The sequence below is a fragment of the Pseudomonas sp. B21-021 genome (assembly GCF_024749205.1).
Lineage (GTDB): Bacteria > Pseudomonadota > Gammaproteobacteria > Pseudomonadales > Pseudomonadaceae > Aquipseudomonas > Aquipseudomonas paraglycinae.
In genome coordinates, this window is the sequence record NZ_CP087192.1 from 2703564 (window position 1) to 2932211 (window position 228648).

The following is a 228648-nucleotide window of genomic DNA, read 5'->3' on the forward strand; positions in this document are numbered from 1 at the left end:
GACCCAACCGGCGCTGCTCGACAAGATCGAATGGCCAGCGCAGGTCACGGCCATTGCCGTGACCGATGAAGTTTCAAACGATGGACTGTCACTGCAACCGATGCAGGTGAACGAAAGCGACCTCGCTTACGTGATCTACACCTCCGGTTCCACCGGTCAGCCGAAAGGCGTGGTGATCGACCATCGCGGCGCGGTCAACACCTTGCTCGACATCAACCGGCGCTTTGCCGTCGGCCCGAGCGACCGCGTATTGGCGATCTCGTCGCTGAGCTTCGACTTGTCGGTCTATGACTTCTTCGGCACGTTGGCGGTGGGCGCGGCGGTGGTCATCCTCGACCCGCAACTGACCCTCGATCCGGTGCACTGGCTCGAATTGATCAAGTGTCATCACGTCAGCCTGTGGAACTCGGTGCCGGCGCTGCTCGGCATGCTGGTCGAGTACGTGGAGGGCGAGGGCGGCGCGTTGCCTGCCAGCCTGCGGGTGGCGATGCTGTCCGGCGACTGGATTCCCCTGACCTTGCCTGAGCGGGCCTGGGCTTTGCAGCCGAAGCTGCAACTGATCAGCCTGGGCGGCGCCACCGAGGCGTCGATCTGGTCGATCTATTATCCGGTGCAGCACGTCGACCCGGCCTGGCGCAGCATTCCCTACGGCAAGGCCCTCGATCATCAGCGTTTCTACGTGCTGGATGAAGCGCTGCAAGTGCGCCCGACCTGGGTCGCGGGGCAGCTGTACATCGGCGGCATTGGTCTGGCGAAAGGTTACTGGCGCGATGAAAAACTCAGCGCGGGCAGTTTCTTCGATCATCCACTGACCGGCGAGCGGCTGTATCGCACCGGCGACCTGGGGTGTTTGCTGCCGGACGGCAACATCGAGTTCCTCGGTCGCGAAGACAATCAGGTCAAGGTCCAGGGTTATCGCATCGAGCTGGGCGAGATCGAAGCTGCGCTCAATCGCCATCCCGGCGTGCAGAGCGCGGTGGTGCGGATTCTTGGCAGCACGCTGGGCGAGAAGCGGCTGGCGGGTTATGTGCTCAAGGCCGATCCGGCGTTGCAGGCCAGGGATTTCAGCGCGTACCTGAGCGACAAACTGCCGGCCTACATGATTCCGGCGTCGTTCACCTTCGTCGATGCGTGGCCGTTGTCGTCCAACGGCAAGGTCGACAAGAAGCGCCTGCCGGAGCCGGAGCACATCGAGGAGCAAGGTCCGGCGCTGGAAGTCGACGGGCCGCAGGAACAGCGACTGGTGGAAATCGTGCAGGACGTGCTCAAGCGCGAATCCATCGCCGCCAACGCCAACCTGCTGAACCTCGGCGCGACCTCGATCGATATCGTGCGGATCAGCAACGCCTTGTCCGGCGCCTTGCAGTTCCGTCCGCACGTGGCGCAACTGCTGGCCCAGCCGACGTTGCTGCATCTGCTTGGCATGTACCGCCAGAACCGGGCGCGTCAGGATCTGCTCGGCAACGTGCAGCAGGCTCCGGAACCAGCGCAGGAAATCATCGAGGATCCCCAGCAGCGGGCGCAGTTCAAAGCCGAACAGCGTGGGCGCCGCGACTTCGCTCAAGCCTTGCCGGCAGTGGCACTGGATCTGCCGCAGGACCCGGTCTTCACCCGGCGTTTGAGCGATTACCGCTCGGTGCGTCGATACGATCTGCAACCGATCGCCACCCAGGCCTTCGCCCATGTACTGGCGGCGCTGGCCCAAGGGCAACTAGACGGTGAAGTGAAATACCAGTTCCCGTCGGCGGGTGGTCTGTACCCGATTCAGGCGTACCTCTACATCAAAGCGGATCGCGTGCTCGGCGTGGCCGGTGGCGCGTATTACTACGATCCCCGCCAGCATCGTTTGCTGGCGCTACAGAGCGGATTGCTCGACCCGGACACGTACGACTATTTCGTCAACCGCCCGGTGTACGAGAACGCCGCGTTCTCGCTGTTCTTCATCGCCGACATGGCCGCGATCCGCCCGCTGTATGGCGAGCGCAGCCGCGACTTCTGCCATATCGAAAGCGGCGCCATGGCCCAGTTGCTGAGCATGACGGCCGTCGAACACGGCCTGGGTCTGTGCGGCATCGGCTCGGTCGAGGAACAACAACTGACGACGCTGTTCGATCTGGGGCCAAGCCATGAATTGATCTACTCGATGATCGGCGGGCTGCGCACGGCCGATGAACAACACCGCGCGCCGGTCGAGGCGTTTGCCATCGAGCCTGTGACCGCAAGCCTGGACGACGAAGACATGGAGGAGTTCGAAGTATGAATGCCGATCAATTGCTGGCGTTGTTCGCTCGCCATGGCGTGGTGCTCGAAGTGGACGGTGACAAGTTGCGCTGCAAGGCGCCGCGCGGGTTTCTCACCGAAGAACTGACCCAGGCGCTCAAGACTCACAAACAGGAACTGATTGCCTTGCTCGGCGGGCACGATGACGCGGCGATTCCCCGCCGCGCCGGCGAGCACGCGTCCTGGCCGTTGTCGTTCTCGCAGCGGCAACTGTGGTTTCTCGATCAACTGGAACCCGGCAACCCGTTCTACAACGTGCCCACAGCGGTGACGCTCAAAGGGCAGTTGAACGTCGCGCAGCTGGAGCGGGCGCTGAACCAACTGGTGGCTCGCCACGAAGTCCTGCGCACGACGTTTGGCAGCGTGGACGGTGAACCGCGTCAGGTGGTGCACCCGTCGATGCCGCTGTCGTTGTCGGTGACGGATCTGCGCCATTTGTCTGCCGAAGAGCGCGAGCAGCACGTACGATCCGCCGTCGAGCAGGACGCCCGGGCGCCATTCGATCTGGCCACCGGCCCATTGCTGCGGGCATCGTTATTGCGCGTGGCCGACGACGAACATCTGTGGCTGTACAGCGTGCACCACATCATCGCCGACGGCTGGTCGATGGGCGTGATCTTGCATGAAGTCGCCACGCTGTACGGCGATTATCTGCGCGGCGAAACCCCGACGCTTGCGCCGCTGCCGGTGCAATACGCTGACTACGCCTGCTGGCAGCAACAGCGCATCGGCGGTGCGGCGCTGGATGCTCAGCTCGATTACTGGCGGCGCACCCTGGACGACGCGCCGTTGTTGTCGACCTTGCCCGCCGACCGGCCGCGCCCGCTGGTGCAGCGCTATGTCGGCGCCACGTTCAGTTCCTCCGTCGATGGCGGCACCTTGCGCGAACTCACGGCGCTGGCCCGGCAGACTCAGGGCACGTTGTTCAACGTGTTGCTGGGCGCTTTGGCGGTATTGCTGTGGCGCCACGGCGGTCAGCAGGATCTGTGCATCGGCACGCCGTTTGCCAACCGCAATCGTCCGGAAGTCGAGCCGCTGATCGGCCATTTCGTCAACACGCTGGTGCTGCGTCAGCGCCTGAATCCGCAGCAGACCTTCGCCGAACTGTTGCGTGAGGTGCGTGGCCAGATGCTTGACGTTCACGCCCATCAGGACGTGCCGTTCGACCGCGTGGTCGAGGCCGTCAATCCGCAGCGCGATCCCGGTCATTCGCCGTTGTTCCAGGTGATGCTGGTGTTGCAGAACACGCCGGGCAACGCGGTGCAGATGCCTGGCCTGGAACTGGCGCCGTACTGCACCAGCAGTGCCACGGCCAAGTTCGACCTGGCGTTCGAATGGGTCGAGCGGGCAGGTCGGCTGGACTTGCTGGTGGAATACAACACCGACCTCTACGACATCGCAACCATCGAACGCCTGAGCGGGCACTACCGCCACTTGCTCGAACAGATCGCCGCCGACGCCAAGCAACCGATAAATGCCTTGCCGCTGATGAATGAGGCGGAGCGTCAGCAAGTGCTGGTGGACTTCAACCGTGCCGCACCACTGACGCAAGCGGCGCCCTGCGTGCATCAACTGGTCGACGCGCAGGCCGCGAGCAACCCTCAGGCCTGCGCAGTGGTCTTCGAGGACGAATCCCTGAGTTACGCCGAACTCAATGCCCGGGCCAACCGACTGGCGCGGTATTTGCGCACCTTGGGCGTCGGCCCGGATGTGCGCGTGGCGGTGTGCATCGAGCGTTCGCTGGAGTTGCCGGTGGCGCTGCTGGCGGTGCTCAAGGCCGGTGGCGCCTACGTGCCGCTGGATCCGGATTATCCGTTGGGACGCCTGAGCCATATGCTCGGCGACAGCAAGCCGGCGGTGCTGCTGACCCTCGGTTCTGCGCACGGGATTTTGCGTCAGGCCGTGCAAGGGTCGAACTGGGAAGCGCCAATCCTCGACCTCGAAAAGGACGCCGCGAGCTGGGCGTCGTTGTCTGCCGACAATCTCGATCCACGCAATGTCGGTGTCACCCCTGATCATCTCGCCTACGTGATCTACACCTCCGGCACCACCGGTTTGCCCAAGGGCGCGATGGTCGCTCACCGTGGCTTGAGCAACCTGCTGCTGTGGTGTTTGCAGGTCTGCGGCGAAGCGGGGGCGATGCTGCACAAGATTCCGTTCGGCTTCGACGCCTCGGCCTGGGAGACTTTCTGGCCGCTCGCAACCGGCGGGCGGCTGGTGATCGCGCGGCCCGGTGGGCATTACGAACCGGCGTATCTGGCGCGCGAGGTGCGCGAGCAGCAGGTTACGGCGCTGGTGTTCGTGCCGGCGATGTTGCAGCTGTTTCTGGAAGTCGACGAGGTCAGCCAGTGTACGTCGCTGACCGATGTGTTCAGCGGCGGCGGTGAACTGCCGCCAGCCCTGGCGCGGCGCTTTCAGGAACGTCTGCCCCATGCGCGGCTGCACAACGTCTACGGCCCGACCGAAACCACGGTGATCAACAGCATCTGGACGCTGGAGCCCGGCGCCGAGGTGCCGGCCCGGCAATTGCCGATCGGTCGGCCGATTTCCAACAACCGCTTCTATGTTCTCGATGACCGCGACCAGCCGGTGCCGGTGGGCGTGACCGGGCATCTGCACATCGGCGGCGTGGGCGTGGCCCGGGGTTATCTGGGGCTGGCGCAGCTGAGTGCCGAGCGCTTTATCGATAATCCATTTGTGGCAGGTGATCGGCTCTACCGCAGCGGCGATCTGGCGCGTTATCGCCCGGACGGTCAGCTGGAATTTCTCGGTCGCAACGATTTTCAGGTCAAGTTGCGCGGTGTGCGCCTGGAGCTGGGCGAGATCGAAGCCCGGCTCGAAGCGTTTCCCGGCATCCGCAGCGCCGTAGTGCTGATGGTCGGCGAAGCGGCGCAGGATCAGCGCTTGGTGGCCTGCTGTGTGGTGGCCGAACTCGTGGACGAAGCAGCGGTGCACGCCCATCTGGCGACAACCCTGCCCAGAGCCGTAATCCCCGGCAGCTATCTGTGGCTCGATGCCTTGCCGCTGACTGCCAATGGCAAAGTCGACCGTGCGGCGCTGACAGCGTTGGCAGACGAAGAAATGGTCAACCGTCAGGTCAACCTGAGCAGCCCGCGCGATCACATCGAACTGGCGCTGTACCAGATCTGGAAAAGCCTGTTGCTGGCGCCGCAGATCGGCATTCGCGACAACTTCTTCAATGTCGGCGGCACCTCCATTGCTGCTATCAAAATGGCCCATGAAATCAGCCAGCAGTTCGCGGTCGAAGTGCCGGTGCGCGTGGTGCTCAGCTACCCGACCATCGAGGCGCTGGGCGGCTGGTTGCGGGTCGGGGCCAATCCGGCGTTGGCCCAGAGCAACCTGATCGAATTCCGTCGTGGCAGCGGCCAGCACAACGTAGTGTGCATTCACCCGGCGGGCGGCACGGCGTTCTGTTACCTGTCGCTGGCCAAGGTGCTGCCGGATGAAACCGGCGTCTATGGGGTGCAATCGCCGGGGCTGAATCCGGGGGAGAGTACCGAACCGACGGTCGAAGCGATGGCCGAGGCTTACTTGCGCCAGATCGAGCCGTTGACGCAGCAACCGCTGATCCTCACCGGGCTGTCGTTCGGTGGTCTGGTGGCCTATGAGATGGCGCGGCGGTTGACGGCGGCGGGGCATCGTCAGGTGACGGTGGTGCTGCTCGACACCCAGGGCAGCGACGACCCGGGTTTCCGCGAGCAGATCGGCACCGTGGACATGGCCGAGTTCCGCGACAAGCTGGTGCGTTTCAACGGCATGTACCCCGGCATCGAAGACGCCCAGGTCGAACGCTACTTCAACATCTACAACCACAACCGGCTGGCCATGGCCGCCTATGACTGCGCGCCGCGCGCCGGTCGTGTGGTGCTGATTCAGGCACGGGAAGATTTCAGTAGCCATCAACTGCATGAACTGCGCGGCTTCTGGCGTCGCCGCGCAGGCCACGGCTATCTGGCGAAACTGGTCAGCGGCGGGCACTGGGACATGCTCGAAAGCGCGGAAATCCATCGGGTCTCGCAAATCATCCGTCGGGAGCTGCAACGCTTCGACGCGCAGGAGGCGAAATGATGAGTGCGTCCAAAGACATGCCGTTGCTTGCGCGTTTTGCCGAGCAAGTGCGGCGTAATCCGCAAGCCCCGGCGGTGATTGATCAGTCGGTCACGCTGACTTACGCCGAACTGGCCAGCGCCAGCGAACGCATTGCCCGAGGGTTGCTGGCGCGCGGTGTCGAACCCGGCCAGTCGCTGGCGTTGTGCATGCCGCGTTGCTGGCAATGGTTGGCGGCGATTCTCGGCGCGTTGAAGGTCGGTGCAGTGGTGGTGCCGCTGGATCGAGCGAGCCCGCGCAAGCGTCGGGAGTTGATGCTGGCGGATGCGGCGTGTGTCGGCCTGATTACCCTGGATGAAGAACCGCTGTGGTCAGCGTCGTTGTGGCAAACCAGCGTCGAGGCCTTGCTCGATCAGCCGGACGCTCCGCCGCAAACATTGGCCGAAGACTTCGCCGAGGTGATGTTTCTGTTCTACACCTCGGGCACCACCGGCACCCCGAAAGCGGTCGAGGTTGGCGAACGCGGCTTGCTGCGGCTGGCGCACAGCGACGGCTATATCGAGATTCGCCCGACGGACCGGTTTGCCTGCCTGTCCAACCCGGCGTTCGATGCGTGCAGTTTCGAGCTGTGGGCGCCGCTGCTCAACGGCGGCTGCTGCGTGATGATCGCCGATGAGGACGTGCTGGATGCGCGACGTCTGGCCGAAGTGCTGGAGCGAACGCAGGTCGACAATCTGTTCATGACGGTGTCGCTGTTCAACACGTTGATTGCCGAGTGGCCGTCGTGTTTTTCCAGCGTGCGGCAGGTGCTGATCGGCGGTGAGCAGATCAGCGCTGCCGCCGTACGCGGATGGTATCGGACCAATCCTGAGAGCCGCTGCCGGATTTTCAACGTCTATGGCCCCACCGAGTGCACCACGTTTGCCTTGTGCTGGCCGATCAGCCGCGACTTTGCCGGTGACTCGGCGCCGATTGGCCGACCGTTGCCGGATACCGGCGTGTTGGTGCTGGATGAGCAGCAACGTCCGGTGCCGGCGGGCGAGGTGGGCGAGCTGTATTTGAGTGGCAGCGGTGTTGCCCGTGGCTATCGCAACCGGCCCGAAGAAACCGCCCGTCAGTTTGTTCGTTTGCCCGACCTCGACGGTGGTGCGCAGGTGCATTACCGCACCGGTGATCTGGTGCGGCGCAACGCCGAAGGCTTGATCGAGTATCTGGGGCGGGTCGACCGGCAGGTGAAGATTCGCGGCTTCCGGATCGAACCGGGGGAGGTGGAGCAACGGCTGCTGGAGTATCCGGGCGTGGCGCAGGCGTACGTCTGCACCCGGCGTCAGGCGGCGGAGGATCATCAGTTGCTGGCGTTCATCGTGCCGCGCGGGGATCTGGACTATCACGCCTTCGAGAACCATCTGCGGGCGCAACTGGCGCCGTATATGCGGCCGCATCAGTTGTTCCTGCTGGAGCGCCTGCCGCTGACCGCCAATGGCAAGATCGACCGTGACGGCTTGCTGGCCCAAGGGTTGAGTCCGTGGCATCCAGTTCGGGCGGCTACGGATAACGAAAGCGTTTCACCGGCGCTGGACTGGTTGCTGAGTCAGGCCCGTTCGCTGCTCGGCCAACCGGCCCTGAGTGCGCAGGATGACTGGCTGGGCAGCGGCGGCGATTCGCTCAAGGCCATGCGCCTGCGTTCGGCGATTCGTGTTCGTTGGCAGCGTGAGGTCGTTCTCGACACGTTGCTTAACGAGCCTTTCTCGTCATTGGCTGAACAACTGACCGGTGAGCGGAACTGCGATTCGATCTACCCGCCCGCGCCTCCGATCAGTAACGCCAAACGCCTGCCGGCCACTGCCGAACAGCGCCGTTTGTGGCTGTTGCAACAACGCTCGCCGACCTCGACTGCCTACAGCGTGCCGCTGATTCTGCACCTGGCGGCGGGTGTCGAAGTCGCGGCACTGGCCGAAGCCGTTGGACGTCTGGTATTGCGTCATCCGGGGTTGCGCACTGCATTCGTAGCGGGTGCCGACGGACTCGATCAAGTAATCGCCGAGCAGGGGCCGACCTGTCGCACCTTCGCAGTCGGGCATTTCACCGAGGACAACTGGCATGCCTTCGCAGAACTGGTGTTCACCGCGCCGTTCGACCTGACTACGCCCAACCTGTTTCAGGCCTGGCTGTTGCCGTTCGCCGATGGCAGCTGCCGGCTGTTGCTGAACCTGCATCACATCATCGTCGATGGCTGGTCGGTGAACCTGTTGTTCGATGACCTGACGCAGCTTTACGCCGATATCCTGCAAGGCCACGACAGCCCGCATCCCGCTGCCCGATTGACGACGCTGGAGTTTGGCCAGTGGCAGCGCCAGTGGAGCGTTGATCCGCATTATCGCGACCAGCGACGTGCCCTGGCCGAGTTGCATCGGCGTCATGAAGAGCCATCGCCTGCATTGATGCCAATGCGCGAAATCAGCCCGGACGCGCGGTTGCACCGAGAACTCTTGGGCACCCTGAGGAGCGCTGCCCTCGAACGTTTTTGCACCCAACAACGGCTGACCCGTTTCGAAGTGCTGTTCAGTGTCTTCGCCTGGAGCCTGTACGCCCTGACCGGGTGCGAGCGGCCACGGATCGCCAGCCCGGTGTCCAACCGGCCGCTGGCGGAGTTCGAAGACACCGTCGGCATGTTTGCCAACACCGTGCTGATTCCCACTGGCGTGGAAAACGCATTGTCCCTGAGCGAGCAGTTGCGCAAGCAGACCGCCACCGTGCGCGAAGTGCTGGCGTTGCAGGACGTGGCGCTGGCGGATCTGGTGGAAGACCTGCGGCTGTCGTCGAGCCCCTTGCTGTTCGATTTCATGTTCGTGCTGGAAAACACCGATTACGCCGCACTGGCTGACTCGAACCTGCACGCCACGCTGGAATTCAACGAGCAGTTGCACGCCAAGTGCCCGCTGACGTTGTTGATGGTGGGGAGCGGGTCGCAACTGGAATGCTGGTGGGAATATCAGTGCAGCTATTTCGATGCCGAACAGGTGCGGGCGGTGAGCGCACTGTTCCGCCGAGGCTTGGACCTGTTGCTGGAAAGCCCGGCGGCCAAGCTCGACGATTTGCTGGGTCCGTATCGACTTGGTTTGCCACCCGCCAGCGAAGGTCCGCAGATTGCGCTGCCGTTCAACACATTGGCGGATGGGTTCGAGCATCAAGTGCATTACACGCCGGAGGCGGTTGCGCTGGTTCAAGGCCAGCAGCGCCTCAGCTACAGCGAACTGAATACGCGGGCCGATGCTCTTGCGGCAAACCTGATCGAGCGCCATCCGTTGCCGACCGGGAACGCGCCGCTGCATGTCGTGCTGTTCCTCGATGCCTCGGTGGAGCACATCGTCGCCTTGCTGGCGCTGGCCAAACTCAACCTGACCGCCGTGCCGCTGGATCCCGCCTATCCGGTGGCGATCCAGCGTCAGGTACTGGAGCAGGCGCAGCCGCTTTGTGTGCTGTTCAGCGACGCGACCAATGCTGCACTCGACGACCTGAACGCCGGACGATTCGCCACGCATCGGGTCGATCTGCACGCCGATGCCAAAGCGTTCGAACGTCCGCGCCACGCCGGCGAGCGGCCGCTTTACACGCTGTTCACCTCCGGATCGACCGGCACGCCGAAAGGTGTGCAAGTGTCGGAGCGCACCCTGTGCAACCTGCTGCAATGGCAGCGCACCGAAGGGCAGTTGCCGGCGAAAGCGGTAACGTTGCAGTTCTCGATGCTGTCGTTCGATGTGTCGTTTCAGGAGATTTTCAGCACCCTGTGCGGGGGCGGCTGTTATCACCTGATCACGCCGCGCTGGCGTCAGGATGCAGAGGCGTTGCTGGATTACATGGTCGAGGCGCGGATCGAGCGCCTGTTCCTGCCGTACGTGGCCTTGCAGCATCTGGCGCAAACCGCCGTGACCCGGGGCATTTACCCGCCGGCGTTGCGTGAGGTAATCACGGCCGGCGAGCAACTGCTCTGCACGGAGGCGCTGCGTAACTGGTTCGGCGGCATGCCGCAGGCCTCGCTGTTCAACCACTATGGCCCGACTGAAACCCATGTGGTCAGCGCCTTGCGCCTGCCGCCCGTGGCGCGGGACTGGCCGTTGCGAGCGCCGATCGGTCATGCCGTCGGCAATGCGCGGTTGCTGCTGGTGGATGAGCACGACCGCCCGGTGCCGATGGGCAGTCGCGGCTATCTGCTGGTGGCCGGGCCGATGGTTGCCCGTTGCTATCTGGCTGATCCTTCGCTGAACGCCGCGCGGTTTGTCGAGCTGGCAGACGGCTGTTTGTACTACCGCACCGGCGATCTGGCGTGGGTCGATGCCCAAGGCTGCCTGCATTACCTGGGACGTGACGATCAGCAGATCAAACTCAGCGGCCATCGTCTGGAGCTGGGGCAAATCGAGGCGGCGCTGATGCAGGTGCCGGAAGTGGTCAACGCGGTGGTCGCGGTTCAGGCCGATCCGCCACGGCTGATCGCCTGGCTGCAACTCGATGGCCAACCTGCAAAGTCGCAAGCGCTGGATCGTCAGGTCGCGCGGTGGCTGCCGGCCCATGTGCGAATCGATGAATACCGACGGATCGACCGCTGGCCACGCACACCCAGCGGCAAGATCGACCGCAAGGCCTTGTCGACTCTGGGCGAGGCGCTGGAGCGACGCAACACGCCACAACCGGTTGTTCAATTAAGTGCGCTGGAGCGGCAACTGAGCGAGTTGTTCCAGGCCGTGATCGGCCGTGACATCGAGCCGGAGCAGACCTTCTTCGAGGCCGGCGCCACCAGCCTCGGCTTGATGCGTTTGCATGGCCGTTACGCCGAAGAGCTGCCGCACAAGGTGACGATGGCCGATCTGTTCGAACACGTCACGGTGCGGCGTCTGGCGGCGCATCTGTCGACCGGGCCGGTGGACGTGGCGGAGCGTATACGGCAGACCGATGCAGGCCATCAGCCGATGGCGATCATCGGCATGTCGGTCAATGTGGCCGGGGCGCAGAACCTGTCCGAGTTCTGGGCGATGGTGCAAGGCAACGAGCTCGGCATTGAGCACTTTGCTGCCGAAGAAGGCCTGGTCGGCGCCCGCAGCCAACTGGCGGGCATGCTCGATTTCGATCCCGAGTACTTCGGTATCAGCCGCCAGGAAGCGCGGCTGATGGACCCGCAACAGCGGCATCTGCTGATGGCGTGCGTGCAGGCCCTGCAACACGCGGCCATCGTCCCGTGGGCGGACGGCCCGCGCATCGGCCTGATCGCCAGTTGCGGCGAAACCACGTACTTCCAGCAGATGCTGCGCGAGACTGCCGAAGACGATTTACCGGATGGCTTTCAATTGGCGCTGCACCACGACAAGGATTTTCTGGCGACCAAAGCCGCGTATCACCTGGACCTCAATGGCCCGGCCCTCAGCGTGCAGGCCGCTTGCGGCAGTTCGCTGATCGCCGTGCATCTGGCCAGTTCGATGCTGCGTCAGGGCGACAGTGACGTGATGCTCGCAGCCGGGGTGCTGATCGACCCGACCCTGACCGAGGGTTACCGGCATCGCTCGCAGCACATCTTCTCCGCCGACGGTCTGTGTCGTCCGTTCAGCGACGACGCCAGCGGCACTCTCGGTGCCAGCGGTTACGGGGTGGTGGTGCTCAAACCGTTGGCCAAGGCGCGGGCCGATGGCGACCGGATCTATGCGTTGGTCGAGGGCTCGGCGTTGAACAACGATGGCCGGGCCAAAATGAGTTACACCGCGCCGTCAGTGGCCGGGCAGAGCGCGGTCATCCGCGATGCCCTGAGCCGGGCCGGGTTGACCGGTGCCGACATCGGCTACATCGAGGCCCACGGTACCGGAACTTTGTTGGGCGATCCGATCGAGGTCGCGGCGTTGACCAAGGCTTTCGGCGACGCACCGGTCGGTCAGTGCGCATTGGCTTCGGTGAAGAGCCAGATCGGTCATCTGGGCGCGGCGGCGGGGGTGGTCGGACTGATTCGCGCCAGCCTTGCGGTGTTCCATGGCGTGCTGCCGCCGAACCTCGGATTTGGCCGGATCAACCCGCAGATCGATCTGGAGCATTCGCCGTTCTATGTGCCGACCACCTCGCGGCCATGGCCGGAAGGTCGGCGACGACTGGCTGGTGTCAGCAGTTTCGGGATTGGAGGGACCAATGCGCATGTCATCGTCGGCGCTGCGCCCATGGCGCAGGAAAGTATCGAGGAAACGTTGCCGTTGCTGATGATCTCGGCCCACAGTCGAGCGGAGTTGCTGCGCGATATCGTGGCGATTCGTGAATACCTGCAAACCAATCCTGAGCAGCACACCGCGTTGCTGCGGCACTTGCAGTCAGGTCGCCGGCAACTGCGCTGGCGCTTCGGGATGGTCTGCCTGCCGAGTGACGACATTCCGTTGCAGCCAACAGCGATCAAAGAGGTCACGGTCTCAAGTGCGCAGTTGATCTCGCGTGATCAATCGCCGCAGGAACTGCTGGACGCCTGGTACGAAGGCGCGAATATCCAATGGCCGCAGCGCTCGGCACCGCCACCTTGGGATCTGCCGCCGTCGTCGTTCGATCTTCAGCCGTATCGTTTCCAGACTCTCGTGGCTAACCAACCTGACGCGACAGCCCTTGAGCGACAACCGCTGACGGACTGGTTTCACCAACGTCAGTGGCTGCGCACCCGGCGCCTGAGCGCGACAGCGACGGTCGGATCCCGTGAGGTGCTGATTCTGTGCAGCCATGTGGCGCCGGAATCGACATTGCTGACGAGCTTGAACGCTGTGTACCGACGCGTGATTCAAGTGCGCGCCGGCAACGGCTTCAAGCGCTTGAGCCCGGACCGTTTCGAGCTTGATCCGCTGGACACCGAAGCCCTCAACCGTTTGCTCGCCGAGGTTGAAGAACCTGAACTCGGCGAACTCGACTGGCTGCATGCCTTGCCGCTGGCGGTGTCGGGCGCGGTCAACGAGCAAAGTCTGGATCTGGCGCAGTGGGCCTGCCTGGACACGGTCAGTGCGTTGATGCAGGCCTGGGGGCAAACCCCGCGCACGACACGGCTGCGGCTCTGGTTGATGTCATGGCAGGCATGTCCGGTGGACGGCGAAGTGCGACGTCCTGAGCTGGCAGCGCTGGCCGGCATCACCGAAGTGGTGCCGCAGGAATACCCGGTGCGTTGCCACTGGCTGGATTTGCCGTCGTCACGACTCGAAACGCAGGCCGGCGAGTTGGCAGCGTTGCTTGCCGATCCTTCGTCGTTGCCTCGACGAATGGCGGTGCGCGACGGTTACCTGTGGCAGCCACGCTTGATGCCCCAGCCATTGACCGGCCCGACAACGACGTCAGGGCTTCTACCGGAAGACGGTACGTTTCTGGTACTGGGCGGCAGCGGCGGCATCGGCCGGACCTTGTGCGAACACCTGCTAAAGGCACCCGCGCGCCGTGTGGTGCTGATCTCGCGCCAAGGGCAATTGCCTGAATCGCTGGCGGCGTACGCTTCGCGGATCGACTGCATCAAAGCGGACATCGCTGACCTGCCGCGCTGGCCACAGACTCTCGATCAACTGGCCGTACGCTACGGTCGCCTGAGCGGGGTGATTCACGCGGCGGGCGTCGGTGCAGGCAGCCTGATTCGTCACCGCGATGCCCGGCAAATGGCCGAGGCGATGGCCGCCAAAACTCGCGGCATGCTGGTGGTCGAAGCCTTGATCGAACACCTGACACCGGATTTTGTCCTGTACTGCTCGTCGATGTCGGCACTGTTCGGCGGCGCGGGGCATCTGGACTACGCAGCGGCCAGCGGGGTGCTCGACGGTTTCACCCACTATCGCCCGAACCCCGCCGACACTTGCCTGCGCCTCGTAATCAACTGGGACATCTGGCGCGACATCGGCATGGCCACCACCAGTAACGGCGCAGACGCCGCGCATCTGGAGCATCTGACGGTGGGGTTGTCGGCCGAAGAGGGCTGTCGGGTGTTCGATCTGGCGATGGCGACCCAGCTGCCGCAACTGCTGATCTCCACCACCGGCATCGACACGGCGCGGCGGTTTTATCCGGTTCGTCACGGTGCTGTGGCCACCCCGGTCGAGGCGCCGAAGGGCGTGGATCTTTCGACGCGTTTGCGTGAGTGCCTGTGCAAGTGGCTCGGTGTGGCCGAGCTGGAAGATGACGATTCGCTGTACGACCTGGGCGCTGATTCGCTGACGCTGCTCGACCTGATCGACGAACTGCAAGCGGCCACCGGCGAGGTGTTCCAGCTGTCGCAATTCAGCCACAAGGTCAGCCTGAGCGAGGTGCTGGGACTGGTCTCGACCGCTACGGTTGAAGAAGTGCCCCACGGCTGGCGCGACGCAGTGCGGATCGATCAATGGCATGCCGGAGCCGGGCGTGACTGGCTGTACCTGATCCACCCGGTGGGCGGCGATGTTCAGGCCTATCGGGAACTGGTGTCGGCGCTGCCGGCGGAACTGGGCGTGTGTGTGATCGCCGACCCGGCGCTGCGCCTGCCGCAGTTGCCGAACATCAGCGTGGAGGAGCGTGCACGCTGGTATCTGGAGGCAATCAAGACCCACCTTCCGCACGGCTGCGCTTGGCGGCTGGCAGGCTGGTCCTTCGGCGCATGGGTGGCGCAGGCGCTGTGTCATCAGGCCCAGGCTGACGGATTCAGACAACCGTTGTTGTACCTGATCGACCCACCCGCGCCGGATGCCGGGGCGGAACTGGCCGGGATCGACGAGCAGACCATCGAGCAGGTGTTCCAGCGCGAGTTTGCCCAGCGCTGGCCGGCGGTCGAAGGGCAGGGCATGACCGAAGAGCGTCAGGCGTATCTGCAACGGCTGACGGTGTGCTGCCGCAACAACATGACCAGCATGATCGACTTCCAGCCGCCGGTGCTGGCGACCACAGCGGTGCGGCTGTTCATCGCCGGGCACGCCAATCCTTATGGGCTGGGCAACGACTGGAGCCCGGACGACCTGCAACGCAACTGGCACGCCTTGTTGCCGCAGTTGCGCAGCTGGCAAACCCTGGACACCGATCACTACGGCATCGTTGCGGGCCGCTGGGCGCGGTTGCTGGCTGAAGTCATCGGTACGGATGAGCCTTCGCCATGAATGAACCGATCTCGATGCCGCCATGGTGGCTGGCCCTGACCAGGGTGTTGTGTGAAGCCGAACTGGACGAGGCCTTGCGTCTGCGCTTGAGCCGACTCCACGGACAGGTGCCGTTTCAGCTGTTCCATCTCTGGCAGGCCGACGTGGTCATGCCGATGCTCGGCGAAGCCTTGCCAGAACATCAGCAAGCGCTGCTCGCTCTGCAAAGCCTGCATCAACGGGCGGCGCTCGGCGTGATCGGGCGTCAGGGCGAATGGCGGGCCACGCTCAAACCGGTGTTGCTGGCGCTGTATCACAAGGCCTATGCCTACGACGCGGCTTACGCCAAGGCACACGCCAGTGCGCTGACCTACGGCCTCGCACCGGCCAACAGCGCCATGATTGCCGAGCACTTCGGTGATGCCGAGGCGTTCGCCGAGTATTACGCGCAATTGAATACCGAGGCCGCCGCCACCGCGTTTGCCCACGCTCATGCCAGCGCCAATGCCGAGGTGTCGGCCCGGGCTTTCGCGGACGACGATGCAGACACCTGCGCTCAGGTCTGCGGGGCGTCCGTGCGGGTTTACGTCGGGGCTTGCGCGCAGACCGATGAACAACGAAATGCCGTATTCAACCAACTCGCCGCCGGGCTCGAGCGAAGCCTGGCCACGCTGCAATCCCGTTCAACAGGAGAACGACATGAATGACGCACAACTGCAATTCGATGTGGTGATCAACGCTCAGGGCCAGTATTCCCTGTGGCCGGCGGGCAAGCCGATGGCCAGCGGCTGGAGCGAGGCGGGGATGCGCGGCGAGCGTCAGGTCTGTCTGGATTACATCAACGAGCACTGGATCGACATGCGCCCGCGTTCGCTGCGCGAGCAGTCATCGGTGTCGTTCCAATAAAAAAGGTGAGGGAACATGGATCAGTTGGCACTCAAGGCAATCGAGCGCATCGCCGCAGAACGGCGCGCGCCGTATCAGCACATCACGGTCGAGCGGATCACGCCGATCATCGGCGCCGAGATCGGCGGCGTCGATCTTTCGCAGCCGCTGAGCGACGAGCAGCTCGCGGAAATCCGCCGGGCCTTCCTGGAGAACCACGTGGTGGTGTTCCGCGATCAACATCTGACGGTGGACGAGCACAAGGCGTTTGGCCGGCTGTTCGGTGAGTTGCGGGCGCTGCCGGTGGAGGACATCGACGGCGATGACCCGGAGCTGGTGGTGATCCGCGCCAATGCGCAATCGCGCTACGTGGCCGGCGAAACCTGGCACACCGACGGCACCGCCGATCTGGCGCCGTCCATGGGCTCGATGCTGTACGTCAAGGAAACCCCGGCCATCGGCACCGGCGGCGACACGCTGTTCGCCAACATGCACCTGGCGCTGGAAATGCTGTCGCCGACGATGCAGCAGTTTCTTGGCGAACTGACGGCGATCCACGACGGCGCGATCCCATGGAAGGGTTATGAGGCGCCGGCCAACTTGCCGAAAACCGAACACCCGGTGGTGGTTCGCCACCCGGAAACCGGGCGCAAAACGCTGTTCGTCAATTCCGGGTTTACCTCGCACATCGTCCAGTTGTCTGGCGGTGAAAGTCAGGTGCTGTTGAACATGCTGTTCGATCTGGTCGCCCGCGAACCGGTCCTCAGCTGCCGGGTGCGCTGGGCGCCGAATACCCTGGTGTTCTGGGACAACCGCTGCACCCAGCACCATGCGGTCTGGGATTATTTCCCGCACTCGCGGTATGGCGAGCGGGTGACGATTCTGGGGACTCAGCCCATGTCTTGAGCCTAAATAAACCGGTGGGAGCGGCGATGCCATTCCCACCGGTCATTCACAGTCCTTGTTTGAGCAGTTGCTCGACAATCAACTCGCCGAACGCCAGATTCCCGTGCAGCGGGTCATCCACTTCGCAGTACGCCGAACGCTGAAAACCCTGCTCATCGTTCGCCGCTTCGCGCACGTCGATCAGCTCGATGCCGAGTCCTTGCAGGCGCTCGATCAGCAGCGCCTGCGCCGCCATGAACACTCGCGAATCGGACAACTCCGGCACCCGCTGCGGCGGCAGCACGGCGAACACTTTGAGGTTCATCGCACGGGCCTGTTCATAGAACGCCAGCGCAGGTCGGGACAGGGTATCGACAATGGATTTGAACAGGGGACCTGCGAGAAAACCTCCGTCTAATTCGCCGTCCGGGGTCTGGTAACACGTCCAGTTCGGCGCGGTGGCGAGGTAGTGCAGGCTCAGGCCAATGGTACTCACCAGCGGCACCCCGACCTTCGCCAGTTGCGGCACTTCGAACGGCTCAAGGGCCTGGCGATACAGGCGCTCCATCTCGGCCTCCCGAAACACCACGTCATGGCGGGTCAGGCTGAAAAAGTCCACCGCAAAATCCCGGCCGGTGCCCAGCGGCCCGCCACTGAAAGGCAGCTCGCGGGCCTGCGCCGCCTTGCCGATGACCCCGGCATGGGAGTCGCCCAGCAGCAGAAACCTAGGCGTAGTAATCGAGCACGGCGTCTTCACAGACAAGCTCCTCGCTGGATATGCAGGTGGAGGGAACGCTGGCCGGCGTGTGCACGGGTTGAACCGCGTCGAGCCCGGCAAAAAACTGCTGCATGACGAACGCCACGCCTTCGGGCGTGACCTCGCGCTGGTTGGGTTGGTAGAACGCACCCTTGAACGGTGTACCGGTGATGATTTCGTAGGAGGGAAAATAGTCGACGTCGTGCAGGTCTTCGCACAGTTGCCCGGCGACGGCGCGCAGAACCGATTTGGAATAGGTGGTGGCGCTCAGCACATGCTCGCCTGTGGCCGTCGCCGTCAGGGGCACCGGTGACACGGTGAGCAGAACGCGCAATTGCGGGTTGATCGAACGCATCAACTCCAGCGCCCGGACCATGTCGCCATAGGTGTCCATGAAGCCGAAATTGCAGAAGCGGTGCAGCTGCGGATCAAAGGTGCCCTGCACGGTGCCGGGGCACACGGGATACACCAGCCCGGTCTGACGATTTTGCCAGGCTTCGGTCAGGCCAAGGGTGAACACGAACACTTTGGCTCGGCGCAGGGCGGTGCGGATGGCGTCGAGGGTGGCTTCGCGCGATGCGAACAGCGCTTCCTCGCTGGCAAAACCTTCGGGCTCCACGGCAGGGCGGAACGGGTCGAAGAAACGCCCGTCATGGGCCCAGGTTTCGTCGGGCGGCAGGCTCACGCCCAGCGCCCATTCCAGCCATTGGCACAGCATCGCCGGGGTGTACAGATTACCGGTGCGGAACGAGAACACCCCGTAGTTGTGGGCCTTCCAGTCGGCTGCGGGCAGTTCGGCCGGGGCCGGTTCCGCATCCAGCCAGTTCATGCCGCGCTCTACCAGCGCCCGGCCGATGTGCTGGGCGAAACACGAGCCAGCGGTGACGATGGCGTCCTTGTTGCCGATCTCGAATTGTGGCGTCCACAGTTGATCGATGTTCAGCGCGGGCTTGTCAGCCACGGCGGTGCGCCAGAAAGCGCGGGGTGGCAGGCATTGATAAGGATTCACGACGAGGGCCTCCTTGGCGGTCGCTGATAAAACGGGGTCAGCTGATTTGATAGCGGTAGATCAGGTCGTCAAACCACTGATCTCCAATCTGATAGGCCTGCGGCACGCGGCGCTCGAATACAAAACCGCATTTCTCCAACACCTTGCAGGACGCGATATTACCGTCGGTCACGGTCGACTCCAACGAGTCCAGGCCGATGGCGGCGGCATAGTCGATGATCGCCTGGCGCGACTCGGTGCCAAAGCCTTTGCCCTGATGTTCCGGCAACAGCAGGCAACCGACCTCGGCATGCCCCGGCGACAGGATGCGAAATCCGGTCACGCCCAGTTCCTGCCCGCTGGCCCTGTCGGTCACCACCAGACACAACCAGTGATCCGACTGCGGCCCCCAGGCCGGAAGCCGATGCTCGAAGCCTTTGCGCACCTGGTCCTCGGCGATTTCACCGAACACGTACTGCATGGTTTGCGGCTCGGAATGCAGCCTGAGGAACAGCGGCCAGTCGGATTCGACCATCGTGCGCAGGTCCAGGCGTTGCGTGGTGAGCTCGAGCATCCGCTGCTCCTTGCAAGGGCGGAAAGGGAAGACGGTTTTTTACTGGGTGTGGGGCGAAAGATCAATGGTTTGATCCGGCGTGTTTCGCAAAGCCGATCTTGATCGCCACCAGCAGCGGCGCCGCCACCGCAAACAGCAACGTCACTGCCATGAACGCACTGTCGAAGGCGATCACCAGCGACTGCTCCGACACCGTCCGCCCCAGCAGACTGGTCGCGGCACGGGCCGCCGCCGCAGGTTCCATGCCTTTGCCCGTCAGCCAGGCGCCGGTGCTTGTCAGCCGTTCGATGAGCGCGGGACTGCCGGGTGTGACGCTGCTGCCCAGGATCACGGCGTTGGCCGCATGCCCGTGTTCGATCAGCGTTTGCAGCCCGGCCACGCCGATCAGACCGCCCAGTTGCCGGCCGGTATTGAACAGACCGATGCCGGCCGCCAGGTTGCGGCTGTTGAGGTGAGTGAACGCGATCAGGGTGATCGACAGAAACAGAAAGCCCAGCCCCAGCCCACGCAGCAGGATGGCGCCCATCATGTCTGCGCTGCCGCTTTCGCGGGTCGAACCGGACAACAGCCACATGGCAATCATGATCATCAGGATGCCAAACGGCACCGTGGCAAACGGCGCCACGCCGCGCGCCTGCATCAGCCAGGCCGCGATCAGCAACGCGCCGACAAACAGTGCGCCGCTGGGCAACAGCAGCAGGCCGGCCTCGGTGAGGGTAAAACCCAGAACTGACACGGCAAACGCCGGAATCAGGTAGGCACTGCCGAACAGCGCTGCCCCTGCGACGAAGCTGACAATAAAGGCGAACGAGAAATCGCTCGACCTGAACAGACTGAAGTCGAGCACGCCTTTGCCGCTGATCAACAGTTGCTGGCCGAGAAACCCGAGCAGAGCTGCGCTGCCGACCAGCGTCAGCCAGACGATGCGCGGCGCTTCGAACCAGTCCCAGCGTTCGCCCTGGCTGAGCACGTAGGTGAAGCAGAGCAGGGCGGTGGCGCTCAGCAGCACGCCCAGACCGTCGAATGGATGCTGGCTGGCTCGGGCGGGTGTCGGGGTGGCCGTGATCAGTAACAGTCCGCTGGCAATCATGGCCAGCGGCACGACGCTGAGGAAAATCCAGTTCCATGACTGGCTGTCGACCAGCCAGCCTTGCAGGGCGGGCGTCAACGTGGCGGAGGCGACCACTGCACCGATGGCGAACAGCGCTTGCAGCGCGGGTTGCAGCTGGCGCCGGTAGCTGCGAAAGATCAGCACCTGAGCGGCCACCAGCAGTGTGCCGCCGGCAAAACCCTGCAGGATGCGCAGCGCTATCAGCAGATCGAGCCACGTGCTGCCGGCAGCGATGGCGCAGGCCAACCCCATGGCCAGGGTCGCAGCGACGATGACGTTGCGCGGGGCGAAGCGCGCCAGCAGCCACGACGCCGTAAGGAAACCGATCAGCTTGAACCCGGTGTAGCCGATGTCCAGCCAGGCAAATTCGTCAGGTGTGGCGGCGGTGTCACCGATGATGTCGTTGCGGCCCAGCACCAGCGCAGTGCCGGCGATCGCTTCGGTGAGGCTGGCCAGCAGAATGCCGATCATCAACAACACGCCGGGCCGGGCTGCGGCAGACCGGTTCATGACCCGTCTCCACGCTCCACGTCGACCCGCGCCGACAGCCCCGGCACGATGCGCCCCGGCAAAGGGTTGTTGGCGAGGCGGATTTTCACCGGCACCCGCTGCACCACCCGGACGAAATTGCCCGTGGCGTTGTCGGTCGGCAACAGGCTGAAGGCCGAGCCGCTGCCGGGGGCAAAGCTGTCGACCACGCCCTCCAGCACGTCGTCGGGGTAGCCGTCGACGGTGATCCGCACCGGCTGACCGGGCTGGATATGCTCCAGCTGGGTTTCCTTGAAGTTGGCCACGACCCACACGTCCTGCACCGGAACGATGTCGAGCAAGGCCACCCCCGGCGTGACGTAACGGCCGACCCGCACCTGACGGTTACCGACCACCCCGGTGACGGGCGCACGCACCACGGTGCTGTCCAGGTCGATCCGGGCCAGATCCTGCGCCGCCTCGGCCTGCGCCATGGCCGCGAGGGCCGCGCCGCGCTGGGCCAGCAGCACGGCGAGGCGTTGGCGCTGAGCCTCGACCGACGCCGAAGCAGCGTCCACCGCCGCAGAGGCGCGCGTCTGGGCCACCGCCGTCTCATCGACCAGCGCCATGCTCACGGCATTGCTGGCGATCAGTTTGCGGTTGCGGTCGTGGGTCTTGCCGGCGAGGTTCATCTGCGCGGCGGCGGAGCGGCGCTCGGCCTCGGCCTGACGGATCTGCGCATGTTGCAGTTGCGTCTGGGCATCGACATCACTGAGGCGCGCCTGCGCCGACTTGAAGTTGGCTTCGGCCTGGGCGAGGCGGGCGCGATAGTCTTGATCGTCGATGCGAAACAGCACGTCGCCGCTTTGCACCGACTGGTTGTCGCGCACCTCGACGCGGGTGACGTAGCCGGCAACCTTGGCCGCCAGGGACGTGACATCGCCACGCACATAGGCGTTGTCGGTCGAGATACTTTTGCCGCCGTACAGCACGGCATAACCGCCCGCCACAATCGCCAGAGCGGCGGCGCACAACAGTAGTCCTGCCGCCTTGCGCTTGCCTTGGCGCGGTGTCGCGGGCGTCGTTTCGGACTGCGTCGTGCTGGCGGTGGTGGGCTGGGGCGCGTTCATGATCGGGGTCCTGCTCAAAGCCGACACCTCCGGCAGTCGGGCTGCCGAAGGTGGATTGGCGAATGGATCGGTTACGGCTTGACGGGTTTGACCAGTTCGGTCTCGCTGCTGTCGAGCACGAACACCGCCAGCAGACGGGACGGTTCGGTGGTGCTGGCATTGGCGCTCACCGCGTGGAAATCACCCGGTTGTTCGACGAAGTTTTCCCCGGCCTTGTAGACTTTCTCCGGCGCGTCGCCGACCTTGCTGCGCACGGCGCCCTCTAGCACCGTGGCGTAGATGAACGCGGACTTCGGATGAAAGTGCGCCGGCGACGATCCACCGGGCGCGTATTCCACCAGCACGCCCCGCATGGATTTGCCGGGAACGTTGGGCAGGGCGCGGTCGAACACCACGGTGACCTTGCCCCCCTGCGGCTCGGCGGCCGAGACGGATGAGATTGAAAGGGCCGCAAACGTGGCGGCCAGCAGGATTCGGCTGAACATGGCGATACTCCTTCAAATCAGGTGGGGTGTTTCAGCGCTGGGTCGATTTCGCCAGCCAGTCTTCAAAGCGGGTCGGGCCCAGGCGTGGATTGCTGCTGCCGGGGGTGAGCGACTGGTCGTCGAGCACATCGCCGAAGTAACGGGCGTGGACGTCCGGGATCACTTTGCGGGTGTCGTGGGTGGCGTGGAAAAAACGCCGGACCAGTTCGTCGAGCGGCATGGCTTCTGGGCCGGCAATTTCCTGCGTGCCGTTGATCGGCGCTGCCAGGGCAACGTCGGTGAGTGCAGCAGCGACGTCGTCAGAAGCCATGGGCTGAATCAACGCCGGGGACAGGCGCACTTCCTCGCCGACGGTGGCGGATTGGGCGATGCCGCCGACAAATTCGAAGAACTGCGTGGCCCGCAGCAGGGTGTACGGAATGCTCGACGCCTTGATCAGGTTCTCCTGCGCGACCTTGGCGCGGAAGTAGCCGTTGGCAGGCGAGCGCTCACTGGCGACGATCGACAGCGCCACGTGATGGCGAACCCCGGCGGCGGCTTCGGCGGCGAGCAGGTTGCGGGTGGAGTTCTCGAAGAAGTCTAGTACGGCCTGGTCTTCCCACGAAGGGGCGTTGGAAACGTCGACCACCACCTGGGCGCCGTCCATCGCTTCGGCCAGGCCTTCGCGGGTGATGCTGTTGACGCCGGTGTTAGGGGAGGCGGCGCGGGCGTCGTGGCCGCGTTCGCGCAGATTGTTCACAAGTTTCGATCCGATGAGGCCGGTGCCTCCGATAACGACGATCTTCATGGCATCTCTCCACTTGCCGACGGCAACCATTGCTGTCGATGTGGGTTGAGCATGCCGTTGGCGCTTCAGCAAATCCTTGTGGTGACCTTGGATTTGCCTTGGTTTTCTGTCCAGACAGGCCAATCCGTCGGCAGATGCGTAGACCAGCGTGCAGACCGGTGCGGTGGCCCAGGGTCTGCCGTATCATTGAGCGCACGACAATCGCCCGCTCGGACACGGAGTCGGGGGCGCCAGACCAGAGAACAGCCACCGTGCCATTCGTGTTTGAAGACTACGTGCTCGACCAGCAGCGCCGGGAACTGACCTGGCGCGGGGAGGTTGTGACTGTCGGGCCGCAGGTCTTCGATCTGCTGTTGCTGCTGGTCAGCAACCGCGAGCGGGTGGTCAGCAAGGACGAACTGTTGAGCGCGGTGTGGAGTGGCCGGATCGTTTCCGAATCGACCATCACCAGCCACATCAACGCCGTGCGCAAGGCCATCGGCGACACCGGCGAGCAACAGCGTCTGGTGCGCACGGTGCCGCGCAAGGGCTATCGCTTTGTCGGTGAAATCATCCCGTGCGAAAGCCCCGTCAATACGCCTGAAGCGCCTGCGAAACCCGAGGTGGTCGCGACACTTGTCCTGCCGGAAAAGCCTTCGATCACCGTCCTGCCATTCCAGAACCTCAGCGGCGACCCCGAACAGGACTACTTCGCCGACGGCATCGTCGAAGACATCATCACCGCGTTGTCGCGCCTGCGCTGGCTGTTCGTCATCGCTCGCAACTCCAGCTTCACCTACAAGGGCAGGGCGGTGGATGCGCGAGGTGTCGGTCAGGAACTGGGTGTGCGTTATGTGCTGGAAGGAAGCGTGCGCAAGTGCGGCAGCAAGATCCGCATCACAGGCCAGTTGATTGATACCTGCAGCGGAACGCACCTGTGGGCCGAGCGCTTCGAAGGTCTGCTCGACGATATTTTCGAACTCCAGGACCAAGTGGCCGAAAGCGTTGTGGGCGCCATCGCGCCGCAGCTCGAACGCGCGGAAATCGAGCGGGCCAAACGCAAGCCCACTGACAGCCTCGATGCCTACGATTACTACCTGCGGGGGACGGCCAAGCTGCACATCGGCACCCGTGAGGCGATCGAGCAGTCGCTGGCGCTGTTCTACCGGGCGCTTGAACTGGATCCGGAATTTGCCTCGGCGTATGGCATGGCTGCGTGGTGCCACTTCTGGCGTAAGCTCAACGGCTGGATGACCGACCGGCCCCGGGAAATCGCCGAAGGTGCGCGGCTGGCGCGAATGGGTGTGGAGCTGGGGCGCGACGACGCCGTGGCGCTGACCCGCAGCGGTCATGCCCTGGCCCATCTGACCGGGGATGTCGACTGTGGCATCGCCTTGCTCGATCGGGCTCGACTGCTCAATCCCAACCTGGCCCCAGCGTGGTTTCTCGGCGGTATCCTGCGCGCCCTGCGTGGCGAAACCGACGCCGCCATTGCCAACCTCGAACATGCCGTGCGCCTGAGCCCGCTGGATCCGGAAATGTTCCGCATGCAGGTGGGCATGGCGCTGGCGCACTTCTTCGCTGGTCGTTTTGAACTCTCGGCTTCCTGGGCCGAGAAAGCGCAGGGAAACCTGCCCAGTCTATTGGCAGCGCCGGCCTTGATCGCCGCAAGCCAGGCGCTGAGTGGGCGAACCGACAAAGCCGGGCAGGCCATGGAACGGGTGCGTCAGCTGGATCCGACTTTGCGGGTGTCCAGCCTGAGCGCGTGGCTGCCCATTCAACGGCCTGAAGATGTTGCCCGGTTTGCCGAAGGTTTGCGGTTGGCGGGGTTGCCGGAGTAACGGTTCAGCCAGCCAGCGTCGCGTTATCGATCACAAAACGATATTTCACATCGCCCTGCAGCATCCGCTCGTAGGACGCGTTGATCTGGTCCGCGCGAATCAGCTCGATGTCGGAAACGATGCCGTGCTCGGCACAGAAATCCAGCATCTCCTGAGTCTCCGGAATACCGCCGATCATCGAACCGGCGATGGTCCGGCGCTTCATGATCAGGTTGAACACGTTCGGTGACGGATGCGGCGAGGCGGGTGCGCCGACCAGCGTCAGGGCGCCGTCGCGCTTGAGCAGCACCAGGAACGCGTCGAGATCGTGAGGCGCGGCGACGGTGTTGAGGATCAAGTCGAAGCTCTTGGTGTGCGCGGCCATTTCCTCGGCGTTGCGCGACACCACGACCTCATCGGCGCCCAGTGCCTTGGCGGCTTCGCGCTTGGACTCGGAGGTGGTGAACGCCACGACATGCGCGCCCATCGCATGGGCCAGTTTGATGCCCATGTGGCCCAGGCCACCGATACCGACCACACCGACCTTTTTGCCCGGCCCGGTGTTCCACTGACGCAGCGGCGAGTACGTGGTGATGCCCGCACACAGCAGCGGCGCGACGGCGGCCAGTTGAGCTTCAGGATGGCGGATGCGCAGCACGTAACGCTCATGCACCACGATGTTTTGCGAATAACCGCCAAGGGTCCAGCCCGGTGCGTCCGGGGTCGGGAAGTTGTAGGTGCCGATCATGCCGTCACAGTAGTTTTCCAGACCGGTTTCGCAGTCGTCGCAGTGTTTGCAGCTATCGACGATGCAGCCGACACCCACTAGATCACCGACCTTGTAGTCGGACACATGGGCGCCGACTGCCGAAACGCGGCCGACAATCTCGTGCCCCGGCACGCACGGGAATTGCGTCCCGGCCCATTCGGCGCGCACCTGGTGCAGGTCGGAGTGGCAGATGCCGCAGAAGGCGATATCGATCTGCACATCATGGGCCGCCGGCGCGCGGCGATTGATCTGCATCGGCTCAAGGGGTTTATCGCCGGCGTGGGCACCGTAGGCGTGTACGAGCATGGGAGTAGTCCTTGATGAATGTGTCGAAGGACCATTCTTCCCGGATTGCTCGCACAGCCTGTAATGCATTTCTACCGATTACTTGCCTGATCCTGCGGGATCGATTTCGGTGAAATCACGTCAGTCCATCGAGAAATGCATTCGCATGTTCATCGCGGCGTCGTACTGATTGCTGGCTACCCGGCGTTCGATCAAGCGGTCGGATCCGCCTTCGGCAACGCGACGTTCGATCAGGCGATCTGAGCCGCCTTCGGCGACGCGGCGTTCGAGCAGGCGATCGGAACCGCCTTCGGCAACACGGCGTTCGAGCAGGCGATCGGAGCCACCTTCGGCAACACGGCGTTCGAGCAGGCGATCGGAGCCGCCCTCGGCAACGCGGCGTTCGATCAGTCGGTCCGATCCGCCCTCGGCGACGCGGCGTTCCATCAGCCGATCCGAACCCCCTTCGGCAATCTGGGTAGGCGCCTTTCTGGCCCGGTACTGTTGCACTGATGAAGTTTCTGAATCCGGAGCACTGGTTTCCTGCCTGTTGGCAACCGGCATATCCGGCAGACAACTTGCCCCGAATGCATGAGTGGCAACTATCCAGGTGGCTGAAACAATGGCGACGGGTAATACCAATCCAATAGTTTTCATCGTGATCATCCTGAGTCGTGGTGGGATTTCGTTAATGAACTTCCGGGTGCAACCAGACAGGTTTGAATTCAATCGAATTCTTCTAATGAGGAATGCCGTGTTCCTGCGCGGCCAGTCGAATGCGGTTGTACGCAATCAGGCGCATCACATAGCCCAACTTGATCGCGGTCGGTCCGAGGATCGTCATACCGTGCGCGCCGACCAGCGCGGGCAAGGTCAGGTGAGCGTCAAACACATAAGCCAGGAAAATCCCCGCCATCAACATGCCCAGGCCGCCGATCAGCAATACGTGGGACAACTTCAGCACGCGATGCGAGTCTTCAAAAAAGTCATACATGTTGATCAGCCATCCCTGAGTTAATGAGTGGGTGGACAAGTTTCGGCGCGAACGGAAACCGCGAAGTCAATGACTTTGCAGGGCGTTGCATTTGATGGAGGGATTTTACTGTTGGCGGTAGGGATCAACCATGTTGCATAAGTCTGGTTTTATCCTTCCAGCGTATGGAGAAGTCATACCAACGTATATATACGACTATATATTTAATGGTTGATACCCAGACTTTCGGCCATTCGAACCAGATCGGCGAACGACTGCGCGCGCATCTTGCGCATGGCCTGACTGCGATGAATTTTCACGGTGATCTCGCTCAGGCCGATGGCACTGGCGATCTGTTTGTTCATCAAGCCCGAAACGGCCAATGCCATCACCGATTGCTCTCTGACCGTCAGTGTCCCGTGGCGTGTGCGCAATTCATGATGGCGGCGTTCGCACTCGCGGCGCGACCTGTCCCGCGTATGCGCGGCGACCACGGCATCGATCATTGCCTGCTCGCGAAACGGTTTTTCCAGGAAGTCGACGGCACCGGCTTTCATGGCGCGAACCGTCATGGCGATGTCGCCGTACCCGGTCATGAAAATGATCGGCAAACCGATTTTGGCTTCGGCGAGCGCCTGCTGAAAGACCAGCCCGCTGGTGCCTTGCAATCGCACATCGAGCACCAGGCAACTGGGCAGGTCAGGTCGCTCGAATTTCATGAAGTCGGCGACCGATCCGAACAGCGCGACTTGCAGGCCGATGGAGCGCAACAGGCTGCCAAGGGCCTCGCGCAGAGGTGCGTCATCATCGATGATGAAAACGATGGGTTCCGGGTTTTGGTCGGGTGCTGATTCTACTTCCATACGCTGGATGGCTTCGCGGCGATCGGGTTGCGCAGGATGCTGAACAACTCAATGGAAAACTTTGCCCGAGCCTCCGGTTTTCATTGGATTTTTCTTGGGTAACCGTCCAGAGGCCATCGAACGCGTGTTCCTTCGATCGATGGCCTCGTTGGGTCAGTTTCCTGCCCGGGCGACAATCGCGAAATTCCCCGGCGCCTTTTCCAGCAACCCCAGAAATCTCACCAGATCGACCTTGCTGCCATCCACCTTCAGATCATCGGAAGTGAGCGTTTCCTTCAGCCCGGCGGTGCCGCCCAGCAGTTGGACGAACAGGTCCTTGGTGACAGTCAGCGTTGCGTTGGCGTTCGCCGCCGTCGGGCCTTTTCGGTAGTGCAGCACGGCGTTTTCGATCCACAGCACGAACGATTCATTGGTATCGGTCAGGACCAGATTGAACGTCCAGTTCTTGCCATCCGCCGCCGGCCCGTCGAGGCTTGCGGCCATGGCTTCGAGGAAGCGTTCGGTGGGCGTCTGCTTCATCAATTCGATCAGGTCGGAGCGTTTGACGCCCTTGGTCGGCGGGCCGTTGCGCAGCTCCATGGCCGCCGTCAGGTAGCTGTTGCGCCAGGTCGCCGATTCCGCCTGATAGCCCATCTGTTCGTACGCGCGGGCCAGCAGTTCCTTCGCGGCCGTGTCGTCGGGTTTGACGAGCACGGCCTGATCCAGCAGTTCGGCGACCCAGCGGTATTCGCCCTTGTCATAGGCCACGCGGGCGGCTTCAACTACTTTGGCGTTACCTCCCATCAATTCGACGTAGCGCTTGGCGGATTCCTTGGGCACCAGAGGATTCAAGTGCGCGGGGTTGCCATCGTAGGCGCCCAGGTACATTTGGTAGATCGCCTTGACGTTGTGGCGCAGGTCGCCGTAATAGCCGCGAGTGCCGAAGTACGAGGCCAGCGAATCCGGCAACTGGATCTTGTCGGCGATCTCGTTGGGGGTATAGCCGGCGTTCATCAGGCGCACGGTCTGGTCATGCAGGTATTTGTAGACGTCGCGGTGCTTGGTGATGAATTCGCGGATCCGCTCGTTGCCCCAGATCGGCCAGTTGTGCTGACCGAAGTAGACCTCGGTGTCGCCCAGCTCGTCGAGGGCGATTTGCGTGTAGTCGGACCAGCGCCGCGCATCGCGCACCTTGGCGCCACGGATCGGCAGCAGGTTGTGCATGGTCTGCGCCAGCAGCTCCGCACCGCCGTACGCCTTGAGCGCGGGGATCGAAAAGGTAAGCTCGGCCGGGGCTTCCGCGCCGGGCATGTTGTGGAACACGAAGCTGACGCCGTCGAGCACCAGCGGCTCGATCGGCTGGTCGATGATCTGCGTCGGCGGCAGGATGCCCATGCTGCCGTAAGCGACGTTTTTGCCCAGACCGGTGTCGACGATGCCGGTGGCGCCCGGCGTCAGGTTCTTGCCGAACTGATACATCGAACGCCGCGCCATCGCCGGGCCCGCCAGGATGTTTTCGCTGGTGGCTTCCTCCATGAACCCGGCAGGCGCGACGATGGGAATATTGCGCTGGGCGACTTCGCTGCTTGAGGTGATGCCCAGCACACCGCCGAAATGGTCGGCATGGTCGTGGGTGAAAATGATCGCGGTGACAGGCTTGTTGCCCAGATGCTCGCGGGCGAATGCCAGCGCTGCGGCGGCGGATTCCCGGGAGGTCAGCGGATCGACCACGATCCAGCCGTTTTGCCCGTCGATCAGCGTCATGTTAGCGATGTCGAAACCGCGCAACTGGTAAATCCCGTCGCGGACCTTGAACAGACCGATCTGCGCGTTGAGCATCGCGTGCCGCCACAGGCTCGGGTTGACGGTGGCCGGCGCCTGGCCTTCGACGAAGCGGTACGCATCGAAATCGATCAGGACATTGCCGTCAGCGCCGAGGATCTTGCCGGTGGGCCGGGCGATGAAACCGCGCTGGGCATCTTCCATGTCGCGGTTGTCGCTGAGGTCCAGGCCCTTGATCGACGCCTGGATCACCGCTGCCGTGGCGGGCGTGGCATCTCCCGCAGCGACGCTCGGCTTGTTGTCACAGCCGCCGAGGGAGACCAGCGTCAGGGCGATGATCGTGTAGAGGGTCGGTTTCATTCTTGTTGTTCTCCGAGGGTCGAATGCGCTCCAGCCTAGGGGTAGGGCGGTGATGTATCCAATGCATTGTTTACATCCGGATAATGCGTCGCTAGCATCGGGCGAATGGACCTCAAACGACTGTCACACCTTCTCGCGCTGGCCGATGAACGTCATTTCGGCCGCGCCGCCGAACGCGTTCACCTCAGCCAGCCGGCCCTGAGCCGCAGCATTCAGGCGCTGGAGAGCGAAACCGGGCAGCGCCTGTTCGATCGCGACACCGGCGACGTCCGCCCGACGCCGGCAGGGCAGTTTCTGATCGAGCGGGCGCGGCAGCTGCTGTTCGATGCCCGGTCGCTGGAGCGGGACATGGCGCTCTACAGCGATCGCCAACTGGGCAGCCTCGCCTTTGGCGTCGGCCCGTTCCCGGCGGCCATGTTGATGCATCAAGTGGTGCCGCGACTGCGCCTGGATCACCCGGCGGTCACGCTGCGTGTGGAAGTGAACAACTGGCAGATTCTCGAGGCGCGGCTGCGCGCTGAAGCGATCGAATTTTTTGTTGCCGATATCCGTAACTTCACGGCCGAATCCGATCTGCTGATCCGTTCGCTGGGCCAGGTCTCGGCAGGCTTTTTCGTACGACCGCAACATCCTCTGGCCGGGCGTAAAGTGGCGATGGGCGAACTGGAAGGTTACGGCATCGCCACGACGCGCTTGCCGGAAGTGATGAAACTCGAGACCGCCCGAACCCTCGGCATCTCCACCCGCCAGACGCTGCCCATCGTGCTTGAGTGTGATGATGTGGCGTTGCTCAAGACCGTCGCTGGCTCAACCGACACCATCCTCGGCGTCATCCATGGCGCCGTGGCCGAAGACGTTCGGGTGGGGCGTTTGATTGAGCTTCATGTTGTGGACAGGCCGGGATTTCATTCTGAAATTGGCGTGGTGAGTTTGCAGGGTAGAAGCCTGTCGCCGACGGCTTTGTGTGTGATTGAGGCGATTGTTGCCGAGATGCAATCCGTTCACGTCGAACAATCCCCACGTTTTTAGAGATACGTCCTACAGCCACGATTTTCCTGCTTCGTTAACGTCGTGCAGCCCCTTGCGAGGGGCTGTCGATGCATGAACGAAAGGACAATCAGTGGCTGGTCAAAAGGACATTCCCCGGGTTCCCAACCCACCGGCAGGCGACGGGCATCACGTCACCTACCGCTACATGACGGCCACTGAACTGGCCGATCAGCAAGAACGACAAGACAAGTACGACGCCATGCTGGCGAGACAGGACGCATTCGAGCGTAGCCGTGAGGTGGCGGCGAACAAGCCTGAGCCGGTGCGCGCGGGCTGCGTGTTTGCCAAATCGTGCAAGTTGCCGGATGCGATCATTGATTACTCGAATCCTTCGGGGATGGTGCCGACTGACAGCCTGAAGGATTACGGCGAACTGATTTTGCTCGGTGGTCGGGAAGCCGATGACAGCGGAGGGGTTGCACTCAAGAAAATCAGCGGCACGGCAATTCCTGCGGGGCTGGGCACTTTCGCCCTCGCCGGTGAAGCGTTCAAGGCATTGCCCGCGATGGTCTCTGCTGCCGTCATCAGCCCGTTGCTCGGTTTGGTGGCGATGCTCATGCCCTCGAACCTGGGCGACAGCGCGCTCTATACCGAAGACCAATTGCTCGCCCTCAAACAGGCCCGAACCCGTGTGCGCTTGCGTGTTGAACAGCAGGCCGACGGGAGCCTCAAGGGTTACGGCTTCTACACGGGCAAGAATCGCGATTGGGAAATGGTAGATGTCGTGCAGTTCACGGCACGTGGTAGCCGGTTTATTGCAGACCTTGGTGAAGGTGTTGAGCTGGTCTGGACGCCCGCCGTGGACGGTTCCGACATTCTTGGTATTCCGGCACTGGAGGCTGCTCCGCAGGCGCCGCATATCTGGGTGTATCCGCCGACGAAAGCGGCGGACGGGATTCTGGTGAATCCGGTTTATCCGCCGGAGTATCGGGATTTCATTCTGGTGTTTCCGGTGGGGTCGGGGGTAAAACCGTTATACGTTGTACTGAGCACCGCACGTAAAGGTTTGGCACCTGCAGGCCATAGCTACCATAAGCCGCCGACTACAGAGCAAATCACCGCATTTCCAGACCTGAAAAAAGTTAGAGACAAAAATCCGGTTCAGGGCGGAGGAGGACTTCGCAAGCGTTGGACAGATGCCAAAGGAAAGAAAATCTACGAATGGGACTCAAGGCATGGAGAGCTAGAAATGTACCGAAGCGATGGGACTCACCTAGGGGCCTTCGATCCCTACACGGGTGAGCAACGCGAAGGACCTATAAAAGAAAGAAGCATCAAAAAAAGATATCTGTGAGGACGAGATGGGACTGGAACTGAGACTGGAGTGGTACGACGCAGCAACCCAGGAATTCCAGGGCGAGGAGTCGTCAAGAGATCTGGGGGATGATGAATCAGTATTGAATGCCCTAGGCATTCCAGTAGAGGGCAACATCAATAATGGCAGCTTCAACGTCGTCGAAAAGTGGGTTGCGACCATTCAGCCGTACTTTCAGCATCAGATCGCTCTGAGTACCAACGACTATCAAATTTCGTTTGATTACAGCTAGCACCGACAGACAGCCTGACTGACAGTAAAGGGGTCAAGCCATGCTCTTTCTTTCAATAACCGGCTTTTACCCGGATGACGTCCAAGACGACACGCTGCAGTTCGAGTTGGATATCGGCGGTAGCGAAATGAATGAAAAAGTTACACAGCTCATTGAATCCAAGCCCCTGAGCGCACTGGAACCTGGTGAGTTGTTACTGAGTGAGGATCAGGTAGCGGCACTGGGAGCCCTGCTGAATGTCACCTTCCCGAGCGGTCTGGAGTATTTCATGGGCACCTGTGCGAAGTACTGAAACTGCGGAGAGCAAAGGGGGCGGATGTATTCACGAGAATACATCCGCCCCCTTTTCACATAAGCCAATCAGCCCCGCTGACCCCGCCCCGGATAATTGAGCACAAACTGCACATGCGCCTTCACCCCGGTGGCCAGTGTCGCGTCATCGGCGGTGAAGTAGGGGCTGTGGTTGTTCGGCGCCTTGCTCATGTCCTGGCCTTCCGGCGTTGCGCCGAGGAACACGAACAGTCCCGGCACCTTGCGTGCGTAGTAGGAGAAGTCCTCGCTCGGCGACAGGGAGGCGGGCAGGCGCTCGACCTTGCCCGGTGCTGCCAGCTCGAGGGCCGGGATCATGGCTTCGGTCAGGGTCGGATCGTTGGTGGTCACGGGCGCATTGTTCACCAGCAGCAGATTAGCCTGGGTCTCGTAGGCGCTGGCGATGCTGTTTACCAGCGGCGGCATTTTTTTCAGGATCGTGTCGCGGATGTCGGCGTTGTTGGTGCGAATGGTCCCGGTCATTTCCACGGTCTCGGGAATGATGTTGGCCGCCGAACCGCCGTTGATCGTACCGACACTGATCACGCCCATGCCCTGGGTCAGGTCGACGCGCCGACTGACCAGCGTCTGCAATCCGCTGATGATGCCTTGACTGGCGACAATCGGATCGACACCGCTCCAGGGCGCCGAACCGTGAGTCTGCTGGCCCTTGACCGTGATGCGGAACGAGTCACTGCTGTTGAGCACGATTCCGGATTTGTAAAACAGATGCCCGGTCGGATAACCCGCCATCACATGCACCCCGAACACCGCTTCGACCTTGGGCGAATCGAGCGCGCCATCGCGGATCATCGCCTGTGCGCCGATCAGGGTGTCGGTCTGGAATTCATCGACATCCGCTGCACCTTCCTCAGCCGGCTGAAACAGAAACACCACCGTCCCGCGCACCTGATCGCGATGCTCGGCCAGCACCTTCGCGGCGCCCAGCAACATGGCGGTGTGGGTGTCGTGCCCGCAGGCGTGCATCACCGGCACGCTCTTGCCGAGCCGCGTGCTGGTGGCCTGACTGGCGAACGGCAGGTTCGTCATCTCCTTGACCGGCAATGCGTCCATGTCGGCGCGCAACGCCACCACCGGCCCCGGCAATCCGCCTTTCAGAATTCCCACAACACCCGTCTTGCCGACCCCGGTGCGCACTTCAATGTTCGACGCCTTCAGCCGCTCGGCCACCAGCGCGGCAGTCTTGAACTCAAGATTGCCCAGCTCTGGATGCTGATGAATCGTGTGGCGCAGATCGACAACTTCTTGATTGACCGCGCTCACGGCGCCATCGACCCAGAGCGCATCGGCGGCATGGTTGGCAGTGGCAACGAACGAGGACAGAACGGCGAGGCAGAGTGTGGTTTTGCAGAAACGGATCAAGGCGGGACTCTCTCTTATGGTTTTTATTGGTGTCAGAGGGTATGCCGCGATGCAAGGCGGGACAAACGAGTCTGGCCGGTAATCGCACGGCTTTTGGTTTTTTGCGTTTTTGCCTGAGCGCGGCGTTCAGCGGATTGTTTTCCATCGCTTGATCCGCTTCACTGTGGCTCTTTTGCCTGAGCGGAAATCAATCATGGAACGATGCGAAGCACTGGTCATCGGCCTCGGCGCCATGGGCGCGGCCACGGTGTATCAACTGGCGAAAGCCGGGGTCAACGTGGTCGGCATCGACCGCCACCATCCGCCGCACACATTCGGCTCCAGCCATGGCGACACCCGCATCACCCGGCTGTCCGTGGGCGAGGGCGCGCAATACGTGCCCATCGTGCGCAACTCCCACCGCATCTGGCGCAAACTGGAAGCGTTGTCGGGCGAGTCCCTGTTCGAACAATCCGGCCTGCTGGTGCTGACCTCCAGCCGCGACTTCGATCCCGCCGACGAAACCGACTTCACCCTGCGCACCATCGCCCTGGCGCAGACCTACGGCATCGAACACGAAGTCCTCGACGCTGCCCAGATCCGCCAGCGCTTCCCGCAATTTGCCCAGGTGCGCGATGACGCCATTGGCTACTTCGAGCCCGAAGGTGGTTTTGTACGGCCAGAACGCTGCATCGACGTGCAACTCAGATTGGCCGAACAACACGGCGCCACGCTGTACAAGGGCGAGACCGTGACCCACATCAGCTCGGACGAACAAGGCGTCACCGTCACCACCGATCAGCGCACCGTACGGGCGAACAAACTGGTGGTCACCGCCGGCAACTGGGCGGGCGGCTTGCTTGGCGCGCCGTTCGACGGGCTGCTCAGCGTCTATCGGCAAAAACTGTTCTGGTTCGAAACCGAGCCCGACGCAGGACTGGTCGGCCACTCACCCACGTTCATCTTCACTCACGGCCCGGACGACGACTTCTATGGCTTTCCCGCATTGCCGGGGGAGGGCAGTTTGAAAGTGGCGACAGCGCAGTATCACAGCACATCCACGCCTGAAACTCTGGATCGCACAGTCTCGGCCGAGGAAGAACGCGAGATGTACGAGCAGCAGGTGAAGGGGCGGATTGCCGGACTGACGGATCGGGTGGTGAAATCAGCGGTTTGCGCCTACACCGTCACGCCGGATCGGCATTTCATCATTGATGAGCATCCACGGTTGCAGCACACGTTGGTGGTGTCCGCGTGCTCCGGGCATGGATTCAAACACTCGGCGGCGCTGGGGGAGGCGTTTGCGCAGTGGTGTTTGCGGGGGGAGAGTGAGCTGGATCTTTCGTTGTTTTCGGTGGGGCGGTTTGAGTGGGAGTGAAGTAAAGCGAGTGACTGCTATCGGCCATAAGCGGACATGCGCAACGCCTGCTTACGGCCAAAAGCAGACATTCCTGGATCTGGGTGCTCCACAAATATAATCCAGCTATCATGCCGATTGAGCCAGTTTTACCTTCGCTAAAAGCTGGCCTATAACCACGCGCACCAGGCCAGTGCCGTTCCTGAAGCATTTAGGGCAGCAGATAACGGTCTTGTCACGAGTCAGAAGCTTTGTGCAGCGATCTCATTCCGCTATCATCAGCTCTAGCTTCTTTTGCTCGCTTCGCTCTCAAGGATCAGGGCATGCCCACGAACAAACGCAAGAGTTTCTCCGAGAACATCAACATTATGTTGGTGGGCGAGGTTTCGGCCAAATGTCCTAAATGTCGAAAGCCCTTGATGTACGAGAAAGCCAAGACATCGAATAAAAAATATGAACTTGCACATATCTACCCACTGAATCCAAAGCCTGTAGAGTTAGAGCTTCTAAAAGATGAGTTCAGGCTCCACCAAAACGTGGATCACCCAGACAATCTCATCGCCCTTTGTATTCTTTGTCATACTGAGTTCGACAACCCAAGGACAGTTGATGGCTACAGGGAGATGGTCGCTTTAAAGCAATCCATCATGGAGCGTAATCGCCAATCCAAGCTCATGGATGAATACGCCATTGAGAACGAAATCGCGAAAATCATTGATGCGCTCGAACACGTCTCTGATGAGGATGTCGAGCTGAGTCTCGAGCCAAAAGCACTCAGCTCGAAGATAAACGGCACCATGACCCGGCTGACGAAAAACCGTATCAAGGAAAATGTCAGTAATTATTTTTCCTTCGTACGTAAGAAACTACAGCTCGTGGAAGCAGAGTCCCCGGACTCATCGATCATGATTTCTCTTCAAGTAAAAACTTACTACCTCCTGCAAAAGAAGCAAACACAGAACCAACAAGTAATATTCAAGAATATCGTAGATTGGATTCGTCATCGTTCTGGCTCTGATTCGAGTGAAGCCTCGGAAATCATCGCGTCATTTTTTATTCAAAACTGCGAGATTTTTGAATGATTACGCCAAATAAATTTATACCGTTCGCAGAATCATCTCTGGGCTATGCAGAAAAAGTGCACGCTGCCGTCGAGTATCCAATATCGCTCGGGGAATTGTACAAAAAAACGGCTTCAAGCTTAGACTCCATCGAACTATTTCTTTATGCAATTGAAATCCTATACCTTAGCAATGCTCTTCAGATAAATCTCACGACAGGGATAGTTTCAAGATGCTGATTTACATAGAGTGCGAGTGGTTCACTGAAAAACGCATCACTTTTAAGGAGAAACTAAACATTGTCGTGGGCGATCGCGCCAATTCCAACTCGATTGGCAAGTCAACACTTCTTAAAATCATCGATTTCGTTTACGGCGGTGAAACACTAATAACCCACAGCAAAGATGTTTCCGAAATACTGGGTCATCACAGTTACATATTTAAGCTGCGCCTGAATAAAGACTATATCTTTGAAAGGAATACTGGTACTCCGACGTTTCTATATCTTCATGAGCCCGACGGTTCAAAACTCGAACTTAGTACTCCAGACTATCTGGATTTTTTGCGGCTCCACTACACTAGCAGTATTGAAGATCTTAGTTTTCGAACCGTCGTTTCTTTGGTGACACGAGTTTGGGGGCGTGAAAACCTAGACGTAAGGAGACCGCTCCATAACTTCAACCAGGAAAGCGGATCTCAGTGCATCGAATGGTTGATTAAGGTGTTCCAGCGATTCGGCCCACTGGAAGATATGTCGATCCGACAGGCCAATCTGTTAGCTGAGCAGAAGTCTCTCAACGCGGCGGCGAAGCAAAGCATCATTCCTAAAATCACAAAGACGAAATACACGAAAAATACTGAAGATATTGCGGATCATGAAGTTCGTTTAGATAAAATCAGGAATGAGATCTCCAGCTTGGCGATTTCCATCAACGAATTGATTGACGAAGCTGTACTAGAGCAAAAAGCTCAAAAAAACAAATTGCTCGAAATAAAAATGTCTATTTCGAGCGAGCTTGAACGAGTTAGAGCCAACCTTGAGGACAATAAAAATATCTCGAGACGAAGTTTTCAGCCACTGCTTCAAATCATTCCATCGCTTAATCTAGAAAAGCTAGAAAATATTGAGTCTTTCCATAATGGCTTGACTCGCATACTTCGCAAAGAAATTAAAGAGAAAGAGCAAGAGCTATCTGAGCAATTAGAAGTCGTTGATGCCCAGATTTCCATCTGTAACGCAGCCATCGCGAAGGCGTTAAAGAACACTGGCAATCCTGCCTTTATCGTTGATTCGGTAATTGATATCTCTCTTGATCTTTCTAAACTCACCAAGGAAAACGAGCTGTATGATAAATTTTCCGAGCTCAAGAAAACAATTAAAGACCTTAAGGAAAGTCTTAAAGAGCAAAAGACAGCCATATTATCAAGCATTGAAGGCAGCCTGAACACCGACATCGAAAAGTTGGTTAGCTTTATCTATGGGGAGGTGAGAGCTTCGCCAAAACTTGAACTTAAACCAGAAAAATACAGCTATGAAATACCTAAGGATACCGGTACAGGCAAGGCTTACTCCAACCTAATCCTTTTAGACATCTCGTTGCTAAGACACGCGACCATTCCGTTCTTGGTTCACGATTCAATTTTGTTTAAAAACGTCGAAAACAAAGCTATTGAAAACATACTTCGCGTGTACCAGTCTCTGAACCAACAAAGCTTCATTTCGCTCGATGGCGAAATCGTAGAGTCCACTTCGGCAAAGTCGCTTGTCGAGTCATGTGCCGTACTTTATCTGAACGCTGAGAAGCTGCTTTACACCGTGGACTGGCGGAAAGATGAAGGCAACGTCACCGTCGACTGACCCAAAATCAGCTACGTTAGCCTTAGCACAGCTAACGTCAATTACCGATTCTACAAACCTCAACTTGGTATCCCATTGCACTGAGCCTCTGGGCAAACTGGCGGAAGTTAACCTTCGAAAAAAACGGCATGTGCAATGTTTCGTTCGCTTGCATAATAGCGAACACGATTCTATTGCGCGGTTGCGTCGAAGTGTTGAAGGTAAACTGAAAATCACCCAACTCCGCCAGATAGCCATTCACCTGCTTAACGACTTCGGGCGTGTTGATTAGAGCCTCAGCGGACACATATGCCTGAGAAAAGAGATGGCTCAGAACACTCGATGAAGAGTACTTCTTGACGTGGATGATTTGGTGATCTGGCGTGAGCAGGTCACAGAATTCGAATGGACCACCAGCACCCGGCAACCTCACCAGCTTCTGATCCAGCAGATAAAAATTTTTATTGTCTGCGATGCGTCTAAGATAAGCGCCCTCATGGTCGGCGCGATACGGAGGAAACACCAGGTTGCAAGGAACTGCAGCTTCAAAGAAACGGTTCACTTGCTCGGTGTAATCGCGATCAATCTGGTACCAATCACCCTCGCTGAGTAGATAGATCTTTTTCTCGTGCTCGATCTCCGCCTCAAGGCACGCATACAGAGGCCACGCAGCAACTCGTTGCTCATCTGCACCGTAAAGGTAGATACGCTCGGACGTTAGCGCTTGGCGGGTGACACCTCGCATTAGGTGCTTGGCGAGTAGCGCCTGCCGCAGATCCAGATCAAATGTAATCGCCGGGCCGTTGCGAGATCGGGCGCTATGTTTTACATATCCAAAGCCGGTAATGTCATTGCCAAGTAGCTCGGGCGACGCCGCGCGAACACGGTCGAACTGCTCCATATTTATCGCATCGACTAGAAGACCATCTAACTGGTCCATCAGCGTGGAGTCGCGTACTGGGACGATGAAGTCCATCCAAGGGTATTTTTCCTTGCAGTTCTCGTCTTCGTACGCCGTCAGCAGTCGAAGTGCGATCTCTGGGAAGTCTTCGAGCTTCACATCGGAATGCAACGCCAATGAGTCAGAACCGCTAACATACTCGCCTTCATCCTGATCGTTCTCCACGAAGCCGGTTAGCGATTTCAGAATCTCGGAGTCGAACTTAAAATCGAACTCCGATATCGACAGTAGTCTAGAGGACTGCGCTTTTGAGCGCAGCGGTGTGCGATCAATATTGGACTTTTCTACGGATTTAATCAGTAGTGGATCAGTTAAGCTAAGTGCCGTGCGCAGTCCAAAATAACGTTCAATTGCCAGTTGATCGATTAGGTGCCGAGCGTGGCCAAAAGTGAAGCAAAAGACTCTGTTATTGACTGCCAGGACGAGGAGGGCTTTGAGCGATCTGCCGGTAAGGTCCAGACCAGCTACCTCTGGTATGGCGCCGAACAGTTGTGTCCATTTCGGATGAGAAGGGTTTTTCTGATAGTAAAAGAGGCACTCAGCATCGCCCAATGAAAAAGCGATAGGCCGCAGGTTAACCTCATCGGAAAGTGCGTCCCGGGCGGAACGCCCTTCTTTGAGTAGGAACACGTTGATTGTGATCTTCACGCGTCACTCCTTGACCTCTCGCCTTTAAATTAAATTGGCATCTACTTGTCTTTCCGTCAAGGAACGCACGATATGTTTAATAGTCACCGGTCCCTGCGAATTTCGAGATTTACGAGCGAGGACGTACTACACCTCATGCCATCTGAGTGGTGTACTACAGGAAGAAATAATCGGAACATGGCGGTGACGGTCGTGCTTGGCGCACCGCCAGAGGCATTATTAACTCCGATGCCTCACGGCTTTCAATCATCGCATGGTCAAGTAGCAATAGCGCGGCCCTCAAGTTTTTGTCCTGCATAGATCAGCGATATTTTTCCAATGCTCACCCTCGACGTCAGTTTTGCGTCGAAAAATTCGTTTGTGAGAGGCTTAGTCCGTTCAAGGGCGCTCATCCATGAGCGTCCGCTTCTGGCCGATAGCTGCCATTTACTGTGGCAGCTTCGGCTGGCATAGTTTTCTTAAGCCGTCATGACTGAGGGGTTGGCTTTCAGGTCTTCACCTCAACATGATCCAACGCCTGATTCACCGCCAACTCACTCAACATCACCAACTGCGCAATTCCGATCGCAGTCTTGCGATGGGCAGGCTCCAGCGTGGCCGCAAAGTTATTGAGCATTTCACTGGCCGATCCCAATGATTCGCTGGCGTTGGCCAGGAGTGATTCGGTGTTGTACGCCGGGTTGGCCATGTACATGGGGTCGTGTTTGTGGTGGCTGCCCATGATGCGTTGTTGTGGGGTGAGGTAATGGTCGAGCGCGCGTTCGGCCGCTTCGTTCAGGGTCCGTGAATCCGGAAATTTGTAGGGAGAAACCGGATCGGTTTCCGGTGGGTTCGGTGTTGGCTTGAACATAGATGTAACTCCAGGGTGAGAAAGTGGAGCCATCAGCCTCGCTACCAAACGAGGGTGGTGGCCATACGGAGGTTGGTAGACCGGTCACCTGGATACCCGGCGCGTCCGAAGACGCCCTACGCATGGCCACCATAAAACAGCGGACGAAAGAGTCCCTGCAATCCGGCGTTGCGATGCGACAGGTAATCCGGGCTACCAAACCCGATCACTGTTTTTCAGTGACCCGGAAACGATAAAACCCGCACCCCAGACGCACAAGCCGGCGGATTCTGGCGTAGTCGTAGGCAATGACGCAAGACGCTGTAGCCGTGGGGAAGTAATGCCGGGCGTTTCTAAACATCATTCGAAAAACGCTTAAACACGCCGCCCTCGCCATGTCGAAATCAGACGCCCTACGCAGCTCCTGAATAAAAGCGGATTCCCGTCTGCGGGATAACGCGATCCCATCGATTTCAATTTTCCTGTCCGTACCCATTCTTTCTCGGCATCTACCAGCGCGGGTCGCCTTTTAAGCTTGATGAATCGTTTCAGCAGGTTTATAAAAACGGCACAACTCCAAGAAAGGCTGCTCCCATGACCCCGCTCAAACTCGTTGTTGCCCTCAGCGCACTGTCCGCTGCTTCCCACGCCATGGCCTGGGATTACGTTCTGCTCGACACCGACAAAGCCGCTCAGAACTGGCAGATCACCAGCCAGCAACTCGGCGTGAAAACCGACAAACCTTTCAGCGTCAGCCTGCGCACCTTGCATGGTGGTCGGCAGGAGGGCGTCAGCATTGTCGACATCGATAACGGCACGATGAAACTCTCGGTGGTGCCGACGCGGGGAATGAACGTCTTGCAGGCCTCGGTCGGCAATGTGCGTATGGGCTGGGATTCGCCGGTCAAGGAAGTGGTCAATCCGTCCTTCATCGAACTCAATGGCCGTGGGGGGCTGGGCTGGCTGGAGGGTTTCAATGAGCTGGTGACCCGCTGCGGATACGAATGGGTCGGCCACCCCGGCGTCGACAACGGCGAACTGCTGACCCTGCACGGCCGGGCCGCTAACATCCCTGCGAACAAAGTCACCCTGCACATCGATGAAACGCCACCGTACGCCATCACCCTGCGCGGTGAACTGAAAGAGCAGGCGTTCAAGAAAGTCGACTTCTCCGTCGCCACCGAACTGGTCACGGAACCCGGCAGCGTAGTGTTCGCCCTCAACGACACCCTGACCAACAACGGTGATTATCCGAAGGAGTATCAGGCGCTGTACCACAGCAACTTCAGCACCCCGTTCCTGGAGCAGGGCGCTCGTTTCGCCGCGCCGGTGAAACAGGTGTCGCCGTTCAACGACAAGGCCAAGGGCGATTTGGCTGAATGGCAAACCTACCGCGCACCGACCAAGGACTACGACGAAACGGTTTACAACGTCGTGCCGTATGCCGATGCCAAGGGCGATACGTTAACCGTATTGCATAACAAGGCTGGCAGCCTGGGCGTTTCGGTTGGCTTCAATACGCAGACATTGCCGGTGTTTTCTCTGTGGAAGAACACCGATACCCAAGGTCAGGGTTATGTCACCGGGCTGGAGCCGGGGACGAGTTTTTCCTACAACCGCCGTTATCAACGGCCACTGAACCTGGTACCCACCATCGGGCCGAAGGAACACAAACAGTTCCGCATCAGCTACAGCTTGTTGGCGGATAAGGCGGCAGTGGACAAGGCCTTGAAGCAGGTGAGCGACATTCAGGGCGGGCGGGAGACCGAGGTGCGGCAGGCACCGTTGGTTGATCTGACCAAGGGCTGAAGCCGGAGGTCGCTCAACTGTTCAGCGACATCGGCTTGTCGCCACCCGGAGGCAAGCCGAATACCTTGCGCACCCTGTTGAGAAATGCGCCGTAGGGTCGCCCCAGCGCCAGCATCATCAATGCCGCACCGAGCGTTCCGCGAATCAACTCACCTCCCGATGCCCCGCTGGAGGCAATGATCGCTGCATAGAGGGGGACCTGGAAACTGACGAGGGCGAAGCTGTCCCACAGCAATCTGGAAACCCGACGCGGACTGGCTCGCTTCATCACCCAGTCCCGCCACAGGCCGTAAGGTCTTGCGACGGGCACCATCAATACGGCGCCCACAAGGCGCGCATGAAGAACCTGATCCCACGTCATGCCGGCAATGAATCGTTCATTGATGATGCCGGTGGTGGTGAAAAACAGGATCAGCGCCGTTGTGTCTGCAATGAATGCAGTCCGACGCATTGACTGTTGCGGGCGTTGCAGCAAATTACATCTCCTGTGTGGGTCAGGAAGGCGTCGCCGCATCCTCCTGATGTGACAACGGCTGCACCGCCAGGTGCGGAGATTCGCCGAAGAACTCGATCAGCAGTTCGGTGAGCACGCGTATTTTCCGGGCGGGATGCGGTCCCGGCGGGCGGAGAATGTAGGCGCCGGCCTGGGGTGGGGGATGGTTTGTCATGATCTGCAACAGTGCGCCCGTTGCCAGGTGCTCATGGGTGAGGCAGTCAGGCAGGTAGGCGACGCCCAGGCCGGCGACTGCGGCAGCGGCGAGGGCGGTGCCGTTGTCGGCTTTGAAGCGTCCTTGCGGACGAACCGTGATGGTCTTGTCGCCGTCCATGAATTGCCAGGCTTCGGTGCCCTGCATGAGCGCCTGATGGTTGACCAGGTCGTCCGGCTTCTCTGGGGCGCCGTGCGCCTTGATGTAGTCCGCGCTCGCGACGAGCTTGGTGTAGACCGGGCCAATACGCCTTGCGATCAGATTGGAGTCCTTCAGATAACCCACTCGTATGGCGCAATCGTAGCCCTCGGTGATGAGGTCAACGAAGCGATCACTGTAGCAAGTCTGCATATGCAGCTGAGGGTGACGGCGCGCCATTTCCGCCAGCACCGGTGCGAAGTGAGTCGGGCCGAACGACAGCGGAACGGCCACGCGCAGGCGGCCGCGCAGGGCGCCGGCGGGCAGGATCGTTTCCTTGGCGACGTTGATCTCGGTGCAGACCCTGGCGGCGTAGTCCCGGAAGATCGCGCCTGCCTCCGTGAGTGCCGATCCGCGCGTCGAGCGTGCCAGCAGCTGCACACCCAGTTCGGTTTCAAGGCGGGCCAGGCGGCGACAGACGATCGACTTCGATACGCCAAGACGCAGTGCAGCCTGCGAAATGCCCTCGGCATCAGCCACTTCCACGAAGGTCTGTAGTTCTTCGATATCCATGCTTGCGTTCCCCTTTGTGCGACACAGCACGTCGCGTAATGCTACTACTGCGTCGAACATGGGAACAGCACAATGGATTTTCCAGGCAAATAACGCTTTTTGCGTGTCTGGAATTGATTTTCCGCACGGGCTTCGGCCCTTTCACAAACGTGCGTCACCCATAAAAAGGATTTGCCCATGGCAAGCGAAACGCTCCGCAACGCCCACACCGATCAGTTGCTGACCCCGGAAAACTCGGCGTTGATCATCATCGATTATCAGCCTGTTCAGGTTTCCTCGATCCGCTCGATGCCGCGTGACGAACTCGTCTTCAACATCACCAGCGTCGCGAAGGCGGCGGTCAATTACGACCTCCCGATTATCCACTCGACTGTCAATGTCGCGACCGGCCGCAACAAGCCGCCGATTCAGGAGCTGCAACAGGTTCTCGGTCACCTGCCGACCTATGACCGCACCTCGATCAACAGCTGGGAGGACACGGAATTCAAACAGGCGGTCAAGGCGCTTGGACGCAAGAAACTCATCATGACTGCGCTCTGGACCGAAGCCTGTCTGACTTTCCCGGTGCTCGACGCCATCCAGGAAGGTTATGAAGTGTATGTGCCGGTCGATGCAGTTGGCGGCACATCGCTCGCCGCACACGAGGCGGCGTTGCGCAGAATGGAACAGGCGGGCGCGAAGCTCATCAGCCGCGTGCAGATGTACTGCGAACTGCAGCGCGACTGGGCGCGAGAAGTGACCGTGCCGGGCTTTATGGGTGTGTTCGAGAACTTCGACGGGTTCAACGCTGAAAAGGCTCTGGAGGAGGCTGGCAAGAAGGCCTGATGAGCGGCAATTGATGAAGGTGGCACTCGCGAAAGCGGGTGCTGCCTTTGTTTTTTGCGCGAGGCAGACTCAGGGCGAATGCCTGCCCGACAGAAGTCTGATCGCAATCCATCATGTCGAAATCAGACGCCCCCATGCCGCTCCCAGGCTATTTGCGATCAACTCCAGGCACGTAAGGTGACGCATCATTTCATCGCCCTGCGTCGTCGTCCGACCGATTTGTAACGCTGCAGCGCTTGAGGTGCGCCGCTCTGGAGCAGGGCAACAGGAAGAAATGATGATCGCCTGACACGTCGTCAGTACGCCCAAACGTCGATCACCAGAGAACAAAAAAAACAATGAATAGTCTGAACTCGAAGGACTCGAACGGTCAGTTGGCGCAGGGCTTCAAGCCGCGTCATGTCACCATGCTTTCCATCGCCGGCATCATCGGTGCGGGGCTGTTTGTCGGCTCCGGCCACGCCATTGCCGCCGCCGGCCCGGCCGTCTTGCTCGCTTATCTCTTCTCCGGTCTGCTGGTTGTGCTGGTCATGCGCATGCTCGGCGAAATGGCCGTGGCCCATCCGGACACGGGATCATTTTCCACCTATGCCGATCAGGCCATCGGGCGCTGGGCGGGGTTCACCATTGGTTGGTTGTATTGGTGGTTCTGGGTGCTGGTCATTCCGATCGAAGCGCTGGCTGCCGGGCATGTGTTGAATCAGTGGTTTCCTCAGGTCGATGCGTGGTTGTTCGCGTTGTTGTCGATCATTTTGCTGGTGGTGACCAACCTGTTCAGCGTGTCCAAGTACGGCGAGTTCGAGTTCTGGTTCGCGATGGCCAAAGTGGTGGCGATCATCGGGTTCATCGGGCTGGGTTTTGCGGTGTTGATGGGCTGGATTCCGGAGCGTGAGGCCAGCGGATTGAGCCGGTTGATGGAAGAGCACGGCGGTTTCGCGCCCAATGGTTTGTCGGCGGTGGTCGGCGCCTTTATCACCATCATGTTCAGTTTTATCGGGACCGAAGCGGTGACCATCGCGGCCGCCGAATCGAGCAACCCGGCGCAGAACATCGCCAAGGCCACGCGCTCGGTGATCTGGCGCATCGGCGTGTTTTATCTGCTGTCGATTTTCGTGGTGATTTCGGTGGTGCCCTGGAACGATCCGCTGCTGGCGTCCGTCGGCTCTTACCAGCGCGCGCTGGAGTTGATGAACGTTCCCAACGCCAAATTCCTGGTCGATGTGGTCGTGCTGATCGCCGTGGCCAGTTGCATGAACTCCTCGATCTACATTTCCTCGCGAATGCTGTTCTCGCTGGGCCGACGCGGCGATGCCCCGCAACCGCTGAAAGTGACCTCCGCTGCGGGCGTGCCGAGGGCGGCGGTGATTGCCAGCACCGTGATCGGCGCCGGGGTGACGCTGTTCAGCTATTTCATGCCGGCCGGGCTGTTCCAGTTTCTGCTCGCCAGCTCCGGCGCGATTGCGTTGCTGGTGTATCTGGTGATCGCGGTTTCGCAATTGCGCATGCGCCGGATGTTGCGTCGGCAGAACGTCGAGCTGACGTTTCGCATGTGGCTGTTTCCATGGCTGACGTGGCTGGTGATCGCGTTCATCTGCGCTGCGCTGGCGGTGATGATGGTGACGCCCGAGCATCGTCTGGAAGTGACGTCGACCATTGGGCTGGCGCTGGCGATTTCCTTTATCGGGCTGGTGACCACGCGCCAGCATGGGCAGGTGAGGGCGGCGGTTTCGGCGGGCAAGGCCTAGGTGTGTCGCAGGCGTGAACTGTGGGACTATCGCCGGCACGCCTGACATCCAATCGGAGCCCCATCGTGCAGACCATCCGCCGCGCTCAACCTCAGGATGCCGAGTGCATCGCCGCACTCGTCACTGAGGCCTACATGCCTTACATCGCCAGAATCGGCAAAAAGCCCGCCCCGATGCTGGAGGACTACCGGCAGGTGTTGCAGGACAACGAGACGTTTGTCCTGACCGACCGTGACGAGGTTGTCGGCGTGCTGGTGATGAGCCCTGAAGATACCGAGCTGCTTCTGGTCAACGTCGCCGTTTCACCCCGGCACAAAGGCAAGGGCCTGGGGAAAGTGCTGATGGCGTTCTGTGAAGAACACGCGCTCGGCAAGGGGATGGCGGCGGTGCGGTTGTACACCCACGAACGGATGACCGAAAACATCGAGATCTACAAAAAGCTCGGCTATCTCGAAACCCATCGCGCCACCGAAGATGGCTTTGCCCGGGTGTTCATGCGCAAGGCGCTTTGACCGGAGTCTTGGTTGTTTCTCTACTGTTTTGGCATTTGTTTCATTGCTTCCAAAAGCTGCCCGTCAAAATATTCGGTGTCATCACGCTCATTAGCGTCCACCCGCCGTTTCGCCTCAATGAGCATATGCTCGAAAGCAATATCCTGATTCAGAAAAGTCGCGATCATCAGGTCACTCAACTGCTCAATGGGGGTGTCCCAGGCATCTCTGCAGCGCTGCGTGAGCCCTGTCGCGGCATCTCCGGACCACGGGCCTAAAAGTTTTGCGACTGTCAGAGTCGAGGTCATCGAACTTGCTCAGTAAAGAAATTGAAGGAGCGAAAGTTTCGCACGCGTTAGCGGACGGTAGTAGGAGAAACCGCTTTCAACTTTTACGGCGTCTTCTCGGGAACGACAAAATTCACTGTCGCACTGGTGAGAACCCGGTGAGTCGGATCCGCCACTTCAAGCAGAACCTTATGATTGCCGGGTGTCAGCCCCACCAGGATGATCGGATCTTCACTGGTGTGCGCCCAGGTGCCTTTCCAGTCGTCGACAGTGACATGCAGGTGACCGAGACGAGGTGATACTTCCGCCGCCGCATTGCCAAACACCGGCATGATTCGGGCATGTTCGGTTCGGTACTGGATGATGACAACACCACGGGCAAGTGGCGCAGGGAGGGGCGGGTAGGCGATGAGCTGCGGCGCCGATTCGGATTGCACCGGGAGTATTGCGGGTGGCTGTAGTGTGTCAGCCCCTTGAACATGCGCCGTCATGCAAGAGACGACACCCATGGCAAGGGCGAACAGGTGTTTGGGGGGGAGGGGCATGGTGGTTTTCTCCCGCGTGGTTTCACTTAAGGCTAGATCAAGCCGGGCAGTTTCACCGACCTGTTTCGCCCCAAGGCCTTGGCACTGTACAGTGCCTGATCGGCGGCTTCGATCAAACCTTGCACGGGGGTGAGTCGGGAACCGGCGGCAGTGGCAATCCCGATGCTGACACTCACTCGTCCCAACGGGCTGGATTCGTGGGAAATGTTCGCTTGCTGCAACCGGTCGAGGATCAGTTGCGCCACGATCTGCGCACCTTCGCTGTCGGTATTGGGCATGATGACGCCCATCTCTTCACCGCCATACCGCGCCACAAGATCCGAGGGACGGCGCACGCACGTCTCCACGACGTTGCCAACGCGTTGCAGACAATCGTCGCCGGCAACATGCCCGTAGGAATCGTTGAACAGTTTGAAGTAGTCGATATCAATCATCAGCAGTGCCAAGGACGTGCCGTCGCGCTGCGCTCGTCGCGCCTCCAGGTCCAGCGTCACATCGAAACAGCGTCGATTGGCCAGACCGGTCAGGGCGTCCTTCATCGCCAACAGCTCGAGTTGCCTGTTTGACGAAAGCAACTGCTGCTGAGTGCCCATCAACTCCGCTTCTACTTGGGTTCTGCGTCGGATATCCAGTATCAAAAACCAGCCGATGAGACCGGTAAGCGCCAGCAAGCCCGTTACCACCACGGCCGATAGCAGCGCCTCCGTTCGCCACGCGGCGAGGGCTTCGCGTTTCCCGAGAGCGACGGTCGTGATCAGCGGCAGCCGGTCACTTTTGCGAAAGGCGTAGAGCCTTTCCACACCGTCCAGGCTGGACGTGAACGAGGCGGTGCCGACAGAGCGATCCACCAGGTACTTGGCGTAGATCGGCGACTTTGAAAAATTGCGCCCCATGTCCTGCTCGCGGAAGGGGTAGCGAACCAGCAACGTACCATCGGTATAGGACAATCCGATGGCACCCTCCTGGCCGACATCGATCTTTCCAAACAGCCGCAGAAAGTTTTCGATGCCCAAGGTCACCGCGACCACTCCGGCAAACTCACCGCGAGCATCATTGAAGCGTCGACTGACGGTGATGACCCATTCCTGATTGGAGCGGCTCTGAATGGGCGGACCGATAAAGGTCTCGGGGGAGGGATCATCGCGGTGATGAATGAAATAGGCCCGATCACTGCTATTTGCCCCGGCCGGAATCGGCCGGTTGGAGGACATCAGCCAGCGTCCCTGACTGTCGTAGATGGTGATGCCGCTGAGCTGTGGCATCAGCGGCTCCTGCCGGTCGATCAGCGAACTGATCCGCTGGATCTGAACGGGGCCACTGCCTTCGGTTTCCAGGCGTTCGACGAGCCCGAGCAAAAGCGCCGAACTTTGGCGGACAATGCCTTCGGAATAGGTGACAAGCGCCTGGGTCAGGTTCAACCCGTGAACGTCCACTTCCTCCAGCGCTCGCTCTCGAGAGGCCAGCACCTTCCAGACAGTCAGTGAGGCCAGGGAACAGCCGATAACCAACAGCAAAAGCACAACCAGGTGCGTATCTCGCTTCACGTCACTACCTTATGGAAAGTCCGTTTTTCCGTTCCAGAGGCTATTGGATCAAGGCAATAACGGCAGCCGTTCGTCCTCATCGTGCGCAAGGATACAAGCAGTCAGGTGTCGCTGCAGCAATAGATGAACGGGTTACTGCACCGACCCCCGCTGGACCTCAACCGCGTTTCGGCAGCTTCCAGTTCGGGCGAATGAAGTGGCAGGTGTAGCCATTCGGAATGCGCTCGAGGTAATCCTGATGCTCCGGCTCCGCTTCCCAGAACGGCCCCGCCGGTTCAATTTCGGTAACCACGCGGCCTGGCCAGAGGCCTGACGCGTCGACATCGGCCGCAGTGTCTTCGGCGACATCGCGTTGCTGCTCGTTCAGGTAATAGATCGCCGAACGATAGCTCGGACCGAGGTCGTTGCCCTGACGGTTGGGCGTGCTCGGATCGTGGATCTGAAAGAAAAACTCAAGGATCTGCCGATAGCTGATCACGGCAGGGTCGAAGACGATTTCGATGGCCTCGGCGTGATTGCCATGGTTGCGGTAGGTGGCGTTCGGCACGTCACCGCCGGAATAACCGACCCGCGTCTGTAGCACGCCGGGGTAGCGGCGCAACAGATCCTGCATGCCCCAGAAGCAGCCGCCGGCGAGAATGGCAGTTTCGGTTTGAGTGGTCATGGCATGTCCTTCCTCTCGAATGGGTCGCAGATGTTCCTTGATATGAGGGAGTGTGGGCCGATTCCAAGGTTGAGTTGGTAAATAAATCGTGAAGCGCGGGCCTTCGGAATTCTCCTGCTTTTGCTTCACGTCACTGTTTTTGGAGCGCCCGGCGCGGGGCGCGCCAATATTGAAGCGAAAAAAACCGCCAATCAGGCGGTTTTTTTCAAAGCGGGGTTCAGGTTCTGCCACCGGCGAGCCAACCATCAGGCTCCATTTCTTTGCCACAGGCTGCGGCTACTTTCAAAAAATGCCGCTGACTGGCGGAGACCCTGTTGGGCAAACAGGGTTCTTCGGCACGAAGTCTGGAAGCAGGCGCTGATTGGGCTTTTGGCTTCTTGTGTTTCATGGACACCTCTCGTGCCGGGTTGCTTGAGTCGATCTTATGGGTGGTCCAGTGGAAAGACAAGGCGGTCAGTCGTGTCAAAATAAAATCCAAGCGTTTGGTAGTAAGAGATAGCACCTGAGTCAGGTTCTTGTACTTCAATTTCGGTACATCCCAGCTTTCGGGCATAGAACTCTGTTGTCAGTAGTGCCATTGGTGCGATCCAGCCTCGCAGGGTATGGGCCTTGCTGGTGTGACCCTGCAAAAGAACGATTTTTATGCAGATTGTGCTTTTTCGTGGCGTTGCATAGCACAAGCCGCACAGCTCATCTTCGTACCAGAAAGCCAAGTCCAGACCTTTTGCATCTTTTGTTTTCCACTCAAGTACATCATCCCATGGGTACCCAATGGTCCCGCTCCACTGATGATATGCGTTGATTGCCAAGGGCGTGATCGGGTCGATCCTGAGCAACTGAGCATCAATCCCGGCTGCCAGAGCTCCTGGATCCATGGAAAGCGTTTCGTGCGCAAGTTTGCGGGCTTCTGATTTGAGCGTTTGGTTTCGGAGTTCGGTACCTTTGCCTTTTCTTCGCATCGTCTGTGTTCTGTCCGGATCAGGCAGAAGACGGTATCGAAGGCGAGGGTGCCCACGTAATCAGGCGTGAGGGACGGCTGCTGTAGGACGCTGCTTATGTACGTGAAGGACGCTGGAATTGGCTGGTTTTAGTTGCACTCAGCGATCCGTGCGCGGCATCGCCGCAATCGGCTGGATCTGCCGGGATGCCTGCGCCGAGCACCAGCGATTCCGCCCTTGCTGCTTTGCCTGATACAGACAGGTATCGGCCGCCTTGAGCAACGTGGCCGGGGTCACCGCATCGTCAACCGGATAGCGCGTGGCGATCCCGGCACTCGCGGTGACATACCCCAGCGGATGCCCGGCATGTTCAAGCTCCAGCGAGCGAATGGTCTGCAGAATGTCTTCAGCCACCTGAATTGCCCCGGCGTTGTCGGTGTTGGGCAGCAGCACGGTGAACTCCTCGCCGCCGTAGCGCACGGCCAGATCAGAGGGGCGTTTGACCGCTTTGCGGATGCCGTCGCCGACCGCGATCAGGCAGTCATCGCCGGCGGCATGGCCGTACTGGTCGTTGTAGCGCTTGAAGTAGTCGACATCGAGCATGATCAACGACAGCGACGAGCCCTGACGCCGGGCCAAACGAATCTCGTCCGTCAACGCCGCATCCAGACGACGGCGGTTGCCCAGACCAGTGAGGCTGTCGGTCAGCGCCATGTCGCGCATGGTCTTGTGCGCGGAACGGATCTCCCGTTCCATCGCCATCCGCTGGCGCAACTGGCTCAGGACGATGAGCCCGAAACAGGCCAGCACCAGAATCAGGAACACCAGCACGAAGCCGTTTTTCAGCAGGTCCTGGCGCCACGGCGCGATGATGGAATCCCGGGACAAACCGGCCTCGACCACCAGCGGGTAAGTGGTTAGTGCGCGATAGCCGTAAAGCCGCTCAGTGTCGTCAACCACCGCCCTGATCTGGACAATGCCCTGATTGGCGTTGGGCAGGTAGGTCTTGAAGATCTCGCTGTTCGCCAGGCTTTTGCCGACCACCGAGGCAATGAACGGCCGGCGCACGAGGATCGTGCCGTCGCGCATCGCCAGCACCAGCGCGCCTTTGTCATCGATGCGGAAGTCACCGTAATAATCGACGAAATAACTGACCTTGACCGTCCCCAGCAGCACGCCGGCGAACGATCCGTCGGGGTTATTCAAACGCCGCGAGATCGGAATGATCAGGTCATGGGTGGAACGGCTTTCCACCACCTGGCCGATACGCACGCGCCGGTCTTCATGGGTGCGGTGATACTGGAAATAATCGCGGTCGGCATTGTTGGCCGTCTCAGGCGTGACCTCCTTGTCGGTCACGATCCAATGGCCGTCCGGGCCGTAGATGAACAGGCCGTGCAGCTGCGGCATGATTTTCGATTGCTGTATGAGCAGCTTGTGAATCCGCGCCACATCCAGGTTTTGCAGCCCATCGCCTTCGACCCGTTCGGCCAGCCCGGCAGTCAGCACGTCGACCTGGCGGATGGTGTCCTCGGCGTGTTGCGCGGTAGCCCGGGCAAGGTTGGTCACCGAATCGCGCGCGGAGGCGAAGACCGAACGATAGTCGCGCCACGTCCGCCAGCTCTCTACCGCCAGAAAGGCCACGACCACCATCAGCATGAAACTGACGGTCAGCCGAAAGGTCGAGCCGGCCTTCACGCCTTTGCGGGGCGCGCGCGGTGCTTCATCTGGAGTGGGCGCTTGCGTGTTGCGTCCGGGCATCAACATTTCCCTGGAGGTCGTTCTGAGCGGGTCAGCATTATGACAAGGATAGGCGTGAAGGTCGGGGTGGCTGTGTGAACTGCCTGGCAGTTTGAGTGGATTGTCCGTTTTGGGTTGACGGTGAAACGCTTTTCAGACGATTTATCGCTTTCAGGCGAGTCAGTAATCTGTGCCCATCTTGAACGCAAACGCACTTCCACAACTAAAAAGGGATTCAAACATGAGCACTCCAACCTACAACCGCCTGAACAAAGACGACGCCGTAGTTCTGCTGGTCGACCACCAGACCGGTCTGATTTCTCTGGTTCAGGACTTCTCGCCAAACGAGTTCAAGAACAACGTACTGGCGCTGGCCGATCTGGCCAAATTCTTCGAGTTGCCGACCATCCTCACCACCAGCTTCGAACAAGGCCCGAACGGCCCGCTGGTGCCGGAACTCAAGGAAATGTTCCCGGACGCGCCGTACATCGCCCGCCCAGGCCAGATCAACGCTTGGGACAACGAAGACTTCGTCAAGGCGATCAAGGCCACCGGCCGCAAGCAGATCATCATTGCCGGTGTCGTGACCGACGTGTGCGTAGCGTTCCCGACCCTGTCGGCGCTGGCGGAAGGGTTTGACGTGTTCGTGGTGACCGACGCTTCCGGCACCTTCAACACCACCGTGCAGCAAGCCGCGTGGAACCGCATGACCCAGGCCGGCGCACAGATGATGAACTGGTTCTCGGTCGCCTGCGAACTGCACCGCGACTGGCGCAACGACATCGAAGGCCTGGGCAATCTGCTGTCCCAGCGCATCCCGAACTACCGCAACTTGATGAATGGTTATGCAGCGCTGACGGCGCATCAGAAATAACCGGATGCTGGATGGACGAAAGCCTGCTTTGAAAAAAGCAGGCTTTCGTTTTTATTGCGTTACTCCGGACGCGCCCGTCATTCGATTGGCTGAGCTCTATAGGTTTTATAGAGCTGCTGAATCTCTGGGTCGTCAAGGCTCCCGTACGTAATGCCTTCTTTGTCCAGACCATCCAATCCTTTTATGCCGCCGATCATCTCCGGCCATTCGTCACGGCTGGAGATGTCGATGACGAACGGTAACAGGTAGGTGTCGAGATGCCCTTTGAACGGATCTTGAATTTCATTACTGAGTGCGCGGAGATACTCGTCCTTGTTGGTTTCTGACCAATCGATGGCAAACCTCGTCCGATAGCACAGCTCCATGTACACGAGCAGTATTGTGCGGCCATTGCCATCCAGAAACGGGTGAGCAGAGGCGAGCTGCCCCATCACTTCCCCTGGACGATCTCTGAAGCGTTTCTTGTTTGCTGCAAGTTCAAGAGCGTACTCGACGGACCTTTTAATGAGGTCGGGACGTTCAAAGACTGTGTGGTGAGGATCTTCTTTTGATCCCTTGAAAACAGCGAGGTGGGGGACGAGTTCGTTTCTGTCTTTTCCCGCCCAGGGATAAAAACCGGAGAACAGGATTTCATGTGTCTTGAGAACGGATTTGAAATCGATGGTTTTTTTCTTGGCCAGATAGGCCAGAGCGTCTTCGATACTCGCTTCGAAGGCGAGATGCTCGGACTCTTTTACTTCAGTGGGGTCTTTGAGCTTGAGCGAGTTTTGAAGATAGCCCGCTGTTTCGAAATCGCCGAAAGGGTCAAATATCATGCACTAAGCTTCTTTTTCGAACGCCTCTTTTCCTCAAGGTAGCGTCCTTGGTACGACATGATTTCGGACTTGTTCAGCACACCTTTCTTTTTGAGGTTGACGAGCAATTGCTCAACACCGTCCAATTCAACTACATCTCCTGCCAGACGAGTGATGGTAACCGCCATGCAGCTCATGCTGTCACGGTCTGCGGTAACGTGATGTGCCTTGGCAAGCCGACGAACCTCGGTTGCGACGCTGTCAGTGGCTGGTTTAGTCATTATGAAAGCCCTTGTTCACTTGCTCTGAGCATAGCATGACGCCGCTTCCGCAGATTTTCCAGCCGGCGCGTCCCGAACAGCCACAGCCTGATGAACGGCTACGCAAGCTCGCAACCATCCAAAAACCAATGCTTACAAATAGACGAAAGCCTGCTTTGAAAAAAGCAGGCTTTCGTCGTTTCTACCGCAAACAGAAGCGCAGGGGACTCGTCACCTCAAACCGTGACGACAATCTTCCCGACCTGCTGGTTGGCCTCAAGAAAGCGATGCGCTTCCTGAATGTCATCCAGGGCAAACGTCCTGGCGATGATCGGTTGCAGCGCACCCGAAGCCAGCCCGTCGCCGATGAAAGCCTTGGCGCGTGCCAGGATGGCCGGGTCGGAGACGATCTCCGTGTAGAGGTAACCCTTGAGCGTCAGGCATTTGCCCAGCACGGTGAACAGCGGGAATGGCGTCGGCTCCGGGCTCAGGGCGCCGTACTCCAGCAGGATGCCGCCGCGCGCCATGCTTTGGGTCAGCGGTTCGAACGACGGGCCGCCCACCGGATCGAACACCACCCGCGCGCCTTTGCCATCGGTCAGCGCCATGACGGCTGCAACCATGTCTTCTTCGTCGCTGACGATCACGTGTGCGGCGCCGGCGTCCAGCAGGGCCTGTTTCTTGGCGCGTGTTCGGGTGACGGCAATCGAGGTGGCGCCGACCATTTTGGCGATCTGGAAAGCTGCCAGGCCGACGCTGCTGGAGGCAGCAGTGACGATCACGAAATCGTCCTTTTGCAGCTTGGCCTGTTCGACCAGCGCACCCCACGCGGTGACGTATTGCATCCAGGATGCCGCCGCTTGTTCAAACGACAGGTTCTGCGGGTGCTTGACGGTGAGGTCGGCGGGCACGTTGGCCAGCTCGCCGTAAGTGCCCCAGCGCGCGATGTCCAGCGGCGGAATCAGGCTGACGGCATCACCGATCTTGAACTCGCTGGCGTTGGCGCCAACCGCCACCACCACACCGGCGGCTTCGTAGCCAAGACGGCTGGGAAACTCCGCTTCCTGCAGATAGGCGTGGTTGCGGAACATCACCTCGGCGCGATTCAGGCCAAAGGCTTTGACCTTGATCTGCACTTCGTCCGCTGCGGGTGCCGGGACGTCGACGTTTTCCAGTTTCAGGACGCTCGCGTCACCGTATTCATGAATCCTGACAATGCGTGCCATCTGCTCTTCCTCGGTTATCGATGAAATTGCACCGGCGTGATCCGGTGCCATGGACGCCAATTTAGGCTTTGGCCTGCTCCGGATAAAGGCCTAGGATGGCGCAACACTAGAAACAACGAGTTTCCAATGGATCGCCTCACACTCATGGCCACCTTCGTCAAAGCGGTCGAGCTGGGCTCCTTCAGCGCGGTGGCGGACGAGCTCAACCTGTCCCCGCAAATGGTCGGCAAACAAGTGAAAATGCTCGAGCAGCATCTGGGCGTTTCGCTGCTCAACCGCACCACTCGCAAGCAGAGCCTCACCGATTTCGGCCGCACCTTCTATCAGCGGGCGAAGCTGATTCTGGCCGACATGGACGCCGCCGAAGAAATGGCCGCCGTGACCCGAGGCGTGCCCAGCGGCCGACTGCGGATCAATGCGCCCGTCACGTTCGGCGTCAGTTCGCTGTCGCCGAAGCTGCTGGAGTACATGGTCCGATACCCGCAAGTATCGGTGGACCTGACGCTGTCGAACGAATTGGTCGACCTGGTGGACGGCGGCTACGACGCTGTGTTCCGCATCGGCGAACTCGCCGACTGCGGCCTGAAAGCACTGCCGCTGATGCCCTATCAAATGGTGCTGTGCGCAGCGCCGTCCTACCTCGCCCGCCGCCCACCCATCACGACACCCTGGGATCTTCAGGAACATGAATGCCTGGCGTTCGCCTATTCGGACGGCCGCTCACACCTGCGATTCGAAGGCCCGGAAGGCTGCATCGACGTGCCGATTAAAAGCCGATTGACGATTAATCAGGGCGATCCGTTGCTGTCCGGGGCAGTGGCGGGGCTGGGGGTGGTGATGTTGCCGCTGGAGCTGGTCAAGGATTCGCTGCGAAGCGGGACGCTGGTGAGTCTGCTGCCGCAGTACAAGGTGCCGGTTTCGCCGATGAATCTGTTGTATGCGCCGGATCCGAGGCTGACACCCAAGTTGAGGAGTTTTATTGATTTTGTGCGCGTAGCGTTTGGATAAGCGCTGCATTGAGTGATGAAGGCTTAACGATCAGAGATTTGTCGCAACAAAATCCCTGAATCCGAGCTTCACATACTTTCGCCACTCATCGACAATGCGCGCTCTGTTCCGGGGTAGTTCAGCGGTAGAACACTCGGCTCTTAACCGGGTGGGCGCTGGTTCGAATCCAGCCCCCGGACCCACTACATAGTAGGTCACAAGGAAGTATGTCCAGGCCTGAGGGTGAATCGGGTGCGCTCGGCGAAATAAACGCCGGTTATGCGCACTTTCAACTGTCTCGCGCGCTCACTGCACGCGACAACGACGCCAGTCCGCAAGCACTTGCCCGGATCGAACGCTGGCAAAAGGTTCTCGAAAACCTGATGCATGGCCGTGCACTGTATGGCTCGCGGACGCCGTTTGCCGACCTGCCAGAATGGATCACGCTGGAAGTGGCCACTGGCGGCTTTGCAACGGGCAACCTTCTGGCCGGTGGCGAGTTGACCGCTCATGAGCGCCTCTTGGCGTCATCGATTCCCGGCATTCGAGCGGGATACGAACGGCTCGATTTGAATAGGTGGCATCTTTCAGACGAAGGCGTAAGAACGCTGCAAGAGCGATTGACGAACGAAGACTATCGGATCGATGTACCGGAAGAGGCCGCGTTGCTGACAGTGGCCTGGTTTCTGGGGCAAAAGCGCGTCGAAGAAGCCAGGACGTTGATCGAGCAGATCGCGCCTTTCTTCGAACGAGTGCGTTTCTTTCCCGCGGCAGCCAACGAGCGCCCGCTCTCGATGGCTGAAGTTGAAGTTTTCAATGCTGGTCAAATCAGCCTGCGGCTGTCCGTCCTCTTACCCCAGCCTCGTCTTACCGTTCAAAAGCATGTTGTTGAACGCAGGTTGCCTCTCTACGACACGGCGGTCTCGCTGTTCCTGCTGACGTACAACGATGGTTGGCCTTGCAGGTATTACCCTGAAGGCTGGTTCGAGCGCGCTTCGGTGCTCGGTAAAGAATTTGATATCTCTACTGAGGCTGATCCCCGCCGCGCAGGTAACTCCAGTGATCGGGTGGCGGAGTTGCTGGCATTGCTCAAGCAGTGCTCTATTGATCCTGCATCGCTAACGGGGCGCCAGGTTGGACGGATTCGCAGAATTGTCGACGACTTTGTAGCCAAGCATGGACACCCTGAGTCCGAAGAACATTCCAGCAAGCGCGCACAGCAGCGTCATCACGTATCAGCCTCGGCACACTATCTGATTGCCAAGGCTGCTTCCGCGCGACTGGCGAGATATCCAGTTTCGGAAGGCATCTCTGATTTCGCGCCGTTACTGACGCCCATCACCAACGAAGAGGCGAAGGTTTATTCATTGAAGGAGGGGGAGACCATTCCTCCTTCGATTCGTCGACGCCTCGAACGCTGCCGAAAGGGAACGGTTGCAGAGTTGATTGAACATGGGGTCATTACATCCGCAGATACCGTGGCGAAAGTGCTGCCAGCGATGACGGCGCAAATCTGTAGCGCCGGATATCGAGACGTAGCGCTGCGGGCACTGTCTGTCGCAACTTATTGTGCGTTCAGGCGTCGACGCTCTCTATTGCTGCTGAACATGCAGCGTCAGGTGAGAGTCGATGATTTACCTTGGGTGAAAGCCCTGGAGACCGAGTACGAGGCTGGCGCTCTCGCGATTGAAGGTGCCAGACAGGCTTTGGTCGAGGCGTCCGCATTGACCCTTGTTGCATTTCCTCAGGCCATTCTGCCGAACAAGTTGCTTCAGGAGTTTTCCTCGCTTGCCGAATCGGCCAAGCTGGATCTTCCCTTCGTAGAGGAGATCGCGGCTGACATTTTCATGGGCGCTTTCTCCGGCAAGTTCGTGAAGGCTGCCAAGCGTTCAGTCCGTTTGATGGCCGGATCTCTTTACGCACGCTATTACGATATCGATATGGATCAGTTGGTTGCACTACCCAAGCAGCGGAATTCACGAAGCAACAGTGGTGTGCTGGCTGGTTTGTGCGCACGGCGGGCGAATGCCGATATCGGTAGATGGAGCCCGGCGAACAACGGCACGATCATCGAACAGCAACAGATATTGACCACGCAAAACCTGGCAATCCTGTTTGATGATCTGGACCTGAAGACGCTGTTACATGATCGTTTGGGTTCAATGGCCGAGGCATGTTTCAAATGGATATGCAGTCGGCAGCAGATGCAGATCAAGCTCTACCACGCACGTCTGGTCATGTTGAAAAACACAGCGTATGCGTGGCGCCAGATGATTTTTTACCTGTCGATGCTGGATCAGTCCCGGTTGGAAACTGTGCTTGGAAACATTGAAGTGCATTTTGCGGCGCAATCCAGCGCATTTCAGGAGCGATTTCTTCCTGCCATGATCGGGTTGCGCATGGCGGTATCTGGATGTCGGTTGACTTTGGTTCACCAAGAGCGGGAGGGTTGTAAGGTTTTTCTCGGGTGGACCACTGAACGGCACTGGCTGATGCCTTCCTAGATATCGGAAAGCTCCAGGCGTAACGAAAAGCCTGCCTTCAAAAGCAGGCTTTTTGCATTTTCAGAGATGACTTCATTTCAACGCCGCCCGGTCCGCGTACTCACATCCACCCAAACCGCCAACACCAGAATGCTGCCCTTGACGATCATCTGCCAGTAACTGTCGACGTCGAGCATGGACATGCCGTTGTCCAGGCTGGTGATGACCAGGGCGCCGAGGAGGGCGCCGTAGACCGTGCCGGAACCGCCGCGCATCGAGGTGCCACCGATGAAGCAGGCGGCGATGGCGTCGAGTTCGCCCATGCTGCCGGCCGAGGGGGAACCGGCGGCCAGGCGCGCAGTGTTGACCACGCCGGCGAGGGCGCACATCACGCCCATGATTCCGAAAATCCAGAGTTTCACGGCCTGCACATTGATACCGGACAGGCGCGTCGCTTCCATGTTGCTGCCCACGGAGTAGACGCGTCGGCCGAACACGGTCTGGCTGGTCACGTAGCTGAATCCGCCCAGCAGGACCAGCAAAAGCAGGACCGGCACGGGGATGCCGTCATAGCTGTTGAGGGTCTGGACAAAACCGGCCAGCACTGCGCCGATCAACAACACGCGGGCCACATCACGCACCAGTGAATGTGCCGCGAGGCCGTGAAGGGCGCGATTGCGCCGTTGTTTCCAGGTCAGGAACAACGTCAGTGCGAACAGCAGGACGCCCAGGCTGGCGCCGATCGCATGTGGCAAATAACCTTGGCCAATGTAAACAAGCTCCGGAGACACCGGCGCAATGGTCGTACCTCCTGTGATTCCCAGCAAAATCCCCCGGAACGCCAACATCCCGCCCAGCCCCACGATAAATGACGGAATACGCAGGTACGCCGCCATGCAGCCATTGGCGAGGCCGATCAGCAATCCGCACACCACCACAAGGCTCAGGTTCGCCAGCAGTGGTACGTGATAGACAACGTCGAGAATGGCTGCCACGCCACCGAGCAGGCCCAGCAATGAGCCGACCGACAGATCGATCTCGCCGCTGATGATGACCAGCACCATTCCGCAGGCGAGGATCCCGGTGATGGACATCTGGCGCAGCAGGTTGGAGAGGTTGCGCGGTGTCAGGAATCCGCCCTCGGTCTGCCAGCTGAAGAACAGCCAGATCAGCGCCACGGCAAACACCAGTGCGAGCATCTTGTAGCGGGTGAAAAGTTGTTTGACCTGATTCATTTACGCGGATTTCCGATCTTTATTGTTATGGCTGTCAGGCTGGCTGAGTGCCGCGGCAAGCACCTGTTCCTGAGTGAGTTCATGGTTGATGAAATCGCCCTGCAACCGGCCTTCGCCGATCACCAGTACGCGGTCGGAAACGCCGAGCACTTCGGCCAGTTCCGAAGACACCATGATGATCGACACGCCTTCGGCGGCCAGCATCCCCATCAACTTGTAGATCTCGTACTTGGCGCCGACATCCACCCCTCGGGTCGGCTCGTCAAGGATTAGCACCCGGGGCCTGGTCAGCAGCATCTTCGCCAACACGGCTTTTTGTTGATTGCCTCCGGACAGACTGGTGATCGGCAGGAACGGGCTCGCGGTCTTCAGGTGCAGGCGCGAAATTTCCCGATCGATGCTGCCCAGTTCGGCTTCGGCGTCGATGCGGGTCAGTTTCGAGAAGCTTTCCAGTACGGCCAGGGTGATGTTCTGGCCGACACCCAGGTCGGGAATGATCCCCTGACGCTTGCGGTCTTCGGGCACCAGGCACACGCCGGCGCGGATTGATTTGAGCGGCGTGCGGGTGTCAATTGGCTGACCGTCCAGCCAGACTTCGCCTTCGTGGCGACCGGGGTAGGCGCCGAATAGCGCGGTCACAAGCTCCGTGCGGCCGGCACCGACCAGCCCGGCGATGCCGAGGATTTCCCCGCGTTTGAGGCTGAAGGAAACGTCGTCGACCCGTTTGCGTTTGGGGTTGTCGACGTCGTAGCAGGTGATGTGGCGCGCCTCGAAAATCACCTCGCCGATATCGTGTGGTTCGGTGGGGTAGAGGTTGCTCATTTCCCGACCGACCATCTGGGTGATGATCTGGGGAATATCCATGTTCTCCATGGCGGTCGTGGCGATGTGTTTGCCGTCCCGGATCACCGAAATGGTGTCACAGACAGCGGCCACTTCATCAAGCTTGTGGGAGATGTAGACGCAGGCAACACCCTTGGCCTTGAGGTCGCGGATGATGTCCAGCAACACCTCGATTTCCGAACGGGTCAGGGCCGAAGACGGCTCGTCGAGGATCAGCAGGCGCGCCTGTTTGTTCAGGGCCTTGGCGATTTCCACCAGTTGCTGATAACCGCCACCGTACTGCGAAACCGGCAGTGACACGTTCATGTCCGGCACTTTCAGTTCACGCATCAGGGCTTCGGCGCGGTGGATCATCGCCGGGTAATTCATCCGCCCACCCGGCAGCGTCAGCTCATGGCCCATGAAAATGTTTTCGGCCACCGAGAGGTCGGGAACCAGCGTCAGCTCCTGATGAATGATGACGATGCCAGCGGCTTCCGTTTCGCTGATCGATTGCGCCTTGAGCGGTTGACCGTCCCAGAGGATTTCACCGTCCCAGGTGCCATGGGGATAGACCGCAGACAGGATTTTCATCAGCGTGGACTTGCCGGCGCCATTCTCGCCGCACAGCCCGACGCACTCCCCTGGCCGGACCTTGAGGTCGATGCCGTTGAGCGCTTTGACACCGCCGAAGGTTTTGACGATGCCGTTCATTTGCAACAGGTAGTCGGACATGGAGAGGGCTCATATAACAAAGACTCACATGGCACTGATCTTTGTGGGAGCGAGCTTGCTCGCGAAGGCGTCGGCACATTCAAACGCGATGCAGGCTGAACCACCGTTTTCGCGAGCAAGCTCGCTCCCACAAAAGGTTTCGCATAACCAGGGATTGATGCCTTTGTTACTGTCCGGCGATCTGCGCCTTGGTATAGAAGCCGTCCTGTTCCAGCAGGTCGATGTTGTCCTTGGTCAACGGAGTCGGGGTGAGCAGGATGGTGTCGACTTTTTTGCTGCCGTTGTCGTACTGCGAGCCGTACGCGGGTTTCTCGTTGCGCGCCAGTTGCACCGAGAGTTTGGCGGCTTCGGAGGCAATCAGTTTCAGCGGTTTGTAGACCGTCATGGTTTGCGTGCCGGAGATCACCCGCTTGACCGCTGCCAGGTCCGCGTCCTGTCCGGAGATCGGCACCTTGCCGGCCAGTTGCTGGGCCGCCAGGGCCTGAATGGCGCCGCCGGCCGTGGCGTCGTTGGAGGCGACGATGCCGTCGATTTTGTTGTCGTTGCGAGTCAAGGCGTTTTCAACAATGCTCAGCGCCTCGGTAGGGTTCCATTCCTTCACCCATTGCTGGCCGACGATCTTGATATCGCCCTTGTCGATGGCCGGTTGCAGCACTTTCATCTGACCTTCACGCAGGACTTTCGCGTTGTTGTCGGTGGGCGCACCACCCAGCAGGAAGTAATTACCCTTGGGCGCTGCGTGCAGCACGCCGCTGGCCTGCATCTCGCCGACCTTTTCGTTATCGAAGGAGATGTAGGCGTCGATATCGGCGTTGAGTATCAGGCGGTCATAGGACACGACCTTGATCCCGGCTTTCTTCGCTTCGGCCACCGCATTGGTCAGCACGGTGGCGTTGAACGGCACGATGACGATGACATCGACGCCACGGGAAATGAGGTTTTCGATTTGCGAAATCTGCTTCTGCTCGTTGGCATCGGCCGACTGCACGAAGACCTTGGCGTCCATTTTCTCCGCTGCCGCAACGAAGTAATCCCGGTCACGGGACCAGCGTTCCAGCCGCAGGTCATCAATGGAGAAACCGATTTTCGGGTGGGCAGCGTCGGCCATAACCGGCAGCGAAAGCAACGCCAGGGCGCCGGCAAACAGCGTGCGTTTTACGTTCTTCATGGTGGTGCGTCCTTTTATTTTTGTTTGAAAGACACGGCCTGACGATGAATATCGGGCTGGTGGAACTGTAGAGAATCAGCAGGCGAAACGGACTACAGATTTGTCGCGCAAATGTCACAGCGCCCGCAGTCCTCGTTGGCGATCAGCGATAGATGAAACGGTTGACGACGTTTTCGAGCATTTCCTGCCGGCCGCTGACGGCTTGCGGATTCAGTTCGTTGGCGAAGGCGTGCTCGGCCAATGTCTGGAGGTTGAACTCGCCTTCCAGAACCGCCTGGCCGAACGGTTGCTGCCAGCCGGCGTAGCGTTGATCCTTGAGCCGCTGAAGCTGGTCGTTCTGGACCATGGCGGCGGCCCGCTCGAGTGACAGGGCGAGTACGTCCATGGCGCCGACGTGACCGTGAAGCAGATCGACCTCGTCGAGGCTCTGGCGGCGCACCTTGGAGTCGAAGTTGAACCCGCCATTGCCGAACCCGCCGGCCTTGAGGATTTCATAAGTGACGAGGGTCATTTCCTCGACGCTGTTGGGGAATTGATCGGTGTCCCAGCCGTTCTGCGGATCGCCCCGGTTGGCGTCGATGCTGCCGAAAATCCCCAACGAGACGGCCGTCGCTACCTCGTGATGGAAACTATGACCGGCCAGGGTCGCGTGGTTGGCCTCGATGTTGACCTTGATTTCCTTTTCCAGACCGAACTGCTGGAGAAAACCGAACACCGTGGCGCTGTCGTAATCGTATTGGTGCTTGGTCGGCTCCTGCGGTTTGGGCTCGATCAGCAGGTCACCTTTGAAGCCGATCTTGTACTTGTGCTCGACCACCATGCGCATGAAGCGACCCAGTTGTTCGCGCTCGCGCTTCAAGTCGGTGTTGAGCAGGGTTTCGTAGCCCTCGCGACCGCCCCACAACACGTAGTTGGAGCCCTTGAGGCGTTGAGTCGCGTTCATGGCGCTGAAGACCTGGGCAGCGGCGCAGGCGAACACTTCAGGATCCGGGTTGCTGGCGGCACCGGCGGCAAAGCGCGGATTGCTGAAGCAGTTGGCGGTGCCCCACAGCAGCTTGATTCCGCTTTCTTCCTGATGGCGTTCCAGGTGATCGACCATTTGGGCGAAGTGGTTGCGGTACTCCTTCAGCGAATTGCCTTCGGGGGCGACATCCGTGTCATGAAAGCAGTAGTAATCGATACCCAGCTTGGAGAAAAACTCGAACGCGGCCTCCGCCTTGCCGATGGCCAGCTCCATCGGGTCACCGGCGTGTTGCCACGGGCGCTTGAACGTCCCTGCACCGAACACGTCGGAGCCCGGCCAGACAAAGCTGTGCCAATAACAGGCGGCCATGCGCAGGTGTTCGCGCATGGGCTTGCCGAGGATGATCTTGTCGGCGTCGTAGTGACGGAAGGCAAGGGGAGAATCGCTGGCAGGACCTTCGTAGCGAATCCGGTCGACATCGGGGAAGTACGGCATGGGCAATGTCCTTGTTGTTCTTGGTTGTTGTTCTCGGTTGTTGTTCTTGGGGCGTGTCCCGATACTAGCAACGGCCCCGTGCCTGCCGATTACGAAAATCACCAACACGGAGTGCGATTTTGCGTATTGAGATTCGCCCTCTGCGCGCCTAGTCTGTGCAAACCGCCTCTACGGCAAGGGGCCCGGAACAAGCCTGAAAACAATGAAAACCGTACCGCCTGTTCACCGCATCGCCCTGTTGTTCAACGGGAGCAAGATCTATGACCGCGGCATCATCAGCGGCATCGGCAACTACCTGAGCAGCACGCGCGCGTCCTGGGATCTGTTCCTGGAAGAGGATTTTCTCTGCCGCTTGAAAGGCATCGAGCGTTGGCAAGGTGACGGAATCATCGCCGACTTCGATGATCCGCTGATTGGCGAGGCGCTGGCCGACATCAAGTTGCCGGTGGTGGCGGTGGGTGGTTCTTACCAGGATGAGCGGGCCTACCCCAAAGGGATCCCGTACGTTGCGACCGATAATAACGCGCTGATCACCATGGCTTATGAGCACTTGATCGAGGCCGGGCTGCAACGGTTTGCCTGCTTCAGCCTGCCCGAAGCGCAGGCGAACCGATGGGCCCAGGAGCGCGAAAAGGCTTTTCTAAAACTGATGCAGCGGGACGGTTTGCACGCCGAGGTCTATCGCGGCATGGGGACCAGCGCGCCGCTGTGGGACAGCGCCGTCGAACAGCTGATCGCCTGGCTTCAGAGCCTGCCCAAGCCCATTGGCATCATCGCGGTCAGTGACGCTCGCGCCCGGCAGTTGCTGCAAGCCTGCCTGACCGCCGGAATCGCCGTTCCGGAGCAAGTGGCGTTGATCGGCATCGACAACGACCCGCTGACCCGCAGCCTGACCCGGGTCCCGCTGAGTTCGGTGATCCAGGGCACTGAAACCATGGGCCGCACCGCCGCGCAACTGCTGCACCAGATGCTGCACGGCAAACCATCAACGGGCGCGCATGTCCTGATCCCGCCTGAAGCGATCAACGTGCAGGTGTCGAGCCTGCATCAACCGTTGGGCAACCCCTACGTGATGCAGGCGCTGCTGTTCATCCGCCAATATGCCTGCCAGGGCATCAAGACCGCGCAGGTGGCGGCTTATGTCGGCGTGTCGCGCTCCTCGCTGGAGTCGCACTTTCGCGCGGTGCGTGGTTGCAGCGTGCATGACGAGATTCTGCGTTTCAAACTGGCGGCGGCCACTCGCGGGCTGGAAAAAACCGACACGGCGATTGCGGACGTTGCCCGCACGTGCGGTTTCAAATCCGCGCAGTATCTGCACACGGTGTTTCGCCGAGAGTTCGGGTGTACGCCCCGTGAATATCAGCAGGGCGCCAGATAGACGGCCACTCAAAAGCGATCCAGCCGATAAGGCTCGCTCGACGGAAGAACACGAGTCACGTTCTGCGTCGATGGCAAGGCCATCCCCCCAACCATCTCCGCCGTCACCGCCGCCTGCGTCAATCCCAGATGCTGATGCCCGAACGCAAGCAGCACTTTCCCGCCACACACCCGATCAATCACCGGCAACGAATCCGGCAGCGACGGCCGAAACCCCATCCACGGTGTGGCTGCCTCGACATTCAGCTCCTTGCGAAACAACCCCTTGCTCAACCGATGCAACTGCCAGGCGCGGGCCATGGTGGGTGAGGCTTCGAGGCCGGCGAATTCGACGGTGCCGGCCAGGCGCAGGCCTTCGGACATCGGGGTCATGATGAATTTGCGTTCCAGCGAGGTGACGGGGAAGGGCAGTCGGTTGTGTTCGTGAGGCAGCATCAGGTGGTAGCCGCGCTCAGTGTCCAGCGGGACGTTTTTGCCGGTCAGTGCTGCGGTGAGTTTTGCCGAGTGGGCGCCGCAGGCGATCAAAACCTGGCGAGCGGACAGCGTGCCGGTTCCGGTCATCAGGTCGACGCCATGCTCATGCAGTTGCCCGCCCTGAACCGCCTGCTTTACAAACTGCACGCCGCTGGCTTTCGCCGCTTCCACCAACTCACGCACGACGCGGTAGGGATCGATGAAATGCCCGGTTTTCGGGAAAAACAGTCCGCCCTGAATCTGTTCGCTGAGTTGCGGCGCGGTCTCGCGTACCGCGCCGGTCTGCCACCAATCGACTGGCACCTGCTGCTGTTGCATGCGTCGCTGCAATGCTTCGAGGGCCGGGCGTGAGTCGGGGCGCTCGAACACCAGCAGCGAACCTTCCATCTTCAGCAGGTCGGGCCGCTGGATGTCGTTGAGCAAGCGGTGCCAGGCGTCGAGCGAGCTTTCATTCAGTGCCCGCAATCCGGCAACGGTACGCTGGTAAGGCGCCGAGCGCAGGTTCAGCAACAGCCGCGTAAACCAGGGCAGGGCCCGGGGCAGGTATTTCCAGTCCAGGCGCAGCGGCCCCATCGGGTCCATGAGCATGGCCGGCAGGTGTTTGAGGATCGAGCGGTCGGCAATCGGAAACACTTGCTCGGTCGCCAGGTGCCCGGCGTTGCCGAACGAGGCGCCGTGGCCCGGTTCCTGCGGGTCGATCACCACCACCCGCAAACCCTGACGGGCAAGGCGCAGGGCACTCGCGACGCCGATGATGCCGGCGCCGACCACGGCGATGTCGTGCGGGTCATTCGGCATTTTTCGCGGTTTCCCTTTGGCCATCGAGCAAGCGACGCAGCGACAGTGGATTGGCGTGTTTGAGCGCGGTCGGCAGCAGGCTGTCGGGGAAATCCTGATAGCAGACCGGGCGCAGGAAACGCAGGATCGCCGCGGTGCCCACCGAGGTGGTGCGCGAATCGGAAGTCGCCGGGAACGGCCCGCCATGCACCATCGCATCGCAGACTTCAACGCCGGTCGGCCAGCCGTTGACCAGCAGGCGCCCGGCCTTGCGCTCCAGGGTTGGCAGCAATGCGCGGGCCTGTTGCAGATCCTCGTCATCCAGGTGCAGCGTGGCGGTCAGTTGGCCTTCCAACTGTTCGAGCACCTGACGGATTTCAGCGTCGCTGGCGCATTGCACAATCACGGACGCGGCGCCGAAGGCTTCGGCCTGCAACGAATGATCGGCGAGGAAATCGGCGGCTTCGGTGACGAATACATGGGCCTGGCCCTGATTCGGGTCCGTTGCTCGCTGGCCGACAGCGGCAATGCGCGCCCGGGCATTTTCCGCGAGGGCATTCACGCTGGATTCGTAGGCATTGAAGATCCCCGGCGTCAGCATGGTCTGCGCGGGGCTGCGCTGGATGAGTTCGGTGGTGGCGCCAATGAAGTCGTCCAGCGCCGGCCCCTTGTGGGCGATGACCAGACCGGGATTGGTGCAGAACTGGCCGGCGCCCAGCGTCAGCGAAGCCACATAACCTTGGGCCAGTGCTTGGGCGCGGTTCTGCAGCGCTGCCGGAAACAACAAAACCGGGTTGATTGAGCTCATTTCCGCATACACCGGAATCGGCTCGGACCGTGCTTGTGCTGCTTTGATCAGCGCGAGCCCGCCACTGCGCGAACCGGTGAAGCCGACCGCCTTGATCCGTGGATCGCTGACCAGCGCAATCCCCACTTCGCGGCCGGAGCCGTACAACAACGAGAACACACCTTCTGGCAAACCACAGGCCTTGACTGCCCGAGCAACGGCGCGACCAACCAGTTCGCTGGTGCCGGGGTGGGCGCCGTGGGCCTTGACGATCACCGGGCAACCGGCGGCCAGCGCCGAAGCGGTATCGCCACCGGCCACCGAGAACGCCAGTGGAAAGTTGCTCGCGCCAAACACGGCCACCGGGCCCAGTGGAATCTGCCGCTGACGCAGGTCCGAACGCGGCATTGGCTGGCGTTGCGGTTGCGCTGTATCGACTCGCACATCCAGCCATTCACCGGCCCGCACGGTGCGGGCAAACAAGCGCAGCTGCTGGCAGGTGCGACCCCGTTCACCCAGCAGGCGCGGGCGCGGCAAGCCGGTTTCGGCCATGGCGCGGTCGATCAGTTCGTCGCCGAGGGCTTCGATTTCGCCCGCGATGGTTTCAATGAATTCAGCCCGCGCCTCAAGCGATGTCTCGCGATAACGGTCGAGCGCCGCCCAGGCCAGTGCGCAGGCCTGCTCGACATGTTCGGCAGAGCCGCCGGCGTAGGCCGGTTGCAAAGGCGAGTTTGTAGCGGGGTTGATTCCGTGGATGACGTCGCGGTCGCCGGTGAGGGTTTGCTGACCGATCAGCAGTTGGCCCGTCAGAGTCATGGCGCATTCCTTATCAATAAAGCAGGTCACGAATAAGGCCCGCCGCCGTGGGTGGCGGCGGGCTTGAGCGCAGCGGCAGGTCAGGCGAAGTTCTGTTCCGCCGACCAGTTTTCGTACCAGTGACGGAACAGCGTGTACTGGGCGTCTGCGTAACGGCGTTGCGAGTCGCTGAGCGCATCGGTTTCGTTGAAATGCAGGGTGTATTCCTTGTCGCCGTTGAGCACCATCAGGTGTTTGTAATACAGCACCAGATCCGTGCCTTCGTCGAAGGACGACAGCACTGCCAGCGCCGATTCCAGCTCACGGGCCTGACGTCGGGCCTTGGCATCACCCTTGGCCGCCTGCTTGCTCAGGGCCACCAGTTGCAGCACTTCGCGGGGCAGGGCGTTGCCGATGCCGGTGATGGCGCCGGTGGCGTTGCAGTTGACGAAACCGTGCACGACCTGGGTGTCGACACCCACCATCAGGGTCACGTCATCGTCCTTGGAGGTGATGTTTTCAGCGGCGTAGCGCAGGTCGGCGCCACCGCCGAATTCCTTGAAGCCGATCAGGTTCGGATATTCACGGCGCAGTTCGAAGAACAGGTCGGCGCGGGTGGCGAAGCCGTAGTAAGGGCTGTTGTAGATCACCGCCGGCAGGTTCGGCGCGGCTTGCAGAATCGCCGCGAAGTGGGCTTTTTGCGCCGCCGCCGAAGCGCCACGGGACAGTACCCGAGGAATCACCATCAAACCCTGCGCGCCGACTTTCGCCGCATGGGCCGCGTGGGACACCGCTTCACGGGTGTTGACCGCGCCGGTGCCGACGATGGTCGGAATCCCGGCCGCCACCAGCCGCGCCACGCCCTCCTGACGCTCGGCTTCGGTGAGCAGCGGCCAGTCGCCCATGGAGCCGCAGTACACGACGGCGCTCATGCCGACGTCGATCAGCTCGCGACCCTTGGACACCAAGGCGTCGAAGTCCGGTTTGCGTGTGGCGGTGCAAGGGGTCATCAGGGCGGGCATGCAGCCGGTGAAGATGTTGTCGCTCATTATTGTTCTCCTTGGAACGGTCATTCAGAGGGGTTTGAAGTGCAGCGCAGCGGCTCAGATGCCCCACGCGAACGGATCGGTTTCGTCGATCAGCAGTGTGCTGTCGGCGGTCATGTGGGCGCGGCCGGTGATGTAGGGGCGGATGCGCTCGCCTTCCCATTCGAAGGAGCCTTCGAACTGGCTGCCGGTGATGCTCGCCTGCACCCAGCGCTCGCCGGGCGCGAGTTTTTCGTCGGCGGCCAGGCAAGCGAGTTTGGCGCTGGTGCCGGTGCCGCAAGGGGAGCGGTCGTAGGCTTTGCCGGGGCACATGACGAAGTTGCGGCTGTCGGCCTCGGCGTCATCGGCGAACAGTTCGATGTGGTCGATGAGCGCGCCGTCCTCGCCATGGATGCCTTGGTCTTCGAGGGCCTTGAGCATTTTCCAGGTGAGGTCGGTCAGGGTTTCGACGTTGTCCATTGTGAGGGTCTGGCCGTGTTCGGAGACCAGGAAAAACCAGTTGCCGCCGTAGGCGACGTCACCGAGGAAACGGCCGTATCCCGGCACTTCCACCGCCACCTGCTTACGGAATCGATAAGCCGGCACGTTGCCCAGAGTCACGGCGCCGTCTTCATGCAGCGTGGCGCTGACCGGGCCGACCGGCGTGTCGATCTTGTGCACGCCCGGTGCGATCAGCCCCAGGTGTTGCAGCGATGCAACGAGGCCGATGGTGCCGTGGCCGCACATGCCGAGGTAACCGGCGTTGTTGAAGAAAATCACGCCGCAGGTGGCGTCCGGCGACACCGGCTCGCAATACAGCGCGCCCACCAGCACATCGTTGCCGCGCGGTTCCAGCAGGCAGGCGCGGCGCCACTGATCGTGCTGGTTGCGCAGGGCGTCGCGCTTCTCGGTCATGGTGCGACCGGGCAAGTCGGGAAAACCTTTCATCACCAGACGTGTGGGTTCGCCGCCGGTGTGGGAATCAATGACGTGTACTCGTTTCATGGACAGATCCCGTTAAGTGATTTCAGTAAGCGCCGGCAGTGCGCGGGTTGGCGGCGGAGGCAGGGGACGGCGAAGCGACTTCGCTTTCATCCTCTTCCGACTCCAGGCGCAGCAGGTGTGCCGGTACGCCGGTGGCCGCGCCCCAGTAATAAATGCCCATCGCACAGGCGGCGACGACCAGGGTGTCGAACGGATGGGTGAGGATGCCCAGGCCACCGAAGGTGCCGAGTTTCGACAGGACGATGGTCACCGCGTAGAAGGCGATCAGCCACGCGGACGAGCGCACTTGCCGGGACAGACTGAGGTGGGCGGTCGGCACGAAGCGGCCGCAAAGCAGGTAGACGACGAACATCAGAATTTGCAGGCCGAGCAGCCAGGACACGGTGTTCCAGCCCGACCAGTAAACGATCAGCGCAGCGATGATGAACGACACCGGCCCCAGCACGCCCATGCACTTGACCCGGAACGGGCGCGGCATGTCGGGTGCATTGCGACGCAGCGCGGCGACGGTCACCGGGGCGACGGCATAGCTCAGCACCAGCGCGGCGGACACCACGTTGATCAGCGCTTCCCAGGACGGGAACGGCAGGGTCCAGAACACCGACAGGGCGAAGGTCAGCCACAGCGCCGGACGCGGGATGCCGGACTTCGCGTCGATGTGGGTGAAGACCTTGAAGAACGTGCCGGTCTGCGCCCAGCCGTAGATCACCCGCGGTGTGGCGTTCATGTAGATGTTGCCGCAGCCGCTGGGGGAGATCACCGCATCCGCCACCACCAGATACGCCAGCCAGCCCACGCCCAGCGCCAGGGCGATGTCGCGGTACGGCAGGGCGAATTCCTTGGAAACCCCGGCCCAGCCATTGGCGAGCAGTTCGGTCGGGATGCCGCCGAGAAAGGCGGTTTGCAGCAACACGTAGATCGCAGTGGAAAGCAGCACCGACAGGATCAGCGCAATCGGGATGGTGCGTTGCGGGTTCTTCACTTCGCTGGCCACCGAGATGATCGGGGTCAGGCCGAGGTAGGCGAAGATCACGCCGCCGGCGGAGACGGCCATCTCGATACCCGAGAGTCCGAATGGAGCGAAGCCCTGAACCTGAAAGTTCTCCGGTTTGAAGAAGGTGAACAGCACGCCGATCACCAGCAGCGGCACGATGAACTTGAACACGCTGACCAGGTTGTTGGCCTTGGCGAAGGTCTTCACGCTGCGGTAGTTGAGCAGGAAGAACACGCACAGCAGGCCGAACTGCACCAGCCAGCCGAGCAGGGTCGGATCACCGCTGCCGGCCTTGGTCAGGCTCGGAAACCAGGCCGCCGCGTATTGGCGAGAGGCAACCACCTCGATCGCCACCAGACTGGAAAACGCGATCAGCGTGATGAAACCCATCAGGTAACCGAGCAGCGGCCCGTGGCTGTAAACCGGGTAGCGCACCACACCGCCAGCGCGGGGCAATGCCGCGCCCAGTTCGCAGTAAACGATGCCCAGCAGCAACACGGCGAACCCGCCCAGCAACCAGGAAAAAATCCCCGCCGGCCCGGCAATCGCCGACACGTGACTGGCCGCGAACAACCAGCCGGAACCGAAGATCGCCCCCAGCCCGATAAAGGTGAGGTCGATCAATGAAAGTTGTTTTTTGAACTTGCCTTGGCCTGACATGGCATCGCCTTCTTGTGAGTTATTGGATAGGCAGGTGTGAGTCACTGGAACGGCTAAACAGTGAACTCATCAGGCGTCGGGCGATTGATGTTTTGCGCAGCTGCGGATGACGAAATCGGCACAGTTGCGAAGAAAGACTGCGGCGCTCGACACGCTTCGAACGTTGCTGCAATCTGCACGCGAACGCCTCAGGGCGGGCACGTTTTCAGGCCGATCCACTCACCGGGGAAGACCTTCACATGCAGAACGCGTTTGCGATCCTCTGTCAGGGCGATGAGCGCCATCGGCCGCATACTCTCGATGCACTGCTGGGCGGCGTGGCACCGCTGTTGCCGATGCTCGACGTGATTCCGAACGCGGCGATCTTCATCAAGGACGTGCGGGCGCGGTACGTCCTGGCCAATCGCACGCTGGTGCAGCGCTGCGGCCTGAAAGACCTGAAACCGCTGCTCGGCAAGACCAGTGCGCAGGTGTTTCCGGCGCAACTCGGGCCGGGTTATACCGAGCAGGATCGGCGGGTGCTGGAAGAGGGCTTTGTGCTGGAGGATCAGCTGGAACTGCACCTGTACGGCAGTCGCGAACCGGGCTGGTGCCTGACGCACAAGCGTCCGCTGTACAACCGTGACGGCGAGATCATCGGCCTCGCGGGGATTTCGGTGGACCTGCAATCGGCCAGCGAAACCCACCCGGCGTTTCAGCGCCTGGCAGCGGTCGATGAACACATCCGCGCGCATTTCAATCGTCGGGTGACATTGGGCGAGTTGACACGGATCGCCGGTATTTCGGTGGCGCAACTGGAGCGCTACTGCAAACGGGTCTTTCACCTGACGCCAAGGCAGATGATTCAGAAAGTGCGGCTGGAACATGCCCATCGGTTGTTGCACACCGAGCTGCCGATCACCGAGGTGGCGCTGCAATGCGGCTACACCGATCACAGCGCATTTACTCGCCAGTTCAAGGCGTCGACCGGGTTCACCCCGCGCCAGTACCGGCAGGCGACGGAACGTTGAGTCGCTTTCGGTCCGTCACGACTAGACTCAAAGGAACATGCACCTCCATCACATGAAAGGCCTTGCGGCAGAGGAAACGCGATGAGCACAAAGCGGCTGTGCCAATGCTCGTCATGGATTCTGCCGAGCCTGATTGCCGTCAGTCTGGTGCTGACCGCCGGCTGCTCCAGTCGGGCGGCCAAGAACCGATATCCGGCCTCCGGGATCGGCGACAGTTGCTATGCCAAGGCGCTGCCCACGGTGGGCGAGGGCGGGCTGGCCTGGGGTTCATCCTTGAACATCGCCCGGCAGAAATCCCTGAACAACTGCATTCGTTATGCCGGCCGCTCCGGTGGCACGCCCGACACCTGTCAGGTGGTGTTGGCCAAGTGCAAGAACTGAGCGGCCGGCGTTCTCGTCACGTCAGCAGGTACACCGGAAAGCATTCGCACAGGTGCATCACCCGGCGGCGGATGTTTTCCACCCGCGCGGTGTTGTCCGGTTGCTCCAGCAGGTCGGCGATCAGGTTGGCTACTTCGGCGCATTCGGCTTCACCGAAACCGCGCGTCGTCAGTGCCGGGGTGCCGATGCGGATGCCGCTGGTGATCGCCGGTTTCTGCGGGTCATCGGGGATCGCGTTTTTGTTCAGCGTGATGTGGGCGCTTTCCAGCAGGGCTTCGGCGTCCTTGCCGGTGATGTTCATCGCGCGCAGATCAAGCAGGAACATGTGGCAGTCGGTACCGCCGGACACCACGCGCAATCCGCGTCGGGTCAGCACATCGGCCATGGTCCGGGCGTTGTTGATCACCCGTTGCTGGTAATGCTTGAACTCGTCGCCTAGGGCTTCGTTGAACGCCACAGCCTTGGCGGCGATCACGTGCATCAGCGGGCCGCCCTGATAAACCGGGAAGATCGTCTTGTCGAGCACGGCGGCGTATTCGGCCTTGGCCAGAATCAGGCCGCCGCGCGGGCCGCGCAGGGTCTTGTGGGTGGTCGAGGTGATGAAGTCGGCGATGCCCACGGGCGACGGGTACACGCCCGCCGCGATCAGCCCGGCGTAGTGGGCCATGTCGACCATCAGGTAAGCGCCGATTTCATCGCAGATCTTGCGAAAGCGCGGAAAGTCGATGACGCGCGAATACGCTGAGGCGCCGGCGATGATCATCTTCGGCCGGTGTTCGCGGGCCAGGGCTTCCATTGCTTCGTAGTCGAGGGTTTCGCTGTCCTTCTCCAGGCCATAGGTGAAGGCCTGGAAAAACTTCCCGGAGAAATTCACCGAGGCGCCGTGGGTCAGGTGCCCGCCGTGGGCCAGGGACATGCCCAGAATCTTGTCGCCGGGCTCAAGCACCGCCAGGAACACCGCCTGATTGGCCTGTGAGCCGGAGTGCGGCTGGACGTTGACGTACTCGCAACCGAACAGCTTGCGGGCGCGCTCGATGGCCAGGTTTTCGATTTCGTCGACGACCTTGCAGCCGCCGTAATAGCGCCGGCCCGGATAGCCTTCGGCGTACTTGTTGGTGAGCAGCGAGCCCTGGGCCTGGAGCACTTCTTCGCTGACGTAGTTTTCCGAGGCAATCAGTTCCAGGTGGGTTTCCTGGCGGTTGCGTTCGCGGTCGATCAGGCGGGCAATGGCGGGGTCGAAATTTTGCAGGCTCATGCGGTGATTCCTTGTGCAAGCGTTTCGGTCAGCGTGACCGGCACGTGATGAGGGAACACACGTGACGGGCTCGCGGCCGTGTCGGAGAGAAAAATGGAGGTGTCTTTCAAGCCGCTGCCGGTGATCAGGATCACGGCGGTTTGCGCGGTGTCGGGGTGTTGTTCGGCGTACTTCAGCAGGCCGGCGAAGGCACTGGCGGCGCCGGCTTCGGGAAACACGCCGGTGCTGGCGGCAAGCTTCGATGCGGCGGCGACGATGCTCGCGTCACTGACGCAGATGAATTCGCCCTCGCTGGCGGTCACCGCGCGCATGGCCTTGAGCCGGTCGCGGGGCAGCGCCACGTTGATGCTGCTGGCCAGACTGGTGGGGGCGATGCGTTCGGTCTGCTGCATCGGCTGATCGCTGCGCCACGCCCGGTACATGAAGTTGCTCTGCTCGGCCTGCACGCCGATCAGGCGCGGGATGCGCTCGATCCAGCCCAGTTGCAGCAGGTCGAAGAAACCCTTGTAGACCGAACCCAGAATGCAGCCATTGCCGACGGGCACGAACACCAGGTCCGGCACCTGCCAGTGCAGTTGTTCGCAAATCTCGAAGGCGACGGTTTTCTTGCCTTCGCTCATGTACGAATTGATCCCGGTGGTGCGGTTGTACCAGCCGTAGCGTTCACAGGCATTGAGGCATTGCTCGAAGGCTTCGTCGTATTGACCGTCGACCAGCACGATCTCGGCGCCGTAGCCCTGCATCTGCGCGCGCTTTTCACGGGGTGCGGTTCGGGGCAGGTAAATCACGTTGTGCAGGCCCAGGCTGGCACTCATTCCGGCCAGTGCCGAGGCCGCGTTGCCGGTGCTGGCCACCGCCACGGTGCGCGCACCGGACTGCATGGCGTGAGCCACGGCCAATGCACTGGCGCGATCCTTCAGCGAACCGGTGGGCTGGCGCGATTCATCCTTGATCAAGACCTTGATCCGCGAGCCTTTGCCGAGCAGGTCGGTCGGCGCGTACAGCGGCGTATTGCCCACCAGTAGCGGCGGAATGAACTGCGTCGAGCTCAACGGCATCAATCGGTCATAGCGCCACATGCCACGGGCCTGATGATGGGCCAGGCTTTCTTTGGGCCATTCGCGTCTGAGCGTCGGGTAATCGTAAAGCGCGTCAAGGGCACCATCGACTTTGCAATGAGGGCAGAAATAACTGACCTCGTGCGGCTGGTAGCTGCGGTCGCACACCAGGCACTGCAACACATACTCTCTGTACGAACTCTTCATGGCCATCCCCTGGAAGTACGCTGTGCGGGTGCATTCCCTGCCGACGCCGGCCCGAAAAACGGACCGGCGGGCACTGCTGACAGACGGTGTTTCAGACCACCATGATGGCGTCGATGGCGACCAGGGTATTGCGCGCCAGGGCGCTGGCGCCGGCGGTGGTGCGGGCCGGATACGGCGGGGTGAAGTATTCCTCCATGACCCGGTTCAGGGTCGGGAACTCGTTCAGGTCAGTGATGAATGCCGTCACCTTGACCACGTTCGCCAGGCTGCCACCGGCGGCCTCGGCCATTTGCGCCAGGTTGTCGAGGGTCTGGCGCAGCTGGCCTTCGAAATCCTTGGCCAACACTTCGTTGTTCAGCGCCGACACGGGCGTCTGGGCCGACAGGTAGATGGTCTGGCCGTGGCTGACCTTGATCCCCTGGGAATAGGTGCCCAGCGGCAGAGGCGCCTTGTCGGTGAAAATCACGTTTTCTTCGCCCAGGAATGGCTTGGCGGCGGACTGGAGTTGAGCGTTGGTTTGCATGGTGACGATCCTTGTTGGGTGGGTGGTGGGTTAGTGCAAATCGGCAACCTGTTTCACGGCCAGACGGGCAAATGCCTCGTCGCGGCAGCGAGCCGGGGAAAAGTGCTGGTAATTGAGTTGCAGCGCCGCCAGATCCGCCGGCATGGCGACACCCAGTGCAGCGTGGGCGCACAGCCGGGCGATAGCCGGCGCGGCCTGAATGCCGTAGCCACCGAGGGCGGCCAGCCAGATGAAGCTTTCCTCTTCGGGATCCTGGCCGAGCACCGGCGAGCGGTCGGCAACAAACGTGCGCAAGCCGGCCCATTTATTGATGATCGAGCGTGGGCGCAGGCGTGTGGTGTTCTGCAGGCGATCCATGGTGATCGCCAGGTCCAGTTCTTCCGGCAACGCATCGCAGGGCAGCGAAGGGCTTTCGTCGCAGGGCGAAACGATCAACCGTCCGGCCTCGGGCTTGATGAAAATGTCTTCGTCGACCGTGCCCAGATACGGCGTGTGGTGTACGTCGCACTGCGGATCGACCGCCAGCACGGTGCGCCGCAATGGCCGCACGCCGACCTTGGGCACGCCGCAGCGCTCGGCCAGTTCATCGGCCCAGGCACCGGCCGCGTTGACCACGATGGCGGCTTCCAGTTGCTGACCGTCAGCGGTGTGCAGGGTCCAGTGCCCGGCGCGTCTTTCGCCGCGCAGCACTTCGGTCTCGCGTTTGATCACGCCGCCCCGGGCGCGCAGGCCGCCGAGGTAGGCGCCATGGATCCCGTGTACGTCCAGATCGAAGGCGCTGGGCTCGTAGATTCCGGCGCTCCAGGCGCCTTCGGCGAGGTAGGGCACCAGTTCCAGCACCTGCTTGTCATCGAGTAACTTGGCGCTCGGCACTTGCGCCAGTACCGCATTGAACCGCGTGGCCAGTTTGTCCACCCGCGCAGCCTGAGCCACGATCAAGGCACCCCGAGGTGCCCACAGTGGATGCTCAGCCAGACCTTGCGGCGGGTTTTCGAAGAAACTCCTAGAGGCGCAGGTCAGCGAGCGGATCTGCTGGTTGCCGTAGCTTTCCATCGAGATCGCCGCCGAACGGCCGGTGGTGTGATAGGCCAGTTGCTGTTCCTGTTCGAGCAGGCAGACGCTGCCATGAGCGGCCAGCTCATAAGCGGCCGAGACACCGGCAATGCCGCCGCCCACCACAATGAAATCGTAACGAGCGGTCATGGACGGCTGCCCTCGGCAATGGCGGCGGCTTTGCTTTCGCGGGTCCAGGTCAGCACGAAGTGGGCGACAAGGCCGAAGATCAAGCCCCAGAACGCGGCGGCCAGGCCGAGGAAACTCATCCCGGATGCCGTCACCAGGAAGGTGATCAGGGCGGCTTCGCGCTGTTTCTCGTCAGCCATGGCACCCGTCAGGCCGGCGCTGATTGCGCCGAACAGGGCGAGGCCGGCGAGGGAAGCAATCAGTTCTTTGGGCAGGGCGGAAAACACCGACGCCAAAGTCGCGCCGAAGGTGCCCATCAGGATGTAGAACACCCCGCAGGCGATCCCGGCGATGTAGCGCTTGTCACGGTCTTCGTGGGCTTCGCGGCCGGTGCAGATTGCGGCGGTGATGGCCGCCAGGTTGAAACCGTGGGAAGCGAACGGCGCCATCAGGACCGAGCCGATTGCAGTGACCGAAATGATCGAGCGGGCCGGGGTGTTGTAGCCCGAGGTGCGCAACACCGCCATGCCCGGCACGTATTGGCCGGTCAGGGTCACCAGCGCCAGTGGCAGGCCGATGTTGATGATCGCGTGCCAGCTCCATTCCGGGGCGATGAACACCGGTTGCGCCACGGCGATGGTGATCGAGCCGCTGTTGAGGGTGCCGAACGAGGCGGCGACGGCGCAGCCGACAATCAGCACCGACAGAATGGCGTAGCGCGGCGAGACGCGCTTGAAGATCAGGTACGCCGCAATCATCGACAGCACCAGCTCCGGCTGCAGCTTGATCGAGGTGAACAGCTCGGCGCCGAAGCGAAACAGAATGCCCGCGAGCATGGCGGCGGCGATGGCTTTGGGCAGGCGGCTCATCAATTTGTCGAAGGCGCCGGACAGACCTACGATGGCAATGATCAGCGAGGCCACTATATAAGCGCCGATGGCCTGGGGCAGGGTGACGGTCGGCAGCATCGACACCAGCAACGCCGCGCCCGGGGTCGACCACGCCGTGATCACCGGGATCCGCAAACGCCAGCTCAACAGCAGACCGGTAATCCCGCTGCCAATGGAAATGGCCCAGATCCACGATGACACCACGTCGTTGGGCAGGTGCGCTTCCTTGGCGGCCTGGAACACGATGATGAGCGGGCCGGCATAGGAAATGATCACGGCAATGAAGCCCGCAATGACGGCTGAGAGGGATAGGTCCTTTCTGATTGTGTCCATGATGTCTCGGCTTGGCGCGGCGGAGTCGCGCAGTGGTCAGGAGAATTGAGTCGATTGATTCGATTCGAGATGAGTGTATTTGAATGAATTGAGTTGATTCAATAGTCCGCCAGGTTGTTACGAGATGTTTTTTTGCTATCAGTCCCTGTTTTTCCGCTTTTAGCGGATTAAGTATTTGATTAATAAGCCGATAAATTATTTCGAAATTATTTCATCGCCACGGCGCGTATCGATTCAATCGTGGCGTCAATCGACTCAATTTATCGATTGGGTTGATTTATTAGTTGCCTAACCTCCGTGTGATATGCTCGGATATTCATCATTTCTACGATGGGCAGTGATCATTCATGTGGGTTCCCCAGCTAAGCGAGTTCAGCCAGCCGATGTATTTGTCGATTGCCGATGCGTTGGCGCGCGATATCAGTAACGGCGTGTTGAACGAAGGCGATCGCCTGCCGACCCTGCGGGAGCTGGCCACCACCCTGAATGTCACGCCGGGCACGATCAGCCGGGCGTACAGCGAAGCCCATCGGCGGCGTCTGGTGCAGGGCGAGGTAGGGCGCGGGACGTATGTGCTGAGCCAGAGCCAGCTGGAACTGCCGGCGAGCAACAGTGCCGCGCCGCTGAATCTGGGGCAGTCGGAGCTGCTTGATCTGTCGATCATCAAGCCCTACAGCGAGACCCTGGAGTACTGGCTGCGCGGCGCGCTGGTGGGCATGGCCAAAAGCACGGATTTCGCCCGGGCCCTGGATTACGCGCCGGACGGCGGTCACCCGGCCCATCGCGAGGCGGGCGCGCAGTGGTTGCGTCATTCATTGCCCGACGCGCAATGGCAGCAAGTGGTGATCACCGCCGGCGCCCAGCATGGCCTGATGGTCGCGATGAGCGCCCTGACCAATGCCGGCGACCTGGTGCTCTGCGAAGAGCTTTGTTACCCCGGTATCATTTCCCTGGCCCATGGCCTCGAGCGCCGTTTGCGTGGCGTGGCCATGGACGACGAAGGGATCATTCCGGAAGCATTGCGCGAGCTGTGCCTGCGGGAGAAACCGGCGATGCTGGTGTGCGTGGCGACCTGTCAGAACCCGACGGCGTCGATCATGTCGCAAAAGCGCCGGGCGCAGATTGCGGCGCTGGCCGAGGAGTTCGACTTCATCATTCTCGACGATGACATCTATGGTTTTCTGGCCACCGATCCGTCGATCAAACCGCTGTCAGCGTTTGCACCGGACCGTTCGGTATACCTCACCAGCCTGTCCAAATCGGTCATGCCGGCCTTGCGTGTCGGTTATCTCTACAGCCCGCCGAAATTGCTGTCGCGCCTGACCTCGATGGTACGCAGCAGCGTGTGGATGCCGTCACCGCTGACCGCGCAACTGGCCAGCAATGTGATCACCGAAGGCCTGGACAAGAAACTGATCCGGATCCAGCGCAACGAGGCCGCCGGCCGTCAGGCGATCGCTCAGGAAATCTTCGCCGGTTTCGAACTCAAGACCCAGCCGTACTCGTACCACGTCTGGCTGACGCTGCCCGAACCCTGGACCGCCGACGAATTCACCATGCTCGCCCGGGCCAACGGCGTATTGGTGCTGAGCGGCACGCAGTTCCAGGCCGAACGCTCGGGGATCACCCGGTGCGTGCGGCTGGTGCTGATGTCGCCGACCAGCCAGGAAGAACTGCGCTTCGCCCTGACCAAACTGGCGAGTCTGATCGATTCGGATCCGCGGCGGTATTACTGAGTCCTCGCGGGCAAAAAACCAAATCCCCATGTGCTCCATTCGTCCCTTCATACGTCGCAGTTCTCACTGCCCGTTCCCGTATGTCTGGAGTGCTCTCGATGCCCGCGTTCAAAACCCTGCCCACTGCCTTGCTGGGGCTGGCCCTGGCCTGTCCGGCCCTGGCTGAAAGCCAGCGCCTGGAGTTGGGGCAGGTGCTGATCGGCGCCGAGGACCGGAGCGGGGAGGATGCGTCGGTTGAAGAGGCCGAGGCGCGGCTTGCGCAGGTGCCCGGCGGCACCAACGTGGTCGATATGCGCCGCCCGATGCAGGGCCGGGTTGCGAGCAATCAGGACGTGCTGGCGTATCAACCGGGTGTCTATGCCCAGTCAGCGGGCAACGAAGGGACGAAAATCTCGATCCGTGGCTCGGGCATCAACCGTGCTCCCGGCGCCCACGCGTCGGGGCTGTACACGATGCTCGACGGTCTGCCGCTGACCGGCCCCGGCGGCACGCCTTACGAATTACTGGAGCCGCTGTGGCTCGACCATGTGGAAGTGCTGCGCGGTGCCAACGGTTTTGATCGCGGTGCGCTGGCCCTGGGCGGCGCCGTCGATTACGTCAGCCACACCGGCTACGACGCGCCACTGCTGAATGTGCGCTATGTCATGGGCAGCCACGGTTATGCCCAGCGACAAGTCAGCTCCGGCCAGGTGCTGGGTGACTTCGATTACTACCTGTCGATGACCGACGCGCATTCCGACGGTTATCAGGATCACACCGCCAGCAAGAGCCAGGGCGTGATCGCCAACTTCGGTTATCGCTTCAATCCGAATCTGGAAACCCGCTTCTACATCCGTCACCGCGAGACCGACAACGACCTCGCCGGGCGGGTGACCAAGCACTCCATCGAACACGATCCACGCGCGGCCAATCCGGCCTACGTAACGCGCAACGACAGCCGCGATCAGCCCGGCAGCACCTTCATCGGCAACAAGACCACGTACTACATCGATGACGATTCGAGCATCCAGACCGGTCTGGTTTATCACGATTACCCGATGGATCTGCGCGAAGGCCCCAACCGCCTGAAGGTCGCTTATACCGATGTCAGCGGCACGTTCGACTACAAGCGCCGCGGCACGCTCTGGGGAATGGAGAGCAACAGCACCGTGGGCCTGCGGGTGACCAAACACCTGCCCAACGACGGGGCCAGCGAACGGGTGCGGATTCCCACCGGCAACACCGCCCGCTACGCGCCGGGCACGCACATGCGCAACTTCACTTATCAGGGTTCGGATTCTGTCCTGCACGTGGGCAACGACCTGGAAATCGCCGACGACCTGTGGCTGACCACCGGCCTCGCCGCGATCTACACCCGCCGCGAAAGCGCGGTGACCTACCCGGAAGGTGGCGGCAAGACCAGCCTCGGCGACTGGGATTACGCGCCACGTCTGGGCCTGCGCTATCAGGTGACGCCGGATCTGCAACTGTTCGGCAACCTCAGCCGCTCGGTCGAAGCGCCGCATCCGTGGTCGCTGATCTACAGCTCCAACGTACGCTTCCCGGCGGGCAGCGGCGCCGCCACCGGCACCCAGCGCGACCCGGTCAAGCTGCAGAACCAGACCGCGACAACCCTGGAACTCGGCGGCCGTGGCGACAGCGCGCTCGGCGAATGGAGCCTGGCTTGGTACTACGCTCAGGTGCGCCACGAATTGCTCTCGGTATTGCCGGACGCCAACGCGACCACGCCTTACGAGCTCAACGCCAGCCCGACCGTGCACCAAGGTGTCGAAGCCAGCCTGAACAGCAATCTATGGTCAGCGAACGATGGCGGCAAGTTGAGCCTGCGTCAGGCCTACACCTTCAGCGACTTCCACTACCGCGACGACGACCGCTTCGGCGACAACCGCCTGCCGGGCTTGCCGATGCATTACTACCAGGGCGAACTGCGCTACGACTTCCCGCTGGGCTTCTTCGCGGCAGTTAACACGCAACTGGTCTCGAAAACCGCAGTGGATTACGCCAACAGCTATTACGCCGATCCTTACGCCACCTTCGGCGCCACACTGGGCTACAACGCACCGAAAGGCGACTGGCAGACCTGGCTGGACATGCGCAACCTGACCGACAAACACTACGCCGCTACCGTTACGCCGGGTTATGACGATAAAGGACTGGACGCCGCACGCTCCACGCCGGGTGAGGGCATGGCGATGTATGTCGGGGTGTCGTGGAGTCTGCTCTGAGGGCCAGCCATCAGACAATGTCATCGATCAGAATATGACGCTGCCCGCGACTGCATTGCTCGATCCGCGCCTCGACCTTGTAGACCGTGCGCAGCATCGGCTCGGTGATGACTTCATGGCTGGGCCCGCTGCCATGGGCCGTGCCGCCCGCGATGACCAGCACCTGATCGGCAAAACGCAGCGCCTGATTCAGGTCGTGGATGGCGATGAACACGATCACCTCGCGTCGGCGCGCCAAGGCTTTCATGAAGTTCAACACCTGAACCTGCCGGTGCATGTCGAGTGCGCTGGTGGGTTCGTCCATCAGCAGGATTTCCGGTTCGCGCACCAGCGTCTGGGCGATTGAGACCAATTGCTGCTGACCGCCGCTCAATTCCCCCAGGTTGCGGAATGACAGTTCGGTGATCCCGAGCGCGTCGAGAATCTCGTCCACCAGTTTCAGTTCATCGTCGTGAACTGACCAGTTGGGCGTCAGCTGCTTGCGCGCCAGCAGCACCGATTCGTACACCGTCAACCGGGCGCTGGCGTTCAGGCCTTGCGGCATGTAACTGATGCCCTGCGTGCCTTTTTTCGAACCTTCCAGAATCACTTCGCCCGGGCCGTCGATCAGCCCGGCCATGCGTTTGAACAACGTCGATTTGCCCGCCGCATTGGGGCCGACAACCGCCACGACCTGGCCACCGGTAAACGTCGCGGTACTCACACCGGAAATGATCTCGCGCTGCCCGTAGCGGGCGCCGAGGTTGTCGAGCCGGATCTTCACCATGAGTTTTTCTTACCGTTGAGAATCAGAGAAATGAAGAACGGCACGCCGATCAGTGACGTGACCACGCCGATGGGGAATATCGCCCCCGGGATCAGGGTCTTGCTGACCACCGAACTGGCGGACAGGATCAGCGCGCCGGTCAGCAACGAGGCCGGCAGGAAAAACCGCTGATCCTCGCCGATCAGCATCCGCGCGATGTGCGGCCCGACCAGCCCGATAAAGCCGATCGTGCCGACGAACGCCACCGGAAACGACGCGAGCAGGCTGACCATGATCAGCGTCTGAAAACGCAGGCTGCGCACGTTGATACCGAAGCTGGCAGCCTTGTCATCACCCAGGCGCAGGGCCGTCATTGCCCACGCGCGTTTGGCGAAGATCGGCAGGGTGATGAGGATCACCACGCAGATCACTCCGAGTTTCGGCCAGGTGGCTTTGTTCAGGCTGCCCATGGTCCAGAACACCACGGCCGCCACGGCTTGTTCGGTGGCGAAGAACTGCACCAGCGCCAGCAGCGCATTGAAGGTAAACACCAGCGCAATGCCGAGTAGCACGATGGTTTCGGCGGTGACGCCACGGCGCATGCTCATGAAGTGAATCAGCAGTGCCGAGAGCATCGCCATGATGAACGCGTTGAGCGGCACCATGTATTGCGCCGCCAGCGGAAACAGCGCCACGCCGAAGGCCAGCCCCAGCGCCGCGCCGAAACCGGCCGCCGCAGAAATACCGAGGGTGAAAGGGCTGGCGAGCGGGTTGTTGAGGATGGTCTGCATCTGCGCCCCGGCCAGTGAAAGCGCTGCGCCGACAGCGACCGCCATCAACGCCACCGGCAGACGGATGTCCCACATCACCACCCGAACCTGGGCCGAAGCGGTGTCCGGCGAGAACAACGCACCGAGCACTTCGCTGAGGCTGTAGCGGGCCGGGCCCAGCGCCAGATCGAGCAGCACGCTGAAGATCAGCAGCACGCCCAGCCCGAGCAGAATCAGCCGTTTACGCAGCACCAGCCGGCGGTAAGTGACGCTCTGCACAATCGGTGCTTCGCCCAGTGAACTCATGGTTTGGCCTCGGTTTTTTGCAGGCTGACGAAATAGCCCGGCTCGTAGGGCACCGGCAGGAAGCGCTCGTGCATCTCGCGAAATGCGGCGTCCGGGTCAAGATCGGCGAACAGCTCCGGGTGAAACCATTTGGCCAATTGCTGAATGGCCACGAACTGGTAAGGGCTGTTGTAGAACTGGTGCCAGATCGCATGAAACGCCTGAGTGTCCTGCGCCTTGATACCGGCGTAGGCCGGGCGCTGGGTGTACCAGGCCAGTTTGCGTCGGGCTTCGGTGAGATCCGCGCCCGGGCCGACACCGACCCAATGGCCGCCCGGGGCAAAGGCTTCCCAGTCGGCGCTGGTGACCACGACATGGTCGGGGTTGGCGACGATCACTTGCTCAGGGTTCAGTTGCCCGAAGGTGCTCGGAATGATTCGTCGGGCGATGTTGTTGCCGCCAGCCATGTCGACGAACAGGCCAAAGTTCTCGTTGCCGAAACTCAGGCAGCAGTCATCGGTGTAGCCGCCGATGCGCTCGATGAACACGCTGGGGCGGGCAGGGTGGCGCTTCTCGATCACGTCGGTGACGCGATGGATCTGCTGGTTACGAAAGTCGATGAAGGCCTCGGCACGCTCTTCCTTGCCGAACAACTTGCCGAACAGGCGCATGGTCGGCTCGGTGTTCTGCATGGGGTTGTTGCGAAAGTCGACGTACACCACCGGGATCCCCAAGGCGTCGAGTTTCTCGATGTAGCGGGCATCCTCGGTCGCGTGCTGCGCTTCGATGTTGAGGATGATCACGTCAGGCTTCTGCGAGATCGCCTGCTCGATGTCGAAGGTGCCGCTCTCGAAACCGCCGAAGGTCGGGATCTTGGCGATGTCGGGGAATTTGCGCAGGTAGGCGTTGTAGGTGTCCGGGTCGGACTGGATCAGGTCCTTGCGCCAGCCGACGATGCGTTCGATAGGATTCTGCGTATCCAGTGCGGCGACCAGATACAACTGGCGGCCTTCACCCAGAATGACCCGGCGCACCGGCAAGTGAACCTTGACCGTGCGGCCCTGCAAATCGGTAACCGTGCCCAGTGCCGGATCCGCTTCGGCAGCCCGTGCGCTGCTCGGCATCAATGAAGAAATCGACAGACCCAGCAGCCCGGCGAACAGCAGGGCGGCGAAGGTCTGGCGGCGGCGAAAAACATTAACCATGGTGTATGCCTTTGCAAAAGCCGGATCGGACCACGACGCCAGGCGCCGCACCGGGCCGGACGTTTCAGAAATCGACAGTGGCCGAGAGCAACAGGGTACGAGGCGCGCCCTGGGAGAACGCGCCGTAGGAGGCGACGCCGGACCAGTATTCACGGTCGAACACGTTCTGCACGGTGGCCCGGAAAGTGGTCGGTCGTTCGGCGATGCGCGTGGCGTAGCGGGCGCCGACGTCGAAGCGGGTCCAGGCGTCCAGTTGTTGAGTGTTGGCCTGATTGACGTACTGGCTATCGGTGTAGATCGCGCCGCTGGTCAACGTCAGGCCTTCGATCTGCGGGACGTCCCATTCGGCCCAGAGGTTGGCTTGCACCTCGGGAACGCCGACCGGTTTGTTGCCACGGTTGGCAGCGACGCCGGTGCGGGTCAGTTCGCCGTCGAGCAGCGTCACGCCCCCGATCAGGCGTGTGCCTGTTGCAATCTCGCCCGCCATGTTCAGTTCGACGCCACGGTTGCGCTGTTCGCCATTGACCGAGAACACCCCGGATGCCAGTTCACCGCTGGGCTTTTCCAGCTGAAACAGGGCGATGGTGGACATGAAACGGCCGTAGTCGAACTTGACCCCGACTTCCTGCTGGCGGGACACATAAGGGGAAAAGATCTCGCCCGCGTTGGCGGCGGCGGACGGCGCGATGTCACCCTTGCTCAGGCCTTCGACGTAGTTGTAGTAGAACGAGACATGGTCCCAGGGCTTGGCGACGACCCCGAACAGCGGGGTGGATTTGCTTTTGTCGTAGGACGTGGTGACGAAACCGGCCGCGTTGTAGTTGTCCGACTTGATGTTCTGCTGACGCACGCCGAGTGTGACTTGCAGGCGTTCGTCGAGCACCGACAGGGTGTCGGCAAGGGCCACGCCCGACAGCTCGCTTTCGGAAACCTTCGGCGTATCCGGTTTGGCGATCGCGGGTTTCGGGCGGTCGATCGGGTGGTAGATGTTCGACAGGATCGCCGGCCCGGAAATAATGCCTCGGGACAAGTTATCGCGGTAGCGGGTGACTTGCAGCGCGGTGCTGTGACTGATCGGCCCGGTGTCGAACCGAAGCCTTGCACCGGCATCGACGGTGTAGCGCTGGACTTCGAATTTGTAATAACCGGGGATCGACGACGTGTCGCCCGCTTCGTTGATGATGGTCGGGGTCTGGTCGGACATGCGCGCGACATCCGACTTTCCTCCACCCGCGTGGGCGAACACGGTCAGGTTGTCGTTGAGGTCGTATTCGCCGCCGAGCAACGCCGATTTGTCGCGGGTTTCCGACCAGCCCCATTCCTGGCTGACGCTGGTGCGGCCGTTGGCTGCGGATGGAATCTCCACGCCGGAGGCGATCAGGAAGGGGCGGGATGCAGCGTCGAAACTTTCTTTCTGATTGATCAGATCCAGCGTGGTGCGCAGGCGTTCGCCCTGATAGTCGAGGGCAATCGCGCCGATGCCGACCTCTCGGGATTGCTTGTCGATGGCCGTGTCGCCTTGCTGGACGCTGCCATTGACCCGTACGCCGAAGCGGCGTTCTTCACCAAAACGCCGGCTGACATCGAGGTGCCCGCCGAGCTGGGTATTCAAGGCGTAACTGGTGGTGAAGCGGGTCAGGTCTTCGTCCAGCGAACGCTTGGGCACCACATTGATCACGCCGCCGACGCCGCTGTTGGGCGACATGCCGTAGAGCAGGGCGCCGGGGCCTTTGACCAGTTCGATCCGTTCGGCGTATTCGGTGAACACCCGGTAATTGGAGGCCACGCCGTACACGCCGTCGAACGCCAGTTCGCCGAGATTGCCTTCGCCGACCGGAAAACCCCGGATGAAGAAAGAGTCGACAATCCCGCCTGTCTGCCCGGTGGAACGTACCGAAGAGTCGCGTTCCAGCAAGTCGCCGACCGTGACAGCCTGCTGGTCCTTGATCAGCGTCGAGGTGTAACTGCTGACGCTGAACGGCGCGTCCATCGCATCGCGGTTGCCCAGAATGCCGAGGCGCCCACCGCGCGCGACCTGACCGCCCGCCAGCACCGGCGGCAAGCTGTTGGCGCGCTTGTCGATGCCTTCGACCGTGGTGTCCGACAACGTGACCCGGCGCACCACCAGCGTCCACGTTCCGTCACTGCGCGCGACCATTTCCAGACCACTGCCTTCGAGCAGTCGGGACACCGCTTCCTGCACCGAGTAGCTGCCGGACAATCCCGGGCTGACGAGGCCTTCGGTGATCGACGGCTGAAACGACAGGGCGATGCCGGCATCCACGGCGAAGCTCGACAGGGTCACGCCCAGCGGGCCGGGCGCGATGTTGTAGGCTCGAACAGTGACCGCGTCCAGTTGCGCCGGCCCGGCTGCCTTGGCGAGCGCGCTGCTGCCCAGGCCCAGCACAACGCCGAGCAACACACTGCGCATAACGGGCTTTAGCAGACGATCCGCAAACAAGGGTCGTGCAACGAGCATGAAGGGGTGACCCTATGGACGAGGTGGAATGGTTGTTCCTTTCATTGCCAGCCGAGATCAAAAAAAGTATCACCTGCGCGGTTATTTTTTTTGCTCAGGCGGGTGAGAGCGTCACCCAGTAACCGCTCAAGTGCCCGGAGACGAGCACGGGATAGGTTTGCGCCAGCATGTTCAGCGAGCGTTGGGTATCGCTGATGGGAAAGGCTCCGGAAATGCGCAAATCGGCAATGGCCGGGTCGCAGCGCACAAAGCCTCGGCGATAGCGCGCCAGTTCGACGACGAAATCCGCCAGCCGCATTTTGTCGGCCATCAGCATGCCCTGGGTCCAGGCGCCGACGTTGCGGTCGGTCGGGTTCATTGCGCCGAAGGCTTGAGATGAAAAGTCGGTACGTTGCCCGGCGCTGACGATGACGGGCGCACTTTGAGGGCTGTCGGCCAACTCGACCTGCACAGCGCCTTCGAGCACTGCGAGTTGGGTGCGCGGTTGCCATTCACGAACGGTGAAACGCGTGCCCAGCGCCTGCATCCGGCCCTGACGGGTGCTGACCAGAAAAGGTCGAGGTTGCGCGGCGTTGTCCGGCGCGGTCTGCACCAGGATTTCGCCTTCGCGTAAATGGATCAGCCGCTGCCGGGTGTCGAACAGGACGTCGATGGCCGTGTCGGTGTTCAGGGTGATTTGCGAGCCGTCGGCCAGGGTCAGTTCGCGGCGCTGGCCGACGGCTGTGTGGTAATCGGCGGACCATTGCTGCGATTGCGCGAGTTTCCAACTGCCCCAGCCGGCGGGCACCGCTGCCAGCAGCAAGGCCAGTTTGCTGAGGGCTGCGCGACGTTCCGGGTTGCTCGGGCGATCCAGCGCCGACATCGCCAGCGACGGCGGCAGGCCGCCGAACTTGCTTTGCAGCAACTGCGCTCGGGCCCACGCCCGGTTGCGCTCGGGGCTGCTGACTTTCCAGTATTCCCACTCTGCACGCTCGGTTTCGCTGAGGTCGTTTTCACTCAGGCGCATCAGCCACTCGGCGGCTTCTTCGAGGATTTTCGGATCGAGCGGCGGTTCACTGCGTCGCGTGAGCATTCATTCCACCAGCATCAGGCACTGCACGAAAGCCTGTTTCATGTAGCGCTTGACGGTGATCAGCGAGACGTCCAGCTGTTCGGCAATGTCGGTGTATTTCAAGCCGCCGATCTGCGACAGCAGGAACGCACGTTTGACCAGCGGCGGCAGGGTGTCGAGCATCGCGTCGATTTCGTGCAGGGTTTCCAGCACCACGAAGCGCAACTCGGGGGAGGGCACTTCCGGCGCCGGCAAATGCGCGAGGGCATCGAGGTAGGCGCGTTCCAGTGCCTTGCGCTGATACCAGTTGATGAGGATGCCCTTCGCCACGCAACTCAGGTACGCCCGGGGCTGCTCGATGGTCGTGACCTGGGAGGCGAGGATCCGGGTGAAGGTATCCTGCGCCAGATCCGCCGCATCCATGGCGTTACCCAGTTTTTTCTTCAGCGTGGCGTACAGCCAGCCGTGATGGCCGCTGTACAGCGCTTCGATCACGCGCAGATGGTTGTCGTTGTTCGCGGGAAGGGTTTCGCTCATGGCTGCAGTGTTTTGCAATTGAGAAGTATTCCCAATGCTAGTTTACAAAGAGCCTGCGACGCAAGCGCGAATCAGCATCCGTTTTCAGGCGCGGGGCATTCTCAACAACGCGTTTACCATGGCATCGATTTCGGCCTCGGTGTTGTAGGCGTGCAACGATGCGCGGCTGACTTCCAGCAGGTCCCGTTGCTGCATGTCGAGCATCGTCGAGCGGAAAGTCGAGGTGGTGACGTTGATGCGTTTTTCCTGCCCCGCCAGCCATGCCTGGACTTGCGCCGCTCCGGCGTCCTGGCAGGTGAAGGTGACGATGCCTGACTTGACCGCGCCCCGATCCTGCGGCGTAACCCCCGGCACATCAGCCAGGCGATTGCGCAGGTGGGCCGACAATTGTTGAATGCGCTTCCACATCGGTTCGATGCCTTGCGCCAGCGCATAACGGGCCGCCGCGCCCATGCCCAGTTTCGCCGCGACGTTGCATTCCCAGTTTTCGAAGCGCCGGGCATCGCCGCGAATCCTGAAGGTGTCCGGGGTCAGCAATGCAGCCGCATGCAGGTCGAGAAACGCTGGCTCAAGGTTTTCGCACAAAGTCTTTTCGACATAGAGAAACCCCATGCCCCGAGGGCCGCGAAGGTATTTTCGGCTGGTGGCAGCGAGCATATGACAGCCGATTTTCTGCACATCGATCGGCATCTGCCCGACGCCCTGACAGGCATCCAGCAGAAACAGAACGCCGGCTGCGCGGGCGAGGGCGCCAATCTGTTCGATGGGCTGCACCGGGCCGCCATTGGTGGCAATCACCGGCAGCGACACCAGGGCAACCCGGTCATCGCCGAGCATGTCCCGCAGCGCCGGCAATGACACCTGTCCCTGTTCATCGTTGGGAATGACCCTGATCTCGATGCCGCGCTGTTGCTTGAGTTGCAAATAGGGAATGTAGTTGCCGGCGTATTCGGTGGTCGACGTCAGCACCACATCACCGGGCCGCAGCGGCAATGAATAGAAGGCCATGTCCCAGGCGCGGGTCGCGTTTTCGATCACCGCGATCTCTTCGGGTCGCGCGTTGATCAGTTGGCCGATGGCGTCGTAGACATCCTCCACTTCCCGGGCGTGTTGCCCGGCGGCTTCATAACCGCCGATCCGGGCTTCAAGTTGCAGGTGACGGGTCATTACTTCGATCACCGGATCGGGCATCAGCGCCGCACCGGCGTTGTTGAAGTGAATCAATTGCTCGACACCCGGAGTGTCGGCGCGCAGTTGTTCAATGTTCAAAGCAAACTCCTTGATCAGTCACCCGGCGGGATCTGGCTCGGTTGCATGACCATGGGCCGGTAGCGCAACGCAACGATGGGAATCAGCGCGAGGATGTAGGCGAGGCAGACAAACAGGTAGGTGTACTGCAAACCATAGACCTGGCTGAGCAGACCACCGGCCGAGATTCCGGCAATGGACGCGAATTGCGCGGTGCTTTGGGCAATGCCCAGCACGTAGCCCTGGCGCGAGCTGTCGGCGGTCTTGGAAATCAGCGCCATCAACACCGGCGTCGTGGCACCGAGCAATACGCCCCAGATGAAGTAGGCGCCGACGAACACGATCGGGTTACGCGTGACGCCCGCGAGTGCCGTCAGCGCGATGCAGCCGATCACGACATAAGTGATGCGTTGCAAGGTGTCCTGCTGGGAACGGTGCTCGAAGTAACGCGACCATGCCGTTGCCGACAGAATGAAACCCAATGCCAGCAAGCCATAACACAGCCCGACCACCGAGTTGCTGACCTCGAACACTGAGCTGACATACAGCGAGAACGATGTCTGCGGCAGCATCCGTGCCAGCAGCAAAATACCCATCACTCCCAGTAGCGAAAGAAGTGGCGTGCCTTGCCAGACGCTGGCGGTGTGGCTGGTCGGAGCGGTTTTATTGGCGACCGGTGCTTTCTTCACCGGCGGCACGTCCGGCAACGTGACGGCCGCGACCACGGTGCAGATCGCGCACAGCACCGCCGCGATCATGTTAATCCAGAAGAACGTCGCGTAATCGAGGATCAGGCCGCCGACCACCGCACCGAGCAACGAGCCGACGTTGGTGGAGATCTGCAGGATCGCGAACAGCCGCGCTCGCCGCGAAGGCGCCTCGATACTCACGCCATAAGCCTGGGCCGGTGCGATGTAACCGGCGAAGGCGCCTTGCAGGAAACGCAGGATCAGGATCACCCAGATGTCACTGCACAGGGCCAGCCCAAGCTGGGTCAATGACAGGCCGGCGAGGGCGCGGATCATCATCAACTTGTGGCCGTAGCGATCGCCGATACGGCCCCAGAATGCACTGGTCAGAATAATGCCCAGCATCGGCCCGACGTACACGGCGATGCTGGCGAAGCTGAAAAGCGAATCTGACGAGGTTAGCCCGCGCAGGTGGACAGGCCAGAACGGCCCGCTCATTTCCATCGCGCCCATCGAAATGAGCTGGATCGCGAACAGAAGATAAATCAGGACTCTTACGCGCGAACCCGCGATGGCACCTGCTTGGGTCATGAGTCAGCCTCGGTTATTGAACGACATTGAGCGGGTTGGTCAGCGTGTGCTGAATCCGGTAATTGGAGTACTGCATCATGTGCATGCGCAGCAACGAACGGGTCGGCCACGGATCATTGAGGAAAGCCTTGCGTTCGACTTCCCACAGATCCGGCGCGACACGCTCGCGCACCGCCGCGAACGCCTGCTCGGTCTCTTCACGCAGAATGTCCCACATCCGGTTGTTGTCCAGCGCGTACTCCTTGGTCAGCCACAGGGCCATTTCATGCAGGTGCGTGAGGAACGCCGCGTCGAGCACGAACATGCGCACTGGCTCGATATCGCCCTCGAACACCGTTGGCAGAATGCCCGGCTGCACGTGCGGTTGCAGGGTGTAGCCGCGTCCCTCCAGCAATGGAGCGTAGGTCCTGCCGTCGCCGAAATCGCGGATCAGCAGACTACGTGCTTTGCCATCCGGGGAAAACAGCACCATCGTGTTCTGCTGGTGCGCTTCGAGCCCGATCCCGTACAACAGGTAGATCGCCACCACCGGGTGGGTGACCACTTTGGCGTACTGACGGAACCAGTCTTCGACCTGCGTGGCATTCGCCCGAACGCCATCGCGCTCGATCAACTCGGTGAACAACGGTCGACCACTACCCGGCAAACGAGTGAACAGTGACGCCACGGTAATTGGCAGGCATTCATCGCTACGCTCGAACGCTTGCTGGCTGGCCCGGAACACCACCGACAGATGCCGGCCGGGGTGATCGTCCTGAGTGATCGCGTTCTTGTAACGGACACCAATCTCTTCCGGGAAAATTTCCAGGCGCTGCCCGAAACCGTTTTCGACCTCGAGGATCTTCGTGATGACGGTGCTGATGCGCGGCCCCATATGAATCGACTTGGCTTGCAGGCTGCGCAGCTCGCTGGTCATCCACACGGCAATCGGTAACTTGATCAGCGGCGCGCTCTCCTTGAGCACCGGCATCATCGTGCGGTACGACATGGTCGGCAGGGTCTGGATGTCCGGGCCGTCGGTGATCAGGATGCCTTCTGCGATTTCCGCCGCGAAATTCTTCAGCACGTAGGCCTGCAAATGCCACGCGTGAATCGGCAGCGGCAACCACTGGCATTCGTCGAGGCCCTTGTTGTTCAGCGATGCTTTCCATTGCTCCCATTGCGTCGGGAAGTTGCCGGCAAACCAGCTGCGGTAATCGGTGACGTGGGGCATGCTTTCGCTTTTCGCCATGTCGGCCCGTAGCGCGGCAATGCGCAGCGGCACCTGGGCGTTGAATTCCGGCGACAGTTGCTCGACTTCCTCATCGCTGAGGCCCGGGCGGGCTTTCCAGGTCGGATAGTAGGGGTGACCTTCCAGCGAGCCCCACTGGTCGAGAAGGATCGCAGCGTCCTTGGTGCTGGCGTGCTGGCGCAGATAGTCGGTCAGGCTGTCGAGGCCTTGTTCCCGGGCGGCGGTGGCCAGTCGTGCGTTCCATTGCTGGCGATGCTGACGGGCGTGGGCGTCGTTCATCAGGCTGTTTTCCATGTCCGACTTGAGCCCGGCGATGCCTTCATCGGTCGGTTCGAAATCGAAGCTGTCGCGCAGCACATCCAGCAAATCCTGATGGGTGTAGATCACCTGGCGTACGCCTTCATCCGTCATCAGGATCACGTCGCCGTCATTGACCACGGTGTCCGCCGGGCCCTTGGCGATGTTGGAAAAGAACACCTGGGAACGGCCGTCCTTCAGCGCGTACGTGGCCTCGTTGCCGGCCTCGGAGAAGCGCAGCCCCGAGCGATCCAGAATGTTTTCGGCAAACAGGCAACGGATCATCCGTCGCAGGGCGTTCTTGCGGGAGTAGGCGATGAGTGTCTTGAAGTCATCCATATCAGCTATCTGCTCGTCGAGAAATTAATGAAAAGTTGAACCCGCTCACGCCGTGCGCGGCCAATGGCGGGGGAAGTAGTCGAGCGCCGAGTCGCGCAGGCCCTGCATATAGGAAACGCTCCATTGCAGGACTTCTTCGATGTAGGGGACTTTCAATTCGAAGCGCCGCGCCATTTCCACCAGCAGCACAAGGCCGTAGGCAACGTCTTCGTTGAAGGCGCGGCTTTCGCGCTCGATCACGTAGCCGGCGCGGTTGTCGTCGGCCGGAATCATCGGGGCGAGGATGTCGTTGTAGGCCTGGTTGGTGCGCAGGATCGACAACATGCTGCTCTGATCGCGGATCTGCTCGCCGTAGGCTTCGACAATTTCCTGCTTGAGGGATTTGACCGACGACAGGTCGATGCCCATGCGCTGGCTGATCACGTTGCACAGTTCCTGGCTTTCCTGATCCATGCGTTCGAGGAAGTAGGCACCCAGCTCGGGGCATTCGGTCCACCAGCACATGCGTTGCGGGAAGATCTTGCGGTGCCACTGGCCGTAAGGGCCGATCAAGCCGTAGATCACCGAGCTGTGCATGATCGGGTTGCCCGGTGTCAGGGTGATTTCCAGATAGTGGTCGAGCATCGTCACGCAGGGGCCGTACAGCGTGGTGAGGATTTGTTCCAGGTGTTGCCGTGATTGCGCTGATTCCCGGTCGTGCAACGCGACATACAACTGGCTCTTGCCGCCGCCCATCTTGACCGACACACCCGGCTTCAGATCGAACGCGGTGTGCGGCACATCCTTCATGCCCCAGATCACCACGTTCGAGCGCTCGCCCAGCGAAGCTTCGGCCAGCCAGTCGAAGCCGCAGAAACCCGGGATCGCGCCGACGTACACCGGTTTGCTCGAACTCAAATGCGGAGCGATGGCTTGCAGGGTTTGCGGTCGTGCATGGGCTGGTACGGTGATGATCACGATGTCGGCGTCGGCAACCACGACGCTGGCATCGGTGCTGACCTGATCCGGTCGTGCGCTCAGCGTCGAGCCGTCCGGCATCAGCGCCTGCATTGGCGAGTTGGCGAGGTGACGGTCGATCACCTCTTGATTGTTGGTGAGCATCGAAACCTGAACATTGGGCAGCTGTTTAAACAGGATGGCATTCAGGTGCCCGGTCCGGCCTGCGCCGCAGATGGCGACTTTCAGCGGTTTCATACAGAGACATTCCTGTGTGGGAGGCGCGTCAGGCGACGCTCAATTGCAGGGGAGTGGCGTCGGATTCCAGCCAGCGGGTCTTGCCCAGCCAGCGATCCAGTTGCGGGGCGACGCCCGGGTCCAGCAGGTCGCGTTCTTCCAGCCATTTGTCATCGAACACGGTGTGCAGGTACTTCTCGCCGCCATCGGCAATCGGCACCACAACGTTGCCGGTCAGCGTGCCTTTGTGGATCAGCTCCAGCGCCTTGAAGATCGCACCGCCGGTCGAACCGCCGACCAGCAGGGCCAGGTTGCGTGCGATGTAGCGGGCGGTTTCGAACGCCTGTGAGTCGGTGACCTGCAAACCCAGGTCGATGCAGCTGTAGTCGAGCACCAGGCCAACGGTGTCGCCGGCCGGGGTGCCAGTTCCCGACTGGTAATACGGATAACCGGGATGGCCGAAGACGATGGAACCGGCCGGTTCGACGGCGACGGTGACGATGTCCGGGTTGTGCAGTTTCAGACCCCGTGCAATGCCGGTCATCGAGCCGCCGGTGCCGACGCAGCCAACGTACGCGCCGATCTGGCCACCGGCCTGGGCGATGGTTTCACGCACGAAGTCGCTGTAGCCGCCGGCGTTGGCGGCGTTGTCGGACTGGTTCATGAACACCGCGCCGGGGATCTGCGAGGCCAGTTCGGCGGCCAGCCGTTGACGCTCGACCACAGCCACTTCGTCTTCCCGGTACGTGCCGGCGACGAAGCGGATTTCCGCGCCCAGGGCCTTCATTACCGCGATCTTGTCCTGCGCCGCATGGTGATCGACCACGGCAATGAAATGCAGGTCGAACTCCACGGCTGCCATCGCCAGGCCGATGCCGGTATTGCCGGAGGACGATTCCACGACCACGCCACCGGGTTTCAACTTTCCGGACTTGAGCGCCGCCAATACCATGTTTCGCGCCATACGGTCTTTAATACTGCCGCCGGGATTGTTCTTCTCTATCTTGAGCAAGAGTCGGGCGTTGGTATCCGGAACATCAATGCCCAACATTGGTGTATTGCCAATAAGATCCGAAACTTTATTCAGTATCATCTGGACGTCTTCCCTTAATAGTCAGGTGTGAATGCGTAGTTACCTTCCGTACAACAAGTCGCCGTCAGTCGCCGTGGCAACGGGTGGCGATGAAATTCGTTTTCCAGCAAGTCCATCTGATAACCGGCGGTGTTGGCGTAGATCAATAAATCGCCGGTTTGTGGTGTTGTTTCGAAGTGGATCAGTCGATGAGTGATCACATCATCGTCCAGGCAACTATGCCCGGCGATATAGGCTTGCATCGGAACTTGTTTTGATTCTTTCGAAGTGATCAGGATTGGATCGACGAGGTATTCAGACGAGAACCAGGTTTCGCACGCGCTGAAACTGCTGCCTTCGGCAAAGATCACAACTTTGTTGTCGGCCAGTTGTTTGGTGCGGGTCACGCGAAAGACGGTAATGGCTGCTTGATCCACCAGACTTCGGCCTGGCTCCAGTGCCAGTTTTATATGCTGGTTCTTCAAGTAACCGGCAATGGTTTTTCCTGGGGAATGCTCCGACTCCAGAAATAAGTCCAGCCACTGGCAAGCCGTCAGACTGCTGCCATAAGGATAAAAAGAGTTGGGTACTCGACGATTCTGATAATTAGCAGGGTTGTTGTCGTTCTGCAAAAAACTGCCGTACTCCTGCGGGTCGACATAGCGCATCGGCAGGCCACCACCGATGTCGATCATGACCGGGTCGAGACCCATTTCCCTGGCTGCATCGACGAATCCGGTCACTTCACGGAAAGCCTGCACCCGGGTTTCGTAGCCGTACCCGCCGAGGTGGAAATGGAATCCTTCGAAGTGCAACGACTCACGAGATTCCGTCAGCCATTGCAGACACTGGAACACGTCATCGGCGCCCATGCCAAAGCGGCTCGCCGGGCAACTTGTCGGCCTGTAACGCAGCAGGACTCGGGCTTTGGCCGTTGCCGGCGTAGTGTCGAGCAGTGCTTTGAGCTGGCTGAACTCTTCCCGTGAATCCACACAAATCAGCGAACCGCCTTGTACCAGTGCTTGATGAAACGCGGTCGTTTTGGCCGGCCCGGTTGCGCACAAATGTTCCGCTTTGGTCCCGGCGCGCAGCGCGGCTTGCAGCTCAAACAGGCTCGATACGTCAGTGCCGATGCCTGACGACGCAGCCGCAGCCAGCAGGCACTGGGACTTGTTGGCTTTGGCACCGTAAAAAATCGCGTAGTCAACGTCGTGCTTTTTCAACACCGATTGCAGCGCCTGGGCATTGGCCTCAAAGGCATGTGGCCACACCAGATTCAGCGGCGATCCGTGTTGTTTAACCAGCTCAACAAGTTTCCCTGGTGAATGTTGAAGAAATTTTTCGATAATAGGGTCAAGTAACGGTTTCAGCACTTTTGGGTAATGAACTTCAGTTGTTTCTTTAACGGGCGGCGCAATTAATTCAGGCATAGAAAACCTCTGGCGTAAATAATCGCCATATGTATGTTGCGTGTTCTAGCTGCTCGTCAGGTACGAGTGTTTAAAGAGGTGGAGGCGGATGACAGATCCGCTCTGGAATTAAACAAGGGGCATGTTCTTTCATAAAATTTTTACAAATCTGTTTCATGAGAACCCCACTCCTTAAGGTTCAGGCAGGCAAGGAGAAGGCCAATAAAATGTGGCCTTGTCGCTTTTGAAGTGCCATTACCTGACATGTAAATGACATCATTGCGCCGAACTTTCCGTGAACAAAATCGCAGGTCTTGATTTGAGTCTCGACCCTGTCAGCGGCTCGAACAATATTGCGAACAGGAACGATTATCAAGTAAGGTTTTCAAATATTTTTGAATGAACACACACAACAGGGGAGTGCGAAGCCGTTTGTTCGCCTGCTCAAGTAAGCGCTCGCGTATTGATTAAAAAATCCCTTAACGCCTTGTTATTCAAGGTGTTGACGGTTGATTCAATACGCGTGGAATCAACCCGGTTTTTCCCCTGTAACAGGTGTTCGAATTTTTTTGAAAACCCACGACTGAAGCACGCTCAGGAGAGTCCCGATGACTGTTCGTCACAGCACCAACGCCACGCTTCCCATCAGCTACCTGTTCGTTCCCGGCAACCGGCCGGAGCGCTTTTGCAAAGCGGCCGAAGCCGGCCCGGACGCGATCATTCTCGACCTCGAAGACGCCGTTCATCCGAACAGCAAAGCCGTGGCCCGGGCATCGATCTGGGCCTGGCAGCAGAGCACGCCCGAAACCGCCTGCCAGCGTTACATCCGGCTGAACAGCGTCGGCAGCTCGCTGTTTCGCCAGGACATGACGTGGCTGGGCGACATGCGCTACCCCGAGCGCTGCGCGGGGATTTTCCTGCCCAAGGCCGAATGCCCGGAGAGCCTGTCGCGCGTGGTCGAGCGCCTGCTGGAATGGAACCCCGAGCTGCAAATCGTCGCCATCATCGAGACCGCCAAGGGCCTGCATCAGGTCGAGGCGATTGCCGCGATTCCCGGGTTGGCGCGGCTGGCATTCGGTTCGCTGGATTTCTCTCTGGACATCGATTGCAGCCAGATTCCCGAGGCGTTCCTGTTCGCCCGCAATCGCATCGTGCTGGCTTCACGGGTGGCCGGATTGCCGGCGCCGATCGATGGGGTGACCCCGGCCATCAGCGACATGGCGGTGGTCGAGCGCGACTCGCGTTACGCCCGGTCGCTGGGGTTCGGCGCCAAGCTGTGTATCCATCCTTCGCAAATCGCCACGGTGCAGAAAGCCTTCCTGCCCAACGCCCGCCAACTGGCGTGGGCGGACCGGGTCCTGAGCGCGGTGGCGGGGGGCAGTCACGCGGTGCAAGTCGACGGCGAAATGGTCGATCTGCCGCTCATCGAACAGGCCCAGCGCCTGCGCGACATGGCCAGCCAGTACGCGCTGGTCGCCAATGCGGATGCCTGCTGAAACCGGGGGTGAATCATGGGACATGGTTACCAGATTGCCCTGCGTGCGCTGTGCGATGTGCGGCAATCCGAGCAGGTCGATCCGCTTAACGTGCAGCGCCTGCGCGAGGCGATCATCCAGGCCGGGCACTGGCTCGAGCCGATCATCATCGAGCGCTCCCGAGGCATCGTGATGGACGGCAATCACCGGTTCAACGCGGCGCGGGCACTGGGGTTGAAACGGGTGCCGTGCATCCAGCTCGACTACGCCGACCCACGTGTCTGTGTGCGCCACTGGCAAACCGGGCAAGCGTTCGAAGTGGCGCAGATTTTCACCACCATCGAGCGCGGCGAGCTGTTCCCGTACAAGACCACCCGGCACGCGTTCGACCCCGCGCTGCCGGTGGTCTCCATCCCGTTGCAATGCCTGTATGACTGACCCGCGTCGGAGGGTGGGTTTCGCAAACTCATCCTCCGGCGTTTTCCCCTCCGGGCGATCCGCTCAAAAAAATATCCGATCCTGCTGATACTTTTTCGATTGTCGACTGGCAAATAGGAGTCATTACCATTTTCAGCCACTCGAGAAGGACCCAAACGTCATGTCTGTTGCAAGCCGACCCTGCAGTGAACGCGCACTCACACTGGCCATTCGCACCGCGATGCTGAGTTCCATTCTGGCCGCAGGAAGCGCCACTGCCTGGGCAGCAGACCCCAAGCAACCCGAGCAACAGGACGCCGTCGCCACCGAAGGGCTGACGCTGGACACCACCAACGTCAACGCCCGTTACAACGGCGCGACCGCATTGCCGGAAGTCCTCGCCGGGGGCCAGGTCGCCCGTGGTGCGCGGCTCGGGATGATGGGCAACAAGGACGTGATGGACACGCCTTTCAGCGTGACCAGCTACACCGCCAAGACCCTCGCGGATCTGCAAACCGTCACCGTGGCCGATGCGCTGGAACGCGACCCATCGGTGCGCTCCACCGGGCAGACCGGCGGGATCGTCGATTCGTTTTTCATCCGTGGATTTGCGATAGGCGAGGGCAACCTTGGCGAGCTGGCCTATGACGGTGTGTACGGCGTCGCGCCCAACTATCGGGTGTTCACCGAATACGCCGAACGCGTCGAAGTGCTCAAAGGGCCGGGCGCGCTGATGTACGGGATTTCGCCCAACAGCGGCGTCGGCGGTGTGATCAACATCGTGCCCAAGCGCCCGCTGGCTGAAGACCTGACCCGCTTCACCGGCAGTTACGCTTCGGACTCGCAAGTGGGCGGCCATCTGGACATCAGTCGGCGTTTCGGTGACGAAAACCAGTTTGGCGTGCGTTTCAACGGCAGCCTTCAGGGCGGCGACACTGCGGTGGATGATCAGCAAAGGGATCTCAACATCGGCGCCATCGCCCTCGACTACCAGGGCGAGCGCTTGCGCCTGAACCTGGATTTCATCAGCCAGAAAGAGAGCTTCGATGCGGCCTCGCGCCCGTTCACCATCGCGCCGGGCGTCGAGGTTCCATCGGCGCCAAATGGCCGCACCAACCTGCCGCAGGACTGGGGCTGGTCGGACACCAAGGAGCAATCGGCCTTGCTCGGCGGCGAGTATGACCTCAACGATAACCTGACGGTGTTCGCCCACGCCGGTGGCGGTCGCTCGGACGTCAAGCGCATGTCCGACCAGGTGCCGCGAATCCTCAACGACGCCGGTGATACCAGCAACATTCCCGGCTACTACAAATTCAACGTTGACCGTTCAACGGCGGACGTGGGGATGCGAGCGCTGTTCGCCACAGGCCCGGTCACCCACACCACCACGGTCATGGCGACCCGTTACCAGGACGAGTTGTCCCGAGGCATCAACAACGGCACGGAAATTCGCTCGAACATCTACCATCCGGTGGACGTACCCAAGCAGTACATCAACTCGCCGAAAGTGCTGCGCATTTCCGAATCGGAACTGTCCGGCATCGCGTTGACCGACACCCTGGGCTTTCTCGATGACCGGATTCAGTTGACCCTCGGCGTGCGCCGTCAGGACATCGAGTCGCGTAACTACAACGCCTCGGGTGCGGTCAGCTCGCGTTACGACGACAACGCGACGACGCCGCTGGCGGGCGTGGTGGTCAAACCGTGGGACGACGTTTCGCTTTACTACAACTACGTCGAAGGCTTGAGCAAGGGCGACATCGCCCCCGGCACGGCGGCGAACTCCGGCGAAACCTTCGCACCCTACAAGTCCAAGCAGCACGAAATCGGCGTGAAGTACGAACACGGTACGTTCATGACCACTCTGGCGCTGTTCCAGATCGAGAAGCCGAGCGGCGAAATCGGCGCCGGCAACGTGTTCTCGGTGCAAGCCGAACAACGTAACCGTGGCGGCGAGTTGAGCATGTTCGGTGAAGTCGCGCCGGGCACCCGCCTGATGGGCGGCGTGACCGTGCTCGATGGCGAACTGACGGATTCGGCCACCGCCGCCAACCGTGGCAACAAACCGGTGGGCGTGCCGGATGTCCAGGCCAACCTCTGGGCCGAGTGGGATACACCGTGGGTTGAAGGTTTCACCCTGACCGGCGGCGCGATCTACACCGACAGCCAATACGTCAATCAGGCCAACACCCAGGAGCTGCCTTCCTGGACCCGCGTCGATGCCGGTGCCCGTTACGCCACCAAGATCGAAGGGCGGCCGACGACATTCCGCGCCACGGTGCAGAACGTGTTTGATCGTGAGTACTGGTCGGGTGTGGCGTCCTACGGCGCGTTCTCCCCGGGCTATCCACGCACGTTGCAGTTGTCGGCGACTGTCGACTTCTGATCGGGGGGCGCACTTGATGGCAGGACAGTCGAGTGCGCCTTCTTCTATATAGCTACGCACAGCGGTTGATCACAGAGCCTTCAAGGAAAAGGAGTATTCGAATGTTAACCAGCCCGGCATCGACTTCCTCTGGTACGCCATTGCCGATCCCGAAAGGCCAGCGGGCCTTCGATTTCGAGCGCAGCACCAATGAGCATATCCGTGAGCTGCTGCATTATTACGGGCTGCGCACCAGCCTGATCCGAATCAAGGTGATCGATGCCTTGCTGGTTGCCGCACGGGAAGGGCGCGCCGTTGGCGGACGCGGGGTGCATGGGTATCTGCAGGCGTTTGTCAGCGGCATCCAGTTCATTAGCGTCAGGGAAGTGCTCAAGCGTTTGTGCGAGGAGGGCGTCATCGTGTTTCAGCCCGACAAAAGCTACCGTTTCACCGGCGAGGCCTACGCGATGCTGGAGCAGCATGCCGACCGCTGACTGATCGCGTTTGCCGTTCTGACCAAAACCACCTGTTCGCAGGTGGTTTTTTCGTTGGGGCCGTCAATCATGATTCGCTGAAAGCGTTCGATCAGCGGACAGCCAAACCTTCGTCCAATTGCCCGATTCGGCACGCCGGCGTACTGTGACCGGTGATGGCGTAAACCGTGACCATCACCATAACGACAAGATCGAGTGCCTTGCCCATGGACAGCCGCCTGCTGAGCGACCGCAGCAGCGTGTTTCGTCACGCTGACCCGTATGCCGTCTCCGACTATGTGAACCAGCACGTCGGCCAGCATTTCATCGGCCTGTCCAAAACCGCCCACCCGCAAGCCAGCCTCAATCACCGCAAACTCGCCGACCTCGATCTGTGCCGCATCAGCTATGGCGGCAGCGTTCGCGTCACGTCGCTGGCGCTGGAAACCGTGTATCACCTGCAAGTCCTGCTGCAAGGCAACTGCCTGTGGCGCGGGCACAAGCGCGAGCATCATCTGGTGCCGGGCGAATTGCTGTTGATCAACCCGGACGACCCGGTCGACCTGACCTATTCCGACGATTGCGAGAAATTCATCCTCAAGGTGCCGGTCAGCGTGCTGGAGTCGGTGTGCGACGAACAGCGCTGGCTGCATCCTGCCGGCGGCATCCGGTTTCTGCGCAATCATTACCGGCTCGACGAGCTGGAGGGGTTTACCAACCTGCTGGGCATGATCTGCCAGGAAGCCGAAGCCAGCGACCCGTTGCTGCGGGTGCAGGAACATTACGCGCAGATCGTCGGCAGCAAACTGATCTCGTTGATGAACACCAACGTCAGCCGTGAAAGCCTGAGTTCGCCGAGCGTCAGTTTCGAGCGGATCCTCGACTATATAGAGCGCAACCTGAAGCTGGATCTGCCCGCCGAGCACCTGGCGGCCCAAGCGAACATGAGCCCGCGTTCCCTTTACGCCTTGTTCGAACGCCAGCTCGGCGTGACCCCGATGCAACACATCCGCCAGCGCAAGCTGGAACGCATTCACACCTGCCTCAACGACCCGAGCTGTCCGGTGCGCAACCTCACCGAACTGGCGCTGGACTACGGCTTCCTGCACCTCGGGCGTTTCTCCGAAAGCTATCGCCAGCAGTTCGGCGAATTGCCGTCCGTGACCTTCAAACGCCGCCACTGAATTCCCGCCCCGAAACAATCTGAAGCACCTGCCGCGCCGTCCTGCACAAAACGGATAGCGCTCTGCAGGATTCGGATATTGCCGCCCGCGTTGCCTCCCTAATCTGACCTGGCCTGAACAATAACAATGGAGGCCCCGGCCATGTCCCTGGGAATCGACTACCTCAATGCCATGCTTGAAGAGGACCCCGAGAAGGGGGCCTACCGCTGCAAGCGGGAGATGTTCACCGATCCGCGGCTGTTCGAACTGGAGATGGCGCACATCTTCGAAGGCAACTGGATCTACCTCGCCCACGAAAGCCAGATCCCCAACGCCAACGACTTTCTGACCCTCACCATGGGTCGCCAACCCGTGTTCATCGCCCGCAACAAGGCCGGTGAACTCAATGCCTTTCTCAATGCGTGCAGCCATCGCGGCGCCATGTTGTGCCGGCACAAGTCCGGCAACCGTTCCAGCTACACCTGCCCGTTTCACGGCTGGACGTTCAACAACAGCGGAAAACTGCTCAAGGTCAAAGACCCAAGCGAAGCCGGCTACCCCGAAGGCTTCAACTGCGAAGGCTCTCACGACCTGACCAAAGTCGCGCGTTTCGAGTCCTATCGCGGCTTTCTGTTCGGCAGCCTGAATGCCGATGTGAAGTCGCTTGCCGAGCACTTGGGCGAGTCAGCCAAGATCATCGACATGATCGTCGATCAGTCCCCCGAAGGCCTGGAAGTGCTGCGCGGTTCCAGCTCCTACATCTATGAAGGCAACTGGAAACTCACCGCCGAAAATGGCGCCGACGGCTATCACGTCAGCTCCGTGCACTGGAACTACGCCGCCACCCAGAACCAGCGTCAGCAGCGCGACGCTGGCGAAGAAATCAAGACCATGAGCGCCGGCAGCTGGGCGAAGAAGGGCGGCGGTTTCTACTCGTTCGACCACGGCCACTTGCTTCTCTGGACCCGCTGGGCCAACCCCGAGGACCGTCCAGCCTACGAGCGTCGTGATGAACTGGCCCGGGACTTCGGCCAGGCCCGCGCCGACTGGATGATCGAGAATTCGCGCAACCTGTGCCTGTACCCCAACGTCTACCTGATGGATCAGTTCAGCTCGCAGATCCGCATCGCCCGGCCGATCTCCGTCGACAAGACCGAGATCACCATCTATTGCATCGCCCCCAAAGGTGAAAGCGCGGAGGCCCGGGCCAAACGCATCCGCCAATACGAAGACTTCTTCAATGTCAGCGGCATGGCCACTCCGGATGACCTCGAAGAATTCCGCTCGTGCCAGACCGGCTACGGCGCCGGGCGAGGCTGGAATGACATGTCCCGTGGCGCGACCCATTGGGTCGAAGGCGCGGACGCGGCGGCCGAGGAAATCGACCTCAAACCTTTGTTGTCCGGCATGCGCACCGAGGACGAAGGCCTGTTCGTGCTGCAACACAAGTACTGGCAGGAAACCATGCTCAAGGCGGCTTCCACCGATAAAAACCTGATCCCCGTGGAGGCTGTGTGATGAGCAACCTCTACGACACCGTGCGCGATTTCCTCTACCGCGAAGCGCGCTACCTCGACGACGGCCAGTGGGATCAGTGGCTGGAACTCTACGCCGCCGACGCCAGTTTCTGGATGCCGGCCTGGGACGACCACGACACCCTGACCGAAGACCCGCAAAGCGAAATCTCGCTGATCTGGTACGGCAACCGTGGCGGCCTCGAAGACCGGGTGTTCCGGATCAAGACCGAGCGCTCCAGCGCAACCATCCCCGACACCCGCACCTCGCACAACCTCAGCAACATCGAGATCGTCGAGCAGGGCGAAGGGCAATGCCTGGCGCGCTTCAACTGGCACACCCTGAGCTTTCGCTATCAGGTCACCGACAGTTATTTCGGCACCAGCTTCTACACGCTCGACCTGCGCGGCGACCAGCCGTTGATCAAGGCCAAGAAAGTCGTGTTGAAGAACGATTACGTCCGTCAGGTCATCGACATCTACCACATCTGATCGAGACGGCGGCGAGCCGGGCTCGACGCTGTGAGCGAGGTGCACCATGAGTTTCCAGATCGCACTGAATTTCGAAGACGGGGTTACCCGTTTCATCGAGGCCTCGGGCCACGAAACCGTTGCCGACGCGGCGTATCGCCAAGGCATCAACATCCCGCTGGACTGCCGCGACGGCGCCTGCGGCACCTGCAAGTGTTTCGCCGAGGCCGGGCGTTACGACATGGGCGACAACTTCATCGAAGACGCCCTGAGTGAAGACGAACTGGCCCAGGGTTACGTTCTGACCTGCCAGATGCGTGCCGAAAGCGATTGCGTGGTGCGGGTGCCGGTCGGCTCGCAGGTGTGCAAGACCGAACAGGCAAGTTATCAGGCGTCGATCAGCGATGTCCGTCAGCTTTCCGAAAGCACCATCGCGCTGTCGCTCAAGGGCGAGTCCCTGAGCAAACTGGCGTTCCTGCCGGGGCAATACGTCAATCTGCAAGTGCCGGGCAGCGAGCAATCCCGCGCCTATTCCTTCAGCTCTTTGCAGAAGAACGGCGAGGTCAGTTTCCTGATCCGCAATGTCCCCGGCGGCTTGATGAGCAGCTTCCTCACCGGGCTGGCCAAGGCCGGCGACAGCCTGAATCTGGCCGGGCCGCTGGGCAGTTTTTACCTGCGCGAGATCAAGCGTCCGCTGCTTTTGTTAGCAGGCGGCACCGGGCTGGCGCCGTTCACCGCGATGCTGGAGAAGATCGCCGAGCAGGGCAGCGAACATCCGGTTCACCTGATCTACGGCGTGACCAACGATTTCGATCTGGTGGAACTCGACCGCCTCGAAGCCTTCGCCGCGCGCATCCCGAATTTCAGCTTCGGCGCCTGCGTGGCCAATCCGCAGAGCCAGCACCCGCTCAAGGGCTACGTCACCCAGCACATCGAGCCGTGCCACCTCAATGAAGGCGATGTCGACGTGTACCTGTGCGGCCCGCCGCCGATGGTCGAGGCGGTCAGTCAGTACATCCGCGAGCAGGGCATCACGCCGGCGAACTTCTACTACGAGAAATTCGCGGCGGCCTGAGTCTTCTTTCTGAATTGCGAGGTTGTCATGAACAACAGATTCGCCAACAAGGTCGCGCTGGTCACCGGCGCGGCGCAGGGCATCGGTCGCCGGGTGTGCGAGCGATTGCTGGAGGAGGGCGCGCAGGTGATCGCCGTCGACCGCTCCGAACTGGTTCACGAGCTGCAAGGCGAGGGTGTGCTGTCGCTGACCGCCGACCTTGAGCAATACGCCGATTGCGCCCGGGTGATGAGCGCCGCCATCGATACGTTCGGGCGCCTGGATGTGCTGGTCAACAACGTTGGCGGCACCATTTGGGCCAAGCCGTTCGAGCACTACGACGTCGAGCAGATCGAGGCCGAAGTGCGCCGTTCGTTGTTCCCTACGCTGTGGTGCTGCCATGCCGCCTTGCCGTACATGCTCAAGCAGGGGCGCGGCGCGATCGTCAATGTGTCGTCGATTGCGACCCGCAGCCTGAACCGCGTTCCCTACGGCGCGGCCAAGGGCGGAATCAATGCGCTGACTGCCTGCCTGGCCTTCGAGAATGCCGAGCGCGGGATCCGGGTCAACGCCACCGCGCCCGGCGGCACCGAAGCGCCGCCCCGGCGCATCCCGCGCAACACCGCCGAACAGTCCGCGCAGGAGCAGGCCTGGTATCAGGAAATCGTCGCGCAAACCCTCGATAGCAGCCTGATGAAACGTTACGGAACCATTGACGAACAGGTTGGCGCGATCCTGTTTCTCGCCTCGGACGACGCCTCCTACATCACTGGCGTGACCCTGCCGGTCGGTGGCGGTGACCTCGGTTGATCACGCTTGAATGGACACTGAAATGAACCGGATCCTGATTGAAAACCTGTCGGCGATCATCGTCGACCTGCCGACCATCCGCCCGCACAAACTGGCGATGCACACGATGCAGAACCAGACGCTGGTGATCCTGCGCCTGCGTTGCAGCGACGGTATCGAAGGCATTGGCGAAGCCACCACCATCGGCGGCCTGGCCTACGGCTATGAAAGCCCGGAAAGCATCAAGGCCAACATCGACGCGCACCTGGCGCCGGCGCTGATCGGCATGGACGCGAGCAACATCAACGCCGCGATGCACAAGCTCGACAAGATCGCCAAGGGCAACACCTTCGCCAAGTCCGGCATCGAGAGCGCATTGCTCGACGCCCAAGGCAAACGCCTTGGCCTGCCGGTGAGCGAACTGCTCGGTGGCCGGGTCCGCGACAGCCTCGAAGTGGCCTGGACCCTGGCCAGCGGCGACACCGCCCGCGATATCGCCGAGGCCGAGCAAATGCTGGAGGCGCGGCGGCACCGGATCTTCAAATTGAAGATCGGCGCCAACCCGCTGGAGCAGGATCTGAAACACGTGGTGGCGATCAAAAAAGCCCTGGGCGAGCGCGCCAGTGTGCGGGTCGACGTCAACCAGTACTGGGACGAATCCCAGGCGATTCGCGGCTGTCAGGTGCTCGGCGACAACGGCATCGACCTGATCGAACAGCCGATCTCGCGGGTCAATCGTTCCGGGCAGGTTCGCCTGAACCAGCGCAGCCCGGCGCCGATCTTGGCCGACGAATCCATTGAAAGCGTCGAGGACGCGTTCAGCCTCGCCGCCGACGGCGCCGCCAGCGTCTTCGCCCTGAAGATCGCCAAGAACGGCGGCCCGCGCGCCGTGTTGCGCACCGCGCAAATTGCCGAAGCCGCCGGCATCGCTTTGTACGGCGGCACCATGCTCGAAGGCTCCGTCGGCACGCTGGCCTCGGCCCATGCGTTCCTCACGCTCAGGCAATTGACCTGGGACACCGAGCTGTTCGGTCCGCTGTTGCTGACCGAAGACATCGTCACCGAGCGCCCGCAGTACCGCGACTTTCACCTGCACATTCCGCGCACCCCGGGCCTGGGCCTGACGCTGGATGAAGAGCGTCTGGCGCGTTTTCGCCGGCACTGATTTCCCAAGGAGAACGCCATGCTGTTCCACGTAAAAATGACCGTGAAATTGCCCGCTGACATGGACCCGGCCGTTGCCACAAAGCTCAAGGCCGACGAGAAGGAACTCGCCCAGCGCCTGCAACGCGAAGGCCAGTGGCGCCACCTCTGGCGCATCGCCGGGCACTACGCCAATTACAGCGTGTTCGACGTGCCCAGCGTCGAAGCGCTGCACGACACCCTGATGCTGTTGCCGCTGTTTCCCTACATGGAGATCGAGATCGACGGCCTCTGCCGCCACCCCTCGTCGATCCACACCGACGACCGCTGAGCCCGGACTCGACCCCACAACAAGATGAGGTGAACACCATGACCGTGAAGATTGCCCACACTGCCGAACTGCAAAAGTTCTTCGAAGAAGCCGCCGGTTTTGCCAACGATGGCGGCAGCTCGCGTCTGAAAACCATCGTCCTGCGAGTGTTGCAGGACACCGCCTGGATCATCGAAGACCTTGAGATCAGCGAAGACGAATTCTGGAAAGCCGTCGATTACCTCAACCGCCTGGGCGGCCGCTCTGAAGCCGGGCTGCTGGTGGCCGGCCTCGGCCTCGAACATTTTCTCGACCTGCTGCAGGATGCCAAGGATGCGCAGATCGGCTTGACCGGCGGCACGCCGCGCACCATCGAGGGCCCGTTGTACGTGGCCGGCGCGCCGTTGTACGAAGGTGAATGCCGGATGGACGACGGCAGCGAGGAGGGCGTCGCCACCGTGATGTTCCTCGAAGGCCAGGTGTTCGATCCGCAGGGCCAGCCGCTGGCCGGCGCCACGGTCGACCTGTGGCACGCCAACACCAAGGGCACGTACTCGTTCTTCGACCAGAGCCAGTCCGAATACAACCTGCGCCGGCGGATCATCACCGACGCCGAAGGCCGCTACCGCGCCCGCAGCATCGTGCCCTCCGGTTATGGTTGCGACCCGCAAGGCCCGACCCAGGAATGCCTCGACCTGCTCGGCCGCCACGGCCAGCGCCCGGCTCATATTCATTTCTTTATTTCCGCACCGGGGCATCGGCACCTGACGACGCAGATCAATCTGTCGGGGGACAAGTACCTGTGGGATGACTTTGCGTATGCGACGCGTGAAGGGTTGGTCGGGGAGGTCGAGTTTCTGGAGGATGCAGCGGGACGTCGCGCCGAATTGAAGTTCGACTTTCAGTTGCAGCAGGCGCCGGATGCGGCGGCGCAGCAGCGCAGTCAACGGCCGAGAGCATTGCAGGAAGCGTGATTCAAGAGATCTGGATGGAAGTGCAGAACTACGCGGGTTTTCGTAAAAAATTCCGCTTAAAACAGCTGGAGGCCCTGTACATCAGGGACTCCGGCCACTTGCGACACCTGGCTCTGTATATGAAAAAATAATTGTCTTAATACATTATTATTCGTTCACAGTCCCTGCGGGCTGACCATCGTTTTCTCGTTAAAGGCCCAATTTACAAGGCGTCGCTCGACGTAGTCCTGAGACAACCGTTCTTGTTCCAACCGGCCAATTCCATCACGATTGGACCTTAACCGATCAAACAAGGCTCGCTCGGAAATAGTCAATCCCTGCTCAGGCAGCTCTGCTGAGCGCTCCTCACACACTCCCCGCTCGACGTGCGCAAGCAATGTTTCCTCATCCATCATTAAGGCCTCAACGTGCGGCTGTTTTCGCCTAGCATCGGCCAGGATCTTTAACCCCCAAGTATCAAGATCGCCCCAGTATCCAATACGTCGATCTTTCAGCCATTGCGCTTGTAGCCAGGCGGTATTGGCTCCTCCGCCAAATACCGCAATGGTGTCTGGCAACTCGGGTAGCTCATATCCGGCTTGACGGTTCTCGACGACCAGCACGTTTCGAGCGGGCAATGCAGAGTTCACCAGATGTTCGAAGGGCAATTGAAGTAGTTCAATTCCACCAAAAAATATTCTGGCTTCAGAACAAAGTGGTTTCACGTGGAGCCAATTAGATGGAGTCGAGCAGCATTCTAGCCAGGCCTCCAACCCACCGTGGGCAGAGATCTCCCGACCATGCATTGCATCCAGCAGGGCAGTGATCAGCGTTTGGTTCAGCTCTACGAATTTAGTATCCACGCCTTGGAGCGGAAGGGCGCGCAAGTAGCGTTGCTGGCCCAATCCTCGATGCAACTGCGGCAACACACTCGTCAGCAAATGGATATCCGCCATCGAGAGTCTTTCTAACTCCCAAAGCTGCTTGATGAGTGTGGTGAATAGAGTACTGCCCAACGAAAGCAACGGTTCCATTCGCTCTGCCCAACCCTGGCTTCTCTCAATAGCCGGAGTTCCCAGCACAGCGATAAGGTCCTGGGTGGAGTTTATTTCGAGCCGGATGGGGACATCACATTCACCGACTTGCCGAAATTGCTTCTTCGCCCAAGTCACCTGAAGCGGCCACTGCCATTTGCGCCAGGCTTCGATGTAACCATGGAAGTGGGCAAGGTCCTCAAGTAGCTGGTTACCGGTTGGAGGCTTCAACGCGCAAGTGATTGGGAATGGTCGAGTACCAAGAAGGCGCTCTCGAAGTCGGCTAGAGTGATCCCATTCCAGCCGGCGCAACTCATCAATAACATCCTCCGGCAGCCGTCCCCAAACCCTCATTGGACTGGCTCCACTTCAATCCCCGATAAGCTGGCATCCGTTAGCAAACTTTGTTGTGCATGGCGCGCCAGTTGTTCGTCTATTTCTTCCCAGGTGATCTCGCAGAGCCGACTCTCATGCTCCTCCTCATTACGCTCTGCGATTAACAGAGACCGCGCCGATTCGCGAGCAAGATTGAGGTTTTTGTATGGCGTAATCAGATTCACGTGAATCTTCAGCTCCCGAAATACCTTTAGCACCCGACGGCTCACTGCTTCCGCAGTGTTGGAGAACGCCTCATCCAGGAATACGGTGCAGTAAAGCGGACGATCACTACCATCGGGAGTGAGCACGTAAGCCAAACTCGCGGCGACAATGGTTCCAGCAAATGACTCCTTTTCCCCGCCGGACTTGCCGCTGGAGGATTCCAGTACATCGCGAACTCTTTTGCTGTCTTTTTCAATCTCCTCGGCAAAGAAGGACAGCTGGTAACGTGAGTCAAGGAGGCGAAGGCTTTCCATATTTCCCGAGGTTGCGGGGTTGGTAGCCTTATCCAGCTTCTGGATCAAATCCTTTAGTTCCACAAAGCGTGCCTCATGATCATCACTTCCGGCTCTTGCAAGGACACGCATCAGTTGGCTGTTGAAAACTTTGACGTGTTCGAAGATTTCTGGCCGGCTTCCCAAGCGAAGATAAGTACCTTGCTTGAACTCAGTGCGCTCGAGGACACCATTTATAGTTTCGATTCGGTCTTGAATATCTTCGCGCTCCGCTTGGATGCCTTGGCTGATTCGAGCCAAAGACTGGGTTGCGTTGCGGTTCAGACGTTCTCGGAAACGCTCCACCAGATCCGGCAAACCCTCCTTTTCCAAATGGGTAAGATGATCGACATACTCATCCAGACCTTCGACACCTGTGAACCAGTCATTGGCAATGATTGGCCATTTTGTTTTGAATCCAGCGACGATGCCGCTAGCTTTCGAAGAGGCATCTGTTTCAATCGTATGAGCGTTCTTTCGCACATTCTCCAACGCTGAACGGTGGTGGCCCTCAATCTCCCCAGCCGTCTCCAAGTCATCAAGATGCAGTTGACCGATGCGTTTGGTAAGCAACTCGCGCACGGTATCCGTCAGACCAGATCTGGCTATTTCGTACGCCCGATCAAGTTTTCGATTCGTTTGCTCGACGCTGTTTTCCACCGCTCCGACTCTTTTGCTGACTTCTTCTTTCTGTTCCTGGACCTTCTTCAATTCAGTGCCAGCCTGCTCCCAGCGCGTTTTCGCTACTCCCAGCTCACTGCCCGGTCGCTCAAGTGCCTCTAGATCGTCCTTCAGCGATTGCATACGATCTTTTGCAGACTGTATATCGATGGCCCTCCAACTGGCTTGGGCAATCCGCTCCCACACTCGTATGTGCTCTTCGACGCCGTCCATCACTTTGCGGTCAGCCAAGACAAGTTCGCCCAGGCTCGGTACTTCTGCCTCCAGTGCCACGCGCTCTACCTTTAATGCCGTCAAGCGGCTTTTATTGCTGAAGCCCAAGCACCAATAGCGTGGATCATCAATGCGCTGCTGATCCTTTTTCTCAAAACGCCCTTTATCCAGATGTACCAAGCCCTGAATGGTCATTGAGAAGTCGGTTTGGTCCAGTTGCTCCGTAGACTCCACACAGTGAAGATCGAAACGAGAGAGATGCTGTTTCAGCCAGTCACGATAACGATGAGGCTTCCAATCCAGCTTTCTTAAAAAGCCATCTACCAGAAAATCAGCGGCTTGCCGAGACTGATTGAACCGAACAACCTGCATTCTTACGTGGAGTCCGGTGTGGCGGGTATTCAGCCATTTGGTAACCATACGATATTGATGGTCAGGCACTAGCAGGGTGGTGCGATGCCCTCCCAATGCACGCTCAATCGCACCTCGCCAAGACCGTTGCTCTTCCTGGACATCAATCAGTTCGCCGACGAAAACAACCTCTGCTCGATCAAGGGACAAACTCTCAACCAATTGATCACGGAGCTTCTGATAGGAGGGTTCAATGTTGGAGTCTGGTCTTGACTCAATCTCGTCGATTTCACTCACTAACTCCTTTAGCTGTGTTTGCACTCGGGACAGATTCGCGGCCGATGAGGCAAATTGATCCTGCTTAATTTGTCGTAACGCTGGCATGTCCTTCAGCGCACTTTGCGCCTTGGCTTGGTTGAGTTTGAACGGATCTAACGCCAAGGTTTCCGGCAAACCGAGAGATCGCGCATCCATTTGATACAGTCGCGCATCACGTACGCTCGCGTCATACTCATCCGTTGCTATTTTCAGATCTTTACGAAGTACCTCCAGTCGCTCACCTCCTTGCGATTGGTAGGCATGGAATAGCGTCTGTACACGCTCTGTTGCTTGCTCTTCCAAGCTTTTAAGGCGTGTCACGTCATCCGCCAACTGAAGCAGCTCCACTTCATATTGCTTCAGCCTGACCTGCCACAGCCGAGAGCACTGCTCACCAAAGTAGACTGGCAGACTCTCTAGTTCTGTCGAAATTTTCCTCATTTCCTCCCTGGCTTGATTCAGCAGCTGGCTGGTGGCGGGGAGTTCAATCAAAGCGTCCCGTTGCCGCCGAGTATCATCAAGTTCGCTATGAATGCTGACCAAGTCATCGAATTCGTTTACTGCAAGCTTGGCATGCTCTCGAACCTGGCTAGGCTCCAATACCAAGTCTCGAATCAGGCTGGTGAGATCATCAATTTTCTTCAAACCAAGTGCCCGAGAGAGCAGGGCGGGAGCGTTGCGATTCTCCATTCGCAGGAGGCGTAAATACATTTCCTGGTACTCGGTAAAGGAATCGAACGCGTCTATCAAAGGGTCTTCTTTGATATGCTGCTTCAACACACGTGCATTGCCCTCCCCGAAGACGTGCAACAATTGCTCCAGACGTATATCGCGCTTGCCCACGACAAATAGGTGCTTGAGATCTTTGAGAGCACTGCTGGGCTGGGTAATCCAAAACAAGGCAGCCAAGGTTATCTGCGAACCATCCTCTGCTTGATAAAGCGCCCGGAGTCCTGTTGCGGTAGCCCCAGAACGTTTCAACAGGGTGGCCGTCTCGTTACCATCATGGGCCTTTCCATAGTTGCCCCGAACGTAGGACATGAGGGTCCGATCCGTGCGATCCCCCTGGGCAGCCGCGATGTTGAACGACGCCTTGCTGGATGGCAGCAACAGCGCCATCAAGCCATCAATGAGCGTTGACTTGCCTGCACCATTGTCTCCGGTGATGAGAGTGCCCTCGGAATCAATTTTCGCGGAATGCAGACCATGGAACGACCCCCAGTTATATACAGAAAGCTCGGACAGGCGAATTTGTCCCGTACTGAACAATTCACTCAGACTCAATTCCGTCGTCTCATTCATCTCGCACCTCTTCGTTCGTACTGGCGTCCGCGTCGCCAGCCAGGCGCTCGTACTCCTTCAGAAGTCGTTCAAGAAAGTCGGCATTGACGACATAGCGGATCACCGGAGTGATCTCAAAACGCTCGTCGTCCCCCCTGACGGCACTGACCAGGCGTTTTTCTTTGAATAGTGTCAGCGATCCATTGAGCGTCCTGCGTTCAGAGCGTGAACTGTAAGTCAGTGGCAAAAAAGGTGTCATCAATGTCTCAATCCGTTCGATATCAATGATGATCTTCTGCTCACCTGCTGTTTCTCGCTCCTGGTAGTGCTTGCGCAGCACCAGTAATAGCAGCGTGTCGTAGAGGCTGAGCGTGCGCTTGTTGACCAGACGTGATGTTTCATCTGCTTCATCGTCCTGCTCTTGCGCCTCTTGCTGTAACAAAATGGCGATCCCAGCCTTCATGTCTAGCAACATATGCATGAACATATTGCCCAAATGCTCTGCGATGAGAGTTTCATGTCGGCAAAGTGCCTCGAATGCAAGGCGTTTAGAATCAGCCGTCACCACACCTTGGCGTAGTAAGAGCACCAACGCTCGCCGGGCTTCTAGCGGCATGCCTACATCTGAAGCATCAACGGAAGGTACTGCAAGATGATCCTCAGCAGGTTCCACCTCATCGCTGACCGAGGGTGGTTCGGGGATATTCGTCCGGTATAGATCGAACAGTGCAGGAGCCTGTTGGGAGTGCTGTTTTTCTTCGCTCATAAGGCCAGCTCCTTTAAGTCTGCTGGAAACTGTTCGGCAGACATAAGCAGCGCGGGAATATTCGCCCGAATTCCATTTCCCGCCCGATCTACGACCACCAGACATTCGGGGTGCTCCAGCATCACCGCACTGACCGCTTTGGCGATGCGTACATGGGCTACCAGTTCCTCCAAGCCGCCGGCGATAGGGCGGTGATTGACAATGCCCGCCACCGTCATCGGGCCATGTTCACTGAGCAGCTTTTTAACGTCCTCAGCCACCTCCAGCGCTTTGACAGTATTGAGATGACCCAACATGCCAAGGCTGGCCACATGAGTATTCGTGTTGGCCGTTACTTGGCGAGTGTCTAATCGTTCTTCAGGTAGGCGCAAATGAATACTGGACGGTGAGCGGATGCGCAGGCTGCCTGTTGGCAAGTTCACTTCCACAGGCTCGCGTAAACTCCAATCCTGCTCTTTGAAATTCACAGCCAGCCGCTCAAGTTGGCGAAGCAGGCGCTCGACTGCCCGTCGTTCTTGTTGAGCACCGCTCTCTACAAACGCTCGAAGGCTTTCTTCAGTACGGCGCCTTACTAAGAACACCCGCTCACTTTCCTTGCCCAACTCTCGAACGAGATGGGACAGGTAACGCAGTTCTTCTGGTTTCAGGTACTGAGATGCGGGGCGTGCCAGAATTGAGCGGATTTGCTCCCGGAATTTAATGATTCGATTCTGATCACAAAGTAACTGATAGAAACCGTCGAACGCCTGACCGGCATCGGTTTGCAGCAACTCGCTTTCATACTCCATCAGCGCTTTCACCACCTCACCACGTCCTGACTCAGACTCAATCATGCGAATACGCATCCGCTGATCCAATTGACGAATTTCGTCTTCTAAACGCCGAAAGTCGCCTGTGAGGACCGATGTCAGCTGGTAGAGCCCTCTAATTCGCTCTCGTTGTTCGGGTGCCTTGAGTTCCTGCACCTCGCCCATCTGCAATCGTTCTATCTCCAGATCGAGTTCCTGCCGACGTGCATTCAGTAGTGTGATTCGTTCTTCGGCATTGGGGCTGAGTGCGATAGCCAGATCTCGTACCGCGTCCTGCACGATACGTAGGTGTGATGCCGTAGCATTGCTATCCCGTTGGTCCAGGCTTTGAGCAAAGCGCAACGCCAGCTCGAAGGCATCGGTTCGGGTAAGCCTGTCATCGTGTTCACGCAACCAGCCTGCCTGGATCCATTGGCGCAGGTAGGTACCAGCGTTGTCGTGCAGGCCGAACATTTCTTGCCAGTCGGGCAATTCGGCCTCCAGCGCAACACGCGCCTTGCCAAATGGCACCTCGCTCTCCAGCGAAAAAAGATCATTGATGAAGGCCATAACAATCGGCGCATTGTCTGCGTGTAGAAGGCGCCACGCCTCATGCTCGGAGAACAGTCGTCTGTAGCGTGCCTGCTGCTCGTATACACTCATCGACATCTCCTTATGTACCGAATCGGGTTTTGATGCAGTTCACAGACTCTATGCGCAGTGCCCTTGTGATAGCTGACACCGGAGTCATCGCGTTGAGTCTGCCTGACTTGCTGATCGCCGTATGTCATCCATGTCCTTTAAAACACGCAGATCCTTCCGTCAGAAACCATCTCCTGCAAGGTAAGACAAAAAACCGGAGCCTAAGGCGACTCGGAATTTTGGCTCTGTACAAAATCCCTAAAAAATACCCAAAGTACTCTCAAACGTTGAGATTCTGTAGAGCAACCTGGTCGATGCAAATGTAGATCTTGAAGACGCATCCTGTAACCTGATCGCAGGGAGCAGTCGTAATGTGAAGAGGGGATATCGGGTGTTGAACGAGAAAGTAGCGGAGCACCTTATGAACGATAAACGAAGACCACTTTAAGTCGGCGCTTATCGACAGTGGCCATAAAGGTGCAGTAGTCAGTTGAAGCCCGCTCGATTCCAGACCTAAGCTAATGCAAAAAAGATATTTGTTCGGTGTTTTTAATATCGTTTAGTTTTGTTTCATAGACGAATCAAAAGCATCAAACCGATAGACCTCCCGATTGCCATGACGGCACACGCTGAATCGATCACGGACTCTTCAGGTTTGATTCACACGGGAGTGAATCATGCCGCACACCTCAGACATCACCGTATTACCCATCCTCGACCTGTCCCTGCTCGACGGTACGCCGTCGCAACGCCAGGCCTTTCTCGATGACTTGCGCCATGCCGCCCGCGATGTGGGCTTTTTCTACCTGACCGGCCATGGCATCGACGCCACCCTGCTCAAACAAGTGCAGGACTATGCCCGCCAGTTCTTCGCCTTGCCCGACAGCCAGAAAACCGCCGTCGGCATGATCAATTCGCCGCACTTTCGCGGTTATAACCGCGCTGCTTCCGAGATCACTCGAGGCCAGCCCGATCAACGTGAACAGTTCGATCTGGGCGCCGAGCGCGACGCCTTGCCGTTGAACGCCGACAGTCCGCTGTGGGCGCGGCTGCAAGGGCCGAATCAATGGCCCGAAGCGTTGCCGCAACTCAAGCCGCTGCTGCTCGACTGGCAGCAAGCCATGACCCAAATGTCGCTGCGCCTGCTGCGCGCATTCGCCCAGTCACTGTCGCTGCCGGAAGATGCCTTCGACCGGTTATACGGCGACAAACCCAACGAACACATCAAGCTGATGCGCTATCCGGGGCAAGCCTCGACGGCGAGCAATCAGGGCGTCGGCGCGCACAAGGATTCGGGTTTTCTCAGCTTCCTGCTGCAAGACCGGCAGGCCGGCCTGCAAGTGGAAATCGAAGAGGGGCGCTGGATCGATGCGCTGCCTCGGGGCAACACCTTGGTGGTGAACATCGGCGAGTTGCTGGAGCTGGCTACCAACGGTTATCTGCGTGCCACGGTGCATCGGGTGGTCTCTCCACCGGTGGGAAGCGAGCGCTTGTCCATCGCGTTTTTCCTCGGCGCGCAACTGGATGCAGTGGTGCCGCTTTATCCCTTGCCGACGGCGTTGCTGCGTGAGGCTCGCGGCCCGGCCAGTGATCCGCTCAATCCGTTGTTCCGCGATGTCGGCTGGAATTATCTGAAGGGCCGACTGCGCTCCCATCCCGATGTTGCTCAGCGCTTCTACGCCGATGCGTCGAATACCAGCACACCGCTTCGCAAGACCGCCAACGCCTGATCCATCACTCGCAAAAGGACCTTTCTCATGTTGAAAAAAGCAGTGTTGAAAAAAGCAGGCCTAACCCTGGCCGTCCTCGGCGCGCTGGTGACTTCGTTTGGCGCTCAAGCGCTGGAGCCATTGCGCGTTGCCGCCGACCCGGTGCCCCACGCGCAGATTCTGGCGTACATCCAGAAACTCGACCCGCAGCTCAACCTCAAGGTGATCGAGATCCCACAGGGTGTGAACTCCAACGAGCTGCTGGTGCACGGCGATGTGGACGCCAACTACTTCCAGCATCTGCCGTACCTGCAATCCCAGGAAAAGGCCCTCGGTGAAAAACTCGCGGTGGCCGCCACGGTGCACATCGAACCGCTGGGCATCTATTCCCATCGCCACAAAACCTTCGCCCAGGTGCCGGACAAAGGCACGGTCGCCGTGCCGAACAACGTCACCAACCTGAGCCGCGCGCTGTACCTGTTGCAGGACAACGGCCTGATCAAGCTCAAGCCCGGCTTCAATGACCCGGCGGCCGATCAGGCGACGCCCAAGGACATCGCGGAAAACCCGAAACACCTGAAGATTCTCGAAATCGAATCGCCGCAACTGCCCCGCGCACTGGACGACGTGGATCTGGCAGTGATCAACGGCAACTACGCGCTGGAAGCCGGGTTGGTGCCGGCCAAGGATGCGCTGGGTCTGGAGAAGGCCGAACACAACCCTTACGCCAACATTCTGGTGACCACGCCGAAACTGGAAAACGATCCGCGCATCCAGCAATTGGCCAAGGACCTGACTTCGCCGCAAGTCGCCAAGTACATCGCCGAGAACTTCAAGGGCTCGGTGATTCCGGTGGCGGACGTCAAGCCATGATCGTCGTCGAGCAGTTGAGCAAGACCTATCCGTCAGCGTCGACCCCGGCGCTGGATCAGGTGTCGCTGAGCATTCCCGATGGTGCGATCTACGGAATTCTCGGGCGCAGTGGCGCGGGTAAATCGACGCTGCTGCGTTGCCTCAATCTGCTCGAGCGCCCGGATGCCGGGCGGATTTTGCTGGACGGCGAAGACCTCACGGCGCTGTCCGATAGCGAACTGCGCCGCCAGCGTCAGCGCATCGGCATGATCTTTCAGGGCTTCAACCTGCTGCATTCGCGCAACGTGTTCGACAACGTTGCGGTGCCGCTGGAAATCGCCAAAGTCGCCAAACCACAGCGCCACGAACGGGTTCGGGAACTGCTGGAACTGGTGGGCCTGGGCGACAAGGCCGAAGCCTTTCCATCGCAACTGTCCGGTGGGCAGAAACAGCGGGTCGGGATCGCCCGGGCCCTGGCGGCGCGGCCGGCGTATCTGCTGTCGGACGAAGCCACCAGCGCCCTCGACCCGGAAACCACCGCATCGATTCTGGAGCTGTTGCGCGACATCAACCGCCAGCTCGGTTTGACCATCGTCCTGATTACCCACGAACTGGACGTGGTCAAGTCGATCTGCGATCACGCCGCGTCCATGGCCAATGGAAAACTGGTGGAGGCGGGGCCGGTGGCCCGATTGCTGGCCGATCCGCAGTCCACCCTCGGCGCTTCACTGCGGCCCAGTTGCGGCTTGCCGCTGGGACATGACGCGCCCGGTTTGAGCTTTCTGCGGCAATACGGCGTACGGGCGGCCCACTCATGAACCGCGTGATCGACTGGAATGAAATCCTGCAACTGGTGCTCAACGCCACCGGTGAGACCCTGTACATGGTGCTGCTCGCCGGGTTGTTCACCTTGCTGATCGGTTTGCCGCTGGGGGTGTTGCTGTTCATCAGCCGCCGTCAGGGTCTGTACCCGTTGCCGAGGCTCAATCAAGCCTTGGGGGCGATCATCAATCTGGGGCGTTCGCTGCCGTTCGTGGTGATGCTGATTGCCCTGATCCCGCTGACCCGGCTGGTGGTCGGCACCACGCTGGGCAGCACCGCCGCCGTGGTACCGATCACCATCGGCGCCTTTCCGTTTTTTGCGCGGATCGTCGAGAACGCCCTGGATGAAGTCGAAAAGGGCCGGATCGAAGCGATCCTCGCCATGGGCGGTGACATCCGCCACGTGATTTTCAAAGTGCTGTTGCCCGAAGCGCTGCCGGCCCTGCTGGCGGGCATCACTCTGACGCTGGTGATGCTGATCGGTTTTTCTTCCATGGCCGGGGTCATCGGCGGTGGCGGACTGGGCGATCTGGCGATCCGCTACGGTTATCAACGGTTCAACAATGAAGTGATGGTCGCCACCGTCGTGGTGTTGGTCATCCTCGTCCAGGGCGTGCAAAGCCTGGGCGATCGACTGGTGCGTTCGCTGGCTCATCGACGTTAAGGAATTTTATGGGTGCGCCTGTCGCCGTGGTCTCCGAACCACTGATTCGTGTACGTGAACTGAGCAAGACCTTTGGCTCGAACCGGGCGCTGGACCGGGTCAGCCTGGATATTTTTCCTGCCGAAGTGGTGGCGCTGCTCGGCGCCAACGGTGCGGGCAAATCGACGCTGGTGAAGATCCTCGCCGGCAGCCAGACCCACGAGGGCGGCGAGATCTGGATCGATGGCCAGCCCCGGCATTTCAGTTCGCCGCTGTCGGCGCGCCGCTTCGGCATCGTCGCGGTCCATCAGCAGATCAATGAAGGCATCGCGCCCGGATTGAGTGTGGCGGAAAACCTGCTGCTCGATGAACTGTGCCGTCCCGACGCCGACTTCTGGCTCAATCGCAAACGCCTGCTGGAACGCGCCGCGAGCATCGCCGCCGGCCTCGGGCTGGTGCTGCCGCTGGAGCAGCCGATCGAACACCTCGGCCAGGCCGAACGGCAACTGGTGGTGCTGGCTCGCGCCTTCGCGCTGCAACCGCGACTGCTGATTCTCGACGAGCCCACGGCGGCCCTGTCGGATGCCGAAGCGCAGCGCCTGTTCGGGCTGATCGACACCTTGCGCAGTCGTGGTGTGGCGATTTTGTACATCTCCCATCGGCTGTCCGATCTTCAACGGGTGGCCGACCGCGCCGTGGTGTTGCGTGACGGGCAACTGGCCGGTGAGTTCAGTGCCCGGCAATTGCCCGAGGCGCTGGAAGCGATGCTTGGTCAGGCGCTGGAAGCTCACGTCTACGCACCGCGAGCAGCGGGGCGCGAAGTGCTGAAACTGCGCGACGTGAAAATCCTGCCGCGCACCCAGGCTTTCGATCTGACCCTGCACGAAAACGAAGTGGTGGTGCTGACCGGGTTGCTCGGCGCCGGCAAAAGCGAAATCGCCGAAGTGCTGTTCGGGCTGCGCAAACCGGTGTCCGGCTCTCTGCAACTGGACGGCACCGACTGGCAACCGGGCTCGCCCCGGCAGGCGATCCAGAGTGGTGTGTTCTTCGCCGCCGAAGATCGCGCGAGCCAATCGTTGGTGCCGGATTTTTCATTGCGTCGAACCCTGACCTTGCCGTTCCTCGAACGCTTCACCCGTGGTGGTTTCATCCGCAACCGTGCCGAAGCAGCGGCGGTCGAGGCGCAAGTCTCGGCGCTGGGAATCAAGACCGCCGGCATCGATGTGCCGATGAGCGCGTTGTCCGGCGGTAATCAGCAGAAAGTCGTGCTCGGTCGCTGGCTGCTCGGCGAGGGCAGGGTGCTGATCCTCGACGAGCCATTTCAGGGCGTCGATGTGCGTGCCCGGCGCGAGATCGGCCAACTGCTGCGCGACAGCGCCGCTGGCCGCGCCACGCTGGTGATCTGTTCGGACGTCGATGAGGCGCTGGAGATCGCCGACCGGATTCTGCTGGTGCGCGATCACGCGGTGGTGGCCGAGTACCCGCGTGCCGGGCTGGATCGCGCCACCCTGGTCGCGGCGCTGGCCGGCAGCGATCCGCAAAATTCTTTTGTTCAAGCCGCGCCAAGGAGTAGAGCGAGTGCCTGATTCGAGTTCCCTGTTGTCATCCACCCCGGCGTCGTCCGAGCGCTTCGTGCAAGCGCTGATCCGCTACGGCCTGCTGTGGGTGCTGGCGTTGATCGTGGTGTTTTTCAGTGTCGCGGAACCGGCGTTCCTGCGCGTCGGCAACCTGTTCAGCATTCTGCAGTCGGTGTCGATTGTCGCGCTGCTGGCATTGGGCGTGACGCTGACCATGGCCGTGGGCGGGCTGGACTTGTCGATCGGCGCGGTGGCGGCCATGAGCCTGATGATCGCCAGTTACGTGATGGTGGTACTCGGTTGGGGCGCGGTGCCGGCGGTGCTGATCAGCCTCGCGGGCGGCGCGCTGGTCGGGCTGCTCAACGGCTGGCTGATCGTGAAGATGCGCGTGCCGGACATTCTCGCGACGCTCGGCAGCATGTTCCTGGTGATCGGCGTGCAACTGATTCCCACGGGCGGGCGCTCGATTGCGGTGGGCATGACTTTACCCAACGGCGACGAAGCCGAGGGTTCGTTCAGTGCGTTGTTTCTGGCGCTGGGCCGCGAACGGCTGTGGGACATCGTGCCGGTTCCGGTGTTGATCACGGCGGTGGTCGCGGTGGCGGTGTGGCTGTTTCTCGAACGCACGCGCATCGGCCGGTTGTTCTATGCGATTGGCGGCAACGAGCAGGCGGCGCGTCTGGCCGGTGCGCCGGTGCAGCGCTTCAAGTTGCTGGCTTACGTGCTCTCGGCGCTGCTCGCATCGCTCGGTGGTTTGCTGCTGGCGGCGCGGTTGGGGCGCGGTGATGTCAGCTCCGGCAACGGGCTGGTGCTTGACGCGCTGGGCGCTGCGCTGATCGGTTTTGCCGTACTCGGGGCGAAGAAGCCCAACGCGTTCGGCACGCTGGTCGGCGCGTTGCTGGTGGCTTCGTTGCTCAACGGCCTGACCATGCTCAACGCGCCGTATTACGCGCAGGATTTCGTCAAGGGACTGGTGCTGGTGCTGGCCCTGATGTTCACCTTCGGCCTCGCGCATCGGGCGCGCTGAGCCGTTTTATTGATGCTTCAAGGAAAGATCCATGCACGGTTCAATCAAGCAGTTCGCACGTCATTGCCTCGCCGGGGCGTTGCTCTCGGCGCTGGCCCTCAATGCCCAGGCCAAGGCCTTGCCCGGCGCACCGGCGCCGTTCGATAAAGGTCAGGTTCAAATCGCGCTGGTGGGCTATCTGTTTTCCGGGGATTTCCCTGAAGCCTATCTGCGCGGTGTCGAGAAACAGACCGAAGCGCTGGGCGCCAACCTGCGGGTGTTCGACGCGCGGCAACAGGCGGCGAGCCAGGGCGAGATGATCGATCAGGCCGCCGACCTCGGCGTCGACGGCATCATCGTCCAGTTGGGTCTGGCGGAAACCCTCAAAGGCCCGATCGACCGGGCGCTCGCCAAAGGCATCAAGGTCGTCGCGTTCGACGTCGATCTGAACACGCCACAGGTGACCCAGGTCGAGCAGGATCACCACGCGCTGGCGCGGCTGGCACTCGATCAAGCGGTGAAGGACAACGGCACCCGCTTCGACGCCGGGTACGTTTACATCAGCGGCTTTACGCCGATGGAGCGCCGCGACGAGATCTGGAGCCAGGTCAAGGCGAGCAATCCGGGGATCATCGAAAAGGCGCGCTTCGGCACGCTCAATCCGCCGATTGCCAACTCGGTGGCGGATCAGGCCAGCGCCGTGTTGCGGGCCAATCCGGGGATCAGCGTGATTTTTGCGCCGTTCGACGAGTTCGCAAAAGGCGCGAAGATCGCCGTCGATGAGGCGGGTCTGAGCCGCAAATTGAAGATCTACAGCGCCGATATTTCCACCGCCGACATCCAGATCATGAAAGAGCCGGACAGCGCCTGGGCCGCCACCGCTGCGGTCAATCCGCAAGTGGCCGGCGCGATCAGCGTGCGCAGCCTGGCGATGCTGATCGCCGGGGAAAATCCGGGGCATAAGGTGCTGGTGCCACCGACCCTGATCACCCGTCAGCAACTGCTGGATCTGGACGTGAAAAACGTACGGGACCTGGGGCAGAAACTGCCGGCCTTCGGTGACACCGCCAATGTCGCGCGGGCACCGTGGATTCCCGTGGCGAACTGAGGAACCGACATGCACGACAAGGCTGCGCGCCTGCGCAAGAGCCGTTCGCCGAAAGCCGATGTGGCGCTGGGCGAACGGCTGCCGCCGGGGCAGGTGCTGACGGAGCGTTTCCCGATCCTGCACGAAGGCGAGGTGCCGGCGTATGACCTGGCGACGTGGTCGCTGCGCCTGTTCGGCACCTTGGCCAACCCGGTCGAACTGAGGTACGCCGATCTGCAAGCGCTGCCGCAACGCTCGTTGCAATGCGACATTCATTGCGTGACACGCTGGTCGAAGTTCGACACCCGCTGGAGCGGGGTGCACCTGCAAGACCTGTTGCAGGCCCTGGACATCCGGCCGACGTCGTCCTTCGTCATGGCCCACGCCGATCACGATTACCAGACCAACCTGCGTCTCGATGACCTGCTGCACCCGGACAGCCTGCTGGCCACCCATTACGACGGTCAGCCGCTGACCGCGCAGCATGGTTGGCCGCTGCGGCTGGTGGTGGCGGGGCGATACTTCTGGAAGAGCGCGAAATGGCTGCGCGGGCTCGAATTCACCGATCAGGAACAACCGGGTTTCTGGGAGCGCAACGGCTTTCACTTGCACGCCGATCCGTTCATTGAACAGCGCTTCAGCGGCGATGCGCTGGACATTGCCGAAGATGCCTGGCGGGAAAAGGACTTCGACTGACAGCATCTAACTTCGCGCCGAAAAAACACAGATTAATAACGCTCTCTACAACAACGTGGAGTGCGTTTTTGTGCGTGATTAGTTGTTGGTTAGTTGGGTGTTCATGTTGTTGCGCAAACACAAGTGTTGCTCAGGAAACACTCCATTCGTCGGGCATAACCTAAGCGTTATTGGTTCTTTTGCGGCAGGCGAGCGCTCGTCTAGCATCGGTAATCAGGGGGTCTACTAACTTTGGGGTTCTTGCGCTCTAACAGCCGATAGTTGTCCAACACACTTGGCTGCCTTTCTGAATATCAAAACTACAGCAGAAATTGCCGTACACCGATTGCCGACACTTCATGATTCGGCAGCGGCCGGTTATTAACTGCGATTCAAGGAGCTGTCGCATGATTCACCGTTCGCGTTCATTACTCGCCATCGCTGTTGTCAGTGCAATCTGGCAACTTCCTGCGCATGCCGAAGAGACTTCCGCGCGCGTCGACGATGATACACGGCTGGGTACCGTGCTAGTCACCGGCACCCGGGGCACCGCTCGTACGGTGCTGGATTCGCCGGTGCCAGTGGATGTGCTGACCGCCGAGGACCTGAAGACCGCCGGCGCCAGTGGCGGCGAGCTGGGCCAGGCGTTGCAGACGCTGTTGCCGTCGTTCAGTTTTCCGCGCCAGTCCAACTCCGGCGGCGCCGACCATGTGCGCGCCGCGCAGCTTCGCGGCATGAGCCCGGATCAGGTGCTGGTGCTGGTCAACGGCAAGCGCCGGCACACCTCGGCGGTGGTCAACGACTCGTCGAAAATCGGTCGCGGCACGGCGCCGGTGGACTTCAACTCGATCCCGATCAGCGCGATCAAACGCATCGAAGTACTGCGTGACGGCGCCGGCGCGCAGTACGGCTCCGACGCAATTGCCGGGGTGATCAACATCATCCTCGACGACGCCCCCGAAGGCGGCGAAGTGTCCACCAGCTACGGCGCCTACCACACCCATCAGGATGCCATCGGCAAAACCACCACCGACGGCCAGAACAGCGTGACCACCGCCAAGATCGGCACGCGGCTGGGCGAGGAGGGCGGCTTCATTCGCGGCGGTACCGAGTACAAGGATCGCAACCCGACCAACCGCGCCGGCTACGACGGTTTCGCCGACACCCCGGGCCAGCGCAACTACGTGATGGGCGACGGCGTGGCGCGGGACGTCAACGCCTGGTTCAACGGCGAATTGCCGTTGGCCGGCGGCAAGGCCTACAGCTTCGGCACCTACAACGAACGCCACACCACCGGCGCCGAGTTCTACCGCTACCCGTCCGAGCAGCCGCAGTTCTACCCCAACGGCTATCTGCCGCAATCGCTGGGCGACAACACCGACATCTCCGCCACCGCCGGTTACAAAGGTCTGATCGGCGACGACTGGGATTTCGACAGCAGCGTCACCCACGGTCGCAACCGCTTCGAATCGGCAACCCGTCGCACCCTCAACGTCAGCCTCGGCGCAGACTCGCCGACCCGCTTCGACACTGGCGACTACGAGTTGCGCCAGACCACCACCAACCTGGATTTCAGCCGCGAATTGCGCCTTGGCGGCCGCTCGTTCGTGCTGGCGGTGGGCGGTGAATATCGCTACGAAAACTACCTGACATTTGCCGGGGACGAAGCCTCTTACATCGGCTCCGGGGCCGATGGCGCCAACGGCCTGCGCCCGAGTGAAGAGTCGGATCTGGATCGCAACGTGTTCGGCACCTACGCCGAATTGTCCGGTGATCTCACCGATCGCTTCTTCGTCGATGCCGCCACGCGCTGGGAACATTACGATGACGCCGGCAGCAAACTCACCGGCAAGCTCAGCGGTCGCTACAAGCTGACCGATCAATGGGCGTTGCGCGGTGCGGTGTCGAACAACTTCCGCGCGCCGTCGCTGGCCCAGAGTGGCTTCCAGAACACCACCAGCAACTTCGGCGACGGCGGCACGCTCACCGATATCCGCGTGCTGTCAGTCAACGATCCGATTGCCCGTGCCCTGGGCGCAGAAAAACTCGATCCGGAAACCTCGAAGAACTTCAGCCTCGGCCTGACGTTCCAGTTGAACGAGCGCTTCGATGCGTCGCTCGACGTGTTCCGCATTGACGTCAAAGACCGCATCACCCTGTCCCAGCGAATCGGCAGCGACGCGCTGGAAAGCTACATCAACGACAACTTCGGCGTGCCGGGCGTCCACGACGTCAACTTCTTCACCAACGCCGCCGACACCAGCACCGACGGCGCCGAACTGGTGCTCAACTACCATCAGCCGTTCTACGACGGGCAACTGGGACTGACCACCGCGTACACCTACAACCACACCAAGGTCACCAGCACCAAGGGCACGCCGTCGCAACTGACAGCGCTGGGCATCGGCAATGACGCGCTGGTCGGCGTCGAGGAACGCAACACCCTGACCGATGCTGCGCCCAAGGATCGCTTCGTGTTTTCCGCCAACTGGACCAGCGAACACTGGGGCCTGCTCGGGCGTCTGACCCGTCAGGGCGAGACCACTCGGGTGTTCGATTTCGGCGACTCGCAGCCGGAGCAAACCTATGGCGCGGTGTGGCAGCTGGACGCCGAGGTGACCTACAAATTCACCCCGAAATTCAGTATCGCCCTGGGCGGCAACAACCTGACCGACAACTACCCGGAACGCTCCGGCTCGGCCATCAACTACGGCGGTAACCTGCCGTACGACGTGCTGTCGCCGATCGGCACCAACGGCGCTTATTACTACGCCACCGCCACTTACGGCTTCTGAGTCTTTTCCGCCATGGATGGCGGATCATCAGCGGGAACCTTCATGACTCAAACCAATGGCCCCAAGCGGCACCTGCCGGTGTTCCAGGCATTGCTGATCACGCTGGGCATGGTCATCACCACCGATATTCTCAAAACCGCGCCGACCGTAGCCTTGAACGTCGGGCCGGAACATTTCTATTGGGTCTGGGTGCTCGGCGGACTGGCGTCGATGGCCGGGGCCTTGTGCTTTGCCGAGATGGCCACCGCGTTCCCGCATCCGGGCGGTGACTATCATTTCCTGCGCACCGCTTACGGCGAGCGTATGGGTTTCCTGTTTGCCTGGTCGCGGTTCTCGGTGATGCACACCGGGTGGATCGCGTTGTCGGCGTTCATGTTTGCCGACTACTTCAATGCGGTTGTGCCGCTGGGGCATTACGGATCCGGGGTGTTTGCCGGTGCGATCATTGCTGCGTTGGTGCTGTTGAATCTGACGGGCAAGCACACTGGTTTCATGACTCAGACGGTGCTGGTCGGGCTGCTTGCTCTCGGGTTCCTGAGCATTGCCAGCGCCGGAGTCTGGCTGGCGTGGCAAGGGATCGAACCGACGCTGCCCAGTGATCCGGTGGTGCCCGAACACACCGGCGCGGCAGGGTTTTCTGCGGCGATGATCTTTGTGTTTCTGGCCTTCGGCGGCTGGAGCGATGCGGCGACGTTATCGGCTGAAGTGCGCGACGGTCGACGCGGGATCCTCATCGCCATGCTCGGTGCGCTGACGGTGCTGATGGCGATCTATCTGGCGTTGAACTGGGCGTTCGTCCAAGGGCTGGGATTCGAAGGCCTGGCGGCGAGCAACGCGCCGGCGGTGGAGTTATTGAACCGCGCCTTCGGTGCCCCGGGCGTGCTGCTGATTCTGCTGATGGTTGGCATCGCGGCCATCGCCACTATCAACTCAACCTTGCTGGTCGGCGCCCGCACCACCTACGCCGCCGCCCGCGATGTGGCGCAATTGCGCCGCTTCGGTGAGTGGGATGAGCGCGATGGCGTCCCGCGCAAGGCGTTGTTGGCGGAGGGGGCGGTAGCATTGTTGCTGGTGTTATTTGGCAGTTTTACCCAGAGCGGTTTCAACACCATGGTTGAGTATCTGACGCCGGTGTATTGGTTGTTTCTGAGTCTGAGCAGTCTGGCGTTGATTATTCTGCGGCGGCGTTTCCCCGAGATCCCCCGGCCGGTCAGGGTGCCGTTTTATCCGGTTTTGCCGCTGCTGTTTTTTGGGCTATGCGTGTACATGCTGTATTCCAGCGTGACAGTGGTGGGGTTGGGGGCGTTTTTGGGGATCGGGGTTTTGATGGTTGGCGCGTTGTTGCTGGCCGGGTTGAGCCGCCTGGTGTCGACACCTCGGCAGGCTCTGCAACGGAGCGTAGATTAGAAGGACACAACCGCCGGCTGCGACAACCGCAACACCGACAAATCCCCCGTAATCCGCTTATAAGCCAAACGAATCGCCTCAATGTCACTCTCACGTTTCGCGCTGCTTTCGTGCAGGATCACAATCACCTTGGTCGCCAGTCGCTCGGGCACTTTCGCGTCGTGGTCCTTCCACTGCCCATAGGCATCGAACACGCTGAACCCGTCCGGGAACCGCGTCGTTACTTCCTGATCGAGAAACTCGCGCCAGCGCGCCGGGCTCACCACACCTTCCTTGCCTTCCAGCGGCCCCACCGAGAAATACAACTCGGTGCGCACCCACTGCGCCTGCGCCGGTCGCGTGGCATCGCCTTGCAGGGTCGAACTGGCGGGATCTTTGGTATGCACGGAAACCGGAGGAGGGCTGGCACACCCGGCGACCGCCAGGAACAGTGCTGCCAGTAGTAAACGTTGCGGCATGGAACTTCCTTATTGTTAAGAACTGTCCCGAATTATAGAGGGGACGGTTAATAGCAATAAAAGATTAAAAAGTGGATCGTCGCTGAACTAATGGAATAAGCAAATACAGTGAAAATAATGCGCGCCGGTTAGAACGATTATTTCTTTAAGTTATTTGCTTGGTGTTGGATCGCATATCCATGACATTTAAAAACCTGCTCGCGCATTTGCCGTATCTGTCATGGCGTCTACTCTGCTGCTGCAACGGTTCAAGTCGCACGGAACGCTGCACTTGAACCGTTTGAACAGCACTTTTTGCTGCTCGATGGACAGCTTGTTGCGGATTTTTCAATCCTTAGAATCCGCTCCATCAACTTCTCATCCAGTTCTTAATCCTCAGGGAGCTACACCATGATGAACGCCATGCAGATGCAAATGCCGATGAACGCCAACATGCCGATGATGCCGATGACGGGCATGCCGATGATGATGGCGACCATGAGCTGCGACATGATGGACGACGGCATGATGTGCAAGATGATGCCGGCCGCTGGCATGGACATGGCCATGTTCAAGAACAGCGCTGAAATGATGCAGATGATGATGGACTGCGGCATGCCGATGATGATGCATTGCGGCAACATGAGCATGATGTGCATGTCCCCGGCGGCCATGGCCATGCCGATGATGAACATGATGATGCCGATGCCGATGATGGGCATGCCGATGCCATCGATGAAGTGCGTGATGGAATGCACCATGATGGCCGACTGCATGATGTGCAAAATCATGCCGATGCCGGGCATGAACATGGACATGATGAAAAACTGCTGCGCCCTGATGATGAAAATGATGAACGACTGCAGCATGCCGATGATGATGAGCTGCAACGGCATGCCGATGATGTGCTGCACCTGCTGATTTGCGCCAGCGCATGAAAAAGCCCGACCGGGAAATTCCCGGTCGGGCTTTTTGTTGTCTGTCTGTCAGTCCAGGCGTTCGGGGTAGGTCACCACCAGATACGCCACCGCTTCACTGTCGGCAGGGTTGCGATAACGATGGGGCTGGTCGGCGTAAAACAGGATCGAGTCGCCTGTCGACAGCAGATAGCGCTCGTCGTTGACGCTGATCTCCAGCACGCCCTGGGCCACCACCAGGTTTTCCTGCACGCCCGGGCCGTGGCCCTCGGATTGATCTTCGCCCAGCGGGCTCAGGCGCAGTTCGTAGAATTCCGACTGGCGCGCCACATCAAAAGGAAACAGCGCACGGCTGACAAAGGCACCGCTGGCGCTGACCAGCCGCTTGCTCTGGCTCGCCGACAACACGGCCACGCCTTCAAACGCGCGGTGCTCCAGAAACGCTGCCACCGACACCTTCAAACCCTTGGCGATTTTGCACAGCACCTTGATCGACGGCACGCTGCGCCCGGACTCGATCTGCGCCAGCATCGCCCGACTCACGCCACACTGGCGGGCGAGTGCATCGAGCGACAGGTGCCGCTTGCCGCGCAGGCGTTGCAGGTTCTGCGCGACACGTTCACAGATCGGGTCTTCTTCCAGGGATTCGAGGTTGTTCAGATCCAGCACAGGTTCATCGGCGCTCGCCAGAAAGCGCGAGGGTTCACGCGCGTTCACGCTTGACGCGTCTCGCTGGAACGAGCGGCCTGCACCCACTGGTAAGCCTGATAACCGGCATTGCGCGCATACATTTCCCACATCAGCCGGGCCTGTTGCTGGGCGTGGCGGCGTTTGCGGTAAACGGCGAAGTCGATCAGGTTGTCAGTCGGTTTCATGGCGCACTTCACTGTGTTCAATGACGGGATGAGGTGAGAGTACGCCGAGATTTTTATAACGATAAATAATGATTGTTTATTTATTAATTCAATTGAGTTCTATATGAAATGATTGGCGCGCCGATGGCAACCGGCGCGCCGATCCTTCATTTGCTGGCGTTCAGCACAATCCTGTACCGCGCCTTGCCGCTGCGCAGATGGTCGACTGCTTCATTAACCTTGCTCATCGGAAATTCCTCCACCTGCGGCAGGATCTGATGCCGCGCGCAGAACTCCAGCATGGTCGCCGCCGTGGCAGGCGAGCCGACTGGGGAGGCTGACAGGGATTTCTGTTGCGGGATCAGGTTGAACACGTGCACCGGAATCGCGTCGGGCACGATGCCGACGAAGTGCAGCCGGCCCTTGCCGCGCAGGGTGGCGAGCATGGCCGTCCAGTCGAGGTTGGCGTTGGCGGTGATCAGCAGGAAGTCGAGGGTGCCGGCAATCGCTTTCAGCGCCTCGCTGTCGGTCGAGGCGACGACCTTGTGGGCACCGAGGCGTTTGGCTTCGTCCTGTTTGCTCAGGGATGAGGTGAAGGCAGTGACGTCGCATCCCCAGGCATTGAGAAACCGCAGCGCCAGGTGACCGAGGCCGCCGATGCCCACCACGCCGACCCGATCGGTCGGCTTGATGTCGAATTCCACCAGCGGATTGAAGACCGTGGAGCCGGCGCAGAACAACGGGCCGGCGAGGGCCGGGTCGAGGTTGTCCGGGAGTTTCAGCGCCCACGCCCAATGGGTGCGCAGGCGATCGGCGAATCCGCCATGGCTGCCGATGATCGTCGGTTTGGCCGTAGCGCAAAGGTGATGGGAACCGCCGATGCAGGACGAGCAATGCATGCAGCTGCCCTTGTACCAGCCGATCCCCACACGCTGGCCGACTTCCAGGCCGCGTACCTGCGGGCCTGTGCGCACGATGCGGCCGACCACTTCATGGCCGGGAATGAACGGGTATTGGCTGATGCCCCAGTCGTTGTCGATCAGCGACTGGTCGGAGTGACATACGCCGCAATATTCCACGGCGACTTCGACCTCCTCATCGCCCAGCGGGCCGGGGTCGTAACTGAAGCGCTCCAGCGGCGCACCGGCCGAAGTGGCGGCCCAGCCGGTGAATGTCGTAGGTTCGGTGTTATTGCTCATGGGACACCTCCAGGTCTGGCGCTGCGGGCGCAGCCTGAAGAGTCTAGCGTGTCATCGAGCGGGCGCTAGCCAGGTGTTCAGCACGCGCCGGTCGAGTTCTTCCCAGTCCGCCATACCCAGCACTCGGGTGGTATTGAGGCCGCGCAGATAACCGCGCAACTGATTGGCCGCGGCCCGCACCGACTCCGAATTGTCCGCTGACTGGCCCAGCACGGTTTCGTATTCGACCAGGTATTCGGCCACCCGGTCGCGGAATTCGGGCAGGACGGCATCGCGGATCAGATCAAAGGTTCGCACGGGTAATCCTCATCTGTTTTCGTTGTGATTGAGTGTGCAGCAGTCTGCACGCCGCGCAACTATTGGTTCAAGTAATAGTGACCATCAAGAAACGCAAGTTCTGCTTTGGCGCCGATGGGCGGAAAATCGCCTCCATCGAACACACCGCTGAAGGAATTGCGCGATGAAGACTTTGACCCGACTGGCTGTAGTCGCCCTGCTGATGGGCGGAGTGGCCGCTTCCGTAGCCCCAGCCTACGCAGACGACGCCCGGTCGTGCCATTTTCTGCCCGTCGCCGGCAGCAGCGCCGCGCTGCAGCACTCGCAAACCGTCGGTGTGCTGTACAGCGAAAACACCCTGGACAACCTGCAATACCTCGAGCGTTACCACGATGTAGCGGTGAACGGTGCCAAGGATGCGCTCGATGCGCGAATCCGTGACGCCTTCGTCGACAGCTCCGATCCGGAACTGGCCATCGACTGGCTGATGAGTTCGCTGCAACAACAGTTTCTCTCGGTGACCGTCTACGACAGCCTCGATGCGCTGGTGCAGGCCCATCCGGACGTGGTGGTGATGCTCGACACCCACAACCGGCTGCTGACCCAACGCAACAGTCAGGTCGAAGCGCGGTTCGCTGCACGCTTCTACGACGCCAACCTGCAATACATCGGCAAGGCCGAAGGCGCGGTGGAGAAGCAACTGCCTTCGGTGTGGGTACACAACAAGGCAGCGCCCGAAATCGCTGCCGGGATTGAACAGCAGCGCAACCTGCAACTGAGTGCCTTGAAGCAGTTCGATGACTCGCTCAAAGCCTTGGTGAGTGCAGGCTGAACAGCCTAATCAAAAACGGCAACGGCAGTGCCCGTGACACTGAACGTTGCCGAAGAACCGAACCTTTTATTTTCAGGATTTTATCCATGCGTGCCTTTTTTATCCCTGCCATGGCTTCTGCCAGTTTGTTGCTGACCGCTTGCGCCTCTGCGCCGAACGATCCGACGCTGACCCTGCAGACGCACAAGACGCCTGCCCAGTACGCCGAATGCGTGGTGCCGAAACTGCAGGGCAGCGCGCTTAACCCGACCGTATCGCAGACCCAGCGCAGCTACCGGATCGTGGTGCCGAGCAAGGTGGCGGCGGACAACGTCCTGGAAGCCTACAAGGCACAGGACGGCGGCAAGGTGTTTTTGTATGAGCGCCACTTGCTGGCTTCGAGTTTCATGCCGTCGAGTTTTGAACGGGCTGCCCAGGAGTGCCTGTAACGCCTGACGGTTAACGCTTTTGACGATGCTCCTTTGGTTGGCCGCAACCAACCAATTCTTTTGCCCCGCACCTTGCGGGGCTTTTTTTGCCCGGCGTTTGGCGCAGTCGGCGCTACGCTGGATAGCGGAAAAGGTTTTCGGGAGAACAAGGATATGAGGAAGGAAAGCAGCGGCGCGGCGACCGAGAATCCCTCTGTGCTGATCGACGCGAGAATCAAGGAACTGAACGACTGGCGCGGCCAGAAGTTGGCCGAGATCCGCGCGATCATTCATGAGGCGGATCCGGAAGTTGTCGAGGAATGGAAGTGGCGGGGCGTTCCGGTCTGGTCACACAACGGCATCATCTGCACCGGGGAAACCTATAAGGCCGTGGTGAAAATGACCTTCGCCAAAGGCGCGGCGCTGGAGGATCCATCAGGACTGTTCAACGCCAGTCTGGAGGGCAATACCCGGCGGGCGATTGATGTTCACGAAGACGACAAGATCGATGCAAAGGCACTGAAAGCGCTGGTGCGTTCGGCGATTACGTTGAATACAAAGAAATGATTTGCCGTTGAGGCAAAGGTGAAGCGGAGGAGGGTGAAACGAGGAAAAAATGGCAGGGGCGGCTGGATTCGAACCAACGCATGGCAGGATCAAAACCTGCTGCCTTACCGCTTGGCGACGCCCCTGTAGCTATTGGTTTCAGTCCCGGGAGGACCTCTGCAACAGTGGGCGGCACTTTACCAGCGCTCTTGCGTTCTGTGAACCCCTGAAGCCAATAAATTTCAGGGAAAACAGCTACTTATTTCCCGGACGGTATCGCCGGTCAGGTTTTTCGGGCTTTTCAGCGAACGCCATGCAAGCCGGCGCGACCGCTGTAGCCCGAAAACCTGGCAAAGACCTGCCTCGACCAACCGATCAGTTGCCGTCTGCAACCTTGCGTTCGATTTCGTCGACCTTGCGTTGCAACGCTTCAGCGTCCTGTTCCTTGGTGCGGGTCGACGAGGGCGTGATGACCTCATCCACGCCGCGGGTGTCGTCGTCCGGGTCTTCAAGATCGCGTTTCACCACATTGACCGGTTTGCCGGACGTATCGGTGGGTGGAGCTTTACTGTCGTTGTTCATGGCGCTGACCTCCGTTGGCTTAATCGTTGGATGCAGCGCCACTGAGCGAGTTCGAGATTTTTCGCGGCGAGCGGGCAAACGGCAGCCGTCACCGTCTCAGCTCAACGAACCCGGCACTCCCGCCAGCAAACCGGTCAGCGTCTTCATGATCGCCTGCTGCCGCGCCCGGTCGGTCAGGTGCCGGGCCTCGGCGGCGGCGACGTCGGCGTGGCAGTGCGGGCAGATCGATTCGTGCGGCTGGATGTATTGCAGGCAGTCGCGGCACAGGGCCAGTTGCGTCGGCAGGCGTCCTTCCTCGGGGGAGGACTGGCCCTGATTGATCCAGGCCAGTTTGATCACTTGCCCGCTGTCGCTGACGCTGCTGACTTTTTCGCCGGTGTCGATGCGTTCGGTGATCAGGTCAAAACGTCCGACGGCAAACGAGCGTTGGGCGGCGTCTTCGACTTTGACGATGCGCTCGCGCAGACCCTGTTTTTGCAATTCCAGGGTTCGGTAGTGGCAGTAGGGATTGTTACCGGGTTTGCCCAGCAGCGAGTGCGACGTCCAGGTGCAGCCGCCCCGGCAGACGTCGTTGTAATAGCAGCTTCGGCAGTAGCCCCACAGGTCATCGACCGAGCGCAGGCGGCCGAAGTGCATGCCTTCGCTGTAGTGCCAGATATCGTGCAGGCTCATGTTGCGCACGTTGCCGCCGGAGAAACCGACGGTCGCCAGTGACGGGCAACCTTTCACCGTGCCATCTGCTTCCAGTGCGAGCACGGTCTGACCGGCCGCGCAGCCGCTCCAGTGCACGCGCTCGTCGCCGAAGCCGCGCCATAGATGTTCGTAAGGGCCGTAGTAACCGATGTTGTTGCCGACGTTCATCAGCAGGCCGCGATCCAGCCCTTCGCGGTACAGCCGGGCGAGCAGCGGCATCACTTCCAGCAGCTTATAAGGCTGGAGCAATAACTCAGGATGATCGACGGCGTTGCCCATGGCCACCGTGATCTGGATCTGCCAATGGGTGGCGCCGAGTTCGATGATGGTGTCCATCAGCTCCGGCAAGTCGGGCAACGTGGCCGCGCCGATCTGGGTGTTGACGCTCACCGCCAGCCCCGACGCCTTGGCCCGGCGCAGGGTGTCGACGGCCTTGTCGAACGAGCCGGGCACGTTGCGCACCTTGTCGTGCAGCGGCGCGAGTCCGTCCAGGGAAATGCCGACCCCGTTGAGCCCGGCATCGACCGCTGCCTGCATCTTCGCCGGCGTCAGATTGCGTCCGCCGGTCTGGATCGCGCAGTACATGCCGTGGTCGTGGATGGCGCGGATCAGTTGCGTCCAGTCCTTGCGCAAATAGGCTTCGCCGCCAATCAGGGTGATCTCGCGGGTGCCGAGGGCGGCGAGGGAATCGATCACGTCGAGGCATTCGCGGGTGTTGAGTTCATCGGGGCGTCGATGCCCCGCGCGGGAACCGCAATGCAGACACTTGAGGTCGCAGGCGAGGGTGATTTCCCAGACCACGTGCACCGGCACGTAGCGTTTGAGATCGGTGTCGCTGAGGTAGCGGGCAGGGCGGTTGTCTGTCATGGGAGATCCTTGCGCACGGGCCTGTGCGCGGCACGAGTGGACTGACCTCGATTGGCTGGGAGACCGGGCGCGGTCACCCATGACCGCGCCCGGGCCGTATCGCTTAGCGCGCTTCCAGTCGCGCGATTTCCGCATTCAGCTGCGCAAGGGCACCGCGCAAGGCGTCCTCGTGAGCCAGCTGTTGTTCGCCCTGCTGCACGGCGACTTTCAACTGCGCCAGATCACCGCTGGCCTGAGCCGTTTGCATGGCCACCGCATACAGCGGCTGGACATGATGCTCGGGCGGCAGTGGCTCGAGGCTCGGCGCCTGATGCACGGCGACGTGCCGCACGTCCTGCCACTGGCCGCCTTCGTTGTAGCGGTAATCGACAAAACCGCTGGTCCAGTCGTTCAGAATGCCCTTGAGGTGGAAGGTCTGGGCGATCTGGCTCAGCGGGCCGCTCGGGCTGCCGTCGAGGGTGAGAATGAGGTAGGTCTCGGTCGATGGCGTGAGCCTGGCCTCGGAATAGTCGCCCCAGACCCGGGCATGGAAATTCACCGGTGGCCAGGTGCTTTGAAACACGCTCGCGGTTCCGCTGACTTTTTTGCGGACGGTATCGACCACGATATCGAGGGTCAGAACCGGTGCGCCCAACAGTGAGTTACTGGCGATGAGGCGGGTGTGAAAAAGTCCGATCGACATGATGCTGCTCCCTTGTGAAAGTGATGGTTCCAATTGCCGATCAGCGACTTTGCACGCGGCTGATTTCTTTGTTGGCGTCGTCCACGGCTTTGCGCAGCAGCGGTAATTGCTCCAGCTGCTGTCTGGCCTGTGCGGACAGGCTTTTCATCTGGGCCAGATCACCGCTGGCGATGGCGCCCTGAATCGGCGCGGCATACAGCGGCAGAACCGGTTTGTGCGGCTCGATCACCGGGCCGGGATTGAACGGCTGAAGGACGTTCGACGGCACCTCCACCAGATGCGCCGGCACGTTGTTCAGTTCGTGCCAGCGCTGGCCGTCGAAGTACTCATAGTTGGCCACGCCTTCGCGCCAGTCGGTGCCGACCACCAGATGAATCTTGAAGTTGATGATCGAGTTGGAACCGGGGCCGCCGTGGTTGCCCTGAGCGGTGATCAGGATCTTGCTGACACCGGGCTTCATCACCGTCATGTAGGTGTATTCGCCCCAGACGTCCGAGTCGATGTCGAGCGGCGGATTGGTTGCCTGAGTCACGGCGGCGTTGCCGGTGACATGCTGCTGTGGTGTGGACACCAGCAGGTTCAGCGCAAGATTCTGCGCCCCTGGCTGGCCCGTACCGATCCGGTAGCTCACCGGGAACAAGCCGACATTTTGCTGAGTTGCTGACATGTTGATTGCCTCCATTGCAATGTGGGAAATGGCCTTAAGGTTTTTCCAGTCGAGAAACTTCTTTGGCCAGTTTTTCGTACGCGGTTTGTAGCTCCTTCGCTTCCGGCTTCGTTGAATCGCGCTGCTTCAACAAAGTCTTCATCTGCTGCAGATCGCCGCCAGTGATCGCGCTCTGGATGGCGACGCCGTAGGGCGGGATGTTGTGGTTTGAACCGGTCATATCGAGGCCTTCCTCGTGGGTGTGTGCCGCTCGACCCCTTGCGCAGAAGGGGCGCCTTTCCTGACAGGCAGGCGAACGACATCGGCCAGAATTCCGGCAACCGGGATTCTCGGTGACGTGACAGCCTGATCCGTCGGGATCTGATCAATCCGTAAATCGGGTTCGCGCAGGGGCGACGCCGCAGCGCCGGCTCACGCGCAAGCGTCGTCAGCCAAAACCGTCGGGCCTGGCCTCGGGCGTCAATGAAGGGGTTTGCCGAAAGGGCAACCGGGGGAATCTCACCTGTACGTTGTTCATCTTTCTGTCCTTGATAGAAAGCAACGAAACACAGGGATAGGTCGTTCACTCTTCAAGAGTGCAATACCCGCGCAAGCACAAAAACCATCCCTGATTTTTCTTCCAGTGCCGCTGATGGCGCTCGTCGAGCGACGTTTGCCAAGTGGCCAGCATTTTGCCAGCCACGCAACCCTAGACCCGTTTGTGCGGGGCTGCCAGAAAAAGCGCCGAACGGTCATGTCTGTCCAATGCAGGGATTTTGGCGCACGCACAACCGACCTTTCGGCAGCGTTTTCAAGCGATTGAATCGAGATCGCCATGGGTGCTGAGGAGCGTTCGAAAATGAAAAATGTACGCCGATGTACATTGCGTGTACGCCCCGTGTAAAGTCCGGTCAAAGTCTCAAAGACAGGTGCATTGCAATGACGCAGGCAGGACGGACAAAAAACAAGGCTCAGGATTCAGGATGGCGCGGTTCTGTGGACGTCTGGCTGGACGCCGCGTATGAGGCTTTGAAGGAATCCGGAGTCGATGCGGTCAGGGTAATGCCGCTGGCCAAGCGCCTTAACCTGTCGCGCACCAGCTTCTACTGGTTCTACGAAGATCGGGAGCAACTGCTCGCGGCGCTGCTGGCCCGCTGGCGGGACAAGAACACCGGTGGGCTGGTGGGGCAGTGCGAGCGTTATGCCGAAAGCGTGTCCGAGGCGATCCTCAATGTTTTCGAATGCTGGCTGAACCCTGCGTTGTTCGATTCGCAGTTTGAATTCGCCGTGCGCAGCTGGGCGTTGCAATCGGATGAAGTCGCCGGGCAAATCGCGCTGGCCGACGATGCGCGGATCAATGCGCTGGCCGCTATGTTTCGCCGTTTCGGTTACGAGCCGGGGGCGGCCGATGCCCGTGCCCGGACGATCTATCTCACGCAGATCGGCTACATCTCGATGAAAACCACCGAAGACGTGATCGTGCGGTTCCGGCGAATCCCGCAGTACGTCACCGTGTTCACCGGAAAGTCACCCAAGCGGCGCGAGCTGGACCGGTTTTTCGGTCAGTTCGGTTATGCCGAGACGGAGCCGGGGGTGTTTGTTCCACTGGTGGAAACCTTCGAAGAGGCGCTGCCCGATGACCAATAGAACGCTGGGGATCATCGGCGGCACGGGCTGGCTGGGAAAGGCGATTGCCGAATCGTTGCTGGACCTGGGATTTATCAGGCCGAGTGATCTGCTGATCTCGAACCGCTCGGGCAGTGCTGATGTTGCGCCGGGAGTGCGCGTGTTGAAGGACAACCAGTCGCTGGTCGACAGCAGCGATATTGTAATGCTCTCGGTCCGGCCCGAGCAGTTTCGGGCGTTGCAGATCGATGCCCGAGGCAAAACGCTGGTATCGCTGATGGCCGGGATTTCAGCGTCCACCCTCAGTGCCGCGACAGGCGCGCGAGTGGTGGTGCGGGCCATGCCGAACGCGGCGGTGGAGATCCGTCAATCCTATACGCCGTGGTTCGTGGCCGGCTCCTTGACCGATGAAGAGCGCGACTGGCTGCAGCGATTGTTCGAATGCGTGGGCACGGCGGACGAGGTGCCCGATGAAGACTGCATCGATTATCTGAGCGCGTTGTCCGGTACCGGGCCGGCGTTTCCGGCGCTGTTGTGCGCTGCGCTCGCCAGTCAGGCCGAAGCGGCCGGCATCCCCGCGCGGATTGCGCAGCGGGCGGCACGGGCGGTGGTGGTGGGCGGCGGTCAACTGCTGGCGGGGCGGGAACCGCAAGCTCTGCTGGATGCCTTGATGGCTTATCGCGGGGTCACGGCGGCTGCGTTGCAGTCGATGACCGGGCAGAACCTCGAAGACATCGTGGGTCGGGCCGTACAGGCCGGCGCCCAGGTTGCCCGGCGCGGCCTGTAGTGGGCAGATACGGCGACTTCCCTCCCGACACAGAAGGGAGGGCCACGTTCAGAGGTCTTTCATCAGCCGTAACGCATCGTAAATGGCCGCATGGGTGTTGCGTGCGGCCACGGCGTCACCAATCCTGAACAGCTGAAAACGTCCGTGCGGGTCGGTGACGATGTCCTGCGTCTTGCCGGCAATCAGGTTGTGTTGTTCCACCGCGCCGCCGTTGCTCGAATGCGCGCGCAGGTCGAAATACAAGTCATCCAGCGGGATCGTGCCGTGATTGACCACCACCTGATCCACCACCCGCTGCTTGTGCACCGTACCGTAGTCACTGCCGAGCGTTGCCACCAGTCGCCCGTCGCGGCGCTCGACCGAATCGACGCGATAGGTGACGGTAAAGGTGACATCCAGATCCTGCAGGCTGCGCATGTAGGGCACCAGATTCATCGCCATGACCTCCGGAGCAAAACTGCGGTCGGGGGTGACGATTTCGACACTCGCGCCGCTGGCGGCGATGACCTCGGCAGCCTGTAGCGCGGCGTGGTCGCCGGCATCGTCATAGATCAGGACATGCCGGCCTGGCTTGATGTCACCGGCAATGATGTCCCAGGTCGAAACCACCAGCTCGTTGCCTGCACTGAGCACGTCCGTGTGGGGCAGGCCGCCGGTGGCGACAATCACCACATCCGGTTCATGCTGCAGCACCGTGTCGGTTTCGGCCCAGGTGTTGAAATGAAACTTCACGCCCAGACGTTCGCACTGCGCCATGCGCCAGTCGATGATGCTGATCATCTCCCGCCGCCGTTCGCTGAGGGCGGTCAGGCGGATCTGCCCGCCGGGGCGATCCGCCGCTTCGAGCACAGTCACGTCATGACCGCGTTCGCCCGCTACCCGCGCGGCCTCAAGTCCCGCAGGACCGGTGCCGATCACCAGCACTTTGCGTTGGCGTGCGGCCTTGGGAATGTCGTGGGGCATGGTGGTTTCTCGGCCGGTTGCCGGGTTATGGATGCAGTAAGCGGCGCCGCCCTGATAGATGCGGTCCAGACAATAGTTGGCGCCGACGCAGGGACGGATATCTTCCTCACGTTTTTCGATGATCTTGCGCACGATATGCGGATCGGTCATGTGCGCCCGGGTCATGCCGACCATATCGACCTTGCCTGAGGCGATGGCATGGCGAGCAGTGGCGACGTCAGGGATCTTGGCTGCATGGAAGGTCGGGAATCCGGTGGCCGCACGGATTTCACCGGCAAAATCCAGATGCGGCGAATTGCGCATGCCCTGGATCGGAATGACATCGGTCAGACCCGCATCGGTGTCGATGTGGCCGCGTACGACATTGAGAAAATCCACCAGCCCGCTGTCTTTCAGCAGGTGGGAAATCTGCAAGCCTTCGCGGGCGTCGAAGCCGCCGGGCAAGCCTTCATCGCCGGTGTAGCGCACGCCCAGCAGGAAGTCCTCGCCGACCCGCTGGCGAATCCCGCGCAGGATGTCGAAGGTGAAGCGCATGCGGTTTTCCAGCGAGCCGCCGTACGGCCCGTCGAGTTCGTTGGTCAACGGTGACCAGAACTGGTCCATCAAGTGCCCGTAGGCCTGCAGCTCCAGACCGTCCATGCCGGCGGCGTGCATCCGCTCGGCGGCGTCCACATAGTCCTTGATGATGCGCTGGATATCCCAGTCTTCCATTTTCTTCGGGAAAGAGCGGTGCGCCGCTTCGCGATGGTGCGACGGCGAGACCACCGGCAACCAGTCGGCCTTGTCCCAGCGGGTGCGGCGACCCAGATGCGTCAACTGGATCATCACCGCCGCGCCGTGCTCGTGGCATTCGTCGGTCAGGTCCTTCAGCCACTTCACCACCTCATCCTGGTAGGCGAGCACATTGTTGAACACCGGCGGGCTGTCTCTGGAAACGGCGGCGGAGCCGGCCGTCATGGTCAGCGCGACGCCGGCTTTGGCGCGTTCGACGTGGTAGGCGCGATACAAATCCTTGGGCATGCCGTCAACCGGGTAGGCCGGTTCGTGAGCGGTGGTCATGATCCGGTTTCTGAGCGTCAGGTTCTTGATTTTGTAAGGCTGCAACAGGGGATCGCTGGACATGGTGGTGCGCTCCGGGGTGGGCTTCATCAGGCTCGGCGACTTGAAATTAGGTCAACTGTACAGGCATGTCAATCATGGCTGACACAGGTGTACATTTTTCTTGCGCGGTGCTTCGCCCAGGCATAGGATTGCGCCAGACGCCTCAACCGCAAGGCTGTCCAGATTGAGACATACCTGCCGATCCCACCTCCCCAGGAAGACGCTTGATGAACGCTCATTCGCCTTATCGAAATACGCTTTTCGCCCTGATTCTGGCCACGCTCGCTGCACAGGCCCAGGCCGCCGAACCTGCACCCGTGCGCATTGGCTGGGTCAACTGGTCGGACACCGAAATCACCGTCAAACTCGCCAGCGCGGCGCTTCAGGATCACCTCAAACAACCGGTGAAACTGGTGATGGCCGATATCGGCATTCAGTTCCAGGCCCTGGCCAACGGCAACATCGACCTGATCCCGATGGTCTGGCTGCCGAGTACCCACAAGGCGTTCTACGACAAATACAAGGATCGCCTCGAAGACCTCGGCGTGCTGTACGAAGGGCGGATCGGCATGGCCGTCCCGACATCGGTGCCGATCAGTGAAGTGGCCAGTGTCGAAGATCTGAACAAGCCGCAAGTGAAGGAGAAACTCGAAGGCAAGATCCTCACCTCGGAGGTGGGCAACGGCCAGTACAAGCTCACGGTCAAGGCGATCGAGGAATACAGGCTTGATGGCTACAAACTGGTGGCGTCTTCGGAAAGCGGCATGCTCAATGAACTGGATCGCAACCTGAAACGGGACAAATGGTCACTGGTCAATGCCTGGAGCCCGCACTGGATGTTCTCCAAATGGTCGCTGCGTTACCTGGATGATCCGAAGCAGATTTTCGGTGGCGCCGAGCAGATCCATGCGATGGCGCGCAAGGGGTTCAGTCAGGAATACCCGCAGGTGGCGTACTTTTTCGCCCACTACTCGATCCCGCAGGCAGATCTGGAAAGCTTGATGATGCAGGCGCGCCAGACCTCATCGGATCAGGCGGTCGCGGCCTATTACGCGGCCAACAAATCGCGGTTCGAGGCGATGTTCGAGCCGGGCACGCAAACCGCCAGCAATCGACAACCCTGATCACGGCGCCGGGGTTCCAGCAAGCACCGGGCCCCGGCTGGCGAGGTGTTGATTCGATGTTATCCTTCGCAGAGTGTGTGACAAATAGCGAAGGCGCGCGGCCTATGAACACGAATCGTGACCAATTTCCCTTGCCTGAAGACCTCAAGGTTTTCCTCACCGTCATCCGCAAGAACAGCTTTGCCAGCGCCGCTGACGAGCTGGGCTTCTCACCGGCCTACGTCAGCAAACGCATCTCGGTGCTGGAAACCACGCTGGCGACCAAGCTGCTGCACCGCACCACCCGGCGCATCGCGCTGACCGACGATGGAGAGCGGGTGCGGATCTGGGCGGAGAAACTGCTGGGGGATTTCGATCAGTTTCTCGGCGAGATTTCCCAGGCCCGGCACCAGCCGGCGGGCTCGCTGCACATTTGCAGCAGCTTCGGTTTCGGCCGCAATCATGTGGCGCCAGCGATCAGCCAGCTGTCCCGGGCGTGCCCGAAACTCGACATCCGGCTGGACGTGTTCGACCGGGTGGTCGATCTGGTGGGCGAGGGCTTCGATCTGGAAATCCTCGTCGGCGATGACCTGCCGGGCCAGCATCTCGCGCGCAAACTGGTGAGCAACCGGCGCGTGCTGTGCGCCACGCCGGAATACCTCGAACGCCGGGGCACGCCGCAATCTCTCGAAGACCTGAAAGACCACGATTGTCTGGTGCTCAAGGAGCGCAACAACGCATTCGGCATCTGGACCCTGAGCAAGGACGGACAAGAGGAAACGGTGCGAGTGAATGGCCCGTTGTCCTCCAACAGCGGCGAGATCGTGCTGGAGTGGGCCTTGAGCGGTGGCGGAATTCTGTTGCGCTCGATGTGGGACGTCAAACCGATGCTCGAGCAGGGCAGGCTGGTGCAGGTGCTGGACGGCTACACCCAGAGCGCCAACGTCTGGGCGGTCTATCCGACCCGGTTCAGCGAGTCGGCGAAATTGCGGGTGTGCGTGGAGTTTCTGGAAGAGTACTTCCGCGATTTGTCTGTGGAATGAAAACGGGCGGTTCAATGAACCGCCCGTTTTTTTGCCATCAACCCAGCCAAGGATTGTCCGCCAGATGCCGTGCCTCGAAGGCGCGGATCTGCTCGGTGCGTTGCAGCGTGGTGCCGATGGCGTCCAGTCCCAGCAGCAACGACTGTTTGCGCAGCTGATCGATCTCGAATCCGATCTGCGTGCTGTCCCCCAGCTCGATGGTTTGCTGCGCCAGGTTCACGCTGATCCGCGCGGTCTTCGGGACGCTGATCGCCTCGGCCACGCGCTTGAACTGCGCGTCGTCCAGTTGAATCGCCAACACGCCATTACGCTGGCAGTTGTCGTAGAAAATCCCCGCGAACGTGGTGCCGATCAAGGCCCGGATCCCCACTTGCTTCAAGCCCCACACCGCGTGTTCGCGGCTGGAGCCGCAGCCGAAATTGGGGCCGGTCACCAGAAACGCCGCGTCCTGCCAGGCCGGCTGGTTGAGCACGAATTCAGGGTTGGGTTCGCCGGAGGGAAGAAAGCGCAGATCGAAGAACAGCCCGCGATCCAGCCCCTGACGATCGATGCCCTTGAGAAACTGTTTGGGCATGATCACGTCGGTGTCGATGTTGGACGCGAGAAACGGCGCGGCGCTGCCGCTGACAGTGTCGAAAGGTTGCATGGTTCAAGCCTCCAGCGCGACGGTGCGCACGTCAGTCAAATGGCCGCTGATGGCGGCGGCGGCGACCATCGCCGGGCTCATCAGGTGGGTGCGCGCACCGGCGCCCTGACGGCCTTCGAAGTTTCGATTGGTGCTGGACGCACAGCGATCACCCGGCGCGAGCACGTCATCGTTCATCGCCAGGCACATCGAACAACCCGATTGACGCCACTCGAAACCGGCGTCGAGAAAAATCTGCGCCAGGCCTTCGTCCTCGGCCTGATTGCGCACCAGCGTCGAGCCGGGAACGATCATCGCCCGCACGTGAGCCGCCACACGCTTGCCGCGCACCACGCGGGCGACGTCGCGCAAATCTTCGATCCGCGCATTGGTGCAGGAACCGATGAAGGCATGGCTGATCGTCACTTCGTTCAGCGGCATGCCGGGTGTCAGGCCCATGTAATCGAGGGCGCGCTGCAGGCCCTGACGCAGGATCGGATCGGGCTGGGCGGCCGGGTCCGGCACGTGCCCTTTGATCGGCGCGGCCTGATCGGGGCTGGTGCCCCAGGTCACCATCGGCTCCAGCGCGGCGACATCGAGGATGACTTCGCGATCGAACACCGCGCCCTCGTCGCTGTGCAGGGTTTTCCAGCGCTCGACGGCTTGCTCCCAGACCTTGCCCTTGGGCGCACGCGGCTTGCGTTGCAGGTAGGCGAACACCTTGTCGTCCGGTGCCATGAACGCGCCCCGGGCGCCGGCCTCGACGGCCATGTTGCAGATGGTCATGCGCGCCTCGACGCTGAGGGCGCTGATGGCCGGGCCGGTGAATTCGATGGCGTAACCGGTGGCGCCGGACGCACCGATTTTTTCGATCAGCGCCATGATGATGTCCTTGGAGGTGACGCCTGCGCCGAGCTCACCGTTGACCGTCACCCTCAGGGTTTTCAGGCGTTTGTAGACCAGCGTCTGGGTTGCCAGCAGGTGCTCGATTTCCGAAGTGCCGATGCCGAAACCGAAGGCGCCCAGTGCGCCGTAAGTGGTGGTGTGGCTATCACCGGCCGCCACCACCATGCCCGGCAGAATGAAACCCTGTTCCGGCGCCACGACGTGTTCGATGCCCTGGCGTTTGTCCAGCACATCGAACAGCTCGATACCGAAGTCGCGGCAGTTTTCTTCGAAGTACGACACCTGGCGCGCGCCCCCGGCGTCGGGCATGGTCGCGATGCGTTTCGGTGCGGTGGGGTTCACATGATCGACCACCGCCAGCGTCGCTGCGGGCCGCCACACCGTGCGCCCGGCATCGCGCAGGCCGCTGAAGGCTTGCGGGCTGGTGTATTCGTTGGCGACCTGGCGGTCGATGTAAAGCAGCACGTGGCCCTGATCGTCGAGGGTGCAGACGGTGTGACTATCGATGTGCTTCTGGTACAGCGTTCTCGGGCTGGGCATGGCTTGCGCTCTTTTCTGTCCGGGGCAAAAACAACATGAGGACAGAATATTGATCGCAGAAATGGCATCAATAGCGCTTCAGTGAAGCCGTTGAACACGGATTGTGAGCAATTGACGCAAGCCTACGCCCCTGTCTCCTCTGGCAACCTGGCAATCACCTTGATCTCGAACTGAAAGCCATACAGCCACGTCACACCCACCGCCGTAATGGTCGGATGCGGCGCCTCGCCCCAGAACTCCGGCACCACTTCCCAGATGGTTTCGAAGGTCGATTGCGGATCGACCATGAACACCGTCACGTCCACCACGTCATCGAAGCTGCCGCCGGCCGCGCCGAGGATCGCATTGAGATTGGTGAAGGCCAGTCGCACCTGTTGTTTCAGATCCGGCTCCGGCGAGCCGTCCTCAAGGCTGCCGACCTGGCCTGAGACAAACAGAAAACCGTTGGAGCGAACGGCCGGGGAATAACGATTGCGCTCGTAAAGCGCATGGCGTCCGGGCGGGAAAACCACGTCGCGTTTTGGCTGGGCACGGGTCATGGGTTGTCTCCTTCAATGGGTTGAAAACCTGCGATGGAGAAACTGTAGGGACTTGCCTCGGCGCGATAAACGCGCAACCTTGGCGCTCACTGTTTGCAAATCCCAAACAATCGAGCCGCTATCAGAGGTGGGATATGGACCGTTTTGACGCGATGCAAGCCTTCGCCCGAGTGGTGGAGGCCGGCAGTTTCACCAAGGCCGCCGAAACCCTGCACATGAGCAAGACCACCGTGACCCAGCTCGTCCAGCAACTGGAGGCGCGGCTGCGAGTGAAGTTGCTCAACCGCACCACGCGCAAGGTCAACGCCACGGCGGACGGCGCGGCCTATTACGAGCGGGTGATCAAGTTGCTGGCAGACATGGACGATGCCGAAACCAGCCTGCCTGGCGCGGCAGCGCAGCCCAAGGGACGCTTGCGGGTCGACGTGCCCAGTCCTCTGGCCAACCTGATTCTGGTGCCGGCGCTGCCCGAGTTTTACGCGCGCTACCCGGAGATCCAGATCGACATGGGCGTCAGTGACCGGATCGTCGACATCATCGATGAAAACGTTGACTGCGTGGTGCGTGGCGGCGAGCTGCGGGATCAGTCGCTGATGGCCCGGAAGGTGGCGGATCTTCAACTTGGCGTGTACGCCGCGCCAAGTTATCTGGCCCGCGCCGGGACCCCGATGCATCCCCGGGAGCTCGAAGACAGCCATCATCGGGTAGTCGGTTTCCTTTGGGCGCGCACCGGCAAACCGGTGCCGTACGCCCTGCACAATGAACACGAAGATTTGCAGATCAAGGGCCGCCATATGCTGGCGGTCGATGACGGCAATGCCTATTTGTCGGCGGGCCTCGCGGGGTTGGGCGTGTTGTGGCTGCCCAGGTACATGTCCAAAGCACACGAGGCGAGCGGTGATCTGGTGCCGCTGTTTGAAGACTGGCGCCTCGATCCCATGCCGCTCTACGTCGCCTACCCGCCGAACCGCCACATCAGTCGCAAGTTGCGAGTGTTCATCGACTGGATCGCCGAAGTGATGGCCCGCCACGCACCGGTCATGGATCGCTCAGGTTCGCCAGCAACCACTCGGTAAAACTGCGGGCCATCGGATCGTTTTCACTGTCGCGGTGGGTCAGCAGCGCCCAGTTCGGGCCGCGAATGGTCTCGTCCACCAAGGGCTGCAACAGCCCGTCGGCCCGAGCCTTGCGGCTGAGCAACTGGCTGACCAGCGCGATGCCGAGCCCGCCGCAGGCTGCGTCCAGCAACAGGCCCGGATCGGAAAAGTTCAGGCCCTGATCCTGCTGGCCGACGTCGATTCCCGATTCCACCGCCCAATGGCTCCAGTCCATTTCCCGCTCGCCGTGCAGCGTTGTCCGCTGCGCGCTCGGCACATTTAACAAGCTCGGATGACACGCCGGATAGAGCCGATCTGCGTGCAGTACTTTGAAGCTGCATTCAGCCTGCGAACTGATGTCGTCGCGCACCGCCAGATCGATGGTCTGGGTCGCCATGTCCGGCACTTCATCGGTGCTGAAAATCCACAGATCCACATTCGGATGCTGACGGCGGAAATCCCCCAGACGCGGCAGCAACCAGTGCCGGGCAAACGCCGGCGTGGTGTTGAGCACCAGTTGATTGGGTTTCTGGTATTGCCCCAGCCGCCGAATTCCCACCGACAGTTGCTGCAGCATCGCCTGGGTGGTGCTGAGCAAATCGTGGCCGGCGTCGGTCAGGCTGACGCTGCGCCCGCTGCGGAAAAACAGAGGCTGTTCCAGATACGCCTCAAGGCTGCGGATCTGCTGGCTGATGGCCGACTGCGTGAGGCTCAGCTCCTCCGCGGCCTTGTGAAAACTGCCCAGCCTTGCGGCGGCTTCGAAGCCGCGCAACGAGCTGAGGGGTGGCCAGTGTTTCAGCATGATCGATAAGTTCCTCTAATCAGTTTTCCGCTAAATCCATCGTTTGTTTGCCCTGAAGGCCGCCATTAGCATGCACGTCAACGCCGCCAAGGCTGTTTTCATTGAACACAATGGCTTAACTCAAAGGGCTTTTTACCATGCAGCAGAACAAAAACAACAACAGCGGTTGGATGATGCCGGCAGAGTGGGTGACGCACGCGGCGACCTGGATGGTCTGGCCACACAATCAGGCCCTGTGGGAATCGGGTTGGGGCGTCACCTTGCCGTTGGTGCAGGAAGATTTCGCCCGCGTCGCCAATGCCATCGCCCGTTTCGAACCGGTGAAAATGGTTGTCGATCCGTCGGCCATCGCCCGTGCCAAAGCCTTGTGCGGACCGAACATCGAACTGATTCCACTGGCCGTCAACGACAGCTGGTGCCGCGACTCGGGCCCAAGCTTCGTCGTGCATCCGGAGCAAGGCCTGGCTGGCGTGAGCTGGCGCTTCAACGCCTGGGGCGGCAAGTCCGCGCATGATCTGGACGAAAGCCTGGCCCGTCGCGTGCTCAATCACCTGGGCGGCGAGTGCTTCGGCACGGCGCTGAGCAACGAGGGCGGCGCGATCCACGTGGACGGCGAGGGCACGTTGATCACCACCGAATCGGTGCTGCTCAATCCCAACCGCAACTCCGGCGTGAGCAAGGCCGAGATGGAAGAAATCTTCAGCCGCCTGCTCGGCGTGAAGAAAACCATCTGGCTGCCGGGCGATCCGGATTACGTCACCGGCGACATGACCGACGGCCACGTCGATGGCGTCTGCGCCTTCGCCCGCCCTGGCGTGTTGCTGGTGGACGCGACTCATGATCGCAGTTCGGTGTATGCCGAAGTCGTGCGGGAAAACCGTCGTGCGCTGGAACTGGCCACCGATGCTCAGGGCCGCAAATTCGAGCTGATCGAGCTGTACGAAGCCACCGATGCGGTGGATACCGAAGCCGAAGTGTTCTGCGCCTCGTACACCAATTTCTACATCGCCAACGGCGCGATCATCATGCCGGCGTACGGCATCGAGGCCGACCATGTCGCGGCAGAAACCCTGGCCAAGGCGTTCCCGGGCCGCGAAGTAGTGCCGGTGCAGATCAATCACCTGGCCCATGGGGGCGGCGGTGTGCACTGCATCACCCAGCAACAGCCAGCCTGGCCGGTGGAGGGTTGATCGATGACGTTGCTGACAGTCGCCACCACCCAGATGCCGTGCACCTGGGACCTGAAAAGCAACCTCGACCGCGCCGAGCAGTTGGTGCGTGAAGCGGCCGCGCAGGGCGCGCAAGTGATCCTGTTGCAGGAGCTGTTCGCCACGCCGTATTTCTGCATCGAGCAGAGCCACCAGCACATGGCGCTGGCCGAGGAGTACCGCGACAGTCAGGTGCTGTCGCGCTTCGCCGCGCTGGCCCGTGAACTGGGCGTTGTGTTGCCGTTGAGCTGGTACGAGAAGGCCGGCAACGCCTACTTCAACTCCCTGAGCGTGGCCGATGCCGACGGGCGCCTGTTGGGCGTGTACCGCAAGACCCACATCCCCAACGCCATCGGTTATCAGGAGAAGGAATACTTCAGCCCCGGCGATACCGGTTTCAAAGTCTGGGACACCGCGTTCGGCCGCCTCGGCGTGGGCATCTGCTGGGATCAGTGGTTTCCGGAAACCGCCCGTTGCCTGGCCTTGATGGGCGCTGAGGTGCTGCTGTTCCCGACGGCCATCGGCTCGGAACCGGGCTGCGCGGATCTGGATTCGCGCGACCACTGGCAGATGACCATGCGTGGCCACGCGGCTGCCAACCTGCTGCCGGTGATCGCGTCCAACCGCGTTGGCCGTGAAGTGGCGGGCAGCGATGCGGCGCTGCAAATGAATTTCTACGGCTCGTCGTTCATCTGCAACCACAAGGGAAAAATGCTCGCCGAAGCCGACCGCGCCAGCACCGGCGTGTTGGTGCAAAGCCTGGATCTGGCAGCCATGCGTGAAGATCGCCTGAGCTGGGGCATCTACCGCGACCGTCGCCCGGAAATGTATGGCGCATTGTTGAGCCAGGACGGCCGTCACCTTAACGCCCGCTGGAATCCTCAAGGAGTCTGATATGCCTACTTCACACAAGTGGTTGCTGGGCGCTCTGGGCCTGGCGCTGGCCGGTTTGATGCCCGCCGTACACGCCGAAGACAAGACCCTGCGGCTGTACAACTGGGCGGATTATTTCGCTGAAGACACGTTGAGCAAATTCACCGCCGAAACCGGGATCAAGGTGATCTACGACGTGATGGATGGCAGCGAAACCCTGGAAGCCAAGATGCTTTCCGGCGGCAGCGGCTACGACCTGATCTTCCCCGGCGACACCGTGGCCGAACGCCTGATGCGCGCCGGCAGCCTGTTGCCGCTGGATCCTTCGAAAGTCACGGCGATGAACGACATTGAGCCGGGCCTGCAAAAACTGCGCAGCCATTACGAGCATTCGAACAAGGCCACCGTGCCGTACACCTGGGGCACCATCGGTCTGACCTACAACGCCGAGCAGATCAAACAGCGTATGGCCGATGCGCCGGTCAATAGTCTCGACATGCTGTTCAAACCGGAACTGGCCGCGAAGTTTGCCGATTGCGGGATTTCGATGATCGATTCGCCGGACGAAGTGCTGGCCGTGGTGCTCAACTATCTGGGCCGCGACCCGCGCAGCGCCAAGCCCGCGGATCTGGCAGCGGCCAGTGATCTGCTGATGAAGTTGCGGCCGTATATCCGCAAGTTCCAGTCGCAACCGGTGACCGATCTGGTCAACGGCAACCTGTGCCTGTCCCTCGGCTACAGCGGCGACATGACCCAGGCCCAGCGCACTTCGGACAGCGCCGGCAAGCAGACCCGCTTCCAGTACCGCGTGCCGCGCGAAGGCACCACGGTGTGGATGGACACCATGGCCATTCCGGTCGATGCCAAACATCCAGAATACGCCTACGAATTCATCAACTTCGTGATGCGCCCGGAGAACATGGCCGCGATCAGCAATTTCACCGGTTACCCGACCTCCAACGCCAAGGCCCGGCCAAACGTGGATGAGGCGATGCGCAACAACCCGGACATCTACCTCGACGAAGCGACCTATGCTCGTTTGATACCGGGCAAGGATATTCCCCAGGCCGACATGCGCGCCCGCATGCGCACCTGGACCAAGTTCAAGACCGCCACTGCAAAGTGATTTTTCCGGGCTGCTTCGGCTACCCCTTACACATCAGGAAGTTACACATGCCAACTCGTCGCGAGTTCATCAAACAGGTTTCAGTTGCCGCCGGCGTAGGCGCTGCCGTCATGGGCCTCGGCCTGTCACCGGCGCGGGTACTGGCGGCCAGCGAAGGTCGCTGGTTCATGCCCGACGAGGGCGACAAGCACGAGCGCGCCTACATGGCCTTCGGCGCGCAGGACGCGATCTGGGAAGACTTCACCGAAGACGTTCAGGAAGCGCTGGGCCGGATCGCCCGCGCCATCGCCCGCTACGAACCGCTGACCATCTATTGCCGCAGCGGCGAACGTAGCCTGGCCGAAGAGATTTGTGGCACCTCCAACATCACCTACCAGATCGCCAACCTCGACGACATCTGGATGCGTGACATCAGCGCCAACTTCGTCATCGACGACAAAAACGGACTCGGCGCCGTGGACTTCAATTTCAGCGGCTGGGGCAACAAGCAACAGCACTCGAAAGACGCGAAAATCGCCAAACGCGTGGCGGCCGATGCGCAGGCGACCTACCAGCGCAGCGAACTGGTGGGCGAGGGCGGCGGCATCGAAGTCGACGGCCACGGCACCGCGATCATGACCGAAAGCTGCTGGATCAACGAAAACCGCAACCCTGGCTGGAGCAAGGCCGATGTTGAGGCCGAGTTGAAAGCACGTTTGGGCCTGCGCAAGATCATCTGGCTGCCGGGCATCAAGGGCAAGGACATCACCGATGCCCACGTCGATTTCTACGCGCGCTTCGTCACGCCCGGCGTGGTCATCGCCAACCTCGACACCGACCCGCGCTCCTACGACAACAAGGTCACCCTGGCGCACCTGGAAATCCTGAAAAAGGCCACCGACGCCGACGGTCGCCCGTTGCAGATCCACACCGTGTCGCCACCGCTGAAACCGCGCAAGACCAAGTTCAACAGGGATAACGACGATTTCGCGGCCGGTTACATCAACTATTTCGTGATCAACGGCGCGGTGATCGCTCCGGAGTTTGGCGACAAGGACGCCGACAAGAAGGCCTTCGACCTGCTGAAAAAGCTCTACCCGAACCGCGACGTGGTGCAGATAAACATCGACGCCATCGCGGCCGGTGGTGGCGGGATTCACTGCGTGACCAGTCACCAGCCGGCGTGAGCCTGAGCCTCAGCGGAAACGTTGGGGCAGGGCCTCGGCAAAGGGATAGAAGTCGAACCACGGTTTGGCTTCTTCGATCACCCGACTGAACGACGGGCGCTGCACCAGCCGTTCGAAATAGGCGCTCAGGCGCGGTTGTTCGGCGGCAAACGGCACCAGCGTGCTGGCGTAGAACAGGGCCGGCGCGGCGGAGCAATCGGCCAGGCTGAAATCCGCGCTGGCGATCCATTCGCGGTCCGCCAGTTGTTGTTCAAGCATGCCGTACGCCGTGGCCAGCAGCGCCCGCTGACTGCTCAGGTCGCCATTGGCGGACTGGATGCGGTCGGCGACGATCTGCTGCATCGGCGTCATCACGTAATGGTCGAAAAACCGGTCCCAAAGACGCACGTCCAGCGCGGTCTCCCAGTCTTCGGGAATCAGTCGCTGCGACTGCCCCGGTTGATGATCCAGGTACTCGATGATCACGCTCGATTCCGGCACCGTGCGCTGGCGCACGTGATCGCGCAACACCGGGAATTTGACCAGCGGCCACAGCGCCTGAAGCTCGGCCCGCTCGGCTTCGCTGGACAGATCGATCAGGCGTTTCTCGAAGGCGACGCCGTGTTCGTAGAGGGCGATCAGCGCTTTGTGGCAGTAGGACGACAACGGGTGGTAATAGAGGGTCAAGTCCATCGTTCAACACCTCGATGAGGGGGAATGGCGTTACTCAGGTATAGCGCGCCTGCGCACCGCCACGCATTTGATTTCCACCAGCAACCCCGGGTGAGCCAGTTCGCTGACGCCGATGCAGGTCCAGGCACAGAAGCCTTTGGGGAATACGCGGTTTTTCACTTCGCGAAACACCGGCATGTGTTGGCTCATGTCGACGTGATAGGTGGTCATCTCCACCACATCGTCGAAGGTGCAGCCACCGGCCTTCAGCACTTCGGCGAGGTTTTCCCAGGCACGGATGAACTGTTGCTCGGGGTCTTCGATGACTTTCAAATCAACCGTCCGGCCTACCTGACCGGCGCAGTAAAGCGTATCGCCGACCATAACCGCCGGCGCGTAACCGGCGCGTTCGACGATGGGTTTCATGGAGTCGGGGATGATGATTTTGCGATCGGGCATCGTGTTTACCTTCAATGACGGATTTCAACGACCGTGCGCGGCCGCTGCCAACTGCTCGGTATCCACTCGCACAAATACTGAATCGCCCACCGCCGTCAGCACACCCCCGGCGTAGACCTCGCAGATCACCCGGGTCTTGCGCCCGACTTCGCCGTCGACTCGGGCCTTCAGCGTCAACGGCAGACCCATTGGCGTCGGTTTGATGAACTTGATGCCGAGGTTGCCGGTGACGCAGTTGATGCGCGGCAGGCTTTCGGCTTCACGTTGCTCGGCCCGGTAGTGATAAGCCATCGCGGTCCAGTTGGAGTGGCAGTCCACCAGCATCGCGATCAGGCCGCCGTAGACCAGCTCCGGCCAGCCGCAGTATTTGGCTTCGGGCACGTGCTCGGCCATGACGTGCACGCCGTCCTCGTGCCAGAAACTCTTGATGTGCAAACCGTGCGGGTTGCTGCTGCCGCAGCCAAAGCAGACGCCCTCGGGGGCGGCGGTATCTTGCAGGGAGGTGTCGTGGGACATGCCGGGGTCATCCTTAAACTGTTAGCCGAACCGGGCGGATTCTAACCCTGAATAAAGGACGCAGCTCGAGCAATGCGATTGTTCGCTCAGGCGGTACGGGTCTGGGCGAGCCGTCAGATCAACAACCCCAGCGTATCGCGGCGCACTAGGTGCGCTGCGCCAGGTTGCGTTGAAACTCTTCGAAGCTACAGGGCAGCGTCGTGGCTTTGCGTTTTTTCGACTTGTCGCGCTCGTCCGGCAGTTGATCGCTCAGTTCCCAGACCTCGAGCATCTTGGCGTATTCGAAGGCGTGGCGCGGGTCGATCTGAATCCACTGCTGGAACGCCTGGCGTTCGTCGGGCGTGCAGGTTTCGTCTTGCAGGCGCAGGCACCAGTGCGCCGCTTGCGTCAGGATTTCATCATCTGCGTCGTTCATTGACGGGTTCCAGAAGGGGCGAAGACTGCAGTTTACGTGGGTGCTTGCAAAAAAAACGTCAAAGCACCGAAAGGATTTAGTCGGCAGTCACGGACAGAACGCGCGCGTGCCGGACAGATCGCGCCGCCATTTACGCTTTTCGAAGAATTGCCATATTCAGTCACATTTCATTGTAGATAGTGGGCAGCCCAACCGGTTTCCAATGAGGCTGCATCGTGTTTCCACGTCTTCTGTGTTCGCTGTCCGTATTGAGTCTGTCCATCGCCGCCGCCCACGCGGCCGACCTTGATACCCCGCGCCTGAAAGGCATCGACAACTTCCGCGATATCGCCGGTATCACCACCGCTTATTCCACGGCCCATGACGGAACGATGCGCGCTGGTGTGTTCTACCGCTCCAACGCGCTGACGCCGACAGCGTCGGACCTGGCGACCCTCAACGGTCTGGGGATCAAGGCCGTATACGACCTGCGCACCCCCAGCGAAATCGCCGGCACGCCGGACACGATGATCAGCGGGGCGACCTACCAGAACATCGACATCATCGGCGCCACCACGTCGGGCGCGAACATCACCACGGTCTCGTTCAAAAGCGCGGCCGATGCGACTGCGATGATGCAGGAGACCAACCGCGCCTTTGTCAGCGACGCCGGCATGCGCGGGCAGTTGGGTGTGCTGTTCAACGAACTGGCCGGTGTCGACGGCGCCGCGCTGTTCCATTGCACCGCCGGCAAGGACCGCACTGGCTGGACGGCCGCCGTGCTGCAAAGCATCGCCGGGGTCGACAACGCGACGATCATGAGCAACTACCTGGCGACCAACGACTACACCGCCGACCGCGTGGCCAAGACCCTGGCGATGATGCCGCCGAGCATGGCGGCGATCTACGCGCCGCTGCTGGGCGTCGAGGCGAGTTATCTGCAAGCGGGCCTGGATCAGGTGACCGCGCAATACGGCAGCATGGACAACTACCTCAAGCAGGGGCTGGGTCTGTCCCAGGAAACCATCTATGTGCTGCGCGGCAAAATGGTCGAGTACAACAGCCTGCCCGGTCAGGCAGGGCTGATCGGCAACGCCGCCGCTGGCGCGCAACTGTTGCAGGAATTGCAGAACAGCAAACTCTCGGGCACTTACAGCGCCTACAACTACTACCTGCAATCGGCCATCGACGCCGGCACTCTGGGCGGTGTCGAGTCCACGGTCGGCGGTCAGGTACATGCGGATGCCGCCAGTTACCTGCTGCGTCAGAACGCAATGATCGAACAAGCCGCCGCGCCGTTTGCCAGCGGCACTGACCTCAAGGTCGGTCAATACCGCTTGTGGAGCACCGCGCTCGCCGGTTACCTCGGCACCGACGGCTCGGCCCATGCGCAAAGCAGCAACGAACACAGCCAAGGCCTGATGGTTGGCGTCACCCAGCGCTTCTCCGAACAATTCAGCGCTCGCGGCGGCATCGGTTACAGCAAAGGCACTGTCGGCGGGGCAGGCGGCGAGGCCGATACCGATTTCACCTTCCTCGACCTTGGCGCTCGTTATGGCTTCACCAGCCTGGAACGTGGCCTGTTTGTCGACGCCAACCTCAGCGCCGGTCATGTCGACTACGACAGCAAACGCGACCTCGGCGGCGGCCTCGGTTCGGCGAAGGGCGACACCCACGGCAACCTCAGCGGCGCCACGTTGGCACTCGGTTATCGGATGCCGCTGAACACTGTGATTCTGGAGCCGAGCCTCGGCGTGCGCGTCAGCCGTCTGGACTTGTCGGGCTTTCAGGAGAAGGGCAGCGAATTGGCCCTTAATGTCGATGACATTCAGGAAACCCGCCGCAGTGCGGTGGTCAATCTCGACGTTTCGTTCGCCCCGATGCCGATGGGTGCGTGGCAACTGGTGCCGGGCGTGCGGGTCGGTTACGAGCGTGTGCTGGGCGATCATCAGGTCGATAGCGAAGGGCATCTGCTGGGACTGGATATCCAACAGCGCGCGGCGTTCGACAACCGCGACCAGTTCAGCGGCGGCGTCAACCTCATGGCCAACCTGGGCGCCCTCAGTCTGGGCGCTGAAGCCGGTGCCAGCGGTGGCGGTGACAGCCACGGTTTCAGCGGCGGGCTCAAGGCCAGTTATCAGTTCTGACCAACCTGAAGGTGAAGAAAAAGGACTGCCTCAGCGCAGTCCTTTTCGCATTTCTGCAGGGCTCACGCCGTAGGCATCCTGAAAGTACTGGCAGAACCGGCCGACGTTGCTGAACCCGAATTGCAGGGCCACGTCGGTCACCGATGATGATGGGCCTTGCTTCAATGCATCACAGGCACGCTCCAGCCTGACCTGTCGCTGGTACGCGACAATCGAGGTGCCGACGAACCGCCGGAAGCCTTCCTGCAACGCCCGCAGGCTGACGTTTACCAGCCCCGCCAGATCCGTTCCGCTGACCATCTGCTCGGGATGCGCCTGAATGTATTCGATGGCCTGTTTCACATGCCGTGGCGTGATCTGCGCCTCGGGGCGGCGCAAGGCCTCGCTGAAGTTGTGCGGCCAGGCTTCCAGTACCGCGTCCACCAGCATCTCCCGCAGCCGCGACGGCATCAGCGAACCAGCGTTCAACAACAGATCGAATTCAGTGCCGGTGGCCAGATCGATCAGCGCACGAATGCCCTGAAACGCCGGGCTGTTCAGATCCACCCTCGGCTCGAAATGCAGCTTGTGCACGATCGGTCGGCCCAGCAGTGACGAAAGCCGTTCGGTGAACGCCGCACGGCTGATCGACATGCCGTGCTGGGCGTGATTGTCGACGAAACGCATCGAACGCAGATCCGCCTTGTCGATGGCCAGCCCGATGTGCGGCAGACCCAGGGATTCGGCCGAGTCGTTGAAGATGATCCGGCCGGCGGTGGGAATCACGAAGGTAATTTCGTCGTAGGGCTCGGGGAACGCCACGGTGAAATCGCCCCGGTAATGCATGCGCCGGAAACTCACCCCATCGTGCCGCCCGTAGACGCCGCCGATGATGATGTCCTTGGGCGGCGGCGGGGTGTCGCCATAACGATTGCCGAACATGCGGGAGAACAGCGCGCCGAAGTCGTCGCAGGACATATCGGCGGATCTGAGGATGATGGTCTGGCGCGTCGGGCTTGAGTACACCGGGAAGGTCACCTTGGCAGTCGGGGCAAAGAGGCGCGAAGACGTTAGCAACCAAGAGTGACAGCGACATGACACAAACGGATTACGTGGCTTGCCAGTGAGCCTTCAAGAAGTCGATGAACACCTTCACCTTGCGCGTATTGCGCCGATGCGCCTGATACAGCACGTAGATCCACGGGCCGAAGGCGCTGGGTTCGCGCCAGTATTCGGGCATCAACTCCACCAGTTCGCCCCGGGCGAGATACGGCGCGGCGCTCCACTGCGGGAGAAATTGCAGGCCTTGCCCGTCCAGCAGGCAGGCCAGCAGGAAATCGTAATTGTCACTGGCAATGCGCGGGATTGGTTGGGTCATGCGCAGGCGTCGTTCGCCTTGCTTGACCCACCAGAAGTGCCGGTTGAGCAGCGGGTGGCGGAAGATCAGCCAGTCGTGCTGGTGATAGTTGTCCAGTGACACATCGCTGCCCTTGCGCGCCAGATAGGCCGGGCTGGCGCAGAGCTGCACGCGGTTCTCCACCAGCGGCTGAGCGATCACCCCCGGCAGATCGATCGGCCCGTCACGCAGCGCCAGGTCGTAGCTGCCATCGACCGGGTCGTCGTAGTTGTCGCTCAGATCCACTTCCAGATTGACCTGCGGGTGTTCGTTCAGAAAGCGGCAGCACACCTGATTGAGAAAGGCCGGGGCAAAGGAGGGCGGGGCGATGATGCGCAACTCGCCGCGCAATTCGTGTTTGAGCTGTTCGACGCCTTCGCTGGCCAGTTGCAGTTGCAACAGCGCCTGACGCGCGCCTTCCAGATAGATCCGCCCGGCTTCGGTCAGTGCCATGCGTCGAGTGGTGCGGTCGAACAGGCGGCTGCCGAGTTCCTCTTCCAGTTGCGCCACGGCTTTGGTCAGGGCAGACGGCGTGTTGCCGAGCACCTCGGCGGCACGGCTGAAGTTACCGTGCTCGGCGGTGGCGACGAACATGGTCAGGGCGCTCATTTTGTCCATTGATCTATTCCTGATGGGCACAGAAGTTGTGCGTGAGACGGCATTCAGTTATCCGGCGGGCTTGGCTAATCTGGCCTCAGCCTAACAAAAATAACGAGAACGCTCATGAAGCAGCTTCTGACCCTGATGGTGTCGTCCGCACTGGCCTGTGCCTCGCTGGAAAGTCTGGCGGCAACCGATCTGATCCTGCACAACGCAAAGATCTACACCGCCGAACCCGGGCAGCCGTTGCAGCAGGCCGTCGCCATCGACGGTGACAAGATGGTGGCGGTCGGCTCGGATGCGCAGGTGCTGCGCCTCAAGACTTCTGGCACTCGATTGATCGATCTGGGCGGCAAAGTGGTGATGCCCGGTTTCATCGACTCCCATTCCCACACCATCAAGGGCGGCCTGCAGATGCTTCAGGCCAATCTCGACGGGCAGATGCTGCCGCTCGATAAACTGGAATCGCGCTTGCGCCAATGGCGTGAGGACGGCAAGGCCTGGCGCGGCGAATTCCTCAGCGTCGGCGGATTACCCTCGACCTACTGGAGCCAGACTGGCGCACTGGAGCAGCGTTTCAATCAGGGCGAGTGGGCTGATCAGCCGCTGTTGCTGCTGGGCTGGGACCTGCACACCGGGTGGGCCAATCGGGCGATGCTTAAACGCGCCGGCATCGACGCGGCGCGCATCCAGGCGCTCAAACCCGAAGAGAAAGACACCCTCGGTCATCATCCCAACGGACAGCCGAACGGTTTTATGGTGGATGCCGGGCTCTACCCGGTGCAGGCCCTGTTGCCACCGCCGACCGATGAAGCGCTGCTGGCGGGTGGGCGCGCCGCGCTGAATTACTACAAAAGCCTCGGAATTACCGGGTGGATGGATCCGCTGGCCAACGAACTGCCCGGCGCCGACGTGAAAAACGACTCGCTCGGCGTGCTGCCGACGTACAAGAAGCTTTCGGAAAACGGCGAACTCACCGCTCACGTCGCCGCATTGCTGATGGCCGATTCGAAGGCTACACCCGCCGATCTCGATGAACTGGACAAGGTCCGCCAACAGTTCCTCGGCGTGCACAACCTGACGTTGCCGGGCATCAAGGTGTTCGCCGACGGCGTGGCCGAATCGCCTGCGCAAAGCGCAGCGATGCTTGAACCTTACAAGAACTCGAAAAAATCCGGCGAGCTGCTGATCGACCCGGCGCACTTTGGTGAACTGGTCAGCGCCGCCGACGCCCGTGGCTGGCTCGTCCACATCCACGCCATCGGCGACCGCGCGGTGCGCGAATCACTCAATGGCATCGAGCAGGCGCGCAAGGATCGCCAGAGCGGCATTGCCCATTCGATCACCCACCTGCAGATGGTCAACCCGAAAGAATTCGCCCGGTTCAAGGCGCTGAACGTCATCGCGTCGATGCAGATGTATTGGGCCAGCGCTGATGAATCGAGCATGGATCTGGTCAAACCGTACGTCAGCGCCATGGCCTTCATGTACACCTATCCGGCGCGTTCGCTGCTCAAGCAGGGCGCGACCATCGCCGGCGCCAGCGACTGGCCGATCACCACGCCCGAACCGTGGAAAGCGATTTACCAGGCCGTCAGCCGCAAGGGCCCGAAAGGCGTGCTCAACGCCGCCGAAGACATCGATCGTCAGGTCATGTTCCAGGCCTACACCCTGAACGCGGCAAAGGTTCTGCGTCTGGAAGACAGCATCGGCTCGCTCAAACCCGGCAAACAGGCCGACCTGATCGTCCTCGACCGGGACGTGTTCACGGTCGCCCCCGAAGCCTTGCGCGACACCCAGGTCCTCAGCACCTGGTTCGCCGGCCGTGAAATCTATCGCCGCCAGCCGTAAGCCGCACTCCGATTACAACGCCAAAAAAAGGAAGACTTTTCGTGAACCTTCATTGCTTCGTCACCGACACCCGCAACCCGCAAACTCGTGGGCACCAGATCGGTGACGCCTTCAGCGCACAGATTCGCCAGACCGTTGCGCTGTATCTCGACTTCTTCAACCAGCTCGACATCCCGCCACAGCAAGTGCGCGCCATCGGCGACGCCAGCCTCAAAGCTCTGGAAGACTGGAGCCCGGCGCTGGCCGAGGAGATCATCGCCACGGCCGAAGGCGCGGATTTGCCGCTGTGGCAACTCGCGGCCCTGAATGCCCGCACCGAAATCCTCGCCGTAATGCCGTCCACTGAAGGCGAATGCTCGACCGCCGTCTTCGCCCCTCATGGCCCGCAAGCACCGAAAACCATCCAGACCTGGGACTGGCACGACACGCTGGTGCCTAACGGCCTGATCCTGCAACTGACCACCGACGCCGGGATGACCGTCAAGCTGTTCACCGAGTTCGGCATGCTCGGCAAGATCGGCGTGAACAGCGCCGGCCTCGGGCTGCACTTCAACATTCTTCACCACGCCAGTGACAACGGCACCGTCGGTGTGCCGGTGCATGCAATTGCGCGGCGGATTCTGGAGCAGGCGCACAGTGTGGAAGAGGCCATCGAGTTGGCGCGTTCGGCGCGGGTCAGTGCGTCTACGGTGCTGACCGTGTTCTCTCGCGAAGACTCGAAAATCCGCGCCTGCAGCATCGAAATGTCGCCTGCCGCCACTGCCGTGGTGCTGCCGAACGCCGAAGGCTGGATCACCCACACCAACCATTTCCTCGACCCGGACCTGAGCGCTGGCGAACGCACGCCGGACGCCTCGACCACCTACGCCCGTATCGACCACGTGAACGCTTTGCTGAGCGGTATGACCGAGGGCGACCTGATTCGCCGGGCCGATGCCATGTGCGGCGCCGCCGGCGAAGAGGCACCGATCTGCTTCCACCCCGACCTGAGCATGCCGGCCACCGAGCGCTGGGAAACCTTGCTGACCATCGGCATCGACACCGAGCAGTGCGTGCTCGAATACGCCGCCGGCAACCCGAAACAGCTGGCCCGCAACGGTTACCAGCGTTTCTGAAACCCTGAAGCAACGCCCCGAAAAACAACAACAAGAGGAGCACCCCACATGGCCAGTCACCCAGCACGCACGGCGGGTTCACCGTCGGCGCTGAGAACCTTCTTCGTCTCCGGCATGGGCACCGCCCTGGAGTTTTATGACTTCGTGATTTACGGGATCGCCGCCGCGCTGGTGTTCCCGAAGGTGTTTTTTCCGCAGATGGACCCGCTCACCGCCACCCTCGTAGCCTTCGGTGCGTTCGGCGCAGGGTTCTTCGCCCGGCCGTTGGGTGGCGTGGTGTTCGGGCATTACGGCGACAAACTCGGGCGCCAGAAAATGCTGGTCATCACCTTGTTGTTGATGGGGCTCAGCACCTTTCTGATCGGCTGCTTGCCGGGTTACGCCACCCTCGGCGCGGGTGCGCCAGCGTTGCTGGTGCTATTGCGACTGGTGCAGGGTTTTGCCGCCGGGGGCGAGTGGGGCGGGGCCGCGTTGTTCGGCATCGAATCCGCGCCCGTGGGTCGTCGAGGGTTGTGGGGCAGTTTCACCAGCATGGGCATCGGCATCGGCGGGATTCTCGGCTCGGCGGTGTTTGCGGTGGTCAGCGTGGCGGCCAACGATGACCTCGCCGGTTTTGCCTGGCGGATTCCGTTCTGGCTGGGCGGCGTGCTGGTGCTGATCGGGCTCTATGCGCGGTTGCAGAAACCGCCGCAGTTGCTCAAAGAACCAAACGTCCACGGGCGCATGCCGTTGATTGAAGCGTTGCGTGCGCGACCTCGGGCCATGCTGCTGTGCACCGGCATTGCGTTTGGCTACGTGACCATCGCCTACATCGGCAGCACGTTCTTTCTGTCCTACGCCACACAACTGGGCTATGGCAGCACCGATGCATTGATTTTCGACATCGCGCTGTCCGTCGCCATCGTCATCACCGCGCCGCTGTTTGCCTTGCTTTCCGACCGGATTGGTCGGCGCAAAGTGATGATCCTCGGGGCGTTCATCATGGCGGTCGGATTCTTTGTTTTCTTCCCGCTGGTGGGTTTGAAAAGTTTGCTGGTGTCCACATTCGCTTACATCGTGATCGGTGCTTTCATGGGCGCGACACAAGGGCCGATTCCGGCGTTTCTCGCCGAGCAGTTCCCACGGGACATGCGTTATTCAGGGATGTCGGCGGCGTACCAGATCGGTGCTGCGCTGGGTGGCGGGACGGCGTCGAGTGCGGCCACGGCCATTCTGATCGCCAACAACCACGATGCGTTTGGCGTTGCCGTTTACGGGGCGGTGGCACTGGGGATCGTGGCGGTCTGCTCGTTCTTCCTCAAGGAGACCGCGCATTTGAGCCTGGAGGAAATCGACGCGCCGGTGACGGTTGCTCCAACCATCCCGCCTGCGGTGCAACGCTGGGAAACGCGGTGAGGCGGGCGCCGCCCGCTTACTTGCAGAAGCGGACGGCGCTCAATCCTCAGGTGTGATGGATGTCGCGATCCTTGGTTTCAGGCATGAAGAAGATCCCGAGAATCGCCGTCATCACCGCAATCACGATCGGGTACCACAAGCCGTAGTAGATATCCCCGGTAGCCGCGACCATCGCAAACGCCACGGTCGGCAGGAACCCGCCGAACCAGCCGTTGCCGATGTGGTACGGCAGCGACATCGAGGTGTAGCGGATGCGCGCCGGGAACAGCTCGACCAGCCATGCCGCAATCGGGCCGTAGACCATGGTCACGTAGATCACGAGGATGGTCAGCAGCAGCAAGACCATCGGGTAATTGGTCTTGGCCGGGTCGGCTTTTTCCGGGTAACCGGCTTCTTTCAGCGCGGTCGTGAGGCTGGCGGTGAAGGCGTCGTTGCGGGTCTTGAAGTCAGCGGCCGGCAGAGGCGTGCCTTCGAAGCTTTCGATGACCTTGTCGCCGATGCGCACCTGGGCCACGGTGCCCGGTTCCGCCACCACGTTTTCGTACGGGATCGCCCGTTTGGCCAGGATGGTTTTCGCCAGATCGCAGGAACTGGTGAATTTGGCCTTGCCCACCGGATCGAACTGGAACGAGCACTGGTCGGGGTTGGCGATCACCTTGACCGGGTTCTTCTCCTGGGCGATGAACACGTCGGGGTTACCGTACTGAGTCAGCGCGTGGAAGATCGGGAAGTAGGTCACCGCCGCCAGAATGCACCCGGCCATGATGATGCCCTTGCGCCCGATGCGGTCGGACAGGCTGCCGAAAATCACGAAGAACGGCGTACCGATCAGCAGTGAACCGGCGATCAGCAGGTTGGCGGTCTGCGGGTCGATCTTCAGAGTTTGCAGCAGGAAAAACAGTGCGTAGAACTGCCCGGTGTACCAGACCACCGCTTGGCCGGCGGTGCCGCCGAGCAGGGCCATGATCACGATTTTCAGGTTGTCCCAACGGGCGAAGGACTCAGTCAGCGGCGCTTTCGACGCCTTGCCTTCGGCCTTCATCTTCATGAACACCGGCGACTCGCTCAGTTGCAGGCGGATGTACACCGACACCGCCAGCAGCAGGATCGACAACAGGAACGGAATCCGCCAGCCCCAGGCCTCGAACGCCTCGGTGCCCAGTGCCGTGCGGCAGGCCAGAATCACCAGCAGCGACAGAAACAGCCCCAGCGTCGCGGTGGTCTGAATCCACGAAGTGAAGAACCCGCGTTTGCCCTTCGGCGCATGCTCGGCCACATACGTCGCCGCGCCGCCGTACTCACCGCCCAGCGCCAGACCTTGCAGCAGCCGCAGGGTAATCAGAATGATCGGCGCCGCGACCCCGATGGTCGCGTAACCCGGAAGGAACCCCACAATCGCCGTCGACACACCCATGATCACGATCGTGATCAGAAACGTGTGCTTGCGCCCGATCATGTCGCCCAATCGCCCGAACACAATCGCCCCGAACGGCCGCACCGCAAAGCCTGCGGCGAAGGCGAGCAGGGCGAAGATGAACGCCGTGGTCTCGTTCACCCCGGCAAAGAAGTGCTTGGCGATGATCGCGGCGAGTGAGCCGTACAGGTAAAAGTCGTACCACTCGAACACCGTGCCGAGGGACGACGCAAAAATCACCTTGCGCTCCTCGCGGCTGATGCTGTGGTTGGTGGGCGGCGCGCTGCCGGTGGACATGCTGTCGAGTACTGCCATGGGTGTTCTCCGTCGTGCTTGTTTTTGTAGGCCGGAGCACTTCATCAACGTCGCGTACCCGAGGCCTGTGGCGGATGCCGTATCAGGTGTTTCGTGGAGCGTGCACAGAATCACCGCCCCGCGCGGGAGAGCGGGGTTTCATTGAGCATAATTGGGATTGGGGGGATATCCAGTGGCGGGGATTGATCGACTGATGCAGGGGCGGCAGGAGAGACCCGCCGCCAAGGGTTTTATTCCGTCGGCACAACGTTATCCAGCACCTGATTCACCGCCAGTTCCGCCAGCATCACGATCTGCGCGATGCCTTGCGCGGTTTTGCGGTGGGGGCCTTCGAGGAGGTCGACGAAGTTGTTGAGCATGACGTTGGCCGAGCCCAGGGTTTCGACGGCGTCGGCGAGCAGGGATTCGGTGTTGCTGGCCGGGTTGGCCTGGTAGAGGCGGTTGGGGTAGTAGGGAGCGGCCATCATGTGGGCTGATATTGGGCCGAGGTGGTAGTCGAGGGCGCGGTTGGCGGCTTCGTTGAATCTCTTGGAGTCAGGACATTCGTAGGGGGAGGTTGGGTCGGTGATGCTGGCCGGTTCGGTGACCGGAGGGTTTGGAGTCGGTTTGATCATTTTCAGGTTCCGAAATGATGCTGAAACCGCTTCTCTGCTAAAAGAAGGGTGGCAGCTGGACGCAGGTTAGCAGACCGGGGAACCTAAGGAAGCCGGCGCGCCGAAGCGCCCTGCGTACAGCCGCCATCAAGTGCAGGCATGGAACCTGATTGATAGTGCACGTACGACCTTAGGTTGACCACGGGCTGCTAAACCCGATCACTGGAAATCAGTGACCCGATCCAAGTTACCGGCCGACCCCAAGGCGCACAAGCCGGCGGATTCTGGCGTAGCGGTAGGCTCTGGCGCAAGGATTTGTAGGCATCCGGACGCATTCCGACATGTCTTTAAACGGCGCGATCCAAACCTGTTTATCGACCATCACCCAACGAGGAGAAGCCTGACGCTTTACGCCTCCAGCCCATTCGTCGCCAGCCTCGCACTCATCACGCCGACGCTCGCTCAAAAGCTGCATGACCAAAACCATCAGCGCCGAAGACTTGCATATGACCCTCCACCCGTTGAGCGAATCAGCCCTGTTCAAATGGCTACTCGCCAGTTTCCTGATGGGCAAACGAATCCAGGCCGAGATTGCCGCCGAAGCCTACCGAGTAATAGTCGACCAACACCAACGCGATACACCGCGCAAACTCGGCCATTGCACTCACCGTGAACTGGTGCGGATGCTCGGCCAGGCGCATTACGTGCGTTACGACGAAACCACCGCCGAGCGCCTGCTCGCGCTGGCTACCAAATTGAATGACGAGTATGCCGGGCGCGTAATGAACATGGTCGAGGCGAGCGCCGACCTCCAGGATTTCGAAAAGCGTTTGCAAGCCTTCGACGGCATCGGCCCGAAAACCGTTGAAATCTTCATGCGCGAAGCGGGCAAGGTGCTGTTTTGAGTGCGTCGGCGATCTTCATCGGCTGCGCGGGTTGGAGCCTGCCCCGCGAATACTGGCCGTCATTCCCGGAGCAGGGCACCCACCTGCAACGCTATGCCGCACACCTCAATGGCGTGGAAATCAACAGTTCCTTCTACCGTCCGCACAAACCCCAAACCTACACCCGATGGGCCGAGTCGGTGCCGGACGGATTTCGCTTTTGCGTGAAGCTGCCCAAGTCGATCAGCCATGAGCGGCGCCTGCGGGACTGCGAGCGTGAGCTCGATGCATTTCTTGAACAGTGCGCGGGGCTGGGCGATCACCTGGGTTGCCTGCTGCTGCAGTTGCCGCCGTCGCTGGCGTTCGACGAAGCACTTGCAGAGGCCTTTTTAGTCGCATTGCGCCAACGTTATTCCGGGGCTCTGGTGGTTGAGCCGCGCCACGAGTCCTGGGCCGCCGCCGAACTGTTGTTGATGGCGTATCGCATCGCGCAAGCGGTGGTCGATCCTTCGCGAATCAGCACCGATGCGGCTCCGCGCGGCTGGCCCAGCGTGCGTTATTGGCGGCTGCACGGTTCGCCACGCATCTATTACAGCCCCTATGACTCGGCGTATCTGGAAAAGCTCGCCAGCGATTTGCGGGTGGCGGCTGTCGATGGCGTCGACACCTGGTGCATCTTCGACAACACCGCCAGCGGCGCGGCAATCGGCAATGCGCTGGAACTGCGGCGGATACTGGCGCACAGCTGACACTCGATGTCTGGTCTTCCAACCAGCGAGCGTGTCTGTAAACTGGCCGCCCGAAACGGCGCGCGATGGCGCCGTCCTCACTGCCAGCGAAGGACTTTCCCATGGCCAACCAAGACATCACCTACACCCCGGATCCGGATGCAGACTCGATCTCTTCGGACGTGACCGAATTCAACGGCATCCTGATGTCGACCCAGATTCCGACCCGCGCCGACGGCAGCCTGGAACTGGGCGACGTCACCGCGCAAAGCGAATGCACGTTGCAGGCGCTGAAAGTGGCGCTGGAAAAGGCCGGCAGTTCGATGGACCGCGTGCTGCACCTGACCATTTACCTGACCGACATGGCTGATCGCGCTGCGTTCAACGAGGTGTACAAGCGCTTCTTCGCCAAGCCTTGGCCGGTGCGCGCAGCGGTGGGTGTGGCGGCGCTTGCGGTGGAAGGGATGAAAGTGGAAGTGACTGCGATGGCCGCCAAGGCCTGACCCGCGTAATGATCGTTCCCACGCTCCGCGTGGGAATGCCTCCATGGACGCTCTGCGTCCTGCCGTGGAAGGGACGCGGAGCGTCCCGGGCTGCATTCCCACGCGGAGCGTGGGAACGATCTGCGAACGGGCGGGTTGAAAACAGCCACCCGGCAGCACAGGCGTGCCGCCCACGCGTTTCGCGGCTACAATGCGCGCCTCGACCGTGACAGCCTGACTAAAAAAACATATGTCCTTGCCCAAACATCACCTGGAACTGCTCAGCCCCGCCCGTGACGTGGCCATCGCCCGCGAGGCCATCCTGCATGGCGCCGACGCGGTGTACATCGGCGGCCCGAGCTTCGGTGCGCGCCATAACGCGTGCAACGAGGTGAGCGAAATCGCCGAACTGGTGGAATTTGCCCGTCGCTACCACGCGCGCATCTTCACCACCATCAACACCATCCTGCACGACAACGAACTGGAGCCGGCGCGCAAGCTGATCCATCAGTTGTACGACGCCGGCGTCGATGCGCTGATCGTCCAGGACCTGGGCGTGATGGAGCTGGACATTCCACCCATCGAGCTGCACGCCAGCACCCAGACCGACATTCGCACCCTTGAGCGGGCCAAGTTCCTCGATCAGGCCGGTTTCTCGCAACTGGTTCTGGCCCGTGAACTGAACCTCAAGGAAATCCGCGCGATCGCCGATGAAACCGATGCCGCCATCGAGTTCTTCATCCACGGCGCGTTGTGCGTGGCGTTCTCCGGTCAGTGCAACATTTCCCACGCGCAGACCGGGCGCAGTGCCAACCGGGGCGACTGCTCCCAGGCCTGCCGTCTGCCGTACACCCTGAAAGACGAAAAGGGTGGCGTGATCGCCTACGAAAAACACCTGCTGTCGATGAAGGACAACAACCAGAGCGCCAACATCCGCGCACTGGTCGAGGCCGGTGTGCGTTCGTTCAAGATCGAAGGTCGCTACAAGGACATGGGCTATGTGAAGAACATCACCGCCTATTACCGCCAGCGCCTCGACGACGTGCTCAACGACCGTCCGGACCTGGCCCGCGCTTCCAGCGGCCGCACCGCGCATTTCTTCATGCCGGACCCGGAAAAAACCTTCCACCGTGGCAGCACCGACTACTTCGTCAGCGAGCGCAAGATCGACATCGGGGCGTTCGATTCGCCGACCTTCACCGGTCTGGCAGTGGGCACGGTCGAGAAAGTCGGCAAGCGTGACATGCAGGTCATCACCCACGAGCCGCTGTCGAACGGCGACGGCCTCAACGTGCTGGTCAAGCGCGAAGTGGTGGGGTTCCGCGCCAACATCGCCGAAGCCAAGGGCGAGTTCGAGGAAGAAGGCGAGAAGCGCTACCGCTACCGCGTCGAGCCGAACGAAATGCCGGAAGGCCTGTACAAGCTGCGCCCAAACCACCCACTGAACCGCAACCTCGACCACAACTGGCAGCAGGCCTTGCTCAAGACCTCTGCCGAGCGTCGTATCGGCGTGAGCTGGTTGGCGAAGCTGCGTGAAGAGCGTCTGGAACTGACCGTGACCAGCGAAGAGGGCATCAGCGCCAGCGTTGCGCTGGAAGGCCCGTTCGGCGTCGCCAACAAACCGGAACAGGCGCTGGACACCTTGCACGACCTGCTCGGCCAACTCGGCACCACCGAGTACCACGCGACCTCGATCAAGCTGGATGCGCCGCAAGCGTTCTTCATCCCGAACTCGCAGCTCAAGTCGTTGCGCCGCGAAGTGATCGAAGCGCTGACCGCCGCCCGTGTTGCCGCCCACCCGCGCGGTTCGCGCAAGGCCGAGACCACGCCACCGCCGGTGTACCCGGAGGCGCACCTGTCGTTCCTGGCCAACGTCTATAACCAGAAGGCTCGCGACTTCTACCACCGTCACGGCGTGAAGCTGATCGACGCGGCGTACGAGGCCCACGAAGAGGCGGGCGAAGTGCCGGTGATGATCACCAAGCACTGCCTGCGGTTCTCCTTCAACCTGTGCCCGAAACAGGCCAAAGGCGTGACCGGTGTGAAAACCAAAGTCGCGCCGATGCAGTTGATCCACGGCGACGAAGTGCTGACCCTGAAGTTCGACTGCAAACCGTGCGAGATGCACGTGATCGGCAAGATGAAGGGCCACATCCTGAATCTGCCGCAGCCGGGCAGTGTGGTGGGGCATATCAGCCCTGAGGATCTGATGAAGACCATTCCTCGGGCTCCACACTGATTAGCAGGCAATAAAAAACCGGTGACGAAAGTCACCGGTTTTTTTATGCCTGCCAGAAACTCAACTGGCTTCGTAGCGGGATCCCGTTGGCGGCGCCGCTTCGCCACTCAACGCGTCGACCATCGGCGGATGCTCCTGCGCTGCCTGACGCAGATCCTCGGTCACCCGCAGCTCGGCGCCGGTTGGCGAGAACGTCGCTGCCGCCGCAAACGGCGCCGGATTGGCCGGCACCGGACGCTTGCCGCGACGCCAGAAGAAGAACGTCACCATGGCCAGGTTAACCAGCGCGAAGGCCCAGAACAGGCCGGTTTCGCCATGGGCATTCATCGCCGGCGAGATCAGCAGCGGGCTCATCGCCGAGCCCAGCGAGTTGATCAGCAGCATGCCCTGAATCATCGGCACCAGGGTTTCGACCGGCGCACGGTCAGCGGCGTGGCTGACGGCAACCGGATACAACGCGAACACGCCGCCACCCAACAGGAACAGCATCGCCGCAAGCATGGCCGAGGACAGCGGCACCAGCACGATCACCAGCGACAGCACGGTGCACGCGGCGCAGAGCACGGTCAGCACCTGCAGGCGATCCTTGCGGTCGGACCAACGCCCGACCGGGTATTGCAGCAGCATCGCGCCGAGGATCGTCCAGGCCATCATGCTGCCGACTTCGCCGACGTTCAGGCCGATGCGTTGCAGGTATAGCGGCAGCAGGGTGTAGATGGCGGCGATGGTCACGCCGGAGCCGAAGCAGCCGACCAGACCGGTAGGCGATACGCCCAGCAGCGCTCGTGGCTTGAGCGGTTCGACCTGTTCCAGCAACGGCGAAACGCGCGGCAGGATCACGATCGGCAACACCGACAAGGTCGCGAGCATGCCGGCGACCATGAACGGCGCCGTGTCGCCCAGCCCGGTGATTTTCCCCAAAAACGCCTGACCCAGCACACCGGCGCCGTAGAGGACGATCATGTACAGCGCCAGCAGACGCCCGCGAATCTTCGCGTCACCGGCCAGCAGGAGCCAGCTCTCGATCACCAGAAACACACCGACCGTGGCCCAGCCGTTGATCAGGCGCAGAACGACCCAGCCCCAGGTGTCATAAAACAGACCTTGCAGCAGGATGGTCGCGGCGATCAGCGAGGCGAAGCTGCTGTAGGCGCGGATATGGCCGATGCGCAGGATCAGCCGGTCGTTGAAGATCGCGCCAAGCGTCAGGCCGGCGAAATAGGCCGAGGACACGATGCCGATCATCGTTGCCGATTCGCCGGCAGCGCCCAGGCGCAGGGTGGTCAAAGAAGACAGAAAGCCGTTGCCCAGGGCAACAATGAATAGCCCGAGCAGGGGCGCCAGCGCCATGGCCAGCAAACGCGGTGTCATAAAAACCTCAAGTGATCGAACAGCGGAACGTGCGCCTCTGCGCATGCGAGTGCCAAGCCGAAGTGTGTTGAAGACAAACGACCGCCGAACGGGCAGGACGATTGAGCCTGGCGCACTTCGTGAAAGTGGCCGGCTGTTCAAACCTGAGGGTTGTCATGGCTGCGGGCAGGCGCCGTTCGGGCGACTGCAAGAGGAGGCGCGATTTTAAGCCTTGTGTGGCGTTTGCCAAGGTGCCGGGCCTGCGACGTTGGGACGCAGGCTCGTCCGTTTCAGCACTGATCACGCCGATCGTTCCCACGCTCTGCGTGGGAACGCCTCCATGGACGCTCTGCGTCCGCCGTTGGAAGGGACGCGGAGCGTCCCGGGCTACATTCCCACGCAGAGCGTGGGAACGATCAAGGTCAATGGCGTGGAAACGTTCCATGGACGCTCCGCGTCCTGCCGTGGAAGGGACGCGGAGCGTCCCGGGCTGCATTCCCACGCAGAGCGTGGGAACGATCGATAAAGACAGGATCGATAACCCCAGCGCATTCATTGCCCGGAAGAAAAGTTGCTGTATCGATCCGGTTTCCCTCGTTAGCCTGTGCGGTCGAATCGCGATGTTGATCCAGAGGCAATGATGCAGATAAGAGGCGAGCGCGCTGCCACGGCGTGCGGGCTGTTGGCGATTGTGTTGTGGAGCACCGCTGCCGGGTTGATCAGGGGCGTCAGTGAACATTTCGGCCCGCTCGGCGGAGCGGCGATGATCTACACCCTGGGGGCGATCCTGCTGGTGATGTTTCTCGGGCGACCGCGTCTTCGTTCCACGTCAACACTCTATCTCCTGCTCGGCAGTGGGTTGTTCGTTGCGTATGAGGTGTGCCTGTCTTTGGCGCTGGGGTTTGCCAGTGACCGGCAACAGGCGATCGAACTGGGCGTGGTCAATTACCTGTGGCCGTGCCTGACCGTGGTGCTGGCGATCTTCATGAACGGGCAGAAAACCCGCTGGTTCATCGTCCCCGGCAGTGCGCTCGCGCTGTTCGGCATCCTCTGGGTGGTCAGCGGTCAGGGCCTGTCGCTGCCGGGGATCATCGCCAACGTCAATTCCAACCCGCTGAGTTACAGCCTGGCGCTGGCCTGTGCGATCACGTTTGCGCTGTACTGCAACGTCACGCGCCGCTATGCCAACGGGCAGAGTCTGGTGGTGCTGTTTTTCGTGCTGACGGCGATTGTGCTGTGGGTGAAGTGGGGCTTCAGCAGTGAACGGATTTCCGCATTCACGCTGGGCAACTCCCTCGAACTGATCGCCACCGGCGTCGCCATGGCTGGCGGTTATGCGCTGTGGAATATCGGCATCCTGCGCGGCAACCTGACTTTGCTGGCGACCGCGTCCTACGGCGCGCCGGTGCTGTCGTCGGCCTTCGCTGCGTTGTGGCTGGGGGTCAGTTTGCAGATGCAGTTCTGGCAGGGCGCGGTGCTGGTGACCGTGGGTTCGCTGATCTGCTGGCAAGCGACGCGGCGACGTCAGTTCTCCTGAAAAACCGGCGTTGCCGCGCATGCCCGTCAGCCCACGGACTTCAACGGAATCGGCCCCTTGAGCCGGTCCATCATCGTGGCGCAATACCAGTCATCGAACTGGCAGACGCCGGTTTCCGCCGTTTCCGAGTACGGCCCCGGTTCATAGGACGGGGACGTCACGCCACGCTGGGTGCCTTCGACCAGCGTGCGGTCCTGATCGTTGGTGGCGATCCAGACTTTGGTCAGGCGTTCGAGGTCGTAGTCCACGCCTTCCACTGCTGTGTCGGGCACCAGCCATTTGGTGGTGACCATGGTTTGCGTGGCGCTGATCGGCAGAACCCGGAAGCTCAGGGCATGGTCGCCGAGGAAGTGGTTCCAGGTGGACGGGTAGTGGAAGTACAGCAGGGCGCCGATGTCCGGCTCGGCGGTTTTGTCCAGCCGCCCATTCACCGCAGGCTTGCCGTCCATGGTGTAGCTGACCGCCCCGGACGACAGCGGAATGCGGGTCATGCGGTACTGACCGTTGATGTCCATCACCAGACGGCTCGGCAAACCGGCCTGCTCGCAGGTGTTCCAGTAGGCCGACAGCTGTGGGTCGTCTTCACCGCTGAGACCGCCGACCGACAGATTGTCGACGAAGGATTTCAGCAGTTCCGGGTGGGAGCCGTCGCAGTGGTAGCACTCGCGGTTGTTCTCGAACACCAGTTTCCAGTTACCGTTCTCGATGATGGTCGACTCGTACGCCACCTTGCAGTTGTCCAGATAATGCGGGGCGATGAACGGGCTGACGGCCTTGCGAAAGCTTTCGAAATCCGGCGCCTTGGTGGCGACGCAGACATAGATGTAGCTGTGCACGATCTCGCAATGCACGGACTTCAGGTTGTACTGGGCCTTGTCGAAATCCTGGCCCATGTTGCCGGCGTACAGCAGGTTGCCGTCCAGCTCGTAGGTCCATTTGTGATAAGGACAGACCATTTTCGCGACCTTGCCGTGCTCGTGTTCGCAGATCTTGGCGCCGCGATGGCGGCAGGCGTTGTGAAATGCCCGGACTTCGCCATCCTTGCCGCGCACCACGGCGACCGGGTAATCACCGATCTGCAGGGTGAAGTACTGGCCGGGTTTGGAAATTTCGAAGGTGTGCCCGGCGAAAATCCAGTCCTTGTGCCAGATCTGCTCGAGATCCTGGCGATAGACGTTTTCATCCTTGTAGAGGACGCCCGGCAGCGAGTGCCAGGGTTTGCGCTGGGCGATCAGGTCAAACACGGTGTCTTTATTGTTCATTGTTTTCCTCGTCATGCGCGTAGGGCCGGAACAGGTCCAGCCTATCTGTGCCGGGAAAGCCGTCACAAACGACATTTCCTGCGGGCAATCGATGCGTTGCGGTTATGGGTGAGGGCGTTCGAAGATCGGCTCAAGCGTGGCGATGGCCGACGCAGACTGGTCCAGATTGCGAATCGCCTGTTTCACCGCGAGGCTGCGTTCGCTGCCGAGGCTTGAGGCGAACAGGTCGAATTTCTGCTCCAGTTCTTCGCGGCTCAGGGCCGTTTCGGGATCGCCGCGTGCGGCGGTGATCGGGCTGACGAGCACGTTGCCGTTTTTCAGGGTGACGGTGACGCGCGAAAGGATTTCATTGGGGAATCGCGCGGAAATATCGGCGGCTTCGACGATCTCGATGCGTGCGCTCAAGGCTCGGATGTCGGCCGCGTGGATCGATTCGCCGGTGACTTCGTCCGGTCCGAGTTTGCCCCTGACGATCAGCGCCGCCAGCGGAAAGGCCAGGGCGTATTGCGCCTGATCGGCATCCGCCGGGGTGTGACCTTGCAGGCACATCGATTCGTAGAAGGTCTCGACGCGGATGGTCTCGATCACCTCAGCGTTGAGCGCAGGATGATCCTGTTGCAGTTGCAGCATCGCGGTCAGCGCCGGTTGCGCCCAGCGGCACACCGGCCAGGGTTTGAAATACTGGCTGTCGATTTCCCAGCGCTGACCGAGGTCGAGCCAGTGCTCGGCGACCGAGGCGTCCTCGACGGTTTCCGCTGGCGCGCCGGTTACGCCTTCCTTTGCCATCAGCAGCGCATTCAAACCGACAAAGGCGCCGCTGCCGTGGGCGTCGCGCAACATGGTCGGAAACGCGATCAGGCGCATCATCGGGCAACGGGCGCTGAAGTATTCGGCGATGCCGAGCGCATGGCGAAAGGTCGGTTCGTCAAAACCCAGCAGCCGGGCGCCGGCGCAGACCACGCCAATCGCCGAAAAACCGCCGGAAGCATGGTAGGTCGGGGAGGTCGCCATCAGGGCGGTTCCGGCACGCAGTCCGGTTTCATAACCGATGCACAACGCGCTCAACAGCTCATGTCCGCTGACTTCCTTGCCTTGGTGATGCAGCGCATCGGCGAGGGCGAGCAGGGCCGGCACCACGGTCGCGCCGGCGTGCCCCTTGGATCGGAAGTGCCCTTCGTGGGCATCGAGGCTGTCGGCAGAAAAGCCGCCAGCCCAACCCGCGCCCAACAGGCTTACACGCTGACCGTCGAATAGCAGACGACTGCCGTATTCGCCGGTGGGATAGTGCGAAACAGCAAAACGGCGCAGCGCCACACTGGTGTCATTGGACGCGGCACCGGCCATGACGCCGACGATATCCAGCAGGCTGTTTTGCAAAATCTCCCGGGTCTTGGCCGGGGCCTGGATGAAGTCAAAGTCGCGGCAGAATTCGTAGAGTGACATTCAACAATTCCTTCCTGTGAGGGGAACCGGCCAGATCCCGGCCGGCGCCGCTCCACAATGAGTCAGGAAGGTTGTGCGGCTCCAACGACATTTTCGTCGGGCAATTGATAACCAAATCGATGGTTAGCGGCGGGGAAACTTCGACAGGATCCATTCGCGAAACCGGCGCAATGCGTCTTCGTTGTCCGCATTTTCCCGGCAGGCCAGGTAGTGCCAACTGTTGCGCAGCTGGACTTCCTGTTCAATCGGGCGCACCAGCAATCCCTGTTGCACCAGCGGTGCCACCAGATGATTCCAGCCCAGCGCGATGCCTTGATGGGTGAGCACCATGCTGATCAGCAGGTTGTAGTCATTGGCATTGAAAATCTGCGGACTGGTTGCCGGACGATCATCGATATCGATGGCCTGAAATGCCAGCCACACGCCCCAGTCGACATGCTCGGCCACCTGCGAGCGCCCGTAGGGGCTGAGGTTGAGCAGGGCCGAATCGCGCACACCCTCGATGGTCGAGATTTCCGGATGCTTCTCCAGATACTGCGGCGTGCACACCGGGTAGATCAGGTCATGGCACAGCGGGTAGCTGCGGTAGCCTTCGCGGACACGCGAAATCTTGGTGATGAACACGTCGGGCTGCACGCCCGGTTCCATGGTCAGGAAGTTCTGGGTGGTGATCAGGTTCAGCTCGATGCCTTCGCTCTGGGCGAAAAACTCGGGCAGATGATTCGACAGCCACAATGCAGAGAACGCCGGGGAACAGCAGATGGTCAGCACTTTCTTGCCGGACTGGCTGCTGCGGATGCGCTCGGCGGCCTGGGCGATATTCACGAAAGACAGCTGCGCGGCATCGAAGAACAGCGCGCCCGCCGAAGTAAGCTCAACGGCACGCCCGACACGGGTGAACAACTGCGCTCCGAGGTAGCTTTCCAGCTCGCGGATCTGCCGGCTGATCGCGGCTTGCGAAACGCACAATGCTTCGGCGGCACGGGTGAAACTCTGATATTTCGCGGCCGCGACAAATGCCTTTACGGCCCTCAAGGACGGCATCTTCAGCAAGATGGTGTCTGGGTCGACATGCTTGGTCATTCGTACGGCCTCCTGATATTGCGGCTTGCGGGCGAAGCGCGACGAGGGTAACGGAAGCCTGCGGGCAGGGATACGCCAGCGTCGCTGCAAGGATAGTCCCGGTCGCGGATGGGCGATGTCTGGCCCGTCACATCGACGCTCGCACGATCCATAACCCGACGTTATCAACATGTCCCTGTAAATGTCGTTGGATTAAGCAGGGGGATGCTAATAAATTTGAAACGTCCCTCGTTCCTGGGGTCCCAAAAATAATAAAAGGAAACCCGTCGTGACGACATTTAACTATTACCGCTGCCGCTCAAAACCAGTTTCGCTCGATTGCATATTGTTTGAACCCGAATATGCACTACGCGATGGAGGCAAGGTATGACTCGCTCCGACGAAATAATTTGCGTAAAGAATGTTTATAAAGTCTTCGGTACTCAGCCAGCACTGGCCATGAAGTTGATCGAAGAAGGCGCATCGAAAGCGGAAGTTTTCAAAAAGACCGGCCAGGCCATCGGTGTGTTCGATGCCAACTTCTCGGTCAAGCGCGGCGAGATCTTTGTCATCATGGGTTTGTCCGGTTCCGGCAAATCGACCATGGTCCGACTGTTCAATCGCCTGATCGAACCGACCTCCGGCAGCATCTTTCTCAATGGCCGGGAAATCACCGGCCTGGGCGACAAGGACCTGTTGCAGGTGCGCCGCAAAGACATGGGCATGGTCTTCCAGTCGTTTGCCCTGATGCCGCACATGAGTGTCATCGACAACGTCAGCTTCGGCCTGGAAATCAGCGGTGTCAGCGAAAAGGAACGCTACTGCCGGGCCATGGGTGCCCTTGAGCAGGTCGGGCTTTCCGGGCAGGAAATGTGCTTTCCTCATCAGCTCTCCGGCGGCATGCAACAGCGGGTCGGCCTGGCCCGGGCGCTGGCCAACGACCCGGCCATCCTGCTGATGGACGAAGCGTTCTCCGCGCTCGATCCGATGATCCGCAGCGAGATGCAGGGCGAGTTGATCAAGCTTCAGGCCGAGCAGGATCGCACCATCATTTTCATCTCCCACGACATTGAAGAAGCCGTTCGCATCGGTCACCGCATCGCGATCATGGAGGGCGGGCGCGTGGTGCAGATCGGCACGCCCCGAGAGCTGCTGTGCAACCCGGTGAACAAATATGTCCGGGACTTCTTCAACGGTTTCGACACCAGCCGGATATTGCGCGCCGGCGATATCGCACAGACTGATTCGGACATTGTTTATGAACCGGGTCGCCAAACTCCGATAAAGGCTGACGCTTCCTTGCGCGAGATCTTTCATCTTGTTGCGGCTTCATCTACGCCAATGCCGGTAGTTGATGAAGTTGGACTTTATAAAGGGTCGATCTCGCAAGGGCATCTTTTAAGTTGCCTGGGTAATAGCTGAGCGTCTATTTAACAGAACGTCTGTTTAACAAGAATGATCACGCAGTGCGCAAGTGCGAGGTAGCGTCATGTCCGACTTTAACTTTCTGGATCCCTTCCAGAGTTTGAATATTCCGCTGGGGTCGTGGGTTGAAACCGCCCTTAAATACCTGGTGCATAACTTTCGGGATGTCTTCCGCTCGATTCGCTGGCCGGTCGATCAGGTGCTCGACGGCGTCCAGTGGGGGCTGCTTTCGCTGCCGCCGACGGTGTTCATCATCATCGCCGGGCTGATCAGCTGGCAGATCGGCGGCAAACGCATCGCGATCTTCAGCGTGGCAACACTGACCGGGCTCGGGCTGATCGGCGTATGGAACGACGCCATGGTCACCCTGGCACTGGTGCTGACTTCGCTGTTGTTCTGCGCGGTGATCGGGATTCCGCTGGGCATTCTGTGTGCCCGCAGCGACCGCACGGAAATGGTCATCCGCCCGGTGCTCGACGCCATGCAGACCCTGCCGGCGTTCGTTTACCTGGTGCCGGTGGTGATGCTGTTCGGCATCGGCAACGTGCCCGGTGTGATTGTCACGATCATCTTCTCCGTCGCGCCGCTGGTGCGGCTGACCAACCTCGGCATCCGTCAGGTGCCGGCGGACAAGGTCGAGGCGGCGCGGGCCTTTGGCTGCACACCGATGCAGATGCTGATGAAGGTTCAATTGCCGCTGGCCGCGCCAACCATGATGGCCGGACTGAACCAGACCTTGATGCTGTCGCTGTCGATGGTGGTGGTCGCCTCGATGATTTCGGTCGGCGGGTTGGGGCTGATGGTGCTCAGCGGCATCGGTCGCCTCGACATGGGCCTGGCCAGTGTCGGCGGAGCAGGGCTGGTGTTGCTGGCGGTGTTCCTCGATCGCCTGACCCAGGCCATGGGTGAACGCAGCGCCGATCTGGCCACCGGGCAGCGCTGGTATGAGAGCGGGCCGGTCGGACTGGTCATGAAGTTGAAGAAAAAGAAGAACGTTGCTCGTGCGGTTATTAACTGAACCTTTCTGCTCACCCATTAAAACTCCAAAGCGTGGTGAAACATGAAACTGGCAAATCTCAAGAAAAGCGTAGTGGCGGGTGTGGTTTCTTCAGTCATGGGCACGATTCTGTGTTCAGCAGTGTTCGCGGCGGACGCCAGCAAACCTGGCGCCGGTGTGTCGATCACGCCGATTTTCCCGACCATCGCCGAAGAGCGCTTTCGCGGTGAAGTGGTCGTGGCCGGGCTCAAGGAACTGGGCTACGACGTCAAACAGCCGAAGGAGACCGATTACCCGGCGATGTTCCTGGCGCTCTCCTACGGCGACGCGGATTTCACCGTGCATGAGTGGGAGCACCTGCACGAAGCCTTTTATGAAAAGGCTGGCGGCAATGATGTGATGGTCAAGGTCGGGCAGATCATGAAGGGCGTGCTGCAGGGTTACCTGATCGACAAGAAAACCGCAGACGCTTACCACATCAAGGATCTGTCGGATTTGAAGAAGCCGGAGATCGCCAAACTGTTCGACAGCAACGGTGACGGCAAGGCCGACCTGACCGGTTGCAACCCGGGCTGGGGCTGCGAAGTCATGGTCGAACACCACATGAAGGCCTACGGCCTGGAGCCGACAGTCGTCGACAACCGCGGTTCGTACTTCGCGCTCATGGCCGACACCATCGCCCGCTACCAGCAAGGCAAACCGGTGCTGTTCTTCACCTGGGTGCCGCAGTGGATTTCCAGCGTGCTGGTCGAAGGCCGCGATGTGGTCTGGCTGCCGGTGCCGTACACCGATCTGCCTGACGGCAAGGAAAGCAAGGACACCTTCTACGAAGGCAAGAACCTCGGCTTCCCGGTGGACACGGTCAACGTTGTCATGAACAAGGAGTTCGCCGAGAAGAACCCGGTGGCCCGCAAGTTCCTCTCCGAAGTCAGCATCAGCACCGCCGACGAAAGCGCGCAGAACCTGAAGATGCAGCAGGGCGAGAAGTCCCTGGCCGACATCAAGCGCCACGCCGCCGAGTGGATCAAGGCCCACCAGCAAAGTTATGACGGTTGGCTGAATGATGCGCGGGCGGCGGCCAAGTAAGCGGGTTGTTCCTTGTCAAGTGACGGTATCGGGTGGCGCAGCATGGACACTTTCCAAAGCACATTGAAACTGCAGAACATCGGGTTTCGCCAGACCACGGATCTGGTCGGGCATGAACGCGTCGTGCGGGTGGCGTTCATTCTGCTCGATCACTTCTCGCTGACGACCCTTTCGACAGCCATGGACGCGCTGGCCACCGGCAACCTGATCAACGGCGATACGGTTTACAGGATTTCGACTTATTCGTTGCAAGGCGGTCTGGTCGACAGTGATGTCGGCGTGCCGATTTCCTCGCAACGGCTGGCGGCGGAAGGGTTCAATCAGGATGCGGTGATCGTTGTGGGTGGTCAGCGGGTCCGGCTGTCGTCCAGCCCGATGTTGCGTCGGGTTCTGAAAAAAGTGGCTTGCGCCAAAGGCGTCGTGGCGGGTTGCTGGAACGCTGCGTTCTACCTGGCGGATGCGGGATTGCTGGAGGGGCAGGAGTTCGCCTGCCATGGCGATAGTCGCGCACTGATCGGCGAGTATTTCCCGCAATTGAAGGCGTGCACTCGGGACTTCGCCTTTGGCCAGCGTCGCGGGACGTGCGCCAATGCCTGCTCGGCGCTGGACATGACGCTGGCGCTGATGCAGGAGCTGGGTTCGCGCAGCGATGCGTCATTGGTGGGTGAGATCAGACGAGTGCACCAGCCGAAAAGCCGGGAAACGCTGCGCACCGAAGATGTCCGGCCGGCGGCCATTCCAAAGCGGTTGAACATGGCGCTTTCGCTGATGGAACAACACATCGAGGAGCCTCTGGAAATTGACGAGATCGCCAGTCACGTCGGTGTTTCCCGCCGCCAACTGGAAAGACGATTCGCGCGATATCTGAATGCCGCTCCCAACCGCTATTACCTGGAGTTGCGGCTGACCCGGGCCCGGCAGTTGATTGTGCAAAGTGATCGCTCATTGACGGATGTGGCGTTGGCAACCGGGTTTGTCAGCTATCCGCACTTCTATAAACGCTTCAAGGATCTGTTCGGACTGCCGCCCATGACCTTCCGGGATTACTACTACGCGAACGATTCCGATGCCGGGCGATATGCGCTCGCCGCCAACTTCTGAGCGATTGAAAAGATTCAAGTAACGCAACTTTGATGGCTGTTTTCATTCAACGCGATTCCGCGCGTTTGCTTCGTGTCGGGTTCGATTTGTCATTTCAACAATAAACGGTTCAACACTATGAAAGTCAGTTCGCTGCCCGCCGATGATGACAGCTGTGGCTGGTTCCACCTGAGCCGGCCGCGCAGTCCCGAGCCAGGCCATCGCGGCCACCGTTCGGCGCGTTGGGTCGTCGTGGGTGCCGGCTTCACCGGGCTGGCGGCGGCACGCCAGCTCGCGCTGAACTTCCCCGACGATGAAGTGGTGCTGATCGAAGCGCAGGAAGTGGGGTTGGGGCCGTCCGGTCGCAATGCCGGTTTCGCGATCGATCTGCCCCACGACATCGGGGCCGAGGACTATATCGGTGATATCGATCTGGCCCGGATCAGTCTGAAGCTGAACCTGGAGGGGCAGTCGATCCTGCGTAATCTGGTCGATCAGTTCGGCATCGATTGCCAGATGAAAGCCTGCGGCAAGTATCAGGCAGCCGTGGAAGAACGCGGCATCGCGGTGCTGGAAGCTTATCGTCGGGGTCTCGACAAGCTCGGTCAGCCGTATCAGATGATCGAGGCCGAAGAATTGCCCGAGCATCTGGGCACCCGTTTCTACCGCAAGGCGTTGTTCACCCCCGGGGCAGTGCTGGTTCAGCCGTCGGCGTTGGTGAAGGGCCTGGCGGACAGTTTGCCGGCCAACGTCACCCTCTACGAGCGCACGCCGATTCTCGAAGTGGAGTACGGCGCCAAGACTTTGCTCAAGCACGCTCACGGCAGCATCACCGCCGACAAACTGATCCTGGCCAACAACTCGTTCGGCATGCGCTTCGGTTTTCTGCAGGGCCGTATGTTGCCGATCTACACCTACGCCAGCATCACCCGCCCGCTGACCGATGAAGAGCAGGCGCGTCTCGGTGGCAAACCGTTCTGGGGCGCGATCCCGGCAGACCCGTTCGGCACCACGGTGCGGCGCACCCCCGACAACCGTTTGCTGATCCGCAACAGTTTCAGCTTCAACCCCGATGGCCGCAGCAACAGCAAATACAACGAGCGCTTCGTGCGCCGGCACCGCGCCTCGTTCGATCAGCGCTTCCCGATGCTGCCGGGGGTGAAGTTCGAATACACCTGGGGCGGGGCGCTGGCCATGTCGAGGAACCACAACGGCTTCTTCGGCGAACTGGCGCCGAACGTTTACGGCGCGCTGGGCTGCAATGGACTGGGCGTCACCCGTGGCACGGTCACCGGCAAGTTGCTGGCCGACTGGCTGGCCGGGGAGCGCGACGGCTTGATCGATTTTCTGTTGCAGGCCCCGGGGCCGACGGGCAACCCGCCCGAACCGTTTCTGTCGCTGGGCGTGAACATGAACCTGAAGTGGGGGCAATACCGCGCCGGCCGCGAAAGTTGAACGCTCATCGCCCGACCTGCGCGATGAACTGAAGTAGCGATGCACTGAATACAAGGACAAGAAATGAACAACGTTGCTGTATCAATCGAGGACGTACCGCTCAATGGCTTTCATCGTCTGCTGACGATCCGTTCGGCCGGTGGCTCCTTTGTCGACGGGTATGTTCTGAGCATCATCGGTGTGGCGCTGGTGCACATGTCCAGGTCTCTGGCGCTGGACGATTTCTGGGAAGGCATGATCGCCGCCTCGGCGCTGATCGGCATTTTCTTCGGCGGTTTTCTCGGCGGCTGGCTGACCGATGTGCTGGGGCGCAAACGTCTGCTGTTTGTCGGGCCGACCCTGTTCATCGTGGCCTCGCTGGCGCAGCTGTGGGTCGATTCCGCGGTGGCGCTGTTTTTTCTGCGGCTGCTGCTGGGAGTGGCGGTCGGCATCGAGTACCCGGTGGCGACCTCGCTGCTGGTCGAGTTCATGCCGCGCAAATATCGCGGCCCGCGTCTGGCGACGCTGACAATCATGTGGTTCGCCGGGGCTGCAACGGCGTATGTGGTGGGCGAGCTGATGTTCAAGCTGTGGGGCTCAGATGCCTGGCGGCTGGTGCTGGCCAGCGCGGCGATCATCGGCGCGATGCTGTTTCTGGTGCGCATCGGCACCCCCGAATCGCCGCGCTGGCTGCTGAGCAAGGGCCGCGCCGCCGAAGCCGAGGCGATCATCAAACAGGTCTACGGCAACGACTTTTCCTTGGCCAATCTTCCTGAACACCGGGTGGGCGAGAAGCTGACGATCTTCAACCTGCTGCACTCCGGCTACGGCAAACGCATGCTGTTTGTCGTGGTGTTCTGGACCTGCTCGGTGGTGCCGCTGTTCGCCGTGTATGCCTTTGCGCCGAAGGTGCTGGCCGCGCTGAATCTGCAGGGCGACTGGTCGTCCCTGGGATCGGTGGCGATTACCTTGTTCTTTGTCATCGGCTGCGTGATTTCGACCCGGATCATCAACCGTGTCGGCCGACGCAATCTGCTGATCTACAGCTTTCTCTGCTCGGGCCTTGCGCTGCTCGGGCTGGCCGTCGGTCATGCCGGGCCCAATGCGCTGGTGCTCGCCTTCTTTGCCGTTTACGCCTTGTTCATCGGCGGCGCCCAGGTGCTGACGCTGGTGTACCCCAATGAACTGTTTCCTACGGAAATCCGCGCCTTTGCGGTCGGTGTCGGCACCTCACTGTCGCGCATCGGCGCGGCGGCGGGGACTTATCTGGTGCCGGTTTCCCTGAGCACGCTGGGCATCGCCCAGACCATGTACATCGCGGCGGCCGTCACCTTGGTCGGCCTGGTGCTGTCGTGGGTGCTCGCGCCGGAAACCCGATCGCTCAACCTGCAACAGGCTGCCTCGCTGAACTGAACCTTGCCCGGGCCTTATCGGCGTCGGGCCAACGCATTGAACACTGCAATCACTGGAGAAAAACCTATGAACTTTGACGGCATCTTTACCCCAGCCATTACGCCTTTGTCCGCCGATGGCCAGATCGATTATTCGGCGTTTGCCGAAGTGGTCGAGTACCTGATCGAGTCACGGGTTCACGGCATCGTCATCGGTGGTTCGACCGGCGAGTACTACGCCCATACAACCGCCGAGCGGCTGAAAGTGGCCGAGCGCGCGAAGGAAGTGATCAACGGCCGCATCCCGCTGGTAATCGGCACGGGCGGGATCCGCACCGAAGATGCGGTGGCCTTCGCCGAGCACGCCAAGTCGATTGAGGCCGACGCGATTCTGGTGGGCTCGCCGCCCTATGCCTTGCCGACGCAAAAGGAAATCGCCGCGCACGTGCTGGCCGTGGACAAGGCCGCCGGCCTGCCGATCATGCTCTACAACTATCCGGCGCGGATGGGCGTGGCGATGGGGCCTGAATTCTTCGAGGCGATTGCCGGTTGCAAGAACATCGTCGCGATCAAGGAAAGCTCCGGCGACACCGCCCAGTTGCATCGTCTGGCGCATTCACATCCTTCGATTCAGCTGTCCTGCGGCTGGGATGACATGGCTCTTGAGTTCTTCGCCTGGGGCGCGCGCAGCTGGGTCTGCGCCGGTTCGAACTTCATTCCGGCCGAGCACATTGCGCTGTACGAAGCCTGCGTTCTGGAGAAGAACTTCGACAAGGGCCGGCGGATCATGTCGGCGCTGTTGCCGCTGATGGACGTGCTGGAAAGCGGCAAGTTCGTCCAGTCGATCAAGCACGGCAGCGAACTGGTCGGCCTGCGGGCCGGCGGTGTGCGCAAGCCGATGCAGCCGCTGGAAGCGTCCGAGAAGGAAGTGCTGGAAAGCGTGATCAAAACCCTCAAACAGAATGTGGCGCGCATCGTCGCGGAGGTTTGAAATGGCCGATCTTCTGAGTCAAGCGCAATACCGCGAACTGGCGGCGAAGCTTGAGTTTCGCAATCAGGCGTTCATCAACGGCGAGTTTCGCAGCGCGCTGTCCGGCAAGACGTTCACCACGACCAACCCGGCCACTGAAGCGGTGTTGACCGAGATTGCTGCGTGCGGTGCCCAGGACGTGGACGTCGCTGTCGCCGCCGCCAAGGAGGCGTTCGAGGATGGACGCTGGCAGGGGCTGGCACCGTCGGCACGCAAGTCGGTGTTGCTGCGATTCGCCCAGTTGCTGGACGACCACTCTCATGAACTGGCGGTGCTGGAAAGCCTGGACAGCGGCAAACCGATCCGCGAATGCCAGAACATCGACGTGCCCGAAACGATTCATACCCTGCGCTGGCACGCTGAGCTGATCGACAAGATCTACGACTCGACCGCACCGACCGGTAGCGGCGCGGTGACCATGGTCGTGCGCGAACCGATCGGCGTGGTCGGTCTGGTGTTGCCGTGGAATTTCCCGCTGCTGATGCTCGCGTGGAAGATCGGCCCGTCGCTGGCCGCTGGCTGCTCGATTGTGGTCAAACCGGCCAAGGAAACCACCCTGAGCACCCTGCGTGTGGCCGAGCTGGCGCATCAGGCGGGGATTCCGGCCGGTGTGTTCAACGTGGTGCCCGGCGGCGGCAAGGAGGCGGGCGAGCCGCTGGGCCGTCACCCCGACGTCGCCATGGTCAGCTTCACCGGTTCGACCGATACCGGGCGGTTGTTCCTCAAGTATTCCAGCGAATCCAACCTGAAACGCATCGTGCTGGAGTGCGGCGGCAAGAACCCGGCGGTGGTGATGAACGATGTCGAAGACGTCGATCTGGTCGCCCAGCACGTGGTCAACGGCGCGTTCTGGAACATGGGCGAAAACTGCTCGGCCTCGTCGCGGCTGATCGTGCATTCGGACATCAAGGACCAACTGCTTCAGCGCGTTAAGGTGCATCTGGGCGACTGGAAAATGGGCGATCCGCTGGACCCGGAAAACCGTCTGGGCTCGATGATCAGCAAGGCGCATTTCGAGAAGGTCCGTTCGTACCTCGACCATGCCCGGGACGAGAATCTTTCGGTGCTGGCGGGGGGCAACACGGCCGACAACATCTTCGTCGAGCCGACCATCGTCGATGGCGTCAGCCGTGACAGTCGTCTTTTCCAGGAAGAAATCTTCGGCCCAGTGCTGAGCGTGACCACGTTCACTTCCGTCGACGAAGCGATCAGCCTGGCCAACGACACGGCTTACGGTCTGGCCGCGTCGGCGTACACCGGCAGCCTGCGCCATGCGCTGAAACTCTCGCGTGGGATCCGCGCCGGCATCGTCACCGTGAACTGCTTCGGTGAGGGCGATGCTTCAACGCCTTTCGGCGGCTACAAGGAGTCGGGTTTCGGTGGGCGTGACAAGTCGATCTGGGCCCATGACCAGTACACCGAGCTGAAAACCATCTGGATCGACGCGTCCTGATTCATCGCGGTTAATCGCAGGTCTTTTTCGCCCCGATCGGTACGCGCGTACCGGTTGGGGCGAATTGCGTTCATTCCCGAGTATTTTGCCGCCCCGGCGGTTAGCATGGCGCTACAACAATGAAACCGATGGACCACACCTTGATCGAACGACGCCAATTCAGCGGTGGCATGAAGGGCAAGAACCTTCGCTACCTGAACGAGCCCGCCAGCGGGCCGGGACGCATGACCCGCACCGGGTTCGTGCTGCTGGAGCATTTCTCCCTGCCGGCCTTCACCCAGGCGCTGGACACCCTTGTCACCGCCAATCTGCTGCGCCCCGGTCTGTTTTCCACGCGCACCTTCGGCCTGAGCGACGGTGAAGTGATCAGCGACCTCGGGCTGGTGATTCGCCCGGACTCGCGTCTGGAAACCAGCGTGTTGCAGGAACTGGATTTACTGGTGATCTGCGGCGGCTACCGCACGGAATTGAAGGCGAGCGACGAGTTCATCAACCTGCTGAAAATGGCCGCCGAGGCCGGCGTGATCCTGGCCGGGTTGTGGAACGGCGCGTGGTTCCTGGGCCGGGCAGGGGTGCTGGAAGGCTACCGCTGTGCGATTCACCCGGAGCATCGGCCGGCGCTGGCGGAGATTTCCAAGGCGACTCAGGTCAGCAGCGAACCCTACGTGATCGACCGCGACCGGCTGACCGCGTCCAGTCCGTCCGGTGCATTCCACATGGCGCTGGACTGGATCAAGGGCCTGCACGACAAGGCGCTGGTCGAAGGCATCGAAGACATTCTGGCGTTCGAGGAATCGCGCTATCGGCGGATCAAACCGACCGAGAACATCTGCGTCAGCGCGCCGTTGCGTGAAGTGGTGAAGCTGATGGATGCCAATCTGGAGGAACCGCTAGAGCTGGAGCAACTGGCGGTGTATGCCGGCCGATCCCGACGTCAGCTGGAGCGGCTGTTCAAGGAACAACTGGGCACCACGCCACAACGCTATTACATGGAACTGCGCATCACCGAGGCCCGGCGTCTGCTGCAACACACCGAGCTGTCCCAGGTGGACGTGCTGGTGGCGTGCGGATTCGTGTCGCCGAGTCATTTCAGCAAGTGCTACAGCGCCTATTTCGGTTATCGACCTTCCAAAGAAAAACGGCTCGTCAAATGACGAGCCGTTTGGCGTGCTCCTTCAGAGGTGATCGGCGTCGATGATCGCCTGAGCGAAGGCTTTCGGGTCTTCCTGCGGCAGGTTGTGACCGATGCCGCCGTTGATCAGGCGGAACTGGTACTTGCCGGTGAAGCGTTTGGCGTAGTCCTCCGGCGCCGGGTGCGGCGCGCCGTTGGCATCGCCTTCCATAGTGATGGTCGGCACGCTGATCGACGGCGCGGTGGCGAGTTTCTGTTCCAGTGCATCGTACTGGCTTTCACCCTGCACCAGGCCCAGACGCCAGCGGTAGTTGAACACAGTGATCGCGACGTGATCCGGGTTCTGCAATGCCTTGGCGCTGCGGTCGAAGGTGGCGTCGTCGAAGGCCCATTTCGGTGACGCCAGTTGCCAGATCAGCTTGGCGAAGTCATGGGTGTTCATGGTGTAACCGGCCTCACCACGGTCGGTGGCGAAGTAGAACTGATACCACCATTGCAGCTCGGCCTTGGGCGGCAGCGGATTCTTGCCGGCGGCCTGATTGCCGATCAGGTAACCGCTGACCGACACCAGCGCCTTGACCCGCTCCGGCCACAGCGCCGAAACGATGTCCGCCGAACGCGCGCCCCAGTCGTAGCCGCCGAGCACGGCTTGTTTGATTTTCAGGGCATCCATGAAATCGATCACGTCACTGGCCAGCGCCGCCGGCTGACCGTTGCGCACGGTCTTTTCAGACAGGAAATGCGTGTCGCCATAACCCCGGGCATACGGCATCAACACCCGATAACCCTTGGCCGCCAGCAGCGGCGCGACGTCGTCGTAGCTGTGAATGTCGTAGGGCCAGCCGTGCAGGAGAATCACCACCGGGCCATTGGCCGGGCCGGTTTCGGCGTAGGCCACGTCCAGCAGGCCAGCCTTCACATGCTTGAGCGGGCCGAAGGGCAGGTCGGCTTTGACGCTGGCGGCTTCGGTCTTGACCGGCTCGGGTGCTGCGGTTTGCGCCTGAGCGAAGGCGCCAAACTGCAACAGCGCGGTGGCAAGAATCGACAGACCCAGCAGGCGGCGACGGTTTTTCCCGGTGGGGACGGTGGCGTGTGGTGCGTGCTTCATGGCAAGTCTCCTTATGATCGGCGAGGGCCGGGTTCTGGCTGAACCCTTCGTATCTGGCGTTCATTAAAGACTGGCCACGTATCTGCGCTGTTTCCGTTTTCGTGGGCTGATGCGCGGGCATGTATCCGGGGGGCGTTCGTACACACTGGGATACAAACCTGCGGCCAACAAAAAGCCCCGAATGTTCGGGGCTCTTGCTGACCTTGGGCTTCAGGCCTGAATGACGTGCTTGGGCCCGGCCAGCGCCCAGGCGATCAGCCCGAACAGCGGCACAAACACGATCAATACGATCCAGACGCCTTTGTTGCTGGCTTTCCCCTCACTCTTGCGCACCCTGTTGATCGCCCACAATTCGATGAGCAAAAGAACGACGGCCAGTACGATCCACGTGGTTTCAAGTTGCATGGGCTACCTCCTGATGGTCATTGGTTTAGGCGGGGCATGCCACTCAGGGTTCATTTAATTTGCTGGGTGGCTTGCGTGGGTCACGTGCACAAATGTTCTAAACCGATCGGCAAAGTCGCGGTAACGTAGACGTCTTCAACGACCAACACTGCCTTCGGAGCCTTGCGTGGACAAACGCAACTGGATCGACTTGTCTCAGGATGCCGACACCGGGATCGAGTCGATTCGTGCCCATTTCCAGGGCCACGCCTACGATCCGCACTGGCATGACAGCTTTCTGGTGGGCGTCACCGAGCAGGGCGTGCAGCAGTTTCATTGCCGACAGGTGCGGCATCTGAGTACGCCGGGCAAGATTTTCATGCTGGAACCGGGTGAGATTCACGACGGACACGCGCCGACGGAGGAGGGCTTCACCTATTCCATGCTCTACCTCGACCCGCACTGGCTGGAGCGCGAATTGCGCGTGCTGTTCGAGCATGCGCCGGACAACAGCCAACTCGGGTTCACCGATACCCTGAGTCAGGATTCGCGCCTGTCCACCGCCATCAATCAGGCCTTCCACGCCCTGCATCAAGGCGACTTGCGCATCGTGCGCCAGACCGCCATCGACACCTTGCTCGGTTCGCTGACGTCGCACCTCGACTGGCGTAAACGGCAACCGTTCGATCCGCGCCTGCCACGGGTGGCCCAAGTGGCGCGGGACTATCTGCATGCTCATGCCTTTGAGGACATCGGGCTGGACGATGTGGCCCAGGCCTGCGGGGTCGATCGCTTTCGCCTGACCCGGGCCTTCAAGGCCGCTTTCGGACTGGCGCCGCATGCCTACCTGATTCAGCTGCGCCTGGCCCGCGCCCGCCAGTTGCTGGCGCGCGGCGAAACACCCGCCACCGTCGCCAGCGCACTCGGTTTTGCCGATCAGAGCCATCTCGGACGCTGGTTCCGCCGTGCCTATCACCTGACGCCGGCGGATTACCGCAAGCGCTGCTCAAACCTTCCAGACTGAACCCCGCACAACCGCGACCATGACTTCCTGTTCTGATTCGGGAGTCCTGTCATGGAATCGTTGCTGCCATTTCTGCTGTTTTCCTTCGTCGCCTCGATCACCCCGGGGCCGACCAATATTCTGGTGATGAGCCACAGCTCGCGGCGCGGTCTGACGGCCACCGTGCCGATCATCTTCGGCGCGTGTGTGTCGGCGGCGCTGGTGGTGCTGGTGGTCGGGCTCGGCGTGGGGGAAACCTTGCTGCGCTATCCCCGCGTGCAGCAGGCGATGGCCTGGGTCGGGGTGTTGTGGTTGAGCTGGCTGGCGTGGCAGATCTTTCGCAGCACACCGCCATCGTTGGAGTCCTCGACGTCGAATGATGACGGCTTCAACGTGTTCGGCGCCGCCGGCCTGCAATTGATCAATCCCAAGGTATGGATGATGGCCGTGGCGGTGGTGAGCGTGTTTGGCGGCAACGGCGACGACAGCTCGCGGATGCTGCTGTTGTCGGCGGTTTTTCTAATGGTCTGCCTGCCGTGCATGACGGCGTGGGCGCTGCTGGGCGTGGGCAGTGCGCGGTTCTTTGGCTCGCCACGGGCGTTTCGGCGGATGAATGCCGGGCTGGCGTTTTTGTTGTTGCTGTCGGCTTGGTTGACGGTGTTGGTCTAGGCATCGTCACCTTCCGCATTCCTGACAGGAATGCACCGCATAAAATCAATGAATTTCTATTATCAATCTTCGTGACGTAGGGTGATTCAAGGACACGGAGAAATGCCCTTGAACGCTTCCTCTACTGAAAAATTCGACACCTCCCGCGCCAATGAATATGGCAAGCAAAGCCGCATTGCGCTGGCGGGCTATGACGCTTGCCATGACCTAGCCGCGTGCATGCTGGCCGCCAGTCTCGGTAACGCAGGTTCGGCGCGGATTCTGGCGGTTGGCGCAGGCGGGACAGCCCAGGAAATCATCGCGATGGGAAGTCTGGAGCCTGGCTGGCGCTTCATGGCGGTGGATCCTTCCGAGCCGATGCTGGCGGCGGCGACCGAGCAGTTGCGGTCGCATGACTTGCTTGAGCGAACGGATCTGCATCTCGGGCCGGTCGATGACTTGCCTGCCGATGAGTCTTACGACGCCGCAACGGTGATCGGCGTTCTGCATCATCTGGAAGGCGATGAGGCCAAACGAGCGCTTCTGCAATCCATTCGGGCGCATTTGAAACCGGGTGCTCCGCTGATTGTGGCCGGCAATCACTACGCGTATGCCAGCCAGCCGTTGCTGCTGGAAGCGTGGGGACAACGCTGGCGCCAGAACGGGGCCAGCGCCGATGAGGTGAAGGCCAAACTGGGGAAAATCCTTCAGGGTGCCGATCCTCCCCATTCCGAGGCGGCGGTTCAAAAGCTGTTACATGAAGCCGGCTTCGGCGAGGCCACCCGGTTTTTCAGCAGCCTGTTCTGGGGCGCGTGGTTGACGCGTAAAACGAGTTGACCGGTGCCTTAGCGACGAATCCGACCACGCGCATTTGAAATCCCCGCCGTTGCCCCCCAGAATCGCGCCCCGATCCGGTCACCAGTGCCGGGCGTTCAGAGTGAAAGGGGTTGCGGTTGAACGAACAGACATTGTCCATGCGCCTGGAGCGGGTGGCGGCGCATGTGCCCGCCGGTGCGCGGTTGGCCGATATCGGCTCGGATCACGGTTACCTGCCGGTGGCCCTGATGCGCCGTGGCGCGATCGCGGCGGCGGTGGCGGGCGAGATGGCCGAGACGCCGTTCCGTTCGGCACAACGCACCGTGCGCGAAAACGATCTTGAGCAGCAGGTCACTGTGCGCCTGGCCAATGGCTTGATGGCCGTCGAGCCGGCGGACGGGATCACGGCAATTACCGTGTGCGGCATGGGTGGCGAGACCATCCGCGACATTCTCGAAGGCGGCAAGGCGCGCCTGAGCGGCCGCGAACGTCTGATCCTGCAACCCAACGGCGGCGAACAACCGCTGCGCCAATGGCTGATGGACAACGGCTATCGAATCCTCTGCGAAGACGTGCTGCACGAAAACCGCTTCGACTACGAAATCATCGTAGCCGAGCGAGGCGAGCCGGTGACTTATACCGCCGAAGAACTGTACTTCGGGCCGCTGCAGTTGCAGACGCGCAGTCCTGCGTTTGTCAGCAAGTGGCAGCATCGGTTGCGGCACAAGCAGCAGACGCTGAGCCACTTCGCTCGGGCTCGGCATGGGGTATGCGAGCAAAAGGTGCAGGATCTGAAGCAGCAGGTGCGCTGGATCACTGACGTGCTGGGGTGAAACTCTCGGAGATGCTAATGAGGGCGATCCTGTCCGAAGTCAGGTTTGCCCGGTGCTGCGCCTGCCAGCGCCACACCGGGCAATGATTCCAGCGCGATCAGCTACCGAAAGACTCCATCAAAACCTGCACCAATTCACCACCCTCAGGCGTCGCCCAGCTACCGGCCAGTTCGGCAATCAACTGGTTGGTGCTGGTCAGCGTGACACCAGCCTTGTCCATGCGGCGCAATGCGATGTCATCGGCTGCTTTGGTTGGTGACGCACCGGCATCGGCGACGACCTGGACTTCGTAACCATCACGCACCAGCGAGAGCGCCGGGTAAACGGTGCAGACGTCGTTGGTGACGCCGGCGATGATCAGTTTACGGCGACCGGTCGCCTTCACTGCGGCGGCGAAGTGTTCGTCGTCCATGGCGTTGACGATGCCAAGGCGTTTGATGCGGCTCGCAAACTCAGCCGGCAGGATCTGCTCAAGCTCACTCAGGAGCGGACCTTGTGCGTGCTCTTCCATGCTGGAGGTCAACACGACGGGCATTTTCAGAATGCGCGCGGCCTTGGCGAGCATCAGGGCGTTGCGTTTGAGTTCTTCGAAAGCCATCGATTTGGCCCAGCCCATGGTCCCGACCTGGTGATCGATCAGCAGAAGGGCAGCATTGTCGGCACTGAAGTTTTCGTACGTCATGGTGGTTCTCCTGGCATTTGAAATGGGGGGAATGCCCCCGGTGGTGGAGTCAGCGAAGATTCAGATTTCCAAAATCACCCCGTTGATAGCGGGCCACGGCGGCGGTCAGGGCTTCTGAAGAAGCGAGCGCCATCGGGCCCTGCCAATGCACCGGCTGGTTCAAGGGCGTGCCTGAGAAAACGACGGCCTTGGCGTTGCCGGTCGGCGCACTCAAGGTGACTCTACGATCCGCCCCTTGCGGGAGATTGACCGGTACTTTCGGATCGGACAGATCGAAGGGGTGGCCGTCGACAGACACTTCGCCATCTATAGGCATGACGAACGCCACATGACCTTCGGGAATCGAGACACTCATTTCGCGCCCAGCCTCCAGGGATATGTCCAGCAGTCGCACGTCGGTTGGCAGCGATAGAGGAGACACAACGTTGTGGAAACTGCCCAGAGGCACTCGAACCTTCACGCCCGGCGAATGAACGACCGGCACCTCCTGAGATTCAACGCTGAAGGCAAACGGTGCTTGCGACTGTTTGTCCTCCGGCAGATTGATAAAAATCTGCAGCATGTGAACGGTCTTGCCGGGCTCGGCCGGAACTTCTTCGTGCACGACGCCATTGCCCGCCGCCGTCCAGTGCAGACCACCGGGCTGGATCAGGTTGCGATTGCCCAGTGAGTCCTGGTTATCGATACCGGTTTGCGAATCCATAAACAGGTAAGACACCGCCGAGAACCCTGCATGAGGGTGGGCCGGAAACGTCGGTCCGCTGATCCAGGCGTGATCGACGCCCAAAAACGGGTCGATCGGTTTCGCATGCCGATCGCCTCGCAGGGTGAACGCCCTGAATCGGCTGCCGTGGTTCATGCGCTGCAAACGTGCGGTGGTGAGCATGGCGGCGTTCCTCAAGCCTCTACGGACAGGGTCGGGTAGTCGATGTAGCCTTCTGGGCCCGGGGCGTAAAAGGTGTTTTTGTCCGCAGTATTCAGCTCGGCACCACTGCGCAAACGCTCGGGCAAGTCAGGGTTAGCGATAAACGCACTGCCAAACACCACCGCATCGGCCTGGCCACTGGAAATCAGGGATTCGGCGGTATTTTTGTCGAGAGCGCTGCCGATCAGGTAGCGCCCGGTAAAGAGAGGTCGCAGCGCTGCGTGGTAGTCGAACGTGGCGCCGAACAGCGCGACATGCAGGTAAGCGAGATTGAAAGCGCGCAGTTGTTCGACCAGGTGCGTGTAGGTTTCCTGCGGGTTGGCATCGACGATGTCGTTGAAGTTCATTTCGGGCGAAATCTTGATGCCGACGCGGTCACCGCCAATCTCATCCGCCATGGCGGCGAGCACTTCCAGCACGAAGCGGACGCGGTTTTCAACCGGGCCGCCATATTCGTCATCTCGCTGGTTACTGCCAGTGGACAAGAATTGCTCCGGCAGATAACCGGATGCCGCATGCAGCTCGACACCATCGAAACCCGCCTCGATCGCGCGGCGTGCAGCCTGGCGATAGCCTTCGACGACGGCAGCGATTTCGACGATGGTCAAGGCGTGCGGGACGACGAAATCCTGCAAACCGTTGGCGGTGTAGGTCTGCCCCTCTACCTTGATGGCAGAAGGTGCCTGCGGCTGAGCGCCATTGGCGAGCAATGAAGGGTGGGAAACCCGTCCGCAGTGCATCAGTTGCATGAAGATGCGACCGCCACGGGCATGCACGGCGTCCGTGACCTGCTTCCAGGCCGCCATCTGTTCGGCAGTTGCGATACCCGGCGTTCGGACGTAGCCCTTGCCGAGAGCAACGGGAAACACGCCTTCGGAAATGATCAGCCCGGCACTGGCGCGCTGACCGTAGTAAGTCGCGACCAGATCCGTCGGTACACCGTCATCATCGGCGCGCGAACGCGTCATGGGTGCCATGACGATACGGTTGGAGAGGGTGTGACGGCCGACCTGGATTTCAGAAAAAAGTGGGTTCATCGCGGTGCTCCTCAGTAGTGATGGAGTTATCATCAGTCAATTCAAATTCGGGATAAATCCGTCAAAATTGAAATGACTGATCCACTGATGGAGCAATCTTTTTGGAATACCTGAACGACATGGCGTTGTTTGTGGAAGTTGTGAAAATGCGCGGCTTTCGTGGGGCGGCGGAGTCGCTGGGCATGCCCAACTCAACGCTTTCCCGGCGCATCAGTGGCCTGGAGAAGGCCATCGGCTTGCGTCTGTTGCACCGCACGACACGCCGGATCGAGTTGACGGAGGCCGGGCAACTTTATTTCGAGCGCTGCAAGCGGATCGTGGAAGAGGCGAGACTGGCCCATGAGCAATTGGGCGAAATGCTTGCCCGGCCCAGTGGTTTGCTGCGGGTTTCGATGCCGGTGGACTTTGCCACTATCTATCTGGCGCCGTTGATTGCCGAGTTTGCCCGCGAGTATCCGGGTATCCGCTTCGATCTTGAGCTCACACCACGGCAGGTGGATCTGGTCAGCGACCCGGTCGACATCGTCATTCGGATGGGAGAACCGCCGAACTCAAACCTGATTGCCCGCAAGTTGGCGAGTATGAAGCGTGCTTTTTACGCATCGCCCCGGTATCTCGAACTGTTCGGGGAACCGGAGCAACCTGCCCAACTCATCAATCATGAATGCCTCAGAATGCGTGGCTCCGGTTCTGACCACTGGACACTCATCAGTGAAACCGGGAGCGAACAGGTGGAGGTCGGAGGACGTTTTGAACTCAACAGTGTGGGCATGCTCCGGCGCATGGCGTCTCTGGATCTGGGGATCGCGCTGTTACCGGAGGGTATCGCCGTCCAGGATGTGGCGAGCGGAACATTGCGCAGAGTGCTGGCGCAATGGCAGGCACCACCGGTTTCGGTCTACGCATTGACAGAGACGCGACTGCTCCCGGCCAAGACGCAACGTTTCATCGAGTTTCTGCGTGACAGGCTCGATTGCGCGTGAGGGGTACTCTGGGATCAGTAACGGATTGAAGCTGATATCATCCAACAACTTTCAAGCAGGCCAAATCACCATGAACCGTCAGAAAAAACTGCAACAGCTCTTCAAGGAAAAATCCAGAAAGGCCAACGCCAAACTGGCACCCAAGAGCAACAAACCGAAGTACATCAGCAAGGCGGATCGCCTGAAAATGGCGGCTGAAGCGACCCCCGAAGCAAGTGCTGTCACCGAGGACTGATTGAGCGGGGTTCAACCGTTTCGGGTTTCCCCAAGTATCCGCGCCGCGTCCCGCGACGGTGGTAAACCGAACACCCGTGCATAGTCACGGCTGAACTGTGTAGCGCTTTCATACCCCACTTCGAACGCCGCCTGGGTGACATTCCTGGTACTCGCCACCATCAGCGTCCGGGCCTGTAGCAGACGAACCCGCTTTTGATACTGCAATGGACTCAGCGCCGTAACGGCTTTGAAGTGTCGGTGGAAGGCGGACACGCTCATTGACGCAAGCCGGGCCAGGTCGTCTACCCGGATCGGTTCGGCAAAGTCCTGCCGTATGTGCGCAATGGCCAGGTTGACGCGCGCCATGGCGCTGTCGGGGGCAGCGATGTCCCGCAGCATCCAGCCATGGGGGCCTTGCAGGACACGGTACAGAATCTCCCGCTCATAGACCGGCGCCAGTGCCGCGATCTCTTCAGGCTGGCCCATCAGACGCAGCATCCGCACCCAGGCATCCATCAAGGGCGGGGTGACAGCCGCCACCGAAAAACCGGCGTCCTGCTCGTGTTGGCCGAGAGGTTTGGGCAGGTCGGCCAGCAGCGTCGTCAAGACAACCGGATCAAGCGTCAGACTCACTGCCAGGTACGGCTCGCCAGCGGGAGAGGGGTGAACCTGGCCGACGGCCGGCAGATCGATGGACATGACAAAGTAGGTCGCCGGGTCGTAATGCAGCGTACGGTCGGCGATGGTCATGGATTTGCTGCCTTGCAGGATCAGGTTGATCATCGGTTGGTAAACCGCCGCCAGCAAGTGTTCAGGGATTTCACCCTGAACCATGGCAACCCGTGGAATGCCTGTTTCCGTGCGGCGGTTCTGCGCGTTTCGGGCCAGGGCGCGAAGTTCTGTCAGTTGGCTATTCATGCCGTGCATCTGACCCCACACGGATACACCCGCGCAAGCAAAAAGCAGAAACAGGCAGGTTTCGAAGAGGAACCGCTGCGCTCGCCGCCCGGCCGATGGCTACTGTGGTGCTTCAACTCAAATGACAGTGGAGCAGCGCATGAGCGTTATCGTTATTACCGGCGGCAGCCGTGGCATCGGCGCCAGTGCGGCCGAGGAGTGTGCACGACTCGGTATGGGCGTCATCCTGACTTATCAGCGCAATGCCGAGGCGGCAGCTTCGGTCGTCCAGCGCATTCAAGTCTCGGGTGGCACCGCCGTGGCGCTTCAACTGGACGTTGCCGACGTCAGTCAGTTCGACGATTTCCGCCAGAAGGTCGTTCACGCACTCCAGGCTACTTGGGGCGAAATAAGGCTATCCGGGCTGGTCAACAACGCCGGCCACGGCCTGTTCAATTCGCTGGAAACAGTAACCGAGGCACAGTTCGACGGTCTGTTGAACACCCACCTCAAAGGCCCGTTTTTTCTCACGCAGACCCTGCTGCCCCTGATGAGCGAGGGCGCCAGTATCGTCAATCTGACCAGCGCCACCACCCGCGTCGCCATGCCCGGCGTCGCGCCCTACGCTGCTGCCAAGGGCGGACTGGAAGTGCTGACGCGTTACATGGCCAAGGAGTTCGCGGATCGTCGCATTCGGGCCAACGCAGTTTCGCCGGGTGCGATCCGCACTGAATTGGGCGGCGGTCTGAATGATGAGTTCGAGGCCTTGCTCGCTTCGCAAACGGCGCTCGGTCGGGTGGGCGAGCCGCAGGACGTCGCTCGGGTGATTGCCCTGTTGCTGTCTGATGAGAGCGGCTGGATCAATGCTCAATCCATTGAGGTCGCAGGCGGTTACTTCATCTGAATCAATACCCGAATGCGAGGAGGCATCATGCTTGATCATATTTTTCTGTCGGTCAGCGACATTGAACGCTCGATTGCTTTCTACACGGCAGTGTTGACTCCACTGGGCATCACCGCAAGGCTCGATTACGACGGCAAGGACGGCCCACCAGGGCATCCAGACCTGAAGGGATTCGGTGCCAACGGCCGGATGTTTTTCTGGTTGCGTGAGGGCGTAGTAGAGGGGCGGGCCGTGCATGTTGGCTTCGTCGCGAGCAACACGGCGCAGGTCGACGCTGCCTACGCAGCGGCCATCGAAAGCGGTGCTGTCGACAACGGCGCCCCGGGCGCACGCCTGCACTACGACCCCGATTACTACGCGGCCAACGTCCTCGATTCGGACGGCTACAGCCTCGAATTCGTCTACAAAAAATGGCAGCACGGCCAATGAGCACATTAATGATCTATGGGGCGACGGGGTACACCGGGCGCATGGCGGCGGAGCATGCCCGGTCGCTGGGCCTGGACGTCGTCATTGCCGGTCGTACGGCAAAAAAAATCGAATCCCTCGCGGCGCAACTGGATGTGCCTTATCGAGTATTCGCACCTGAGACCCTTGCAGCGGAGTCTCTGGAGGGCATTGCGGTATTGCTGAACTTTGCAGGGCCGTTCGCGCAGACGGCGGACGTGTTGATGCAGGCGTGTATCAGGGCCGGGGTGGACTATCTGGACATCACCGCAGAGATCAATGTCTATCGACGGGCCGAGCAGCTGGGCGTCGAGGCCGCGAAGGCCGGTGTCATGTTGTTGCCCGGCGTCGGCTGGGATGTGGTGCCGACCGATTGTCTGGCGATGCATGTCGCTCGACGCGTGCAGGCACCACATTCGCTGAAAATTGCGCTGCAGGTAGCAGGCTCCATGTCGCGCGGATCGGCTCTGAGTGTCGGCGAGATTATTGACGCAGGTTTGCTGGCCCGGGTTGACGGACAACTCATCGCCACGCCCGACGCACAGCCCCGGTCTTTCGATTTTGGTGACGGGCCCGTGCTGTGCGCGCCGTTGTCGTTTGGTGATCTGGTCACGGGCTGGCATTCCACCGGCATTCCCGATATCGCCATGTACGTGCACATCAGTGGCGATGCGTTTCCCGAGGGCGATTTGTCGCTGTTGCCGGACGGCCCCAGCGCCGAACAGCGTGCGGCTCACCGCGCCCGTGCGGTGGCAGAAGTCTCGGGCGCCAATGGCAGCGCCGCGCGGTCGGTCATTGAAACGGTCAATGGCTATACCTACACCCCGTTGGCGGCAGTGGCGGCCGCGCGTCGAGTGATGGAGGGGGAGCGGCGACCGGGTTTTGAAACGCCGGCCCGCGTGTTCGGTGCCGGCTTTGCCGAGAGCATTGCAGGTACAACCGTGACTGACTTCTGAAACCATCGGGCGATGAACCGCAACCCCCTCAGGTACTCGGCGGCTTCGCCAGTTCAATCCCCGCCGCCCCCAACCGCTTGAGGATCTCGAACAACAAATCACTCTTGGTCGTCCCGACAATCCTCGGGCTCGCAACATACCCGGTCACCGTCAAAGTAATCCCGTCCGGCGTGAGCTTGCTGAAACGCACGAACGGCGCCGGTTTTTCGAGGATGGTTTCGTGTTCCTTGTAGGTGTCGAACAGCAGGTTCTGTACCTGTTCGGGGTCGATATCCAGCGGGAACATCAGCTCCAGCGTCGCCACGCCCTGGGCGCTGCCGCCGAGGGTGACGTTGCGCAGGTTCTGCGAGATCAGTTGCGAGTTGGGCACGATCACGATCGAGCGGTCGCTGAGCTGGATTTCGGTGGCGCGCACGTTGATCCGGCGGATGTCGCCCTCGACGCCGCTGATGCTGATCAGGTCGCCGACCTTGACCGGGCGTTCGGTGAGCAGGATCAGCCCGGAGACGAAGTTCTTCACGATCTCCTGCAAGCCGAAGCCGATGCCCACCGACAGGGCGCTGACGATCCACGCCAGGTTGGTCCATTGCACGCCCAGCGATGACAGGGTCAGCAGGATCACCACCGCATAACCGATGTTGGAAAACAGTGTGCTGAGCGAGGCGCACATGCCCGGGTCCATGTCGGTCTTGGGCAGGAACTCGTTGTCGAGCCAGCGGCGCAGGGCGCGGATCAGGTAGATGCCGATCAGCAGTGCCAGCATCGCGTTGAGCAAATGGCCGGGAACGATGTTCAGTTTGCGCAGGCCGGCGCCGCCGAGGATCGTGCCGATGTTGTTGGCCAACTGGCCCAGGGTGGTGCCGATCCCGCCGACAAACAGCGTGATGACCGCCAACAGCAACAGCGCAGCCCGACCGAAGCCGGCCAGCAGGGTCGAGGCCTGTTCGAGACGTCGATCCCCCACGCCGAGCAGTTGCTTCAGCGCCTTGCCGCTTGAATGGCGGGGTGAGAAGAAATACTCGCAGCTGTCCTTGAGCAACTGCATCAGCAGGTAAAACCCGGAAAACACGATAAACGCCCACACCAGTTCATAGGTGATGAACCGTGCCAGCGACACATACCCCGTCAACAGGGCGCCGAACGACAGCACCATCGCCAGGGTGGCGACGGTGTAAATCACACCGGCGAAGGTGTTGCCCGCTACCTGCGTATCCCCGGCCGCCGCCAACACCTTGCGCACTCTGCCGACACGCATCAGCAACGTCGTGACGATGCCCAGCACCACTATCGCAATCACCCCGCGCCCGGCGATCACGATCTGGCTGCTCATGCCCGAGGCATTGCTGACCTGCACCGCCGTGACCAGCACCAACAGCGTCGCGGCCAGGATCCGCGCGAATGGCTGGAGCGTGTGTGCGACCTCGTCGGCCACCGCCGGCAGCCGCCACGACGGGTGCTCGGTGGACAGCAACGCGCGGCTAAGGCCGGTGATTAGCACGCAGGCGTAAACGACCTTCTCGAACTCATCGGAAAACGTCGCCAGCATCGGCGGCAACGGCACGTGACGGGTGCAGGCGTAGTACAGCAATTGCAGGGCGATGGCGGTGGTCGCGAGTGTCGCCAGTGCCGAGGCGAACGCCAGCGAACTGCGGCGCAGCCGACCCTCCGGCATGCGGTGAATGCACACCCACGCCAGCCAGCGGTCGGCCAGTCGCCGACCCAGCGTCCAGACGACGAAGGCCAGCACAACCAGCAGGCCGGTGTAAAAACGCTGGCCGGGTTGCCAGGCTTCGGCGCCGGTCTGTTGCACCTGTTCGAGGAAAAACCGCAGGCGCTGGCGGTCATCCGCCGATGGATTGAAAAGGGGCGTCCAGAAGCCGGGATTCAGAATGCTGTGGGTGCTGAGCGTCAGTTCGCTTTCGAGCAACGTGCGGCGGATGCCCGCGATCTGGGTGATCAGGTCCGTGGCGCTTTGCTTGAGGGTGGCGAGGTTCTTCAGCGCCGTATCGACTTTGGTTTTCTGCTCGATCAACGTCGCCCGTTGCGCAGCGATATCGGCTTGTTCGGCGGCGACTGCTTCGGCCGGCGCGGCACCGAGCACGCCCAGTTGTACGGTCAGTTGCGCCTGCTGCGGCAACAGCGATGCCGACAGCCGATCGATGTCCAGAATGAACGTCTGCACCCGATCCTGCGGGCCTTCGAGCTGGTTGTAATTGTTGGCGGACGAGATCTGCTGCTTGAGGCCGTCGAGACGCAGTTGCAGGGCCTGCAGATCGCTTTGCGTGACGCCGGGGAGCGGGGCGCCAGTGCTGACATCCGGTGTGCCGGACACGTCGGCGGCCGACACCGCCAGGCCCCCCGAACCGAGCACGAGCAGGGCGACGAACATCAATGACTTCAATGCATTACGCATGGGACTGGCCGATTCCGGTTGATCACACAAACATTGAGGTTAGGTGATCGGATCGGAGGGCGCGGAAAAGTTTCGGTGACCCGGGCGACGGGCCACCGTTCGCGGCGTAGTGGTTGTTCAGATCGACCGCTGATTGACCCGCTGCATCAATTCCTCCGCCGATTCCTTGCGCTCGGAATAACGATCCACCAGGTCCGGGCGATCACGCAGCAACAGCGTGAATTTCACCAACTCTTCCGTCACGTCCACCACCCGGTCGTACAGCGCCGAGGGTTTCATGCGGTTGCCTTCGTCGAATTCCAGATAAGCCTTGGGCACCGACGACTGATTGGGGATGGTGAACATGCGCATCCAGCGGCCCAGCACGCGCAGTTGATTGACCACGTTGAAGGACTGCGAACCGCCGCAGACCTGCATCACCGCCAGGGTTTTGCCCTGAGTCGGGCGCACCGCGCCGAGGGCCAGCGGCACCCAGTCGATCTGCGCCTTGAACACCGCCGACATCGCACCGTGACGTTCCGGCGAGCACCAGACCTGGCCTTCCGACCATTGCATCAGTTCGAGCAGTTCCTGGACTTTCGGGTGATCGCCCGGCGCATCGTCCGGCAGCGGCAGGCCCGAGGGATTGAAGATCCGCGTCTCGGCACCGAAGTGCTCCAGCAGGCGGGCGGCTTCTTCGACCAGCAAACGGCTGAAGGAGCGTGGGCGGGTCGAACCGTACAGCAACAGGATGCGCGGTTTGTGCGCGCCTTCGTCACGCGTGGTTGTTTGAACCAGTGAAGGATCGAGGTTGGGCAGGTCGGTCATGTCGGCTCCGGTTACAGCGTGCTGATGCGGTCGAGCTCGCGCTTGAGGGCATCACGGTCAAGTTCGGCGAAGGGCAGGGCGAGAAATGCCCGGCAGCGGGTTTCGATTTGGGCGAGGGTGGCGCGGAAAGCAGCATCGATGGTGCGCTCATCGCCGCGCACGTCCGACGGATCTTCCAGCCCCCAATGAGCTTTCAGGGCCGGGCCGAAGTACACCGGGCAGGCCTCACCGGCGGCCTTGTCGCACACGGTGATGACGATGTCCGGCGGGTTGTCTTCGAAGGCATCGTTGCCCTTGCTGCTCAACCCGGCGATGGAAATGCCGGCCGCTTGCAACGTGGTCAGGCTGCGCGGCAACACCTGGCCCTTGGGGAAGCTGCCGGCACTGACCGCTTCGAAACCGGCTGGCGCCAGATGATTGAACATCGCCTCCGAGAGAATGCTGCGGCAGCTGTTGGCCGTGCACATGAATAGAACGCGCATTTTCGATCCTCAGCAGCAGGCAGACGTATTGAGCGGGCGATCGCCCATCACCGCCAGCCGCGCGCTGTTTTCTTCCAGCCAGGCGGTGTTGGCGGCGAGCGTGGTTTCAAGCAGCGTGCGAATCCATGCCGGCAGATCGGGGTTGAGCCGGTAATAAACCCACTGGCCCTGACGGCGATCCAGCAACAGACCGCAGGTGCGCAGCTGCGCGAGATGGCGGGAGATTTTCGGCTGACTGTCGTCCAGCGCGCAGACGAGTTCGCAGACACACAGCTCACCTTCACGGGTGATCAGCAGCGTGGCCCGGGCGCGGGTTTCGTCGGCGAGGCATTTGAAAACGGAGGCGGGGTTGAGCATGTGGATGTCTTCAGTACATATGGTTGTCCGAATATACGGATGTCCATATGTGTTGGGCAAGTCTTGAGTTTGATGACGTGGCAGCTCTCGACCGAAGGTGTGTTTAACGCAGGCGCCTCAACGCTTGCTGAGCGCCAACCGCGCGGCAAACAGTACGAAAATCATCCCGGTGGTGCGATCCATCCAGCGAATCACCTTCTCGCGCCGAAGGAACCCGGACAGCGGCTGCGTCGCGCCAATCAACACCGGCGACCAGATCAGCCCGAGCACCACATGAATGCTCACCAGCCCGAATGTCCACGGCACCAGCGGCTGGCCTTGCGGAATGAACTGCGGCAGAAACGACACGTAGAAAATCCCGATCTTCGGATTCAGCACATTCCCCAACATGCCCTTGAAAAACCAGTTCGCCCCCGGCTTGCCGTCGGCCTCGGCCGGTGACAGCGAGCGGCGAGGGCGCAGCAGCATGTTCAACCCCAGCCACGCCAGATACGCCGCGCCGCAATACTTCAACAGGTTGTAGGCCAGCTCCGACACCGCAATCAACGCCCCCAACCCAAACGCCACCGCCGCGCCCCACAACAGACAACCGGCATTGATCCCCAACGCCGCACGCAACGCCTGCTGCTTGCCTTCAACGGTGGCGGTGCGCAGCACCAGCGCGGTGTCGAGGCCGGGTGTCAGGGTCAGCAACGTGGCGGCGAGGGTGAAGGCGAGAAGGTTGTCGGCGATGGACATGGTGCGTGGGTTCCCTGTTCTGGATGGGGGAACGGTAGCGGTTTCAGGCGGGGGGATCCAGCAGGGAGATCAGGCGCGGTTCGATGCGGTCGGGTTGTATCTCGAGGATCGCCAGCGTGACCGGCAACTTGAAACGCCGAGGGCCGGCACTGCCGGGATTCACGTAGAGACGCTCACCGCGCCATTCGATGCGGGGTTTGTGGGAGTGGCCGGTGATGATGAGCCTGATGCCCGGATCGAGATCGGCGGGAACGTCGGCGATGTCGTGAACGAGGAGTGCTGCCCAGCCGTTGAGGGAGAAGGTCAGGAGGTCGGGGAGGTTTTCGGCCCATGGGCTGTTGAGATCGTTGTTGCCGCGCACGGCGTGGACGGGGGCGATTTTGGCCAGTTGGGCGAGGATGTCCGGGTTGCCGATGTCGCCGGCGTGGATGATCTGGTCACAGCCCTGGAGCGCGGCGAGGGCTTCGGGGCGGAGGAGGTTGTGGGTGTCGGAGATCAGGGCGGTTTTCATGGATATCTCCGATGATGTTTTGAAAGACGAATTGTTGGTTCGGTTATATATGAAGCCATTTAACGGTATCAAATAATTTGAACCGCTTCAGGGCGCTCTCGCCTAATGATCAGCTTGTGGAAAATTTCATAGGCAATGTGCCAATACCGGCACTTCGTGAGGTGGTCGACGTGGCTAAAGAAGAAAAGAAAAATAAAGCTGAGTCCTCGAAAAATGCCAAGGAATTGAAAGACAAAAAATCGTCCCCGGCGAAAAAGTCAGCGGCGGCCTCGGCTCTTGCCAAATCGCCCGAAAAGAAAGACAAGAAAAAAGATGCCGAACCAAAAAAATCTGCGAAAAAATCTGATAGCAAGTCAACCAAGGCTAAAAAATCAGAAAAAGCAGAAAAACCGGCGAACAAGAAAAAGTGATATCAGCTAGGGCTACTGGCCCTAGCGTCCTCCGTCTGTATCCAATCGCTATTACCTCTCGCAGCAATTGCCGATTACTGGCGCGCTTCCGCTATTTGCAAGAATCTCAGCCTCTACTCATGCAGAGTGCATGCTTTTATTTGGCCATCATCCTGCACAAACCGTTGATGTTTAATGACATTTAGAATTTGAAGTGCTGGCACAAAATATGCGATGTCTGTTTGGAATGACGCGAGAATTGCCGACTTGGATCGGCGAACAATAATCCGTGATAGAGGCCTCAAATGAACGCCATCGACCTTCTGAAAACTGACCACGAAAAAGTTAAAGGCATCCTGAATCAACTCAGTGAATCCACCGATCGCGCATTAAAAAAACGTGCGGAGTTGCTGGAAAAGCTTGAACTGGAAATTACCATTCATACCCAGCTCGAGGAGCAGATTCTGTATCCGGCTTTCAAGGAAGCAGGCGGTAAGGAGCAGGATGAGATGTACTACGAGGCGAAAGAAGAACACCGCACGGTAGATTCATTGGTATTGCCAGACCTGAAGTCCACCGATCCTTCTACACCCGAGTTCGCCGGTCGCGTGAAGGTGGTCAAGGAGCTTCTGGAACACCATATCGAGGAAGAGGAAACCGAGATGTTTCCCCAGGCCAAAAAGCTGCTGGGCAATGCCAAGCTCGATGAGTTGGGCAAGGAAATGGAAGTGATGAAGGCTTCACTGAAGAAAAGCCTCAGCGGTTCGAATATGGCGGCCTGAACGAATAGATAGACGGACCTGCGGCGCAATCAAAAGCCCGGCTTAATGCCGGGCTTTTCATTTGGCTACGCCTGGCACATCCATGTTTATCTTGCGCCAACACGCTTCAGAGAAACTGTAAACCGAGAAGGCAATCAGCCCCAGAGCCATCACCATCAAGACAAGCCATCCAGCGGGTAGATTCTGGAGTGCGTCCAGCGCTTCCTTCATGCCGGGTGGGTCCATGGCTTGATAAGCGGAACCGCTGACTGCCAGCAGCAAAGCGATTTCCATAAACACGACTCCGCGGGCGATCAGGCCGAATCGTGACACTGGACGGACGTAACGCATGACCTCGTCGTCGGCCTCAAAATACTTTTCGAACGAAGCCTTCCATCCCTTGATGATGTGAGCCACTCCAACGCCCAGTGGTATGAGCGCGATCAGATACAACAATAAATTCGAGTGTTCCCACGACAGAAGATGCGCCAGCCAGTCTTTGGTCTGCTCTCCTGAATGGCTCGAGCTTCGGGTGCCGCTCACGAGCAGGCCCAATGCGAAAAACGCCAGAGCACCGTTGACCAAACCTCCTGCAAACAGGCCTGCACGAATCACCAGCCCCTTGAGTTGCACGCCGTGATGATCGACATCGCGTACGGCTTGCAGGACACGCCAAGCCGAAAATGCAAGCAGACCCGCGACCACAAGTCCCACCAGAAAATAGCCGAACGGTTGGCTCAGCAAGGCCTCCAGGCTCTTGTGACTGTCCTTTGGTTTTGTCGAGTCATGGGCTGCCATCAAGGCAAATATACCGATGATCAAATAGAGCATTCCGCGGGAGGCGTATCCACCCCGAGCGAGTATTACTAGGTTGCGCTGCGCGGACATTGGATTTGCTTCCGAGAGGTCATAAAAGAGCAGACCGTCCTTTCTGGAGGGGGTTCTATTACAAGTCGTAGATGATCGCGCAACCTGTGGTCCCAACGGCGATGTGAGGTGTGGTTGCGGGCTGAACGATCCTGACCCATCATTTAGATTCATATTGATGCAGTGGTGCAGATGGACAAGCAACTGGCTGGCTATTCGATTGTGTTGACCATCATTTGGGTTTCAGCAGTTATCGCTGTCGTGTATTGGATGTCGAATTGAGGGTATTGGGTGGCGATGTGGAAGGCGTGGTGTTGGGCGAGAAAATTCAGCGAGAGGCGGATCGGCTACTGGCGCAGATTGTCCGGGCAGATTCGATGATCATTGCTGTCAAGGCAGGGGCGCGAGCGGATGGCTTCGTGCTGGGACTGGAAACCGGCGGGGCGTTGCGTGCCGGCGATGCCGAGCGGCTGTACATCATTTTTGAAGCCGCACTGGTGGAGCGTCTGAAGTCCTTGTCGCGAGGCTGATCAGATCAGGTCACTGGATCGAAATTCATGAACAGTCATCTGCTTGAACTATAAGCTGACCACTCAGTCGGGATAGGTGCCGATTACTATTCTGAGGGTGTCATCCATGCGCAATTACACGATCACGTACCTGTTCAACGACCAACCCCGTACCCATCAGCTCGAACTGAAGCAGCCTGAGTTGGCCATTCAGGACGCGGCCATGCACTTGTTGCAGTTACATTTCGGGGATGGCGAGAACAGCCTGATCATGCCTGATGCAGACTCGACACCTGAGGAGATTATCGAGCAGGCGAGTTTGGTCGGAATCACGCGAATCGAAGTGGTGGATGCTCAAGGCGAGTAGGGCGATCCACTCAGGAGAAAAGGGGACTGATTTATTTTCTGAGAAATAAATCAGTCCCCTTTTTTGATGCGCAATTACACGATCACGTACCTGTTCAACGACCAGCCCCGTACCCATCAGCTCGAACTGAAGCAGCCTGAGTTGCCCATTCAGGACGCGGCCATGCACTAGTTGCAGTTACATTTCGGGGATGGCGAGAACAGTCTGATCATGCCTGATGCAGACTCGACACCTGAGGAGATTATCGAACAGACGAGTCTGGTCGGAATCACTCGAATCGAAGTGGTGGACGCCCAAGGCGAGTAGGGCGATCCACTCCGATTGAGCCAATGTTCCTACCAGAGCCGAATACAGCGCCCTGGAACTAGCCGGTCATGGAAAAAAAGGGACTGATTTATTTTCCGCATCTGAGAAATAATCAGTCCCCTTTTTTATGGAGCGCGGCGAGGGCCTCGGGGCGGACGAGGTTGTGGGTGTCGGAGATCAGGGCGGTTTTCATGGGGGGCTCTCCGTTGGTGGTTCGGGTGGGAATGGCTGCTTTCGAGCCAAAGCGGAAGTTCGACAGCACATCTGGCAGTATGGTTTTCTGACAAACCTGTCCTGAATCCATGGCAAAACTGAATTGGCGAGTACTTTTACCCCATGAGCAAAGGTCTGAGTGACGACAACCTTGATTACGTACTTGCGGTCATTGAGAAGGCCCCAAATCCGGAATTAAGTGTGATGTGTGAGCATCTGCAGATTGACAGTCGCGATCTGTTGAATCAATTGGCGATCTCAGTAGCAAGACTGTTTATCACGGGCACCCGCGATTTTCATTACTGTGATGAGGTGATGAATATTGTCATCAGCGATATCGTCGATTTGTCCATTCACGCAGAAATGCCCCAGCCGGCATTTTCTATCTACCAGGCATTCGATGCAGGCGAGTATTGGCACAGCGACGATGACCGGGAAGTATTTCCTTGGGAGAAGTGGACGCGGCCTGAGCTGATGAGAATTTTGCGTGAGGTCGACGACCGAGCAAACGGGCTTTCGAAGTAGGTTCGACTTGAGCCCCCGAAGGACTGCTTTTGGGCGTCTTCTGCTCGTCGCGTGACGGAAGAGAACGACCCGATGCAGCTCTCAAAAAAGGGGACTAAAAAAGGGGCGGGATAGCGGAGTGAATTTATGACCGATGCTGCAAAAATTGACGCGCTGCAAAAAACGATGGGGGAGCCCGTCGGCTTTGATATATCTGAAGCTGCTGCGAAGATAAAAAGAAATCTAATACTTGTTTCTTCGGTAGTTCTTGTTCTGATATTTGGAGGGGTTGAAGCGGCTCCCGGTTTTTCTATTTTTGGAGTGTCATTAACTGGTGTGACTTCAACGAAGCTCATGATTGGTCTTTCTGTCGTATTTCTTTACTCGTTGACACATTATCTTTGGTATTGTTATGAGCTTTATAGCGAGTGGGCGATTCGATTAACTGGCGCAAAGCTTGGTTTCGTAACTGCCGGAACATTCGGCGCAGAGGGTATGGATTATCCTTCCGATCCGAAACAGTCGACGCTTTATAATTGGTGGCGCCAGCAGTCTAGGGCGCTGGTTGATTACAAAGAGATCGCCTCAAAAGTCGATGAGCAAGTTTCACAAATAAATTTGAGAATCGATGAAATCATTAAGAATGAAAACCCAGACGCAAACGGGGCGATGGCCCATCAGGCAATAGTTATGTTAAATACTACTATGGGTCAGATTCACTCATCGATAGTCTCTACTGAGTCTATTTTGACGCAAGCACGTGTACCTGTTTCGCTCGCTCGATTTGATCGACGATTCGGGCTTCTTCTTAAGTCTCAGAATCTCAGGATTTTTTGATTGAAATTGCGTTTCCAATCGCTCTTGCCGCTTTCGCTGGCGCCTCATTAGCAAAATTTTTCGTCAGCTAAAAAATAGGGGCTGATTTTTTTTGATAAATTTATCAGTCCACTTTTTCGTCGCTTTTTCGTCCCCTTTTTACATGGGTCTAAGCGGTGTCTATCGTGGTAAGTATCGAGACAGAACAAGCAAAAATCCAAGTATTTCGTTATCATCCGCTTTTACATGAACTTAGGTAGGAGTGGTAAAGGTGGCGTTACGGCGAAGTTTCGGGAGGAGAAACGATCAAAACAACCTCCATGTCGAGGGTTTCGAGGTTGCCAACACACAAGCTGGCCACGATGCAGCAATATCCACTTCCAGCGAAGACTACCTCGACCGATTGCCGATTGCACATTCAATGTATAGAACCATAAAATCCGCACATGGTGGATATTCTACACGCATGGGGTTGTACGGGGAGTGGGGCGCAGGGAAGACCAGTTTACTCAACCTTTTGCGTGACATCGCAGTGGCGCAGGGTGATGTGGTAATCCATGTTTCTGCTTGGCGAGCGGCTGAAGCTGACAGTTTTATGACTACTCTTAGTCGTGAAATGAATTCAGAAATTGAAAAGCGTAATAAAAAAACCTCGCTGAAGTTTAAGCTTAAGCGTCTTGTTCACAAGTTATCTTTAGGCTATGTCAGTATTGCTGAAGCAACAGGGCAGGCGTCAGGAAAGCTTGACGGTGATATCTCCCAGATGATCACAGCCAGTGCGGCGTTTACAGGAGCAATCGCTAAGTCTGTGGAGCAACGTTTAAGCTTGAGCTCAGAGACGGTTGAGCAACTCCGGGAATTACTGAAAGAACATCAGGTAATTGTGTTTGTTGACGATCTTGATCGTGCAGATCCGAGAATATTACCTAAAACCCTGATGACTCTACGCGAATATTTGGATTGGCCGGGATTTGCTTTTGTGCTGGCTTTTGATAAGGAAATAATAACTCGTTCTCTCGATGATTACTCTGCTGCATTTTCATCTGTCCGTCAGCCATTTTTGGAAAAAATAATTGATGTGACTTATGACCTCAAAGTACCACCAAAGCATTTTTCGGTACGCATGGCTGAACAGGTGCTGGACCAGTACTGCGAATTCATTCCAGTAAATGCAAGGAATGCTGCCGCTCAATGGTTCCCCGATAATCCAAGGCAAATAAAAAGCATCGCACGCGAATTGAGCGGACTCAGACAGTCAGCAGTTCGTCATGGAGAGGGTGAGTTGAGATGGGAGGCAATCATAATTCAGACTTTGTTTAGGCGTGAATCTGAAGCGTTGGTAGAGATTGTTGAACGAACCTTGCTGGGCAAGGGAAAGCCATCGTTAGGGATTGCCTTTGACCGGGAGAGAAAAACTGAAGCTGCCACTCTGTTGAACAACGCTATGAATGCATCAGGGTGCGAGCAGGGTAGCCTAGAGTTTGATCGCTTGTATAAGTTGATCGTTAAGCTTCAAGGGTTGCGAACGTTTCAGGACCCAGAACAAATAAATTATGAGATGCAGTTAGGGACGCACGCACCGTGTTTTACACAGCAAGAGATTGGCCAACTAATTGAGAAGTGGAGTACGGATGTTGATGATCAATGTTTGGCTTGCGCATTAGATCTATCCGCAGAGCGAGCGCTTACAGACTCGCTTGAAGCTTCGCATAAATTATTGAATATGACGCTTGATCAATACGTCATCTGTACTCGCCAACTAAGGTTGCCAAAGATAAAGGCTGGCAGGGAAAATTCGCTTGTGTTGGCAGAGCGAATTGCTCAATTTCTCATTAATCTAATTAAACAGGACAAGATAAGTGCTCTCGTAGTTGCTTCTGGTGGTTTAGAGTTCTGTAGCCGCGCATTGGACGTTAGCATTGATCTTTCACAGTATTGTAATGCTGATGAGGCACTGCTGCGTGTGCTAGAACGTCAGCTTGTGAGGCACACGGCGGAGCGTTGCTCAAACAAAGTATCATTGTTTTATCGGTGTTTTAGACACAATAGGCAGTCGGGGTTGCCTGAACTTGCTATGATCGTTCAGCAGCTAACTGCGGATGCGGCGGTAGACAATGCTTTGGAGTTATTCACGACAGCCAACGGTATTTATCTGTCCCACTTGGAGGGCGAAGAAAATCAACGCGCGGCCTTGCTTCGGGATAAGGACTCTTTGCTATATTCCCATAGCCACAAATCTAAGCTTCTAAATTTATGGGAGAATGTCGGCTCTTCAGAGCAGCAAAGTATTCTTGCAAAAAACTCTTTAGACTATCTCAATATGGTAGCCAATCGGATGACAGGGTTTTCATCGTTCGCCATTGAACACATAAAAATAATTGAAGCGTGCTGGGGAGCAGTGACTCGAGAGCGATGGCTCTCAAGCGGCATCGGAGATTTGGAATCATTGAGGTATCAGCTTCAAACCTGGGGAGTTGATGTGGGAGGGTTGCCACTGCCAGAGGCAGAAGATAAATTAGAAAGTTCGGTAGGTAATACATTTTCATTCCGATAGTTGAATCGCTTCTGCTTCTCTTGATAATTTGACTTTACTGGCTCCTTAAGAAAGTCTGATCCGAATGTCCACTCTTGGGCGAAAGCTGCCATTCCCCATGGCAGCTTCGGTCGACGCTCACTCTTTCTGCCGACGCGTTTACCCGCCCGCAGAAGACAAACGTTTAGCCCTTCACCTCAACATGATCCAACGCCTGATTCACCGCCAACTCACTCAACATCACCAGCTGCGCAATCCCGATCGCAGTCTTGCGATGGGCAGGCTCCAGCGTGGCAGCAAAGTTATTAAGCATTTCGCTGGCGGACCCCAGCGATTCGCTGGCATTGGCCAGTAGGGATTCAGTGTTGTAGGCCGGGTTGGCCATATACATGGGGTCGTGCTTGTGATGGCTGCCCATGATCCGTTGCTGCGGGGTGAGGTAGTGATCGAGCGCGCGTTCTGCCGCTTCGTTCAGGGTTCGGGAATCGGGGAATTTGTAGGGAGAAACCGGATCGGTTTCCGGTGGGTTCGGTGTTGGTTTGAACATGGATGAATCCTCTAGCGCGATTACCAAAAGGAACCATCACCCTTCGCTACCAAACGTTGGGTGGCGGCCATACGCGGGTTGGTAGACCGGTCGCACTAGAACCCGGCGCCCACGAATGAGCCCCACGCATGACCACCATGAAATCCGAGCCCTGAGAAAGGGCTGCACACGGTGACGCCATGAGTCTAGAACGAAGCGGGCTACCAAACCCCATCACTGTTTTTCAGTGACCCGGAAACGATAGAACCCGCGTCCCAGACGCACAAGCCGGCGGATTCTGGCGTAGTCGTAGGCAATGACGCAAGGCGTTGTAGCCTTGAGGAAGTAACGCTGAGTGTCTTTAAACAGCAGAGGCCGAAACCCTTAAACAACCTCCGATGGCGCCCGCCACTGATCGCCATACGAAGCGAGACATTTGTACGATGCCGAGTTGCAGCTCTCCGCTGTACCCGCCCTGGTGTCAGTGTTAGCTCAATTGGCCGGGGCAACCGATTAAATCCATGGCAGCCACAACGCTCATTCAGCCCTTATAGAGCAGCGCATCCACCACAACCCCAAACGCCGACGACTGCTCACGACGATTAGGATAGTAAAGGTGGTAACCCGCAAAGGGTTGGCACCAGTCCTCAAGCACCCGCACCAGACTGCCGTCATCCAGCTCCCTGGCGACCATATCCTCCGGCAGAAACCCCAAACCACATCCAGCCACCGCCGCGCGCAGGATCGGCACGCTGCTGTTGAATGTCCATTGCCCCTCGACCCGGGCCTTCAGTTCGCGGCCGTCCTTTTCAAAATCCCATTGCATCAGGCTGCCGTGGGTGGGCAGGCGCAGATTGATGCAGTTGTGCGCGGCCAGATCGCCCGGCGTTATGGGAATCGGGCGGTCTTTGAAGTATTGGGGGGAGCCCACGACGGCGATGCGCAACGAAGGACCGATGGGCACGGCGATCATGTCCTTGGCCACCTGTTCACCCAGGCGAACACCGGCGTCAAAGCGTTGCGCAACGATGTCGGTGAGGGCGTAGTCGACAATGATCTCGACTTTGATGTCGGGGTAGTCAGGCAGCACCTTCGACAGCTTGGGCCAGAGAATATTGTTCGCCGCATGTTCGGACGCGGAGATCCGCACACTGCCGGCCGGGGTGTCGCGAAACTCACTGACCGCGGCCAGTTCCAGTTCGATTTCATCGAAGCGTGGCGCCATCGATTGATACAGGCGTTGACCTGCTTCGGTCGGCGAAACGCTGCGGGTGGTTCGCGTCAGCAGGCGCACGCCCAGCCGTGTTTCCAGCGTGCGCATGGTGTGGCTCAGCGCTGATTGCGAGACGCCCAGTTGTGCGGCCGCGCGGGTGAAGCTGCCTTCGCGGGCGATGACCACGAAGGCTTGCAGGTCGTTGAGGTTGGCGCGGGACATTGATGAAAACCTCTCATGAGGGGCGCGGGATTAATCCATGAAACCAGGTTGCGCACGGATGCGCGACCCCCAGAGCGTTCATTACAGCGTGCGGGCGTAAAACGCACTCAGCTTGCTGATGGCGGCGTCGACATAGCGCGGCACCCAATAGGTTTCGATGTGGGTGGCGCCCTCGAGGATGAACACTTCCTTGTCCGTGGTGCCAGTGGCTTTGGGGAAGGCGTCCTGAGTCATGTACAGGCTGTCAGCCTTGCTGCCGGCGATCATCAGCAACGGTTGATTGATCAGCTCGATCTGGTGGGTGGCGTCAAAGCGCATCAGGTCGATGAGGCTGCTGGTGGTGTATTTGAACGTCGAGTTCGGGTGCGCGTGGGTCTTCCAGTAATACTCGTAGCCCTGGCGATAGAGTTCGAACGGCAATTTGGCGATCTGCTCATCCGTCAGGTTGGCATCACCGGAATACAACACCGCGCCACCGGCGGCTTCCTGCGCGCGGGCCGCCGATGCCTGTTGCAGACGTTGCTGAATGCTGTCCATCTGCGAGTCGTTGTAGCCGTTGCGGCGCACCCGGCCCGAGTTGAACATGCTGACGGTCGCCAGCGATTTGAAGCGCTTGTCGGTTTGTGCCGCCGCCAGCGAATAACCGCCACCGCCACAGATGCCGAGCAGGCCCAGGCGTTTGTCATCGACGCCGGCAAACTGGCTGATGAAGTCGGCCATGCCGTGAATGTCTTCGATGCGATACGCGGGTTTATCGATGCTGCGCGGCTGACCACCGCTGGCGCCCTGATACGCCGCATCGGCGGTGATGGTGATGTAACCCTGTTCGGCCAGACGCTGGGCGTACAAACCGGCGACTTGTTCTTTCACGCCACCATTCGGGTGTGCGACGACCACGGTCGGGTAGGTTCGCTTCGCGTCGTAGTTGGCCGGGGTGTAGACGTTGGCGGCGATGTCGAGTCCGTTGAGTTTGTAGCTGACCGGATGAATGTTGACCTTGCCCGGTTCGTTCCTGGTGAGCGCGCCGTCATAGGCGAGGGTGAACGGGTTCTTTTTGTAGTCGGCGGCCAGGGATTCGCCGGCACAGAGGCCGACCAATGCCGACATGACCGTGGCTTTGAGAGTGTTTTTCACGTGAAGCTCCTGAGCAATCAAAAGGGCGGCAGTCGAAAGAAGGGGACGGGTCAATCCAGCTGTTTTTCTTTGAGGAATTGCGCCACCAGATCGGCGATCTGCACGTTGTTCAGATCCGACATGGGGAAGTGGGTATTGCCGTGGATGCCGATCTCCGGCAGGTGAATCAGGCGTACATCGCCGCCGTGCCGATTGACCGCGTCACGCCATAGCCGGGCCATCTTCAGGCGGGCGCGCCAACTGTCCTGAGCAGGCAGGTCGACGGCCTGTTCGGGGATGTTGTCGCCGTACAGGATCAGAATCGGAATACGCGTCAGCGCCATGAATTGCTCGATTGGCACGGCTGCGCCTTGCACCGTGTCGAACGCGCTGGGAATCGGCGCCGGCACTTCACCTTCGGCAAACACAAAGCTGCTGCCAGGCTCGAACGCCACGATGGCCTTGACCTTGTCGTTCTTGATCGCCGTCAACCAGCCCGGTCCGCCACCCTGGGAATGGGTGAACAAGATGCCCGGGCCGATTCGATCAAAAACGGCTGACACACCATCGGAGACCACGCCCATGTCGAAAGGCCCGGTGTTCGGCGTCATCGCACGAAAAAACTGCTCGCGGCTCTGCGCGTCCCGCGCCACTTGTACGCCGTTGAAGTAGTTCGGCCACAGGCCAATGCGGAACTGGTTGAACCACAGTTGCTCGTCCGGCACCGGTTTGATGGTCGTCTCGACACTGCTGCGACCCGCATCGCCGCGCCGAGGCTGATCAATCAGATAGACGCCGTAGTGGCGACGCAGAAACAGGTTCTGAAAACCCTCGCGGCCATCGGCGGTGGTTTCCCAGGTCTTGGAAAACTGACCGGCGCCGTGCCACATGACGATGGGCAGTTTTCGCGCATCGACCGGGATCTGGTAGAACGCGTAGGCGTGGTCGCCGTGGTAGGTCTGGCCGTCGGGCGACAGCGGCTTGCGCGGATCGAAGGTGCCCGGTGCGGTGGTCATGGTTCCGCCAGCGGCGAAGCTGCCTTGTTTCTGAATCAGCAATGGGCTTTCGGGTTGGTTTGCGCAGGCGCTCAACAGGCTTAACAGAGTGAGAACCGGCAGGGTTTTGGCAGGCATCATGTCATTTCACCGAAGCCGCGAGGGCTTGGGTCAGCGCCGTGTTGGCCCGTTCGACGGTCTGTGCATCGCTGTGCTTTTTCAATTGCTCGGTGACTTGGCGCAACTGCGTTGCGCTGAGCCCCACGCGCAGACTCGCCAGCATGTGCGAGCGCAATTGCGGTTCCACGCCCGGAGTCGCCGCCAGCGCGCCGACGGTCGCCAGTTCACGGCTTTGCCAGTCGAGGTTGTCACGCTCGAAGATGTCGCCGAACAGGTGGGTTTGCAGGAACCGGTTGATCACCGGAGCAAACTCGAACACCGGGCCTTTGACCAGGGCGCCGGAAATCTTCGTTTGATTGGCGGTGCCAGCTTTAAGCAGTTCTTCGCCGGTTGGAATTGCCCGGCTTGGCTCACGTCCCGGCGCATCCTCGATGCCGCGTTGCTTGCGCGCTTGGACGACGGACATCAACTCATTCAACGCATTGAGGCTGCGCGGGAAGCCGACGTAGGCGTAGAGCTGCACGAGAATTTCCCGTGCTTCGCTGACGGTCAGACCCGCGTCGAGTCCCTGGTTGAGCGCCACGTTGAGGTTGGGCATGTCGCTGGTGGCCATGAACGCGGCGATCAGGGGAATCGCCTGCTGTTTCTTCGACAGTGTGTCGATGCTGGCTTGTGTGCCGGTCGTGTCTTGCGGTGTCGCTGGATCGTATTGGGCCTGCGAGACTTTCTCGGCCCAGGTGACCGTCTTGCCGTCCTCGGCTTCAGCAATCGCAATGTGCGTCATGCCGGTGCTCGCTGTGGCGCCATGCCAGTGACGGGTGAGCGGGGGGATCCAGACAATGTCGCCCGGGCGGATTTCCTGACGCGGCCCGCCTTCTTGCTGCACGTAGCCAACCCCGGCCGTGACGATCAGCGTCTGCCCCAACGGATGGGTATGCCACGCGGTGCGTGCGCCAGGCTCGAAGGTCACCGTGCCGCCACCGACACGTGCCGGCAGCTCGCCCTTGAACAGGCCGTCCACGCGCACTGTGCCGGTGAAGTTTTCGGGTGCGCCCTGGATAGAAGGTTGGGAGCCTTTCGGGGTAATGCGGATTTCACTGGCGGCTGGGGCTTCTGCGCTGATGAGCGATAAGGCAACGAATGGCGCGATCAATCGATTCATCGGCCGACCCGCGCCTTGAGAGCTTCGGGATAGCGCTCGCCTTCGATGTGGATCTGCGCCAGTGCCGTATCAATTGCCTTGAGTTCGCTGGCGTCGAGCGTGATGTCAGCTCCACCGAGGTTTTCTTCCAGACGATGCAGTTTGGTTGTACCGGGAATCGGCACAATCCACGGTGCCTGCGCGAGCAGCCAGGCCAATGCGATTTGCGCCGGTGTTGCTTGTTTCTGCGCGGCGATCTGCCGGATCAACACCACCAGCCCCTGATTGGCCTGCAACGCTGACTGGCTGAAGCGCGGGACGATGCTGCGAAAGTCGTCACTGCCGTAAGTGGTTTCGGCAGACACGGTGCCAGTGAGGAAACCCTTGCCCAGCGGACTGAACGGCACGAAGCCGATGCCCAGCTCCCAAAGCGTCGGCAGAATTTCCTGCTCCGGCTCGCGCCACCACAACGAATATTCGCTTTGCAGCGCCGTGACCGGTTGCACCGCATGGGCGCGTCGGATGGTTTGCGCACCGGCCTCCGACAGGCCGAAGTGTTTGACCTTGCCTTCGCCAATCAGCGCTTTCACCACACCGGCCACGTCCTCGATCGGCACGTCCGGATCGACCCGGTGCTGGTAGAGCAAATCGATGTAATCGGTCTTCAGCCGGCGCAACGAACCCTCGACAGCGATCCGGATATGCTCGGGGCGGCTGTTGAGGATCTGCTGTTTATTGTCGTCGCCGAAGGTAAAGCCGAACTTGGTGGCGATGACCACTTGATCGCGGACCGGCGCCAGCGCTTCGCCCACCACTTGCTCATTCAGATAGGGCCCGTAGACCTCGGCGGTATCGAAGAACGTCACGCCTTGATCAACCGCTGAGCGGATCAGGGAAATGGCTTGTTGAGTATCAGTGGCGGGGCCGTAGCCATGGCTCAGACCCATGCAGCCAAAGCCAAGGGCCGATACGGTGAGTGAGCTGTTGCCGAGTGTTCGCTTATGCATTCTGATCTCCCGTGGTTTGGCGTTGGGGGAACAGTAAGCGAGCGCAGGAGAGGGGACTAGACGGGTAAATCGGCAAGGGTTTATGAGTTGCGCTCATCAATCCGACAGGACCGGTGAGCGCCAGATGATTTCAGCGGCTCACGAGGTTTTCTCGAACCCATTGCTCCGCGTTGGTGACTAGAATGGATTGCTGTTCGTTGAACGTGCCAGCTTTCGGCCAAGCCACGCCTCTGCCTTGTGCGAACACGGCGCGATACTTTTTGATGTGGTGGGTGGGATCTTTTTCAAGTTCCTGGATCAGGTGCTCAACAGTCCAGACGTTGCGTTTGAACGGACGTTCAAGCACCCGTTCAAGGATGCTCGCCATTTGTCCGTAGGTCACGGTGTCGCCGGAAAGGTAGACGATCTGATTGCGAAAGCGCGGCTCGAAGAAGACGATTTCGGCGGTCAACCTGCCGATGTCTTGCGGTGTGGTGAGCGTCACGCTGTTGTCGAGACTGCCGAGGGCGTTGACTGTGTCGTTTTCGAAGTCCACCACCTCAAACACTGGCTCGAACAGGAAGCTGGTGAACATGCCCGTCGAGATGATGACCCACTCGGTTTTATCCTGGGCGCGTAGCAACTCGCGCACATCGAGCTGAGCATCGAACAGGTCCTGAGGACTGCCTCGTCCGATCACCTCGAAATCCACACCAAACTGCCAGGGAAAGTAGCGCTTCACACCGGCCTTGAGCGCTGCGGTGGCAAGCTTCATCGGCGTTTCCCGACCCGCCACCATGCCTGCGCAGCCGATGACGGTATCGAATCGGGCGAAGACTTCAGCCAACTGATCGATCGAATCACTCACCAGGTCGGCGGCGACCATTTGGATCCCCAGACTCCGCAGCTCATCGATTTCTGCCTTTTTCTCAGGCACCTGGGTGCTGATGGTCGAGGCCCTGAGCAAGACACTGACTGTGGATCCGGGTGCGCGTTTTGCGACCTGTGCGAGATTGCGCAAAACCGGCAGGCCGAGTTCGCCGGCGCCGAGTACGAGAATCGATTGGGGGGAAGGCTGTGTTGCTTCGGTCATGATGTCTCCTGAAACCTGCTGTCTGTAAGATGGGCAAATACTTGCACCATTCGACAGCACCAGTAAGAAGGCACACGTGTGATACCGGGAGGAGAAATGACCGACCAAGAGACTCTTGGCCAGGCAGAAATGATCTGCCAGACGCTGAGAGACGATGATGACGGCGTCCGTCGAGAAGTCCTCACGCATGCCGGCAGTCGCTGGTCGTTGGGCATCCTGCACGCCTTGGGTGTGTACGGCACGATGCGTCATGCCGAGATCAAGCGACAGATGAGGGGCGTGACTCAGCGCATGTTGACCAAGACGCTGCGCTCACTGGAGCGTGATGGTCTTCTGATTCGGCGGGAGTTCGGTGAAGTTCCGCCGCGTGTCGAATACGAGCTTACGCCACTGGGCATGGGGCTTTTGGTCCGTATGTCGCCTGTGTGGACGTGGGTGGTCGAAAACGTCGACGACATTCGCAAGGCACGTCGTGCTTTCGACACTCAGGTTGACCAAAAACCTTCTTGGCAAGTCCCCACGCCCATGGCAGTGGATTCAGAGGTGCCTTAGTGAATCGGCACGGGCGCGTTGCTTCAGAGAAAAGGGGACATCAGTCCCCTTTTTGATTTTTTGCCATTTTCTGTCTCGGCATTGAGGATTCGGGTCGGCTTTTACAAAACTAGCTAAGCAAGTTAGCTATATGCTAGTGTCGCTCGCCTCAAACCGAATCCCTCGATCTCCGGACAAGACCTGCGCATGTCATTACCCACATCACCGCCCAATCCTGCCGAAGATCCACGCACCCTACAAATCGCCAGCGATGCCGTTGGCCAGCAGTTGCAACAGATCGCCATCCTGACCCGTGCTGCGGCCGGCCAGTTGGGCGTGATGCTGGGCATCAATCAGACCGACGTGGCGGCGCTGGAGCATCTGATCACCGACGGGCCGTTGCCGCCGACCGAGCTTGCTTCGCGTCTGTCCGTGACCACGGCGGGCATCACCCAGGTTATCGACCGGCTGGAGCGCGCCGGGCACGTGGTTCGCGAGCGACAGCTCAACGACAAGCGCCGGGTGCTGGTGTGCCCGGTGCCGGCGTCAGTGGCGCAGGCCTATCGGCATATCGCGCCCATGCTCAATGGGTTGAGCGCGGTGCTGGGGGCGCTCGACGACCGGGATCGTGCAGTCATCGAGACCTTTCTGGGCCGGGTGATCGAGGTCTACCGCAACACGTTGCCGGGCAGCACGACCGTCACTTCTGAAACGCAGGACGCAGAATGAAACCACAGAAAATACTCGTCACCGGTGCAAGCATCGCCGGCCCCGCGTTGGCGTATTGGCTGTCGCGTCAGGGCATGGACGTCACGGTGGTCGAGCGGGCGCCGGCGTTTCGCGATGGCGGGCAAACCATCGATGTGCGCGGCGCCGGGCGTGAAGTGGTGCGGCGCATGGGGCTGGAGGAGCTGATTCGTGCGAACACGACGCACGAGCAGGGCATCGCTTTCGTTGACCGCGACAACCAGACCAAGGCGTTCATCGGGGTCGATGCGTTTGACGGTGACGGGCCGATCGCGGAGCTGGAAATCCTGCGTGGTGAGCTCGCCAAGCTGTTGATCCAGCACAGCGAAGACCGAGTTACGTACCGGTTCGGCGACAGCATCGAAACCATCGAGGACGATGGCGAGCAGGTTCACGTGCGTTTCGAGCAGGGCGGAGAGCAGGTGTTCGATCTGGTGATCGTGGCCGAAGGGATCGGTTCGACAACCCGCAATCAGGTGTTCGGCGATGAAGTGAAGCGGCGCCCCCTCGATCTCTACACGGCCTATTTCACCGTGCCTCGACAGCCGAGCGACGGCCAGGTGATGCGCTGGCACAACTTGCCGGGCGGTCGCTGCGTCTGTTTACGTCCTGACAACCTCGGCACCACGCGCGCGTTTTTGTCTTTTCAGCAGGCGCCGAGCGGATACGAGAAGCTGTCGCAGGACGAACAGAAATCCTTGTTAAAAAAACTGTTTGCCGACGCGGGTTGGGAGACGCCTCGCGTGCTCGCCGCGCTGGATGACACGACTGACCTTTATCTGGAAGCGGTGGGTCAGGTCAAAATGCCCCATTGGTCCAAGGGGCGCATCGCGCTGCTCGGGGACGCGGCGTATTGTGCGTCGCCCATCAGCGGCATGGGCACCAGCCTTGGACTGTGCGGCGCCTACGTGCTGGCCGGAGAACTCGGGCGCCACGCCGATCACCATCAGGCCTTCGCCGCCTATGAAGCGCTGATGCGTCCATTCGTGGCTCAGGCGCAAAGCGTGCCCAAGTTCGCCCCAAGGCTGGCCTCGCCGCATTCGCGTCTGGGCATTGCACTCGGCCATGCCGTGCTGCGGATGGCCACTGCGCCGGGGCTCAAGAAACTGTTCGGCAAAATCCTTTCGCCGAAAGCCGACGCCATCGTCCTGCCTGACTACGACGACTCACCGCGAGCATAAACCTCACAACTCGATCGCCCAGGTCTGGCTCACCAGCTCTTTGCCGAAGCTGTGAATCGGCTCTTCCTCGACCAACTCAAACCCCGCCCGCTGATACAACCGGCGGGCATCCACCAGATTGCTGGTGGTCCACAGAATCATCTTTTTGTAGCCGATATCACGGGCAAACCGCAGGCATTCCTCGACCAGCCGATTGCCGATTCCCAAGCCCCGCGCGCTGGCATCCACGTAGAGCATGCGCAGTTTTGCGGTGGTTTCGTCGTGGCGGATGACGAACACCGAACCCACCACCTTGCCGTCCTTCTCCGCAATCCAGCAGCGCTCGCCCGTGGGGTCGAATTCGCGCAGGTATTTGGCGACAACCTCTGACACCAGCGCTTCGAACTCTGAATTCCAGCCGTACTCACGGCTGTAGATCGCCGTCTGCTGATGCACCACCAGGCCCATGTCACCGGGTTGCGGATCGCGCAGCAGATAGGTCGTCGGTTGGCCACCTTCGAGCAGGGTTTGAATCTGCTTCATCGAGGCGATCAGTTGCAGTTGCTGCGGTTCGGCCAGGCGTTCGAGCAGGGTGATGACCTCTTGCCGCGAGGCTTGCTCCAGCGGCGCGAGGATCTCGCGGCCGAGGTCGGTGATGTGCAATTGACTGGCGCGAGCGTCGGTGGCGGAGGGGACTTTCTGGATCAGGCCCTTTTTGTCGAAACCGCTGATGATCCGGCTCATGTAACCCGCGTCGAGGCCGAGCATCTGGCGCAGGTCGGCGCTGGTCAGGTCACCGCCGGAGGCGAGTTCGTAGAGGATGCGCAACTCGGTCAGCGAGTAATCGCTTTGCAGCAGATGCTCCTGCAACACGCCGATCTGGTGAGTGTAGAAGCGGTTAAATTGCCGAACGATGTCGGCGCGGTCGGTGATGGTGGACATGGCGGGATGCTCATATGGTTGCCTTGGGCAACTATATAGTTGCCTAAGGCAATCAAGTCAAATGAATGATTTCATGATCCCGAACGCAAAGTCCTCCGGATCGAACCGCTCAGTCGTGTCCATTTGTATGCTTCTGAGGCCCACCGTTTCCAGGTGTGTGGCGTAGAGCGATTCGGAAAAACAGGTGATCAACAGGGTGCGCCGGCGTGCGCCGCTGGCGTTCAGGCTACCGGCGTGGATCAGGTCGGCATCGAAGATCAGGATGTCGCCCGCGCTGCCCGTCAGTTGCACGGATCGGGACTCGTCAGTGGAGTCGAACGGAGGCTCGCCCAGAGCAGGGCGATGGCTGCCGGGAACGATGCGGGTCGCACCGTTTTCCGGGCTGTAATCGTCGAGGTACACCAGCGCGTTGACGGTGTCGCCGGGGCGTTGCGCCGACAAGTCGCGGTGCAACTGTTGGTGGCCGCCATTGGCGAGCGGTTCTCGGCCCTCGACCTGAGAGAGGAAGAAGCGCTCGCCGATCAACTCGCCCACCACCGCCAGTAATTGTGGCAATCGGCACACGGCCTGAACGGTCGGGTCAGTGTCCAGCTGCGAATGGCGCCAGTCGCTGCCACGGGGCACGGGCCATTCGTTTGAGGGTTTGATGCCGGTATCGAAAGCGAGGCGAAGGGCGGCCAGCCACGTGATCGGAACCGCTCCAAAGAGCAGTGCGTAGCCTTTGCTATGGAGTAGTTCGCGGCTCGTCATGGCTTCATCAGTCTCCCTTTTTACAATCAGGACGAGTATTGCCGATCGTGATCATGCCGACGCGAACCTCGGTATCGCTGCCGTAACCCCAAGACAATCGGTCTCCGTAACTCACCAGATCGTAGATCTCGCTTTCGCCAAGTAACTGACCATCGCGATTATCGTACAAACGGAAAAAGGCAGGAGACTCCCAGCTGACAAACCACTGAGTTTCGAAGGCGTCGTCCGGCGGTGCTTGAGGGTGAAGGAAGTTGGGCAGTAGCCAGAAAGGTCTGAACGTTTGCACCCTGAAGCAGCCATCAGGGCTGATATCAGCGGCATAGGCTGGCTTCGCCAACGCCTTCTCCCACCACTCGGAAACACTCCACAGCCCGACACAAAACAATAGCCCGGCAAGGACGATCTTCAGCCGCCGAGAAAAGGGCGAACGCCGACTATCTGAGCGCGTAGACATACGCATCCATTGCCGTCCCGTCATCCAGCGTCACCTGAGTCAGTACACGCTGATACTCCGCCCCTTCAAACTCATCCAGCGCCGCCCAGTGCAGGTGGAAATTCTCGGAGGCGAAGACGAAACCTTCAATGACATCACCATCCTCGGCAATCACCAGCCCGGGAAAGCCCATCGCCGCGCCCCATCCGGCCTGCGACAGGCGCCCCTTTAGCGAAGCAGCCTGCCACGTGCCGCCGATGTTCAGCATCACATGCTCATTCGGCCGCCCAGGGCCCAGGGTTCCATAAACGAAGAGACGTTCCACGATTGCTCCTGCCAGTCAAAAAAGGGAGGGATCCTGACGTATCAACGATGTGCAGGCAACAGCGCGATCAGTTCTGCACCGACCGACTCAGAAAACCGTCGATCAACGCCACCACCTGTTGCTGGATCACCTCACGGGAACGAGCGCCGCTGTCCGCACAGATGATGCCTTCGCCGGGCGAATCCTCTTCGAGCAGGGGAATGGCCGGCGACTGCAATTCGCCCGTTCGAGGCCGTGCCAAATTGCCGTTTTTCATTGTTTTTATCGTCCTTGATCAAATCGGGCAAACAGGACGTTCGCCCAGACGTTCTACCAGTCTTACGAGATAACCGTCCGGATCCTGAACGAGAAACTCACGCTGGCCGACTTCGACGTCGTCAGCGCGATACCAGGTGTCTTTGCAGGTTTTATAGAGTGGAACTTGTGCGGCGCCCAGTCTTTCGATGATGGGAGCAACCACCTCAACGTCAATCTGCAGATTGACGCCTCTTCCGAAAGGTTTGTTCAGATCCGCCGTCAGCCACTGGCCTGCATGCGGTTCAACCTGCTCGAGCATGACTTGAGCGCCATTCAGGTCGAGGTAGGCGAAGCCATCTTCCGGGCGTTGATAAGCGATGTTGAAGCCCAGGCAGGAGACCCAGAAAGCGAAGCTGGCCTGCAGGTCCGTAACCATCAATTCTGGAACCAGTTTGTTCCGTTGAAACATGGGGTGAATTCCTTTTCATTCGGTACGTTGCCAGGAGGCACAGAGGGTCAAGTGGCGAGGTAGGGTTTCACCGACTCTTGAAGAAGATCTACCAGCTCGGGATCCATGTACTGATAGTCATCCGGAATATCCAGAGAGTGAATCCGCTTGTGCTCGAGCAGCCGGGCGTACTCGGCCCGCAGACGATTCAGGTGTTTGGTTTCCATCACAAAAATGAAATCGGCCCAGCGAATATCCGCTGGGCCGACGGTTTTGCGTGCATTGGGGCTGGTGCCCGCGGAGCGGACATTGAAGCCGGGACGGCGACGCCAGACTTCTTCGGCCGTCGGGCTGCGCCATTGGTTGCGACTGCAAATGAACAGTAGATTCGTCACGATTGATCCAACAATTGGCGGGTAGAGCGAACGGGATAGCTCATGCCGAGTTGGCGAGCCCTGACCAGTTTGGTGGACCGGATGTACATCAGCTTCCAGTTTTTTTCCGGCTTGAACGCCTGCGGGCGAACTGCTTTGTCACTGCCGTGTTTACGGGCCTGGGTGCGTCTCCAGGCGCGAGTTCTTTTCATGGTCTGTCCTCGTGAATACCGGGTTCAGCAGCCGCGGTAATACGAGTCGGGCGTATGGTAAGCGCGAATCGGGGAAGTGGCCAGCCATTGAGCCTTGCACTATGGGAAACGAGTGATTGCGTCCTGCTTTACTGTCCAGTTTCTGGTCCTGCCCAACTCGATAGCCTAAGAAGTTGGTGGCCATGAAGGCGAAAATCACTACTTGCGTCGCCGGCTTCTGATCCATTGGAGCGGCAGCTATTGGCAAGGTTGATGCGTGATGGCTATTTGCGGCTACGCTTCGTCAAGGCGCCCATAACATGGATGGAAAAGAAAAATGACAGTTCATGGTCGATACGTGGCAAAGGCATTCCTGTTCGCGTCGGCGACAGCATTGATCGGTTGCAGTACCCCGTACGAAGAGCTTCGGTTCCATGGCACCGATGGTGGTCCGGCTCCCGAGATCGTGGGGATAAAACAGTTGCTTAAGATCAATAAACAGATCGACATCATGATCATCCACGGTATGTGCACTCACGACTCTGAGTGGGCGAACAAGTCGATACAGGGCATTGCCAAACAACTTGCCGAAGGGCCTGTCGCGCCTGTCACCTTCACTGAAGT

At 60.3% G+C, this 228648-nt stretch carries 211 protein-coding genes, 2 tRNA genes and 1 pseudogene (2 of these 214 running past the window's edge); 102 read left to right on the top strand and 112 right to left on the bottom strand.

All coding sequences use genetic code 11. The features are described from left to right. The 6 genes in view from LOY31_RS11990 to LOY31_RS12015 are tightly spaced (at most 15 nt apart) and all read left to right on the top strand, a layout consistent with a single transcriptional unit that may run on beyond the window. On the top strand, positions 1-2260 hold the 3' end of the coding sequence (locus tag LOY31_RS11990) for a non-ribosomal peptide synthetase (protein WP_258713326.1). Its footprint begins 6749 nt before the window's first position; only the last 2260 of its 9009 coding nucleotides appear in the window; the start codon falls outside the window, past its left edge; the stop codon is at positions 2258-2260. Then, positions 2257-6369, top strand: coding sequence for an amino acid adenylation domain-containing protein (locus LOY31_RS11995; RefSeq protein WP_258713327.1), 4113 nt, complete (start codon positions 2257-2259; stop codon positions 6367-6369). The genes LOY31_RS11990 and LOY31_RS11995 overlap by 4 nt, the downstream gene beginning before the upstream one ends. Next, complete coding sequence (locus tag LOY31_RS12000; RefSeq protein ID WP_258713328.1) at positions 6366-15452, top strand: non-ribosomal peptide synthetase; 9087 nt, start codon at positions 6366-6368, stop codon at positions 15450-15452. The genes LOY31_RS11995 and LOY31_RS12000 overlap by 4 nt, the downstream gene beginning before the upstream one ends. After that, positions 15449-16138: a hypothetical protein gene (locus tag LOY31_RS12005; protein ID WP_258713329.1), complete on the top strand. Its 690-nt coding sequence runs from the start codon at positions 15449-15451 to the stop codon at positions 16136-16138. The genes LOY31_RS12000 and LOY31_RS12005 overlap by 4 nt, the downstream gene beginning before the upstream one ends. Then, positions 16131-16337 (top strand): MbtH family NRPS accessory protein, encoded by a 207-nt coding sequence (locus LOY31_RS12010; protein ID WP_011333696.1) that lies wholly within the window; start codon positions 16131-16133, stop codon positions 16335-16337. Before LOY31_RS12005 ends, LOY31_RS12010 begins: the two co-directional genes overlap by 8 nt. 15 nt (positions 16338-16352) lie before the next feature. After that, positions 16353-17222 carry a TauD/TfdA family dioxygenase gene (locus LOY31_RS12015; RefSeq protein WP_258713330.1) on the top strand — a complete coding sequence of 290 codons (870 nt, stop codon included), beginning with the start codon at positions 16353-16355 and terminating at the stop codon, positions 17220-17222. Positions 17223-17268: 46 nt separating this feature from the next. Here the strand turns inward: LOY31_RS12015 and LOY31_RS12020 are convergent, their stop codons facing one another. From LOY31_RS12020 to LOY31_RS12050, 7 genes are all read right to left on the bottom strand, one after another. After that, positions 17269-17958 (bottom strand): hypothetical protein, encoded by a 690-nt coding sequence (locus LOY31_RS12020; RefSeq protein ID WP_258713331.1) that lies wholly within the window; start codon positions 17956-17958, stop codon positions 17269-17271. After that, a complete protein-coding gene (locus LOY31_RS12025) occupies positions 17927-18967 on the bottom strand; it encodes a GSCFA domain-containing protein (protein ID WP_258713332.1) in 1041 nt (346 codons plus the stop codon). Before LOY31_RS12025 ends, LOY31_RS12020 begins: the two co-directional genes overlap by 32 nt. Positions 18968-19004: 37 nt before the next feature. Further along, the gene (locus LOY31_RS12030; RefSeq protein ID WP_085688175.1) at positions 19005-19520 is read right to left on the bottom strand and encodes a GNAT family N-acetyltransferase; all 516 of its coding nucleotides are present in this window, start codon (positions 19518-19520) and stop codon (positions 19005-19007) included. 61 nt (positions 19521-19581) lie between these two features. Further along, entirely contained in the window at positions 19582-21141 is a 1560-nt protein-coding gene (locus LOY31_RS12035) for an MFS transporter (RefSeq protein WP_258713333.1), read from the bottom strand. Beyond that, the gene (locus tag LOY31_RS12040) at positions 21138-22229 is read right to left on the bottom strand and encodes an HlyD family secretion protein (RefSeq protein WP_258713334.1); all 1092 of its coding nucleotides are present in this window, start codon (positions 22227-22229) and stop codon (positions 21138-21140) included. Before LOY31_RS12040 ends, LOY31_RS12035 begins: the two co-directional genes overlap by 4 nt. 71 nt (positions 22230-22300) lie before the next feature. Then, complete coding sequence (locus LOY31_RS12045) at positions 22301-22714, bottom strand: cupin domain-containing protein (RefSeq protein WP_085604959.1); 414 nt, start codon at positions 22712-22714, stop codon at positions 22301-22303. Positions 22715-22745: 31 nt separating this feature from the next. After that, positions 22746-23501 (bottom strand): SDR family oxidoreductase, encoded by a 756-nt coding sequence (locus LOY31_RS12050; RefSeq protein ID WP_258713335.1) that lies wholly within the window; start codon positions 23499-23501, stop codon positions 22746-22748. A 251-nt stretch (positions 23502-23752) separates the two neighbouring features. Between LOY31_RS12050 and LOY31_RS12055 the strand changes: the two genes are divergently transcribed. Further along, entirely contained in the window at positions 23753-25321 is a 1569-nt protein-coding gene (locus LOY31_RS12055; protein WP_258713336.1) for a winged helix-turn-helix domain-containing protein, read from the top strand. 4 nt (positions 25322-25325) lie between these two features. Here LOY31_RS12055 and LOY31_RS12060 read toward each other — a convergent pair whose 3' ends face one another. The 5 genes from LOY31_RS12060 to LOY31_RS12080 form a co-directional block, all read right to left on the bottom strand. Further along, positions 25326-26375: an NAD(P)-dependent alcohol dehydrogenase gene (locus tag LOY31_RS12060; RefSeq protein ID WP_085604950.1), complete on the bottom strand. Its 1050-nt coding sequence runs from the start codon at positions 26373-26375 to the stop codon at positions 25326-25328. A 120-nt stretch (positions 26376-26495) separates the two neighbouring features. After that, entirely contained in the window at positions 26496-27011 is a 516-nt protein-coding gene (locus tag LOY31_RS12065) for a hypothetical protein (protein WP_309475638.1), read from the bottom strand. A gap of 82 nt (positions 27012-27093) precedes the next feature. Beyond that, a complete protein-coding gene (locus LOY31_RS12070; RefSeq protein ID WP_258713338.1) occupies positions 27094-27348 on the bottom strand; it encodes a transmembrane sensor/regulator PpyR in 255 nt (84 codons plus the stop codon). Between the two features lie 203 nt (positions 27349-27551). After that, positions 27552-28190, bottom strand: a complete 639-nt coding sequence (locus LOY31_RS12075) for a response regulator transcription factor (protein ID WP_258713339.1) — start codon at positions 28188-28190, stop codon at positions 27552-27554. A gap of 153 nt (positions 28191-28343) precedes the next feature. Next, positions 28344-30311: an alkyl/aryl-sulfatase gene (locus tag LOY31_RS12080; protein ID WP_258713340.1), complete on the bottom strand. Its 1968-nt coding sequence runs from the start codon at positions 30309-30311 to the stop codon at positions 28344-28346. 105 nt (positions 30312-30416) lie between these two features. Between LOY31_RS12080 and LOY31_RS12085 the strand changes: the two genes are divergently transcribed. The 4 genes from LOY31_RS12085 to LOY31_RS12100 all read left to right on the top strand — a co-directional run bounded on the left by LOY31_RS12085 (position 30417) and on the right by LOY31_RS12100 (position 33200). Further along, complete coding sequence (locus LOY31_RS12085; RefSeq protein WP_258713341.1) at positions 30417-31340, top strand: LysR family transcriptional regulator; 924 nt, start codon at positions 30417-30419, stop codon at positions 31338-31340. Between the two features lie 91 nt (positions 31341-31431). After that, positions 31432-32655, top strand: coding sequence for a colicin E3/pyocin S6 family cytotoxin (locus LOY31_RS12090; protein WP_258713342.1), 1224 nt, complete (start codon positions 31432-31434; stop codon positions 32653-32655). Between the two features lie 7 nt (positions 32656-32662). Continuing rightward, positions 32663-32908 (top strand): colicin E3-like toxin immunity protein, encoded by a 246-nt coding sequence (locus LOY31_RS12095; protein WP_085604928.1) that lies wholly within the window; start codon positions 32663-32665, stop codon positions 32906-32908. A 40-nt stretch (positions 32909-32948) separates the two neighbouring features. Beyond that, positions 32949-33200 carry a pyocin S6 family toxin immunity protein gene (locus LOY31_RS12100; protein ID WP_085604926.1) on the top strand — a complete coding sequence of 84 codons (252 nt, stop codon included), beginning with the start codon at positions 32949-32951 and terminating at the stop codon, positions 33198-33200. Between the two features lie 68 nt (positions 33201-33268). Here the strand turns inward: LOY31_RS12100 and LOY31_RS12105 are convergent, their stop codons facing one another. Beyond that, on the bottom strand, positions 33269-34600 hold the full coding sequence (locus LOY31_RS12105; RefSeq protein ID WP_258713343.1) for an amidohydrolase: 1332 nt from the start codon (positions 34598-34600) through the stop codon (positions 33269-33271). 193 nt (positions 34601-34793) lie between these two features. On the opposite strand from LOY31_RS12105, the gene solA reads away from it, so the two are divergent. The 4 genes from solA (at position 34794) to LOY31_RS12120 (ending at position 38855) form a co-directional block, all read left to right on the top strand. Continuing rightward, the gene (gene solA / locus LOY31_RS12110; protein WP_258713344.1) at positions 34794-35957 is read left to right on the top strand and encodes an N-methyl-L-tryptophan oxidase; all 1164 of its coding nucleotides are present in this window, start codon (positions 34794-34796) and stop codon (positions 35955-35957) included. 302 nt (positions 35958-36259) lie between these two features. Then, positions 36260-37018 (top strand): ABC-three component system protein, encoded by a 759-nt coding sequence (locus LOY31_RS12115; protein WP_258713345.1) that lies wholly within the window; start codon positions 36260-36262, stop codon positions 37016-37018. After that, on the top strand, positions 37015-37236 hold the full coding sequence (locus tag LOY31_RS29480) for an ABC-three component system middle component 7 (RefSeq protein WP_408980469.1): 222 nt from the start codon (positions 37015-37017) through the stop codon (positions 37234-37236). The genes LOY31_RS12115 and LOY31_RS29480 overlap by 4 nt, the downstream gene beginning before the upstream one ends. Continuing rightward, a complete protein-coding gene (locus LOY31_RS12120; protein ID WP_258713346.1) occupies positions 37230-38855 on the top strand; it encodes a DUF2326 domain-containing protein in 1626 nt (541 codons plus the stop codon). The genes LOY31_RS29480 and LOY31_RS12120 overlap by 7 nt, the downstream gene beginning before the upstream one ends. 37 nt (positions 38856-38892) lie before the next feature. Here the strand turns inward: LOY31_RS12120 and LOY31_RS12125 are convergent, their stop codons facing one another. Next, positions 38893-40443, bottom strand: coding sequence for a TIGR04141 family sporadically distributed protein (locus tag LOY31_RS12125; RefSeq protein ID WP_258713347.1), 1551 nt, complete (start codon positions 40441-40443; stop codon positions 38893-38895). Between the two features lie 487 nt (positions 40444-40930). Then, positions 40931-41293, bottom strand: coding sequence for a DUF6124 family protein (locus LOY31_RS12130; protein ID WP_007958158.1), 363 nt, complete (start codon positions 41291-41293; stop codon positions 40931-40933). Positions 41294-41866: 573 nt separating this feature from the next. On the opposite strand from LOY31_RS12130, the gene LOY31_RS12135 reads away from it, so the two are divergent. Next, positions 41867-43081: an aldose 1-epimerase family protein gene (locus LOY31_RS12135; RefSeq protein ID WP_127797788.1), complete on the top strand. Its 1215-nt coding sequence runs from the start codon at positions 41867-41869 to the stop codon at positions 43079-43081. A 13-nt stretch (positions 43082-43094) separates the two neighbouring features. Here LOY31_RS12135 and alaE read toward each other — a convergent pair whose 3' ends face one another. Together alaE and LOY31_RS12145 are read right to left on the bottom strand one after the other, a co-directional pair. Further along, positions 43095-43556, bottom strand: coding sequence for an L-alanine exporter AlaE (gene alaE / locus LOY31_RS12140; protein WP_258713348.1), 462 nt, complete (start codon positions 43554-43556; stop codon positions 43095-43097). A 19-nt stretch (positions 43557-43575) separates the two neighbouring features. Then, positions 43576-44499 (bottom strand): LysR family transcriptional regulator, encoded by a 924-nt coding sequence (locus LOY31_RS12145; RefSeq protein WP_258713349.1) that lies wholly within the window; start codon positions 44497-44499, stop codon positions 43576-43578. 177 nt (positions 44500-44676) lie between these two features. Between LOY31_RS12145 and LOY31_RS12150 the strand changes: the two genes are divergently transcribed. The 3 genes from LOY31_RS12150 (at position 44677) to LOY31_RS12160 (ending at position 47581) form a co-directional block, all read left to right on the top strand. Next, positions 44677-45324, top strand: a complete 648-nt coding sequence (locus LOY31_RS12150; protein ID WP_258713350.1) for a hydrolase — start codon at positions 44677-44679, stop codon at positions 45322-45324. A gap of 338 nt (positions 45325-45662) precedes the next feature. Then, positions 45663-47069: a GABA permease gene (gene gabP, locus LOY31_RS12155; protein WP_258713351.1), complete on the top strand. Its 1407-nt coding sequence runs from the start codon at positions 45663-45665 to the stop codon at positions 47067-47069. A gap of 65 nt (positions 47070-47134) precedes the next feature. After that, positions 47135-47581, top strand: coding sequence for a GNAT family N-acetyltransferase (locus LOY31_RS12160; protein ID WP_258713352.1), 447 nt, complete (start codon positions 47135-47137; stop codon positions 47579-47581). Positions 47582-47601: 20 nt separating this feature from the next. On the opposite strand, the gene LOY31_RS12165 is transcribed toward LOY31_RS12160, so the two are convergent. The 6 genes from LOY31_RS12165 to LOY31_RS12190 all read right to left on the bottom strand — a co-directional run bounded on the left by LOY31_RS12165 (position 47602) and on the right by LOY31_RS12190 (position 53299). Then, positions 47602-47868: a hypothetical protein gene (locus LOY31_RS12165; protein ID WP_258713353.1), complete on the bottom strand. Its 267-nt coding sequence runs from the start codon at positions 47866-47868 to the stop codon at positions 47602-47604. 83 nt (positions 47869-47951) lie between these two features. Beyond that, a complete protein-coding gene (locus LOY31_RS12170; RefSeq protein WP_085604885.1) occupies positions 47952-48392 on the bottom strand; it encodes a DUF6130 family protein in 441 nt (146 codons plus the stop codon). Between the two features lie 32 nt (positions 48393-48424). Then, the gene (locus tag LOY31_RS12175) at positions 48425-49936 is read right to left on the bottom strand and encodes a diguanylate cyclase (RefSeq protein ID WP_221533486.1); all 1512 of its coding nucleotides are present in this window, start codon (positions 49934-49936) and stop codon (positions 48425-48427) included. A 157-nt stretch (positions 49937-50093) separates the two neighbouring features. Beyond that, positions 50094-50600: a peptide-methionine (S)-S-oxide reductase MsrA gene (gene msrA, locus LOY31_RS12180; RefSeq protein WP_085604879.1), complete on the bottom strand. Its 507-nt coding sequence runs from the start codon at positions 50598-50600 to the stop codon at positions 50094-50096. Positions 50601-51022: 422 nt separating this feature from the next. Next, complete coding sequence (locus LOY31_RS12185; protein ID WP_127797795.1) at positions 51023-51559, bottom strand: N-acetyltransferase; 537 nt, start codon at positions 51557-51559, stop codon at positions 51023-51025. A gap of 138 nt (positions 51560-51697) precedes the next feature. Next, positions 51698-53299, bottom strand: coding sequence for a sensor domain-containing diguanylate cyclase (locus tag LOY31_RS12190; RefSeq protein ID WP_258713354.1), 1602 nt, complete (start codon positions 53297-53299; stop codon positions 51698-51700). A 220-nt stretch (positions 53300-53519) separates the two neighbouring features. Between LOY31_RS12190 and ycaC the strand changes: the two genes are divergently transcribed. After that, positions 53520-54152, top strand: a complete 633-nt coding sequence (ycaC, locus tag LOY31_RS12195) for an isochorismate family cysteine hydrolase YcaC (RefSeq protein WP_007958138.1) — start codon at positions 53520-53522, stop codon at positions 54150-54152. A gap of 77 nt (positions 54153-54229) precedes the next feature. Here the strand turns inward: ycaC and LOY31_RS12200 are convergent, their stop codons facing one another. The 3 genes from LOY31_RS12200 to LOY31_RS12210 form a co-directional block, all read right to left on the bottom strand. Then, positions 54230-54967: a Fic family protein gene (locus LOY31_RS12200; RefSeq protein ID WP_258713355.1), complete on the bottom strand. Its 738-nt coding sequence runs from the start codon at positions 54965-54967 to the stop codon at positions 54230-54232. Further along, complete coding sequence (locus LOY31_RS12205) at positions 54964-55227, bottom strand: hypothetical protein (protein ID WP_007958136.1); 264 nt, start codon at positions 55225-55227, stop codon at positions 54964-54966. The genes LOY31_RS12200 and LOY31_RS12205 overlap by 4 nt, the downstream gene beginning before the upstream one ends. Positions 55228-55442: 215 nt before the next feature. Beyond that, a complete protein-coding gene (locus LOY31_RS12210; RefSeq protein ID WP_258713356.1) occupies positions 55443-56432 on the bottom strand; it encodes a zinc-dependent alcohol dehydrogenase family protein in 990 nt (329 codons plus the stop codon). A 126-nt stretch (positions 56433-56558) separates the two neighbouring features. Here LOY31_RS12210 and LOY31_RS12215 point away from each other — a divergent pair, with 126 nt between their 5' ends. From LOY31_RS12215 to LOY31_RS12225, 3 genes are all read left to right on the top strand, one after another. Continuing rightward, a complete protein-coding gene (locus LOY31_RS12215) occupies positions 56559-57440 on the top strand; it encodes a LysR family transcriptional regulator (protein WP_085604866.1) in 882 nt (293 codons plus the stop codon). 107 nt (positions 57441-57547) lie between these two features. Continuing rightward, positions 57548-57622: transfer RNA gene (locus LOY31_RS12220), tRNA-Lys, on the top strand. 24 nt (positions 57623-57646) lie between these two features. Continuing rightward, on the top strand, positions 57647-59923 hold the full coding sequence (locus LOY31_RS12225) for a hypothetical protein (protein WP_258713357.1): 2277 nt from the start codon (positions 57647-57649) through the stop codon (positions 59921-59923). 77 nt (positions 59924-60000) lie between these two features. On the opposite strand, the gene LOY31_RS12230 is transcribed toward LOY31_RS12225, so the two are convergent. The 4 genes from LOY31_RS12230 to xylA all read right to left on the bottom strand — a co-directional run bounded on the left by LOY31_RS12230 (position 60001) and on the right by xylA (position 65321). Beyond that, on the bottom strand, positions 60001-61137 hold the full coding sequence (locus LOY31_RS12230) for a sugar ABC transporter permease (protein WP_258713358.1): 1137 nt from the start codon (positions 61135-61137) through the stop codon (positions 60001-60003). Next, the gene (gene xylG / locus LOY31_RS12235; protein ID WP_258713359.1) at positions 61138-62694 is read right to left on the bottom strand and encodes a D-xylose ABC transporter ATP-binding protein; all 1557 of its coding nucleotides are present in this window, start codon (positions 62692-62694) and stop codon (positions 61138-61140) included. A gap of 166 nt (positions 62695-62860) precedes the next feature. Next, positions 62861-63862 carry a D-xylose ABC transporter substrate-binding protein gene (gene xylF, locus LOY31_RS12240; RefSeq protein ID WP_258713360.1) on the bottom strand — a complete coding sequence of 334 codons (1002 nt, stop codon included), beginning with the start codon at positions 63860-63862 and terminating at the stop codon, positions 62861-62863. 142 nt (positions 63863-64004) lie between these two features. After that, positions 64005-65321 carry a xylose isomerase gene (gene xylA / locus LOY31_RS12245; RefSeq protein ID WP_258713361.1) on the bottom strand — a complete coding sequence of 439 codons (1317 nt, stop codon included), beginning with the start codon at positions 65319-65321 and terminating at the stop codon, positions 64005-64007. 202 nt (positions 65322-65523) lie between these two features. Between xylA and LOY31_RS12250 the strand changes: the two genes are divergently transcribed. Further along, positions 65524-66699: a XylR family transcriptional regulator gene (locus tag LOY31_RS12250; protein WP_258713362.1), complete on the top strand. Its 1176-nt coding sequence runs from the start codon at positions 65524-65526 to the stop codon at positions 66697-66699. A gap of 8 nt (positions 66700-66707) precedes the next feature. On the opposite strand, the gene LOY31_RS12255 is transcribed toward LOY31_RS12250, so the two are convergent. The 5 genes from LOY31_RS12255 to LOY31_RS12275 all read right to left on the bottom strand — a co-directional run bounded on the left by LOY31_RS12255 (position 66708) and on the right by LOY31_RS12275 (position 73215). Next, positions 66708-67970, bottom strand: coding sequence for an FAD-binding oxidoreductase (locus LOY31_RS12255; protein ID WP_221533478.1), 1263 nt, complete (start codon positions 67968-67970; stop codon positions 66708-66710). Continuing rightward, positions 67960-69552, bottom strand: coding sequence for an aldehyde dehydrogenase (NADP(+)) (locus LOY31_RS12260; protein ID WP_221533477.1), 1593 nt, complete (start codon positions 69550-69552; stop codon positions 67960-67962). Before LOY31_RS12260 ends, LOY31_RS12255 begins: the two co-directional genes overlap by 11 nt. Positions 69553-69632: 80 nt before the next feature. Continuing rightward, the gene (locus LOY31_RS12265) at positions 69633-70580 is read right to left on the bottom strand and encodes a dihydrodipicolinate synthase family protein (protein WP_221533476.1); all 948 of its coding nucleotides are present in this window, start codon (positions 70578-70580) and stop codon (positions 69633-69635) included. A gap of 54 nt (positions 70581-70634) precedes the next feature. Then, positions 70635-71561, bottom strand: coding sequence for a 4-hydroxyproline epimerase (locus LOY31_RS12270; protein ID WP_258713363.1), 927 nt, complete (start codon positions 71559-71561; stop codon positions 70635-70637). Positions 71562-71583: 22 nt separating this feature from the next. Further along, the gene (locus LOY31_RS12275; RefSeq protein ID WP_007958121.1) at positions 71584-73215 is read right to left on the bottom strand and encodes an APC family permease; all 1632 of its coding nucleotides are present in this window, start codon (positions 73213-73215) and stop codon (positions 71584-71586) included. A gap of 239 nt (positions 73216-73454) precedes the next feature. Here LOY31_RS12275 and LOY31_RS12280 point away from each other — a divergent pair, with 239 nt between their 5' ends. Together LOY31_RS12280 and LOY31_RS12285 are read left to right on the top strand one after the other, a co-directional pair. Then, positions 73455-74225, top strand: coding sequence for an AraC family transcriptional regulator (locus tag LOY31_RS12280; protein WP_258713364.1), 771 nt, complete (start codon positions 73455-73457; stop codon positions 74223-74225). 81 nt (positions 74226-74306) lie between these two features. Continuing rightward, a complete protein-coding gene (locus LOY31_RS12285) occupies positions 74307-74606 on the top strand; it encodes a hypothetical protein (protein ID WP_258713365.1) in 300 nt (99 codons plus the stop codon). Positions 74607-74622: 16 nt separating this feature from the next. On the opposite strand, the gene glyA is transcribed toward LOY31_RS12285, so the two are convergent. From glyA to LOY31_RS12310, 5 genes are all read right to left on the bottom strand, one after another. Beyond that, on the bottom strand, positions 74623-75861 hold the full coding sequence (glyA, locus tag LOY31_RS12290) for a serine hydroxymethyltransferase (RefSeq protein WP_258713366.1): 1239 nt from the start codon (positions 75859-75861) through the stop codon (positions 74623-74625). Then, a complete protein-coding gene (locus LOY31_RS12295; protein ID WP_258713367.1) occupies positions 75858-77126 on the bottom strand; it encodes a threonine synthase in 1269 nt (422 codons plus the stop codon). The genes glyA and LOY31_RS12295 overlap by 4 nt, the downstream gene beginning before the upstream one ends. A 91-nt stretch (positions 77127-77217) precedes the next feature. Continuing rightward, positions 77218-77649: a Rid family detoxifying hydrolase gene (locus LOY31_RS12300; protein WP_258713368.1), complete on the bottom strand. Its 432-nt coding sequence runs from the start codon at positions 77647-77649 to the stop codon at positions 77218-77220. Positions 77650-77679: 30 nt separating this feature from the next. Next, entirely contained in the window at positions 77680-78852 is a 1173-nt protein-coding gene (locus LOY31_RS12305) for an FAD-binding oxidoreductase (protein ID WP_258713369.1), read from the bottom strand. Further along, positions 78849-80054 carry a benzoate/H(+) symporter BenE family transporter gene (locus tag LOY31_RS12310; protein WP_011333741.1) on the bottom strand — a complete coding sequence of 402 codons (1206 nt, stop codon included), beginning with the start codon at positions 80052-80054 and terminating at the stop codon, positions 78849-78851. Before LOY31_RS12310 ends, LOY31_RS12305 begins: the two co-directional genes overlap by 4 nt. Positions 80055-80401: 347 nt before the next feature. Between LOY31_RS12310 and LOY31_RS12315 the strand changes: the two genes are divergently transcribed. Both LOY31_RS12315 and LOY31_RS12320 read left to right on the top strand, forming a co-directional pair. Next, complete coding sequence (locus LOY31_RS12315; RefSeq protein ID WP_258713370.1) at positions 80402-81790, top strand: PLP-dependent aminotransferase family protein; 1389 nt, start codon at positions 80402-80404, stop codon at positions 81788-81790. Positions 81791-81888: 98 nt separating this feature from the next. Next, a complete protein-coding gene (locus LOY31_RS12320; RefSeq protein ID WP_258713371.1) occupies positions 81889-84015 on the top strand; it encodes a TonB-dependent receptor domain-containing protein in 2127 nt (708 codons plus the stop codon). A 10-nt stretch (positions 84016-84025) separates the two neighbouring features. Here the strand turns inward: LOY31_RS12320 and LOY31_RS12325 are convergent, their stop codons facing one another. The 12 genes from LOY31_RS12325 to LOY31_RS12380 all read right to left on the bottom strand — a co-directional run bounded on the left by LOY31_RS12325 (position 84026) and on the right by LOY31_RS12380 (position 99157). Continuing rightward, complete coding sequence (locus LOY31_RS12325; RefSeq protein WP_221533472.1) at positions 84026-84781, bottom strand: ABC transporter ATP-binding protein; 756 nt, start codon at positions 84779-84781, stop codon at positions 84026-84028. Continuing rightward, positions 84775-85836, bottom strand: coding sequence for an iron ABC transporter permease (locus tag LOY31_RS12330; protein WP_258713372.1), 1062 nt, complete (start codon positions 85834-85836; stop codon positions 84775-84777). Before LOY31_RS12330 ends, LOY31_RS12325 begins: the two co-directional genes overlap by 7 nt. Next, on the bottom strand, positions 85833-87020 hold the full coding sequence (locus LOY31_RS12335) for an ABC transporter substrate-binding protein (RefSeq protein ID WP_221533470.1): 1188 nt from the start codon (positions 87018-87020) through the stop codon (positions 85833-85835). The genes LOY31_RS12330 and LOY31_RS12335 overlap by 4 nt, the downstream gene beginning before the upstream one ends. A 64-nt stretch (positions 87021-87084) precedes the next feature. Continuing rightward, on the bottom strand, positions 87085-89499 hold the full coding sequence (locus LOY31_RS12340) for a TonB-dependent receptor (protein ID WP_258713373.1): 2415 nt from the start codon (positions 89497-89499) through the stop codon (positions 87085-87087). A gap of 94 nt (positions 89500-89593) precedes the next feature. Then, complete coding sequence (locus LOY31_RS12345; RefSeq protein WP_221533468.1) at positions 89594-90571, bottom strand: FecR domain-containing protein; 978 nt, start codon at positions 90569-90571, stop codon at positions 89594-89596. Continuing rightward, positions 90572-91087, bottom strand: coding sequence for a sigma-70 family RNA polymerase sigma factor (locus LOY31_RS12350; protein ID WP_221533467.1), 516 nt, complete (start codon positions 91085-91087; stop codon positions 90572-90574). An 84-nt stretch (positions 91088-91171) separates the two neighbouring features. After that, positions 91172-92356 (bottom strand): aminotransferase class V-fold PLP-dependent enzyme, encoded by a 1185-nt coding sequence (locus LOY31_RS12355; protein WP_258713374.1) that lies wholly within the window; start codon positions 92354-92356, stop codon positions 91172-91174. Positions 92357-92370: 14 nt separating this feature from the next. Beyond that, entirely contained in the window at positions 92371-93615 is a 1245-nt protein-coding gene (locus LOY31_RS12360; protein WP_221533465.1) for an MFS transporter, read from the bottom strand. A gap of 13 nt (positions 93616-93628) precedes the next feature. Beyond that, positions 93629-95482 carry an IucA/IucC family siderophore biosynthesis protein gene (locus LOY31_RS12365; protein WP_221533464.1) on the bottom strand — a complete coding sequence of 618 codons (1854 nt, stop codon included), beginning with the start codon at positions 95480-95482 and terminating at the stop codon, positions 93629-93631. A 45-nt stretch (positions 95483-95527) separates the two neighbouring features. Next, positions 95528-96676, bottom strand: coding sequence for an NAD/NADP-dependent octopine/nopaline dehydrogenase family protein (locus LOY31_RS12370; RefSeq protein ID WP_085604799.1), 1149 nt, complete (start codon positions 96674-96676; stop codon positions 95528-95530). Between the two features lie 28 nt (positions 96677-96704). Beyond that, positions 96705-97748, bottom strand: coding sequence for a PLP-dependent cysteine synthase family protein (locus tag LOY31_RS12375; protein WP_258713375.1), 1044 nt, complete (start codon positions 97746-97748; stop codon positions 96705-96707). Between the two features lie 14 nt (positions 97749-97762). Beyond that, the gene (locus LOY31_RS12380; RefSeq protein ID WP_258713376.1) at positions 97763-99157 is read right to left on the bottom strand and encodes a Y4yA family PLP-dependent enzyme; all 1395 of its coding nucleotides are present in this window, start codon (positions 99155-99157) and stop codon (positions 97763-97765) included. 587 nt (positions 99158-99744) lie between these two features. On the opposite strand from LOY31_RS12380, the gene LOY31_RS12385 reads away from it, so the two are divergent. From LOY31_RS12385 to catA, 12 genes are all read left to right on the top strand, one after another. Beyond that, on the top strand, positions 99745-100632 hold the full coding sequence (locus tag LOY31_RS12385; protein ID WP_258713377.1) for a CoA ester lyase: 888 nt from the start codon (positions 99745-99747) through the stop codon (positions 100630-100632). Positions 100633-100647: 15 nt separating this feature from the next. Then, on the top strand, positions 100648-101049 hold the full coding sequence (locus LOY31_RS12390; RefSeq protein WP_258713378.1) for a ParB N-terminal domain-containing protein: 402 nt from the start codon (positions 100648-100650) through the stop codon (positions 101047-101049). A 160-nt stretch (positions 101050-101209) separates the two neighbouring features. Next, the gene (locus LOY31_RS12395; protein WP_258713379.1) at positions 101210-103414 is read left to right on the top strand and encodes a TonB-dependent siderophore receptor; all 2205 of its coding nucleotides are present in this window, start codon (positions 101210-101212) and stop codon (positions 103412-103414) included. Between the two features lie 101 nt (positions 103415-103515). Then, positions 103516-103887: a fe2+ zn2+ uptake regulation protein gene (locus LOY31_RS12400; protein WP_127797827.1), complete on the top strand. Its 372-nt coding sequence runs from the start codon at positions 103516-103518 to the stop codon at positions 103885-103887. Positions 103888-104093: 206 nt separating this feature from the next. After that, entirely contained in the window at positions 104094-105050 is a 957-nt protein-coding gene (locus LOY31_RS12405; RefSeq protein WP_258713380.1) for an AraC family transcriptional regulator, read from the top strand. A gap of 141 nt (positions 105051-105191) precedes the next feature. Next, on the top strand, positions 105192-106547 hold the full coding sequence (gene benA / locus LOY31_RS12410; RefSeq protein ID WP_127797829.1) for a benzoate 1,2-dioxygenase large subunit: 1356 nt from the start codon (positions 105192-105194) through the stop codon (positions 106545-106547). Next, positions 106547-107035, top strand: coding sequence for a benzoate 1,2-dioxygenase small subunit (gene benB / locus LOY31_RS12415; protein ID WP_258713381.1), 489 nt, complete (start codon positions 106547-106549; stop codon positions 107033-107035). The genes benA and benB overlap by 1 nt, the downstream gene beginning before the upstream one ends. A 46-nt stretch (positions 107036-107081) precedes the next feature. Further along, positions 107082-108089 carry a benzoate 1,2-dioxygenase electron transfer component BenC gene (gene benC, locus LOY31_RS12420; protein ID WP_258713382.1) on the top strand — a complete coding sequence of 336 codons (1008 nt, stop codon included), beginning with the start codon at positions 107082-107084 and terminating at the stop codon, positions 108087-108089. A gap of 27 nt (positions 108090-108116) precedes the next feature. After that, entirely contained in the window at positions 108117-108878 is a 762-nt protein-coding gene (locus LOY31_RS12425) for a 1,6-dihydroxycyclohexa-2,4-diene-1-carboxylate dehydrogenase (protein ID WP_258713383.1), read from the top strand. 22 nt (positions 108879-108900) lie between these two features. Beyond that, positions 108901-110022, top strand: coding sequence for a muconate cycloisomerase family protein (locus tag LOY31_RS12430; protein ID WP_258713384.1), 1122 nt, complete (start codon positions 108901-108903; stop codon positions 110020-110022). A gap of 18 nt (positions 110023-110040) precedes the next feature. After that, on the top strand, positions 110041-110331 hold the full coding sequence (catC, locus tag LOY31_RS12435; protein ID WP_085747494.1) for a muconolactone Delta-isomerase: 291 nt from the start codon (positions 110041-110043) through the stop codon (positions 110329-110331). A gap of 38 nt (positions 110332-110369) precedes the next feature. Further along, a complete protein-coding gene (gene catA, locus LOY31_RS12440; protein ID WP_258713385.1) occupies positions 110370-111284 on the top strand; it encodes a catechol 1,2-dioxygenase in 915 nt (304 codons plus the stop codon). A gap of 155 nt (positions 111285-111439) precedes the next feature. Here catA and LOY31_RS12445 read toward each other — a convergent pair whose 3' ends face one another. From LOY31_RS12445 to LOY31_RS12460, 4 genes are read right to left on the bottom strand one after another with little or no spacing between them, the layout of a single operon-like run. Next, positions 111440-112651: a DUF3322 domain-containing protein gene (locus tag LOY31_RS12445; protein WP_258713386.1), complete on the bottom strand. Its 1212-nt coding sequence runs from the start codon at positions 112649-112651 to the stop codon at positions 111440-111442. Then, positions 112648-116034, bottom strand: a complete 3387-nt coding sequence (locus tag LOY31_RS12450; RefSeq protein WP_258713387.1) for an ATP-binding protein — start codon at positions 116032-116034, stop codon at positions 112648-112650. Before LOY31_RS12450 ends, LOY31_RS12445 begins: the two co-directional genes overlap by 4 nt. Beyond that, positions 116027-116779, bottom strand: a complete 753-nt coding sequence (locus LOY31_RS12455; protein ID WP_258713388.1) for a DUF4194 domain-containing protein — start codon at positions 116777-116779, stop codon at positions 116027-116029. The genes LOY31_RS12450 and LOY31_RS12455 overlap by 8 nt, the downstream gene beginning before the upstream one ends. After that, positions 116776-118230 carry a DUF3375 domain-containing protein gene (locus tag LOY31_RS12460; RefSeq protein WP_258713389.1) on the bottom strand — a complete coding sequence of 485 codons (1455 nt, stop codon included), beginning with the start codon at positions 118228-118230 and terminating at the stop codon, positions 116776-116778. The genes LOY31_RS12455 and LOY31_RS12460 overlap by 4 nt, the downstream gene beginning before the upstream one ends. A 656-nt stretch (positions 118231-118886) precedes the next feature. Here LOY31_RS12460 and LOY31_RS12465 point away from each other — a divergent pair. The 10 genes from LOY31_RS12465 (at position 118887) to LOY31_RS12510 (ending at position 130782) form a co-directional block, all read left to right on the top strand. After that, a complete protein-coding gene (locus LOY31_RS12465; RefSeq protein ID WP_258713390.1) occupies positions 118887-119939 on the top strand; it encodes an isopenicillin N synthase family oxygenase in 1053 nt (350 codons plus the stop codon). 42 nt (positions 119940-119981) lie between these two features. Continuing rightward, a complete protein-coding gene (locus LOY31_RS12470) occupies positions 119982-120791 on the top strand; it encodes a MetQ/NlpA family ABC transporter substrate-binding protein (protein ID WP_258713595.1) in 810 nt (269 codons plus the stop codon). Next, entirely contained in the window at positions 120788-121588 is an 801-nt protein-coding gene (locus LOY31_RS12475; RefSeq protein WP_258713391.1) for a methionine ABC transporter ATP-binding protein, read from the top strand. Before LOY31_RS12470 ends, LOY31_RS12475 begins: the two co-directional genes overlap by 4 nt. Beyond that, complete coding sequence (locus LOY31_RS12480) at positions 121585-122256, top strand: methionine ABC transporter permease (protein WP_007955507.1); 672 nt, start codon at positions 121585-121587, stop codon at positions 122254-122256. The genes LOY31_RS12475 and LOY31_RS12480 overlap by 4 nt, the downstream gene beginning before the upstream one ends. 8 nt (positions 122257-122264) lie before the next feature. Beyond that, the gene (locus tag LOY31_RS12485) at positions 122265-123821 is read left to right on the top strand and encodes a sugar ABC transporter ATP-binding protein (RefSeq protein ID WP_258713392.1); all 1557 of its coding nucleotides are present in this window, start codon (positions 122265-122267) and stop codon (positions 123819-123821) included. Continuing rightward, a complete protein-coding gene (locus LOY31_RS12490; RefSeq protein WP_258713393.1) occupies positions 123814-124839 on the top strand; it encodes an ABC transporter permease in 1026 nt (341 codons plus the stop codon). The genes LOY31_RS12485 and LOY31_RS12490 overlap by 8 nt, the downstream gene beginning before the upstream one ends. Positions 124840-124870: 31 nt before the next feature. Further along, positions 124871-125926, top strand: a complete 1056-nt coding sequence (locus tag LOY31_RS12495) for a substrate-binding domain-containing protein (protein WP_258713394.1) — start codon at positions 124871-124873, stop codon at positions 125924-125926. Positions 125927-125935: 9 nt separating this feature from the next. Next, a complete protein-coding gene (locus LOY31_RS12500) occupies positions 125936-126601 on the top strand; it encodes a sulfite oxidase-like oxidoreductase (protein ID WP_258713395.1) in 666 nt (221 codons plus the stop codon). 386 nt (positions 126602-126987) lie between these two features. Beyond that, on the top strand, positions 126988-129375 hold the full coding sequence (locus LOY31_RS12505; RefSeq protein WP_258713396.1) for a TonB-dependent siderophore receptor: 2388 nt from the start codon (positions 126988-126990) through the stop codon (positions 129373-129375). A 42-nt stretch (positions 129376-129417) separates the two neighbouring features. Next, positions 129418-130782 carry an APC family permease gene (locus LOY31_RS12510; protein ID WP_258713397.1) on the top strand — a complete coding sequence of 455 codons (1365 nt, stop codon included), beginning with the start codon at positions 129418-129420 and terminating at the stop codon, positions 130780-130782. On the opposite strand, the gene LOY31_RS12515 is transcribed toward LOY31_RS12510, so the two are convergent. Beyond that, the gene (locus LOY31_RS12515; protein WP_127797851.1) at positions 130779-131240 is read right to left on the bottom strand and encodes a DUF3574 domain-containing protein; all 462 of its coding nucleotides are present in this window, start codon (positions 131238-131240) and stop codon (positions 130779-130781) included. The genes LOY31_RS12510 and LOY31_RS12515 overlap by 4 nt on opposite strands. Before the next feature lie 390 nt (positions 131241-131630). Between LOY31_RS12515 and LOY31_RS12520 the strand changes: the two genes are divergently transcribed. Then, a complete protein-coding gene (locus LOY31_RS12520) occupies positions 131631-132140 on the top strand; it encodes a hypothetical protein (protein ID WP_007955499.1) in 510 nt (169 codons plus the stop codon). 65 nt (positions 132141-132205) lie between these two features. Here the strand turns inward: LOY31_RS12520 and LOY31_RS12525 are convergent, their stop codons facing one another. From LOY31_RS12525 to LOY31_RS12540, 4 genes are all read right to left on the bottom strand, one after another. After that, the gene (locus tag LOY31_RS12525; RefSeq protein WP_165369529.1) at positions 132206-132796 is read right to left on the bottom strand and encodes a helix-turn-helix domain-containing protein; all 591 of its coding nucleotides are present in this window, start codon (positions 132794-132796) and stop codon (positions 132206-132208) included. Between the two features lie 53 nt (positions 132797-132849). Next, positions 132850-133011 carry a hypothetical protein gene (locus LOY31_RS12530; RefSeq protein ID WP_007955494.1) on the bottom strand — a complete coding sequence of 54 codons (162 nt, stop codon included), beginning with the start codon at positions 133009-133011 and terminating at the stop codon, positions 132850-132852. Positions 133012-133157: 146 nt separating this feature from the next. Continuing rightward, complete coding sequence (locus LOY31_RS12535) at positions 133158-134189, bottom strand: NAD(P)-dependent alcohol dehydrogenase (protein ID WP_039773073.1); 1032 nt, start codon at positions 134187-134189, stop codon at positions 133158-133160. Between the two features lie 51 nt (positions 134190-134240). Further along, complete coding sequence (locus tag LOY31_RS12540; RefSeq protein WP_085604716.1) at positions 134241-134486, bottom strand: hypothetical protein; 246 nt, start codon at positions 134484-134486, stop codon at positions 134241-134243. A 163-nt stretch (positions 134487-134649) separates the two neighbouring features. Here LOY31_RS12540 and LOY31_RS12545 point away from each other — a divergent pair, with 163 nt between their 5' ends. From LOY31_RS12545 to LOY31_RS12555, 3 genes are all read left to right on the top strand, one after another. Continuing rightward, entirely contained in the window at positions 134650-135297 is a 648-nt protein-coding gene (locus LOY31_RS12545) for an ATPase (protein ID WP_258713398.1), read from the top strand. A gap of 86 nt (positions 135298-135383) precedes the next feature. Beyond that, positions 135384-135725, top strand: coding sequence for a hypothetical protein (locus LOY31_RS12550; RefSeq protein WP_007955484.1), 342 nt, complete (start codon positions 135384-135386; stop codon positions 135723-135725). A 153-nt stretch (positions 135726-135878) separates the two neighbouring features. Continuing rightward, positions 135879-136271 (top strand): DUF1801 domain-containing protein, encoded by a 393-nt coding sequence (locus LOY31_RS12555; RefSeq protein ID WP_258713596.1) that lies wholly within the window; start codon positions 135879-135881, stop codon positions 136269-136271. Positions 136272-136321: 50 nt separating this feature from the next. On the opposite strand, the gene LOY31_RS12560 is transcribed toward LOY31_RS12555, so the two are convergent. The 6 genes from LOY31_RS12560 to LOY31_RS12585 form a co-directional block, all read right to left on the bottom strand. Further along, positions 136322-136396 (bottom strand) — tRNA-Gln (locus tag LOY31_RS12560). Between the two features lie 229 nt (positions 136397-136625). After that, positions 136626-136832 carry a hypothetical protein gene (locus LOY31_RS12565; protein ID WP_258713399.1) on the bottom strand — a complete coding sequence of 69 codons (207 nt, stop codon included), beginning with the start codon at positions 136830-136832 and terminating at the stop codon, positions 136626-136628. 96 nt (positions 136833-136928) lie between these two features. After that, positions 136929-138392, bottom strand: coding sequence for a GDL motif peptide-associated radical SAM/SPASM maturase (locus LOY31_RS12570; RefSeq protein ID WP_221535156.1), 1464 nt, complete (start codon positions 138390-138392; stop codon positions 136929-136931). Between the two features lie 103 nt (positions 138393-138495). Next, the gene (locus tag LOY31_RS12575; protein WP_221535157.1) at positions 138496-139074 is read right to left on the bottom strand and encodes a DUF1842 domain-containing protein; all 579 of its coding nucleotides are present in this window, start codon (positions 139072-139074) and stop codon (positions 138496-138498) included. A 40-nt stretch (positions 139075-139114) separates the two neighbouring features. Beyond that, positions 139115-139741 (bottom strand): DUF1842 domain-containing protein, encoded by a 627-nt coding sequence (locus LOY31_RS12580; RefSeq protein WP_221535158.1) that lies wholly within the window; start codon positions 139739-139741, stop codon positions 139115-139117. Between the two features lie 34 nt (positions 139742-139775). After that, on the bottom strand, positions 139776-139961 hold the full coding sequence (locus LOY31_RS12585; RefSeq protein WP_041475227.1) for a DUF1843 domain-containing protein: 186 nt from the start codon (positions 139959-139961) through the stop codon (positions 139776-139778). A gap of 698 nt (positions 139962-140659) precedes the next feature. On the opposite strand from LOY31_RS12585, the gene LOY31_RS12590 reads away from it, so the two are divergent. Both LOY31_RS12590 and LOY31_RS12595 read left to right on the top strand, forming a co-directional pair. Beyond that, entirely contained in the window at positions 140660-141367 is a 708-nt protein-coding gene (locus tag LOY31_RS12590; RefSeq protein WP_085604695.1) for a TetR/AcrR family transcriptional regulator, read from the top strand. Continuing rightward, the gene (locus LOY31_RS12595) at positions 141357-142133 is read left to right on the top strand and encodes a pyrroline-5-carboxylate reductase (protein WP_258713400.1); all 777 of its coding nucleotides are present in this window, start codon (positions 141357-141359) and stop codon (positions 142131-142133) included. Before LOY31_RS12590 ends, LOY31_RS12595 begins: the two co-directional genes overlap by 11 nt. 48 nt (positions 142134-142181) lie before the next feature. Here LOY31_RS12595 and LOY31_RS12600 read toward each other — a convergent pair whose 3' ends face one another. After that, positions 142182-144218, bottom strand: coding sequence for an NADH:flavin oxidoreductase (locus LOY31_RS12600; protein ID WP_258713401.1), 2037 nt, complete (start codon positions 144216-144218; stop codon positions 142182-142184). A gap of 206 nt (positions 144219-144424) precedes the next feature. Here LOY31_RS12600 and LOY31_RS12605 point away from each other — a divergent pair, with 206 nt between their 5' ends. Next, positions 144425-145321 carry a glycine betaine ABC transporter substrate-binding protein gene (locus LOY31_RS12605; protein ID WP_085604684.1) on the top strand — a complete coding sequence of 299 codons (897 nt, stop codon included), beginning with the start codon at positions 144425-144427 and terminating at the stop codon, positions 145319-145321. A gap of 104 nt (positions 145322-145425) precedes the next feature. Then, the gene (locus LOY31_RS12610; protein ID WP_258713402.1) at positions 145426-146343 is read left to right on the top strand and encodes a LysR substrate-binding domain-containing protein; all 918 of its coding nucleotides are present in this window, start codon (positions 145426-145428) and stop codon (positions 146341-146343) included. 37 nt (positions 146344-146380) lie between these two features. On the opposite strand, the gene leuD is transcribed toward LOY31_RS12610, so the two are convergent. From leuD to LOY31_RS12625, 3 genes are all read right to left on the bottom strand, one after another. Next, positions 146381-146989 (bottom strand): 3-isopropylmalate dehydratase small subunit, encoded by a 609-nt coding sequence (gene leuD, locus LOY31_RS12615; RefSeq protein WP_221535160.1) that lies wholly within the window; start codon positions 146987-146989, stop codon positions 146381-146383. A 3-nt stretch (positions 146990-146992) separates the two neighbouring features. Beyond that, positions 146993-148414 carry a 3-isopropylmalate dehydratase large subunit gene (gene leuC, locus LOY31_RS12620; protein WP_258713403.1) on the bottom strand — a complete coding sequence of 474 codons (1422 nt, stop codon included), beginning with the start codon at positions 148412-148414 and terminating at the stop codon, positions 146993-146995. 122 nt (positions 148415-148536) lie between these two features. Then, on the bottom strand, positions 148537-148953 hold the full coding sequence (locus LOY31_RS12625; protein WP_258713404.1) for a RidA family protein: 417 nt from the start codon (positions 148951-148953) through the stop codon (positions 148537-148539). Between the two features lie 134 nt (positions 148954-149087). Between LOY31_RS12625 and LOY31_RS12630 the strand changes: the two genes are divergently transcribed. Further along, positions 149088-150029 (top strand): LysR family transcriptional regulator, encoded by a 942-nt coding sequence (locus LOY31_RS12630; protein WP_221535166.1) that lies wholly within the window; start codon positions 149088-149090, stop codon positions 150027-150029. On the opposite strand, the gene LOY31_RS12635 is transcribed toward LOY31_RS12630, so the two are convergent. Continuing rightward, complete coding sequence (locus LOY31_RS12635) at positions 149992-150852, bottom strand: LysR substrate-binding domain-containing protein (protein WP_221535167.1); 861 nt, start codon at positions 150850-150852, stop codon at positions 149992-149994. The two genes, LOY31_RS12630 and LOY31_RS12635, sit on opposite strands and share 38 nt — an antisense overlap. 137 nt (positions 150853-150989) lie before the next feature. Between LOY31_RS12635 and LOY31_RS12640 the strand changes: the two genes are divergently transcribed. The 4 genes from LOY31_RS12640 to LOY31_RS12655 are packed head-to-tail and all read left to right on the top strand — an operon-like array spanning position 150990 to position 155225. Beyond that, positions 150990-152042, top strand: a complete 1053-nt coding sequence (locus LOY31_RS12640; RefSeq protein WP_221535168.1) for an agmatine/peptidylarginine deiminase — start codon at positions 150990-150992, stop codon at positions 152040-152042. A 3-nt stretch (positions 152043-152045) separates the two neighbouring features. Continuing rightward, positions 152046-152954: an N-carbamoylputrescine amidase gene (gene aguB / locus LOY31_RS12645; RefSeq protein ID WP_221535169.1), complete on the top strand. Its 909-nt coding sequence runs from the start codon at positions 152046-152048 to the stop codon at positions 152952-152954. A 1-nt stretch (position 152955) separates the two neighbouring features. Then, complete coding sequence (locus tag LOY31_RS12650; RefSeq protein WP_221535170.1) at positions 152956-154059, top strand: extracellular solute-binding protein; 1104 nt, start codon at positions 152956-152958, stop codon at positions 154057-154059. A gap of 47 nt (positions 154060-154106) precedes the next feature. Further along, a complete protein-coding gene (locus tag LOY31_RS12655; RefSeq protein ID WP_221535171.1) occupies positions 154107-155225 on the top strand; it encodes an agmatine/peptidylarginine deiminase in 1119 nt (372 codons plus the stop codon). Between the two features lie 9 nt (positions 155226-155234). Here LOY31_RS12655 and LOY31_RS12660 read toward each other — a convergent pair whose 3' ends face one another. The 4 genes from LOY31_RS12660 to LOY31_RS12675 all read right to left on the bottom strand — a co-directional run bounded on the left by LOY31_RS12660 (position 155235) and on the right by LOY31_RS12675 (position 157266). Then, on the bottom strand, positions 155235-155897 hold the full coding sequence (locus LOY31_RS12660) for a glutathione S-transferase family protein (protein ID WP_221535172.1): 663 nt from the start codon (positions 155895-155897) through the stop codon (positions 155235-155237). A gap of 30 nt (positions 155898-155927) precedes the next feature. Then, on the bottom strand, positions 155928-156335 hold the full coding sequence (locus tag LOY31_RS12665; RefSeq protein ID WP_221535173.1) for a RidA family protein: 408 nt from the start codon (positions 156333-156335) through the stop codon (positions 155928-155930). Positions 156336-156359: 24 nt separating this feature from the next. Next, positions 156360-156851 (bottom strand): PaaI family thioesterase, encoded by a 492-nt coding sequence (locus tag LOY31_RS12670; protein ID WP_221535174.1) that lies wholly within the window; start codon positions 156849-156851, stop codon positions 156360-156362. Positions 156852-156996: 145 nt separating this feature from the next. After that, a complete protein-coding gene (locus LOY31_RS12675; protein ID WP_085604639.1) occupies positions 156997-157266 on the bottom strand; it encodes a DUF4880 domain-containing protein in 270 nt (89 codons plus the stop codon). Positions 157267-157481: 215 nt separating this feature from the next. On the opposite strand from LOY31_RS12675, the gene LOY31_RS12680 reads away from it, so the two are divergent. Further along, entirely contained in the window at positions 157482-159392 is a 1911-nt protein-coding gene (locus LOY31_RS12680) for a tyrosine-protein phosphatase (protein ID WP_258713405.1), read from the top strand. A 30-nt stretch (positions 159393-159422) separates the two neighbouring features. On the opposite strand, the gene LOY31_RS12685 is transcribed toward LOY31_RS12680, so the two are convergent. Next, positions 159423-160397, bottom strand: a complete 975-nt coding sequence (locus tag LOY31_RS12685) for an AraC family transcriptional regulator (RefSeq protein ID WP_221535176.1) — start codon at positions 160395-160397, stop codon at positions 159423-159425. Between the two features lie 82 nt (positions 160398-160479). After that, positions 160480-161385 carry a LysR family transcriptional regulator gene (locus LOY31_RS12690; RefSeq protein ID WP_221535177.1) on the bottom strand — a complete coding sequence of 302 codons (906 nt, stop codon included), beginning with the start codon at positions 161383-161385 and terminating at the stop codon, positions 160480-160482. A 105-nt stretch (positions 161386-161490) separates the two neighbouring features. Here LOY31_RS12690 and LOY31_RS12695 point away from each other — a divergent pair, with 105 nt between their 5' ends. The 3 genes from LOY31_RS12695 to LOY31_RS12705 are packed head-to-tail and all read left to right on the top strand — an operon-like array spanning position 161491 to position 165728. Continuing rightward, on the top strand, positions 161491-163218 hold the full coding sequence (locus tag LOY31_RS12695) for an amidohydrolase (protein ID WP_221535178.1): 1728 nt from the start codon (positions 161491-161493) through the stop codon (positions 163216-163218). Positions 163219-163259: 41 nt separating this feature from the next. Next, the gene (locus tag LOY31_RS12700; RefSeq protein ID WP_221535179.1) at positions 163260-164333 is read left to right on the top strand and encodes a C45 family peptidase; all 1074 of its coding nucleotides are present in this window, start codon (positions 163260-163262) and stop codon (positions 164331-164333) included. A 48-nt stretch (positions 164334-164381) separates the two neighbouring features. Beyond that, a complete protein-coding gene (locus LOY31_RS12705) occupies positions 164382-165728 on the top strand; it encodes an MFS transporter (protein ID WP_221535180.1) in 1347 nt (448 codons plus the stop codon). Between the two features lie 46 nt (positions 165729-165774). Here LOY31_RS12705 and LOY31_RS12710 read toward each other — a convergent pair whose 3' ends face one another. Both LOY31_RS12710 and LOY31_RS12715 read right to left on the bottom strand, forming a co-directional pair. Next, positions 165775-167457 (bottom strand): MFS transporter, encoded by a 1683-nt coding sequence (locus LOY31_RS12710; RefSeq protein WP_085604630.1) that lies wholly within the window; start codon positions 167455-167457, stop codon positions 165775-165777. Between the two features lie 230 nt (positions 167458-167687). Then, positions 167688-168071: a DUF6124 family protein gene (locus LOY31_RS12715; protein WP_085604627.1), complete on the bottom strand. Its 384-nt coding sequence runs from the start codon at positions 168069-168071 to the stop codon at positions 167688-167690. 452 nt (positions 168072-168523) lie between these two features. Here LOY31_RS12715 and LOY31_RS12720 point away from each other — a divergent pair, with 452 nt between their 5' ends. The 4 genes from LOY31_RS12720 (at position 168524) to LOY31_RS12735 (ending at position 172383) form a co-directional block, all read left to right on the top strand. After that, entirely contained in the window at positions 168524-168955 is a 432-nt protein-coding gene (locus LOY31_RS12720; protein WP_258713406.1) for a DNA methylase, read from the top strand. Beyond that, positions 168952-169683, top strand: a complete 732-nt coding sequence (locus LOY31_RS12725) for a DUF72 domain-containing protein (RefSeq protein WP_258713407.1) — start codon at positions 168952-168954, stop codon at positions 169681-169683. The genes LOY31_RS12720 and LOY31_RS12725 overlap by 4 nt, the downstream gene beginning before the upstream one ends. A 101-nt stretch (positions 169684-169784) precedes the next feature. Beyond that, entirely contained in the window at positions 169785-170165 is a 381-nt protein-coding gene (locus tag LOY31_RS12730; RefSeq protein ID WP_065261325.1) for a RidA family protein, read from the top strand. A gap of 229 nt (positions 170166-170394) precedes the next feature. Next, positions 170395-172383 (top strand): U32 family peptidase, encoded by a 1989-nt coding sequence (locus LOY31_RS12735; RefSeq protein ID WP_007955412.1) that lies wholly within the window; start codon positions 170395-170397, stop codon positions 172381-172383. A 60-nt stretch (positions 172384-172443) separates the two neighbouring features. On the opposite strand, the gene LOY31_RS12740 is transcribed toward LOY31_RS12735, so the two are convergent. Then, entirely contained in the window at positions 172444-173754 is a 1311-nt protein-coding gene (locus tag LOY31_RS12740) for an MFS transporter (protein ID WP_085731848.1), read from the bottom strand. Between the two features lie 616 nt (positions 173755-174370). Between LOY31_RS12740 and yddG the strand changes: the two genes are divergently transcribed. Further along, positions 174371-175270 (top strand): aromatic amino acid DMT transporter YddG, encoded by a 900-nt coding sequence (gene yddG / locus LOY31_RS12745; protein WP_309475639.1) that lies wholly within the window; start codon positions 174371-174373, stop codon positions 175268-175270. Positions 175271-175296: 26 nt separating this feature from the next. Here the strand turns inward: yddG and LOY31_RS12750 are convergent, their stop codons facing one another. The 3 genes from LOY31_RS12750 to LOY31_RS12760 form a co-directional block, all read right to left on the bottom strand. After that, on the bottom strand, positions 175297-176532 hold the full coding sequence (locus LOY31_RS12750) for an aromatic ring-hydroxylating dioxygenase subunit alpha (RefSeq protein WP_258713408.1): 1236 nt from the start codon (positions 176530-176532) through the stop codon (positions 175297-175299). A gap of 102 nt (positions 176533-176634) precedes the next feature. After that, entirely contained in the window at positions 176635-177975 is a 1341-nt protein-coding gene (locus tag LOY31_RS12755; RefSeq protein WP_007955406.1) for an MmgE/PrpD family protein, read from the bottom strand. A 123-nt stretch (positions 177976-178098) separates the two neighbouring features. Then, positions 178099-179058, bottom strand: a complete 960-nt coding sequence (locus tag LOY31_RS12760; protein ID WP_007955405.1) for a LysR family transcriptional regulator — start codon at positions 179056-179058, stop codon at positions 178099-178101. A gap of 366 nt (positions 179059-179424) precedes the next feature. On the opposite strand from LOY31_RS12760, the gene LOY31_RS12765 reads away from it, so the two are divergent. From LOY31_RS12765 to LOY31_RS12805, 9 genes are all read left to right on the top strand, one after another. After that, positions 179425-180459, top strand: coding sequence for a glycine betaine/L-proline ABC transporter ATP-binding protein (locus tag LOY31_RS12765; protein WP_085604603.1), 1035 nt, complete (start codon positions 179425-179427; stop codon positions 180457-180459). Between the two features lie 67 nt (positions 180460-180526). Continuing rightward, positions 180527-181480 carry a glycine betaine/L-proline ABC transporter permease ProW gene (gene proW / locus LOY31_RS12770; protein WP_169430059.1) on the top strand — a complete coding sequence of 318 codons (954 nt, stop codon included), beginning with the start codon at positions 180527-180529 and terminating at the stop codon, positions 181478-181480. Between the two features lie 42 nt (positions 181481-181522). Then, positions 181523-182545, top strand: coding sequence for a glycine betaine/L-proline ABC transporter substrate-binding protein ProX (gene proX, locus LOY31_RS12775; protein ID WP_258713409.1), 1023 nt, complete (start codon positions 181523-181525; stop codon positions 182543-182545). Between the two features lie 42 nt (positions 182546-182587). Then, positions 182588-183646, top strand: coding sequence for a GlxA family transcriptional regulator (locus tag LOY31_RS12780; RefSeq protein ID WP_258713410.1), 1059 nt, complete (start codon positions 182588-182590; stop codon positions 183644-183646). Positions 183647-183763: 117 nt separating this feature from the next. Further along, positions 183764-185080 (top strand): FAD-binding oxidoreductase, encoded by a 1317-nt coding sequence (locus tag LOY31_RS12785; RefSeq protein WP_007955396.1) that lies wholly within the window; start codon positions 183764-183766, stop codon positions 185078-185080. A 63-nt stretch (positions 185081-185143) separates the two neighbouring features. After that, the gene (locus LOY31_RS12790) at positions 185144-186472 is read left to right on the top strand and encodes an MFS transporter (protein WP_169430062.1); all 1329 of its coding nucleotides are present in this window, start codon (positions 185144-185146) and stop codon (positions 186470-186472) included. Positions 186473-186538: 66 nt separating this feature from the next. Further along, positions 186539-187441 (top strand): dihydrodipicolinate synthase family protein, encoded by a 903-nt coding sequence (locus LOY31_RS12795; RefSeq protein ID WP_007955394.1) that lies wholly within the window; start codon positions 186539-186541, stop codon positions 187439-187441. A gap of 1 nt (position 187442) precedes the next feature. Next, on the top strand, positions 187443-188933 hold the full coding sequence (locus LOY31_RS12800; RefSeq protein WP_258713411.1) for an aldehyde dehydrogenase: 1491 nt from the start codon (positions 187443-187445) through the stop codon (positions 188931-188933). A gap of 128 nt (positions 188934-189061) precedes the next feature. Further along, complete coding sequence (locus tag LOY31_RS12805; RefSeq protein ID WP_115077573.1) at positions 189062-190087, top strand: GlxA family transcriptional regulator; 1026 nt, start codon at positions 189062-189064, stop codon at positions 190085-190087. 21 nt (positions 190088-190108) lie between these two features. Here LOY31_RS12805 and LOY31_RS12810 read toward each other — a convergent pair whose 3' ends face one another. Both LOY31_RS12810 and LOY31_RS12815 read right to left on the bottom strand, forming a co-directional pair. Further along, a complete protein-coding gene (locus LOY31_RS12810; RefSeq protein WP_085604585.1) occupies positions 190109-191173 on the bottom strand; it encodes an alpha/beta fold hydrolase in 1065 nt (354 codons plus the stop codon). A gap of 210 nt (positions 191174-191383) precedes the next feature. Then, on the bottom strand, positions 191384-191578 hold the full coding sequence (locus LOY31_RS12815) for a PLDc N-terminal domain-containing protein (RefSeq protein ID WP_258713412.1): 195 nt from the start codon (positions 191576-191578) through the stop codon (positions 191384-191386). 166 nt (positions 191579-191744) lie between these two features. Here LOY31_RS12815 and LOY31_RS12820 point away from each other — a divergent pair, with 166 nt between their 5' ends. From LOY31_RS12820 to LOY31_RS12835, 4 genes are all read left to right on the top strand, one after another. Next, positions 191745-192581 (top strand): AraC family transcriptional regulator, encoded by an 837-nt coding sequence (locus LOY31_RS12820; RefSeq protein WP_258713413.1) that lies wholly within the window; start codon positions 191745-191747, stop codon positions 192579-192581. A 51-nt stretch (positions 192582-192632) separates the two neighbouring features. After that, positions 192633-193229, top strand: coding sequence for a LysE family translocator (locus tag LOY31_RS12825; protein WP_221535187.1), 597 nt, complete (start codon positions 192633-192635; stop codon positions 193227-193229). 102 nt (positions 193230-193331) lie between these two features. Further along, on the top strand, positions 193332-194045 hold the full coding sequence (locus LOY31_RS12830; protein WP_408980470.1) for a class I SAM-dependent methyltransferase: 714 nt from the start codon (positions 193332-193334) through the stop codon (positions 194043-194045). Positions 194046-194161: 116 nt separating this feature from the next. Next, the gene (locus LOY31_RS12835; protein ID WP_085604573.1) at positions 194162-194857 is read left to right on the top strand and encodes a tRNA (adenine(22)-N(1))-methyltransferase TrmK; all 696 of its coding nucleotides are present in this window, start codon (positions 194162-194164) and stop codon (positions 194855-194857) included. Positions 194858-194954: 97 nt separating this feature from the next. On the opposite strand, the gene LOY31_RS12840 is transcribed toward LOY31_RS12835, so the two are convergent. From LOY31_RS12840 to LOY31_RS12850, 3 genes are read right to left on the bottom strand one after another with little or no spacing between them, the layout of a single operon-like run. Further along, positions 194955-195539, bottom strand: a complete 585-nt coding sequence (locus tag LOY31_RS12840; RefSeq protein ID WP_221535189.1) for an isochorismatase family protein — start codon at positions 195537-195539, stop codon at positions 194955-194957. Between the two features lie 49 nt (positions 195540-195588). Then, on the bottom strand, positions 195589-196425 hold the full coding sequence (locus LOY31_RS12845; RefSeq protein ID WP_258713415.1) for a pirin family protein: 837 nt from the start codon (positions 196423-196425) through the stop codon (positions 195589-195591). An 11-nt stretch (positions 196426-196436) separates the two neighbouring features. Then, positions 196437-197501, bottom strand: a complete 1065-nt coding sequence (locus tag LOY31_RS12850; protein WP_258713416.1) for an alkene reductase — start codon at positions 197499-197501, stop codon at positions 196437-196439. Between the two features lie 101 nt (positions 197502-197602). Here LOY31_RS12850 and LOY31_RS12855 point away from each other — a divergent pair, with 101 nt between their 5' ends. Together LOY31_RS12855 and LOY31_RS12860 are read left to right on the top strand one after the other, a co-directional pair. After that, entirely contained in the window at positions 197603-198484 is an 882-nt protein-coding gene (locus tag LOY31_RS12855; protein WP_085604562.1) for a LysR family transcriptional regulator, read from the top strand. Between the two features lie 70 nt (positions 198485-198554). Then, on the top strand, positions 198555-198719 hold the full coding sequence (locus tag LOY31_RS12860) for a DUF2986 domain-containing protein (protein WP_085605168.1): 165 nt from the start codon (positions 198555-198557) through the stop codon (positions 198717-198719). 11 nt (positions 198720-198730) lie between these two features. Here LOY31_RS12860 and LOY31_RS12865 read toward each other — a convergent pair whose 3' ends face one another. After that, positions 198731-199618: an AraC family transcriptional regulator gene (locus tag LOY31_RS12865; RefSeq protein WP_170929352.1), complete on the bottom strand. Its 888-nt coding sequence runs from the start codon at positions 199616-199618 to the stop codon at positions 198731-198733. 139 nt (positions 199619-199757) lie between these two features. On the opposite strand from LOY31_RS12865, the gene LOY31_RS12870 reads away from it, so the two are divergent. The 3 genes from LOY31_RS12870 to LOY31_RS12880 are packed head-to-tail and all read left to right on the top strand — an operon-like array spanning position 199758 to position 201904. Then, the gene (locus tag LOY31_RS12870) at positions 199758-200501 is read left to right on the top strand and encodes an SDR family NAD(P)-dependent oxidoreductase (RefSeq protein ID WP_258713417.1); all 744 of its coding nucleotides are present in this window, start codon (positions 199758-199760) and stop codon (positions 200499-200501) included. A 27-nt stretch (positions 200502-200528) separates the two neighbouring features. Next, entirely contained in the window at positions 200529-200930 is a 402-nt protein-coding gene (locus LOY31_RS12875) for a VOC family protein (protein WP_085604557.1), read from the top strand. Further along, positions 200927-201904 (top strand): trans-acting enoyl reductase family protein, encoded by a 978-nt coding sequence (locus tag LOY31_RS12880; protein ID WP_221535193.1) that lies wholly within the window; start codon positions 200927-200929, stop codon positions 201902-201904. Before LOY31_RS12875 ends, LOY31_RS12880 begins: the two co-directional genes overlap by 4 nt. 28 nt (positions 201905-201932) lie before the next feature. Here the strand turns inward: LOY31_RS12880 and LOY31_RS12885 are convergent, their stop codons facing one another. From LOY31_RS12885 to LOY31_RS12910, 6 genes are all read right to left on the bottom strand, one after another. Further along, entirely contained in the window at positions 201933-204317 is a 2385-nt protein-coding gene (locus tag LOY31_RS12885) for a DUF3772 domain-containing protein (RefSeq protein ID WP_258713418.1), read from the bottom strand. A gap of 117 nt (positions 204318-204434) precedes the next feature. Then, entirely contained in the window at positions 204435-205124 is a 690-nt protein-coding gene (gene arsH / locus LOY31_RS12890; protein ID WP_258713419.1) for an arsenical resistance protein ArsH, read from the bottom strand. A gap of 11 nt (positions 205125-205135) precedes the next feature. Further along, the gene (locus tag LOY31_RS12895) at positions 205136-205606 is read right to left on the bottom strand and encodes an arsenate reductase ArsC (RefSeq protein ID WP_258713420.1); all 471 of its coding nucleotides are present in this window, start codon (positions 205604-205606) and stop codon (positions 205136-205138) included. A gap of 9 nt (positions 205607-205615) precedes the next feature. Further along, positions 205616-205963: a metalloregulator ArsR/SmtB family transcription factor gene (locus LOY31_RS12900; protein WP_085747440.1), complete on the bottom strand. Its 348-nt coding sequence runs from the start codon at positions 205961-205963 to the stop codon at positions 205616-205618. A 117-nt stretch (positions 205964-206080) separates the two neighbouring features. Then, positions 206081-206701, bottom strand: a complete 621-nt coding sequence (locus LOY31_RS12905; protein ID WP_258713421.1) for a LysE family translocator — start codon at positions 206699-206701, stop codon at positions 206081-206083. 43 nt (positions 206702-206744) lie between these two features. Further along, positions 206745-207212 carry a metallophosphoesterase family protein gene (locus tag LOY31_RS12910; RefSeq protein ID WP_258713422.1) on the bottom strand — a complete coding sequence of 156 codons (468 nt, stop codon included), beginning with the start codon at positions 207210-207212 and terminating at the stop codon, positions 206745-206747. A gap of 161 nt (positions 207213-207373) precedes the next feature. Between LOY31_RS12910 and LOY31_RS12915 the strand changes: the two genes are divergently transcribed. Then, the gene (locus LOY31_RS12915; RefSeq protein ID WP_258713598.1) at positions 207374-207622 is read left to right on the top strand and encodes a hypothetical protein; all 249 of its coding nucleotides are present in this window, start codon (positions 207374-207376) and stop codon (positions 207620-207622) included. A gap of 284 nt (positions 207623-207906) precedes the next feature. Beyond that, the gene (locus LOY31_RS12920) at positions 207907-208383 is read left to right on the top strand and encodes a hemerythrin domain-containing protein (protein WP_258713423.1); all 477 of its coding nucleotides are present in this window, start codon (positions 207907-207909) and stop codon (positions 208381-208383) included. A gap of 57 nt (positions 208384-208440) precedes the next feature. On the opposite strand, the gene LOY31_RS12925 is transcribed toward LOY31_RS12920, so the two are convergent. Beyond that, on the bottom strand, positions 208441-209250 hold the full coding sequence (locus LOY31_RS12925) for a DUF1206 domain-containing protein (RefSeq protein WP_085604519.1): 810 nt from the start codon (positions 209248-209250) through the stop codon (positions 208441-208443). Positions 209251-209528: 278 nt separating this feature from the next. Here LOY31_RS12925 and LOY31_RS12930 point away from each other — a divergent pair, with 278 nt between their 5' ends. From LOY31_RS12930 to LOY31_RS12955, 6 genes and pseudogenes are all read left to right on the top strand, one after another. Next, positions 209529-209759 (top strand): hypothetical protein, encoded by a 231-nt coding sequence (locus tag LOY31_RS12930; RefSeq protein ID WP_085747576.1) that lies wholly within the window; start codon positions 209529-209531, stop codon positions 209757-209759. A gap of 106 nt (positions 209760-209865) precedes the next feature. Further along, positions 209866-210105, top strand: coding sequence for a hypothetical protein (locus LOY31_RS12935; RefSeq protein WP_258713424.1), 240 nt, complete (start codon positions 209866-209868; stop codon positions 210103-210105). A 66-nt stretch (positions 210106-210171) separates the two neighbouring features. Beyond that, positions 210172-210411: pseudogene (locus tag LOY31_RS12940) on the top strand (hypothetical protein). 336 nt (positions 210412-210747) lie between these two features. Continuing rightward, complete coding sequence (locus LOY31_RS12945) at positions 210748-211149, top strand: hypothetical protein (protein WP_085604513.1); 402 nt, start codon at positions 210748-210750, stop codon at positions 211147-211149. A gap of 126 nt (positions 211150-211275) precedes the next feature. Next, positions 211276-211965, top strand: a complete 690-nt coding sequence (locus tag LOY31_RS12950; RefSeq protein ID WP_258713425.1) for a hypothetical protein — start codon at positions 211276-211278, stop codon at positions 211963-211965. Between the two features lie 250 nt (positions 211966-212215). Next, positions 212216-214498, top strand: a complete 2283-nt coding sequence (locus LOY31_RS12955; RefSeq protein WP_085604508.1) for a P-loop NTPase fold protein — start codon at positions 212216-212218, stop codon at positions 214496-214498. 163 nt (positions 214499-214661) lie between these two features. Here LOY31_RS12955 and LOY31_RS12960 read toward each other — a convergent pair whose 3' ends face one another. The 7 genes from LOY31_RS12960 to LOY31_RS12990 all read right to left on the bottom strand — a co-directional run bounded on the left by LOY31_RS12960 (position 214662) and on the right by LOY31_RS12990 (position 221886). After that, on the bottom strand, positions 214662-215024 hold the full coding sequence (locus LOY31_RS12960) for a DUF6124 family protein (protein ID WP_085604505.1): 363 nt from the start codon (positions 215022-215024) through the stop codon (positions 214662-214664). A 520-nt stretch (positions 215025-215544) separates the two neighbouring features. Further along, positions 215545-216438: a LysR family transcriptional regulator gene (locus LOY31_RS12965; protein WP_258713426.1), complete on the bottom strand. Its 894-nt coding sequence runs from the start codon at positions 216436-216438 to the stop codon at positions 215545-215547. Between the two features lie 81 nt (positions 216439-216519). Then, positions 216520-217572: an alpha/beta hydrolase gene (locus tag LOY31_RS12970; RefSeq protein ID WP_258713427.1), complete on the bottom strand. Its 1053-nt coding sequence runs from the start codon at positions 217570-217572 to the stop codon at positions 216520-216522. A gap of 50 nt (positions 217573-217622) precedes the next feature. Beyond that, complete coding sequence (locus tag LOY31_RS12975) at positions 217623-218567, bottom strand: alpha/beta fold hydrolase (RefSeq protein ID WP_258713599.1); 945 nt, start codon at positions 218565-218567, stop codon at positions 217623-217625. A gap of 121 nt (positions 218568-218688) precedes the next feature. After that, entirely contained in the window at positions 218689-219828 is a 1140-nt protein-coding gene (locus LOY31_RS12980; protein ID WP_258713428.1) for a carboxymuconolactone decarboxylase family protein, read from the bottom strand. Beyond that, positions 219825-220814 (bottom strand): aldo/keto reductase, encoded by a 990-nt coding sequence (locus tag LOY31_RS12985; RefSeq protein WP_258713429.1) that lies wholly within the window; start codon positions 220812-220814, stop codon positions 219825-219827. Before LOY31_RS12985 ends, LOY31_RS12980 begins: the two co-directional genes overlap by 4 nt. A gap of 130 nt (positions 220815-220944) precedes the next feature. Further along, positions 220945-221886: an aromatic alcohol reductase gene (locus LOY31_RS12990; protein WP_258713430.1), complete on the bottom strand. Its 942-nt coding sequence runs from the start codon at positions 221884-221886 to the stop codon at positions 220945-220947. A gap of 96 nt (positions 221887-221982) precedes the next feature. Here LOY31_RS12990 and LOY31_RS12995 point away from each other — a divergent pair, with 96 nt between their 5' ends. From LOY31_RS12995 to LOY31_RS13005, 3 genes are all read left to right on the top strand, one after another. Beyond that, positions 221983-222438 (top strand): helix-turn-helix domain-containing protein, encoded by a 456-nt coding sequence (locus LOY31_RS12995; protein WP_085604483.1) that lies wholly within the window; start codon positions 221983-221985, stop codon positions 222436-222438. Positions 222439-222624: 186 nt separating this feature from the next. Then, the gene (locus LOY31_RS13000) at positions 222625-223146 is read left to right on the top strand and encodes a MarR family winged helix-turn-helix transcriptional regulator (protein WP_258713431.1); all 522 of its coding nucleotides are present in this window, start codon (positions 222625-222627) and stop codon (positions 223144-223146) included. Continuing rightward, positions 223143-224345, top strand: a complete 1203-nt coding sequence (locus LOY31_RS13005; RefSeq protein ID WP_258713432.1) for an FAD-dependent monooxygenase — start codon at positions 223143-223145, stop codon at positions 224343-224345. The genes LOY31_RS13000 and LOY31_RS13005 overlap by 4 nt, the downstream gene beginning before the upstream one ends. 3 nt (positions 224346-224348) lie before the next feature. Here LOY31_RS13005 and LOY31_RS13010 read toward each other — a convergent pair whose 3' ends face one another. The 8 genes from LOY31_RS13010 to LOY31_RS13045 all read right to left on the bottom strand — a co-directional run bounded on the left by LOY31_RS13010 (position 224349) and on the right by LOY31_RS13045 (position 228045). Then, positions 224349-225266 carry a helix-turn-helix domain-containing GNAT family N-acetyltransferase gene (locus tag LOY31_RS13010; protein WP_258713433.1) on the bottom strand — a complete coding sequence of 306 codons (918 nt, stop codon included), beginning with the start codon at positions 225264-225266 and terminating at the stop codon, positions 224349-224351. A gap of 57 nt (positions 225267-225323) precedes the next feature. Next, entirely contained in the window at positions 225324-226016 is a 693-nt protein-coding gene (locus tag LOY31_RS13015) for a phytanoyl-CoA dioxygenase family protein (RefSeq protein ID WP_258713434.1), read from the bottom strand. Positions 226017-226023: 7 nt separating this feature from the next. Then, the gene (locus LOY31_RS13020) at positions 226024-226470 is read right to left on the bottom strand and encodes a hypothetical protein (RefSeq protein ID WP_258713435.1); all 447 of its coding nucleotides are present in this window, start codon (positions 226468-226470) and stop codon (positions 226024-226026) included. Then, complete coding sequence (locus LOY31_RS13025; protein WP_258713436.1) at positions 226451-226774, bottom strand: gamma-glutamylcyclotransferase; 324 nt, start codon at positions 226772-226774, stop codon at positions 226451-226453. The genes LOY31_RS13020 and LOY31_RS13025 overlap by 20 nt, the downstream gene beginning before the upstream one ends. A gap of 67 nt (positions 226775-226841) precedes the next feature. Then, on the bottom strand, positions 226842-227030 hold the full coding sequence (locus LOY31_RS13030; protein WP_408980471.1) for a hypothetical protein: 189 nt from the start codon (positions 227028-227030) through the stop codon (positions 226842-226844). 18 nt (positions 227031-227048) lie between these two features. After that, positions 227049-227480: a VOC family protein gene (locus LOY31_RS13035; protein WP_258713437.1), complete on the bottom strand. Its 432-nt coding sequence runs from the start codon at positions 227478-227480 to the stop codon at positions 227049-227051. 47 nt (positions 227481-227527) lie between these two features. Next, positions 227528-227854 carry a low molecular weight protein tyrosine phosphatase family protein gene (locus tag LOY31_RS13040; RefSeq protein ID WP_210710187.1) on the bottom strand — a complete coding sequence of 109 codons (327 nt, stop codon included), beginning with the start codon at positions 227852-227854 and terminating at the stop codon, positions 227528-227530. Next, entirely contained in the window at positions 227851-228045 is a 195-nt protein-coding gene (locus LOY31_RS13045) for a hypothetical protein (RefSeq protein ID WP_258713438.1), read from the bottom strand. Before LOY31_RS13045 ends, LOY31_RS13040 begins: the two co-directional genes overlap by 4 nt. Before the next feature lie 316 nt (positions 228046-228361). Between LOY31_RS13045 and LOY31_RS13050 the strand changes: the two genes are divergently transcribed. Further along, positions 228362-228648 carry the 5' portion of a hypothetical protein gene (locus LOY31_RS13050; RefSeq protein WP_258713439.1) on the top strand. It continues 940 nt past the right edge of the window, so 287 of the gene's 1227 nt are visible here — the first part of the coding sequence; its start codon is at positions 228362-228364; its stop codon lies off the right edge, out of view.

What these genes read in the sequence shown, in the direction of transcription:
- LOY31_RS11995 (WP_258713327.1), top strand. Translation starts at nt 2,257, where the DNA reads ATGAATGCCGATCAATTGCTGGCGTTGTTCGCTCGCCATGGCGTGGTG.
- LOY31_RS12000 (WP_258713328.1), top strand. Translation starts at nt 6,366, where the DNA reads ATGATGAGTGCGTCCAAAGACATGCCGTTGCTTGCGCGTTTTGCCGAG.
- LOY31_RS12005 (WP_258713329.1), top strand. Translation starts at nt 15,449, where the DNA reads ATGAATGAACCGATCTCGATGCCGCCATGGTGGCTGGCCCTGACCAGG.
- LOY31_RS12010 (WP_011333696.1), top strand. Translation starts at nt 16,131, where the DNA reads ATGAATGACGCACAACTGCAATTCGATGTGGTGATCAACGCTCAGGGC.
- LOY31_RS12015 (WP_258713330.1), top strand. Translation starts at nt 16,353, where the DNA reads ATGGATCAGTTGGCACTCAAGGCAATCGAGCGCATCGCCGCAGAACGG.
- LOY31_RS12030 (WP_085688175.1), bottom strand. Translation starts at nt 19,520, where the DNA reads ATGCTCGAGCTCACCACGCAACGCCTGGACCTGCGCACGATGGTCGAA.
- LOY31_RS12035 (WP_258713333.1), bottom strand. Translation starts at nt 21,141, where the DNA reads ATGAACCGGTCTGCCGCAGCCCGGCCCGGCGTGTTGTTGATGATCGGC.
- LOY31_RS12040 (WP_258713334.1), bottom strand. Translation starts at nt 22,229, where the DNA reads ATGAACGCGCCCCAGCCCACCACCGCCAGCACGACGCAGTCCGAAACG.
- LOY31_RS12045 (WP_085604959.1), bottom strand. Translation starts at nt 22,714, where the DNA reads ATGTTCAGCCGAATCCTGCTGGCCGCCACGTTTGCGGCCCTTTCAATC.
- LOY31_RS12050 (WP_258713335.1), bottom strand. Translation starts at nt 23,501, where the DNA reads ATGAAGATCGTCGTTATCGGAGGCACCGGCCTCATCGGATCGAAACTT.
- LOY31_RS12060 (WP_085604950.1), bottom strand. Translation starts at nt 26,375, where the DNA reads ATGCTCGTACACGCCTACGGTGCCCACGCCGGCGATAAACCCCTTGAG.
- LOY31_RS12065 (WP_309475638.1), bottom strand. Translation starts at nt 27,011, where the DNA reads ATGAAAACTATTGGATTGGTATTACCCGTCGCCATTGTTTCAGCCACC.
- LOY31_RS12070 (WP_258713338.1), bottom strand. Translation starts at nt 27,348, where the DNA reads ATGTATGACTTTTTTGAAGACTCGCATCGCGTGCTGAAGTTGTCCCAC.
- LOY31_RS12075 (WP_258713339.1), bottom strand. Translation starts at nt 28,190, where the DNA reads ATGGAAGTAGAATCAGCACCCGACCAAAACCCGGAACCCATCGTTTTC.
- LOY31_RS12080 (WP_258713340.1), bottom strand. Translation starts at nt 30,311, where the DNA reads ATGAAACCGACCCTCTACACGATCATCGCCCTGACGCTGGTCTCCCTC.
- LOY31_RS12085 (WP_258713341.1), top strand. Translation starts at nt 30,417, where the DNA reads ATGGACCTCAAACGACTGTCACACCTTCTCGCGCTGGCCGATGAACGT.
- LOY31_RS12095 (WP_085604928.1), top strand. Translation starts at nt 32,663, where the DNA reads ATGGGACTGGAACTGAGACTGGAGTGGTACGACGCAGCAACCCAGGAA.
- LOY31_RS12100 (WP_085604926.1), top strand. Translation starts at nt 32,949, where the DNA reads ATGCTCTTTCTTTCAATAACCGGCTTTTACCCGGATGACGTCCAAGAC.
- solA (WP_258713344.1), top strand. Translation starts at nt 34,794, where the DNA reads ATGGAACGATGCGAAGCACTGGTCATCGGCCTCGGCGCCATGGGCGCG.
- LOY31_RS12115 (WP_258713345.1), top strand. Translation starts at nt 36,260, where the DNA reads ATGCCCACGAACAAACGCAAGAGTTTCTCCGAGAACATCAACATTATG.
- LOY31_RS29480 (WP_408980469.1), top strand. Translation starts at nt 37,015, where the DNA reads ATGATTACGCCAAATAAATTTATACCGTTCGCAGAATCATCTCTGGGC.
- LOY31_RS12120 (WP_258713346.1), top strand. Translation starts at nt 37,230, where the DNA reads ATGCTGATTTACATAGAGTGCGAGTGGTTCACTGAAAAACGCATCACT.
- LOY31_RS12130 (WP_007958158.1), bottom strand. Translation starts at nt 41,293, where the DNA reads ATGTTCAAGCCAACACCGAACCCACCGGAAACCGATCCGGTTTCTCCC.
- LOY31_RS12135 (WP_127797788.1), top strand. Translation starts at nt 41,867, where the DNA reads ATGACCCCGCTCAAACTCGTTGTTGCCCTCAGCGCACTGTCCGCTGCT.
- LOY31_RS12145 (WP_258713349.1), bottom strand. Translation starts at nt 44,499, where the DNA reads ATGGATATCGAAGAACTACAGACCTTCGTGGAAGTGGCTGATGCCGAG.
- LOY31_RS12150 (WP_258713350.1), top strand. Translation starts at nt 44,677, where the DNA reads ATGGCAAGCGAAACGCTCCGCAACGCCCACACCGATCAGTTGCTGACC.
- gabP (WP_258713351.1), top strand. Translation starts at nt 45,663, where the DNA reads ATGAATAGTCTGAACTCGAAGGACTCGAACGGTCAGTTGGCGCAGGGC.
- LOY31_RS12165 (WP_258713353.1), bottom strand. Translation starts at nt 47,868, where the DNA reads ATGACCTCGACTCTGACAGTCGCAAAACTTTTAGGCCCGTGGTCCGGA.
- LOY31_RS12170 (WP_085604885.1), bottom strand. Translation starts at nt 48,392, where the DNA reads ATGCCCCTCCCCCCCAAACACCTGTTCGCCCTTGCCATGGGTGTCGTC.
- msrA (WP_085604879.1), bottom strand. Translation starts at nt 50,600, where the DNA reads ATGACCACTCAAACCGAAACTGCCATTCTCGCCGGCGGCTGCTTCTGG.
- LOY31_RS12185 (WP_127797795.1), bottom strand. Translation starts at nt 51,559, where the DNA reads ATGCGAAGAAAAGGCAAAGGTACCGAACTCCGAAACCAAACGCTCAAA.
- LOY31_RS12190 (WP_258713354.1), bottom strand. Translation starts at nt 53,299, where the DNA reads ATGCCCGGACGCAACACGCAAGCGCCCACTCCAGATGAAGCACCGCGC.
- ycaC (WP_007958138.1), top strand. Translation starts at nt 53,520, where the DNA reads ATGAGCACTCCAACCTACAACCGCCTGAACAAAGACGACGCCGTAGTT.
- LOY31_RS12200 (WP_258713355.1), bottom strand. Translation starts at nt 54,967, where the DNA reads ATGATATTTGACCCTTTCGGCGATTTCGAAACAGCGGGCTATCTTCAA.
- LOY31_RS12205 (WP_007958136.1), bottom strand. Translation starts at nt 55,227, where the DNA reads ATGACTAAACCAGCCACTGACAGCGTCGCAACCGAGGTTCGTCGGCTT.
- LOY31_RS12210 (WP_258713356.1), bottom strand. Translation starts at nt 56,432, where the DNA reads ATGGCACGCATTGTCAGGATTCATGAATACGGTGACGCGAGCGTCCTG.
- LOY31_RS12215 (WP_085604866.1), top strand. Translation starts at nt 56,559, where the DNA reads ATGGATCGCCTCACACTCATGGCCACCTTCGTCAAAGCGGTCGAGCTG.
- LOY31_RS12225 (WP_258713357.1), top strand. Translation starts at nt 57,647, where the DNA reads ATGTCCAGGCCTGAGGGTGAATCGGGTGCGCTCGGCGAAATAAACGCC.
- LOY31_RS12230 (WP_258713358.1), bottom strand. Translation starts at nt 61,137, where the DNA reads ATGAATCAGGTCAAACAACTTTTCACCCGCTACAAGATGCTCGCACTG.
- xylG (WP_258713359.1), bottom strand. Translation starts at nt 62,694, where the DNA reads ATGTCCGACTACCTGTTGCAAATGAACGGCATCGTCAAAACCTTCGGC.
- xylF (WP_258713360.1), bottom strand. Translation starts at nt 63,862, where the DNA reads ATGAAGAACGTAAAACGCACGCTGTTTGCCGGCGCCCTGGCGTTGCTT.
- xylA (WP_258713361.1), bottom strand. Translation starts at nt 65,321, where the DNA reads ATGCCGTACTTCCCCGATGTCGACCGGATTCGCTACGAAGGTCCTGCC.
- LOY31_RS12250 (WP_258713362.1), top strand. Translation starts at nt 65,524, where the DNA reads ATGAAAACCGTACCGCCTGTTCACCGCATCGCCCTGTTGTTCAACGGG.
- LOY31_RS12255 (WP_221533478.1), bottom strand. Translation starts at nt 67,970, where the DNA reads ATGCCGAATGACCCGCACGACATCGCCGTGGTCGGCGCCGGCATCATC.
- LOY31_RS12260 (WP_221533477.1), bottom strand. Translation starts at nt 69,552, where the DNA reads ATGACTCTGACGGGCCAACTGCTGATCGGTCAGCAAACCCTCACCGGC.
- LOY31_RS12265 (WP_221533476.1), bottom strand. Translation starts at nt 70,580, where the DNA reads ATGAGCGACAACATCTTCACCGGCTGCATGCCCGCCCTGATGACCCCT.
- LOY31_RS12270 (WP_258713363.1), bottom strand. Translation starts at nt 71,561, where the DNA reads ATGAAACGAGTACACGTCATTGATTCCCACACCGGCGGCGAACCCACA.
- LOY31_RS12275 (WP_007958121.1), bottom strand. Translation starts at nt 73,215, where the DNA reads ATGTCAGGCCAAGGCAAGTTCAAAAAACAACTTTCATTGATCGACCTC.
- LOY31_RS12280 (WP_258713364.1), top strand. Translation starts at nt 73,455, where the DNA reads ATGCAGAACGCGTTTGCGATCCTCTGTCAGGGCGATGAGCGCCATCGG.
- LOY31_RS12285 (WP_258713365.1), top strand. Translation starts at nt 74,307, where the DNA reads ATGAGCACAAAGCGGCTGTGCCAATGCTCGTCATGGATTCTGCCGAGC.
- glyA (WP_258713366.1), bottom strand. Translation starts at nt 75,861, where the DNA reads ATGAGCCTGCAAAATTTCGACCCCGCCATTGCCCGCCTGATCGACCGC.
- LOY31_RS12295 (WP_258713367.1), bottom strand. Translation starts at nt 77,126, where the DNA reads ATGAAGAGTTCGTACAGAGAGTATGTGTTGCAGTGCCTGGTGTGCGAC.
- LOY31_RS12300 (WP_258713368.1), bottom strand. Translation starts at nt 77,649, where the DNA reads ATGCAAACCAACGCTCAACTCCAGTCCGCCGCCAAGCCATTCCTGGGC.
- LOY31_RS12305 (WP_258713369.1), bottom strand. Translation starts at nt 78,852, where the DNA reads ATGACCGCTCGTTACGATTTCATTGTGGTGGGCGGCGGCATTGCCGGT.
- LOY31_RS12310 (WP_011333741.1), bottom strand. Translation starts at nt 80,054, where the DNA reads ATGGACACAATCAGAAAGGACCTATCCCTCTCAGCCGTCATTGCGGGC.
- LOY31_RS12315 (WP_258713370.1), top strand. Translation starts at nt 80,402, where the DNA reads ATGTGGGTTCCCCAGCTAAGCGAGTTCAGCCAGCCGATGTATTTGTCG.
- LOY31_RS12320 (WP_258713371.1), top strand. Translation starts at nt 81,889, where the DNA reads ATGCCCGCGTTCAAAACCCTGCCCACTGCCTTGCTGGGGCTGGCCCTG.
- LOY31_RS12325 (WP_221533472.1), bottom strand. Translation starts at nt 84,781, where the DNA reads ATGGTGAAGATCCGGCTCGACAACCTCGGCGCCCGCTACGGGCAGCGC.
- LOY31_RS12330 (WP_258713372.1), bottom strand. Translation starts at nt 85,836, where the DNA reads ATGAGTTCACTGGGCGAAGCACCGATTGTGCAGAGCGTCACTTACCGC.
- LOY31_RS12335 (WP_221533470.1), bottom strand. Translation starts at nt 87,020, where the DNA reads ATGGTTAATGTTTTTCGCCGCCGCCAGACCTTCGCCGCCCTGCTGTTC.
- LOY31_RS12340 (WP_258713373.1), bottom strand. Translation starts at nt 89,499, where the DNA reads ATGCTCGTTGCACGACCCTTGTTTGCGGATCGTCTGCTAAAGCCCGTT.
- LOY31_RS12345 (WP_221533468.1), bottom strand. Translation starts at nt 90,571, where the DNA reads ATGCTCACGCGACGCAGTGAACCGCCGCTCGATCCGAAAATCCTCGAA.
- LOY31_RS12350 (WP_221533467.1), bottom strand. Translation starts at nt 91,087, where the DNA reads ATGAGCGAAACCCTTCCCGCGAACAACGACAACCATCTGCGCGTGATC.
- LOY31_RS12360 (WP_221533465.1), bottom strand. Translation starts at nt 93,615, where the DNA reads ATGACCCAAGCAGGTGCCATCGCGGGTTCGCGCGTAAGAGTCCTGATT.
- LOY31_RS12365 (WP_221533464.1), bottom strand. Translation starts at nt 95,482, where the DNA reads ATGGATGACTTCAAGACACTCATCGCCTACTCCCGCAAGAACGCCCTG.
- LOY31_RS12370 (WP_085604799.1), bottom strand. Translation starts at nt 96,676, where the DNA reads ATGAAACCGCTGAAAGTCGCCATCTGCGGCGCAGGCCGGACCGGGCAC.
- LOY31_RS12375 (WP_258713375.1), bottom strand. Translation starts at nt 97,748, where the DNA reads ATGATACTGAATAAAGTTTCGGATCTTATTGGCAATACACCAATGTTG.
- LOY31_RS12380 (WP_258713376.1), bottom strand. Translation starts at nt 99,157, where the DNA reads ATGCCTGAATTAATTGCGCCGCCCGTTAAAGAAACAACTGAAGTTCAT.
- LOY31_RS12385 (WP_258713377.1), top strand. Translation starts at nt 99,745, where the DNA reads ATGACTGTTCGTCACAGCACCAACGCCACGCTTCCCATCAGCTACCTG.
- LOY31_RS12390 (WP_258713378.1), top strand. Translation starts at nt 100,648, where the DNA reads ATGGGACATGGTTACCAGATTGCCCTGCGTGCGCTGTGCGATGTGCGG.
- LOY31_RS12395 (WP_258713379.1), top strand. Translation starts at nt 101,210, where the DNA reads ATGTCTGTTGCAAGCCGACCCTGCAGTGAACGCGCACTCACACTGGCC.
- LOY31_RS12400 (WP_127797827.1), top strand. Translation starts at nt 103,516, where the DNA reads ATGTTAACCAGCCCGGCATCGACTTCCTCTGGTACGCCATTGCCGATC.
- LOY31_RS12405 (WP_258713380.1), top strand. Translation starts at nt 104,094, where the DNA reads ATGGACAGCCGCCTGCTGAGCGACCGCAGCAGCGTGTTTCGTCACGCT.
- benA (WP_127797829.1), top strand. Translation starts at nt 105,192, where the DNA reads ATGTCCCTGGGAATCGACTACCTCAATGCCATGCTTGAAGAGGACCCC.
- benB (WP_258713381.1), top strand. Translation starts at nt 106,547, where the DNA reads ATGAGCAACCTCTACGACACCGTGCGCGATTTCCTCTACCGCGAAGCG.
- benC (WP_258713382.1), top strand. Translation starts at nt 107,082, where the DNA reads ATGAGTTTCCAGATCGCACTGAATTTCGAAGACGGGGTTACCCGTTTC.
- LOY31_RS12425 (WP_258713383.1), top strand. Translation starts at nt 108,117, where the DNA reads ATGAACAACAGATTCGCCAACAAGGTCGCGCTGGTCACCGGCGCGGCG.
- LOY31_RS12430 (WP_258713384.1), top strand. Translation starts at nt 108,901, where the DNA reads ATGAACCGGATCCTGATTGAAAACCTGTCGGCGATCATCGTCGACCTG.
- catC (WP_085747494.1), top strand. Translation starts at nt 110,041, where the DNA reads ATGCTGTTCCACGTAAAAATGACCGTGAAATTGCCCGCTGACATGGAC.
- catA (WP_258713385.1), top strand. Translation starts at nt 110,370, where the DNA reads ATGACCGTGAAGATTGCCCACACTGCCGAACTGCAAAAGTTCTTCGAA.
- LOY31_RS12445 (WP_258713386.1), bottom strand. Translation starts at nt 112,651, where the DNA reads ATGAGGGTTTGGGGACGGCTGCCGGAGGATGTTATTGATGAGTTGCGC.
- LOY31_RS12450 (WP_258713387.1), bottom strand. Translation starts at nt 116,034, where the DNA reads ATGAATGAGACGACGGAATTGAGTCTGAGTGAATTGTTCAGTACGGGA.
- LOY31_RS12455 (WP_258713388.1), bottom strand. Translation starts at nt 116,779, where the DNA reads ATGAGCGAAGAAAAACAGCACTCCCAACAGGCTCCTGCACTGTTCGAT.
- LOY31_RS12460 (WP_258713389.1), bottom strand. Translation starts at nt 118,230, where the DNA reads ATGAGTGTATACGAGCAGCAGGCACGCTACAGACGACTGTTCTCCGAG.
- LOY31_RS12465 (WP_258713390.1), top strand. Translation starts at nt 118,887, where the DNA reads ATGCCGCACACCTCAGACATCACCGTATTACCCATCCTCGACCTGTCC.
- LOY31_RS12475 (WP_258713391.1), top strand. Translation starts at nt 120,788, where the DNA reads ATGATCGTCGTCGAGCAGTTGAGCAAGACCTATCCGTCAGCGTCGACC.
- LOY31_RS12480 (WP_007955507.1), top strand. Translation starts at nt 121,585, where the DNA reads ATGAACCGCGTGATCGACTGGAATGAAATCCTGCAACTGGTGCTCAAC.
- LOY31_RS12485 (WP_258713392.1), top strand. Translation starts at nt 122,265, where the DNA reads ATGGGTGCGCCTGTCGCCGTGGTCTCCGAACCACTGATTCGTGTACGT.
- LOY31_RS12495 (WP_258713394.1), top strand. Translation starts at nt 124,871, where the DNA reads ATGCACGGTTCAATCAAGCAGTTCGCACGTCATTGCCTCGCCGGGGCG.
- LOY31_RS12500 (WP_258713395.1), top strand. Translation starts at nt 125,936, where the DNA reads ATGCACGACAAGGCTGCGCGCCTGCGCAAGAGCCGTTCGCCGAAAGCC.
- LOY31_RS12505 (WP_258713396.1), top strand. Translation starts at nt 126,988, where the DNA reads ATGATTCACCGTTCGCGTTCATTACTCGCCATCGCTGTTGTCAGTGCA.
- LOY31_RS12510 (WP_258713397.1), top strand. Translation starts at nt 129,418, where the DNA reads ATGACTCAAACCAATGGCCCCAAGCGGCACCTGCCGGTGTTCCAGGCA.
- LOY31_RS12515 (WP_127797851.1), bottom strand. Translation starts at nt 131,240, where the DNA reads ATGCCGCAACGTTTACTACTGGCAGCACTGTTCCTGGCGGTCGCCGGG.
- LOY31_RS12520 (WP_007955499.1), top strand. Translation starts at nt 131,631, where the DNA reads ATGATGAACGCCATGCAGATGCAAATGCCGATGAACGCCAACATGCCG.
- LOY31_RS12530 (WP_007955494.1), bottom strand. Translation starts at nt 133,011, where the DNA reads ATGAAACCGACTGACAACCTGATCGACTTCGCCGTTTACCGCAAACGC.
- LOY31_RS12535 (WP_039773073.1), bottom strand. Translation starts at nt 134,189, where the DNA reads ATGAGCAATAACACCGAACCTACGACATTCACCGGCTGGGCCGCCACT.
- LOY31_RS12545 (WP_258713398.1), top strand. Translation starts at nt 134,650, where the DNA reads ATGAAGACTTTGACCCGACTGGCTGTAGTCGCCCTGCTGATGGGCGGA.
- LOY31_RS12550 (WP_007955484.1), top strand. Translation starts at nt 135,384, where the DNA reads ATGCGTGCCTTTTTTATCCCTGCCATGGCTTCTGCCAGTTTGTTGCTG.
- LOY31_RS12555 (WP_258713596.1), top strand. Translation starts at nt 135,879, where the DNA reads ATGAGGAAGGAAAGCAGCGGCGCGGCGACCGAGAATCCCTCTGTGCTG.
- LOY31_RS12565 (WP_258713399.1), bottom strand. Translation starts at nt 136,832, where the DNA reads ATGAACAACGACAGTAAAGCTCCACCCACCGATACGTCCGGCAAACCG.
- LOY31_RS12570 (WP_221535156.1), bottom strand. Translation starts at nt 138,392, where the DNA reads ATGACAGACAACCGCCCTGCCCGCTACCTCAGCGACACCGATCTCAAA.
- LOY31_RS12575 (WP_221535157.1), bottom strand. Translation starts at nt 139,074, where the DNA reads ATGTCGATCGGACTTTTTCACACCCGCCTCATCGCCAGTAACTCACTG.
- LOY31_RS12580 (WP_221535158.1), bottom strand. Translation starts at nt 139,741, where the DNA reads ATGTCAGCAACTCAGCAAAATGTCGGCTTGTTCCCGGTGAGCTACCGG.
- LOY31_RS12585 (WP_041475227.1), bottom strand. Translation starts at nt 139,961, where the DNA reads ATGACCGGTTCAAACCACAACATCCCGCCCTACGGCGTCGCCATCCAG.
- LOY31_RS12590 (WP_085604695.1), top strand. Translation starts at nt 140,660, where the DNA reads ATGACGCAGGCAGGACGGACAAAAAACAAGGCTCAGGATTCAGGATGG.
- LOY31_RS12595 (WP_258713400.1), top strand. Translation starts at nt 141,357, where the DNA reads ATGACCAATAGAACGCTGGGGATCATCGGCGGCACGGGCTGGCTGGGA.
- LOY31_RS12600 (WP_258713401.1), bottom strand. Translation starts at nt 144,218, where the DNA reads ATGTCCAGCGATCCCCTGTTGCAGCCTTACAAAATCAAGAACCTGACG.
- LOY31_RS12605 (WP_085604684.1), top strand. Translation starts at nt 144,425, where the DNA reads ATGAACGCTCATTCGCCTTATCGAAATACGCTTTTCGCCCTGATTCTG.
- LOY31_RS12610 (WP_258713402.1), top strand. Translation starts at nt 145,426, where the DNA reads ATGAACACGAATCGTGACCAATTTCCCTTGCCTGAAGACCTCAAGGTT.
- leuD (WP_221535160.1), bottom strand. Translation starts at nt 146,989, where the DNA reads ATGCAACCTTTCGACACTGTCAGCGGCAGCGCCGCGCCGTTTCTCGCG.
- leuC (WP_258713403.1), bottom strand. Translation starts at nt 148,414, where the DNA reads ATGCCCAGCCCGAGAACGCTGTACCAGAAGCACATCGATAGTCACACC.
- LOY31_RS12625 (WP_258713404.1), bottom strand. Translation starts at nt 148,953, where the DNA reads ATGACCCGTGCCCAGCCAAAACGCGACGTGGTTTTCCCGCCCGGACGC.
- LOY31_RS12630 (WP_221535166.1), top strand. Translation starts at nt 149,088, where the DNA reads ATGGACCGTTTTGACGCGATGCAAGCCTTCGCCCGAGTGGTGGAGGCC.
- LOY31_RS12635 (WP_221535167.1), bottom strand. Translation starts at nt 150,852, where the DNA reads ATGCTGAAACACTGGCCACCCCTCAGCTCGTTGCGCGGCTTCGAAGCC.
- LOY31_RS12640 (WP_221535168.1), top strand. Translation starts at nt 150,990, where the DNA reads ATGCAGCAGAACAAAAACAACAACAGCGGTTGGATGATGCCGGCAGAG.
- aguB (WP_221535169.1), top strand. Translation starts at nt 152,046, where the DNA reads ATGACGTTGCTGACAGTCGCCACCACCCAGATGCCGTGCACCTGGGAC.
- LOY31_RS12650 (WP_221535170.1), top strand. Translation starts at nt 152,956, where the DNA reads ATGCCTACTTCACACAAGTGGTTGCTGGGCGCTCTGGGCCTGGCGCTG.
- LOY31_RS12655 (WP_221535171.1), top strand. Translation starts at nt 154,107, where the DNA reads ATGCCAACTCGTCGCGAGTTCATCAAACAGGTTTCAGTTGCCGCCGGC.
- LOY31_RS12660 (WP_221535172.1), bottom strand. Translation starts at nt 155,897, where the DNA reads ATGGACTTGACCCTCTATTACCACCCGTTGTCGTCCTACTGCCACAAA.
- LOY31_RS12665 (WP_221535173.1), bottom strand. Translation starts at nt 156,335, where the DNA reads ATGCCCGATCGCAAAATCATCATCCCCGACTCCATGAAACCCATCGTC.
- LOY31_RS12670 (WP_221535174.1), bottom strand. Translation starts at nt 156,851, where the DNA reads ATGTCCCACGACACCTCCCTGCAAGATACCGCCGCCCCCGAGGGCGTC.
- LOY31_RS12675 (WP_085604639.1), bottom strand. Translation starts at nt 157,266, where the DNA reads ATGAACGACGCAGATGATGAAATCCTGACGCAAGCGGCGCACTGGTGC.
- LOY31_RS12690 (WP_221535177.1), bottom strand. Translation starts at nt 161,385, where the DNA reads ATGGACAAAATGAGCGCCCTGACCATGTTCGTCGCCACCGCCGAGCAC.
- LOY31_RS12695 (WP_221535178.1), top strand. Translation starts at nt 161,491, where the DNA reads ATGAAGCAGCTTCTGACCCTGATGGTGTCGTCCGCACTGGCCTGTGCC.
- LOY31_RS12705 (WP_221535180.1), top strand. Translation starts at nt 164,382, where the DNA reads ATGGCCAGTCACCCAGCACGCACGGCGGGTTCACCGTCGGCGCTGAGA.
- LOY31_RS12710 (WP_085604630.1), bottom strand. Translation starts at nt 167,457, where the DNA reads ATGGCAGTACTCGACAGCATGTCCACCGGCAGCGCGCCGCCCACCAAC.
- LOY31_RS12715 (WP_085604627.1), bottom strand. Translation starts at nt 168,071, where the DNA reads ATGATCAAACCGACTCCAAACCCTCCGGTCACCGAACCGGCCAGCATC.
- LOY31_RS12720 (WP_258713406.1), top strand. Translation starts at nt 168,524, where the DNA reads ATGACCAAAACCATCAGCGCCGAAGACTTGCATATGACCCTCCACCCG.
- LOY31_RS12730 (WP_065261325.1), top strand. Translation starts at nt 169,785, where the DNA reads ATGGCCAACCAAGACATCACCTACACCCCGGATCCGGATGCAGACTCG.
- LOY31_RS12735 (WP_007955412.1), top strand. Translation starts at nt 170,395, where the DNA reads ATGTCCTTGCCCAAACATCACCTGGAACTGCTCAGCCCCGCCCGTGAC.
- LOY31_RS12740 (WP_085731848.1), bottom strand. Translation starts at nt 173,754, where the DNA reads ATGACACCGCGTTTGCTGGCCATGGCGCTGGCGCCCCTGCTCGGGCTA.
- yddG (WP_309475639.1), top strand. Translation starts at nt 174,371, where the DNA reads ATGATGCAGATAAGAGGCGAGCGCGCTGCCACGGCGTGCGGGCTGTTG.
- LOY31_RS12750 (WP_258713408.1), bottom strand. Translation starts at nt 176,532, where the DNA reads ATGAACAATAAAGACACCGTGTTTGACCTGATCGCCCAGCGCAAACCC.
- LOY31_RS12755 (WP_007955406.1), bottom strand. Translation starts at nt 177,975, where the DNA reads ATGTCACTCTACGAATTCTGCCGCGACTTTGACTTCATCCAGGCCCCG.
- LOY31_RS12760 (WP_007955405.1), bottom strand. Translation starts at nt 179,058, where the DNA reads ATGACCAAGCATGTCGACCCAGACACCATCTTGCTGAAGATGCCGTCC.
- LOY31_RS12765 (WP_085604603.1), top strand. Translation starts at nt 179,425, where the DNA reads ATGACTCGCTCCGACGAAATAATTTGCGTAAAGAATGTTTATAAAGTC.
- proW (WP_169430059.1), top strand. Translation starts at nt 180,527, where the DNA reads ATGTCCGACTTTAACTTTCTGGATCCCTTCCAGAGTTTGAATATTCCG.
- proX (WP_258713409.1), top strand. Translation starts at nt 181,523, where the DNA reads ATGAAACTGGCAAATCTCAAGAAAAGCGTAGTGGCGGGTGTGGTTTCT.
- LOY31_RS12780 (WP_258713410.1), top strand. Translation starts at nt 182,588, where the DNA reads ATGGACACTTTCCAAAGCACATTGAAACTGCAGAACATCGGGTTTCGC.
- LOY31_RS12785 (WP_007955396.1), top strand. Translation starts at nt 183,764, where the DNA reads ATGAAAGTCAGTTCGCTGCCCGCCGATGATGACAGCTGTGGCTGGTTC.
- LOY31_RS12790 (WP_169430062.1), top strand. Translation starts at nt 185,144, where the DNA reads ATGAACAACGTTGCTGTATCAATCGAGGACGTACCGCTCAATGGCTTT.
- LOY31_RS12795 (WP_007955394.1), top strand. Translation starts at nt 186,539, where the DNA reads ATGAACTTTGACGGCATCTTTACCCCAGCCATTACGCCTTTGTCCGCC.
- LOY31_RS12800 (WP_258713411.1), top strand. Translation starts at nt 187,443, where the DNA reads ATGGCCGATCTTCTGAGTCAAGCGCAATACCGCGAACTGGCGGCGAAG.
- LOY31_RS12805 (WP_115077573.1), top strand. Translation starts at nt 189,062, where the DNA reads ATGGACCACACCTTGATCGAACGACGCCAATTCAGCGGTGGCATGAAG.
- LOY31_RS12810 (WP_085604585.1), bottom strand. Translation starts at nt 191,173, where the DNA reads ATGAAGCACGCACCACACGCCACCGTCCCCACCGGGAAAAACCGTCGC.
- LOY31_RS12815 (WP_258713412.1), bottom strand. Translation starts at nt 191,578, where the DNA reads ATGCAACTTGAAACCACGTGGATCGTACTGGCCGTCGTTCTTTTGCTC.
- LOY31_RS12825 (WP_221535187.1), top strand. Translation starts at nt 192,633, where the DNA reads ATGGAATCGTTGCTGCCATTTCTGCTGTTTTCCTTCGTCGCCTCGATC.
- LOY31_RS12830 (WP_408980470.1), top strand. Translation starts at nt 193,332, where the DNA reads ATGCCCTTGAACGCTTCCTCTACTGAAAAATTCGACACCTCCCGCGCC.
- LOY31_RS12840 (WP_221535189.1), bottom strand. Translation starts at nt 195,539, where the DNA reads ATGACGTACGAAAACTTCAGTGCCGACAATGCTGCCCTTCTGCTGATC.
- LOY31_RS12845 (WP_258713415.1), bottom strand. Translation starts at nt 196,425, where the DNA reads ATGCTCACCACCGCACGTTTGCAGCGCATGAACCACGGCAGCCGATTC.
- LOY31_RS12850 (WP_258713416.1), bottom strand. Translation starts at nt 197,501, where the DNA reads ATGAACCCACTTTTTTCTGAAATCCAGGTCGGCCGTCACACCCTCTCC.
- LOY31_RS12860 (WP_085605168.1), top strand. Translation starts at nt 198,555, where the DNA reads ATGAACCGTCAGAAAAAACTGCAACAGCTCTTCAAGGAAAAATCCAGA.
- LOY31_RS12865 (WP_170929352.1), bottom strand. Translation starts at nt 199,618, where the DNA reads ATGAATAGCCAACTGACAGAACTTCGCGCCCTGGCCCGAAACGCGCAG.
- LOY31_RS12870 (WP_258713417.1), top strand. Translation starts at nt 199,758, where the DNA reads ATGAGCGTTATCGTTATTACCGGCGGCAGCCGTGGCATCGGCGCCAGT.
- LOY31_RS12875 (WP_085604557.1), top strand. Translation starts at nt 200,529, where the DNA reads ATGCTTGATCATATTTTTCTGTCGGTCAGCGACATTGAACGCTCGATT.
- LOY31_RS12880 (WP_221535193.1), top strand. Translation starts at nt 200,927, where the DNA reads ATGAGCACATTAATGATCTATGGGGCGACGGGGTACACCGGGCGCATG.
- LOY31_RS12885 (WP_258713418.1), bottom strand. Translation starts at nt 204,317, where the DNA reads ATGCGTAATGCATTGAAGTCATTGATGTTCGTCGCCCTGCTCGTGCTC.
- arsH (WP_258713419.1), bottom strand. Translation starts at nt 205,124, where the DNA reads ATGACCGACCTGCCCAACCTCGATCCTTCACTGGTTCAAACAACCACG.
- LOY31_RS12895 (WP_258713420.1), bottom strand. Translation starts at nt 205,606, where the DNA reads ATGCGCGTTCTATTCATGTGCACGGCCAACAGCTGCCGCAGCATTCTC.
- LOY31_RS12900 (WP_085747440.1), bottom strand. Translation starts at nt 205,963, where the DNA reads ATGCTCAACCCCGCCTCCGTTTTCAAATGCCTCGCCGACGAAACCCGC.
- LOY31_RS12905 (WP_258713421.1), bottom strand. Translation starts at nt 206,701, where the DNA reads ATGTCCATCGCCGACAACCTTCTCGCCTTCACCCTCGCCGCCACGTTG.
- LOY31_RS12910 (WP_258713422.1), bottom strand. Translation starts at nt 207,212, where the DNA reads ATGAAAACCGCCCTGATCTCCGACACCCACAACCTCCTCCGCCCCGAA.
- LOY31_RS12920 (WP_258713423.1), top strand. Translation starts at nt 207,907, where the DNA reads ATGAACGCCATCGACCTTCTGAAAACTGACCACGAAAAAGTTAAAGGC.
- LOY31_RS12925 (WP_085604519.1), bottom strand. Translation starts at nt 209,250, where the DNA reads ATGTCCGCGCAGCGCAACCTAGTAATACTCGCTCGGGGTGGATACGCC.
- LOY31_RS12935 (WP_258713424.1), top strand. Translation starts at nt 209,866, where the DNA reads ATGCGCAATTACACGATCACGTACCTGTTCAACGACCAACCCCGTACC.
- LOY31_RS12945 (WP_085604513.1), top strand. Translation starts at nt 210,748, where the DNA reads ATGAGCAAAGGTCTGAGTGACGACAACCTTGATTACGTACTTGCGGTC.
- LOY31_RS12950 (WP_258713425.1), top strand. Translation starts at nt 211,276, where the DNA reads ATGACCGATGCTGCAAAAATTGACGCGCTGCAAAAAACGATGGGGGAG.
- LOY31_RS12960 (WP_085604505.1), bottom strand. Translation starts at nt 215,024, where the DNA reads ATGTTCAAACCAACACCGAACCCACCGGAAACCGATCCGGTTTCTCCC.
- LOY31_RS12965 (WP_258713426.1), bottom strand. Translation starts at nt 216,438, where the DNA reads ATGTCCCGCGCCAACCTCAACGACCTGCAAGCCTTCGTGGTCATCGCC.
- LOY31_RS12975 (WP_258713599.1), bottom strand. Translation starts at nt 218,567, where the DNA reads ATGACCACCGCACCGGGCACCTTCGATCCGCGCAAGCCGCTGTCGCCC.
- LOY31_RS12980 (WP_258713428.1), bottom strand. Translation starts at nt 219,828, where the DNA reads ATGAATCGATTGATCGCGCCATTCGTTGCCTTATCGCTCATCAGCGCA.
- LOY31_RS12985 (WP_258713429.1), bottom strand. Translation starts at nt 220,814, where the DNA reads ATGCATAAGCGAACACTCGGCAACAGCTCACTCACCGTATCGGCCCTT.
- LOY31_RS12990 (WP_258713430.1), bottom strand. Translation starts at nt 221,886, where the DNA reads ATGACCGAAGCAACACAGCCTTCCCCCCAATCGATTCTCGTACTCGGC.
- LOY31_RS12995 (WP_085604483.1), top strand. Translation starts at nt 221,983, where the DNA reads ATGACCGACCAAGAGACTCTTGGCCAGGCAGAAATGATCTGCCAGACG.
- LOY31_RS13000 (WP_258713431.1), top strand. Translation starts at nt 222,625, where the DNA reads ATGTCATTACCCACATCACCGCCCAATCCTGCCGAAGATCCACGCACC.
- LOY31_RS13005 (WP_258713432.1), top strand. Translation starts at nt 223,143, where the DNA reads ATGAAACCACAGAAAATACTCGTCACCGGTGCAAGCATCGCCGGCCCC.
- LOY31_RS13010 (WP_258713433.1), bottom strand. Translation starts at nt 225,266, where the DNA reads ATGTCCACCATCACCGACCGCGCCGACATCGTTCGGCAATTTAACCGC.
- LOY31_RS13015 (WP_258713434.1), bottom strand. Translation starts at nt 226,016, where the DNA reads ATGACGAGCCGCGAACTACTCCATAGCAAAGGCTACGCACTGCTCTTT.
- LOY31_RS13020 (WP_258713435.1), bottom strand. Translation starts at nt 226,470, where the DNA reads ATGTCTACGCGCTCAGATAGTCGGCGTTCGCCCTTTTCTCGGCGGCTG.
- LOY31_RS13030 (WP_408980471.1), bottom strand. Translation starts at nt 227,030, where the DNA reads ATGAAAAACGGCAATTTGGCACGGCCTCGAACGGGCGAATTGCAGTCG.
- LOY31_RS13035 (WP_258713437.1), bottom strand. Translation starts at nt 227,480, where the DNA reads ATGTTTCAACGGAACAAACTGGTTCCAGAATTGATGGTTACGGACCTG.
- LOY31_RS13045 (WP_258713438.1), bottom strand. Translation starts at nt 228,045, where the DNA reads ATGAAAAGAACTCGCGCCTGGAGACGCACCCAGGCCCGTAAACACGGC.